The organism is Mycolicibacterium sp. ND9-15 (assembly GCF_035918395.1).
Lineage (GTDB): Bacteria > Actinomycetota > Actinomycetes > Mycobacteriales > Mycobacteriaceae > Mycobacterium.
In genome coordinates this window covers 4659344-4885955 of sequence record NZ_CP142362.1, presented here as the reverse complement: position 1 = coordinate 4885955, position 226612 = coordinate 4659344, and the positions used below count along the sequence as shown (strand labels likewise).

The following is a 226612-nucleotide window of genomic DNA, read 5'->3' as shown; positions in this document are numbered from 1 at the left end:
TCGGGTCAAGATAGCGCGGCGCACCGACAGGACTCGGGCGAAATCAGAGCCGAACCAGCAGCGCAGATTCAGAGACCTTGACGCTGCGAGTGTGGTGTCATGGTCGGTATGGTGCGGTCGCAGTTGGTGACAACTCGCTCAGCAACCGCATCAATTTCGCCGGTCAATCCATGCGCAAGTTGCTTGCCTCCCAGCCGCACCAAACCGGCTAAGGAAGGATGTGCTGCCCCGGATAGGTGCCACTTCGGCGGCCATGTCTGATGTCGGGGATAGGATTCGTCGCCGTGTCAGGCATTGACCCCGTCGAGCAACCGTTGACCGGATTCGGCTACAGCTATTGGTTCGTCTGCACAGGATGTGACGGCCGCGTCGAGATTGACGCTGACCTGTTCGAGTTACAGTGCACCGGCCAGGCAAGCCACTCGATTTGCTCCTGCGGAACAGCGATCGACATCAGCGCCCAATCACCAACGTTGCGCGACGTCAATGACCTTGCGCTGCAAACTGACTCGTAAATCGACTGATCTGGTATCACAGCGGCAGACATGCGCATTGGCGCGATCTGGACGCCTACACCAACGAGATCACGGCCATGGCGATGCAAACGGCCGAGCGTTTCGGGAACCTGATCGATCGCGACCGAATCATCGCGACCAAGCTGTCGTTGGCCGTGCATCTAGGTACCTTCGAGGCTGCGATCGAGAATATCCTGCGCCGGCTGAAAGACCAGGACGGCAGCGATTTCTTCGAAACAAAGTATTGGTTACATCGCGTCGAGATCGCGCTTGGCCGGCCCGCAGACCTGCATCCCGTAGTCGTCGAGGAGTTCCGGACCATGTTCGGAGACGTTGAGCTGGCACAGCTGCGTGAACTCGACACCCGCGCGGTCCGTATGTCAACCGTCACGAAGCCATTGGGTCGGTGTCCCTCGCGGTCGATCCCGTTCGTTATCAGCACAGTGTCGACCATCGAACTGCCGCTGACCGAGGCCACGCTCGCCGAGACGGGGTTGTCAATGGACATCTGAAAGTGCCCGTGGGCGGACATGAGGAATGCCCATCGGTGGCCAATAAGAACTGCCCAGTGGCGGACACGAATCTGCCCGTGAAGGTGTGCCCGCCACCGGTTGTGTCCGTCAGGTCAGGGGTTTGACTCCTTTCCCGTGCAGGGCTTGGGCCAGGCGCACGGAGTCGCCGCTGGTTTGGCACAGGTGCGCGTGGTGCAGCAGCCGGTCCACGGTGGCGGTGGCCAACGTCTTGGGCATCAGCTCATCGAAGCCACTCGGGTGCAGGTTCGACGAGATCGTCACCGAGCGGCGTTCGTATGCGGCTTCGACGATGCGGTAGAGCCCTTCGGCGGCGTCAGCACCCACCGGCAACAGGCCCACGTCATCGATGACCACGAGCTCGGTGCGCACGATCTTGGCCACAGCCTTGCCCAGGGAGTCATCAGCGCGGTGGGCCCGCACGAGTACCCCGATCTGCTCGAGGGTGAACCACGCCACCGGCATCCCGGCCTCAATGACCGTCTGCCCCAACGCTTCGAGGAAGAACGTCTTGCCGGTCCCGGCGGGCCCGCAGACCACCAGGTTCTCCCGACGGCCCACCCATTCCAGGGTTTGCAGCGCCTGTTGGGTGGGCAGCGGGATCGAGGAGGCGCCCGGGTCCCACGCATCGAAGGTTTTCCCGGTGGGGAATCCGGCGGCTTTGCGGCGGGCGGCCAGCATGGAGCGGGCCCGGCCGGTGGCTTCCTCGGTCAGCAGTGCCTTGATGACCTCGGTCGGATCCCAGCGTTGAGCTCTGGCGGTGGCGAGCACGTCGGCGGCGATCGCCCGGGCGTGCGGCAACCGCAGTGCCCGCATCAACGACTCCACCTCGGCCGGCAGCTTCGCGGCAGCAATCGTAGTAGTCATGCGATGCCTGCCTCACCGGTGGTGATGATGTTAGTGCCGAACAGATTCCATCCGCGGGTGCCTTGCGCCAGGGAGGTGTGCTCGTCGGCGCCGCGACGGGTCGGGTCCATGCCTTTGGCAGCGAGGATGGAATCCAAGTCGCCGGTGGCAAACCGGCCGTGCACGGCGGCATGCCCGAGGGCCCAGTCGACATCGGCACGGCCGGCCAACGCGGACAGTTCCACGGCGTGGGCCATTTTCTGCAGGATCCGTTCGGTACCGACGGCGGCGGCTTCCTTGAGCCATACCGCCGCACCCGGCCCCAGCGCCAGGAACGTCTGCTCACTGACGGTGCGGGCCCGCACCCGGTAATCACCGGGAACCTTGTCGCGGTGGTCAGGGAAATGAGCGTCGTTGATGGCGGGGCTGCCCGGTGTCGCGCGGCGGTGCCGCGCCACCTCGACCGGCCCGCCGTCATCGAGAGCGCAGATCACTACTTCGTCGGTGCCGCCGTGGTGACGGATCCACACCGTCTGGCCCAATAGTGTTGCCGGAAGCGAGTATTGGCCGTGTTCGAAGGTGACCATGGAAGTGTTGTCAGGAACCCGGCGGGTCACCCCCAACGCGGCGGTGTGGGGCAGATCGGGGATCGCGTGCAGGGCCGGGCGTTCGGCGGTGAGCATCTCCACCGGCCGGCGACCCGTGGCGCGGTTACCCGGGCATTGACGTCGGCGGTGAACCCGGCGCACGCGGCTTCGACATCGGCGAAACTGTCGTACTGGGGCAGCAGGTTCGTGTCGGTGGGCACGATGTCGGCTTTGGCGAGTTTGACGGCGTTCTCCACCCCACCCTTGGAGGCGGGGTCGGCCGGTTGGCAGGTCAGTACCGAGATGCCGTAGTAACGGCCGAAAGTGACCGCTGCGCGGTTGCGGATCGGCACCCCGGCGATATGTCCGGTGGTGACGGTCTTCTCGTTGTCGGTCAGCAAATACGTCGGAGCACCACCGACGATGCGGAAGATGCGGTCCAGGCCGGCGAACACACTGGGCGCGGTGCGATCCCGCAGCGCGACCACCACCCGGTAGCGGCTCCACGCCAGCCACGCCACCAACAGCACAATCTTGCGCCCGGCCACCACAGGGCCGTCGGCGAAGTCGTACTGCAGCCACAAGCCGGGTTCGGTGATCCACGGTCGGTGCACGCGTGTATTGCCCAGTCGCCATTGGGATTTGTCCGCTAACGCCCGCGGGTGGTGCGGTCGGTGCCGGCGTAGCCCAACGCCACCAGCTTGTCGTGGGCTTTGTCGCCGCGGATCTTGCCCTTCGAATCATCGACCCAGGTCTCCAGCAGGCCGCGCCAGTCGTCGATCATCCGGGCCCGCCGCGTCGCTGGCGGCAGCCCGGCGTTGCGGTCATCGACCGCTTTCTTCACGGTGTGGTGCGAGCACCCGCACAGCTCGGCGGCGGCGCGATAAGACCCGGTCAGGTCGTAGGCATTGAGTATTTCCATGAGTTCTCCGTCAGACTTCACGTAGGTCTCTCCTGGGGTTGTCGGGTCGACTAGGCATCGACATCGAAACCGCAGGAGAGGCCGCCACGGCGCTGACGCGCCGGGCAGCATCAAACAGGTCTGGGCAGATTCATGTCCGCCAACGGGCCACATTCGTGTCCGTCAGTGGGCAGTTCTTAATGGCCGTGAATGGGCACTTTCATGTCCGCCTGTGGGCAGTTTTTCATGTCCGCCGACATGGGCGGCGGGTATGCGGTGTCCGTCTTGCTCGCCATGTGCCAATTGTCGTCCAGACGGCGGCTAAACCCACGCAGGCGCGACGCGTCACCTCGGTCGACCGACGCGGGCGAGCCATCCACACCTATTGGTCCCGCCCGTAGGCCACCAAACCGTACGACCATGGATCCGCAGAAGTTGTGTCCGGCACTCTCAGGTCTTTCTGGATTTCATCCGGCACCCTCAATTTTTCGCGGATGTCCTGGCCTGATGCCGTCCAGAAACGCTTGAGAGTGCGCAGGTCAGCACTCCCCCGCACTCTCACCTAATCGCGGTCGGACACCCGTCTTGGCTGCTAGGCCGGCTGTCCGACCGATCCTGCTACTTCTGTGCCGTTTTGGATGGTGACTACGACGGCTGTTTCGCAGCCGGCACGCGCTCGCTGTGGAGTCAGCCAGGATTTCGTCTGCGACTTGCGCGGCGTGGCCCAGTCCCACGTGTCAGCGCCCGACGGGTGGTTGGCGGGCGTTCGTTCAAGCCCTGTATCTGTTTGCCGGCCAAGTCATGACCCCGGGTTTGGCCCCTTGCCGCTTCCGCCCGGAACCTGTAATTATGTCACAGTGACGGATTGCCAACGCGTGGCTGGCCCATGAAAGTCGTTATCGTGTGGACAGTTTCGTAGCTTTGTCGGTTGGCGATGGCGTCCCGGTGACATTTCCCGCGGGTGCCACGAGAAAGATCGTCACTCTAAACGCTGTAACGCGCCTGGCTCACCGTCGGTGAGTGCCTCCGGTGCGAGCCCCATTTCGATCATGAACTGCAAGAGCGCCCTGATCGCTGTTTGTGCCTCGATCAGCTGGACAACCATCGGCGACTTGGCGTCGCTGAAAGGTTGGAGACGGTTGAGTGTCGCCGCAATCTGTCCCTCGAAATCGGTGACCTGGAACCACAGCATGGCGTCGAAAGGAAGATCAAGCTTCTGGCGCGCGTACTCAGTCGATATGCGCAACAGCAGCTTTTCGAAGTTGCCGATCGATTCCGTCGGTCCGCCTCCTCCGGCGATGGCAGCGGCAGCAGCTGCTGCGCCGGCGCCGGCAAGCCCCCCGAACATGGCCAATCCGCCCACCATTCCGCCGGGACCGAAGGCAGCCAGTCCACCAACTATGGCTGCACCACCAAACACGCCGGCCGGCGTCGCGACAGCAAGGCCAAGAGGTCATGCGGCGATCAATGCCACCCCGGCCGCAGCTGTCTGCACGCGGCCCCACGGCACTCCGCTCTTGCCGGCTACGCATTTGCCGACCTCATCGATCGCATCCGCCGCCGTGTCGCCAACGCTCTTGGTGAAGCCGAGTTCAAAGGCGATGTCTTTCAACGCCTTCCGCTGTGCGTCGGCCGGATCGATTTCGTAGGGAGCTCGGACAGCTGCGGCTGCTGCGGGGTTGCGCTGTTGCCGATTGGCACTACGCGTACAACCGGCAGCGCTCAACAAGGATCTCTGCCAGCCGTTCAGGTTCGCTCACCATCAGCATGTGGCAGGTGTCGATCTCGATGAGCGTCTGCACTCCGCCGAGCGCGGCGATGCACTCGTGTTGAATCTTCATCGAGACGGCGCGATCACGCCGAGTAAGTATCCACGTGCGTGGCACCTCGTCGGGCATACCGCTGCGGTCAACTTTTTCTATCATGATGGGGGCTGATTCCTGACAGGACCGAGCCAGTGTGAACCTGCGTTGTGCGGGAGTCATTCCGTTGCAGAATACAAACCTCGCCAACGCAGTAGGCAAACCTCCCGAACGGACCGAACGGCCTTTCTGCACTTTGCGTTTCGCGGTGCGACGTGCGTACCAGCTCAGCGCCCCGTGTAACGTGTCCACCAGGGCGCCGCCGTTGGTCGGTACTTGCGCGGTGGCCAAGATCATCTCCCGCACCCGCGCCGAGCCGAGTTTGGTGACAACACCGGGAGCGGTCACCCCCGCCAGCGAATGGCCGACGATAACGAGGTCGTCGAGCACGGCATTCTCGATGTCCGACACTACCGAGTCGATCCAGTCGTCGATACAAGCCGTGATCAGGTCACCGGCCTTGTCTCGCCGACCTGGCAAATCAACGGCCAGCACCCTTAGCTTCGGCTCCATGCGGTGGATCGCGTCTACGGTGGGCTCCCAACAATCAGCGGCAAAACCGCCTCCGTGCACCAGGACCAAAGCGGGCAGTGTCATGGCGGGCCTCCTTCAGCGCCGTGGGCGCTGGACCGCATCGTAAAGCCCTCGACGCGACGGCGCGCCAGTTTTCGCCACCCGAACAGTTGCTAACGCCGCTCGTCGTCGGCTGCACGTGTCCGACACTCTCACGTCTTTTCGGATTCTGTCCGCCACTCTCATGTCTTCGTGGACAACTCTTGTCAGATCAGTCCAGAACGAATTGAGAGTGCCCAGGTCATCGCTCTGGTCTACTCTCATGATTTCACGGATCGGACAACGATTGGCCGATCTGAGCACGTCGGGGCACTAATTCCGGTCCGAACGGGGCTGTGTGCATCTATTGTACAGGTACCGAGTTGCCGTACAGTTCAATCACTTAATGAATGATTCGGCTGTTAGGTGAAATCTTTGAGAATGCCCCAGTCGACCGGCGGTGTAGCCGGCATTCGACGGCCCTTCCTCCCTTACTCCGCAGCATCACCGAAACGTCACTGTGACGAATTGGCTTGTGGCGCAGGGCTTTGAAGCGACATGTTGAGTTGATGGTCGGCCCGGCCTTTGGGTGGCCGCCGACATGGTTGAGGAACTGCCCGGCTTCATTCCGCAGGTTCTGCGCCGCGATGACGTTTCGCTGCTTCGTGCTGACGAGACGGTGTTCAACGCGATGGTCGATGGATGGCGAGCTCAGATGCTCGCACGTGGTCTGGCGACCGATACCATCAAGGGCCGGTGCGGCGTTGTGTCTCGGTTTGTCGAGTTCACCAACGAGTGTCCATGGCGGTGGCGCCCACTTGATGTTGATCGATTTCTCGTGGATCTACGGTCGCGAGAGACGCCGATTGCGTTATCCACCTTACGTTCGTATAGCAACGCGATCTCGATGTTTTGCTCTTACGTCAGTGACAATGGTTACGGTTGGGTTACGTTCTGCGAGAAGCAATTCGGCGACGTTCCGTCGCAGATCTGTTTCGAGTGGAACACGCCGCAACACACCACCGACGATGCTGTCCCACCGAACCGGCGGACGTTCACCAAGTCCGAATTGCAGCACATGTTCGACGTCGTCGACGACTTTGTTGATGAGCAGCACCGCAACGGATCGAAGCGCTGGATGACAGTGCTTCCTGACTCGATCGGGTTCAAAATCGGTTATGCCTATTGGGCTTCGACGAAAGGAACTGGTCAAACTGGATCTGACCGACTTCGGGCCCAATCCGCACGTGCCGCGCTACGGCGACTACGGCGCACTGACCGTTCGGTGGGCAAAGGGCACGAAGGGGTCCGGCCCCCGCCGGCGAACGGTGCTGACAGTTCCCGAGTTCCCATGAGCAGTTGAGCTTTTGCAGTACTGGTGCGCGGAGGGCCGAGAGCTGTTCACCACCGCCGACCGCTCCCCCGCATTGTGGCCCAGTGAGCGCGGTGGCAGGTTGACGCTCAACGCCCTTGGGCGGTCGTTCACGGCACTTCGTCGGCGCGCGGGTCTGCCGCAGGAGTTGAAGTTGCACTCACGGCGACGAAATGTCGGCTGTTTCGAACCGAACATGTGTAAGGCCGTCGTCCTTTACACGGCGGTTCGCGGCGTCGACGTGAGCGGCGTCGCGGTCGATGCCCACAACTTGACCTGATGAGGTCACCAGGTCCGCGGATGACCGAAACATCGCCGCCGCCCGACCCACAATCAAGCACACGCATACCCGGTCCGATACCGGCAGCGCGGAACAGCCTTTCTGTCGCAGGACGCAGCGCGTCACCTTGACTTGCAAGCCGTCGGTGTTCCCGGTCTGTGCTTCCCCAGGCGTACTCGTTGGCCACGTACTGGATCGTTACACGCCGGGGACAAGCTTTGCTGCCACTTCTCGCGAACGCCTGTGGCGGCCGGCGATGGCGGAAGAAGATGTAGCCATGCCCGCGATGCCCGCTCCTGCTACCGGTGAACTCGCCAGCTTGCTGGAATACCTCAGATATCAACACCAGGCATTCGACGTGACCTCCTACGGTCTGACCGATGAACAAGCCCGTTGCACCCCAACGGCGAGCAGCCTTTGCATCGGCGGCCTGATCAAACACATGACCACCATGGAGTACGCATGGACGCAGCAAGTGCTTACCCCACCAGGCCTGGCGCAAGACCCGTGGTCGTTGGAAGGGATGATGGTGACGTGGGAGCGCCGCGAGGAGCAGTTCGTGATGCGCGACAAGGACACCCTTGCCGGGTTACTCGAACGGTTGACGGCCCAGAACGCCGCGACCATGGGTGTTCTCGGCGACGCTGACCTCGACGCCTCGGTGAGAGTGCCCAACCATATCTACGCGGCTTACGGGGTTGCCGCCGATTGCACGGTTCGCTGGGTGGTGTTGCACCTCATTGAGGAGTTCACCCGGCACGCCGGACACGCCGACATCATTCGCGAGTGCATCGACGGCGCAACGATGTACGAGCTCCTGGCGGCGGTCGAAGGCTGGCCTGAGACGGGCCGATTCAAGCCTTGGAAACCGGCCGCTCACAGTGTGGCTTCCGATCAACCGTGAACACGAAACTGACCTTCGGATATCTCTACGATTTCCGCAATCCCCCGGCGTGGCATCGGTATCGCTACACCGCCCGTGCGACGACCCCGGGCACCTTTACCGCTGGCCCGCCCAAGGCCGGGGAGATGTACTCGCCCGAAGTGTTCGGCCGAGGCGCCACCGACCGGGTGGTCATCGAGTAGCGCGCCAAGCAGTTGAGGCGATGGGGGTTCGGTATGTGCAGCGCGCGGCCTGACAGCGCGGTCAATGAGACGTTAGCGGACGCCCCGGAGCTCGGCCACACGAGGTGGCGACGCTGGCATCTGTTGCCGAGGGGGCAATCAGCGCTTATAACGCGGCGGGAATCAAGCTCGTCAGGGACGGCGATTCGGACGCCTCGGTGAGCGAAATTTCTCAGATGCGGCTGCCTTTTGGCGGCCGGTAACGCACGAAGAACAGTCTCACTGTCGCCGGTACACGTGGGCACGGTGCTCAATTCGGCCGATATAGAGCACGCGCACGTCATCGTGAATGCGAAACGTCACGCGGTAGGCACCACGGCGCGCTACCCGCCAGTGCTCGAACTCGTATCGCAGCGGCTTGGACAGCCGGTACGGATCGGTCGGCAACGTGGTCAGAACGAACTCGGCCACCGCCGTGGCCACCTTGTGCGGCAGACGCTGCAGCGCACGATCTGCGCCTGGAGAAAACGCAACCTCCCACGAGGCTTCGGGCTCGGTCACGTCAGACCGTAGCGCCGCCTAACCTCCTCGGCGGACACTGTGTTGCCCGCCGCAAAATCGGCCTCGGCTTGGGCCAGGTCTTTCGCCACGCCGGGTGTCCGCAGAGCGTGCAGCGTCTCTTGCAGAGATTCAAGGTCATCAGCGGACATGATCACCGCGGCCACCCGGCCGTGGCGGGTGATCTGGATGATCTCGTGGGTTTTCTCCGCCTCATCGACATAGGCCGAGAGCTTGTCCTTGGCCTCCGACAGCGCAACATTCTTCGCCATGACGACATCTTAGCCGAAGAACAGGCCTAATAGTAGCCAGAAAACTAGCCGATACAAGTGCTCCGAACTCGACGCTCCTGGTGCGCCATGCTCACCTCGGGTTTGCCTGCCGCTCGTCGCGCGGAGCCACCCGCCAGGACCGACACGGGATACCCCGCCGCGTGCATCGATGCCGTGCACTCGCAGCGCCGCCAAAAAGTGCCGTCCCACGGATCGTCGTACCAGCGAATCATCATCGGACACTGCGCCCCGTGGCTGCACATACCTGCTGTGCAATTACGACATTCGACCACTTCTCGCTCCTCATTCCGTGCGGCCCTGCCAAACACGAGTGTGCGCCCTCAGGTCAGCCAGCGCTCGACTCAAGCCATGATCCACCATCGCAACTTCGACATTCACGTACCACCACTGGCGTAGGCCGGTGCCCGCGGTGAACTGGCAGTGTTAGCGAAAGACGAATACCTGGCCTTCGATCACCCAGCGGTCATCGACCGGCTCAGCGGCCACCAACTCCCCGGCCACGCATAAGTGAGGACCCGCGGACTGTGATTTCCGTAGCCATCCGGTCAGCATAACGTCGACCAATGACACGGCACGGCCGACTTGCGATGGCGGTCGCTGCGCCCAGTCACGAAAATAGTTGGTGTGCAACGTGCTTCGGCCAGCTGGTAATCCATCGACAATAGTGGCGAAACTCCTTTGATGACTATGCGCACTCGCCGGCGTGAATTGTGAAGCACGACGGACAGACGCCTTCCGATCTTCGGGGAATCGGGCCGGTTGACGTCCGGGCCGGGGGCGCGGCGATTCTCGCATCAATGCGCTTCGCGGCCGCGACCGCCTCTCGCAGTTCGCTCACTAAATGCCGGTTACGAAGCAGCTTGCCCACCCGCTCAATCAGATCGTTCTCGGACAGCCCTTGTCCTGCCGAAACACTCCGGCAGTACTGAAGCACCTCGCCCGAGGGGACGATATCGATAGTCCGCGTACCCAGCTCCCGTGCGACGACCGACGGCTGACTCGGCAGCCTAAAGGTCCGTGGCTTGTTGCCGGACTCATTGAGTGGGTTCTCCGAGACGATCGCCCCTTTGCGCTCAGCAGCCGAAATGACCCGGTTGAGCAGACGAGAGAAATCATCGTGCGATTCGCGAACCGTCGCGCATTTTCGGTACACCTGGTGGATTCGCCAACCGGTCACGGGACCTTCGACACCGACAATTCGAATTAGGATGTCCACGATGCGGTCGGCCGACGTCTGCGAGATCGGCGATAAGGCTTCGGAGAAGACTAGATAGGCCTTCAGCTGCGGATGCTCCATCGCCCGCGGCGCCGCATCTGAAGACGCTTGCTGTTGAGCAGGCACGCGCTGCAGCCTGTTCGCGGACGCGGTGCGGGCGTCACGTGATGAAATCGGGAAGGAGCATTCCGATGGCGCGCCTACGAGATCAGCGCCGCCACAATCGTTGTCGCCTCGCCGATGGCGACTGCTCCGACGGTGCCGATCGGTTCACCGAGCGCAGAACTCGGTAACCATTGAACGAGTTCGGGGAGAAGCGTGCCTTCGGGCTGATTGATGGGGACGACCATGGCCATCGCGCCGTCCGGGGTTGGGCCGGGGATGAAGGGGCAGGTGATGATACGGCCGGTACTGGCGGCGAGGTGGATCGAGTTGGAGAGCACCGCCACGTATAGCTCGCGGCCGCTGTCCTGGCGCGGTGCGATGTCGCCGGGCGCGATCACAAGGCTGCGGCGTGGTTGGCCTTATATACCTGCTCGGCATAGGAGTCGATGTTCAGCGCCGGCACAGTGCGAGTTGTGTAGGTGTGCAACGCACGACGAAGATGTTCGGTGCGCAATGCTCGCTCGATCATCTCCGACCGATTCAACCCCGCCGCCTTGGCATCGGCGTCAGCGTCGGCGAGCACCGCCGCATCAACAGTCACGGAAATCTTCTCTTTGGCCATACAGACATACTACCAATGATCCTACTGTCCGGCCGCTGGATCCTTCGGGAAGTGGCGCCACTCCCCTGCGGGTCACGGGGAAACTCGCACCTCGTGAACCGCACCGTTACCAGGTGATAGTGAGTTGCGTTGCGCAACAACATATTTGATGTGAGGTTGGAACCTGTCCTTCTCATTCAATCTGCGCCGAGTGGGTGCGTCCTAACGTCTGGCGCGACTTGACCCTAAGAATGGGAATCCGCCGGCCAGGCGTTTAGCCTTTCGCTCAGGAGCGAGTCTGTGCCAGCGTCTAGAGCCGCCCCAGCTCACGCCGTTCCGGCCTCGCGACGCAGTTCGGCTTCCACTTCGCTGGCCCGTTGAGCCTCAGCGAGCTTCTCGTCGGAGACCTCGACGGTGCCCGGCCCCGAGTAGTCGAGGATCTCCAGACCTTCGCCGCCGCCCCACTTGGTGGCTGAGAGCCGGGTCATCACATGGCCGTTCTCTGCCACGAACGCCCGAGGGGCTACTTCCACCGCAAGAAAACCTTCGATGGTGTGTGTCGCTTGCACCTGCTTACGACTGAATCGCGCGGGAGTCCCGTCGCTGCAGCAGGTAGGACCACATTGCCCGGCATCGCCGCAAAGGCTGTGTTCAAAGGGATCACCGCAATGAGCACGGTCGCAAGGCGACTGGCGTCTTGTCGATCTGGCCTGTCACGATCGGGCGTCTGACTCATCGAGGTAGCGCTGCGCCGCGCGGGCGAAGAACTCGGATCGGCTCATACCCAGCTCCGAGGCGGTTTGGCAGACGCTGTCGAATGTCTCGTCAGAGACAGATACGGCTGTCTTCACGAACAGTGTGACTGGGTATGACCGACGAGTCGGCTCGCTTGCAGACTCGCGCTCACCACGACCTTGGCGCTCTAGCTACCGCGGCGGCGGTGCGGGATCATGGAGGGAACAGTGGGCTCCCCGTAGGAGGCGATGTGCTGATGAGTGAGCACTTTCCGGACAGTGAAACGACCCGCGCAGTACTCACGTTGGCAACCCGAGCGCCTTCCATATACAACTCGCAGCCATGGCGGTGGCGAGTCGACGACAGAGCCGTGCATTTGTACATCGATCCTAGCTTGAGGCTTCCCCACGTCGATCCGGACGGCCGTGACTTGATGCTGAGTTGCGGTGCGGCACTGAATCACTGCGTGATCGCGTTCCATGCGATGGGATGGCGAACCACGGTTCACCGCCTTCCAGATGCACGTGACGGTAATCATCTCGCGACGATCGAATTGCATCGCGGCGAGGGCGACCACGACGATGCCATGCTGATGGCCGCGATACCGCGGCGGCAAACGGATCGACGAAACTTTGGTCCGCGGCCGGTGTCGGACGACGACATCGGTTTGATGCGCGAACGCGCGGCTCAAATCGGGGTCAACCTGCGCCGAATCGACGAGGTCGACACCCTGTACACTATTGTGGCGCAAGCATTTTGGAGACATGCGGCCAACCACGAATATCTAGCCGAACTGACGCAGTGGAGCGGACGGTACGGCTCCTTGGCCGGCATACCGGCACGAAACGAGCCGAAATACGATACGGCGCTACGCAACCGCCTGTTTGCCGGTCCCGCCCTTGCTCAGCCTGCCGACGGCTCAACCGCCGAGGACAACGCGGTGATATTGGCTCTTGGCACCGATACCGATGACCGGCTGAGCCAATTGAATGCGGGTGAGGCCGCCAGCGCGGCGCTGTTGACCGCGACGGCGGCCGGGTTGGCCAGTTGCCCGATCACCGAGCCCCTCGAGATCCGGGAAACACGTGACGCCGTCTGGTCCGACGTGTTCGGCTCGTGCTGCTTTCCGCAGATGCTGTTGCGGGTCGGCTGGGCGCCGGCCAACGCCGATCCTTTGCCGCCGACACCGCGACGTGCACTTGACGACATAGTGCAGTGGCTTTCGGGGGATGAGCGAAATGTCGTCGTCTGAACCGATTGCAGTCAGGATCGCCCGTCCAGCAATTGGCGCAATACATACTGCATGATGCCGCTGTGCCGGTAGTAGTCGGCCTCGGCGGGGGTGTCGATGCGCACCACCGCGTCGAAATCGAGCCCGTCGGCCTTCACATGCACGGTGTCGGGAATCGAGTCGTTGAGGGCAGTCACGCCGGTGATCTCGAACGTCTCCTCGCCCGTCAGCCCGAGCGACTCCGCGCTCTGCCCGTCGGCGAACTGCAGCGGCAGCACGCCCATGCCGATGAGATTGGAGCGGTGGATGCGCTCATAGGACTCGGCGATCACCGCGCGCACTCCGAGCAGGAGCGTGCCCTTGGCAGCCCAGTCCCGCGACGACCCCGAGCCGTACTCCTTGCCGGCGAGGAGCACCAGCGGCGTACCGGCGTCGGCGTAGCTCACCGAAGCCTCGTAGATCGTCGTGACCGGCCCGTCGGGCTGGGTGAAGTCACGGGTCCACCCGCCTTCGGTGTCCGGCGCGAGTTGGTTGCGCAGTCGGATGTTGGCGAAGGTACCGCGGATCATCACCTCGTGGTTGCCGCGCCGCGAACCGTAGGAGTTGAAGTTCTTGCGCTCGACGCCGTGCGCGGTCAGGTACTGCCCCGCCGGGGACGTCGGGCTGATCGACCCGGCCGGGCTGATGTGATCAGTGGTGACCGAGTCCCCCAGCTTGGCCAGCACCCGCGCGCCGGCAATGTCGTTGACCGGGTCGGGTTCGCGTCCCATGCCATCGAAGTACGGCGGCCGACGCACATAAGTCGAGTCGGGATCCCACTCGAAGGTGTCACTTTCCGGGACCGGCAGCGACCGCCAGCGGTCGTCACCGGTGAACACGTCCGCGTAGCTCCTGGTGAACAACTCGGCCTGCAGGTGATCGTCGACCACCTCGGCGATCTCGTCGGCCGTCGGCCAGATATCGCGCAGGTATACCGGCTCGCCATCATGGCCGGTGCCCAGCGGATCCTGGAGAAGGTCGAGGTGCAGCGTGCCGGCGAGTGCATACGCGACGACCAGCGGCGGTGAGGCCAAGAAGTTCATCCGGGTCTCCGGATGGATCCGGCCCTCGAAGTTGCGGTTGCCCGACAGCACCGAGCAGACCGTCAGGTCGTTGTCGGTCACCGCCCGACTCACCTGAGGGATCAGCGGTCCGGAGTTGCCGATGCAGGTGGTGCAGCCGTAGCCGACGAGGTTGAATCCCAGTGTGTCCAGATACTCTGTGAGACCGGCTTTCTCGTAGTAGTCCGTGACAACCCGCGAGCCCGGCGCCAGCGTTGTCTTGACCCAGGGCTTGCGGGTCAGCCCCTTCTCGACCGCCTTCTTCGCCAGCAGCGCGGCGCCCACCATCACCGACGGGTTCGAGGTGTTGGTGCAGGAGGTGATCGCGGCGATCACCACATGGCCGTTGTCAACTTCGGTATTGGTTCCGTCATCGAGTTCGACCTCGACCGGTGACGACGGCCAGTCGTGGATGCGGCCGCACAGACATGGCGAGCGCGGTTTGTCGCCCGGCCTGTTGAAGTCGATCGCTATCGGGTCGCTGGCCGGGAACGACAGGGCCGACGCCTTATCCAGACCGGCTAGCGCGTCCTCCGTGGTTTCGGCACCGGTGAGCAGCGCGCTGACCGCGTGCGGCGCAATGCGCAGCGGGATGCGGTCCTGTGGTCGCTTCGGCCCGGCGATCGACGGTTCGACGGTGCCCAGGTCCAGCTCGATGGTCTGTGAGAACGTGGGCTCGTGGCCAGGGTCGTGCCACATGCCCTGCTCCTTGGCGTAAGCCTCCACCAACTTGATCTGATGTTCGGAGCGGCCGGTGAGCCGCAGATAGTCGAGCGTGACCGCATCGATCGGGAAGATCGCGCACGTGGCGCCGTACTCCGGGCTCATGTTGCCAATCGTCGCGCGGTTAGCCAGCGGCACGTTGGCGACGCCGGGACCGTACAACTCGACGAACTTGCCGACCACCCCGGTGCGCCGCAGCAGCTCGGCCACGGTCAGCACGAGATCGGTGGCGGTGGTGCCGGGCTGCAGCTCACCGGTCAGTTTGAGGCCCAGCACCGGCGGGATCAGCATGCTCATCGGCTGACCGAGCATCGCCGCCTCGGCCTCGATACCGCCCACTCCCCAACCCAATACACCAAGTCCGTTGACCATCGGGGTGTGCGAGTCGGTGCCGACCAGGGTGTCCGGGTAGGCCATCGAGCCGCCCTGACCGTCGGAGGTGAACACGACCCGCGAGAGGTACTCGAGGTTCACCTGATGACAGATCCCGGTGTCGGGTGGAACGACGCTGAAGTCGTCGAAGGCTTGTTGTGCCCACCGCAGCAGCTGGTAGCGCTCGGCGTTGCGCTCGAACTCCAACTCGGCGTTGATGCGCACGGCGTCGGGACGGCCGAATACGTCGGCGATCACCGAGTGGTCGATAACGAGTTCCGTCGGGCACAGTGGGTTGATCCGCCGGGTGTCGCCACCCAGATCGGTGATGGCGTCGCGCATAGCGACCAGGTCGACCACGCACGGAACCCCGGTGAAGTCCTGCATGAGTACCCGCGCCGGTGTGTAGGCCACCTCCCGCCCGTGCTCTGCGGCCGGATCCCAGGCCGCCAGCGCACTGGCCTGTTCGGCGGTGACCAACCGCCCGTCCTCGTTGCGAGCGAGGTTCTCCAGCAGCACCTTGAGGCTGAAGGGCAGCCGAGCCGAACCGTCGATGCGGTCCAGCCGATAGATCAGGTAGGCGGTGTCATCGACGATCAGTCGATCGCGGGTCCCGAAGCTGTCCGACGAATTGGCTGAGCGCATGTCGTCCCCTTCAGTTGGAAAGTGGTTCTACCTCCAAGCTAGTCCCAACGCGGGACCGTGCAGCGGCGGTGGGTTGGGGAACCTTCAGGCCGCCGAGACAGCGCAAACGGTCGCGAGCAGCGCGATGCGTATATCGCCGGCCTCGATCCAATTGGCCGGTCAGTCGCCCGATCTCATCGAGACCCTCGCGGTCGCCGATCCGATGATCCGCACCATGGATGCGATCCTGACTCAACTCGAAGCGCTCGCCGCGACGGGGAACGACGTGTTCAATGTCGCGTCGGCGGTTCCCGGCGTCGCCACTTTGGGCCGGCTTGCCGGCCGCGGTGCAGAGCCAACAACTCGCAAGCAGCAACCACGGAGTCGCATTCCGTGAAAGAAGTCCTGACCGGACAGTCTCCGGACTCCGTTGACGCACAGGGTAATACGTCACAGCTACCATTCGGGCGGCGAAGGTCAAACGCACCCGCCAGGTATTTCGCGCGGCAGGCGGCGTGGGCCAGTTTGCAGCTCCCTACGGCGCGAAGGTCAGGATTGAACCTCTCGATCGAGGCCACGCTGACCGGTTCGGACCCGTTTGATCAGGCCGGCCACATTGCTCAGAGATCGAGATCCTGCCCAGGCGCGGGCACGCCACGTTGGACGGCCACGTCGACGGCCGACTGCTTGCACCAATCGTGATTGCATGCTGTCAATGCGAATGATGCTATGCTGTCACGGTGCGCACCACCGTCACGTTAGACGATGACACCCTGGCGATAGTCCGGCGCCTGATGCGCGAACGCGGGATCTCGTTCAAGAAGGCGCTAAACGACGCTATTCGCGAAGGGGCCGAAAGACGGCCCGCGCCAACACGTTTTACCACCCGCACCGCCGACCTCGGTGTGCCCACGGTAAATCTCGACCGCGCATTGCAGTTGGCTGGCGACCTAGAGGATGACGAATTGCTGCGCCGGCAGCGTCGTGGCGCGTGAAGATCGTTGACGCAAATGTGCTGCTGTACGCGGTGAACACCGCGAGCGAGCACCACAACGCCAGCAGGCGCTGGCTCGACGACGCTCTTTCCGGTTCCGACATCGTCGGATTGGCGTGGACCCCGCTGCTCGCATTCGTGCGCCTGGCGACGAAAGTCGGGCTCTTTCCCGCGCCCCTACCTGCTCCGGATGCGACGCGCCAAGTGATCGACTGGTGCGCGGCCCCGGCAGCTCAGGTGATCAGCCCGACCCCGAGGCACGCCGATATTCTGGCCCGCCTCGTGGCACAAACCGGCACCGGCGGCAATCTGGTCAACGACGCCCACCTCGCAGCGCTCGCCTTGGAGCACCGGGCGACAATCGTCACCTACGACAGCGATTTCAGCCGGTTCGACGGCGTGCGATCCCGAACTCCCGATTCGTTGCTGTCCTGATATCGGCCGAGTCGCAATTGCGGATCGTCGGTCTCACTCGCCCCAACTGACTCTCCCCCACTTCTCCTGTCGCCGAAAGCATTACGTTACAGCGACCACGAGAGTCGGAATGTCCCTGACATCCCCGCTAGTTATCCAGGCCCAGCCCGGCTCGACCGGACTGCCAGCAGGCCGTCCGGCGCGACCGCAACCTCGATATGGAACCGCCGGCTGGTGTGCTCCGCGGTCGTGCGCAGCCATTCGGCATCGGCGTTTGAGACACGTTCGAGGCGCATCTGCCGCACGCGCAGCGGCAGCATCTGCAGCGACACCCGTTCGTCGCGCTCAGGATCGAACGAGATCAGATAGAACAGCCTCAACTCGGGGCGGAAGGACTCGTGTCCGCCGATGCCCTCGTAGTCGTCAATAACATCGCCGCATCCGTACAGGATCGGTTTCCCTCGGTATATCTCGATCGCTCGAGGATGATGCGAGGAGTGCCCGTGCACGACGTCGATGCCGGCATCGATCAACCGGTGAGCGAACTGGATCTCACTCAATCCCACGCCGTAGCCCCAGTTGGAACCCCAATGCACTGAGACGATCGCGATGTCACCGGCGCGCTTGTGCGCCAACACATGCGCGGCGACATCGTCGGCGGCAGCGCGGTGGGACGGATCCCGGATCAACCACACCCCGGGCCGATCCCGATCCGCGGCCCACGATCCGGGGACCCCACTGGACTGCGTCGCCACCGAGCCGATGATGATTTTCCGATCACCGCTGAGGGTGATCACTGCCAGGCGTTGTGCGGCGTCGATGTTTGCACCCGCCCCGACCCCCTTGATCCCGGCCCCGGTAAGGACGTCGCAGGTCTCGGCCAAACCTCGGTGCCCGAAGTCGAGCATGTGGTTGTTGGCCAGGGCACACACATCCGGGCGAAACACGCTCAGGGCCGCCACGTTGCCCGGATGCATTCGATAATGGATCGCCTTGCGATCCGCGAATTCCCCATTCGTTGTGATCGTCGTTTCCAGATTGAGCAACCGGACGTCGGGTGCAAGCTCGTCCAGGATTTGCAGAGCTTCGCCCCATGGCCATCCCCAATCGACGGGACGCGGAATCGGCCCGTTGGTGCGCTCGGCCAGCTCGACGTAACGACGCGCGTCGAGCACGACAGGCTCACGCAGCTCGGGATTACCCGGGTGCGACAGTATCTGGTCGACGCCGCGGCCGAGCATGACGTCGCCGCCTGCGAGGACCGTCACTACACCAGGCTTATCCACCACTTCCGAACCACTTCCCCAGCGATCGATCGCGTTGGCGTCATTGCCACTTGAGAAAGGCTGCCCCGGCGAAACGCTCGTCCTCGTCGCGGTTCTCGGCTGAGGTCGTCGAACGCACCTCGGGCGGCAGCTTCGCGTTCAGTCGGGCCGAGGTCGATTGTGCGGCTCATGTAGTCCTCCGAATCAACAGGACCGGGCGTATCGAGGCTATGGCACGACGGTGCGCGATCTGCGGAGTCGGAGGTCCTGCCCTTTGTGGTCAAAGGTCCTCAAGAAAGGTCTTTTGCCTGCTGGCGAACGAAACGCCGAATGTCAATTCGGTATCCGGACGTCCACCCGGCATGCCGCTCGGCTCGGTCGGTACCGCCGCGGTGCACGCAGCCGTATCCTAGCGGTAGAGCGTCGGCACTAATGCCTTGTGCAGCATTATTTTTGGAGGATATTCGACATGGGCAGCATCCCGATAGGACGGATCGCCGGATTTCCGGTCCGCGTCAACTGGAGCGTGCTGGTCATCCTCTGGTTGTTCTCCTGGAGCTTGGCCGCCACGTTGCCCGGCGCTGTACCGGGTTACTCAACGGGGGCCTATTGGCTGGCGGGGGCTTGTGGCGCGCTGATATTGCTCGGATCGTTGCTGGCCCACGAACTGAGCCACGCGGTCCTCGCGCGCCGCGCCGACGTCAAGGTGTTCGACGTGACGCTGTGGCTGTTCGGCGGGGTCACCCGCCTCGGCGGCGAAGCCAGGACCCCTCGGGAGGCGTTTCGGATCGCGGTGTCGGGTCCTCTGACGAGCTTGGCGCTCGCGGCGGTCTTCGGCCTCGCGGCCTATGGACTCGGCGAACTCGGGGTGGCGCAAATCGTGCTCGGTGTCGCGTGGTGGCTGGCGGGCGTCAACCTGCTGCTGGGCCTGTTCAACATGCTTCCCGGCGCCCCATTGGACGGCGGGCGGGTCCTGAAGGCTTATCTGTGGCGCCGCTACGGCGATCCCGTACGCGCCGGCGTCGGCGCGGCGCGCGCAGGACGCATCCTCGCGTTCATCCTGATCGGCCTCGGGTTGGTGCAGTTCCTGGCGGGCTCCATGGTCGGCGGCGTGTGGCTGGCGTTCATCGGGTGGTTCATCTTCGCCGCTTCCCGTGAGGAGGAGATCCAAGTTGCGACGCAGCAGGCCGTCGCCGGTGTCCGCGTAGGCGACGTCATGACCGCCCAGCCTCACACCGCTCCCGCCGACATCACCATCGAGGATTTCATTCACCGTTATCTGCTGGGCGACCGCCACTCGGCGTATCCGGTCGCCGACCGCGACGGGTCGATCATCGGGTTGATCACGCTGACCCAACTGCGCGGCATAGCAGCCAGCCAGCGCCGCGCCACCTTGGTGCGTGAGGCCGCGATACCTCTACCTCAGGTGCCCGTGGCGGCACCACATGAGCCGCTTACCGCACTGCTGGAGCGCCTGGGATCGGTCGGCGCCAACCGCGCTCTTGTCGTCGACGCCGGGCGTGTCGTCGGTATCGTCACCGCAAGCGATCTCAGCCGATTGATAGACGTGTACCGGCTCGCGTCGCCGCAAGCGGGTCACCGGCCCTGATTGCCGATCTTGCCGCAAAAGCGACCGATGGGACCGTCGTCAATCCGGTGAATGACCTTTTCCCATATCGGCCCGGCGTCAGGCTCGTAGCCTTTCCGTCATGAAGATCTTCACCGACCGTGTCGACGCTGGACATCAGTTGGCGCAGCGTCTGGACCATCTGCACGACCAGGACCTCGTGGTCCTCGGCCTGCCGCGCGGTGGGGTGCCGGTGGCCTTCGAGGTGGCTGAAGCGCTGGGGGCGCCGCTCGACGTTCTCGTCGTGCGCAAGCTCGGTGTTCCGTTCCAGCCGGAACTGGCCTTCGGTGCCATCGGCGAGGACAAGGTGCGGGTGCTCAACGACGATGTCGTGCGCGCGGCGCACCTCGACGGCGACGACATGGACCGGGTCGAACACAAACAACGGATCGAGCTGCAGCGCCGTGCGGAACGCTTCCGGCGCGGGCGTGACCGGGTCTCGTTGAGGGGTCGGACCGCGCTGATCGTCGACGACGGCATTGCGACCGGGGCGACGGCCAAGGCGGCATGCCAGGTTGCCCGCGCGCACGGCGCGAGTCGGGTGGTGCTGGCGGTGCCCATCGGCCCCGACGACATCGTCGAACGGTTCGCAGGATTTGCCGATGAGGTGGTGTGCCTGCATACACCGGCGGCGTTCTTCGCCGTCGGGCAAGGCTACGACAACTTCAGTCAGACTTCCGACGACGAAGTCGTCATGCTGCTCGATCGCGCCCGGGATGACTCCGCCGACAAAGCCGCGGAGACCACCGCAGACCCACCACTGCGTGACGAGGAGGTCCAAGTCGCTGCCGGCCCGGTGACGGTCGCCGGCCACCTCACCATCCCCGAGAACCCCCGCGGCATAGTGGTCTTCGCGCACGGCAGCGGAAGCAGCAGGCACAGTCCCCGCAATCGCTACGTCGCGGAGGTATTGCACGGGGCCGGCCTTGGCACGCTGCTGTTCGACTTGCTCACGCCGGCCGAAGAGCGCAACCGCGCCAACGTGTTCGACATCGAGTTGTTGGCGTCCCGGCTCGTCGACGTGACCGGATGGCTGGCCACGCAGCCCGATGCCGCGTCGCTGCCGGTCGGGTACTTCGGCGCGAGCACCGGCGCCGGTGCCGCGCTGGTCGCGGCGGCCGATCCGCGGGTGAAGGTGGGAGCGGTCGTGTCCCGCGGGGGCAGACCAGATCTCGCGGGTCGGTCGCTGACGAAGGTCGGAGCACCGACCCTGCTGATCGTGGGAGGACGGGACGACGTGGTCCTTGACCTGAACCGGCGAGCACAGGCAGCGATACCTGGCGGGTGCGAACTCACGGTGATCCCCGGCGCGACACACCTTTTCGAAGAACCCGGAACGCTCGAGGAAGTCGCCGACCTGGCGCGCGACTGGTTCGTCGACCACTTGTGCCGCGCCTAGACGACCCGATGGTGAACAGCGAAGCGAGGACCAATGATCGAGTTACTTCACGACATGCCCGAGGGCGTCACCGGTATCCGCGTGTCAGGGCGACTGACCGGTGACGATCTGGAGCAGTTCAAGCCCGCCCTGGAGTCGATTGCGTCGACTGGTGAGATCAGGGTCGTCGAGATCATCGACCCCGACTATCAGGGCTTCGGACCCGGAGGTCTGGCCGCCGATCTCAAGGTCGGCTTCGGGGCGCTGATCAAGCACCATTCAAAGTTCCAGCGGATAGCGGTCGTATCGGACAAGGAATGGGTCGGACACACCTTGCACGCCTTCGCCTGGATGGTGCCCGGCGAACTGAAGATCTTCGGGTTCGATGAACTCGAACAGGCTAAGCAGTGGGCCGCCGGCTGACGCGAAGTGACGGGCAGGCGCTGCGTCAGCGGGCGTCGAGAACGCCGGCGAGGTACTTGGCGCGGCACGCAGCGTGGGCCAGTTTCCCGCTCGTGGTGCGCGGAATGGTCCCCGCAGGAACCAGTCGCACGTCAGCGACCGACAGAGCGTGCCTGCGCGATACAGCCGCGCGGATCTCGTCGACGACTGGCTGCGGAGCCACCGTTCCCGCGCCTGGCGCACGCTCGGCGACGATCACCAGACGTTCGCCGGGCGCGTCCGGCGCATTCGACGGAACTGAGAACGCGGCCGCATAACCCGCTCGCACCGCTGCCGATGCCTGCGCGACCGTGGCCTCGATGTCTTGCGGATAGTGGTTGCGGCCGTCGATGATCACCAGATCCTTGATGCGTCCGATGATGTAGAGCTCCCCGTCGAGGTACACGCCGAGATCACCTGTCTTGAACCAGGTTCCGCCTTCCGCCGCGCCATCGGCGTGGCTGCCGCCGTGCAGTCGCGATTGGAGTTTGTTGCGGAACGCCAGCTCGGTTTCCTCTTCGCGCCGCCAGTAGCCGCTGCCGATATTGTCGCCATGCAGCCAGATCTCGCCCACTTCGCCGTCGGGTAGTTCGGCGTCGGTGGAGGCGTCGACGATCACCGCCCACAGACTGCGGGCGACCCGGCCACACGACACCTGCCTGACGGCGTCGGGCGCGCTCGGATCGACCCGCACCGCGTGTCCCGCCCCCAATTGCTCGCGGTCGAGATACGCCACCCCGGCCGCAGATCCGGGATCGGTCGTCGAGACGAACAACGTCGCCTCCGCCATGCCATACGACGGTTTGACGGCCGTCGTCGGCAGACCGTACGGCCCAAAGGTGTTGTTGAATCGCTCGATCGAGGCCATGCTGACCGGTTCGGAACCGTTGATCAAGCCGGCCACGTTGCTCAGGTCGAGATCCTTTCCCGCCCTGGGCAGCCCGCGCTGTACAGCGACGTCGAAAGCGAAGTTCGGGGCGGCCGAAAACGTTCGGCCAAAGCGAGATTCGTCGGCCAGCGCCTGGATCCACCGGTGCGGCCGCCGCACGAAGGCCATCGGGGACATCATCGTCATCTGTCCGCTGCACAGAGCGGGGAACATGATCATGAGCAGGCCCATGTCGTGGAACAGCGGCAACCAGCTGACACCACGCACGTTCCAATCCAGCCCCAGCGAGAGAATCATCTGCACGACGTTGGTGCACACCTCGCGATGGGTGATCTCGACGCCGGCAGGTGCCCGCGTGGAACCAGAGGTGTACTGCAGGTAGGCGATGTCGTCGGTCTCCAGTGCCGCAGGTACGAAGGTGGATCCCACGGCTGCCGGTATCGCGTCGATCGCGACGGGGCGCGGCCGACGCCGGCGCGTCCGATTACGCAGGACCGCCTGCACGCTTTCTGCAGCTTGGCTGGTCGTCAGTACCACCGATGGTTCGGCGTCGTCGAGCACCGCCTCCAGGCGTTCGGCCTGTCCGGGAAGCTCTGGCACGAACAGCGGCACCGCGATGTTGCCGGTTGCGATCGCCGCGAAAAAGCCCACGACGTACTCCAGACCCTGCGGCGCGAGAATGGCCACCCGGTCCCCCGGCGCAGTCACCTGCTGTAACCGTGCCCCCACCGCGCGCAGGCGGGTTCCGAGGTCGTGCCAGGTCAGATCGACCGGTCGCCCGTCGGCATCCTCGCTGTAGTCCAGAAACCGGTAGGCCACGGCATCACCGAGCTGGGCTACGTTGTGATCGAGGTACGACGTCAGCGTCGCGCCGTCGGGAATGGCGATGTGGCCCTCGGTGTCCAGATAATCAGCGATCTGGGACGCGGCGCCTGCGCCAGCAGATTCTGTGAAATCTCTAAGAGGCATGTGTCCAGTGAAGCTCGGCATGGGACCGTCGCAAAGGTACCTGTGACTCTAGTTTCAGTTACTTTGGTCCCGGGCCGCGCCTACCACCGGGCTGTTATGTGCCGCACGTCATAGGTCTTGGCCGGGCGAGCGTGTCGCACGCCAGACACGCGGAGCGACAGATCGCCGAGGATCGAGCAGGAAGCAGACTGCGATGACAGACAGCGACATTCGGGTCCTCCGGGCGCGGCCGTGGAAGGACCCCGCGATCGCCACCCCTTGTCCCCGACGCGCGAATGGTTCACGGCAAATACCGGACAACCCGGTCGCTGTGCGGCATCGTTGTCACATGAGCCCCAAGGTTCCCACCCCGAAAGAGATCAAAGAAGCCGCCCAGGCGGCCGCCGAGACAGCACAGACGGTGGCCAGCGAAGCGATGCGCATTCCACCGGCATCGCTCCACATGATGAGCCAAGTGCCGGATCTCATCGAGAACCTGGCCGCGGCGACAGAGCGCCTCAACGCGGCAATCGATCGAGCGGAACGCTATCTCGCACTGGCCGATCCGATGATCCGAACCATGGATGCGATCCTGCCCCAGCTCGAGGCGCTCGTCGCCACCGGCAATGACGTGTACAGCGCCGTGGGGCGAATCCCAGGCGTTGCCACCGTAGGCCGGTTTGCGTCCCGAAGTTCGAGCCAGCAGGACAAGAAGTCCTCGGGTGGCCGGACCACGCGCAAGAAGTCATGATCGGGACGCCGGGGCGCCGTGATCACTCGTAGTTGACCTCGTCCCTTGGGAAGGGGCGTGTGCTGAAGTCGATTTGCGCCGCCGGGTTCGCTACCGCGGTCACCATGCCGGATCCGAACGCACCCTGTCGGTCGAACAACGTCGCCGTGCCCACGGAGATACCGTCCGCCGCCCAGTGCGAGTCTCCCTGCACCAGAACCCAGTCGTCGAGCGGCAAACGCGATAACGCCACCGTCAGGTCACCGTTGATGTAGCCGATGCCATCGCTGCCGAGGTTGGTCACCAGGCTAGTGGACTCCCCGACCGTCACCGCCCGAACAAACGGCGAGACCGCTTCTCCCGCAACGATGTCTGCGCAAGAAAAGTAGAAGCGCTTGCGCGACGTGTTCTGATGCGCCGCGGCGAGCGTGTCCATCCACCGTCGTCGCTGCCGATGAACGGCACCAGCGCGTCGTCGGGAGTCGGTAACTCCGGCGCGCTGACCGGTGCGACCCACTCCTGGCCGGGCGGAGCGGACGAGCTCCTGTACTGGGTCAGGCTGGCACGCGCGACCGCCCGGCCGTCTTGCATCACGTCGCATTCGGCGTTGCGCACCCGGTGGCCGTCACGGACCACCCGGACCTCAACGTCGTCGGACGATTCCGCGCTGCGCGAAAGATGTCGACCGTGATCCGTGTCGGCATGAAGTCATCTGAGCCGCAATCCCTCTCGAGCGTCCGCGCAGCCAGCCCTACGATCGCCGGACCGTTGAGGTGATCGTCGCCCCAGTGGCTCTGGGCGAATGCGGTCGGCATGAAGGCGCCATCCGCCGTCGGTGTGAAATACGCCGGATCGGTGCTCATCCGCGGATCTTCGCACAAGCGCATGCATGCACTTGCAGTTAGGTGTTGCGGCCGCCGTTGACGCCGAGGATCTGCCCGGTGATGTAGCCGGCCTCTTCGGAGATGAGAAATGCGCATGCCGCCGCGATGTCCTCCGGCTTGCCCATTCGGCGTACGGGTGTCGCGTCGATGGTCGCCTGGATATCGCCGAGGTACCCCCTCCCCTCGGCCGCGCGCAGCATCGGGGTGTCGATGAAGCCCGGTGGTACGGCGTTCACCGTGATGCCGGCCGGTCCGTACTCCAGCGCCAGCGTCTTGGTCAGCCCGTTGACCGCCGATTTCGCCGCCACGTAGTGCGCCATGTACGGCGCCCCGGAGTGAGTGCTCGACGACGAGATGTTGACGGTCCGGCCCCAGCCCGCCTCGACCATGTCCGGCAGTACGGCCTGGATGCAGTGGAATACGCCGTTGAGGTTGACGTCGATGACGCGTTTCCACTGGTCGAACGTGATGTCGCTGAACCGCGAGAACCCGTCCAAGCCGGCGGCGTTGACCAAGATCGTCACCGGCCCAAGCCGGGCCCGGATGGCCGAAAGCGCGGCGTCGACCTGTGCGCGGTCGGTCACATCGGCAGTGAAGGCGAACTCGTCGTCGTTGGGCGTCAAGTCGACTATGGCGACGTGGTGACCGTCGGCACGTAACCGGTCCACGACCGCGCGTCCGATCCCTGAACCGCCACCGGTGACGACCGCTGTCTTCATTGCGTTGTCCTTTCGCTAATAGGTTGCCGGAGAATGTGTTCCGTGGGCCGACGTGGCGTTCGCAGCCCTAGTGTGCGCCTACCCGCAGCCATCAGATGCGTGGCCAGCGCGTCGTCATCGAGTCGCACCCTCATCGGCCCCACCGCACCGGCCATGCCCGCGAAGACCATGGCCGCCTGGATCTCGCCCGCCGGGCCCGGCTCGACGTCGGCGAGGAGCCGCAGTTGACGGGCGATCAGGTCGCTCCAGTCCTGGTGCTGCTGGAGCGCGGTGGCCACGCTCGGGTCCGCGGCCAGGACAGCGGCGAGACCGCGATTGCGCACGGCGAGGTCGGCGTAGCCGCTGAGCATGTATTCCGCTCTGCCCCGAGCGGTCCGCTGCGACTCGGCGGCTTCGACGATGCCGCGCAACTGCGCGAACATCGGCTCGAGCACGGCGGCCAGCAGTTGTTCGCGTGTCCGGAAGTGGTGATAGATAGCGGCTTTCGTGAAGCCCAGTTCGTCGGCGATCATCTGCAGCGACGTGCCGGCATAGCTGTGCTTGGTGAACAGCGCGACCGCGACGTCGATGAGGCGTTGTCGAGTGCCGCTCGACTCGTCGTCCACGGTCGCCACCTTCGCTCCTTTACGATCGGCTAGGAGCCTACTAGCCGATCGTAAAGCTGAGTCCGGCGGGTCCTAACCGCAGCCCGGGGCGCCGAACGGTCGTGATTTCTCGCCGCACAAGTCGACGTTCGGCGTCAGGCGCGGACGGCTTGCACTGACCAGACGTCACGCCGACCTGCCGCGTGCCGACCGACGATGACGTCGCGAAAGCCGACCGAACGGCACAGTGCCGCAAAGGTTTCGGCCTGTTCGCGGGTCCAGCCATGGCTGGCGAAGCCGGTCGCGTCACGGTCGACCTGCCGTTCGACCGCGAGGAGCCGTCCCCGCGGCGCCAGGAGCCGGTGCATCTCCGCCAGCCCCGCATCGACGTCCTGCCAGTGGTGCACCGTCGCCAGCGACCACGCCACCGTGGCCGCTCCGTCCGGCAGCGGCACGCGCTCGGCGGTGCCCCTCATCCAGGCGATGTCCTCGCGACGAGTGAATAAGCGGGCAAGCCGGAGCATCACGGGCGCCGGATCGATCCCGACGACCGCCGCTCCTCGACGCGCCGCCTCTCGTGCGGCCCCGCCCGGACCGCAGCCGATGTCGACGACCGTGTCGCCGGCGCGCACCGCGGTGAGGTCGGCGGCAAGGCGCGCAGTGGCCCCGCCCATGGCCAGCAGGGCCACTCCGACGCACACGCCCATCGGGCCGGCGAACCCGGGATGGTCCGCGTGGTGGTTGACCGGCAGTTCCTTCGGTTCACTCATGCTTACGAGCTTGCCGCTTGCCCTGGGCCCGAAGTCAAGACGGCGATGGCGATACGCGACGGCACGCTTCGCACCTCCCGGTACGACCGCCTCCGTGCCGCCCGGACATAATCGACAAAAGGAAAGGTTGGCTAAGGATCGGAGCGGGTGTGGTCGAGATCGGTGCGCCAGGGTCGCCGACCATCCAGCGCTCCCCGGGCCTGCTGATCGCCGGGCTGTCTGTCGTCGTGCTCACCGTCGCGGTCCTGCAGACGGCCGTCGTTCCGGTGCTCGGCATCATCGCCGAGCAACTGAACGCGTCCATCGTCGGCGTCAGCTGGGCGGTCACCGCCAACCTGCTCGCCGCCGTCGCGGCCACCCCGCTGCTCGGCCGGCTCGCCGACCTGCACAGTAAACACCGGGTGCTGCTCGGCGTCCTCGTCGTCGTCCTCGCCGGATCACTGCTCGCCGCCACCACGTCGTCGCTCCGACTGCTCATCGTCGCCCGCGTGCTTCAGGCCGCCTCTTATTCCCTCTATCCGATCAGCATCGCGATCCTCCGCGAAGAGCTGTCCTCCGGGCGCATGATGTCGGCGATGGCGGTGCTGTCCGGCACCTTGGGCTTCGGCGGCGGAACCGGTCTGGTCGTGGTCGGATTGTTGATGAGCGGTGACGCCGACTATCACCGGGTGTTCTGGTTGACGACGGCGTTCACCGTGCTGGTCATCGCGATCGTGCTGGTCGTGGTGCCCCGACGACCGCGCCATGTCGCCGGGTCGATCGACTGGCTGGGCGCGGCCGGGTTGGCGGTGGGTTTGTCGGCGCTGCTGCTGGCGATCACCCAGGGACAGAGTTGGGGGTGGGCCTCACCGGTCACGTTCGGCTGCACCCTTGGCGGTGTGGCCGTGCTGGCCGGTTGGTGGTGGTGGGAGCGACGCATCAGTCGACCGCTGGTGTCGACGGCGATGCTCACCCGGCGACCGATCATGTTCACCAACCTTGCCACGATCTTCGTCGGCATGGGGCTGTATTTCGCGTTTCTCGGGCTGACGCTGTTCGTCCAAATCCCCCGTGAGCCTGCGGGTTACGGCTTCGGCGCGACGGTGTTGGAGGCGAGCGTGGTGTATCTGCTGCCCGGCGCGTTCACCGGCTTTCTCGTCGCGCTGGTCAGCGGGAGGTTCATCGATCGTCACGGCGCACGGCCGGTGCTGCTGGTGGCGGCGACCGCAGGTATCGCCGGGTTCCTGTTCATCACGTTCGCCCACTCGCACACCTGGCAGATCATCGTGGCCAGCATTCTGGCCAACGCGTACATCAGCCTCGGCTACGGCGCGCTGCCCGCGCTGGTGGTCAGCGAGGTCGATGCCTCCGAAACCGGGGTTGCCACGAGCATGAACGCGATCGCGCGCACGATCGGCAGCTCGCTCGCGGCCGCCGTCGTCGCCATGCTGCTCAGTCGGTCGGTGCCCGGTACGGGCGTGCCGATGGAGAGCAGCTTTTTCGCGATCTTCCTAGGCGGGGCGGTGACGTCGACTCTCGCGCTGGTGTTGATCGCCGTCTCCCGCCCGTCGTCGCGGCCGGATTCCGCGGAGGCGCGCTACGAAGCGCGCGCCATGAGCCACGAGTGGGGCTGACCGGACCGATCCGCTGTCAGCGCAAGGCGGCCAGGTTGGCGACCGACTTGTGCACGTCGGACTCGATCACCTTGGCGACCAAGTTGCCGATGCGCGTGTTCAGCAACCCACCCGAGAGATCGGCGACCACCTGAAACGTCGAACCCCGTTTTTCGTCGCGGACACACAGCGTCAGGCAGATACGGATGCCCGGCCGGCCCCGCCCGACCAACTCGATCACCTTCGGATCGTCGTAGCGGGTGACGTGCCAGTGGATGGTGTTGCGGAATCCCTTGACCTTGATCAGCGACGACACGCAGGTGCCCACCTCGATGTCCGCGGGAACCTCGCCACGCCACCCGCCGAAGATCGTCAGCCACTCGTCGAACCGGCTCAGGTCCGAGGCCAGCGCCCACGCATCGTGCGGGCTGAGATCCGACGACACCGAAACGTCCACTGCTGCCATGCCTAGTGCCGTACCCCGCGGAGTGGGGCAGGTAAACGGGTTTCGACCGACCACGGACACAATGGCTGCGAGACCACCTCGAACAAGGCGACCCGTCGGTGCCGGCTGCGGTCAGTCGGGCGGCTCGAGGCATGCGTGATGAACAGCGAATCTGGTGCCTGGTCCCATAGCAGCCGAACGATTCCATTGTGCCTGTATGAATTCGTTGCGGAATCGCCTGCGAAGGACCATTTGATCCGCGATTGTTTATCCACAGCTGGGGGACTGCTCGTAGGAGGATCCGCGCTGACCGGGACACACACCACCGCCGTCGACCACCCATCGGAGCATGACGAGGCGACCCGCCGTAAAGGTGCCCCGGTCATCGAGATCGACCACGTGACCAAACGCTTCGGCGACTACACCGCCGTGGCCGACGCGGACTTCTCCATCGCGTCGGGTGAGTTCTTCTCGATGCTGGGCCCCTCGGGCTGCGGCAAGACGACGACGCTGCGGATGATCGCAGGATTCGAGAGCCCGACCGTCGGTGCGATCCGGCTCGAGGGCGCCGACGTCTCGAAAGTGCCGCCCCACAAGCGCAACGTCAACACCGTGTTCCAGCACTATGCGCTGTTCCCGCACATGTCGGTGTGGGACAACGTCGCCTACGGGCCGCGCAGCAAGAAGCTGGCCAAGGGTGAGATCCGCAAGCGGGTCGACGAACTGCTCGGGATCGTCCGGCTGACCGACTTCGCCGAGCGGCACCCCGCCCAGCTCTCCGGTGGGCAACAACAACGGGTGGCGCTGGCCCGTGCGCTGGTGAACTACCCCAGCGCACTGCTGCTCGACGAACCGCTTGGCGCCCTCGACCTGAAGCTGCGCCAGGTGATGCAGTTCGAACTCAAGCGCATCCAGCGCGAAGTCGGGATCACGTTCGTCTATGTGACCCACGACCAGCAGGAAGCGCTGACGATGAGTGACCGCATTGCGGTCATGAACGCCGGCAACGTCGACCAGATCGGGACTCCCACCGAGATTTACGAGCCCTCGACGGTTTTCGTCGCCGGCTTCATCGGGCAGGCGAATCTGTGGGCGGGTAGACAGACCGGCCGGGTCAATCGGGACTACGTCGAGATCGAGGTGCTGGGCTCGACGCTGAAAGCACGCCCGGGCGACACCACGATCGAACCGGGCGGGCACGCGACCTTGATGGACTGCCGCTGGCCGCGCCGGACGCGTCGCAGATCATCGCCCACATCGGTCCGCAGGAAGATCTGCCGCTGCTTCGCCCCGGGGACGAGGTGCACGTGTGCTGGGCACCCGACGCGTCTGCCGGCGGCCGACATTCCCACCGCCGAGGATCTCGAGGAGATGCTCGACGACTCCTGAGCTGTCGGCGCCCTCCCCTCCCCTTCCCACGAAAGGCCCAGTCGCCATGCCCTATGAGACGGATCCGCGCCTCGCCCGTTTCGTCCCCAACCGCACGACGCGTCGCCGCTTCATCGGCGGGAGCGCCGCCGCGGCAGCAGCTCTGGCCTTGGGCCCGTCGTTCCTCGCGGCGTGTGGGTCCGACAGCGGCACCACGGGCACCACTACCCAAGACGGCGGACCGGCCAGTGGCACACTGCGGATTTCGAACTGGCCGCTGTACATGGCCGACGGCTTCATCGAAGCATTCCAGCACGCTTCGGGCATCACCGTCGACTACAAGCAAGACTTCAACGACAACGAAGAATGGTTCGCCAAGGTCAAGGAACCGTTGTCGCGCAAGCAAGACATCGGCACCGACCTCGTCGTACCGACCGCCTTCATGGCCACACAGATCCGCAATCTCAACTGGGTCAACGAATTCAGCGCTGACGGTATCCCGAACAAGAAGAACCTGAGGCTCGATCTGCTCGATGCCCAGATGGACCCGGGCCGCAGGTGGAGCGCACCCTACATGAGCGGCATGGTCGGCCTCGCCTACAACCGGGCCGCGACCGGCCGCGACCTCACGAAGATCGACGACCTGTGGGATCCGGCCTACAAGGGCCGTGTCAGCATGCTCTCGGATTTCCAGGACGGCCTGGGCATGATCATGCAGTCCCAAGGCGGCGACCCGGCATCGCCCAGCACCGAGTCGGTGCAGAAGGCGGTGGACCTCGTCCGAGCGGAGAACGACAAAGGGCAGATCCGCCGGTTCACCGGAAACGACTACGTCGAAGACCTGGCCGCCGGCAATGTCGTGATCGCGCAGGCCTATTCGAGTGACGTCGTGCAGTTGCAGGCCGACAATCCCGATCTGCAGTTCGTGGTCCCGGAATCCGGTGGCACCGACTTCCTCGACACGATGGTGATCCCCTACACGACACAGAACCAGAAGGCCGCCGAAGCGTGGATCGACTTCGTCTACGACCGGGCCAATTACGCGAAGCTGATCGCCTTCACGCAATTCGTGCCGGTGCTCTCGGACATGACCGCGGACCTCGACCGGGTCGACCCCAACCTCGCCAGGAACGAACTGATCAATCCGCCGCAGTCGACGCTTGACCGGATCAAGGCCTGGGCGCCGCTCGAGGATGAGCAGAAGCAGCAGTACGCCGCGATGTACGCAGAAGTCACCGGCGGTTGATCGGTGGCGGGCGTCGCCGGCAGCGGACTGCACCGCAGCAGGATCGCACCGTATCTGATGATCCTGCCCACGGTGGTGTACCTCGCGGTCTTCTTCGTCATCCCGTTCGTCTCCCTGGCGCGGATGTCGCTGTCGAAGGCGAGCGGATCGATTTTCCTTCCGCCGCTGACGTTCTGGTGGGACTTCGGGAACTACGTCGAGGCGTTCGGCAAGTATCAGGAGCAGATCCTGCGGTCGTTCGGCTACGCCCTCACCGCGACTGTCTTGTGCATCCTGCTGTCGTTTCCGTTGGCGTATGTGATCGCTTTCAAGGCAGGCAGGTTCAAGAACCTCCTCCTCGGCCTGGTGCTTCTGCCGTTCTTCGTGACGTTCCTGATCCGCACCACCGCGTGGAAAACCATTCTGGCCGATAACGGTTGGGTGGTCGACGCGCTCGGCGCGATCGGCCTACTGCCCGAGGACGGCCGGCTGTTGTCGACGAGGCGATTGGCTGCTGCGGGTCGTCGCTGGGCTGGTGCTGCTGATACCTGTTCCTTCCGATCTTCGTGATCGCGCCGTTCTCGTTCAAGCCCTTGTGCGTCGCCCAACCTGGCTCACCATGCCTGCATTGAACGGGATCTCGGCCCGTCAGGTCCACGGGATTTCACCCGAATCGGTGGCGCCTACAGGCGAGCCAGGCTGAAGGGGTAGGTGAAGGTTCCACCCGGCACACCGTCGCAGCCGGTCGCGAACGACGACTCGAGAACGCCCGAACGCGTGGTCGCATCCCAGACATAGACGTCGCGCGTCGGTATCACGGGGCCGTAGTAGACGTTCCCGCATCGCAGACCGTCCGGCACGTCCACCGTGAGCGTGTACCGCCCATCGGCCAACCGAGCATCGCCGCTGTACGGGAACGCCTTCGCGATGGGTTGCGGGATGGCTTGAATGTGTAGGCACTCACCCGGGCAGCGGGAGATGGCCCATAGCCACGTGTGGAAGTCGTACCGCCCCTGGATCACCAAATGGAAATTGCCGTAGGAAGTGTCGGCCTGCGCAGCGCCGGGGGTCACCAGGGCCGCGACAGTCAGGACGACGCCCAACAGTGCGGCTCTCACGGCACCTCCGAGCGGTCGGGCAGGGTCACGGGCATAACCATCGTCGGCGATGTCGCCGCCCGTGCCGCAGGGCTATCCCGGTGGACGGAACAACTCCTTGACCCGGTCGCACTCCGTATCGAGCGTCGCTAGAACGTGTCCTTCGGTCTCCTGCTCGGTTCTGAACCCCGGGACGCATGAAACCTCGTTACAGCCAGCTGGTTCGGCGATAGCATCGGATGCGGTGACGCAGCCGACCGCCAGCAAGACAGCGATCCCGGCGGTGACCGCGAATCTCACCGCCACACCGTGTCAGTGATTCTCGAACGGACCGAGTCGTTTCCCGCTGAGCGGGCGGCTCGTCAAGTAGCTGCCCATTCCGGCCATACTTTGAGCTGTCGGCGGCTACCAGGTGAGGAGCAGGCATGCGGATCTCCGGAGCAGCGGGGGCGGCCGTGGCGTCGGTCATGGGCGCCATGGCGCTCATATCCGCGCCCCCCACCTACGCCTCCAATGAGGAGTGGGGTCTCAACGGCACCTACATCGCCACGTCGAACGGCGAGTGGTCCAGAACAAACGAGGTGTTCCGCGAACAGGCGAGCCTACGAAGCGTATGGACCATCTCGACGGAATGCAGCTATCCCACAGAATGCACCGGCACTGTTTCCAGCGATTTCGGTTGGACAGCACCGATCTACAAGACGGGCGGCATGTGGTACGTCAAACACACCGTCCCGGACTGGGTGCCCTGCCCCGATGGCACGACAGCACCGGGATTGCAGGTGTTCCGGTTCGTGCCGGTCGTCGAAGACGGCAGCATGACCGATCCCACGTCGACGACGCTGGCGGGCGAGGATCAGACGACCGGACCGAGCGGCGCGTGCGGCGTGAGCAAGGCGGTGTTCATCAACATGCCGTTCAAGCTCGTCAAGACCGACGCCTGATCCTCACCTCGATGTCACATAAAAGTCCCGCCACGACCGCGGACCGGCGGTCGCCGCGAGGTCTGCCTGGCGGAACACCTTTCCCTCCGGGGTGGCGTACTGACCCGTTTGAGGGTCATACGTGGCGAACGCCACCGCCGGGCGGTCAGCTGCAGTCGGCCCGAACGCACTCGGGGCAACGGCGGGTGGAGAAATCGGCGCGGGTGCCGGTCTCGGCGGGGCAGCAGGTGGCATCGGCGTGCCCTCCACCGGCGCGTGAATACGCTCACCGAAGTCCACCCGATCTTCTGGCAGGATGCCCTGGGCGATCAGATTGGGGTCGACCGGGTAGGGACCAAGCACGTGCTGGCGCATCGCGAGTGGTTCGAAGGGCTTGTCGCTCTTGCATTGCTCGACGGTCGCCGCGCGCTTCCCGGGCTGTCCCATGCAAGGGTAATTTCTGGCGCCACGGACACCGATCGGCGAATCCTGCGGCAGCTTGCAGTACAGGCCCTCCGGGGTGTCGACGATCGTCTCGTCCTCCGGCGATCGCCACATGTTTGGCGGCAGGAAGCCAACCGTGCATGCGGGTGGGTCGTTCATCACCGCCGTGAAGTCGCCCAACGCCATACCCGTCGGATTGTTCCGGGAGACGCCGACCGTCTGGGTCGCAGCGACATACGGCGGGAACAGCACGAGAAGTTGCTCGAGCGAGGCGTTGTAGGTCACGCCCACCTCCCCGATCGCGGTGAGGTTCGCCAGCAGGACCGGCAGGGTGGCTTTCACGTCGTTGAACAACCGTGACGCCTCATCCGCCGCACCTGGTCCGATGTCGAGAATGGTCCGTAGCTGTGGGTCGTTGGCCTCGAGTTGCGCGGTGATTCCTGCGACGCTGCGCGCCCAGGTCCTGATGGCGTCCGCGGACTGCGCTTGGCCTTCCAGTAGCGGCCGACTGTCGTCGATCAACGCCCGGGTACGGTCGGCGACCGCGTTCGTGTCAGCGACGACCGTGGCCGACGAGTCCACTAGTGAGCCGAAGTCGTAGCCGGCACCGTTGAGGCCCTTGAAGGACTCGTCAAGCAGATCACTGATCCGGTCCTTGGGAATGCTGTCGATCAGCGCGCTGGCCTGATCGAGCATCGGGCCGACCGCCTGCGGAATCGTCGTGTGCTGCTTCGGAATGACGGAACCGTCCTGGAGGTAGGGACCGCTCGCGTCGTCAGGATTCAGGTCGACGTATTGCTCGCCGACTGCCGAGACGCTGCGCACATCCGCTCGGGTATCCGCCGGGATTTTCGGCGACGTCGCGAGCGAGAGCGTGGCGACGGCGCCATCCCGGGTGGGCCGCACTTCGAGAACCTTTCCGACCTGAACGCCGCGATAGGTCACGTTGGAAAACCGGTACAACCCTCCGGTGGCGGGCAATTCGAGCTTCACCGTGATCCGCCCGACTCCAAGCAAGGTCGGGACTTGCATGTAGCTGAACACCATCACCGCCATGCCGACCACCGACGCGATGGTGAAGATGATCAGCTGGTTCCTCACGAAGCGGGTGAGCATCAGTTGCCTCCCTCACCGGGCACGGGTCCTGGCGACGCTGGTGCCGGCAGCACGTTGTGGTCCGGTACGGGCCCGGGGGCGGCACCCGCCGCGTGTTCCGTCAGCTCTGAATCTTTCCCCGGCTGCGGTGCTTCCAGCAGAGGTGGAATATCGGCCACCTCTGTTGGCGCGGGTGTGATCGGCGCGTTCAACGGGTCGAGGGTGTAGGTCAGATACCAGGGGTCGCCCGGCGCGGGGACCATCGGCGCGCCCTCCTGCCCCCATCGCGTGCCAAGGAACAGGCCCCGCTTGAGCCGTGGGATGGTGAAGTCGAAGACGATGAACTGGTTCATGTAGTCGCCGCGAATAGCACGGTCGATGAAGCTCTGCGTGTAGGGAAAAGTCGGCGCATACGACAGCACGGTGCCCAGATTCGGCCCTACATCGGCGAGCGCACGCAACGTCGGCTCGAGATTCTCCAGATTGCGCACGATGTCGGCCTGCGAGTCGTTGATCAGCCCGGTGGCGGTGTCGCTGAACCGTCGTAGTTTGTCCAACGCCTCGGTGATTCGCGGCCGCTCCCTGATCAGGGTGTCCAGGGCGGGCGGAATCCGTTGCAGTGCAGAGCTGATCACATCGCGCTGGTCGGCGAACGTCGAAGACATCCGGTTCATCGCCGAGATCGACGCGTTGATGTCGTTGCGCTGGGTGTCGAGCATGCCGACGAAGTCGTTGAGCCGGATCAACAGACTCCTGATCTCGCTCTCGCGTCCGTTGAGCGCAGCGTTGAACTCTCGGACGATGTCGCCAACCTGCCCGAGTCCCCCACCGTTGACCACGACTGACAGCGACGACAACGTCTGCTCGGTCGACGGGTAAGTCGACGACTGGTTCAGCCCGAGGGTCGCACCCCGCTCCAGCCTGCCGGTCGGCGCCTGACCCGGTGGCGGGTTCAACGCCAGGTGCATCGAGCCGAGCAGGCTCGTCTGTCCGACCGTGGCCACCGCGTTCGCCGGAATGACGGCGTCGGGGCGTACCGACACCTCGACATCGGCGGTGAAGTTGCGGACCCGCATTCCGCTGACCGAACCGACGACGACGTCACCGATCATGACCGGTGAGTTCGGCTCGAGCGTACCGACATTGGCCAGCGTGATGTGGTAGACGACGGCGTCCGGGCCGCGGCCCACGGTGCCCGGCAGCGGCAGCGAGTTCAGCCCGTCAAACGAGCATCCGGTCGCCGTCAGGGCGATACAAGCCGCGGTCAGCACCAGACGACGCAGCGGTTTCCACGCGTTCACGACGGCTCCCCTACCGCCGGCGGTGGGCCTGGCGGCATTGCCGACGTCTCGGCCGGTAACAGCATGTCCTGCAGACTCTTTGGTTCCGAAGCGCGCGCTGCGGGCGGCGGTCCGGGTGGAATCGGCGCACCCGGGAACAACGCCGGTTGCGGCGAGGCGGGCAGTCCGTTCGGAACGTAGGCCCCGGACGGACCGGGCGGTGTCCCCCAGCCTGCCGGGGGTGGCACGTCGCCGGCGCCGGTGTAGGCCGACACCACCGGCGAGATCTCGGGCGGCAGCGGTGCGCCGCCGGCGCCACCCGGCGCCAGGTCCGGGTCGGAGTACACGAGATTGTCTGGGCTCGGCGACTTTTGCAGGTAGGCGTTGACCGGCATCGGAAGGTAGTTGAAGTTGAGCAGGCGCAGCGCCGGCCCCAGGTACTGGGCGCAGAGCTTGGCGGATTCCGGTGCGGTGGCGTTCTTCACGGCCGCGATCGACGAGCAGATGAGCTGCACGGGGTTGGAGAAGTTCGACATCGCAAAGGCGCCGATCATGGTCCCGGTGTCGGGGTTGTAGATGTTGTAGCCGTTGCCGATCGCGTTAGGCGCAACGTGCAGCAGGTTTTCCAATGTCAGTCGGTTGTCCGCGAGGTTCTGGGTGACGGCGGCCAACCGCTGGATCTGTTCGGCGGTCTGATTCCGGCTGCCTTCGATGAACCGCTTCACCTCACCGACCGCCTCCGACAGGTTGGTCAGCGCAGCGTCGAGGTCCGACCTGCTGGCGTCCACCACGCTGGCGACCGTGGCCAGCCGGTCCTGGAACTGCACAATCTCAGTGTTGCTGTCGCGCAACGCCGTCACGAACGTTTCAAGGTGCTTGATGATGTCGACGATGTTCCCGCTGCCGTCGGCCAGGATCCGGCCGACTTGCGACAGCTGCCGGATGGTCTCACGCAATCTGTCCCCATTGCCGTCCATCGCGTTGGCGGCGCTGTCGATGAACCGCGAGACAGATGTGCCGGACACACCCGCTTGAGGACCCAGTTCCGTTGCCAGCCGCGTGAGTTGGTCCTTGACCTCATCCCATTCCACAGGCACCGCGGTGCGGTCGACGCCGATCACAGCGCCGTCGGGCATGGTCGGCCCGCTGGTCTCATAGGCGGGCGCAAGTTGTACGTACCGCGCCGAAACCAGGTTCTGGGCCACGATGACCGCCTTGGCGTCGGCGGGGATCGGGACGTCGCGGTCGACCGAGAGCCGCATCCGGGCCTGCGCCCCGTCCGGTTCGATGGATTCGATCCTGCCCACTTCGACGCCGGCGACCCGCACCTCGTCGCCGGGATAGATCGCGGTCGCCGAGGTGAAGTATGCCGTGATGGTCCTCGGCGCGAAGAAGACGTGGTGCACCACCAACGCCGAACCCGCGACCAAGAGGCCGGCCAGCGCCACCAGCAGTACAGCCTTCAGCCGTCTACGGCCGGTCATCGCGACCCTCCCGGAATACCGTTGTTGGGGAACGGGAATTCGGCACGCGGTCCGGCGTTGTCCGGCGGCTGACCAGCATTGACACCGCGCCGATAGCCCCAGATGTAGTCCAGGAACGGTTGCAGCGCCTGACCGGGCAGCAGGTTTCCGACGAACGCGTTGTAGTAGAAACCGTTGTTGACCGCTTCCCCCTGGGTGACCTGGTATTTGGCCAGACCGTCGAGCGCCTTGACGATGTTGTCGCGGTTGCGTTCCAGCATCTCGTAGACGGAGTTCAGCTTCTCCAGGGTCGGTGCGAGTTCCTGCTCGTTGTCGTGCACCATGCCGGTCAAGTGTTGGGCGACCGCCGAGGTGTTGGCCAGCAGCGTGACGATCGCGTACCGACGCGCCTTTAGAACCCCCATGAAGTCGTTGGCATTGAGTATCAAGGTGTTGAGTTGCTCACTGCGTTCGGACAGCACAGCTGTGACATCGGCGGCGCTGTCGAGAAGCTTGCCCAGTGTTCGGTCACGCCCGTTCAGCGAGTGGGACAACCGGCTCAAGCCGTCGAAGGTCGGTCCCAGTTGAGGGGCGATCCGATCGATCGTCTCCGACAGCGTGTCCAGCGAGTGGTTCAGCGACACGGTGTCCGTCGCGGCGGTGTTGTTCGTGAACTCGCTGACTGCGTCGGCCAACGTGTACGGCGACGCCGTCCGCGACAGCGGTATCACGTCCGAGGGGTCCATCCGGCCATCTCCGGCGGGCTCCAGGGTCAGCATCCGCTCGCCGAGCAACGTCCCGGTGCGGATGTGGGCGGTGGTTTGCGAGCCAAGTCGCACCCCGCTGTCGATATTGAAGGTGATCAGCGCTTTACCCTTGCTCAACGCGACGTCGGTTACCGAACCCACTTTCATGCCGGACACTTTCACGTCGTTGGCAGACGTCAGCCCGCCCGCCTCGACGAACAGCGCCTGATACTTGATCGAAGTGGCCAGCGACCACAACCGTTCGGGCTGCAGCCCGATGGCGATGACGAGGACAATGAGCACCACGCCGATGAAACCGGCCCGGGCAAGCGACGATCCACGATATTTGAGCATCAGGGCTCCCCACACCTTCCGGTGTTCTGGATGATCCACGGGAAGTAGGCGGTGCGGCCCTGCAGATCGGTCACCCGCACCGACAAGCCGCATAGGTATTGGTTCAGGAAGCTGCCGTAGGCGCCGAGCCGGACCAGCTTCTTGTAGTTCTGCGGCGCCTTCTGCAGGGAAATGTCCAGCAGCGGTTTGTCTTTCTCTAGCAGCGGAGCGACCCGGCTGAGCTGATCGACGCCGCCGGCCAGCGGCGGGCGCGCCTGGGAGAGGAGGTCCGCGAGCGACGCAGCGCCGTTGTCAAGGGCTGTGATCGCCTCGCCGATCGGGTCGCGGTCGGCCGCCAGTCCGGAGATCAGCTGCTCCAAGCGGTCGACTGCGCCGGAGAACTTGTCGCCGTCCTTGGCGATGGTCGCCATCACCGCGTTGAGATTGTCGATCAACTGCCGGACCGTCTGGCCGTTGTCGGCGATCGCGTTGGTGAACGACGACGTCTTGGCGAACAGAGCCTCCACGTTGCCGCTCTGCCCTTGCAGGATCTGGATCAGCGAGTTCGTCAACGCGTTGACATCCTGCGGATTCAGGCCCCGGATAACGGGTTTCAGCCCGCCGAGCAGCAGGTCGAGATCCAGCGCGGGTTCGGTGCGCTCGCGCGGAATCCGCGTTCCCGGCGGCTGAATCTTGGTCGAGCCGGGCCCGTCGAGGAGTTCCAGGTACCTGTCCCCCACCAGGTTGAGGTAGCGGACCGCCGCCTTGATGCCAGTCGTGAGCACGACGTCGGGCGAGGCGTCGAATTCGACTACCACCGTATTGTCCGGTTGCAGTGCGACTTCGTTGACGGTTCCGACCCTGATCCCCGAAACCCGCACCGAGTCACCGCGCTTCAGGCTGGACACATCAGTGAACTCAGCGGAGTAGCCGTGGGAGGGCCCGCTACGGTACTGCCCGAAGATGACGAACAGGGCGGCGGTCAGGACCAGCATCACGACTACGAAAGTGCCCAGCTTCAGGGCGGTCCCCACATCCCTCATCCCGGCATACCCGTCTGTGCGGTGTTGCGGGGCGGGCCGTCAATCGGTCCGAAGAGAGCCTGCTTCAAGGCATCGGAATTGAGCAGAATGCCTTGGTTTCCGTACTGCGCGCGATTGGCGTCGATGTCGGTGACGACGTACGGCGCACGGGTCTCGTATCCGATGTCGGGCAACCCGCCGCACTGGGGCCCGCCGGTCGCTGCAACCTTCGGCAGGTTTCCCGGGTACCGATAGCGTTCGGAGCCGAGCACGAACGAGTCGAGCAGCATCACACCGGGAACCGGCGACGGCGGTGCGGTCGCCAGCGGGACCATACCGGCCAGAGCGCAGTTCAGTGCCGCATTGTATTCGTTGGTCAGGTCGGTGGTAGGCACCAGCAGACGCATGACATCGGTGATCTGCTGTCGGTTCCCGGCGATCACCTCGTTTCCGATTTCAGCGAACCCGATGGTGCTCAACAGTAAGACGTCCAAGTCCCGCTGTCTTTCGACAATGGTGTCGCTGAGCCGGCTGGCGCTGTCGGCGATGGTGACCAGATCGGGTGCTGCATCGGCGTAGGCGTTGAGCACGCGCGGCGCCAGCGCGATGTCGGCACTCAGGTTGTCCAGGCTCGGGTTGAGCTTGGCCAGCATCGCCTCCATATCCGACAACATCTGGCCGAACTTCTCTCCGCGGCCGTTGACCGCCGAGGCGAATGCGCCCAATGTCTCGTTCAGCTTGGCCGGTTCGATCTTGGACAGCATGGCGACGAGTTGCTCGAAGATCGTGTTGATCTCGACGGTGACATGCTCGGCATCGAGGATCTGGCCGGCGCGCAGCGACTGTGGCGACGGGTCCTCCGGCGCGATCAGCGCGACGAACTTCGCACCGAAGACCGTCGACGACGAGATATCGGCGCGCACATTTGCCGGGATCAGTTCCATTGCCGACGGTTCCATGGCGAGGTGCAGCGCGGCCTTGCCGTCGGGCAGCGATTCGACAGCCTGCACCGTGCCCACCTGTGCGCCGTGCAACTTCACCCGGGCATCCGGGTTCATCACCAAGCCGGCGCGGTCGGCGATCACGGTGACCGGCTCGGTGTCGGTCAGGCTCCCCCGAAACAGCGCCACCGTAAGGGCGACGAGCGCCCCGACTGCCAGGATCGCGGCGAGTCCAGCCAAGGGCCGGCCATAATCGCGGGCAGCCGGATCACCCTGTGGCGCTCGTTCATTCATCGTCAACCTCTTCCCTAACCGGACAGGTTGAAGTTGCCGTTGGAACCGTAGACGGACAGCGATACCAGCAGGGTGACCGAGACGACGACCACCAGTGAGGTGCGCACCGCGTTGCCGACCGCCACACCCACACCGGAGGGCCCGCCGGAGGCGAAGTAGCCGAAGTAGGTGTGGATCAACAAGATTGTGATCGCCATCAGCACCGCCTGCAGAAACGACCACAACAAATCGATCGGATTCAAGAAGGTGTCGAAGTAATGGTCATACAGCCCCCCGGACTGACCGAACAACACCACCGTGGTGAACTGGCTGGCCACAAACGACAAGATCACCGCGATCGAATACAACGGCGTGATCGCCACCATGCCCGCCACGATGCGCGTGGAGACCAGATACTCCACCGGCCGAATCGCCATCGACTCCAACGCATCGATCTCCTCGTTGATCCGCATCGCACCCAACTGCGCGGTCACCCCGGCGCCAAACGTGGCCGCCAACCCGATCCCGGCCACCACCGGTGCGGCGATGCGCACATTGATGAACGCCGCCAAAAACCCCGTCAACGCCTCGATACCGATATCGCCCAACGACGAATACCCCTGCACCGCCAACGTGCCACCAGCGGCCAGCGTCAAGAAACCGACGATCGCCACCGTGCCGCCGATCATCGCCAGCGTGCCCGCCCCCATGGAGATCTCGGCGATCAACCGCACGACTTCTTTACGGAAGTGCATGGCGGCATGCGGCACACCAGCCAAGGCGCGTCCGTAGAACAGGATGTGGTCGCCAAGACGTGAGAGCAGATCAATCGGGCGCCGAGCCTGACGGCTGAACCGCGGATACGTCGTGCGCAGAATCGTTGTGGTGCCCATCGAAGCCCCGCTAGCCCGTCGTCATCCGGATACCGATGGCCGTGACGACCACGTTGATCACGAACAACGCCATGAACGCATAGACCACCGTCTCGTTGACCGCGTTACCCACCGCCTTGGCTCCACCCCCGGTGATCGTCAACCCCCGAAAACAGGCCACCAGCCCGGCGATCAACCCGAACAGCGCCGCCTTCACGCACGAGATGATCACCTCGGGCACCCCCGTCAACAGCGTGATCCCCGCCGCGAACGCGCCCGGGTTCACATCCTGAATGAACACCGAAAACGTGTAACCACCCAGGATCCCGATGATCACCACCAAGCTGTTGAGCAACAACGCCACCAGCCCTGAGGCCAGCATCCGAGGTGTCACCAACCGCTGCACCGGGTTGATGCCCAGCACCTCCATCGCGTCGATCTCCTCGCGGATCGTGCGCGACCCCAGATCAGCACACATCGCCGTGGCCCCCGCCCCGGCCACGATCAACACCGTCACGATCGGACCCACCTGCGTCACCGCACCGAACGCCGCACCCGCACCGCTCAGATCGGCAGCCCCCAACTCCCGCAACAAGATGTTGAGCGTGAAACTGACCAACACCGTGAACGGAATCGCGACCAACAATGTCGGCGCCAACGACACCCGCGCAATGAACCAGCACTGCTCCAAAAACTCACGCCACTGAAACGGCCGACGAAACACAAACCGCACCGCATCCGCCGACATCGCGAACAACGCCCCGACGGCCTGCATCGGACCCGCCAAATTCCGCAACGGCGGCAGACCCGCAGACCACCGCTCCGGTGCCTCAATCGCCATGGCGCATCATCGGGTCTCCTAGTACGCATCGGCCGGCGCCGGCCGATGTCTCGACGGCCAAGCGTCGCAGTGAATCACCGAGTGCTGCGGTGAGCGTCCCGCTTACCGGGACGACCGATGAGCGGAACGGGGTGTCGGTGCAGTGGCCGTCCGTGGCAGGCTGACACCGTGACCGAACCCGCCGCTTCCATCGCCCACGCCGAGACCAACCTTCGCGAACAGACAACGCCCGCAGGGGTGCTGCGGTACTACGACGTCGGTGACGGCCCCGCGCTGCTGTTTCTCCACGGCTCCGGTCCCGGTGTCACCGGGTGGCGCAACTTCCGTGGCGTGCTACCGGCGTTCGCCGAGCGATACCGCTGCCTGATCCTGGAGTTCCCCGGCTTCGGGGTCAGCGATGATTTCGGTGGCCACCCGATGATCACGGCGCAGGGCGCGGTCGTACCGTTCCTCGACGCGCTCGGGGTCGACCGCGTCGACATCGTCGGCAACTCCATGGGTGGCGGCGTCGGGATCAACTTCGCGATCAACAACCCTGACCGCATCGCACGGCTGGTCACGATCGGCGGGATCGGCACCAACATCTTCAGCCCCGGCCCCAGCGAGGGAATCCGACTGCTGCAGGAGTTCACCGAAGAGCCCACCCGCCAACGGCTGGTCGACTGGCTGAACTCGATGGTCTACGACCAGTCGCTGGTCACCGAGGAGTTGATCGACGAACGCTGGCGCCTGGCAACCGATCCGGAGACGTTGACGGCCGCCCGGCGCATGTACGGCAAGGCGGCTTTCGCGCAGATGATGGCGTTCATGCGCAGCAGTGACGCGCCGCTGCCGTGGGCGCAGATGCACAAAGTCGCCGCGCCCACGCTGCTGACGTGGGGGCGCGACGACCGGGTCAGTCCGCTTGATATGGCGTTGATTCCGATGCGCACCATCCCCAACGCCGAACTGCACGTGTTCCCCAACTGCGGGCACTGGGCGATGATCGAGGCCAAGGCGGCGTTCGAGAGCGCCGTGCTGGCATTTTTGGCTCGTGAGTGAGTGCGCCTACGATTTCAGCAGAGCAAAACCCTTGTAGCCGGCAGCTGCGACCTCGGCGCAGATATCGAGGTAGGCGGCGAAACCCCCGATGAACAACATGAATCCGCGTGGTTTTCCGGGCACGTTGGCACCCATGTACCAGGAATCGGCCTTCGGGAAAAGCGTTGCCTCCGCACGCTGGTCGAGCTCGGCAGCCCAGTTGTCGACGGCATCGGCAGTCGCCTCGATCGCGTTATAGCCGTGGTCGTCGAGATAGCCGATGGCGTCGGCGATCCAGTTCACGTGGGCCTCGGCGTGCAGCACCATGTTCGCGAGCACGGCGGGCGCGCCGGGACCCGAAACCAGGAACAGGTTCGGGAAGCCGTCCACGCCGAGCCCGAGATAGGTGCGCGGTCCGTCGGCCCAGTCGTCACGCAGCTTTTCGCCGCCGCGGCCGACGATGTCGATCTTCGCCAGTGCACCGGTCAGCGCGTCGAAGCCGGTGGCGAGAACGACGGCGTCCACGTCGTAATGCGCGTCGGTGGTATTGATGCCGTCAGTGTCGATGGACACGATGGGCGTCTGCCGCACGCTCACCAACTTCACATGCGGCGCGTTGAATGTCTGAAAGTAGTTGGTGTCGGTACAGATCCGCTTGGTGCCGATGGGATGGTCATTTGGGATGAGGCGTTCGGCGACCTCGGGGTCGTCGATTACCGCACGCACCTTCTGCTCGTAGAACTTTCGGGCCTCCTCATTGGCAGCCATATCGATCATCTGGTCGCTGAACGTCTTCGAGAACAGCACACCACCGAGCTGCCAGCGCTTCTCGAACGCGGACCAGCGTTCCTCGGGCGTGACTTCCATCGTGCGCTTCGGGTGGGCGGTGTGCGGTGAACCACCGCCGCTGCGCCACGACAGCCGTCGGCGTTCGGCGTATGTCGCCTTGATCTGCGCGCGATCCTCATCGGTCAGTGGCCGGTTCCCGGCCGGCACACTGTAATTCGGCGTCCGCTGGAAGACATAGAGCTTTTCGGCCTGCTCGGCGATCAGCGGAATCGACTGTATGCCCGACGATCCGGTACCGATCACCGCAACGCTTTTACCGGTGAAGTCCACGGGTTCGTGCGGCCACTGGGCGGTGTGGTACAGCTTGCCCGCATAGCTGTCCAGGCCGGCAAAGTCGGGCGTCAACGCCGCCGACAGCGGGCCCGTGGCCATCACACAGAACCGCGCGCTGAGGACCTCGTCGGCATCGGTCGTCACTGTCCAGCGGAGGCCGTCCTCGTCGAGAACCGCCGAGGTGACTCTCGTATTGAACGTGATGCCGTCCCGCAGGTCCAGTTTGTCGGCAACCCAGTTCAGATAGCGCAGGATCTCACCCTGCGTGGCGTACTTCTCCGACCAATCCCATTGCTGCTCGAGTTCGGTCGAAAACGAGTAGCAGTAGTCGACGCTCTCCACGTCGCAGCGCGCCCCGGGATAGCGGTTGTAGTACCACGTCCCACCGATCTCCGGTGCCGCCTCGAACACCCGCACTGACAGGCCCTGCGACCGCAGCTTGTGCAGGGCGTACAGGCCGGCGAATCCCGCGCCGACCACGACGGCGTCCACGGAGCGTTCCTCGGAGATACTCACAGCGCCACGTTAAGCCGTCGAACATCGGTCGGCGGTCGATCTCCCGGTGACCGGACAACTGCGAGGCCGTCCGGGAAACGCAGCCCGCTGACCGGGATTCCGTCCCGTTCGCGCGCCGGTTGCGGTAGACCATCAAGTGCAGCCACACAGTAAGGACACCAGCATGAGCGAGCGCGTACTCGACCGGGTGATGGAACTGGCCGACCAGTTCAAGGAGCAGGCCGCCGAAGCCGAGAAGATCGGCAAGCTGCCCGACGCAACGGTCAAGAGCATGAAGGCCATCGGCTCCATTCGCCTCCTGCAGCCCAAGAAGCACGGCGGCTACGAGGCGCACCCCCGCGAGTTCGCCGAGACCGTGATGGCCACGGCGGCCCTGGATCCGGCAGCCGGCTGGATCAACGGGGTGGTGGGCGTGCACCCCTATCAGCTCGCCTACGCCGATCCGCGGGTCGGGCAGGAAGTCTGGGCCGACGACATCGACACGTGGATGGCGTCGCCGTACGCGCCGCAAGGCGTGGCCACGCCGGTCGACGGCGGCTACATGTTCACCGGCCGGTGGCAGTTCAGTTCCGGTACCGATGCGTGCGACTGGATCATCCTGGGCGCGATGCTCGGGGATGCCGACGGCAAACCGTTGATGCCACCGCAGATGCTGCACATGATCCTGCCCCGATCGGACTACCAGATCGTCGAGGACTCCTGGGACGTGGTCGGGTTGCGCGGCACCGGTTCCAAAGACGTCATCGTCAAAGACGCGTTCGTTCCGGCGTACCGGACGATGGACGCGACGAAGGTGATGGACGGAACCGCCCAGCGCGAAGCCGGCATGACCGAACCGCTGTACCTGATGCCGTGGTCGACGATGTTCCCGCTCGGCATCTCGGCCGCGACGATCGGCATCGCCGAGGGCGCGCTGGCCGCACACCTGGACTACCAACGCGAGCGGGTGGGCGCTACCGGGACGGCGATCAAAGACGACCCGTACGTCATGTACGCCATCGGCGAGGCCGCCGCCGACATCAACGCCGCGCGCCAGGAGCTGCTGGCCAACGCCGACCGCATCTACGACATGGTCGCCGCGGGCAAGGAGGTCAGCTTCGAGGACCGCGCCGCCGGCCGCCGCACGCAGATACGGGCGGTGTGGCGCGCCGTATCGGCGGTGGACGAGATCTTCGCGCGTTCTGGGGGTAACGCCGCACGCATGGACAAGCCGTTGCAGCGGTACTGGCGAGATGTGCACGTCGGCCAACTGCACGCCATTCACGTCCCCGGCACGGTGTTTCACGCCTCGGCGCTGAGCGCTTTGGGTGTGGACCCGCAGGGTCCGCTGCGGGCGATGATCTGATGAGCGATCTGAAAAGTCTCGGGTACGTCAAAATCCAAGCCGCCGACATCGAACGCTGGCGCCACTTCGCGTTTGGGGTGCTCGGCTTCGCCGAGGGCTCCGGCCCGGACGGCGATGCGCTGTATCTGCGCATGGACGAGCGCGCCGCTCGCATCGTCGTGGTGCCCGGCGACGTCGACAAGATCGTCACCGTCGGTTGGGAAGTCCGTGACCAGGCGGCGCTGACCCGGGTCACGGCGGCTCTCGAGGACGCAGGCGTACCGGTGAAGGAACTATCACCGGCGGAGGCCGACGCCCGCCGCGTCGAGGAGGTGATCGCGTTCGACGACCCGGCCGGCACCTCCACCGAGGTCTTCCACGGCGCCGTACTCGACCACAGCCCTGTGGTGACGCCGTTCGGCGCGCGGTTCGTCACCGGCGACCAGGGACTCGGCCACGTCGTACTACCGGCCCTCGACGTGCCCGGGCTCTTCCAGTTCTACACCGAGGTCCTGGGATTCAAGTCCCGCGGGGCGTATCGGGTGCCCACTCCGCCGGAGTTCGGGCCGCTGCGTGTCCGCTTCCTCGGTATCAACGAACGCCACCACAGCCTGGCGATCTGTCCGGCGATGACGCTGCGCGACCCGGGCCTGATCCACCTGATGGTGGAGGTCGACAGCCTCGATGCGGTCGGACAGGCGCTCGACCGCGTGAACAAGGACGGGTTCCAGTTGTCCTCGACACTGGGCAGACACACCAACGACAAGATGGTGTCGTTCTACGTGCGCGCACCCGGCGACTGGGACATCGAGTTCGGCACGGACGGGATGCGGGTCGACGAAACCTATTACACGGCTGAGGAAATAACCGCCGACAGTTACTGGGGCCACGAGTGGGTGTCCGACCTGCCGGCCGCGATGCGCCCGTGAGCGGCGACCCCACTCCGGTGCCGGCGTCGGATGTCTCGCGGTGGGATGAGGAGGCGGACGTCGTCATAGCCGGGTTCGGTGTGGCCGGCGCGGCCGCCGCGGTGGAAGCGGCTCGTGCCGGCGCCGATGTCCTGGTGCTCGAACGCACCGGCTCGTGGGGCGGCGCGGCATCGATGGCGGGCGGTTTCATCTATCTCGGCGGTGGCACACCGATTCAAAAGGTCTGTGGTTTCGAGGATTCCGCTGCCAATATGGCCGCCTTCCTCAACGTGGCGATGGGGCCCGGTGCCGACGAGAAACGCATCGCCGACTACTGCGACGGCAGCCTCGAGCATTTCGACTGGCTCGTCGGCTGCGGCGTGCGATTCAAACCGGAGTTCTTCGGCGAACCCGGCTGGGAGCCCATGGGTGACCAGGGACTGATGTACAGCGGCGGGGAGAACTCCCATCCCTTCAACACCATCGCCACGCCGGCCCCACGCGGACATGTCCCGCAGATGTCGAACAAGAAGCAGGGCGAGGCCAGCGCCGGCTACATGCTGATGAAACCGCTGGTGGAAACGGCCGAAGCGGCGGGGGCGCGAGCGATCTACGACGTTCGCGTACAGCGGTTGATCGTCGAGGCCGACGGCCGGGTGGTTGGCGTGTGCGCGCGTCGATACGGCGACCAGATCGCCGTGCGGGCGCGCCGCGGCGTGGTGCTGGCCATGGGCAGTTTCGCCTACAACGAGGCGATGGTCGCGCAGTACGCCCCACGCATCGCCGGGCGCCCCGCCGCCTCGATCGAACAGCATGACGGTCAGGCCATCCGCATGGCGCAGGCACTGGGCGCCGACCTCGCCCACATGGACGCGACCGAGGTCGCGATCTTCATCGATCCGCAGCAGTTGGTCCGCGGAATCCTGGTCAACGTTCGCGGGCAGCGCTACGTCGCCGAGGACACCTACCCCGGCCGGGTCGGTCAACTCACGCTTTACCACCAGGACAACACCGCTTACCTGATCATCGACGGTGATGCCCAGGAAGAGGCGATGGCGTCGCTGTCACCACAACTGATGATGCGTCCGGCCAACTGGGTGTGCGAGACAGTCGCCGAACTCGAGGCCGAGATCGGGCTGCCGCCGGGGGCTCTTCAGGCGACGGTGTCGGCGTACAACGCCGGCGCGGCGGCGGGCGAAGATCTGCTTCTTCGCAAGAAGCCCCAGTGGGTGCGGCCGATCGGCACCCCGGTCGGCGCGATCGACTTGCGCGAGAGCACGGGCGGATTCACGCTGGGCGGGCTGCTGACATCGCTGGGGTCCGAGGTGCTGCACGTTAGCGGCCAACCCATCCCCGGCCTGTTCGCCGCGGGGCGGTGCACCGCGGGCCTTGCGGCCTGGGGCTACGCCAGCGGTATCTCGCTCGGCGACGGCAGTTTCTACGGCCGCCGCGCCGGGCTGAACGCAGCCGACGGGTAGTCCTGCAGGAACTGCCGTGTCCGCCGTTCCTATGGGACAGGATGGGTGGATGAAAGCGGTCAGCTGTGAGCAAGGGAATCTGTCGGTCGTCGACCTGCCGACGCCGGTACCGGCGCGCGGACAACTACTGCTCGAGGTGCGGCGGTGCGGCATCTGCGGATCCGACCTGCACGCCAAAGACCACGCCGGCGAACTGACCGGCGTGATGGACGAGATGGGTTACCGAGACTTCATGCGCCAGGACACCCCCGTCGTGTTCGGCCACGAGTTCTGCGGAGAAGTCCTCGAGCGAGGCCGCGGGACGAGCAGGCAGTTCAGGGTCGGCACACCGGTGGTCTCCTTTCCGTTGCTGCGCGCCTCGGGCGGGGTGCACATGACCGGATTGTCGCCGTTGGCACCCGGTGCCTACGCCGAGCATGTGCTCGCCGAAGGGGCGCTGAGCTTTGTCATCCCGAACGGTCTGAGCCTGGACACCGCGGCGCTCACCGAACCCATGGCGGTCGCCCTGCATGCCGTGCGCCGCAGCGAGATTCGCAAACGCGATGTCGCGATCGTGATCGGATGCGGACCGGTCGGGCTCGCGGTGATCTGCCACCTGAAGGCGCTCGGCGTACACACGATCGTCGCGAGCGACTTCTCGGTGACGCGCCGCGACATGGCGTCCCGATGTGGAGCGGACATCGTGGTAGACCCCGCCGACGAATCTCCATATGCGGTCGCCGGTCAGTCGGGCGCCATCGTCGAGGCTCCCCAGTTGTTCGAGCTCGGCGTCGGCGCGATGGAAAAGCTGCGCCGCCTGCCCGGTTGGTCACATCTGTATCGGATCGCCGACACCATCGGTGCGACGGCGCCCAAGCGTCCGGTGATCTTCGAGTGCGTCGGCGTGCCCGGGATCATCGACGGAATCGTCGGCGCCGCACCCCTGCAGTCGCGCGTCATCGTCGCCGGCGTCTGCATGGGCACCGACCAGCTGCGGCCGGCCATGGCCATCGGCAAAGAGATCGACATGCGCTTCGTGTTCGGTTACACCCCACTGGAATTTCGCGACTCACTGCACATGCTCGCCGACGGCGAGGTCGACGCATCGTCGCTTGTGACCGGCACGGTCGGCCTCGATGGTGTCGCCCGCGCGTTCGAGGTGCTCGGCACCGCCGAAGCTCACGCCAAGGTGCTCATCGACCCGCAGAGCAACGCCGTCTCGCCTTAGCCGTGCCTTAGCCGGGTGATCGCACGCAACGGGTGCGTGCGATCAACCCGATAGAGGCCCGGTCGATGCGTGGACGAAGGCGTTTAGGTGACCGAAAGCAAATCGCCGTATTCGTGTGACAGCCCGCACAGTGGTGTGCTACAAATAGGCATATTCCTAATAGAAATATGTCTGGTAACGCTTTTGTCCGGAGGTGCCCCATGACATCGACTGTCGAAACTCCCAGTGCCGTCCTCGACCGGGTAGCGCTGGTCCTAGACGCATTCGACGGACCGGGCCGGTTGACGTTGGCACAGATCGTGCGCCGCACCGGCCTTCCCCGGTCGTCTGCGCACCGCATGCTCGAACGTCTCGTGCAACTGCGCTGGCTGCGGCGCAACGGCCGCGACTACGAACTGGGCATGCGGCTCGTCGAGTTGGGCTCGCTCGCCGTGCACCAGGATCGGCTGCACCGGGCGGCGGTACCTCTGCTGCACGACCTGCATCGCGCCACCGGTCTCGTCGTCCATCTCGCCGTCCTCGACGGCACGGACGTCGTGTACCTGGAGAAGATCGGTGACCGGATGGCCGCGGCGGTTCCCAGCCGCGTCGGCGCGCGTCACCCCGCCCACTGTTCGGCGGTCGGAAAGGCGATGCTCGCCTACGCCGAAGGCCTCGATTGTGAGGCAGTCGATTTCGGCAGCCGCCGCACCAAGTACTCGATTGGCTCGCCCGCTCAGCTGCGCAGCGAGCTGACCAAGGTGCATACCCACGGCATCGCGTTCGATCGTGAGGAGGCGCTGACCGGATTCGGTTGTGTCGCAGCGCCTATCGGAGGCGAGGGCGAGGCGGTCGCGGCAGTGTCGGTGTGTGGGCCGATGAACCGGATGATGTTCGACCAGCGCCTCGTCGCGCCGGTGCGGATGACCGCCATGGGAATCTGGCGCAACGCCGAGGACGGCCCGCAGTGGGTCGCTCCCACCCTGCAGCAGGTGCGCCCGCTGCGGGGGGGTCCCGCCCTGCGACCGGTTCCGACCCGTGAGCCGACGCTGCAATACGCGTAGACGATGACTCTCGATCCTCAGATCGCCGACGTGATCGAGTCGCTGGATGCCGGCTTCCCTCCGGTGCACACCATGACCGGCGCGCAGGCACGGGCGACGATCCGCTCGCGCTTCGTCGCCCCCACCGAGCCCGAAGCGATTGGAGAAATCCGCGAACTCACCGTCCCCGGTGACGACGCGTCAATTCCAGTCCGGGTCTACCGGCCCAGGTCGGCAGAGCGATTGCCCGTCCTGGTGTACGCGCACGGCGGCGGATTCGTGTTCTGCGACCTCGACAGCCACGACGCGCTGTGCCGGAGTCTCGCGAACCTCGTTCCGGCCGTTGTCGTCTCGGTGGATTACCGGCTGGCGCCCGAGGCTCGGTGGCCGGCCGCGGCAGAGGACATGTACGCCGCGACGCGATGGGTGGCCGACCACGCGGCCGATCTCGGCGGCGACCCGGACCGAATCGCCGTCGGCGGTGACAGCGCCGGCGGCAACCTCGCCGCCGTCACCGCGGTGATGGCACGCGACCGCGGTGGACCGCCCCTGACCGCGCAGCTGATGCTGTACCCGATGATCGCAGCGAATTTCGACACCGAGTCGTATCGGTTGTACGGCAAGGGTTTCTACAACCCCCGCTCGGCACTGCAGTGGTACTGGGACCAGTATGTCCCCTCCCCCGCCGACCGCGCCCATCCGTATGCCTCACCGCTGCACGCACGCCTGGACGTGCTGCCGCCGGCGGTGGTGGTGACCGCGGGCCACGACCCGGTGCGCGACGAGGGCATCGCATATGCCGACGCGTTGGAGACCGCGGGCGTCAAGGTGGTGCGGTGTCCGTTCGACGGCGGGATCCACGGCTTCATGACGATGCCGATGCTCGACATCGCGCACGTGGCACGGCGTTCGGCCGCCGCCGAATTGGCCGCTCTGCTCTGACGTCGCGCGCTCACACCTTCGGGATGTCGCCGTAGCGCTGCTCGGGATCGAGCACGCAGTGGGTGCGGCCGAAGACGGTGACCATGCACTTGTTGTTGTGGTTGCAGCGGCTACGGGCCGTCGGATCGGTGATCATCGTGTTGACCAGGTCCGGCTCGCGCAGCAGCGCCCGCCCCATGGCGATGAAGTCGAATCCCTCGCGCAGACCCGTCTCGATATGGTCGCGGTTGGTGATACCGCCTAGCAGGATCAGCTTGGTATTGCGGACTACGGGCACGAATTGCCTTGCCGCATCGAGCATGTACAGATTCCGGTACGGGTAGCTGCCCATGATCCGCTTGCCCGCCAACCGGACACCGGGGCGCAGCGCCGGCGGCATCACCTCGGCGAACTCCTTGACCGGCACATCGCCGCGGAAGAGGTACATCGGCTTGTAAACCGATGACCCCTGGGTGAGCTCGATGGCGTCCAACGTGGCATCGGCGTCGAGCAGCTGCGCGGTCCGCAGAGCCTCGTCGATCCAGATGCTGCCGGGCAGCCCGTCGTCCATATCCAGTTTGGCGATGACCGCAATCCGGTCGCCCACGACTTCCCGGACGCGCGCCGCGATTTCCCGGACGAGCCGGGACCGGTTGTCGATCGAACCGCCGTAGCCGTCCTTTCGACGGTTGATGCGTGCGCTCAGGAAGGAGCTCGGCAGGTAGAGATGGCCGAAGTGCAGTTCCACGGCGTCGAAGTCGGCGTCGACCGCCACCTGGGCGGCCACGGCGAATTGTTCGATGACGGCTCGGATCTCGTCGCGGGCGATCTCGCGGCAGTAGGCAAACGATGTCGGGTTGACGAACCGGCTGGGCGCGACCGGTGTGGCACCGGTGAGCTTCTTGGGTGCGACGATCCCGGCGTGGCCGAGTTGGGCGGAGACGGCAGCGCCGGCGCCGTGCACGGCGTCGGTGAGCCTGCGGAGCCCGGGCAACGCCGCCTTGCTCATCACGATCTGGCCCGGTGCGCTGGCGCCCTCGCGGGACACGCAGCAGTAGGCGACCGTCGTCATCCCGACACCGCCCTTGGCGAAGGCGACATGGAAGTCGATCAGGTCGTCGGTGACCAGCCCGTCGGGCGACCGACCTTCCGACGTGGCGGCCTTGATCACCCGGTTGCGCAGCCGCACCGGGCCGAGCCGGGCAGGCTCGAACGGATCCGACATCGTCTCAACGCTCATCCGACCACGGTCCTCCCGGGTGTGGCTGCGGTCAACGGTGCCCTCCCGATGGCCGGGAGTGTCGTGCCGGTCGTCGCCGCGACGGCCGTACGCTCGGACGATGGCCGACGGTGAGGTGTTCGTCATCGACCGGGTCACCACCCGGCCGGGGTGTGCCAGGCGATTCGTCGATGCCTATCTCGCCGAGTACGCACCGGGCGCACGCGAGCGCGGGATGACTCTTCGCGATGTGCTCGTCAGCCCGCCGGTCTGGTTCGACGACCAGCCCAACGTGGTGACCGTGACATGGGTGCTGCGCTCACCGCAAGCCTGGTGGGAGATGACGTGGCAGGCCAGACCAGATGCCACGCTCGGGCAGTGGTGGGAGGGCATCGCCGAACTCGTCGTGGAGCGCTCACGCAGCGTCGCGGCGGCGGCCACCGACGTGGACGGACTCTGCGATGTTTAACGTCATCCGCTTGATCGACGTCGCCGAGGGGGCCCAGCGGGGCCGCCTGCTCGAGGACCTGCGGGCTACGGCGGCCGACAGCTGCGCTGTGCGTTCGCTGGTGCAACCCACGCTACCCGGTGTGCGCAACGGTGGAGACATCCTGATGCACCTGCGGTTCGACACTGCTGACCAATGGTGCTCGGCAGCAACCGCTTTCGATTCGCTGCTGGACGCTCCAGAGGTCACCCGCATCAACGGTGCCGCATACGCCGGCGGACCCGTCAGCGCCAGAGACATTCCCGCCACCGTTTACCGGACACTGCTGCTTCGGGTGCAGCCCGACACCGCCGACGCGACCGTCGCGCGGTTCGAGGACGATTTACGCCTACTCCCCCGCTACGTCACCTCGATCGCGACATGGCAGCTGAGCCCTGTCGACTCGGCGGTGGGCACCTCGGCATGGACCCATGTGTTCGAGCAGGAGTTCCGCGATCTCGACGGTTTGACCGGGCCGTATCTGATGCATCCGATTCACTGGGCGTACGTGGACCGCTGGTTCGACCCGGAATGCCCCGAGGTCATCGTCCGCGACCGCGTGTGCCACAGCTTCTGCGCCAACGGGTGATTTCGGTGCGCTAACCGTCGCTGCGCGATCAGTAGCGCACCGAAACCGCTAAAGGCCGGCGGGTTTGATGTTCGGGTTGGCGGTCGCCGGCGGCTCCAGCGGCGGTAACTCGGTGGCGCCGTCGAGGCTGTGCACGGTCAAACCCTGTGACCATGGATAGTGCAGGCTGAACGCCACCAGCCCGGTCCGCTCCTGCGCCGGCAGGTGACACATCGCCAGCACGGTCTCGGCCAAGTACTCCACCGGCTCGGTCGGGAAGGTGTCCGGAATGAGTTGCGACGCGCCGGGCGTCCGGATCGCGCTGGAGGGACCGACACAGTTCACCGCGATGTTCGCGTCGAGCAACTCCGCGGCGACCCCCTGGGTGAAACGATGGAGCGCGGCCTTGCAGGACGCGTAGACCACGTCACCGGACGTCTTGTTGTATTCGCGGTACGGCCGCACGGGTGCGACACCGGTGACCGAGCCGATGTTGACGATCCAGCCCGCCCCCCGTTGGCGCATGTGCGGCACGGCCGCCTTGGTCAGCACGAACGGGGTCCGCAGATAGTGCTCGACCGTGCGGTCGAACGTGTCTAGGCTCATCTCTTCGACACAGGCGTAATCGGCGAAACCGGCGTTGTTGACCAGGATGTCGAGACCCCCGGTGCGCTCTATGACCTCGTCGACCAGCCGGCAGCGCTGGTCGGCATCGTCGAGGTCGGCCGCGATGCCGATGGCCTTACCACCGGACTGCTCGATCAGATCGATCGTCTCGGCGATCGTGCCCGGCAACGCTGTGGCCGCGCCCCCTCGGACCGACGCCGACGGCTCAAACGACCTCGCGGTGACGACCACGGTGGCTCCTTCAGCCGAGAGGCGTTGCGCCACAGCACGCCCGATACCGCGGCTGCTTCCGGTGACCAGTGCCGTCTTACCGTCGAGAACCCCGCTCATCGGATCACGAAGTGTTCTTCGATCGGCGCGCGATGCTGATGCCATATGTCGACCAGCCGATACGGGGTGGCGACCACGACGCGACCCGAGCGGGAGCGGTAGTAGGTGTGCGCGTTCGGCGTGTGACACCACACCGTCCGCGACATCGCATCGTCGATCTGCGCGACGTACTCGTCGTAGGCCTCCCGCGTCACCTCCATCGTGGTCGCGTCACGCAACGCCATGAGTTGCAGGGACTCGATGATGTAGTGCGCCATCACTTCCATCGAGAAGTTCGCGCCCGCACCGTGGCCGGGGCTGTAGTTCGGCGCGGAGTTGATGAACAGGTTCGGGAATCCTGGCACCGTTCCGCCGCGGTACGCACGTGGGCTGTCGCCCCACTCGTCGCGCAGTGCCGCACCGTCGCGGCCCCGGATGTCGAGGGTCGACAGGAAGTCCAGGTGATAACCGGTGGCGTAGACGATCACGTCGAGATCGATCTGCCTGCCGTCCTGCGTGACAATTCCGTTGGCGTTCACCGCCGCCGGTTCGCTGGCCTCCACGTCGACATGCTCGCGGGTCAGCGCCGCGTAATAGCCGCCGGGGTCGCGGATGATCCGTTTGCCGTACGGCGCGAAGTCCGGCGTGACCTTCTGCGCCAATTCCGAACCCTCGCCGAATGTCTGGTTGATGTAGTCCAGGCACATCTGCAGCAGCACGTCGTTGGCCTGAGAGATCGACAGGTGATCCTTGGCCCACTCGGGGTCGCGCAAGATGACGGGATAGTTGTTGTCGGCCGTCGCCCAGTAGGACTTCACCCGGTGCCAGTTCGCGTAGTAGGGCAGGTGCCTGCCGAGGTAGCGACGAAATTCCGGCACATCGTCGGAGGGCCGCTTGCGCGGCGCGACCCAGTGCGGTTGACGCTGGAACACGGTCAGGTGCGACACCTCGTCCACGCAGGCGTCGACGATCTGCACAGCGGTGCATCCGGCGCCGATGACGGCCACCCGCTTGCCCGCCAGGCTCAGCGACGGGTCCCACATCGCGGAGTGAATGCTGGTGCCCTCGAACGACTCCCGGCCCGGGACGTCCGGCCAGCGCGGACGGTTGAGGTAGCCGGCGGCGGTGACCACCACCCTGGCGTAGCTGACGTCGCGGTTACCGTCGCGGTCGACCGCGTGAATCTGCCATTGCTTCCGCTCGTCGTCCCACCACAGCGCTTCCACCTCGGTGCCGAACCGGGTGTGCTCGCGCAGTCCGTACTTGTCGGCCAGCCCCACGAGATAGTCCTGGTACTCCGCACCTTGCGGGTAGTAACTCGACCAGTCCGGGTTCACCTCTCGCGACAGCGAGTAGTACGCCGACGGTGTGTCGACGCCGATTCCGGGATACGTCGTGGTCAGCCACGTGCCGCCGACCTCGTCGTTGCGGTCGAAGAGCTGGTAGTTCACCCCCGCGTCCGCGGCCGCCAGCGCGGTGATGATGCCCGCGATACCGGCGCCGATGATGGCCAGCGTGGTGGTTTCCGGAATGGGCACCGTGCGTGGCAGCGTCGGCTGTGAAAGCTGGAAACCGCCCTGTTCGAGCAGCAGCGCGACGAATTCGTCCTCGACGTCGGAGCCGACCGCCACGGGCAGGACGCGGGTGAACAACTCCGGATCCACATCGTCGACTCGAGGGGTGCTCAACGCGGCGATGATCTCCTCGACCAGCGCCGCCATGGTATCGCCGTCGGTGACCCCGGCGCGCTCCGGCGGATCGGGGACGTGGGAGATCTTGGGCCCGAACCGCTCGACCACCGACGGATCGCCCGTCATCTGTGCCAGCACCGCGACCAGCACACCGGGATCGGCCGCGACCAGGTGGCTCCTCAGTTCGTCGCGGTCGACCGGCGCGGTGCGTGGCGTCGGAATGGCTCGAGCGTCAGCAGTCACGCCTCGAGTATCGGCGCGAGACGGCCGGACGGGCACTGCCCTGCCTACTGAGCGGGACACCCGTCACCTCCGCCGCGCGTGCGCGCTTACCGTGGCGCCATGCAACTGGACGCTGTGGTCGGCCAGGCGCGCCGTCACACGCTCGGCGACATCCCCCGCCGGTCAGCCCGCAAGCAGCCCGACAAGACCGCGATCATCGACGGCGACGTGACACTGACGTTCGCCGAGTTCGACGCGCTGGTGGACCGGGCGGCCGCCGCGTTGCGGGACAACGGCTTCCGGCCAGGCGACAGGGTGGCGCTGCTGGCGCACAACTGCTGGCAGTACGCCGCGCTGGCATTCGCCACCGCCCGCGCGGCCGTGGTCCTGGTCCCGATCAACTTCATGCTGACCGCCGAGGAGATCGCCTACATCCTCGGCCACAGCAAGGTCGGCGGGTTCATCGTCGAAGCCGGCTTGACGGCGACCGCCGACGCCGCGATGCGCATCGACGGCGCCGTACGGACCAAGGCAGCGATCATGCCGCCGAACGTGAGCGCCCCCGCGGGCTGGGACGACTTCGCCCGGTGGCTTACCACGACCGCACCCGCCCCCACACCGGCCATCGGCGACGATCAGTTGCTGCGGTTGATGTACACCAGCGGTACCGAGTCGCGGCCAAAGGCGGTGATGCACACCAGTCGCAGCCTGCTGTGGCAGTACGTCAGCACCATCGTCGCCGGTTCGATGGCCCGCGACGACGTCGAGATCCACTCGCTGCCGCTCTACCACTGCGCACAGCTGGACAACTTCCTGATCACCGACATCTATCTCGGTGCGACGAGCATCATCCTGCCCGCACCCGAACCCGAGACGGTGCTGCGCACGATCGCGCGCTACGGGGTGACGAACTACTTCGCGCCGCCGACGGTGTGGATCAGCCTGCTGCGCTGCCCCGTCTTCGACGAGGTGGATCTGTCCAGCCTGCGCAAGGGCTACTACGGTGCGTCGGCGATGCCGACCGAGATCCTCGGCGAAATCCGGGACCGGCTACCCAATCTGAGGTTGTGGAACTTCTACGGCCAGACGGAGATGGCTCCACTGGCATCGGCGCTGGGACCCGACGAGCAGGACGCGCATCCCGGTTCGGCGGGGCGCCCGGTCGTCAACGTGGAAACCACGATCCTGGACGAACACGACACACCCGTCGCGCCGGGCGTGGTGGGTGAGATCGCTCACCGCAGCCCACATCTGATGCTCGGCTACCTCGACGACCCGGACAAGACCGCCGAAGCGTTCCGCGGCGGCTGGTTCCACTCCGGCGATCTCGGCTACTACGACGAGCACGGGCTGCTGCACGTCGTCGACCGCAAGAAGGACATGATCAAGACCGGTGGTGAGAACGTCGCCAGCCGCGAGGTCGAAGAGGTCATGTACCGGCACAGCGGAATCGAAGAAGTCGCGGTGTTCGGGCTCCCGCACCCGACGTGGGTCGAGGCTGTGGTCGCGGCGGTCGTCCCCCGTGCGGGCGTCGGCCTGACCGAGGACGACGTGATCGCCCACTGCCGGGAACACCTTGCCGGGTTCAAGACGCCCAAGACCGTCTTCTTTGTCGACACCCTGCCGAAGAATCCAAGCGGCAAACTACTCAAACGTCACCTCCGCGAACGCTTTATGGCGCAAGCGCCGAGCCGCTGAGGGAAGTCAGCGTGTTCACAGGACGTATCGCGCGGTTCGACGCACCCGGCAAGCCCTTCGAGATCGAAACGGTCAACCTGGCCGACGTGGGACCCGGCGAGATTCTGATCAAGGTCGCCCGGACCAACATCTGCGGCTCCGACCTGCACGCCTGGCACGGCACATTCGCCACCGGTGGGCTGGGCGGACAACTCCCCACCGTGCTGGGCCACGAGATGGTCGGCGCCGTCGAGAAACTCGGCGAGGGTGTTACCGCGGACTCCAACGGTGTCGGCCTGAAGAAGGGCAGCCGGGTGGTGTTTCCGTACTTCTTCTGCTGCCACCGGTGCCGAAACTGCCTGGCGGGCAGGCGCAACGCCTGTCTGCACCTCAAAATGGCGATGCTCGGCCGCGCCGACGAACCGCCGCACTTCGTCGGGGGTTACGGCGATTACTTCCTGCTGCCCGCGGGCGCGGTGGTCTACACCGTACCCGACAACGTCAGCGACGACGTCGCCTCGGGCGCCAATTGCGCGCTGTCCCAGGTGATGTACGGCCTGGAGCGCGTCGACCAGCAACTCGGCGAGACGGTCGTCGTCCAGGGCGCCGGCGCGCTGGGCCTGTATGCCGTTGCGGTCGCCAAGGCGCGCGGCGCCGCCCGCGTGATCGCGATCGACGGGGTGCCCGAACGACTCGAGTTGGCAACGGCTTTCGGTGCCGACTCGGTGATCGACATCAACGAGGCCGCGACGGTGAAGGACCGGGTGAAGCTGATCCGCGGGCTGACCGACGGCCATGGCGCCGACGTGGTGGTGGAGGTCGTCGGGGCCCCGGCGGCCATCGACGAGGGCCTCAAGATGTTGGGCCAGTTCGGCCGCTACGCCGAAATCGGCAACATCAACATCGGCAAGACCTTCGAGTTCGACCCGTCGCGCTTCGTCTTCGCCAACAAGACGATGGTCGGCGTATCGCTGTACGAGCCGTCGGTGCTGTCGCGGGCGCTGAACTTCCTCGAACAGCACCGGGACACCTTGCCGCTGCACCGACTGGCCGCGGCGCAGTATCCGCTGGAGAGCATCAACGAGGCCTTCGCCGCCGCCGAGGGCAAACGCGATGTCCGCGCCAGCATCGTCCCGGCATGACTTGGTGATTACGTGGATAACCGGGCGGCCTTAGAGTGGGGCATGGTCGATCGCGTGATGCCGCACAAAGATCTGCGCCCGCATGCGCTCGCGCTGGCCGAACAGATGATCGCGAATTTATGACGCCTCCCCGGCTGGTGCCCCCGGCGACCGTGGACGCCGCGTCCACAACGGCGCTGCGGGCCGAGGTACGCCGATTCCTCGCCGAGCAACGTGCCGCGGGGGCGTTCACCCCCTCGGTCGACGCCTGGCTGACCGGCTGGGAGGAGGATTTCACCAAAGCGCTTGCACAGCAGGGCTATCTGGGTATGACGGTGCCCACCGAGTACGGCGGCCACGGCCGGTCGTTCGTCGAACGATTCCTGGTCACCGAGGAACTTCTGGCGGCGGGCGCTCCCGTCGCGGCGCACTGGATCGCCGACCGTCAGATCGTGCCGTCGCTGCTCAAGTACGGGACGGAACTGCAGAAGCGGGAGTTCCTGCCGCGGATCGTTCGCGGCGAATGTTTCTTCGGAATCGGCATGAGCGAACCCGACTCCGGTTCCGACCTGGCCAGCGTGCGCACCAGGGCGACGCGCGCCGACGGTGGCTGGTCGTTGTCCGGCACGAAAGTGTGGACCTCCGGGGCGCACCTGTCTCATGCGTTCATCGCGCTGGCCCGCACCTCACCGGCGGATCCGCAGAACCGGCACGCCGGGCTGAGCCAGTTCATCGTCGATCTGCGCGGCGACGGGGTCGACATCCGCCCCATCATCTCGATGAACGGCGCGCACCACTTCAACGAGGTGATCCTCGACGACGCTTTCGTACCGGACACCATGGTGTTCGGTGAGATCGGGTCGGGCTGGGCTCAGGTCACCTCGGAGCTGGCGTTCGAGCGCAGCGGTCCCGAACGGTTCCTGTCCACGTTCGTGCTGCTGTCCGCGTGCAGCGAAAGCATGGCTGCACAGCGGCTTTCGCGGGATGTCGGCCTCGGCCGGCTGGTGGCCCGGATCACCGGCCTGCATCAGATGTCGACCGCGGTGGCCGGTGCCTTGCAACGCCACGCCCCAGCCGATGTGCCCGCCGCGGTCGTAAAGGTCCTGGGCACCACCACGGAGGGCGACATCGCCGACTTCGCCGACACTCTCGCCGACGGCACCGCTGATCCGGCTGTGGGCCAATTGGTTTCCAACGCAGTGGACCAACGCCCAGGCTTCACGCTGCGCGGGGGCACCAACGAGGTGCTGCGCGGTGTGATCGCCAGAGGGCTGGGCCTGCGATGACGATGTCCGACAGCGCCCCGACGAACGTCGACCCCGCACTGGTCGAGATGATGAACGCGGTGTTCGCCGACCACCGGGCCCACCATCCTGCGACGACGCGCGTCGAACGCGACCCACGATTGTGGCAGCACCTCGACGAGCTCGGACTGGTTCGGCTGACCGGCGCAGAACAGTCCGGCGGCAGCGGCGCGGGCTGGTTCGAGGCGGCCGAACTGCTCGCCGCCGCAGCTCGCCACGCGGTGCGAATTCCGTTGGGGGAACACGACCTGCTCGCATGCTGGCTGCTCGAGGCCAATCAGATGCCGGCCGACACCGCGGTCCGGACAGTGTGCCTGCTCGATGACGACGGCTCCGCGAGCGGTGTTCCGTGGGCCGCCGGCAGCGACCGGATCGTCGTCGTGTGGCGCGACGGCGACAACCACCGCGCCGCAGACGTCGACGTCGCGGCGCTGGAGATCACGCGTGGCGCCAATCTGATCGGGGAACCGAGGGACACCGTCGCTGCCGATGTCACGGGAGTCGACGGCGTACCCGTCGCCGCCGACCTGGTGGCGCGGTTCCGGATGAAGGCCGCGTTGATTCGAGCGATCCAGGTCTGCGCGGTGCTCGACCAGATCGTGGCGCTGTCGATCTACCATGCGGGGGCGCGTGTCCAGTTCGGCCGTTCGTTGTCGCGGTTTCAGGCGGTGCAGCATCAGGTTGCAGACCTGGCGGCGGAGGCAGCGCTGGCGCGCGCGGCGACCGAATCGGCCTTGACGACGGCGGTCGCCAGCGACTGGACGGCGGCGAACCTGCACTTTCGCATCGCCGCGGCCCGCTCTTGCGCGGGTCACGCCGCCTCGGTCGTGGTGCGAAACGCCCACCAGGTGCACGGCGCCATCGGCACCACCCGCGAACACCGGTTGCACGAGTACACGCGCGCCGCACTCGCGTGGCGGTCCGAATTCGGGTCGGTGCGCTACTGGGACGAGCAGGTCACCGACGCTGCCCTGGCCGCGGGCGCGGATGTGTGGAGCCTGATCACCGACTGAGCTGCTGTGCGGACCTCGCGGTGTTCCACTGACCGGGCACTGCGCTGCCATGCGGGCGGCGCCGACGGTTGACTCGCTGCCATGAGCAACGACATCACGCTGTCCGAGGTCCAGGAGTTCATCGCCGCCTTCTGGTACCACTACGACCAGGGTCATTTCACCGAACTCGGGGCGCGGCTCGGCGACGAGATGGAGTACCTGAGCCGATCCGATTCGGGTAACTGCCCGTTCGAGGATCTGCTCGCCGCCGAACTGCACGGCCGTGACGAAACGCTCGCCTGGCTCACCCAGCACCGCAACGAGAATCCCTACCCGCTGCGCCATCACGCGACCAACATCTTCCGCACCGGCACCGACGGGGCCGTCACCACCGCCCGCTTCTACCTGTACGTCAACCAGGTGACCAACAACGTCCCGTTCGACGTGTCCAGCGGGGTGGTCGACGTGGGAATCCGGCGTTCGCAGCACGGTCTGGTCTTCACCTCGATGACCGTGGTCCTCGACGCCGAGGACTCGATTCCGTTCGCCGAGCACGCCGCCAAGACCGCAGCGACGGCCCCGGCCGGGTCGTAACGCGTGGACGCCCGCGCGACTTTCGGCGGCGGTGTCGCGGTCATCACCGGTGCCGGCAACGGGATCGGAGCCGGGCTGGCACGCCACGCCGCCGCTCTCGGTATGACCGTGGTGTTGGTCGACATCGACGCCTCCGCCATCGCGGCGCTCCGCGAGGAACTACCCGGCGCCATCGACCTCGCGTGCGATGTGCGCGACCACGGCGCCCTCGAAAACGTTGCCGCACAGGTCTACTCCGAAGTCGGGCCGGTGCGGCTGCTGGTCAACAATGCAGGGGTCGAGCAGTTCGGCTACCTGTGGGACACCCCCGTCGCCAATTGGGACCGGTTGGTGGCGATCAACGTCAGCGGTGTCTTCTACGGAATCCGGGCGTTCCTGCCGCGCATGATCGCCACGCAGACGCCGTCGTGGGTGTGGAACCTCTCGTCCATCGGCGGGGTCGTCGCCGTCCCGCTGCAGGCGCCGTACATCATGAGCAAGCATGCCGTGCTGGCGCTGACCGAGTGCCTCCGTCTGGAGGTCGAGCTGGCGGGGCACGCCGATCGGATCCACGTGCAGGCGGTGCTGCCGGGCACGGTCAAGTCCAACATCTTCGAGGCAGCGCTGGGCGTCGACGACGGCGACGTTGCGGCCGCCGAGACACAGCGCACCGCGATGCTCGACATCAAGGCCCAGGCGATGAATCCGCTCGAGGCGGCACAGGTGGTGTTCGACCAGTCGGCCAGCGGAGAGTTCTACCTGCTCACTCAGCCGGACTACGTCGGCAACGCCATGTCCGAGCGGGCCGCGATTCTGGCGGACCGCCGCGCACCCGTGCTGCGCACCAAACCCCGGTTCGACCCCGCACGACATTGATCCGATCCGGCGCAGAAAGGTCGACGTGCAGATCATCGACAACGTGTTCGTAGTGACGGGCGCCGGTAACGGCATGGGTCAGCAGGTGGCGCTTGGCCTTTCGCGTCGCGGCGCACGCGTTGCGGCAGCCGATCTCGACGAGACCGGGCTCACCGCCACCGCCCGGCTCCTGCGCGCCACCGGCGCGCCCGTATCGACACACGTCATCGATATCACTGACACCGCAGCGGTCGTCGCGTTGCCCGACCAGGTGGCGGAAATACACGGCCGGATCGACGGATTGGTCAACATCGCCGGTGTCATCCACCGGTTCGCACCGTTCACCGACCTTGCTGCCCGCGAGACGGACCGCGTGATGGCGGTGAACTTCACCGGCACCGTGAACATGTGCCGCGCCTTCCTGCCGACGCTGTTGACGCGACCCGAGGCGAACCTGACGAACATGTCCAGCCTCTCGGCACTGTTGCCGTTCGCGAGCCAGACCCTCTACAGCGCGAGCAAGGGGGCGGTCAAGCAGTTCAGCGAAGGCCTGTACGGCGAACTGTGTGACACCAACGTCCATGTCGTAACGGTGTTTCCGGGCAATGTCGAGACCAACCTGACCGGCAACTCCGGAGTGGCGATGCTCGACAGCGGTGGCCGGAAGGTGCGTTCCACCACCGCCGAGACCGCCGGCGAGAAGATCGTCGACGGCATCGCAGCTGACCGCTTCCGGGTTCTGGTCGGCGCGGACGCCCTGGCCCTGGACGTTCTGGCGCGTTTTTCGGCCAAGCGAGCCACCCGACTGGTCGCCAAACAGATCAAATCGGTGCTCTGACACCGCGGAAATGAACATGCGACCAAACATCGAATACGACGTCATCGTAGTGGGGTTCGGCGCCGCCGGCGCCGCCGCCGCCATCGAGGCAGCCGACCGCGGAGCACGGGTACTCGTGTTGGACCGCGGATATGGCGGCGGAGCGACGGCGCTGTCGGGCGGAATCATCTACGCCGGCGCGGGAACCGCCGAACAGCGCGCCGGCGGAACGACGACACCGTCGAGGACATGCGGGCCTACCTCAAGCAGGAGATCGGCGACGCCGTCGACGCCCAGACCCTTCAGCGCTTCTGCGAGGAGAGCCCGGACATGATCGAATGGCTCAAGGACCAGGGGGTCCGGTTCCGCGGCGGGCCGGTGTCGTCCTACAAGACGTCGTATCCGACCGACGATTTCTATCTCTACTACTCCGGCAACGAGAAGGCCCATCCGTACTCGCGGCACGCGAGGCCCGTGCCCCGCGGCCATCGAGTGGTGGCACCCGGCATGAGTCCGGGCAAAGCGCTGTTCGAACACCTTTGTCGTTCGGCGAAAGCCAAAGGTGTCAAGTTCATTCCGTTGGCCCGGGTTCACGAACTCATCCGCGATGACGGCGGACGCATCCGCGGCGTCCGATATCGCGCCGTGGCTCCGGACCATCCACACGCGCGCAAACACGCTGTCCTGACCAAGCTCACCGGGAAGATCGGCACCTGGCTGCCCGGCCTGGTCAAGGGCGCCGTGGACCGCGCCGAAGAACTGTGGGCCGATGCCGCGAGCGACGGTGAAGCGTACGCGGGCGCAGTGATCCTGGCGGCCGGCGGTTTCATCCACAACCGCGAGTGGATGACTGAACACGCACCGGATTTCATGAAGATCTCCCCGCTGGGCACGCCAGGTGACGACGGCACGGGCATCGCCCTCGGAGTCGAGGCCGGCGGGAGGACTGACAAGATGGGCAACATCACGGCGTGGCGGTTCCTGTCTCCCCCGAGCGGATTCCTCGAAGGCCTCACCGTCGGCCGCGACGGCCGGCGCATCGCCAACGAAGACCTCTACGGTGCCACGCACGGTGACGTGATGATGCGCGAATTCGGCGGTACGGGCTGGGCGATCTACGACGCCCGGACCTGGCGGAAGGTCAAGGACCAGATCAGGGAGCAGACACAGCTTGCGGGCCGCAATGCGATCGGCATCTGCTCCAACAGCTATGTCAGCGGGTCGTCGATCGCGGACTGCATCTTCGGCGGCCGACGCGCCGGTGCGCACGCGGCCGCCTCGATGCAGTCGCTGTCAGGCCGGCAAGACACTCGAGATCAACCATGACGCAATACCGTTTGGACCCGGATGCCGCCGCGCGGGTTGCGGCGCTCGGGGACATCGCCCCGATGCGTGCACGGGGCCTGGCCGAAGTTCGCCGGGCGATAGAGTCGGCGCCCCACCCCGACGACATGCCGGAGATGGTCGAGGTCGAAGACCGGGTCGCTGCCGGCCCCGGCGGAGATGTCCCGCTCCGTATCTACCGCGCGACGGGCGCCGACGACGCTCCCGTCCTGGTCTATTTCCACGGTGGCGGAATGGTTCTGGGGTCGAACCATTCCTTCGAACCGCTCGCTCGAATGTTGGCGGCGGTCAGCGAGACCACGGTCGTGTCGGTCGACTATCGGCTCGCGCCCGAGGCACCGCCGCCGGCACAGTTCGACGACGCATATGCCGCCACGACCTACGTCGCCGCCAACGCCGGATCCCTTCGGATCGACGCCCATCGCTTGGCGGTCATCGGTGACAGCGCCGGTGGCGCGCTCGCGGCCGCGGTCGCGCTGGCCGCCCGTGACCGGGGCGGTCCATCGATCTGCTGTCAGGCGCTGCTGTATCCGGGTCTGGACCGCGACATGACGTGTGAGTCGATTCAGAGCATGCCGGACGCTCCGCTGCTGCGTCGCGCGGACATCGACTTCATGCACGAACTCGCCGACCGAGGGGTGACCGCACCACCGGATGAGTATCGGTTCCCCGCAATGGCGACCGACCTGGCCGGCCTGCCGCAAGCCATTGTCGTCACCGCTGCCTACGATCCGATCCGGGACTGGGGCGAGCGTTACGCAGCCCGGCTTCGGGACGCGGACGTTCAGACCACACTCACCCGCTATCCCGGTGTCTACCACGGCTTCCTGATGCGCTCCGATACCACCGCACGCGGCCGGTTGGCGATCGCCGAGATCGGGGCACTATTGCGGGCGAAGTTCGCTGCCCCTCCTCGACGTCACGAAGGAGCAACATGAATTGTCCTCCCGATGACCGGTCATCGGCCCATCACGGCTGCGGCGGGGCGGTCAGAATCCCAGGTAACACGACCGTGTGAACCGAGGAGGAGACGATGACGCTGACGGACGATCGGCGCATGGAGCTGTCCGATGTGCTCCGGCCCGCCGCACCGCCGAGGGAGGTCGACGACGTCTACACCGACGATCAGCGGGAACGTCTCCTCGACGTGGTGCGCACGCAGGGGCCGTGGAAGCTGATCATCGCGCAGCACTTCGCATCTGCCGACGAGTTGATGGCGACCATGAGCGGTGCGTTCCCGGAGGGATTCGAGCCGTCACTCGACCTGTTCCTCACCCCGACCTTCCGGGGTTACCTGGCCAATTACGGCACGGTGCTCTATCCGGAGTTGCACGACTGCTTCTACAACCAGCGGTTCGTCGAGTACGCCAAGAGCTACTGGAGCGCCGAGTACGCCAAGCCCGAGATGATGCTGTTCAACATCAACGGCCCGTGCGCCAACCGCGATCCCGGCCACCTAGACTCACCCAGCTTCCGCGGGGTGCGCCATGAGAACGCGCCGACCTGGCTGACGAGCGTGATGGGCAAGTCGGGACTGTTCCGCGACTACCTGATCAAGATGGCCCAGGTCATAGCGTGGTTCTCGCTGGACGAATCGAGTGGCTTCACCTACTGGCCCGACGGCCCGTTGAAACCGCCCCGGCGACTGGTGCCCCCGGTGTACAACCGCGGCGTCATCGTGCAGAACGAGATGATGGTGCACCGCGGCGAAGCCAACGGCCCAGTCGAGCATCAGACACCCGCCGGCCTCGCGTTCGACACGGTCTTCACGGGTGATCCGGCCGACCGCGATTGCTGGGTGCTGAAGAACGGCGACGACGTGATCGCCCGCCACCGCACCGACGAGTTGCGGTTCCTGGTGCACTGGTCGGCCGAGGTGTTCGCCGACTTCGACGAGCTCAGGAAGAACATGGACGGCAGCGACGATCTCACGATTGACAAGGCCATCGACATGCTCGTCGACGACGCCGGAAAGAAGGGCGTCAAGCTCGATGTGCCCGGCGAACCCCTGCACGACCCTCAGTTCATTGGTGCGCTGAACGCGGTGTACGACCTCGGCGGGCCTGCGGAATATCCCGAGGAAGCTCCGATTTCGGCTTTCCAGCTGACCTGATCTGCGGTTTCGGTGCGCTAGCAGTCGCTCAGCGATTGTTAGCGCACCGAAATCACATGTCTTCGTCGACGATCCGCAGCGACCCGCTGCGCGCGGCGTCCTCTATCGAGTCACGAAGCTCTGAACAGACCAGGAAGGGCCGATCGGCCTGTCGAATCGCGTCGAATTCCCGGCGCTGAAGACAGCGCGCGGCAGACTCGCCGTCCCACTGCACGCTGGTTTGTTCCCAAGAACTCTTGCGCACCAGAACGCTTGCGGCGCAGCGTCGGCACGTCACCGACACCATCGGCGCATCGGCGAGCCGGTTGTCCGGCCGCACCGTCATCCCGCGCTCGTGACCGAGGATCGCTGGGCGATGTTGCCCTCGACGACCTTCATCCATTCCTCCCGCGGCCGGGTGGTGTCGATCTCGTACTCGAAGCGGTCCACCATATCGGGTTCGATGTCGGCGACGTCTACATAGAACTGCTCATACCAACGTCGCAGTTGATAGACGGGCCCGTCTTCCTCGCAGAGCAGCGGGTTGTCGATGCGCGCCTTGTTCTTCCAGATCGCGACGTCCTGTTCGAAACCCATCTTCACGAAGTCGCCCAGGCCGATCGCCGTCTGCATCGCGACGTCCTCCGGCAACGCCGCGGACTTCTTGACGATGATCCCGTACTGCAGCACGAACGAGTTCTGGTCGATCGGGTAGTGACAGTTGATCAACACCGTCTGGTGATCGACGTCGGTGTAGTGGTACGTCAGGTCGTCGATCATGAACGACGGCCCGAAATACGATGCCACCGAGGTGGTTCCGAGCATCTGCGTCGGACCGGGCTCACCGAGGTCGGGTCGGCCGGCGCTGTTCATGTACTGGGTGGCGACATGTCCTTCGAAGATGTTCTTGAAATTCGTGGGCAGCGAGCCGTGGATGTAGAAGAAGTGCGCCATGTCGACGACGTTGTCGATGATCTCGCGGCAGTTGGTGTTGACGACGGTCGTGTACCAGTGCCAATCGGTCCACTCGTCGCTCGTCGCGCCCTCGATGCGGGGAATGGTGACCTCCAGTGGCGGCGGGTTGCCCTCCGGGTCGTTCCAGACGAACAACATGCCGTCCTGCTCCAGGGTTGTCCAAGCCGCGGTGCGGGCCAGGCGGGGCACGCGTTTGCTGTACGGCACCTTCTTGCACCGGCCGTCGCCGCCCCAGCGCCAGTCGTGGAACGGGCACGCGATCTCGTCGCCCTTCACCTCGCCCTGGCTCAGGTCGCCGCCCATGTGCCGGCAGTAGCCGTCCAGAACGTTGATCCGGCCGTCGCCGCCGCGGAACACCACCAGCTTCTTGCCGAACGCGAAGACCTGGTGCGGTTTCCCGTCGCCGAACTCTCTGATCAGGCCCAAACAGTGCCAGCCTCGGGCGAACCGCGACGGCGCGGCGTCGGCCTCGATCTGGCGGACCTCGATGTCGGTGTCCAACGTCATACCGCTGTTCTAGCAGGAGTTCCGGACCGGGCTCACGACTTGTTCCGCTCATCAGGACGGCGGTTCCGGCGGACCGTTTTCGCCTCTAACTTGGTCGTCTGTGACCAACACACACGGGGCGACGATCCCCGACGGGCTGCCGATCGCCGATACCACCGTCGATCTTCTGGTGGTCGGATCCGGCACCGGGATGGCGGCGGCCCTGGCCGCTCACGAGCGCGGACTCTCGGTGCTGATCGTCGAGAAGTCCGCCCACGTCGGCGGTTCGACCGCACGGTCGGGCGGGGCGCTGTGGCTACCGGCGAGCACCGTGATCAACGACGACGGCGGATCCGACACCGCGCAGCGCGCGAAGACCTACCTCGACGCGGTGGTCGACGGCACGGCCCCGACGCAGCGGTCCGACGCCTTCGTGGCCAATGTCGATGCGACGGTCGAATTGCTCCGTCGGAGAACACCGATGCGCTTCTTCTGGGCCAAGGAGTACTCCGACTACCACCCCGAGGCTCCCGGCGGCACGGCCGTCGGCCGCACGTGCGAATGCCGCCCCCTGGATTCGGCCGTACTCGGCCAGTACCTGACGCGCCTGCGACCCGGCGTGATGGAAGCGAAGATCCCGATGCCGACCACCGGCGCGGACTACCGGTGGCTCAACCTGATGTCGCGGGTGCCGCGAAAAGGCCTGCCGGTCGTCGCCAAGCGTCTCGGCCAGGGGGTCGGCGGGCTGCTGCTCAAACGGAGGTACGTCGCGGGCGGTCAGGCGCTGGCCGCCGGACTCTTCGCCGGTGTGCTGCGAGCCGGCATCCCCGTCTGGACGGATACCGCCCTGCGCCGGCTCGTCACCGACGGCGACCGCGTCGGTGGCGCGGTGCTCAGCCACGGCGGCGCCGACGTCACCGTGACCGCTCGCCGCGGCGTCGTGCTCGCCGCCGGTGGCTTCGACCACCAGATGGACATGCGGTGGAAGTTCCAGTCGGAGTCCCTCCGCGAGCACGCCAGCCTGGGCGCCGAAACGAACACCGGCGACGCGATCAGGATCGCCCAGGACCTCGGTGCCGCAACCGATCTCATGGACCAGGCGTGGTGGTTTCCTGCGGTCGCGGCGCTTCCCGGTGCCGACCCGAAGGTCATGTTGGCCGAGCGGTCGCTGCCCGGCTCGCTCATCGTGGACCAGACCGGCAACCGCTTCGTCAACGAAGCGACCGACTACATGTCGTTCGGCCAGCGCGTGCTGGACCGGGAGCGCGCCGGCAATCCGGTCGAAACCATGTGGATCGTGTTCGATCAGAAGTACCGCAACAGCTATGTCTTTGCCGCGGAACTGTTCCCGCGCATGGCGATTCCGCAGAGGTGGTACGACGCCGGAATCGCCCACCGCACCCAATCCATCACCCGACTCGCCGAGAAGATGGGCGTCAGCGAATCCGCGCTCTCGTCGACGGTACAGCGGTTCAACGAAAACGCCATCGCGGGCACCGACAGCGACTTCCAGCGCGGCGCAAGCGCTTATGACCGTTACTACGGCGACCCCACGGTCACGCCGAACCCGAACCTGCGCCCGCTCGAGCAGGGTCCGTTCTACGCCGTCAAGATGGTGTTGAGCGATCTTGGCACATGCGGTGGCCTGCGCGCCGACGACCGCGCCCGCGTCCTACGCGAGGACGGCAGCGCCGTCGCCGGGTTGTACGCGATCGGCAACACCGCCGCCAACGCGTTCGGCACCTCTTACCCAGGAGCGGGCGCGACGATCGCGCAAGGGTTGGTTTACGGCTATATCGCCGCCAACGACGCCGCCGACGGGTAACCGATCAGTCGTCGGCGTCGGCTCTCTTCTCGACCTCATACCAGTATTCCGGTGTAGGCCAAGGGATCTGCGTGCCGCGTTCGATGCCCGCGTCGGCGAATGCGGCTTCGGCCTCGTCAAGTTCCTTGAGCATCTTCAACGCCAGCTCGCGTTCGGAGGCGTAATACCTTTCGGCCCACTGCAAGGCCACCTTCGCGTAGGCCCACGACGGTTCCACGCCCGCCCATTTGGCGTCCTTGGCGGCATTGCGCTGCATCTCGTCGGCATGCGCAATGTGCTCTTGCAGGATCTCCTTGAGCCGCGCTGGGTCGGTGAGGTGGCCGAACGTGACGCGGAGCAACGGATTGTGTTTGAGCACCGGAGGGTCCACCGGCGATTCGTTGGCCCACCGCCGCACCGCATCGAGGCCGGCCGGGGTGATCTTGTACAACCGGCGGTTGCGGGTGCCGCCGGTGTTCTCCACACGCGAGGACAGCAGCCCCAGCCGCTCCAGCTTCTTCAGCTCGGAGTAGATCTGGCTATAGGCGGGGCTTCCGTAGAAGAACCGCATGCTCCACTCGATCCACTTACGGATGTCGTAGCCCGACAGTTCGTGTTCGTACGACAGCATGCCCAGCAGCGCCCAACTGGTGGCGGCCAGATTCGGCTTCGCCTCGGACGTGCTTTGCGCCATTTCCTCAGCCTAACAACGCAGGATCGCACCGCTGGTTCAACTCACCACTGGCTGGGATGCCGCGTTGCGGCACCGCCGACGTATGCGCACCCTGAACACCATGACCAGCTCCGAACTCGACGATCTGCGCGCGGTGTACGAGCCCTTGGCGCAATCGGTGCGTCGACTCATCGACGTCACCATCCGCACCCGAGCCGACGCGGCGACCGTCGAGGCGGTGAAGAGCAAGATCGATTGCGCCAGCGACGAACTCAGCACATCACTGCTGCCCGACTCGTTCGGCCTGCAGCATGCGGGCGACGGCGCGCCGATGGCGTGGGGCAATGTCGTTATCGGGGTACGCAACCCGGCCGCCCCGCCGCTGATTGTTCACCACGAGACGGACGGCAGCGTGTGGGCGGAGTTCTGCTTGGGCGCGGCCTTCGAGGGCCCGCCGGGTCATGTCCACGGCGGGGTATGCGCGATGCTGCTCGACCACGTGCTCGGCGCTACGGCGCACAAACCGGGCAGGCCCGCGGTAACGGGCACGCTCACGATGCGATACCGGCGCGGGACCCGGCTGGGCCGCGCGCTGCGCGCCGAGGCGTGGGTCGAGCGGGTCGAGGGCGCGAAAACGTTCGCCGTCGGTCAGCTCGCGGACCCTGAGGGCGTCACCGTCGAGGCCGACGGCGTGTTCATCCACCCGCGGAACACGCAATAACGCATGCGGGGTGAAGCCGATCAGGCCGCTCGACCGCCCCTGCGCCGGTTGTGCGTATCGGTGGACCACAGGTGACCGCAGCCGGGGCACTGCAGATGCACCACCGTGGCCTGGTTGCTCAGCAGGTACTGCCAGTGGTCGGCGCAGTTGCGCCGGTCCGCACAGTCGGCGCACCCCGCGCTCCAGTTGCAGAAGGGGCACGGCAGCCAGGCCCGTCGGGACCGGTCGGCGGTCGGGTCAATCGGAAGCATTGGTCTGCGTGTGGTCCGGTAGAACGCCCGCGCGCACCAGGTCGTCGTAGATTCGTTGCTGCTCGTCGTCGAGGTCGCGGTACAGGATGTTCTGCGCCAACCGCTCGTGCTCGAGCACGGCGATCGGGTCCCAGTCGTCGCCGAGCGCTTCGAGTACGGCGGCGCGCCGCCTGGCCTCGTCCAGCGTGAGGTCGTACGCGAATTCGAGATCTGCCATGGGGCTCCCTGCCTGGTTCTACAGTGCAAGCGCCCGATAATGCCTTAGGTTTGGCTAACCAAACAATGACCTACGTCACAACGCGACGCATATTCGTGCGATCCGCTCAGGTCACTTAACCAATGCCAACGGCCACCATGCCCGATACTCGTCGAGCACCACCCGCGTCTGCTTGAACAAACACCGTTCCCACAGCACGGGTTTCGGCCAATACGTCGCCGTCGTCCAGGCAGGCCATCCCATGCTGGGCGCCTCAACGGAGATCGCCGCCAACGCGCCACTTTCGCCACCCTGTTGCGGGCGGATGATCGTGGACCACCATCCGGTCGACCGCTCGCGAGGCCGGCTGCCAGAATCAGATGTGGACTTCGATCACCGCGACCCGGATGCGGATACGGAATACAGCCGCGACGAGACCGAAGCCGAACGGCTGGATCGCAACTGGTCCAGCCTGCTGCAGGAGTTGCGCGTCGCCGAGACCGGTGTGCAGCTGCTCACCGGCTTCTTGCTGATCTTGCCGTTCTCCGACCGCTTCTCCGAGTTGGACCAAGTCATGCGCACCGTGTACCTCGTGACCGTGGCGTGCTCGATCGGGGCGACGATATTGCTGATCGCGCCGGTCAGCATGCACCGACTGTTGTTCCGCCGGCATCGCATGGTGACCCTGGTCTCGACCGCGCATACCCTCGCGATCACCGGCACGCTGTTGCTCGGCGGGGCACTCGCCGGGGTGGCGACGATCATCTTCGATGCGGTCGCCGACCGGGTGCTGGCGTGGGTCGCCGGTGGTGTCGTGTTGGTCGCGCTCACCGTGTTCTGGTACCTCGTGCCGCTGCGCCACCGAAGTCCCGGCGACCCCTCATATTGACGTTTGCGGCTCCATCGGCTTGGGAACCCCTGGCCCATGTTGATTCGACGTATCGCGCGCCCGATGCTCTCAGCAGCCTTCATCGCCAGGGGTGTGGAGGCACTACGCAGCCCGAAACCTGCCGCCGACGCTGCACGCCCGACACTGGAGGGGCTCAGTAAACTGCCCGATCCGGTCGGCACCAACGTGCCCTCCAACGCCGAGACGGTGGCCCGCGCCACGGCCGCCGTCCAGATCGGTGGTGGGCTGCTGCTGGCCACCGGCAAACTGCCCCGGCTGGCCTCAGCGGCGCTCGCACTCAGCGTGGTGCCGGGCAGCCTTGGCGGACATACGTTCTGGAGCGAGACGGACCCGCAGCGCAAGGCCGACGAACGTCGTGCGTTCATCACCGACGTGAGCTTGATCGGCGGGCTTATCATCGCTGCGGTCGACACCGAAGGCAAACCCTCACTGGGGTGGCGGGGCCGGCGCGCGGCGCACAAAGTGTCAGAAGCGGTGACCGCCGCGCTGCCCGTGGGCGCGGCCGCAGGCGGCGCGCTCACCGACAGTGAGTTCGCCGACAAGGTCGGCCACGGTCTGCATGTCGCTCGCGAACGCGGCGCCGAAATCGCCCACGTCGCACGCGAGCGCGGCGCCGAACTCGCCGACGTCGCCCGCGAGCGCGGACCCGAGATCGCCGAGAAGGCGCGCAAACGCGGCGCGGAACTCGCCGACGTCGCCCGCGAACGCGGACCCGAGATCGCCGACGTGGCGCGCAAGCGCGGCGCGGAACTCGCCGACGTCGCCCGCGAGCGTGGCTCCGAGTGGGCCGATGTGGCCCGCGACCGCGCTCCCGAACTGGCCGAGACAGCGCGCAGTCGCGCGACCGATCTGGCCGAGGCGGCACGGAAGCAGGCCGAGCAGGCACGCAAACAAGCCAAGCGCCAACAGCGCAAGTTGCGCTGAGGATCGGCAGCGGCGCAAACCAAAGCGCTCCTGAACAGCGCGGTCACCGGTACATTTACTCGGATGACTAGCGGAGATCTCGGACCAGAGCCCGGGCCGTACGGCCAGTACCCCAGCGGCGGCGGACAATACGGCGGGTATCCCAGCGGCGGCGGACAATACGGCGGGTATCCCAGCGGCGGACAGCCGGGCGGCCTGCTTCTACGCTGGCTCGCCCGGTTCATCGACGGCATCCTCGTCGCAATCGTGAGTTGGCTGCTGGCCTTCGCCACCGACTCCGCCTCCAACATCATGGTCACCGGCTTTTTCACCGGCGGCCTGATGTTCGTCTACTTCCTCGCGCTCGAGGCCGGCCTGGGATCGACGCCAGGCAAGAAGTTGCTCGGTCTGCGCGTCCGCGGCCCCGGAGGCGCGCCCAAGCCGACGGTCGCGCAGGCCGCCATTCGCAACTCGTGGACGTTGCTTCCGATCATTCCGTTCGTCGGCGGGTTGCTCGGAATCATCGCGATCATCGTCATCGCAGTGACCATCAGCGGCAGCCCGAGCAAGCAGGGCAAGCACGACGAACTCGCGGGCGGTACGCAGGTCGTCAAAGGCTGACGGCGACCCAGGGCCGTCAGATGACGAGCCCGAGCAGTAGCACCAGGATCAGGCCGACGACCGAGAGCACCGTCTCCATGATCGACCACGACTTGATGGTCTGGCCGACCGTCATGCCGAAGAACTCCTTGATGAGCCAGAAGCCGGCGTCGTTGACGTGTGAGAAGAACAGGGAGCCCGCACCTACTGCCAGCACGACCAACGACACCTGTCCCGCGCTCATGCCCTCGACCAATCCGAGCATCAGCGAGGATGCGGTGATCGTGGCCACCGTCGCCGAACCCGTTGCAAGCCGGATCAACACAGCCAGCACCCAGGCCAACAGGATCACCGAGACGTTGGCGCCCTTGGCCCATTCGGCCAGTTGTGTACCGATCCCGGTGTCGACCAGCACCTGCTTGAAACCGCCGCCCGCCGCGACGATCAAGATGATGCCCGCGACCGGGGGCAGTGACGACTCGATGCACTTGGCGATCTGATCGCGGGTCATCGCGGCGCCGCGGCCGAGGGTGAAGACGCCCACGATGACGGCAATGAGCAGCGCCATCAGCGGGCGACCGAGGATGTCGAAAGCCTGTCGCACCAGACTGTTTTCATCGTCGATGAAGATGTCGGCGAGGGCCTTGCCCATCATCAGCCCGACGGGCAACAGCACGGAGAACAAGGTGATGCCGAACTTGGGCCGGACACGCGTCGCGGCCTGCGTCGCGGTGCCGCCCTGCGCGGTTTGCGCTTGCGCGGTTCGCGCTTGGGCGGTTCGCGCACCGCTGCCGCCGTTGCCGCCGAAGTCGTCGGCCTCGAACCGGTCGGGGATGTCGATGACAACCCAACGGCCCGCGAGCTTCCCGAACAACGGTCCCGCCACGATGACGGTCGGAATCGCAACGACAACCCCCAGCGCCAGGGTGATGCCCAGGTCCGCGTCCAGCAGGTCGATCGCGGTCAACGGACCCGGATGTGGGGGCACCATCCCGTGCATCGCGGAAAGCCCTGCCAGCGCCGGTATCCCGATGGTGATCAGCGATTGGCCTGACCGCTTGGCCACCAGGTAGATGACCGGCATCAGCAGCACCACACCGATCTCGAAGAACATCGGTAGCCCAATGATCGAGCCAACCAACGCCATTGCCCATGGCAGAGCCCGGAGCGAGGCGCGTCCGACGATGGTGTCGACGATCTCGTCGGCCCCACCGGAGTCGGCCAGGAGCTTGGCGAACATCGCACCCAGCGCAATCAGGATGCCGACACCGGCTGCGGTCGTACCGAAGCCGTCGCCGAAAGACTCGAGCACATCGCCGATGTTCACGCCGGCAACCACACCGACGGCCAATGCGCCGAATATCAACGCCAGAAAAGGGTTGAGTTTGGCGACCGTGATGAGCACGACGATGAGCGCGATACCGGCCAGCGCCGCGGCGATCAACTGCCATCCCGACGCGACCGGTTCAGGCAGCTCGGTGTCGGCCGCCAGCACGGTGATCGCCGCGTTCATCGGTTCTCCTGTTCGGTCGGGCGCACAGCGGTTGAGAAAACGTAACTATCGACGATGGCGTCGATGCTCTGGTCGACATCGATGTCGACGCCGTGTTCGTCGGGCTCCAGCGGTTCGAGCGTGTCGAATTGAGAGGCCAACAGTGAAGCGGGCATGAAATGGCCGGGGCGGCTGGCCTGCCGCTTGCCGATGACCTCGGGCGTGCCGACCAGGTGCAGTAGTCCTACATCGGGACAGTGCCGACGCAGTTGATCTCGGTACTTGCGCTTGAGCGCCGAACAACTCATCACCCCGCCCGTCGCGCAGTGCTCGCCCAACCATTCGCCGATCGCTTCCAACCACGGATAGCGGTCGTCGTCATCGAGCGCCTCACCGGCGGTCATCTTCGCGATGTTGGCCTGCGGATGGAAATCGTCCGCGTCGGCGAACGGGACGCGCAGGTGTTGCGCAAGCGCGGCGCCGACGGTCGATTTGCCGGAGCCCGAGACACCCATGACGACGATCGGTGACGGCATTTCATCCACCTACCCGGTTGTGTTTGACATCACACAGCACTGCGGTAAAACATACTATTCCCGAGTCATCGTAGATTAATATGTCGTTATCTACTACAGCAGACATATGAAAAGATATATTTGTGGCGTCTGAACCAGTCGTCGGCGCGTTGCACGACAGCTTGCTCACCGCATTGGGCACGGCGATCGTCTCCGGCGAGCACCCGGCCGGCCAAGTGCTGACCCTCGACGGGCTGAGCGCGCGGCATGCGTTGTCACGCAGCGTCGTGCGCGAGGTGATCCGGGTTCTCGAGTCGATGGGCATGGTGGAGTCTCGGCGCCGGGTCGGCATCACTGTTCAATCGGCAGACAAGTGGAATGTGTTCGACCCCAGGCTGATTCGCTGGCGGTTGAGCGCCGGTGATCGTGCCGCCCAACTTGTGTCGCTCTCCGAGCTGCGCCGGGGCTTCGAACCCGCGGCAGCGGCTCTGGCCGCGCGGCGAGCCGATCCGGATCAATGCCGCATCATGGCGGCCACCGTCTCCGACATGGTGATGCACGGACGCGCCGGTGATCTCGAGGCGTATCTGGAGGCCGACAAGCTGTTCCACCGGACCCTGCTCGAGGCCAGCGGCAACGAGATGTTCCGTGCGCTCGACGGCGTGGTCGCCGAGTTGCTCACCGGCCGAACCCACCACGGCATCATGCCCGCGACGCCGAACCCAGCGGCGATCGATCTGCACGACGAGGTCGCGCGGGCGATCAGGATGCGCGACGAAGCCGCTGCCGAGCAGGCGATGCGCGCGATCATCGACGAGGCGAGTTCGGCTCTTTCCGAGGAGTCTGCAGAGCAGAGCTAGACGTCTCGGTGCGGCAGGACCGCGGCAACCGGGCGTCGAGACAAATGGTTAACTGCCGGCGTGGACAGGCAACCTGTGCTGGCGCGCCGACTCTTCGATCGAATCGAACCCGTGCACGCCGTCACCTACTTCGCCCCTGAGGCTCGTGCGGCGCTCGACGGCCTTGGCTACAAGGGCTTTTGGATGGGGTACTTCGCCGCCAGATCGGCACCGCTCGGTGCGGTGCCAGCCGAAGTGGTGACGGCCGCGTTCTACAACTTCGCGCCGCAGCGCGTCGCGAAGGCCCTGCCCGCGGCATGGGATGTCGCTCCCCCGGCCGACTCACTGCGCGCTCGACTGGAATCCGCGGTGGCCGCGCTCGAGCGGTACGGCGTCGGGCACGGCGATGACGTGGCGATCGCAGCGGACTTGCTCGCCAAGGCCGCCCGCACCGCCGCGATGGAGGGCCGCGTCTTGTTCGCGGCCAACGCTGCACTGCCGTGGCCGGACGAACCGCTGGCCAAACTGTGGCACGCCACCACTCTGCTGCGCGAACAGCGCGGCGACAGCCATGTCACGTTGCTCGTCGGGCACGGGATATCGGGGCGCGAGAGCAACGTCCTGCACGCCGCGGCGGGCCGGGTGCGCAGGGAGATGATCATGCGCAGCCGCGACTACGATGACGAACAGTGGCGAACGTACCGGGACCGGCTTGTCGGTCGCGGCCTGCTCGAGGGTGACGGTCTCACCGACGCCGGCCGCGAACTCAAGCAGCAGATCGAGGACGGTACCGACACGCTCGCGCTGCCTGTCCTCGACGCGTTGGACGATCACGAGGTCGAGGCTCTGTTTCGCGCACTGACCCCGATCGCCCGCAAGGTGGTCGCCGGCGGCGACCTGCCGGCCGCGACGCCGATGGGCCTGAGCCGCAACGACCTCGACGACGACAGCGCCCACCTCACTTAGGTTTCCTTGCGCGAGCGTGCGCGTCTGTTCACGACACGCCGCGGTCTGACAGCATTTTGCGCACGCTCGCGGCACGCTGGGTGTCGTGATGGTGCTCAAGTCGGTGATGCTGTTCGTCCTCGCGGCGGTGCTCGAGATCGGCGGCGCGTGGCTGGTGTGGCAAGGCGTGCGCGAGCACCGCGGTTGGTGGTGGATCGGTGCGGGCGCGATGGCGCTCGGCGCTTACGGTTTCGTCGCCGCGTTCCAGCCCGACGCCCATTTCGGCCGGGTGTTGGCGGCGTACGGCGGGGGCTTCATCGCCGGGTCACTCGCCTGGGGCATGGTTGCCGACGGCTTCCGGCCGGACCGCTGGGACGTCACGGGCGCACTGATTTGTCTTACCGGCGTCGGGCTGATCATGTACGCACCGCGGTGACGCACGCTCAGTGCGCTGCGAGCGTGCGCGACGCGCTGTAATTGCGCGGCGTGTCGTGCGCTGGGCCCACCGCGCAGCGCGGGGACACGCACGCTCGCGCAAAAGACTACGGTTGGTTGCGGTTCCACTCCAACCAGCCCACGCCCTTGCGACCGTCGGCCGTCGTCACGGTCGCCCAAGCGCGCGGGAAGTGACTGACCCTGCCGTCGGATGACGTCAACAGGACCGGCGCGTGGCCCCGTACCTCAGCCGTCGCGGTGATGTCACCGGGGGCCATGGTCAACGTCGTCCGCACCGGTAAACCATTGTCTGCGAATGCCTCTCGTGCCGTGACGGCCTGCAGCTCGATCAGCGGTTCGCCGGGCGACTGCACATAACCGATACCGAGCGGCGGTGCGCCGGGTATGCGGATATCCACTCCGTGCAGGTGGGTGCCGTCGTCCAGGTGCAACGCGCTCCACACCCAGTCCATCGCCCACCAGTCGCGCACCCCCCAGGAATGGTCACGCTGGCCGGGCACATCGGTGAACGTGAACTCATGCCCGTCGACGGTGACGGTGCCCGACACCGTGCACGGAATCTCGTAGCGGGGGGTGATCCGGTACAGGTACGGCGCGCCCGCCGTGGCCCACGCCAGTTCCATCGACACGTCGACCGGCCGTCCGGGCTCATTGCGCAACAGCCCGGCCGGATCGTCATAGGCCTGTCCGCGCCCGCGCATCGTGACGCGATAGGTCTTGAGCGGTTGCGTAGCGGTGAGCACGAGTTCGATGTCACCGGTGCCCTCGAAGTCGAGCAGCGCATAGGTCGGAATGCCCGGACCGCAGACCAGACCGTTGACCCACGACGTCGTCAAGTTTGGATAGAGCCCGAGCCGCACCCATCCGCCGATCTCCTGCTGTGGATCGACGAAGTCGTAGTACCAGCTCTCGTTCCACAGCGGCTCATCCCCGGGAGGGTGGTCACCCTCGTCGTCGGCTGAAGGTGCAAGCGGTTCGGGCGCAACCGGTTTCGGGAGTATACTCAGCGCGTCGACGTCGAGCACATGCTCACAGTGGCGCTGCAGCATCGTCATGAACATCTCGTCGCCGCGGTCGGTGCGCTCGACGAGCATCGAGGAGATGATCGCCATCATCACCCCGGCGAACGTCTGCCTGCGCACCCCCTCCCGCACGTCGTCGAGGCTGATCGGCGCGTCCGGCCCGAGCGCCCGGTGATAGGCACTCAGCAGCGCGTCGTAGTGCTCGCGACGCACCTCGACGGGCAGCGCGCAGCCGAGAAAGTACGCCACATCCGTCATCGCCGGACCCCATGTGACCGTCTGCCAATCGACCACGGTCAGCGGCCGGTCGGCGCCGGGTTGACCGAACAGCATGTTGTCGAGCCGGTAGTCGCCGTGCACCAACCCCTTGATCCGGCCCTCCCCGGACTCCGCAGCCAGATAGTCGTCGAAGCCGGCGACCAGTCGTTCGCACACCGCTCGGTGCTCGGGTGCGATCTGGTCGGCGTAACGCTCGGCGAACCCGGCATACAACCCCGCTATCAGCGCCTGGTTGACCGGGGCATCGCGGTTGAGCCACTCGGCGCTGGCCACCGCTGGATCGCCGAGCAGCGGGCCGTGCAGACGGCCGAGCTCGGACAACGCCAGAAGGGCCTGTTCGACTGAGGCGCCGCGGATTTCGTCGCCGACGATCGCCGGACCGGCGTCGCCGAGCAACAGATGGAATGCTCCGGTCTCGTCGTTGAACGCAAAGGAGTAGCACGGTGCCACCGGCCCGCCGATGCGCGGCGCGATGTCGGTGTAGAACCGCACCTCGCGTTCGTACAGGCCGAGCGCCAACCCGGTCTGCCTACTCACCGGGTCGGTCGCGGCCACCTTGAGCACGACCGACCTCGGCCCGTCGGCGCCGTTCGCGTACGTCAGCGTGACGCGGTAGCACTCGCTCATCTGACCGGTGCCGATGCGGTCGTAGGAGAACTCAGCGACCGGCGCGCCGATCGACGACGTCAGCCAGTCGGCAGTCAGGTCTGCCGGCCGCTCGATGACATTAGTGGTGGGCATTCGTCACCTCCGTGTGATATCTCGGTGGGACGGTCCCCACTATCGCGCGGCCAGCGAAAAGCCTTCCCACGCCTCCCGGCGGGCGGCGTGCGGGTCGTATTCGATGCGCGGGCGATGATCAAACACTCGCACGGCACGGTCGGCGCCGGTGTAGGTGGGCCAGTCGGCACCGGGCACACCGGTGCGGGCGAACTCGCGCCAACGGCGTTGCACGTCGTCGCTGACACGCAGTGCGGTTCGGCGGTCACCTGCCGCGGTGAGCAGTCGACCCATTCTCGTGCGGTACACGTCGAACACCGCGAGCAGTTCGGTGGCGTGCGTGGCGCCGAGGCCCGACCAGCGCAGTGGGCGCGGCGCGTAATCGTAGCGGTACAGGTGGGTCGGCGCATGCCTGTTGTGTGCCTCGGCGATCTGCCAGGCGGCCGAGCCGAATGCGAAGTCGCTGCCGAACTGGCTGCATGCCTTCGGGTCCGGATAACCCGGATACGCCGCGGTGATCCTTTCGCGCTCTTCGGGTTTCGCTTGGGCGAGCAGCCGCTCGATCATCGGCTCCGACATGGGCAGCAGCTTCAGGAAGCGGCCGAACAGGTTGGCCTCCTCGGCATTCGTGCCGACGATGAGCGGAAGCCGGTGTGCCTTACCGCTGCGCATCGCATCCACTGGGTCCAGCGGCAGATAGTCGGTTCCGCTGGTGGGCCCGGCCGCGAACGCGCCGAGCATTTCGCGCTGGCCCTGTTTGATGAGCCGTTCGAACGCGTTCACCAGGTCGCCCGGGCGGACCGCCATCACCGCGTCGGCGCCGTCGTCCTTCCCAGCGCCGAGCAACTTCGCGAACCTCGACGCGTACTGGGCCGCGACCTCTGGGGTGCGCACCATCCCCGCGGCAGGGCTTTCCGAAATCGCTTGAGCGAAGAGTCCTTTCGCCGCCGGCACGGCGAGCAGCGTGGCCACCGCGTGCGCACCTGCGCTCTCGCCGAAGATCGTCACGTTGTCGGGGTCGCCGCCGAACACCTCGATGTTGTCGCGTACCCAGCGCAGCGCCATCACCAAGTCACGCAGGTACAAGTTGTCGTCGATGGGGATATTCGTGGTCGACAACGACGACAGGTCCAGACACCCCAACGCGCCCAACCGGTAGTTGACCGAGACGTACACACAACCGCTGCGGGCCAGCGCCGCCCCGTCGTAGATGGGCGTGGCCGAACTGCCCATGAAGTACCCGCCGCCGTGGATGAAGACCATGACGGGCAGTGCCGACTTTCCGGGCGATTCCGACCGCTTCATCGGGCTCACCACGTTGAGCGTCAGGCAATCCTCGCCCGTCGGCTGGTACTTACCGGGCGCCAGGATCGTGTACATGCGTTGTTGAGGCGCGCAATTGCCGTAACCGTGGCAGTGGCGCACGCCGCGCCATGGCTGCACGGGCTGGGGGGCACGCAGCCGCAGCCGGCCCACCGGAGGGCGTGCGTACGGGATGGCTCGCCAGCGGTGCACGCCGTCGCGGGTGAAACCCTCGACCGTGCCGGAGGTGATCGTTGCGCGGACGGTGTGTTCGTGCATCACCCGACGTTAGCAATGGTTTCCGGCCGCGCCTGGGCAGGGATTGCGTGTCGGCCCGCTAGCCTGGCCGGTATGCGAATGGCTGTGCTGATCGCGTCTGTGCTGGTGGCAGGATGTTCCTCGACGACGGGCGGGCAGGCCGAACGAATCGAACCGATTCCGCCGTCCCCTTCGGCGAGCTCGCCGTCACGGACCACCACCACGCCGAGACCAACGACACCGCCTGCGCCGGGCGCGCCGCTCGGCGACGTCATCACCTGGGTGGAAGCCGGTGCACCCGCTGACGCCGCGCAGTACCACTCGGCCACCCGCGACGGGGAGACCACGGATCTCGGCGAGGACGTCGCGTTCACCACGCCGTCCGGTAAGACCAGCTGCATGACCGATTCCAGCTACAGCGAAGGCGCCCTGGCGTGCCTGGTCGACCTGGTCGACCCGCCGCCGCGGCCGGATGATGCCTACGGCGAGTGGAAGGGCGGCTGGGTCGACTACGACGGCAGCAGCGTGAGCGTCGGATCGGTGCACGGGGATCCCGGCCGCTTCACCGCCGGTGAGGGGCCCGAGCTGCCGTACGGCCAAGTCCTCGCCTTCGGCGACTATCGCTGCCGCAGCGACGCCGTCGGCCTCTTCTGCGTCAACTACGCCCACCAGTCCGCGGTCCGGTTCAGCGACGCCGGCATCGAACCGTTCGGCTGCTTACAACCGGTCGCCGCACCGCCACAGACCGGCGAGAAGTTCGGCTGCTGACGCGACAGACACGTGATCTGATGGCGGTCATCGCCAGCCGTCGGCGGCCTTGGCCGCCTGAATCAACGCGTCGCACAACCCCTTCAATTCGCCGGTGTCCGCGCCCTCCTCGACCGCCGTCGCGACGTCCTCGGCGGCGCATCTGACCTGGTAGACCCGGTCGGAGAGTTCGGCGGCCTCCTCGGGGCTGAGCACGACCGCATCCGGCGCCAGCGAGGTACCTCTGATCAGGCTGCGGTGTTCGTATGCGCGTTGCCGGCAGGACTGCCTGCAGTACTGCCGACGCCGGCCCAGCCCCACGTCGTCGACCTCACGACCGCACCAGCGGCAAGATTGGGGGCGTAGACGCTTCTTGGTCCCGGGTGCCACGGACGTGACTGTAGACCGAGGCTCCCGTGTTTCCCGGTATCATCGACGGTCGAGTCGGGAACTTCACAGCATGGTGCTGCGTTGATCATCCGAACCAATACGCGCTGATCGAGGAGTGTTCGACGATGGCTGATCGTGTCTTGAGGGGAAGTCGCCTCGGAGCCGTGAGCTACGAGACCGACCGCAACCACGACTTGGCGCCGCGTCAGGTCGCGCGGTACCGCACCGACAACGGCGAAGAGTTCGACGTCCCCTTCGCCGACGACGCCGAGATCCCCCACACCTGGCTGTGCCGCAACGGCATGGAAGGCACCCTGATCGAGGGTGACGCGCCGGAACCCAAGAAGACCAAGCCTCCGCGGACGCACTGGGACATGTTGCTCGAACGCCGGTCGATCGAGGAGCTCGAGGAGCTTCTCAAGGAACGGCTCGACATCATCAAGACCCGCCGCCGCGGCTGACCCTCATCACCCCGCGAGCGACCGCTTTCTGCCGGCAAAACCCGGCGCGCCGCCGTACAGACACGGCCGCTCGCGATTTGGTTACGTCAGTCGCCTAGCGCGTGAGGCGCCCCGCGGGCGCGGTCGAAGCGGCCGCGGATACCCCACTCGGCGACCTTGAACAGGGCTTCGCGGATGTTGGACCCGCTCATCTTGGACTGACCGAACTCGCGTTCGGTGAAGGTTATCGGCACCTCGACGACGACGAATCCGTGGTTGATCGTGCGCCAGGTCAGATCGATCTGGAAGCAGTAACCCTTCGAGTCGACCGCGTTCAGGTCGATCTTCTCCAGCACCTCGCGGCGGTACGCGCGGTAGCCGGCGGTGATGTCGTGGATGTCCACGCCGAGCAGGACGCGGGAATAGCCGTTCGCGGTCCGCGACAGCACCAGGCGCCGACGCGGCCAGTTGCGCACTTCTCCCCCGGGGACGTAGCGCGAGCCGATCACCAGGTCGGCTCCGGCGTCGATCGCGTCGAGCAGCCGGCACAGCTGCTCGGGCGGATGACTGCCGTCCGCGTCCATCTCGACGAGCACGCCGTACTCGCGGCTCAGCCCCCAACCGAACCCGGCGAGGTACGCCGCACCGAGTCCGCCCTTGGCGGTGCGGTGCATGACGTGGATGCGGTCCGGGTCGCCAAGGGCCAGATCGTCGGCCAGCTTGCCGGTGCCGTCGGGACTGCCGTCGTCGACGATCAGGAGGTGCATGTCGGGGCGCGCCGCGTGGACGCGTTCGACGATCAGCGGCAGGTTCTCCCGCTCGTTATAGGTGGGGATGATGACCAGCGTGCGCTGGCTTGGGCGTTCCCCCGGGTCCCGGCCCGTCGTCATGTAGCTCCTCTATCTTTGTTGTCGCCGCTCACTCGACGACGCACAAAGCTCCAATTGTGCAGTATCACGACGATCAGACTGCCGACACCGACGGCGATGAGCAGCCCCTCGACCAGCGGCCCCCACCGGGTCGCCGCTGTGAGCTGCGTTTTCAGCCGCACCGCGGAGTCGAGGTAGGCCGGTTCGAAAAACGCGGTGCGGGCCGTTTCCCGGCCGTCGGGCGCAATGATCGCGCTGATTCCCGTCGTTCCCGCCACCACGACGTACCGGTCGTGTTCGACCGCGCGCAGCCGGGCGAACGCGAGTTGTTGTTCGCTCATCGACTCGGTGAAGGTCGCGTTGTTGCTGGGCACCACGAGCAGTTGCGCGCCGTTGCGCACCGCCTCGCGGGGCGCCCGGTCGAAGATGACCTCCCAGCAGGTGCTCACACCCACCGGCACGCCGGCGGGGTGCAAGACCCCGGTGCCGTCGCCCGGAACGAAGTACCCGGCTCGGTCCGCGTAGTCGGAGAGACGTCGGAAGAAGCCGCGCCACGGCAGGTACTCCCCGAAGGGCTGCACGATCTGCTTGTCGTGGCGCTCGCCGGGTCCGCTGCCGGGATTCCACACGATCACCGAGTTGGTCGACGAGGGGTTCTCGGCGGTGGCGCCGGGGGCCTCGACCACCGCGCCGACGAGGATCGGCGCGTCGATGGCGGTCGCGGCGGCGGAGATCATCTCACTGGCGTCGGAGTTGGCCAGCGGGTCGATGTCGGAAGAGTTCTCGGGCCAGACGACGAACATCGGCCGCGGCGCGCGCCCGGACCGCACATCCTCGGCCAGCCGCATTGTCTCTCGAACGTGGTTGTCGAGCACCGCGCGCCGCTGTGCGTTGAAGTCCAGCCCGAGGCGGGGCACATTGCCCTGGACCACGGCGACGGTGATCGACCGGTCGTCACCGGCGCCCGCACCGGACTGGCGAACGTGCGGCCACGTCAGCGCGGTGACGAGCAGCACCACGCTGATGTACACGCCCGGCACCACCACCGCCGGCGGCGCGGCGTTCTGCCCGTCGCGCCGCCACCACTGCACGACCTCGAAAACGATTGCGCCCAGGCAGAACCCGATGAGCACCACCGCGAACGACAGCAGCGGCGCCCCGCCGAGTTGGGCGATCGAGCGCAGCGGGCTCTCGGTCTGGCTGTAGGCGACGACACCCCACGGGAACCCGCCGAACGGCAGTGTCGACTTGAGCCACTCCTGGGTCGCCCACAGCCCGGCGAACCACAGCGGCCAGCCGGGTAGCCGGCGCACCGTCACGGCGGCCACTCCGAACAGTGCGGGAAACAGCGCCTCGGCGAGCGAGAGCCCGATCCAGGGGACAGGACCGACGAATGTCCCGACCCATGGCAGCAGCGGCAGGTAGAACGTCGCCCCGAACAGGAAGCCATAGCCGAAGCCGCCTCGCCGCGTTGTGGTTTCGCGCGTCAGCACCCAGGCCAGCAGCGCGAACGCGACGAACCCCAGATACCACCACCCGAACGGCGGAAAGCTCAGGCACAGCAGGATCCCGGCGACGATCACGACAGCCAACTGCGGTAGCCGGTCCACCACCGCCTGCCCCCACCTCGCAGCCTTGGGACGGATCTCAGCCATGGATGACGACACCCCGGTGGACGGTCTGCCGGCACCTGGGCGGCGGGCCGTCGAGTCGCGGCAACGGCGGCACGCGCGACCGCTGATCGGTCGACCAACGCTGCACCGCGTCCGCCGGGGCCCTCACCTCGAATTCGTCGGCGTCCCAGACCGCGTACGACGCCGGTGCGCCGGGCACGAGTGTGCCCGCCAGCCCGTCGCGCACACCGGCGGCCCGCCAGGCACCGCGGGTGAGCGCCGCGAACGCCGCACGGGCCGATAACGCGCTTCCAGGCGTCTGATGACGCGTCGCCGCGCGCACCGTCACCCACGGGTTCATACCGGTGACCGGGCTGTCCGAGCCGAACGCGAGGGGCACGCCTTGGGATGCTAACAGCGCGAACGGGTTCAACGATCTGGCTCGCTCGGCTCCAAGCCGCTGGGCGTACATGCCGGCTTCGCCGCCCCAGAGCGCATCGAAGTTCGGTTGCATGCTGGCGAGCACGCCCCAGGCGCCGAGCCGGCTCGCCTGCTCTTCGGTGACCATCTCCAGGTGTTCGAGCCGGTGCCCGCATCTGGCGACCGCGGGCGCCCCGAACGCCGCGACGACCGACTCGAACCCCTCGACGACCGCGGCCACTGCGGCGTCGCCGATGACGTGGAAACCGGCCGTGATGCCCGCCTCCGTACATGCGTGCAGGTGGGCGGCGATGGCGTCGCGGTCGAGATAGCTGTTGCCGACGCGGCCCGGCGCGTCGGCGTAGGGCTGGTGCAGCCAGGCGGTGCGCGAGCCCAGAGCCCCGTCGACGAAAAGGTCACCCGCCAGGCCGCGGGCGCCGGTGCGCTCGAGCAGGGCGCGCGCCTGACCGGCAGTTCTCACCGCTTCGCCCCAGTAGCCGACGATCTCCACCCCGTGTTCGAGCCGACGGATCTCGTCCCAGTCGTCGAGTCCGCCGATGTCCGGGCCTGCGCATTCGTGGACCGCGACGATGCCGGACGCCGCCGCCGCGTCCAGCGCGGCCGATCGCGCGCGGTCGCGCTGCTCAGAGGTGAGCCGGGCTCGCGCGGCGGCGCGGACCAGGTGGTGCGCGTCGGCGGTCAGCGGGTGTTGCGGGGAGTATCCGGTCGCGTCGGGGAGGCCCGCGCTGAACTGGCGCAGCGCGGTGGACGCCGCGGCGGAGTGCACGTCGACCCGGGCCAGGTAGGCAAGCCGCTCCCCGACGACGGCGTCGACCTCGGCGGTGGTGGGAGGGGTGCGTTCGGGCCAGCTCGACTCATCCCAGCCGTGAGCCCAGATCGGACCGTCCGGATGTGCGTGCGCATAGTCGCCGAGCAGTTGCAGACAGTGCCGCAGTGAGGCGGCGGGCCGAAGGTCGAGACCAAAGAGCGCCAGCCCGGTGGCGGTGAGGTGGACGTGGCTGTCGACGAAGGCCGGCGCGACGAAGGCACCCTCCAGATCGACGACCTTCGCGTCGGGGAACTGCCCGCAGCCCACGTCGTCGCTGCCCAGCCAGGCGATCACGCCGTTGAGCACGGCGAGTGCCGTGGCGTCGGGCATGGCGGGACTGTGCACCCGCCCGTTGAGCAGAAGGGTCGTCACCTACGCGAGGTTCTCATAACTCCTGGCTGGGGCGGGGCGCGCGCTCCACGGCGGGCGGTTCGACGTCGATGACCTCGACGACCTCGCCGTCGATGTAGTCGGCGCCCGGGCGGGCCACTCGCCAGCCTGCGACGCCCGCGGTGAGCAGCGGCATCCGGCGCGCGGCCAGCGCGGTCAGCAGCGGACGGACCGCCACGCGGGTTGGCGGCAGCAGAAGCAACGCCCCCGTCACCGAACTGGCCAAGCCCGGGATCACCACGAGCACCGTGCCGAGCGCAACCAGGGCGCTGTCGGCGGCCGCGCCGTGCAGGTTCGCCGGGGTCAGGCCCGAACGCAACTGGCGAAAATGGCGCCTGACCTGCGAACCGGCCAGCGCAAGGCCCAGCACGAACGTTGCGAGCAGGAGCAGCAGCGTCCAGCCGACGCCGATCGTCGACGCCAGGGCCACGACGACCGCGACCTCGATGACCACGTAGAGCAGAAACAGCCGCATACGCCTTGAACGTATGGACCGCCCTCACCGGTTCCGAAGATTGGCCACGTGACCACGATCCAGGCCCGCCGTGGTCGGTGTTCTCGTTCTTCGCCGAGCACCCGGCGGCTACACCGCGGGCTTGATCTCGAGACCGATGTGGACCTTGTCTATGCCACCGCGGATCAGCGCCTGCGGGATCCACCACCACGCGTGCCACCAGTAGCGCCGGGTGACCTTGTCGAACACGCGGCGCGTGGTGTCCTTGGGCAGTACCCGGGCCACCGCTTCGACCGGATCACCCTTGGGTTTGCCCAGCGCGCTGGACTTCTGGATGGTCACGCGTGGAGTGTTTTTGATGCGCTTGGTCTTCCACGACCCGTCATCGGTGATGACGAGCAGTCGGTCGCCGTCGGGCGCACCCCAGATCGGCGTCGGCTTGGGCCTGCCGTCCTTGGTGAAGGTCGTCAGCAGGATGTATTTCGCGCGGGCGACGTCGTCGAATCTGTCGGCCATGCTTCACCCCGGCTTGATCTCGATGGTCACGTTGTTCTTCATTCCCCCGCGCAGCTTGGAGAAAACGTTGAACGCCTTGCCGAACAACCCATAGCGTTTGCCGATCCCGGCGTACGTCGCGCCGTTGGCGGACTTGTCGAGGATCTGCGCGACGGCCTCGACGGGCGCCCCCTTCGGATTTCCGCGTATGTCGCAGGGCGCGATGGTGACCCGCGGCGTGTTGCGTATCCGCTTGACCTTCCACGACTTCTCCTGCGTGATCGCGATCAGGCCGTCGCCGTCGGGCACCGCCCAGATCGGCGTCGGCTTTCCCCTGCCGTCCTTGGTGAAGGTGGTCAGCAGGATGTACTCGGATTTCGCAACGTCGGCGAAGCTGGCAGACACGCCCCCGAAGATACTGGGCCGGCGTCGACTCTGCGGCTACGGCGTAAGACCGCCGGAGACGACCGCCCTGTCGACGCTGCAGTCAGCCCTCCAGGTCGCCCTCGGTCTCCAGCAGCACCTGGCGCAAGCCGTCCAGCGTCGCCGGTTCGGGCGCTGCCCACATGCCGCGGTCGGCGGCCTCCAGCAGTCGCTCGGCCATCCCGTGCAGGGCCCACGGGTTCGATTCGGCCATGAACTTGCGGTTCTCGTCGTCCAGCACGTACTCGGCCGACAATCGCTCGTACATCCAGTCGGCCATCACCTTTGCGGTCGCGTCGTAGCCGAACAAGTAGTCGACGGTGGCGGCCATCTCGAACGCACCCTTGTAACCGTGCCTGCGCATCGCGTTGATCCACCGTGGGTTGACGACGCGGGCGCGGAACACCCGGGTGGTCTCCTCGCTCAGGGTGCGGGTGCGTACGGCGTCGGGACGGGTGTTGTCGCCGATATAGGCGGCGGGATCTTTTCCGGTCAGGGCCCGCACGGTGGCGATCATGCCGCCGTGGTACTGAAAGTAGTCGTCGGAATCGGCGATGTCGTGTTCGCGGGTGTCGGTGTTCTTGGCGGCCACCGCGATTCGGCGGTACTGCCGGCTCATGTCGTCGGCTGCGGGCGCGCCGTCCAGCCCGCGACCGTAGGCGAATCCACCCCACGCGGTGTACACGGCGGCCAGGTCGGCGTCGTCGCGCCAGTTGCGGCTGTCGATCAGCTGCAGCAGTCCGGCGCCGTAGGTTCCGGGCTTGGAACCGAAAATCCTTGTGGTGGAACGACGCTCGTCACCATGCTCGGCGAGGTCGGCTCGCGCGTGCGCGCGCACGTAGTTCCCCTCGTCCGGTTCGTCGAGGGCCGCCACGAGCGCGACGGCGTCGTCGAGCATGGTGACGACGTGCGGAAAGGCGTCACGGAAGAAGCCCGAGATGCGCACGGTGACGTCGATGCGCGGCCTGCCGAGATCGGCCAGCGCGATCGGTTCGAGGTCGACCACCCGCCGCGAGGCCTCGTCCCAGACCGGCCGGACACCCAGCAGCGCGAGCACTTCGGCGATGTCGTCACCGGCGGTACGCATCGCCGAGGTGCCCCACACCGACAGGCCGACGGACGGGGGCCAGTCTCCGTGGTCGTCGCGGTAGCGGGCCAGCAGCGAATCCGCCATCGCCACACCGGTTTCCCACGCCAACTTGGATGGCACCGCGCGGGGGTCCACGGCGTAGAAGTTGCGCCCGGTGGGCAGCACGTTGACCAGGCCGCGCAGCGGCGACCCCGATGGGCCGGAAGCGATGAAGTGCCCGTCGAGCGCCCGCAGGATCTGCGGGATCTCGTCGGCCGTACCCGCGAGCCTGGGCACCACTTCGGTGGCCGCGAACCGGAGTACCGCGGCGACGTCGGCGTTGTCGGTCAGCGTGTCGACCGCATCGGGATCCCAGCCGGAATCCTGCAGTGCGGCCACGAGTTCACGGGCTTGCGCCTCGGCGGCGTCGACGGCGGTGCGCTCCTCGTTACCGTCCTCTTCCAGACCGAGCGCCTGCCGCAGGCCGGGCACCGTGTGTTCGCCGCCGAACAACTGGCGGGCCCGCAGCACCGCGAGCACGAGGTCGAGTTCGTCCTCACCGGCCGGGGTCTGGCCGAGGATGTGCAGCCCGTCGCGGATCTGGACGTCCTTGATCTCACACAGCCAGCCGTCGACGTGCAGGAGCATGTCGTCGAAGGAGTCCTCCTCGGGCCGTTCCTCCAGGCCGAGATCGTGGTCCATCTTCGCGGCACGCATCAACGTCCAGATCTGCTGGCGGATCGCGGGCAACTTGGCGGGGTCCAGCGCGGAGACGTTGGCGTGCTCGTCAAGCAGCTGCTCCAAACGCGCGATGTCGCCGTAGGTTTCGGCGCGGGCCATGGGCGGGATGAGATGGTCGACGAGGGTGGCGTGCGCGCGGCGCTTGGCCTGCGTGCCCTCACCCGGGTCGTTGACCAAGAACGGGTAGATCAACGGCAGATTGCCCAGCGCGGCGTCCGAACCGCACCCCGCCGACATGCCAAGCGTCTTGCCCGGCAACCACTCCAGGTTGCCGTGCTTGCCGAGGTGCACCACCGCGTCCGCGCCGAACACCGACTCGATCCACCGGTGCGCGGCCAGATAGTGGTGGCTGGGCGGCAGATCCGGGTCGTGATAGATGGCCACCGGCTTCTCCCCGAACCCGCGCGGTGGCTGCACCATCAGCACGACGTTGCCGGCCTGCAGGGCCGCGATGACGATCTCGCCGTCGGGGTCGGCGCTGCGGTCGACGAACATCTCGCCCGGCGGCGGGCCCCAGTGCTCGACGACCGCGTCGGTCAGCTCGGCGGGCAGTGTGGCGAACCATTCGCGGTAGTCATTGGCCGGCACCCGAATCGGGTTGCCCTCGAGCTGCCCTTCGGTGAGCCAGTCGGGATCCTGGCCGCCGCGTTCGATCAGCGCGTGGATGAGCGCGTCACCATCGCATGCATCGACACCGGGGATGTCGTCGATCCGGTAGCCGTGCTCACGCATCGCGCGCAGCAACGCGACCGCGCTGGCCGGGGTGTCGAGGCCGACGGCGTTGCCGATGCGGGCGTGCTTGGTCGGATAAGCGGAGAACACCACTGCGACCCGCTTGTCCGCGATCGGGACGGCACGCAGCCGCGCGTGCCGCACGGCAAGGCCGGCGACACGTGCGCAGCGCTCGGGATCGGGCACGTAGGAAACGAGCCCCTCGTCGTCGATCTCCTTGAACGAGAACGGCACCGTGATGATGCGCCCGTCGAACTCCGGCACCGCGACCTGCGTCGCGACGTCGAGGGGCGAGAGCCCGTCGTCGTTGTTCTGCCACTGCGCCCGCGAACTCGTCAGGCACAATCCCTGCAGGATCGGGACGTCCAGAGCCGCCAGGTGCGCGACGTTCCAGGTGTCGTCGGAACCACCGGCCGACACGGCGGCCGGCGTGGCCCCGCCTGCCGCGAGCACGGTGGTGACGAGCGCGTCGGCGGTGCCCAGGAGGTCGAGCAGCTCCGCGTCGGCGGTGCGCAACGACGCACAGAACACGGGTACGGCGCGCGCACCGGCGTCCTCGATCGCATCGCACAACGCCTCGACGTAGGCGGTGTTTCCCGCGAGGTGCTGTGCGCGGTAGTACAGCACCGCCACGGTCGGTCCGCCGTCGCGAGCACCGTCCCGGTGCACGACGCCCCATGTTGGCGTGCTCTCCGGCGGTGAGAAGCCGAAGCCGGTCATCAACAGCGTGTCGCACAGGAACGCGTGCAGGTTGCGCAGGTTCGATACCCCGCCTTGGGCCAGGTAGACGTGCGACTGCAGCGCCACCCCCGCGGGTGTGGTCGAGTGACCCATCAGTTCCGCGTCTGGCGACTGCTCGCCGCTGACGACGACCGCGGGCACCCCGCTGGCGACCACCTCGTCGATGCCGTCCTGCCAGGCGCGGTAGCCGCCGAGGATTCGCACCACCACGATGTCGGCGGCGCGCAGCAGATCGCCGAGTTCGCCGTCGACCAGCCGAGACGGGTTGGCCCACCGGTACCGGGCGCCGCTCGACCGGGCGGTGATCAGATCGGTGTCAGAGGTCGACAGGAGTAGTACGACGGGATCCGGCACCCCCCATTACTACCCCACGGCCCGTTCCTTCCCGCGACGGTGCGTGTCTGGAGAGGACACGCCGCTGATTTTCCGCGCTTTGCGCACGCTCGACGCGCAACGAACGTGCGGAAATCTACCGGCGGTTCCACCGGCCGTAGGTGCTCTGCGGGTACGGCAACCCGAGGGCCGCGATGAGCACGACCAGAAGAACACCGAAAACGATGAGTTCGAACATCGTCGTTCCTTCCTGACATCGCTTACTACACACGCGTGCAGTAACTCGAAAATACGACGTCAGCGGGCATTTCTGACCATCTTGTGTGGAAGAGATCACTTGGACTCCGATGTGACGGCCGTCACTTTCAGCCCGCGCGGACCTCGAAGTCGGTGGGCTCGGGTGTGCTCAGCAGTTCGCGGTGCCGCACCGGTCGCCACGGGAAGAGTTCGGGCAGGCCGTCTTTCCCGAGATACCAGCTGTTGCAGCCCGTTACCCAAATCGTCTGCGGCATTGCGGCTTTCATTTCGTCGTTGTACAGCTTGGTCGCCGTTTCAGTGGGTGCGGCCGCAACGACGTGACCGCCGCGGATCTTGTCGATCCACCACAGCGCGTAGTCCGCTTGGCTCTCGGCGATGATCACCAGTGACTGGTTGCCGACGGGCGAATGCGGCCCCATCAGCATGAACAGGTTCGGAAAGCCCGGTAGTGCAACCGAACGGTACGCCCGCGGTCCATCGCGCCAGGCTTTCTCGAGCGTAACCCCGTTCTCGCCGACGATCTGCATCGGTCGCATGTAGGCATGGCTGTCGAATCCGGTGGCCAGTACTAGCACATCGAGTTCGTGCAAGACGCCGTCCGATGTCACCACACCAGTGGGCTCGACGTGGTCGATCGCCTCGGTCACCAAGTCGACCCCAGGCTTCTGGATGGCTCGGTAGTAGCGCCCCGCGATTATCTGCCGCTTGCACATCGCCTCGTAGCTAGGAGTGAGCTTGCGCCGCATGTCGGGATTACGCACCGACAGGCGCAGGTTCCACCGGCACAGCGCCGACAGCACACGGCGCTGCCAACATGGTTCTACGGTGGCCCGGCCCAGTGTGGCCCGCTCGACATAGGCCTGCCAGACCCGGTAGCCCACCTTGTTCATCACCGGCCAGCGCTGCAGCGCGGCCTTGGTCAATCGCGAGTACCTCACGTTCGGGGCGGGAAGCACCCACTGCGCCGTGCGCTGAAAGATCTTCAGCCCCCGCACGTTTCCACCGAGCGCGGCGGTGATCTGCACACCGGTTGAACCGGTGCCGATCAACCCGATTCGCTTGTCGGACAATGGAACAGAATGATCCCATCGCGCGGAGTGAAATATCGGTCCTGCGAACATGTCCAGTCCGGGGATGTCGGGGTAGCGCGGCACCCGAAGGACACCCGTGGCGGTGATCAGCACATCGAACGCGTCTTCGCCGGAGGCCGTGCGCACCGACCAGCGGCCGTCCCGGTAGACGGCGGAGATGACCTCGGTGCCGAACCGGATGTGCGGTCGGATATTCCGCTCGGTCGCCACCTGCTGGAAGTACGCCTGGATTTCTGGGCCCGCTGACATGACCCGCGACCATTGCGGATTGGGCCGGAACGAGTAGGAGTAGTACCGCGACGGCACGTCACAGGTCAATCCGGGATAGGTGTTGTCGCGCCAGGTGCCACCGACCTCATCGGCTTGCTCGAAGATCGTGAAGGTGTCGATGCCCGCATCCTGCAATTTGGCAGCCATGCAGAGGCCCGACATACCGGCGCCGACGATCGCGACCTTCACTGCGCGTTTCTCTGCCATCGGACCCCTTCGGCTACCGGGAAGGGTACGCCCGACCAGCCGCGTTATTGAAGCAATCGCCGCCTGCGCGGTGCCGATACCCTGACTCGCCCGCCCCGTTGGATTTGCTGCCGGTCCGAATCACTGTGCTGCAGCACAGTGTTCGGTGGAACAGGAGCTCCTATTACCTGGCCAGCTGATCACAGCCGGTCCAGCTCCCGAGACATCAAGGCGCTCTCGAGATAGGCGAACCGCTGTGGATAGTGTCTGCGCACGGGTTCGCGGTCGCTGTGCCACAGGCCGCGCACCACACGGACCGCAACGGCCCAGTGCCAATGGGTCGTCGGCGCCGGCGACAAAGCTGCGACGGTGCTGAACCGCACCTGCTGTTCGGTGATCACAATCGGTTCCGGTGTCGCGGCCACCGGAGCCGGACATGTCGCGGATCGTGCTGTCGACGGGCGGCGCGTCGTGGTCAGTTCGGTCATGTCAATCTCTCCCACCGTGCTCATCCGGTCCGCCGCGGACCGCGATGTTGATGACGCTATGACCGGCCGATCGGCAACGCATGCGTAAGGCACTACCTGTGTTGGCGGGCGACACCCACGGACTACCGTGAACTGGTGGCCAGGACCCGCGACCAGGACGCCTGCCCCGGTGCGCTGCAGGTGCATCACGCGGCCGACGGTGCGTTGGCGCGCGTGCGGTTGCCGGGCGGGATGGTCACCGCCGCGCAGTTGGCGATGCTGGCGCGGGCGGCCACCGACTGGGGTGCGGGCACGCTGGAGCTCACCTCGCGGGGCAACCTTCAGATCCGCGGCGTCACGGACACTGCGGCGGTCGCGGACGCCGTGGCCGCCGCAGGTCTCCTGCCGTCGGCGACCCACGAACGGGTGCGCAACATCGTCGCCTCGCCGCTGTCCGGCCGGGTCGGGTCGAACACGGACGTCCGCGGGCTGGTCACCGAACTCGACAACGCCATCCGTGCCGACCTGGACCTGATCGCGCTGCCCGGGCGGTTCCTGTTCGGCATCGACGACGGCCGCGGCGACATCTGCGGTCTCGCCCCGGACGTCGGCGTCCACGTCACGAATGATGCAGCGGCGCTGTTCCTTGCTGGCCGTGACACCGGTGTCCGAATTGCGGTGAATGCGGCGGTGCCGACAATGATTGCGGTGGCCCGGCGATTCATCACTGACCGCGGAACCGCCTGGCGCGTCAAAGAACTCGCCCGCCCGGAGATACTTCTCGAAGGGCTGACACCGTCCGAAGCGCCGGGGGCGACCTGGCCTGCGGTCACCCGGGCGCCCGTCGGCTGGCTCGAACAGGCGGACGGCCGCATCGCACTTGGCGCGGCGGTTCGGCTCGGCGTGCTGCCCACCCGCACCGCCGAATACCTCGCCGCGATCGAGGCGCCGATGGCGATCACACCGTGGCGTTCGGTACTCGTGTTCGACCTCGACGAGGCCGTCGCCGACGTCGCGCTGCGGGTGCTCGCACCGCTCGGGCTGGTGTTCGACGAGAACTCGCCCTGGCTGTCGGTCAGCGCCTGCACGGGCAGCCCGGGCTGTGAGCACTCGGTGGCCGACGTCCGCGCCGACGCCGCGGCAGCCGTCGACGACCCGGCCGGGGGTCACCGGCATTTCGTCGGCTGCGACCGCGCCTGCGGCAGTCCACCCATCGGTGAGGTGCTGGTGGCAACGAGAGACGGATACCGGGCGCGCGACCCGCACCCGTAGGGTGATCGCGTGCTCGACTACATCCGCGACGCCGGGGAGATCTACCGGCAATCGTTTGCGACGATTCGCGACGAGGCGGACTTGGCGCGGTTCCCCGACGACGTCGCCCGCGTGGTCGTGCGGCTGATCCATACCTGCGGCCAGGTGGACGTCGCCGACCACGTCGCCTACCGCGACGACGTGGTCAGAACGACCCACGCCGCGCTGGTCGCCGGCGCTCCGGTGCTGTGCGACTCGTCGATGGTGGCCGCGGGGATCACCCGGTCGCGGCTGCCTGCGGACAACGAGGTGGTCTCGCTGGTGGCCGACGCGCGCGCGGCCGACCTCGCCGCGCGGCTCGGCACCACCCGGTCCGCGGCCGCCGTCGACCTGTGGGCCGATCGGCTCGGCGGTGCCGTGCTGGCGATCGGCAATGCGCCGACCGCGCTGTTCCGGCTGCTCGAGCTCCTCGACGACGGCGCCCCGACGCCCGCCGCGGTACTGGGCGGACCGGTCGGTTTCGTCGGCTCGGCGCAGTCCAAGCAGGAACTCATCGACCGGCCGCGCGGAATGTCGTATCTCGTGGTGACGGGCCGTCGCGGCGGCAGTGCGATGGCGGCCGCGGCCGTGAACGCGATTGCGACGGAACGCGAATGAGCGACCGCGGAGTCTTGTGGGGCGTCGGGCTGGGACCCGGCGATCCGGAACTGGTGACGGTCAAGGCCGCGCGGGTCATCGGCGACGCCGACGTCGTGGCGTACCACAGCGCGCGGCACGGCAACAGCATCGCCCGCGGTATCGCCGAACCGTATCTGCGGCCCGGGCAGGTCGAGGAGCACCTCGTCTACCCGGTGACCACCGAGACCGCCGATCATCCCGGCGGCTATGCCGGCGCGATGGAGGACTTCTACCGGGAGTCCGCCGCCCGCATCGCCGCGCACCTGGAGGCGGGCCGCAACGTGGCGCTGCTCGCCGAGGGCGACCCGCTGTTCTACAGCTCCTACATGCACATGCACACCCGGCTCACCCAGCGCTTCGACGCGGTGATCGTGCCGGGGGTGACCTCGGTGAGCGCGGCCTCGGCGGCGGTGGCGACTCCGCTCGTGCAGGGCGACGAGGTGTTGACGATCCTGCCGGGCACGCTGCCCGCCGACGAACTCGAGCGCAGGCTCGCCGACACCGACGCGGCGGTACTGCTCAAGCTGGGGCGGTCGTATCCGGCTGTGCGTGAAGCACTCTCGGCGACCGGTCGGCTCGACGACGCCTTCTACGTCGAACGGGCCAGCACGCCGCGGCAACGGGTGCTGGGCGCCGGAGAGGTCGAGGATGCGACGGTCCCGTATTTCTCGCTGGCGATGTTGCCGGGCCGACGCCGCGCAGAGACGACGACCGGCAGCGTGGCGGTGGTGGGTTTGGGACCGGGTGACACCGACTGGATGACCCCGCAGTGCCGCCGCGAACTCGCCGAGGCCACCGACCTCATCGGCTACGGCCCCTACCTCGACCGGGTCGGAGCCCGGGACGGTCAGCGCAAGTATCCGAGCGACAACACCGACGAAACCGCCCGCGCCCGGTTGGCCTGCACATTGGCCGAAGAGGGCCGGGCGGTGGCGGTGGTGTCCTCCGGCGACCCGGGCGTCTTCGCGATGGCGACCGCGGTGCTCGAAGAGGCCAAGCAGTGGCCGGGGGTCTCGGTGCGTGTGATCCCGGCGATGACCGCCGCACAGGCGGTCGCCAGCCGGGTCGGCGCGCCGCTGGGCCACGACTATGCGGTGCTCTCGCTGTCGGACCGGCTCAAGCCGTGGGACGTGATCGCCACACGGTTGACCGCTGCCGCCGCGGCCGACCTGGTGCTGGCGATATACAACCCGGCGTCGAAGACCCGCACCTGGCAGGTCGCCGCGATGCGCGATCTCCTGCTCGAACACCGCGATTCCGGCACCCCGGTGGTGATCGGCCGCGACGTGTCCGGACCCCGTGAGGAGGTCAAGGTGGTGCGCCTGGCCGACTTGGACCCCGCCGACGTCGATATGCGCTGCCTGCTGATTGTCGGGTCCTCGCAGACGCAGTGGTATTCCGACGACGGGGACCGGGTTTTCACACCGCGCCGCTATCCGGGTTGAGGCGTGACCTCGATGACCCCGTGAGCGCCGCGTTCGGCGTCGACCATTGCGTGGGTGACGAACGGATAGTGCCCTGCTTGGTCGAAGCTCAGCTCGACGAATCCGCCTTGGGCAGCGGATAATCCGAGGGCCTGCGCGCCGCCGGTACCCGGCCGCAATCGGTAGTCGCCCTCCGACCATACGGTGTCGAACTGGCCGCCGACGACGTGAAAGGAGCTGCCCCGGTTCGGCCCGGCGGCCAGTACCCAGATCCGCACCCGCTCCCCGACTTGGGCGGTCAGCGGCGCGTGGTCGTACTGGTTCGCGTAGCCGTTGAAGACCACCAGGTCGGGCTTTTCGGCGGCGACCTTGGCGGCGTCGACTTCCCCGCCCGGCGGGCCGAGGTAGTACTCGGACTGCACGAGCAGGTATTCGCGGTCGACCGGGGGCAGGTCCGGCGGGTCGATGACCACCGCGCCGAACATTCCGTTCGCGATGTGCACCGACATCGGCATCGTCGAACAGTGATACATCCATATGCCGGCGCGCCGCGCGGTGAACCGGTAGACCAGGCGTTCGCCGGGCTGGATCGTTCGCATCGGCACGTCGGGGGCCAGCGCCCCGGCATGGAAGTCGATCGAGTGCCCGATCGTGCCGTCGTTGACCAGCGTGATCTCGAAGACGTCGCCGACCTTACCCCGCAGCGTCGGCCCCGGCGCCGAGCCGCCGAATGTCCACAGCCGCTGGGTGATTCTGGGCGACACCTCCCGCTCGGTCTCGGTCACCGGCAGGGTGATGCGGTGGTCCGGCGTCGCCGCCGCCAGCGCTGGGTCGCGCGGCACGAAACCCGGGCCCGGCGTCGCGCCGAGGCTGCGGGTGATGTCGTCACCGGTGACCGATGCCGCTGCCGTGTCGTGATGCCCCGAGTGCGTCCCGGCTGGCGCGGTAGCACCGGTCGCGCGCACCACCATGGTCATGCCCATCTGCCGGTGCCCGGCCACCGAGCACCAGCCGTCCAGGTCCACGCCGATCACTCCGGCGTCGAGCACCGCGGTTTCTCCCACTGCGAGGCGTCCGGTGCTGGTCCCGTTCGACAACACCAGATCATGACGGTCCGAACCGGTGTTGACGAGCCTTATCACCAACCGGTTTCCGATCGGCGCTTCGATGGTGTCGGGCACATAGCGCATGCCCTCGATATGCACCTCGACCTCGGTGGTCTGGCCGGTGGCCGCGACCGACACCGGTGGCGTTGTGGCGAAGCCGACCGCGGCAGGGTCGGCGGCGACCGCGCCGGCGGCGGTCAACACCACCACGCCCAGCCCGGCGGCCGCGACGCCGAGCCGGTGGCGCACCGGCGGCCCCGACGGGGGCGGGCCCGGTGTCGACGGCGTATCGCGGTTCTTGCGTGCCTGCCACACCGCCCGCACCAACAGCGGCAGGAACGCGGTGTACGCCGCCAGTACCAACACCGAGGCTCCCACCCGTACCAGGCTCGGCGTCGGCAGCACACACAGCAGCAGTGCGAAGTTGGCGACCGCCAGCCGCCACGGCGCGCCGCGTTCCAGTTCGGCGGCCGCCACGATCGCGGCGGCGCGGCCGCCGACCACGATCGTGGTCAGATAGGTCAGCGACCCCAGGAGAACCTGCACCAGGAAGCCGGCAAGCACCGCCACGGTGAGCGGGCCGGCCCGGTCGAGCACCGCCGGCCACGTCGGCGCGGTGGCGAAGGCGACGACGGCATAACCCAGCGAACCCAGCAGCCACACCACGCCCGACAGCACCGACAACGTCGCGAAGTTGGCCGGCCGCTTGCGGCGCACCTCGTCGAGATGGGGCCACAGCACATAACCGGCGGCGCCGAGGTACGCGAGCGCTCCGGCGGCCGTCACCGCCGGCGAGGCCACCATCGCGCCCAGCGCGACTACGCCCAATCCGCCTACGAGCGCGGGTAATCCGCGCCGGGCCGCGACCTCGACCCCGTCGGCCATCCGGGTGCGCAGCATCGTGGGCCACAGCGTGACCAAGGTGCCGAGCACCGAAAGCGCGACCCATCCGAACAGGTTCACTGCCGCATGGGCGATGACGAACCGCTCGTGGATCGCACCGGGCAACGCCGGGTCGGCCATCGCCACGCCAAGCCCCGCGCCGACCGAAAGCAGCGCTGCCGCGGCGACGTAGTAGCGCACGGTGTCGCCGAAGCGCGAGGGCAGCGCACGGCGCAGCTGCCGGATCAACGTCACGGCATGCGCCAGCGCCACGGCACCGACCACGATCCCACCGGCCAGCACCACTGCCCACACCCCGGCGGGCATCCCGACGACCACCGCGACGGCGCCGACGTTGAAAGCCGTGATGCGCCAAGCCTGCCCGGCTCGCGACGACTCGGGCGGCCTGCGCAGCAGCGCATCGGTGAAATGGCGACTCCAGATGAGGATCGCGTTACCCGCCGCCCCCAGGCCGAGGAGATGAATCAGCAGCCATCCCGATGCCGGCAGCGACCGGTGCGCGAGCGACACCACGACAATGGCGGCCAGCCAGGCGAAGACGATCGACCCGACGCGCAGATGCCATCGCCCGCGGTTCATGCCGACACCCCGACCGGCCGACGCGACGCCGCGTGGACGGCAACCCCGACGAACGCGAGCACCGCCACGATGTTGAGCACGCCCCCGGCCTGCACGGCCCACTCGACGCCACGCACGTCTCCGATCGCCACCCGCAACAGCAGCGAGGCGTGCAGCAAGGCGACCGGCCCGTACATCGCCGGGGTGTACGGCAGCGGGCGGCGCACCACCGCGGGCAGGATGACCGGTGCGTGCGCCATGATCATCGACAGCACGAAGCCGAGCATCACCGCGTGCACGATCGCGTCGTAGCCGCCGCCGGATCGCACCTGCCCGACCAGTAGCCAGGCCAGTCCGGGGACCATCAGCCACGCATAGCCGGCGAGCAGGCATACCGCCATATAGCGCGTCAGCCCCGTCGTGCGGACGGTTCGCCTGGCGATATCGAAGCGCATGAGCCAAAGGGTGATTCCAAGTACAGCGGCTCCGAGCACTGCGAAACCCGCTGTCGGCCAAAGCAGTTGCGCGAGGGCGCCGACGACCACTGCCGCTGACCCCGCGACCAGCAGAGCTTCGGCCCGCGTGCCGAGCATCGCGACCCGCGCCAACTCGAGGCGCTCCCCCGCGATGGTCAGGATGAGGAAACCGGCCAGCCAGCCCAGAAGATCCGACGTCGGCAGCCCCGCCGCCCACAGCAGCGCCGCGCCGGTCGCCAAGACCGCGCCCGCCGCCTGCACCAGCACCGCCGCGTCCCAGCTGCGCCGCCACAGCGGCACGTACACCGCCACCAGCAGCGCGGCCCCGGCCAGCAGAGCGGTATCGGCGAGGCGTCGCGGGGCCGGGCTGACGAGCAGGACCGCGCTCAGCCCGAGGAACGCGGGGGCGAGATAGCACCACCGCCGCCCCGATGCGACGGCACGTTCCACCGCGATCACGGTGCCGACGAATCCCAGCACCAGCACGATGCCGTGCACCTCGGACAACCGATCGGTCTCGACCGGCGCCGGTAGCCCGAGCCGCAGCAGCCCCGCGTCCAACCCGGCCAGCAATGCAATCCCACCGGGCACCAGCAGCAGCGCCCGTGGCGGTAACCGGTTGTCAGTCATGGCGTTTCAGGACGGGATCGGGCAGAAACAACCGGCAGGCGCCGGGCTCGGCGAAGGGAATCAGATCGAGACCCGGCCCGGTGGGCGCCTCGATGCTTTCGAGCAGTCCCTCGACGATGCCGAGGTGGACCTGGCAGACCACGCTCGGATAGCGGCGGGCCGCGTCGAGCAGCGGGCAGCGGCGCAGCGCCACACCCCGCTCGGCGCCCTCGTCGTCGGGAGCGAAGCCCAGCCGGGTCAGCGCGTCGAGCACCGCCTGTCGTTTGTGGCCGTCGCTACGGCCCATCTCCTCGGCCATCTCGCGGCCCCACTCGACGCCGGCGGCGCGGGCGTCGCGCTCCGGGTCGGCGCTGGTGCGAGCGAGGTGCCCGGCCAGGGCAGTGGCCAGGCCCGCATAGTCACGGGCCGCCACGGCGGGGTCCGCGGCCGACGGCCGATACAGCGCGGCCGGCCGGCCTCGCCCGGCGGCGGGTTCGGTGGCGCGCTCGACGAGACCGAGGTCGACGAGCGCGTCGAGATGCTCGCGCACGGTGTTCCGATGCAGCCCGAGAGCGGTCGCCGCGTCCACCGTCCGGACCGGAGCGTGCCCCCGCACATACCCGAGCACCCGCAGCCGCTGCCCCGACAGCGGCACGTGGCCGGTCGCGGAAGGGGCTGGGATGGGCCCGAGGGACGGGGTACTATTTAACACGGAAATTATTGTAGTAAATTGTGCGGTGTCGTACCAGCCAGCCGAAGGGAGCCCGACCATGACTGTCAACGAGGTGATCGTCGCGTCCACATCCGCCGATGCCGAGGCGGCCGAGACGGTCAAGAACCATCACGCCGAACTCGCCGGACACCTGCGGGCGCTCACCGACGGAATGCTGTCGGCAGCCGAACTCGGCGTCGGCTTCGAGGCCGCGCGGGCCGCCGCGGCCGAGTTCCTGACCGGTGAGCTGCTGCCCCACGCCGCGGCCGAAGAGGCCCGCCTGTATCCCGCCGCCGCCCGAACGGAACGGGCCAGGCCGCTGATCGAGTCGATGATCGCCATACACCGCGTCATCGGCGGCCTGGTCGACCGGATCCGCACCGAGAAGTCACCGGTGCGCGCCGCCGCGGCTGGTCAGGCGCTGCGGGTGGTCTTCGAGGCTCACCTGGTCGACGAGAACGACCGGATCCTGCCGATAGTGGCCGCCGACCCGGACGTCTCCCTCGCCGACGCCCTCGGCGGGATGCACGAACTGCTCGGCGGCCACCACGATGCCGAGGGTGGCCACCAGTGCGGCTGCGGCGAATCAGACGCCGACGAGCCGGTGCTCGATGTGCGGGAGGTGCCGCACTCCATCCGGCACGCGACCGTGTTCGGTGCGTTCGATGCGGTTCCCGTCGGTGGCGCGCTGGTGCTCGTCGCCCATCACGACCCGGTGCCGCTGTTACGCCAGCTGCACGACCGCACGGCGGGCAGGATCTCGGTCGACTACCTCGAGCGCGGTCCGGAGGCTTGGCGGCTGCGCCTCACTCGGCGCTGACGGGCGGATGTCCCGAGCCGCGAGCGCTCATCCCGGTACGTTTTCAGGGCACCATTCCGTACAAGGGTGAGCGCTCGCGACGGTGGGCGGTGTTAATGTCCGGCGCGTGACATCCGTTCTCAACATTCCACGCGGACCCGAAGATGTGACGCCCGCGTGGCTCGGAGCAGTACTGCGGGCAGACGTCGAAACGGTTGAGGTCACGCCGATCGGCACGGGCCAGACCGGCGCGACGTACCGGATTTCGGCGACGTACGGCGGGGACGCCGACCTGCCCGCTTCGTTTGCGATCAAGTTGTCGGCGCAGGACGACGCGGTGCGTGAGCGGGTCGCGCTGGGCTACCGCTCGGAGGTCGAGTTCTACTCGCTGATCGCAGACCGGATGCGAATCCCCGTTCCGCGCAGTTTCCATCAGGACATCTCCGAGGACGGCACCGATGTCGTGCTGTTGCTGGCCGATATGGCGCCGGCGGTTCAGGGCGACCAGATCGCCGGGTGCAGTTCCACCGAGGCGCGACTCGCGGTCGAGGCGCTCGCCGGGTTGCACGGCCCGAGTTGGTGTGCGTCCGAGTGGATGGACCTGTCGGCGATCGTCATGCCCAAGCCCGGAGACATCGCCGCGGCCAAGGGTATGGGTGACGTCTGCCGGATGGCCGCCGACATCGTCATCGACCGACTCGGCTCCTCGATCAGTGCCGAGGACCAGGAAACACTCACCGCCGCAATGGCTTCGGTAACCGACTGGCTGATGGCCGAACCGGACCGCTACGCGCTGATGCACGGCGACTACCGGCTCGACAACATGCTGTTCGACCCTGACCGCACCCGGATCACCGTGGTCGACTGGCAGACCGTCGGCATCGGCCTGCCTGCGCGCGACCTCGCGTACTTCACCGCGACCAGCCTGGAACCCGCGATCCGCGCGGAGATCGAACGTGAGCTCGTCGAGAACTATCACGGGGCGCTACTCGGATACGGCGTCGAAGACTACGACCTCGCGACCTGCTGGACCGACTACCGCCTGGGCATGGTGCAGGCTCCGCTGCTCGTGGCGCTGGGCACCGCGTTCGCCGCGACGACCGAGCGAGGCGACGAGATGATGCTCGCCATGCTCAGCCGTGGATGCCGGGCCATCCGGGAACTGGGCACGCTGGAACTGATCAACTCCTACCGCTGACCCAGTCGGCCGCCTCGCCCACCGACGCGACGGTCCGCACCCCGTCGGGCAGCGGCGGGCGGTCCACCATCACCACCGCGATGCCGAGTTCGGCGGCGGCATCCAGTTTGGGCCGCGTCATCGCCCCCCCGCTGTTCTTGGTGACCAGTGCGTCGATGCGGTGCTCGCGCAGCAGCGCCAGTTCGTCGTCGTAGCGGTAGGGTCCGCGGGACAGCACGACCTGATGGCGAGCCGGCAGATCCTCTGCGTCGGGTGGGGTGACGGCCCGGATCAGGAACCACGCGTCGACGTCCTTGAACGCCGCGGCACCCGACCGCCCGGTCGTCAGGAAAACCCGCGTAAACCCATTGGCGGCAGTTGTTTTCGCGGCCTCGACATCGCTACGGACGACGATCGCGTCGCCGGCCGGCCAGGACGGACGCGCCAGCACCAGATGCGGCAGCCCTAACTCGGTGCAGACCGCCGCGGCATGTGCGGTCATCGTGGCCGCATACGGGTGCGTGGCGTCCACGACCGCGTCGACCCGTTCGTCGAGCAGCCAACGCCGCAGCCCGTCGACGCCGCCGAAACCGCCGATGCGCACCTGACCGACCGGCAGCGCGGGGTCGGGCACCCGTCCGGCAAGCGAGCTGATGACCGTGACGCCGGGGTGTAGCCGTGCGGCGAGCGAGCGTGCCTCCGATGTGCCGCCCAGCAACAGGATTCGCATCAGTGCCGTCCCCGCCGCACCCGTCCCGACGAATACAGGTAGCTGTCGGCGAACCCCTCGGCGGCCAGCACGTCGCCCACGACGATCACCGCGGTGCGCGTGATGCCGGCAGCTTTCGTCTGCTCAGCCACCTCCGCGAGCGTGCAGCGGATCACCTGCTGCTGCGGCCAGGACGCGAATGCCACTGCTGCGCACGGGGTCTCGGGCTGATAGCCACCGGCGAGCAGCTGTGGCACGATCGCGTCGATCTGCGCGGCCGCGAGATGCAGCACCAACGTGGCTCCCGGCGCGGACAGCGCCCGGAGGTCCTCGCCGTCGGGCATCGCGGTCGAAAGGGTGGCCACCCGCGTCAGTGTGACCGTCTGGGCCACACCGGGAACCGTGAGCTCGCGGCCCAGGACCGCAGCGGCGGCGGCGAACGCCGGGACCCCCGGCACGATCTCGTAGTCGACGCCGAGACCATCGAGGCGGCGACACTGCTCTGCCAACGCGCTGTAGATCGACGGATCCCCGGAGTGCAACCGCGCCACGTCCAGGCCCGAGGCATGAGCGTCGGCGAGTTCGGCGACGATCTGGTCGAGAGTCAACGGTCCGGTGTCGACGACGCGCGCATCCGGAGGGCACAGCGCCAGCAGATCATCGGGCATGATCGAACCCGCGTAGAGGCAGACCGGGCAGCGACTCAACAGCCGCTGACCGCGCACGGTGATCAGGTCGGCCGCACCGGGTCCCGCGCCGATGAAGTAGACGGTCATCGTTTGGTCACCGCCCACTGCGTCAGCGGCATCGCCGGTCGCCATCCGGTGAAACCGCCCAGCGGCTCGCCGCGGTGGTGCTCGAACCGCCTGAGCTCGCCGCCGTGTCGTGAATACCACTGGGCGACAAGCGCTTCAGACTCCACGGTGACGGCGTTCGTGACCAGTCGGCCCCCGACGGGCAACCGGCCGAAGCACGCCTCCAGCAGGCCCGGCTGGGTGAGGCCGCCGCCGACGAAGATCGCGTCAGGCGGCGACGCGGTCTCGAACGACTGGGGCGCATCAACCTGCACCTGGACCCGGGCGCCGAACTTGACGACGTTCTCGGTGATGCGGTTGCGACGTTGCTCGTCGCGTTCGAAAGCCACTGCCCGACAACCGGGCCCGCTGCGACACCATTCGATCGCGATGCTCCCCGACCCGGCCCCGACGTCCCAGAGCAGCTGGCCGGGTCGGGGCGCCAACGCCGCCAGCGTCACCGCGCGTACCGGCTGCTTGGTGATCTGCCCGTCGTTGGCGAAGATCTCGTCGGGCAGTACCCCCAATCGCCGCTCGTCGGGCAGGTAGCGCACTGCGACCACATTGAGGTCGTCGACATCGCCCGCCGGTCGCGCCGCCCATTCGCGTGCGGTGGCGGTCCGCCGGCGCTCGGCAGGACCGCCCAGTTGCTCGAGCACGGTGATCTCGGAGTCGCCGCGGCCGGTGTCGGTGAGCAGGCCGGCCAGCGTCGCGGGAGTGGCGCCGTCGCGGGACATGACGACGGCCTGTCCCCCGCGACGCACCGCGGTGTGCGGGTCACTCCACACCAGGCTGATCACCTCTGTGTCCTGCACCGCCCAGCCGACCCGAGAGCAGGCCAGCGCCACCGACGACACGTGCGGCAGCACGACCACCTTCTCGGCGCCGTACAACCGGATCAGCGAGCTGCCGACGCCGTGCAGCAGTGGGTCGCCGCTGGCCACCACGTGCACGTCGCCGTCGGCGCCGTCGAGCAGCGTGCGCAGCGCGGGCAGCATCGGCGACGGCCAGGGGCGCTTGGCCGCCGTCACACTGTCGTCAAGCAGCCCGAGCTGGCGTTCCGATCCGTAGACAACTGTGGCCCTTGCTAATTCGGCTCGCGAAGCAGCCGTCAACCCGGGCATGCCGTCGGCGCCGATTCCCACCACGATGATCCTCACCGCGGCATCCTCCGCCAGATGAACCGCGGCGTCATCCGGAACGCCAGCGCCAGCACGGCCAGCGGCGCGGGCACCCACACCGTCGCGCGGCCCTTGCGCAACGCGCGGGCGGCGGCGTCGGCGACCTGCCCCGGCGTGCTGGACAGCGGCGCGGGCGCCATGCCCTCGGTCATCCGGCCGATCACGAACCCCGGCCGAACCACGAGCAGCCACACCCCCGAGCCGTGCAGCGCGTCGGCGAGCCCGCTGCAGAACCCGTCCAGGCCTGCCTTGGCGGAGCCGTAGACGTAGTTGGCCCGTCGGACCCGCACACCGGCCACCGAGGAGAACGCGACGATGGCACCGCAGCCGGCACCGCGCATCGTGTCCGCCAGCACGGTCAGCAGGGCCGCCTGCGCGACGAAGTCGGTGTGCAGGATAGCCGCGGCGTGCGCGGGGTCCTTCTCGGCGCGGGCCTGGTCGCCGAGGATGCCGAAGGCCAGGACCGCGGTGCCGATGGGCCCGTGCTCGGCGACGATCGACTCGACGAGGGGCCCGTGCGAGTCCAGGTCGTCGGCGTCGAACTCACGCGCGTACACGGCCGCGGCGCCCGCCGCGCGGACCGCTGCCACCTCGGCGTCGAGGTCGTCCGCGCGCCGGGCCGCCAGCAGCACCGTCGCACCCGGCGCCAGCCGCGTGGCCACCTCCACTCCGATCTCGCTGCGACCGCCGAAAACCACGACCAGTGCCGGACCCGTGTCGTTCACGGCCGTGATTATCCACTGCGCTACGGTGATGCCCGATGGCCGAGCCAAGCCGCCGAGCAACCACCCGGCTGACCGACGACGCGCTGGCGTTCCTGTCGGAGCGCCACCTGGCGATGCTGACGACGCTGCGGTCGGACAATTCGCCGCACGTCGTCGCCGTCGGTTTCACCTTCGACCCGACCACCCACATCGCGCGCGTCATCACCAGCGGCGGTTCCCAGAAGGCGGTGAACGCCGATCGGCAGGGTGTCGCGGTGCTGAGCCAGGTCGACGGCGCACGGTGGTTGTCGCTCGAAGGAAAGGCCGAGGTCAACGCGGAAGCCGGGGCCGTCCGCGACGCCGAACTGCGCTACGCCCAGCGCTACCGCACGCCGCGGATCAACCCGAAGCGGGTCGTGATCGAGGTCCGTGTCGAGCGGGTTCTGGGCTCATCGGACCTCCTGGTCAGGGTCGAGGACTGACGGCGAGCACTAGGGGACCGGCACCACCACCAGATCGTGCGGTCGGTTGTTGACCGAGAAGGCGCCGTCGGCGGTGACGATCACGATGTCCTCGATGCGCGCACCCCACTCGCCGGGGAAATAGATTCCCGGCTCGACGGAAAAGGCCATGCCGGGCTGCAACGGCAAGTCGTTTCCCGCCACGATGTAGGGCTCCTCGTGAACCGAGAGCCCGATACCGTGGCCGGTGCGGTGCACGAACGCCTCGGCCAGTCCCTCGGCGGCCAGTACATCGCGCGCGGCCGCGTCGACCTGCCCGGCGGTGACGCCGGGCCGGACCGCCTCGACCGCGGCCTGCTGGGCGCGCTGCAACACCGCGTACCGTCGCGCCACCTCGGGATCCGGTTCGCCGATGCTGTAGGTGCGGGTGGAGTCGGAGTTGTAGCCGGGCTCGTAAGGCCCGCCGATGTCGACGACCACGATGTCACCTGGGCGCAGCTCGCGATCCGAGCATTCATGGTGCGGGTCGGCGCCGTGCGGTCCGGAACCGACGATGATGAATGCCACCTCCGAATGTCCTTCGGCGACAATGGCTTCCGCTATGTCTGCGGCGACGTCAGCTTCCGTGCGGCCGGGAACCAGGAGGTCGGGAACCCGGGCGTGGACGCGGTCGATGGCCGCCCCCGCTTTGCGCAGCGCGTCGATCTCGGCGTCGTCCTTGACCATCCGCAGCCGCCGCAGCACCTCGGTGGCCAGCACCGGCACCGTGCCGAGCAGGTCGGCGAGCGGAAGCAGGTGCAGCGCGGGCATCGAGTCGGTGACCGCGATCTTGCGCCGCTCGCCGCCCAGTGCCTGCACGACAAGCGCATACGGGTCCTCACCGTCCACCCAGTCCCGCACCGTCAGGCCGAGTTCGGGCACCGCAGACTCCTTGAGCGCCGCCAACTCCAACCGTGGCACGACGATGGTGGGATCACCGACGGCCGGCAGCACCAGCGCCGTGAGCCGCTCGAACGTCTGCGCCCGCGAACCGATCAGATACCGAAGGTCGTAGCCCGGCGTGATGACCAGTCCCGCGAGCGCGGCGTCGGTGGCGGCCGACGCGGCGGCCCGTAGGCGGGAAGCGTACACATCAGTGCTGAATCGACCGGCGCTCATGCCATGAGGCTAATCCGGGCCTGTCTTCGCCCGCGAAAGTGAAGCCTGCAAGTTCTGCGGCCGCGAAGTGGTCGCAGAGCGGTCGCCACCCCGCGCCCGGAGTCACTGGCAGGATGGCTCGCATGTCTTCCCTCGTCCTGCTCGACGGCGCGAGCATGTGGTTCCGTTCGTATTTCGGGGTTCCGAACTCGATCACCGCGCCCGACGGCCGCCCGGTCAACGCGCTGCGCGGTTTTCTGGACGCCATGGCGACCGTGATCACCCGCGAGCGGCCCAGCCGGCTGGTGGTATGCCGCGACGACGACTGGCGACCGCAGTGGCGCGTCGACCTCATCCCGTCCTACAAGGCGCACCGCGTCCTCGAGGAGCACCCCGCGGGCGAACCGGACGTCGAGGAAGTGCCCGACGAGCTCACCCCCCAGGTCGACATGATCTTCGAGATCCTCGACGCGTTCGGCATCGCGACCGCGGGGGCCGCCGGGCACGAGGCCGACGACGTCCTCGGAACACTGGTCGCCCGCGAGAAACGCGACCCGGTGGTGGTGGTCAGCGGCGACCGGGACCTGCTGCAGTTGGTGCGCGACGAGCCGGTGCCGGTGCGGGTCCTCTACCTCGGCCGCGGTCTGGCCAAGGCGACCAAGTGGGGGCCGAAGGAAGTGGCCGAGACGTACGGCGTGCCGCTCGACCGCGCCGGACCGGCCTACGCCGAACTCGCGCTGCTGCGCGGCGACCCGAGCGACGGGCTGCCTGGAGTGCCGGGCGTCGGCGAGAAGACCGCGGCGACACTGCTGGCGCAGCACGGCTCGCTGGAGCACATCCTGGCCGCGGCAAACGACCCGAAGTCGAAGATGGGCAAGGCGTATCGGACCAAGCTGCTCAAGGCCGCCGATTACATCGAGGCCGCGGGTGCGGTGGTCAAGGTCGCCAGCGACGCCGAGCTGGACTGGTCCACACCCTCGGATGCGCTGCCCCTGGCCGCCGAGCATCCGCGTAAGGTCGTCAAGCTCGCCGAAACCTACGGCGTCACGTCGTCCATCGGTCGGCTGCAGAAGGCCCTCGACGGGCTCGACGGTTAGCGGCTACTTGGGCCTGCCGACCTCGTAGGTGCCCTTGTCGTCCTGGAATGTAACCGTCACCTGACGCTTGGTGCCGTCGATGCTGACCTCGCAGTTGAACGTGCCGCCCTTTTCGACGGTCGGATTCTGGCCGTCATTGCACTTGACGTCCTTGACGTTCTTGGCGCCGTAGCCGTTGGCCTCGTCGGTGAGGATCTGCTGCACCCCCGACTGCGCGGCGTCGATGTCGAGCTTGGTGGTGACGAAGAAGCCCGGCTTCCAAAAGCCCAACACCAGCACGACCGCGACGATCACCGCGGCCAGCAGGCCGATCACGCCACCGACCACCGCCAGCGAGCGCTTCGAACCCTCCTCCGCGCCCGGCGCGGTGTACTGCGGATACTGACCGAACTGCCCGTACTGGCCGGGCTGCTGACCGTACTGGCCGGGCTGCTCGCCGTACTGGCCGGGCGGCTGGTACTGGCCCGGCTGTCCGGGTTGCCCATACTGCTGGCCGTACTGCGGCTGCCCGTACTGGCCCGGCTGCTGATACGCCTGCTGGCCGTACTGCTCGGCTCCCGGGTACTGCTGCGGCGGCTGATATGACGGCTGCTGGTACTGCGGATACTGCTGCGCCTGCGACGGGTCGTAGGCAGGCGGCTGCCATTGCGGGGCCGCCTGCGTCGGTTCGCTGCTCTGCGCCTGCGGCTGCCAGGGCTGGTTGGCCGATGGATCGCTGGACGGCTGGTCCGTCGGCTGTTCCGGCTGCTGGCCGGGCCACGACTGCGCCGGATCAGATCCCTGCGGTCCGCTCATCTCACTCCTTGATCGAAGATCTTGCTGTCGAACACACTACCGTCGCATGCACCGGCAATGCCGTATTCAGGCCGAGCGCGACCCCGCCTTATTGCGTAAAGGGCCTTATTGCGTAAGGGCGCCCGTGCGAGAACACGCCGCCAACGTGCGTCGCCCGGCTCGGTCTGGATCACACGTCGTTCGGCACGCTCACCCAGCGTCCACAGCGACGACGCCCCGTCGAACGTCACCTATCGCGCGCTTCGCGGTGGCCCGCAACGCGGTGCTGGGCGCGGCATTGCGCACTTGGTCGAGGAGGTCGAGCACCTGACGGCACCACCGTACGAAATCGCCCGCCGAGAGCGGAGATCCGCTGCCCGTGGTGTCCGACGCCGCCAGGGCGCTGGTCAGGTCACCGGTGGTGGCCCACTGGAAGATCGCCGCGACGAAACCGTCGTCGGGTTCGCGGCTACCCGTGATGCGATGGCGCTGCTCGTCGGCGCGTAGCTCCGACCAGAGCCGCCGCGTCTGGTTCAGCGCGCGGCGCAACTTGCCGGTGGGGACGTCCATGCCCTCGCGCCCGCCCGGCGTGTCGCCACGTGCTTCGTAGAGCACCGCCGACACCATTGCCGCCAGCTCGGCCGCGTCGAGACCTTCCCAGATGCCGGTGCGCAGCGACTCGGCCACCAGTAGGTCACTCTCGCTGTAGATCCGGGCCAGCAGGCGACCGTCGTCGGTCACTTTCGGATCGTCTGCGGGTCCGGTGATGAAGCCGCGTTCGACCAGCAGAACCACGATCCGGTCGAAGGTGCGCGCCAGCGAGTTCGTCGCGGCGGCCACCTTCTGCCGGAGCTGTTCGTTGTCGCGTTCGATGCGCAGGTACCGCTCGGCCAGCCGCGCCTTTTCCTCCCGGCCGGGCAGGTGATGGGCGGGATGGGACCGCAATTGTTCGCGCAGCGCGGCGAGTTCGGGATCGATATCGGGTTCCCTCGGGGGTCCGCTGCGCTTGCCCTTGGTCGACGGGACATCGAGGCGCGCCGCCGCCGAGCTCAGCGCCGACGCGAGGTCGCGCCGGGCGCGCGGGTTGCGGTGCTCGACCCGCTTGGGCAACGGCATCGAGCCCAACGGCGCGGACGTCCCCGAGTAGTCGGCGGACGAAATGCGGCCGGCCCAGCGGTGTTCGGTCAACACAAGCGGACGCGGATCGTCCTCGTCGCGGGCCGGTTCGAGCACGACGGCCAGCCCTCCGCGCCGACCGTGCGTGATCGTGATGATGTCGCCGCGGCGCAGCGACGCCAGCGCCTCGTTGGCGGCCCTGCGGCGCTGCAATCGCGAGGCGCGTGACTGGGCGCGTTCGCGCTCGGAGATCTGCAGCCGCAGTCGGACGTAGTCGAGGATCGAGTCGTCGCCCAGTTCGGACGTGATCTCCTCGAGCATCCGCTCGCCTCGCTCGATGCCGCGCCGAAGCCCGACCACCGACCGGTCGGCCTGGTACTGCGCGAACGAACTCTCCAGCAGTTTGTGCGCCTGCGCCGGACCCATCTGTCGCACGAGGTTGATGGTCATGTTGTACGACGGCGCAAAGGAACTGCGCAGCGGGAAGGTGCGGGTGGACGCCAAGCCGGCAACCTCGGCCGGTTCGACGTCCGGGGTCCACAACACCACGGCATGGCCCTCGACGTCGATGCCGCGGCGGCCCGCCCGCCCGGTCAGCTGCGTGTACTCCCCGGGGGTCAACGGCACGTGTTGCTCGCCGTTGAATTTGATCAACCGCTCCAGCACCACCGTGCGTGCGGGCATGTTGATTCCCAATGCGAGTGTCTCGGTGGCGAATACCGCTTTCACCAGCCCGGCGGAGAACAACTCCTCCACCGTGTGGCGGAATACCGGCAGCAGTCCGGCGTGGTGGGCGGCCAGTCCGCGCAGCAGTCCCTCGCGCCACTCGTGATAGTCCAGCACGATCAGGTCCGCGTCATTGAGATCTGCGGTGCGGCGGTCCACGACTTCGGCGATGCGGGCCCGTTCCTCGTCGGTGGTCAGCCGCAGCGACGACCGCAGGCACTGCTTGACCGCGGCGTCGCAACCGGCGCGCGAGAAGATGAACGTGATCGCAGGCAGCAGTCCTTCGCGGTCCAGGGCGCCGATCACATCGGGCCGCGACGGCGGACGGTACATGCTCGGCCTGCCCCGGTTGCGGCCGCGCGGCTGCCAGTCGATCAGCCGGTCGGCTTCGCGGCGATGTGCGATGTGGCGCAACAGCTCCGGGTCGACGAGCAGTTCGCGGTTCGACTTCTTCGCGCGGGTGGCGCGGTAGTCGAACAGGTCGAACAACCGTTTGCCGACCAGTACGTGCTGCCACAACGGGACCGGGCGGTGCTCGTCGACGACCACCGTCGTATCGCCCCGCACCGTTTGGATCCACCCGCCGAACTCCTCGGCGTTGCTGACCGTCGCCGACAGGCTCACCAGCCGCACCTCGTCGGGCAGGTGCAAGATGACCTCCTCCCACACCGCGCCGCGCATGCGGTCGGCCAGGAAGTGCACCTCGTCCATGACGACGTACGAAAGACCGTGCAACGTAGGGGAATTGGCGTAGAGCATGTTGCGCAGCACCTCGGTGGTCATGACCACCACGTCGGCATCGCCGTTGATCGACTGATCGCCGGTGAGCAACCCGATCTTCTCCGGGCCGTACCGGCGCACCAGGTCGGTGTGCTTCTGATTGCTCAGCGCCTTGATCGGCGTGGTGTAGAAGCATTTTCCGCCCGATGTCAGCGCGAGGTGCACGGCGAACTCGCCCACCGCGGTCTTGCCCGCGCCTGTCGGCGCACACACCAGCACCCCGTGCCCGTTCTCCAGCGCCTCGCAGGAGCGTCGCTGGAATTCGTCGAGCGCAAAAGCCAACTGCTCGGCGAACGCGGCCAGTTCGCTAGGTGGCATCGTCATCGACCACGTACCGCGCCGAGGTCGGCACGGGCGCCTCGACGGGTTCGGCCTCGCCGATCGGCGCGGCCTCGTCGTCGGGTATGTCCTCGAGCGCGGCGCGGCGTGCCTTGCGCCGGTCGTGCACGCGTGCGATCTGAATCGCCACCTCGAGCAGGACCGTCAGCGCTAGCGCCAGCGCCAGCATCGAGAACGGATCCGAGCCCGGGGTGAACAGCGCGGCGAACACGAACAGCGTGAAGATCAGACCCCGCCGCCACGCCTTGAGCCGCTCGTAGGTCAGCACGCCGACGGCGTTGAGCATCACGATCAGCAGCGGGAACTCAAAGCTGAAGCCGAATACCAGCAGCAGGTTGATCAGGAAACCGAAGTACTGGTCGCCGGACAGCGCGGTGATCTGGACGTCGCTGCCGACCGTCAACAGGAAACCCAGCGCGGTGGAGAGCACCAGGTAAGCCAGCACTGCGCCGGCGACGAACAGCGCGGCCCCGACCGTGACGAACGCGACCGCGAACCGCCGCTCCTTCTTGTACAGCCCGGGTGTGATGAACGCCCACAGCTGATAGAGCCACACCGGACAGGCCAGCACGATGCCTGCGGTCAACGCGACCTTCAGGCGCAGCATGAACTGGTCGAACGGCGCGGTGGCGAGCAGACGGCATTCGCCGTCGGGCGCGATGGTCGCACGCGACGACGCGGGCAGCTTGCAGTACGGGCCACGCAGCCAGTCGCCGAGGCTGGGCAGCCCGAAGACGCCGTGGGTGTACCAGAGGAAGCCGAGGATCGTCGTGACGACGACGGCGGCCGCCGCGATCAACAGCCGGGTGCGAAGTTCGTGCAGGTGCTCGACCAACGACATCGTGCCGTCGGGGTTGACCCGGGAGCGTCGCCGGCGAGGATCGAGTTTCTTGAACAGTCCTGGGGTCTGCACGGCGTGCCTACTGACGCGGCGTCACGCCGCGGTCGGTTGATCGGTGATGATCAGGCCGGACGTTTGTCCGACGGCTGTTGGGTTTCCGGAGCCGTCGGGTTCCCCGTGTCGACCCGCTCCGAGGCGATCGGAGTCGCTGGCGGAGCCTCCCGACGAACGTCTTCAGCAGCTGGCGTCTCCGATGTCGAATCGGCCTGCATCTCCTTGATCTCCGACTTGAAGATCCGCATCGACTTTCCGAGCGAACGCGCCGCGTCTGGGAGCTTCTTGGCGCCGAAGAGCAGTACAAACACGGCAATGATGATGACCCAATGTGTCCACGACAGCCCACCAGTCATTTTTTAATCCCTCCAAGACGTTCCCTCGATGGTACTCGTCGGCCTAGCCAGCGTGTGTCGCTAGGCGGTGCGGTTGTCCGCTCTACGCACGTCGTTTGTCCAGCGCTGACCATCGAAGTACCGCAAAATCGACACATCGTGTGGATCGGCATACCACCCGGGGACCGTACCGATCTGCAGTTTCGGTTTGCGAGATTTCGCCAAAACGACGGTGACCACAACTACGGCTAAGACTAATGCGGTGCCCACGACCAAGATCGCGATTACCCAGTGCCACGGTTGTAGACCGCCCAATTCGCTACCTCCAGATGGTCGCCCAGTCTACTCGCTGACCTCGTACGCGCTCAGCGCCGCCGCGGCCGATTCGCGGACCCGGGCCGCCAGCTCGGCCGGTTGGAGCACCCGCACGGCCGAACCGAAGCCGAGCACGAACCGGGCCATCCAGTCGTCGGAGGCGTAGGTCATCGCGGCCTCGCAGGCGCCGTCGGGCAGTTCCCGGACGACCCGCAAGGGGTAGTAGTCGAACATCCACGCCGCCGAGCGGTCGATCAGCAGCGTCGCAGAAGGCAGCGACGGGTCGGCGGAGTCGGCGTCGAACAGTGAGGTGTCCGGTTGCGCCTGCACCGCGGGCGGCGGCGGCACCGAGGGTTCGTCGAGGGCTTGGGCATCGACGATGCGGTCGAACCGGAACAGTCGCACGCCCTCGGCCGACCGGCACCACGCTTCCAGATAGCTGTGGTCGGCGACCAGCACGACGCGGATCGGGTCGACGACGCGGCTGGTCAGGGTGTCGTGCGACGCCGAGTAGTACTCGATCGCCAGCGCACGGCCGTCGCGCACCGCCTCGCGCACCGCCGTCGCGGCCTCGCTCTCGATCGGCGCCGGTTCCTCGACCGCCGCTCCGCCGTGCCCCACGGTGCCGGCAGCCGACTCGATCTTCGCGATCGCGCTGCGGGCGGCCTGAGGGTCGACCATGCCGGGTATGTCGGCCAACGCCCGCAGCGCCACCAGCACGCCGGTCGCCTCCGGCGACGTCAGCCGCAGCGGGTGGTCGATGCCCGCGGTGAACGTCACTTCGATGGTGTCGCCGGAGAACTCGAAGTCGATCAGGTCGCCGGGCCCGTACCCCGGCAGGCCGCACATCCATAGCTGGTTCAGGTCCTCGCGCAACTGCTCGACGCTGACGCCCAGATCCGAGGCCGCCTCGGCGTACGTGATTCTCGGGTTGGCCTGGAAGTACGGCACCATGTTGAGCAGCCGCACCAGCCGCGTCGATATCGCGGTCATCTTTGTCCCGCCTGAGCCCGCAACCGGGACAGCACGTCGTCGCGCAGCGACTCAGGTTCCAGCGCCACGGCGTCGGCACCGTAGCTGGCGATCTCCCGGGCGACCCGGTCGAACATCCCGATGTCGATGGTGATCACCTCGCCGGCACGGCCGTCGTGCGTATCGGGGGTCACCGTCGCGGCCCGTCGCCGCAGCGCGGTCCCCCTGCCCTCTGCGATCCACACCTTGGCCTGCCCACTGGACGGCCAGTCCCCCACCGCGCGCTCGACGATCTCGCGCAGAACGACGTCTCGCGGTCGCTGCACCGCGCCTGGCGGTCCGACCGCCGTCACGTCGGCGATCCGGGAGAGCCGGAACGTGCGCGTCGCGTCACGGTCCCGGTCGTGTCCCACCAGATACCAGCGGCCCTTGTCGGTGACGACGCCCCAGGGCTCCACCGTGCGCGTGGTATACGGCTCACTGCGCGAGGGTCGGTACGAGAACTGCACCGCTTGCCCGGAGTCGATGGCCGACAACAGGATTCCGAGCGCCTCCTCTGAACCGCGCAGCCCCGGCAACGCCGCCGTCGACGTGATCGCCGGTGCGGCCTCCACGGCGTCGATGTCGATGCCCGCCGCCCGCAACTTCAACAGCGCGCCCTGCGTGGCGGTGATGAGTTCCGGCGACTCCCACAGCCGGGTGGCCACGGCGACGGTGGCCGCTTCATCAGGGGTCAGCTCCACTGCCGGCAACGCGTAGGCCTCGCGGTTGATGCGGTAACCCTCGGTCGGGTCGAAGTGCGAAACCCGGCCGGTCTCCAGCGGGATCCCCAAGTCGCGCAACTCGTTCTTGTCGCGCTCGAACATGCGGGAGAACGCCTCGTCGGTGGCGCTCTCGGAGTATCCGGACACCGTTTCGCGGATCCGCTCGGCGGTGATGAAGTTCCGCGTCGACAGGAGCGCGATCACGAGGTTCATCAACCGTTCGACTTTGGAGACCGCCACTCGACCAAGCTTAGGGCGTGCCGTCCGCCGGCCGAGCGCTCACTCCGGTACGGATTTCCGCTCTGAAACCGTACGAGGATGAGCGCTCACGCGGCCGCGGCCCGCATGAGGTGGGCGTCGATACGGCGCACCATCGCATCGCCGCGCCGTCGGACGTCATCGCTGACAATGGACAGGACCCGCCAGTCGATCTCTTCGAGCGCGGCCCGCTTCTGGCGATCCTTCCGTAGTGCTTCTGGCGAACTGTGGAAGTCGAAGCCGTCGTATTCGACGGCGACCCTGCAATCCGGCCATGCGAAGTCGAGTCGCCACAGTCGCCCGTCCCGGTCGACGATCTCGTGCTGCAGACACGGTTCGGGCAGTCCGCCGTCAAGCATGACGAGCCGGGCCTCGCTTTCCATCGGGGACTCCGCCTCAGGCCGGGCCATCGGAATGAGTTGTCGGACCATGACGATCCCGCGCCGGCCCGCCTGTGCCTCCGCTGCAGCCAGCAGTTGGCGGCCGTCACACGTCTGGCTGCGCAGGGCGGCGTCCAGCGTCGCCAACGCCCGCGGTCGGCTAAGGCTGCGCGCAACCTCGACCGCGGTCCACGCCGGGGTCGTGAGCCGACGGCCGCGGTGGCTGGCCAGTGGTGCGCCTTCGCGCCGATGCACCTTCAGGCCGGCCTGGTCACGCAGAAGATGGCCCTCCGGATTGAGGACGTGTAGGTCTGTGACGTTCTCGGTGTCGAAGCCGAAGAGCGCCGCGGCGGTACCCAGGCACAGGGCGACGTGTTCACCGCAGCGCAGGTCCAGTCCGCGTAGGCGGGTGAACGTATCCGGCGTGCCACGGCTGTAGATGCCCGGCAGGATTTTCACCAGCTCGGCGTTGCGCAGCGCGCGCTGCACGCCGCGGCGGCTCAGGTGATCCACGATCTGCGTGAATGTGGCGACCCCGCCCTGCGCCGCGAAGATGGCGCGAAGCTCGGGCGGCATTCCGGCATTGTGGTTCGAGCCGACGCGTACCCGCCAATTCGCCCTGTGGATAACTGCCGAGCGCTCACCTACGTACGCTTTTCGCGCCCGAAACCGTACCTGGTTGAGCGCTCGCGGAACTCTTGAGCTACATCGAGGCGATCAGCCGCTTGACCCGCTCGTCGACCGACCGGAACGGGTCCTTGCACAGCACCGTGCGCTGGGCCTGGTCGTTGAGCTTGAGGTGCACCCAGTCGACGGTGAAGTCGCGGCCCGCCTCCTGCGCGGCGCTGATGAACTCGCCGCGCAGCTTGGCCCGGGTGGTCTGCGGCGGCGTGTTGACCGCGGCCTCGATGTCCTCGTCGGTGGTGATCCGCGCGGCCAAGCCCTTGCGCTGCAACAGGTCGAACACGCCGCGACCGCGCTTGATGTCGTGATACGCCAGGTCCAGCTGGCTGATCTTCGGATCGGACAACTCCATGTTGTAGCGGTCCTGGTAACGCTGGAACAGCTTGCGCTTGATCACCCAGTCGATCTCGGTGTCGACCTTGGCGAAGTCCTGGCTCTCCACGGCGTCGAGCTGACGTCCCCACAGGTCGACGACCTGTCCGATCTGCGTGTTCGGCTCCCGCGACTGCAGATACTCGACCGCGCGGGCGTAGTACTCGCGCTGAATGTCGAGTGCGCTGGCCTGCCTGCCGCCGGCGAGCCGCACGGGGCGTCGGCCGGTCAGGTCGTGGCTGACCTCCCGGATGGCGCGAATCGGGTTGTCCAGCGAGAAGTCGCGGAACGCGATCCCGGCCTCGATCATCTCCAGCACCAGCGACGCCGTGCCCACCTTGAGCATCGTGGTGGATTCGCACATGTTCGAGTCGCCGACGATCACGTGCAGCCTTCGGTACTTCTCGGCGTCGGCGTGCGGTTCGTCACGGGTGTTGATGATCGGACGGCTGCGTGTGGTGGCGCTCGAGACGCCCTCCCAGATGTGCTCGGCGCGCTGGGACAGGCAGAACGTCGCGGCCTTCGGCGTCTGCAGCACCTTGCCCGCCCCGCAGATCAGTTGGCGGGTGACCAGGAACGGCAGCAGGACATCGGAGATACGCGAGAACTCGCCCGCGCGCACGATCAGATAGTTCTCGTGGCAGCCGTAGGAGTTGCCCGCGGAGTCGGTGTTGTTCTTGAACAGGTAGATGTCGCCGCCGATTCCCTCGTCGGCCAACCGCTGCTCCGCGTCGATCAACAGGTCTTCGAGCACCCGCTCACCCGCGCGGTCGTGGGTGACCAACTGAGTCAGGTTGTCGCACTCGGCGGTGGCGTACTCGGGGTGACTGCCCACGTCCAGGTAGAGCCTCGCCCCGTTCCGGAGGAAGACATTGGAACTGCGGCCCCATGACACCACCCGCCGGAAGAGGTAGCGGGCGACTTCGTCGGGGCTCAACCGGCGATGGCCGTGGAACGTGCAGGTGACACCGAACTCGGTCTCGATGCCCATGATCCGTCGCTGCACGTCATCGAGACTACTTGTTGCCCGGCGGCCGCGGAGCGCAAGCCGCGCCGAAGGACGCAACGGAACCGCCCTGTGGATAACTTCGGCACGTCGGGACCCCGCTCTGTCAGCATGAGCCATGGGGGAAATCGTTGAGGTCGACGTGTCGCAGTTGCGCACCGTCGCCGGCCGGGTCGCAAGCGCCGCCGAACGGATCGCCGAGATGCATTGGCCCGAATTGGATCCTGATGAGCTTCGCGGCGCGGCGGTCGGAAAGCTCGCCGCGTCGACGCTCGTCGCGCCGGGGCTCGCCGAGGTGGTCGCGGACATGCGTGGATGGGCGCTCACGGCCCGGAGTTCTGCCGATGCGTTCGAGCGTGCGGAGCGCCATAACGGCGACCGCCTCGGGCGGTGACGCGGCCGACCATCGGCCAGGCCGAGGCCTGGCGACCCGTCGCGCTCAGCCGGTTGGCCGAGGGGTGGGACCGCAACGCCCGGATGGTCTCGGCGCAAGCCGACACCCTGGCGGCCGAATTCAGCTTCTGGGCCGGCGCCGCCGCCGACGCGGCCCGCCTGGCGGCGAAAAGCATTGTCGCGATGGCCGACACGATCGCGCGGGCCTTGGTGCTGGGGGCCGCTGCGGCCCGTGACGGGGCGGCTCAGATCGCTTCGGCGCAAGCCGACCTCATGGCGTTGGTCTCCGCCGCCCGCTCCGAAGGGTTCGCCGTCGACGACGCCGGTAATGCGCTCATCCACGACGCACCCTCGTCGTTGCTGGTCGCGTTGTCCGGCGGTGCTCCCGGCGTGGCTGTGGAGATGCTCACGGCGCGGGCGGGCGAACTGACCAGGCAACTCGGTGAGGCACTGGACCGTCTGGCCGCCGCGGACGCCGACGCCGCTGCCGACATCGCGGAGGCGTTCGTGTTGCCGGCCGGCCGCGACCCGGCAGTCTATGCCGGCGTCGTCGCCGAGTGGCCGACCTCGAGTCAGGACCGCATCGCCGAGAAGATCGCGGCGATGACGCCCGAGCAGCGGCAGGGGTTGATCGACGCATTTCCTTCGCGGGTGGGCAACACCGATGGCGTCCCGTGGGAGATGCGGATCGAGGCCAACCGGACCAACGTCGCGCAGGCCGTACTGCGCGAACCCGATCCCCGCCGCCTCGCGTTGTACCGGGAGTTGCTGGGCGAGGTCGACGACCCCGCAGGCGACCACGGCCGCCTCGACCGCCAGATCCTCGCGTTCGATCCGAGCCGGACATCACTGGTCGAATTGCACGGGAGCGTCGCGTCAGCCTCCAGTGTCGCGGTGCTGGTACCGGGCTTGAACACGACGATCAACGGCTCCGCCGCGAACGCCAGGACCGCTCGCCGGTTCGTCTCGGGAACCGGCGGCGACGTCGCCGCCATCACCTATCTCGGTGGCCCGTTTCCGCGCGGTGACAATCTCGCGAGCGCCCTGGCGGCAGCGGCCGACCCGCGGTATGCACTGGCCATGGCGCCGCGACTGGTGGCGTTCAGCGAAGACGTCGATCGCACGGTGGACTCCACCGGCCGGCGCATACCGGTCACCGTCATCGGGCACTCCTATGGCGGTTCGATCGTAGGCACCGCAGAGGCCTTGGGCATGACCTCCGACCGCACGTTGTACGTGGCGGCGGCGGGCGCGGGCGTCGGGGTCGACGACCCCGCCGACTGGCACAACAGAAACCCCGACGTGTTGCGCTTCTCGATGACGCCGCCGGGTGACTTGATCGAGATTGTGCAGGGCATCCCCGGCGGACCGCACGGAGCCGACCCCGACGAGATGCCCGGTGTGATCCCGATGACCGCTGGGCGGTACGACGACGGACGGCCGATGGCCGGACCCCGCGCGCATTCCGACGTGCTCAACGCGCCCTCAGACGCCTGGCGCGCCATTCTCGGGGTGATCACGGGCGATATCGGCAGGGATCGTGCAACCTCGCAACACGCGGGTTGACATCTGGCCAGAATGAGTCGGTGTGGTCCCGCAGCGCTCCGGTCGACGGGTTCCGGCTCGCCTACGACCGGTTCGGCGCCAAGGGCGCGCCGCCGGTGGTGCTGCTGCACGGGTGGCCCGGTAACCGCCAGGACTATCGACGGGTGGTCCCCCTGCTCGGCGACACCGCCGATGTCATCGTGCCTGACCTCCGCGGTTACGGCGGCTCGGACAAACACGCGGTCGCGATCCGGCATTTCTACAGCGCCAGCGCACAAGCCGCGAGTGTGATCGGCCTGATCAGGGAACTGGAGCTGTCCGAGGTGGTGCTCGCCGGCTACGACGTCGGCAGCAGGGTCGCGCAGAGCGTCGCCCGCATGCAACCGGATCTGGTGCGGTCGCTGGTGCTGTCCCCGCCGCTGCCCGGCGCCGGTGACCGCGTCCTGACCGCCAAGGCACAGAGCGAGTTCTGGTATCAGGCGTTTCATCAACTGCCGCTGGCCGCTCAGATGATCGACGGCAACCCCGACCTGGTCCGCGACTATCTGCGGCACTTCTGGACACATTGGTCGGGCCCGAATTTCGCTGTCTCCGAAGACGATTTGGAGCGTCTGGTGTCCGACTACGGCCTGCCCGGCGCGTTCACGGCGTCGATCGCGTGGTACCGCGCCGGGGCGGGGATGATCGCCCAGTCACTGACCGAATTGCCGCCGGAGCGCGCCATCAAGATCCACGTGCCGACCGACGTGGTGTGGCCGCACCATGACCCGCTGTTCCCGACCGAGTGGTCGGACCGGCTAGGGCACTACTTCACCGATGTGCAGCTGCACTTCGCTTTCGACGCAGGCCATTTCACACCCTTGGAGTGTCCCGAGCAGTTCGCCGAGCTGATCCTCGTCCAGGCTGGGCCCAACCCGGCCAACGACTGATCTACTCCTTGGGGGTCTCGGGGTCCTCCGGCGTCGCCTCGGCCGGCTGCGGCAGCAGCGCTTCCAGCGCCGCGCCGGTGATTCGCCGGAACGCCCGGCGTGGTCGGTTGGCGTCGAGAATGGCCACCTCGAGGGTCGACGGACCGAGGACGCGCTGTTCGGAGCCGCCGTTGCCGGCGGCATGCAGCGCGTCGACCGCGATCTTCACCGCGTCCTGGAGGCCGGCGTTCTCGCTGTAGGACTCGTTGAGAGCGGTGATGATGGGTTCCGTCGTGCCGCCCATGACCACGAAGTGCGGTTCGTCGGCGATCGACCCGTCATAGGTGATGCGGTACATCTCCGGTGGTTTCGTCTCCCCGTAGTGGGCGACCTCCGCGACGCACAACTCGACCTCGTAGGGCTTGGCCTGCTCGGTGAAGATGGTGCCCAGCGTCTGGGCGTAGATGTTGGCCAGCTGACGCCCGGTGACGTCACGGCGGGCGTAGGCGTAACCCCGGGTGTCGGCGTACTGGATGCCACCGCGGCGCAGGTTGTCGAACTCGTTGAACCGTCCCACGGCGGCGAACCCGACCCTGTCGTAGAGCTCGCTGACCTTCTGCAGTGAGCGGGACGGGTTCTCGGCGACGAACAGCACGCCGTCGGCGTACGCCAGCGCCACGACGCTGCGTCCCCTGGCGATGCCTTTGCGCGCGAGCTCCGAACGCTCGCGCATCGCCTGCTCGGGCGAGATGAAGTAGGGAAAGCTCACGTATCTCCCCGCGCGTCGGTCGGACGGTGGACGTTATCCGGGCCGAAAGTGTCAGCGCGCGAACGGTTTTCGATGACCTGACGGGCTAACTCGGCGATCCGCTCCTCGGGTACCTCCTCGGCGCCGTCGGCGCCGATGATCACCGCGGTCGGGAAGATGCCGCGGACGAGGTCAGGTCCGCCGGTCGCCGAATCGTCGTCGGCCGCGTCGTAGAGCGCCTCGATCGCCACGCGCAGTGCCGAATCTCCGTCGCTCACCTGCGAATACAGCTTTTTCATCGAGGACTTCGCAAAGATCGAGCCGGACCCCACCGACTGGTAGCCCTCCTCCTCGAAGTTCCAGCCGCCCGCCGCGTCGAAGGACACGATGCGCCCGGCCGCCTCCGGGTTGGGGTCGTCGAGGTCGTAGCCGGCCAGCAGAGGCAGCGCGACGAACCCCTGCAACGCCGCGCCGAGGTTGCCGCGCACCATGGTCGCCAGCCGGTTCACCTTGCCGGGGAAGGTCAGCGCGACGCCTTCGAGCTTCTCGTAATGTTCGAGTTCGACGGCGTAGAGGCGGGCGAACTCGACCGCGATGGCCGCCGTCCCGGCGATCCCGGTCGCCGTGTAGTCGTCGGTGATGTAGACCTTCTGCACGTCACGGCTGGCGATCATGTGGCCCTGGGTGGCGCGGCGGTCACCGGCCATCACCACGCCGCCGGGATACTTCAGCGCGACGATCGTGGTGCCGTGCGGCAATACCTCGCCCGCCGATTCGGCGCCGGTCCGGTGGGCGGGGAGGAGTTCGGGCGCCTGGCGGCGCAGCAGTTCAGAGAAGGACGAGAGGTCCACGGGAACGGAGGGGGCTTTCGGGTAGCGGTGGTCAGAAGGGGTGGTGAAGGCCAGCTTTTCGGGATGCGGCCAGGTCACTGTCCACCCTTCTGGACGTACGCGCGGACGAAGTCCTCGGCGTTCTCCTCGAGAACATCGTCGATCTCGTCCAGCAGGTCGTCGGTTTCCTCCGCCAGCTTCTCGCGACGCTCCTGGCCGGCGGCCGTGCTGTCGGTGAGGTCGTCGTCCTCGCCGCCACCACCGCCACGCTTGGTCTGCTCCTGAGCCATCGCCGCCTCCTGCGTATGCCTTAAGTCGTCGCGGGCGGGCTCGCTGCGCCCGCCGTGAGTCCACATTACCGGTCGCCGCGCCGATTGCCTGCGATAGCGCGCCTAATTGGTGAGCTGATCTACCAGTTCGACGGCGCTGTCCACGGAGTCCAGCAGGGCCCCGACGTGGGCCTTGCTGCCACGCAGCGGCTCTAAGGTCGGAATCCGGACCAGCGAATCGCCGCCCAGATCGAAAATCACCGAGTCCCAACTGGCGGCGGCGATATCCGCGCCGAAGCGGCGCAGGCACTCGCCGCGGAAGTATGCCCGGGTATCGGTCGGCGGGTTCTCGACCGCGTCCAGCACCTGCTGCTCGGTGACCAGTCGCCTCATCGACCCGCGCGCCACCAACCGGTTGTAGAGGCCCTTGTCCAGCCGGACGTCGGAGTACTGCAGATCGACCAGGTGCAGCCGGGGCGCCGACCAGCCCAGGTTCTCCCGGTGGCGGAAACCTTCCAAGATCCGCAGCTTGGCCGGCCAGTCCAGGATCTCGGCGCATTCCATCGGGTCGCGTTCCAGCAGATCGAGCACGTTCGCCCACGTCTGGACGATGTCGCCGGCACGCGGGTCCGGGTCCCGGCTGTCCACGAGCTTGGCCACCCGGTCCAGGTACATGCGTTGCAGCGCAAGGGCAGTCACCTCGCGACCATCGGCGAGCGCGACAGTGGCGCGCAGCGACGGGTCCCGGCTGATCACATGCACGGCGTGCACCGGGCGGGCCAGCGCCAGATCGCTGAGGTCGACGCCGGATTGTGGGCCCTCCTCGATCAGATCTAGCACCAGCGCGGTCGTCCCGAGCTTCAGATACGTCGAGGTCTCCGACAGGTTCGCGTCACCGATGATCACGTGCAGCCTGCGGTACTTGTCGGCGTCGGCGTGCGGTTCGTCGCGGGTGTTGATGATGCCCCGCTTGAGCGTCGTCTCGAGGCCGACCTCGACCTCGATGTAGTCCGAGCGCTGCGACAGCTGGAACCCCGGCTCGTCACCGGAGGGACCGATACCGACCCGCCCAGAGCCGGTGACCACCTGCCGCGACACCAAAAACGGGGTCAGCCCCGCGATCACCGCGGAGAACGGGGTCTGCCGACTCATCAGGTAGTTCTCGTGCGACCCGTAGGAGGCGCCCTTACCGTCGACGTTGTTCTTGTAGAGCTGAAGCTTGACCGCACCGGGCACGCTGGCGACATGGCGGGCCGCGGCCTCCATCACGCGTTCGCCGGCCTTGTCCCAGATCACGGCGTCGAGCGGGTCGGTGCACTCGGGCGCGGAGTACTCCGGGTGGGCGTGGTCGACGTACAGCCGCGCGCCGTTGGTCAGAATCATGTTCGCCGCGCCGACCTCGTCCGCGTCGACGACCGGAGGTGGGCCCGCCGACCGGCTCAGGTCGAATCCGCGGGCGTCGCGCAGCGGCGATTCGACCTCGTAGTCCCAGCGCGTGCGCTTGGCGCGCTGGATCCCGGCGGCGGCTGCATACGCCAGCACCGCCTGGGTGGAGGTCAGGATCGGATTCGCGGTCGGGTCGGACGGCGACGAGATGCCGTACTCGACTTCCGTTCCGATGATCCGTTGCATGCGGTCAAGCCTAGGTGACGGCACGAAGTAGCCTGCCACCGTGCCATCCGATCCAGCGGATCCGCCCGTCATCGACTCTGCGCAACGCCAAGCGGCCGACCGATGGTTCCTTGCGCATGGACTGCCCGCGGTGTTGCGGCCCAGTCGTTCGGTCCGCCAACTGTGGTCTCGGTCGGCGCCGGCGCTCGCCGGATTCGCGGTGCTGATGGCCAACACCGTGGCGGTCGTGTCGATCACCGGCGAGCATGCGATCGATATCGATGGTCGCCCGACTCGGGGTGAGTGGTTCGTGCTGGCGCTGCTGGTGTTGGTACTGCCGGCTGCGGCCGTTGTCGGCTGGCGGGTGTCACGGATCATGAGCCAGCGTGGGCGCCTGCTGGCCGCGGCGGGCGCGGTCGCCGTGGCGGTCTTCGGCGGTGTCTTCGGCGGCCCGAGCCCGTATCTGAGGAACAACCTGGTGCTGGTGGCCAGTGCCATCGTCATCATGCTGGCCCTCACCGCGGGTGGGGTCGGTTCCATCCTGGGTTGGGCCGCGCACGTCACGCTGGCGCATCTGGCTGCGGCGGGGTCGCTGCTGCTGCGCGCACTGCCGGTGCTTCTGCTGACGTTTCTGGTCTTCTTCAACTCGCCGGTGTGGCTGATGGCGGCGGCGATTTCCCGCAGCCGGCTCTGGCTGGCGCTGTGTTTTCTGGGCGCGATCGCGGTGGCGTTCGTGGTGTCGGTGATGGTGGACCGGATGCGGCCGATCGTGAACGCGGCCGAACCGGACCCGCGGCACGTCGCGAAGCTCGACGGTACGCCCTTTGCGGCGATGCCCGACCCGGCGCAGGTGAAGCCGCTCAGCCGAGCCGAACGGTCGAACGTGTACTTCGTGCTCGCCGTGTCACAGCTGGCCCACATCATGGTGGTGGCGGTGGTGACGGCGCTGTTGTTCTTCCTGCTGGGGTTGATCCTGCTCTCCCCGGAACTGCTTGCGGCGTGGACGCGCAACGGGTCCAGCGACGGACGGTTCCTCAGCATGACGATCCCGGTCCCCGATTCGCTGATTCAGGTCACGCTGTTTCTCGCCGCGTTGACGTTCATGTACGTCAGCGCGCGGGCGGTCGGCGACGACGCCTATCACGATCGCTTCATCGCCCCGCTGCTCGACGATCTGCGGCTCACGCTGACCGCACGCAACCGGTACCGGGCGGCCGTACCGGCGCGGTGACCGGTTCGCGGGCGAGGTCTCGCGCACAATATTGCGCGTGTCGGACATGCGGCAGGTGCACGAGTGGTTCCTGCAGCGCGGTCTGCCGCTGGTGCTGACCCGGCGAGTGCGCTCCGGTGCACTGATCGAGCGCTCCGCCCCGGTGGTCAGCGGCATCGGCGCACTGATCTCGCTGACCATGTTGCTGGCCGATGCCACCGACGGCGATCCGGACGTCGGCTACGGGATCCGCGTCGGAGTGCTGACGGCGCTGTTGGCGGCGGCGCCGTTCGGGTTGCACCTGCTGCACCGTGCCGGCACCACCCACAGCGAGGCCGGGCGGCGGTCGGCTGCGCTGCTGGTGATGGCGGTGTTCGTGGTCGGACTTCCGTTCGCCGACAGCGGCTTCTCGGGGATCGCGGTGGCCGAGGCGGCGGGATTCGCGGTCGTCGCCGTGTCGGCGATCTGGTTCACCTATCTGGGTATCGGGGCGATCGTGTTGTGGGCGCTGCGGTTCGCATGGGTGCAGCTCGGGGCACTCGGGACGCTGATGAGCCGAGCGCTGCCGCTGTTGATGCTCACCGTCGTCGTGTACTTCACCGGTGAGCTGTGGCAGCTGTCCGCGCGGATGCCGCGTCAACGGCTGTGGCAGACAATCGGATTCCTCGCCGTGGTCGCCCTGCTCTTCGTGGTCACCACGATTCGCGACGAGGTCAGGGCGCTGCGGGAGGACCGCGCCGAACGGAACGACGCGGCCGAGCTGCTGAAGGGGACTCCGCTGGCGGTCGAGTCTGGGACGCGTCCGCAACGGACCCCGCTTTCCCTGGCCGAGCAGGTCAACGTCGTGGCGGTGATGGTGGTTTCGCAGACGATCCAGGTGGTGTTCTTCACAGCCGGGCTGTTCGCCTTCTTCCTCGCGCTGGGCATCGTCGCGATCCCCGACGACGTCGCCGTGCTGTGGTCGTCGGAGGAGGTATGTGCGGTCGGTCAACCACCCTGTCCCGGAACGTGGTTCGGGGTGAACGTGCCGGTCCCCCAAACCGTTGTGCACGTATCTCTCTTCGTCGCAGTGCTGTCGGGGTTGTACTTCACGGTCAGCACCAGCGTGGATCCGTTGTACCGCGAGCGCTTCTTCGAGCCGTTGATCGCCGACGTCGCCGTCAGCCTGGCCGGCCGCGACGCCTATCTGGCGATGGAGAGCCCCCGCTGAGCAAGCGTTGCGCTCGGTGGTACTCGGGTAGGGGGCAGTGAGCCGCGAACAATTCGACCGCACTGGACAGCTCATCGCGGGCCGACTCACCGACCAGTTCGAAATCGACTGAGGCAGCGCGCAATTCGAACAGCGGAGCACCTTGACGGCGGCTCAGCGCGATCGCCGAGACGAGATCGCCATGACTCGCAGCTTGCTCGACGAGCGTATGGGCTCGGGCCCGCAAGAGCTCGGCGTCGGCCGTATCTCTCACCAGCCCCGAACATGCGCAAACTATCGCGGCTGACCGGGGTGTCTAGGTGCAGACACGCACTCTCGCGCCCGAATGGTGACCGATCAGAGCTTGTAGCCGATATCGCGCAGCAGTTGGCGTCGGTCGGTCACGTCCTCGCCGGTCTCGACCCCCAGCGGCGGCTCACCGTCGACCACCCCGACGATGCCGCGTCCTTGTGGCGTGACCGCGACCAGGACCTGCACCGGATTGGCGGTGGCACAGAAGATCCCGCACACCTCTGGCACGGCCTTGATCGGGTTGAGCACGTTGACCGGAAAACCTTCGCGCATCAGGATCACGAAGCAATGTCCGGCACCGATCGCGAGCGCGTTGCGGGTGGCGAGCTCGACGAGATCGGGATCGTTGCCGCTGCGCCGGACCAACCGGGGACCGGAGGCCTCGCAGAAGGCCAGCCCGAACCGCAGTGACCCGCCAACCCCGACCAGCGCCTCGTGCAGGTCTTCGACGGTCTTGATGAAATGTGCCTGCCCGATTACGACATTGAGGTCGTCGGGTTTGTCGACGGGCACGACATCCCAGGAAAGCGACGGCGTTGTCATAGGGCCAATGCTGCCACCGTTCTGGTCTCGAATAGACGCAAAGCCCCGAAACCTACGAATTTCGGGACTCTTGCGTCTGTCCGGCTTTACAGGTACTGGCCCAGGTTGGACTCGGTATCGATGGCACGGCTGGCAGACGAACTCTTTCCGGTGACCAGCGTGCGGATGTAGACGATCCGCTCACCCTTCTTGCCCGAGATGCGCGCCCAGTCATCGGGGTTGGTGGTGTTGGGCAGGTCCTCGTTCTCGGCGAACTCGTCGACGATCGAGTCCAGCAGATGCTGGATCCGCAGACCCTTGTTGCCGGTCTCCAGCACCGACTTGATCGCGTACTTCTTCGCCCGGTCGACGACGTTCTGGATCATCGCACCGGAGTTGAAGTCCTTGAAGTACATGACCTCTTTGTCACCGTTGGCATAGGTCACCTCGAGGAAGCGGTTGTCGTCGATCTCCGCGTACATCCGGTCGACGACCTTCTCGATCATCGCCTTGATGGTCAGCGGGCGGTCGCCGCCGAACTCCGCCAAGTCGTCTTCGTTGACCGGCAGCTCTTCGGTCAGGTACTTACTGAAGATGTCTTGTGCCGCTTCGGCATCCGGCCGCTCGATCTTGATCTTGACGTCCAGTCGGCCGGGCCGCAGGATCGCGGGATCGATCATGTCCTCGCGGTTGGACGCGCCGATCACGATGACGTTCTCCAGCCCCTCCACACCGTCGATCTCCGAAAGCAGCTGCGGCACAACCGTCGTCTCCACATCCGAGCTCACACCGGTGCCACGGGTGCGGAAGATCGAGTCCATCTCGTCGAAGAACACGATGACCGGGGTACCCTCTGACGCCTTCTCCCGCGCACGCTGGAAGATCAGCCGGATGTGGCGCTCCGTCTCACCGACGAACTTGTTCAGCAGTTCGGGACCCTTGATGTTGAGGAAGTAGCTCTTCGCCTCACGGGCATCGTCACCGCGCACCTCGGCCATCTTCTTGGCCAGCGAGTTGGCGACGGCCTTGGCGATGAGCGTCTTACCGCAGCCGGGTGGACCGTAGAGCAGCACACCCTTGGGTGGACGCAGCGAGTACTCCCGGTACAGCTCCTTGTGCAGGAACGGCAGTTCGACCGCGTCGCGGATCTGCTCGATCTGCCTGCCCAGGCCGCCGATGTCGTTGTAGCTGACATCGGGCACCTCTTCGAGGACCAGATCCTCGACCTCGGCCTTGGGGATGCGCTCGAACGCGTAGCCGGCTTTGGTGTCGACCAGCAGCGAGTCCCCCGGCCGCAGCCGACGGGGACGGCTGTCGTCGGCCAGGTCGTCGTCGTAACCGTCGGGCAGGTCCTCGGTGGCGACCAGCGGCTCGGCGAGCCAGACGATGCGCTCCTCGTCGGCGTGCCCGACAACCAGCGCACGGTGTCCGTCGGACAGAATCTCGCGCAGCGTGCTGATTTCGCCCACCGCTTCGAAGTTGCCCGCCTCGACGACCGTGAGGGCCTCGTTGAGGCGGACGGTCTGGCCCTGCTTGAGCGAGCGGGTGTCGATGTTCGGTGAGCAGGTCAGCCGCATCTTGCGCCCGGAGGTGAACACGTCGACGGTGTCGTCGTCCTGGACGCCCAACAGCACCCCGTAACCGCTCGGCGGCTGGCCGAGACGGTCGACCTCTTCACGCAACGCGAGCAGCTGCTGGCGCGCCTCCTTGAGCGTCTCCATCAACTTCGCATTGCGGGCAGCGAGTGAGTCGATCCGCGCCTCGAGTTGGTGCACGTCTCGAGCGCTCCGCAAACCACTCTGGGGGCCTACCGCGTTCTCCAGCTGCTCGCGCAGAACCGCGGCCTCACGACGGAGCTCCTCGAGCTCGGCCGCGTCCTCGCTGGACATGCTGGATCCAGGGGTGTCGAAACCTTCGGAGAAAGCCCCCGAACGCTCTGATTCACTCATGTTGCGCCCCTCCCCGCACCGAGAGTTGGTGCAGTAACGACTTCAACGCTACCGGCGATTCAGCCTTTGTGTGCGGTGTAGCAATTCGACACACCAACGCCACTTGTTAGCCTCTTTGACGTGTTGGGCTTATCGAAAGGAAAATCGTGACCCTGAAAGCCCTCGTTTCCGGCTTGATGACTGGGGCTGCAGCGGTCGCTGTCGTCGGCGGTGCCGCGGCAGGTGTGACCTCCACTGTGCTCGATTCGGCGGCTCCCGCCACCGTCACCGTCGCCCCGGTCGTATGGGACATCCCGATGCCGCAGGCGCCGGCCCCCGACCTCGAGGGCCCGCTGCTGCAAACCTTGCAGGCGCTCGGCACGGGTGGCACGTCCGCAGGCAAAGCGGCCTACGTCCAAGGTGGCATCGGACGCGTCGAGGGCCGAATCGCCGACACGAAGCTTCGTGAGGCGGCCGCGGAGGGCAAGTTCCCGTTGACCTTCTCGCTCGCGAACATCGACCAGAACGGCCCCGTGGTGTCGGCTGATGTGACGGCGACGGCCCCAACCGGCGGCACGGCCAGCCAGAACATCCAGTTCGTGCCCGGACCCAGCCCCACCGGCTGGCAGATGTCGAAGCAGTCGCTCATGGCGCTGCTGTCCGCCGTCGGCTAGGAGCGCGGTGCACCGCGCAGTCCTGAGCGCCGTCGCATTCGCGGCGGCGCTCGCGCTATGCGGATGTGGTGCCAACGATCCGGAAGCACCGCCCCCGGCGGCCAGTGAGGCGCAGCCGCCGGTGGTCACGGCGCCGACGGTGGAGGCGCCTTCGGCGATCGCGCCGTTGCCGCCTCCCGAGGCCCTCACCGACGTGCTCGCCCGCGTCGCCGACGCGAACGTCCCCGGCGCCGACAAGCTCGACCTCATCGAGAACGCCACACCCGCCGACGGCGCGGCGATGGACAAGTTCGCCGCGGCTCTGCGCGACAGCGGCTACGCGCCGGCCACGTTCGAGGCGAAGGACCTCACCTGGGCCGACGGCGCAACGGGCGTCGTGCAGGCAATCGTCACCATCAAATCCGCCGACCCACAGGCGGGCGATTTCACGTTCCCGATGCAGTTCCGCTTCGCCGACAACCACTGGCAACTGACACGGGCGACGACCGACGCACTGCTGCAGATCGGTCCCGCCCCGACGCCGACACGCTGAGCCGCCGATGTGGATCGGCTGGCTCGAGTTCGACCTGCTGCTCGGCGATGTGCGGTCACTCAAGCAGAAGCGCTCCGCGATCCGCCCGGTGATCGCCGAGTTACACCGCCGGTTCGCCGTCTCGGCCGCCGAAACCGGCACCCACGATCTGTACCGTCGCGCCAGCGTCGGCGTGGCGCTGGTGGCCGCTGACCGCGGCCATGTCGTCGACGTGCTCGACGCCGCCGAGCGACTGGTGGCGGCGCGGCCGGAGTTCGAACTGCTGTCGGCGCGCCGCGGCCTGCGGCGCAGCACCGACGATTAGAGGCTTTAGGGCGTTAAGGGGTTGATCGCCCTCATTTGGGTGCGTGGAATCAACCGGTCAAGGCTAGCCGCCGAGCTGACGTTTGCGTCTGAGCGGCATGGGCGCCACCGCACCCGGTGCCAGTTTGCGAGCACTGACCAGAAACGCGGTGTGGCCGCGCATCGTGTGTTGCGGGCGCACCGCCAACCCGACGACGTGCCAGCCGCGCTGCATGCTCTCCCAGGCCCGCGGCTCGGTCCAGCACTGCTGCTCGCGCAGCACCTCCACCACCCTCGACAACTGGGTCACGGTCGCCACGTAGACCATCAGGACGCCGCCGGCGACGAGCGCATCGGCGACGGTGTCCAGCACCTCCCAAGGGGCCAGCATGTCCAGGACGACGCGGTCGACCTGCGGGCCGCTGTAGTCGGTGAGGTCGGCGATCACCAGCTCCCAGTTCGCCGGGGCCGTACCGAAGAACGTGGCGACGTTGCGCTCCGCATGGGCAGCGTGGTCTTCGCGGACCTCGTAGGAGATCACCCGTCCCTCGGCACCGACGGCCCGCAGCAGCGAGCACGTCAGCGCTCCCGATCCGGCGCCGGCCTCCAGCACCCGCGCGCCGGGGAAGATGTCGCCCTCGTGCACGATCTGTGCGGCGTCCTTGGGGTAGACGACCTGCGCGCCGCGCGGCATCGACATCACGTAGTCGACGAGCAGCGGCCGCAGCACCAGGAATTGGTCGCCGCTGGTGGACTTGACCACACTGCCCTCGGGCAGTCCGATCACCGTGTCGAGCGCGATGATGCCGCGATGGGTGTGGAACTCCCCGCCGGGCGTCAACACCATCGTGTAGTGGCGGCCCTTGGCGTCGGTGAGCTGCACCCGATCGCCGACGGCGAACGGACCGGTTCTTGGCACAGCCCATCAGCCTGCCAGTAGACGCGCCGTCGCGAGCGTCCGGGTTGACGCGAAATGTCGGACACCGGTCCTAGGCTGGCGCTATGAGCGAGCGGGACGAGCACAGGACGCGACGGCCGGCGCTGTCGCCCTCGCGGGCCGCCGACTTCAAGCAGTGCCCGCTGCTCTACCGGTTCCGCGCGATCGACCGCCTACCCGAACCGGCGTCGGTCCCCCAGGTTCGGGGTTCGGTGGTGCACGCGGCGCTGGAGCAGCTGTACGCGCTCCCCGCCGCCGAACGGGTTCCCGACGCCGCGCTGACGCTGGTGCAGCCGGCGTGGGACCGGATGGTCGCCGAGCACCCTGCGCTCGCCGACGAGTTCGGGCCTGAATCGCGTGCCGCGCTGCTGACCGAGGCACGCGACCTGTTGGCCGGCTACTACCGGTTGGAGGATCCCACTCGCTTCGACCCGCAGGCCTGCGAACAACGTGTCGAGGTCGAACTCGAGGACGGCACACTGCTGCGCGGCTTCGTCGACCGCATCGACGTCGCCGCGACGGGTGAGCTGCGGGTGGTCGACTACAAGACCAGCAAGGCGCCGTCGCAGGCTCGGGTGCTGGCCGAGTTCAAAGCCATGTTCCAGATGAAGTTCTACGCGGTGGCGCTGCTGCGCTCACGCGGGGTGCTGCCGGCCCGGCTGCGGCTGCTGTACCTGGCCGACGGCCAGATCCTCGACTACACGCCGGACCACGATGAGCTGCTGCGGTTCGAGAAGACACTGATCGCTATCTGGCGGGCAATCCAGAGTGCCGGCGCCACAGGCGATTTCCGGCCAAGTCCGTCGGCGCTGTGCGACTGGTGTGCGCACCACGCGCACTGCCCGGTTTTCGGCGGCACACCGCCGCCGTATCCGGGTTGGCCCGAGGAGCCCGACGAAGGGTCGCCCACCGCCGAGGATCCCGTGCTGGGCGCCGCGTGACCGACTGCCACTACCGGCGCGTCGGCGCCGAGGGCGGGTTCGAGGTATTCGAGTCCACGGACGGCACGCGCAGCAACTGGAATCCCGAAATCCAGCATGGCTCACCGCCGTTGGCGCTGATGACCAAGCGCATCGAGGAGTTGGCATGCGACTCGGGGCTGCGCGTCGGCCGGTTGACCCTGGACATCCTGGGCGCGATACCCGTGGCGCGGGTGCGGGTGCGGGCCTGGGTGGAGCGTCCGGGAGCCCGGATCTCGCTGATGGCCGCCGAGATGTCGGAGACCCGGCCCGACGGCGGCCGGCGGGTGGTCGCTCGCGTCACGGCATGGCTGTTGGCGACCAGCGACACCGCCGATGCGGCGACCGACCGCTATCCCCCGCTTGTCGAAGGTGAGCCGGTGGCTGTGCCGCACAGCTGGGTCGGCGCGCGAGGGTACCTGGAGACGGTGACCTGGCGGCGCCAGCCCGAGACCGGCGAGACCGGACACGTGGTGTGGATGAGCCCGCTTGTGCCGCTGGTGGATTCGGAACCGACGACGGCTTTGCAGCGGCTTGCGCTGGTCGTCGACAGCGCGAACGGCGCCGGCGCTGCGCTGGACCCCGAGGCTTTCGTGTTCATGAACACCGACACCGCCGTCCATCTGCACCGCCTGCCCACCGGCAGTGATTTCGCGGTGCGCGCGCGGGGTTCGATCGGCCCGGACGGAATCGGGGTCACCACCGCCGAGCTTTTCGATCGGCGGGGCTTCATCGGCACCTCGGCGCAGACCCTGTTCGTGCAGCGCCGGTTCGGATAGTTCACCCGGTCTCCGACGGCGACTGCAAGCCGGCGCCCGGTCACTGCAGCGGCGTCATCTCCTGCAGCACCGTCGGCACCAACTCACTGACCGTCGGGTGGATGTGCATCGTGCGGGATATCGCGGTGTAAGGCTTCTTGGCGGTCATGATGTCGAGGATCGCGTGGACCACCTCGTCGCCGCCGACGCCGAGGATCGCGGCGCCGAGGATCTGTTCGGTCTCCGCATCGACGACCACCTTCATGAAGCCTTGCGTCTCCCCCTTCTCCACCGCACGCCCGACGCGGGACATCGGGCGCTTGCCGACCAGCGCCTCGCGACCCGACTTGCGCACCTCGGCCACCGTCATTCCGGCCCGGCCCAGCGGCGGGTCGATGTAGAGCGCGTAGGTGGTGATCCGGTCGCTGACGCGACGCGGGTCGTCGTCGAGCAGGTTCGCCGCGACGATCTCGAAGTCGTTGTACGACGTGTGCGTGAACGCACCGTTGCCATTGCAGTCGCCCATGGCCCAGATGTGCTCGACGTTCGTGCGTAGTTGGTCGTCCACGACGATGTAGCCGCGGGCGTCGACTTGCACCCCGGCCTCGTCGAGTCCGAGATCGTCGGTGTTGGGGGTGCGCCCGACGGCGATCAGCGCATGGGTGCCGGTGATCGGCGCCGCGCCGTCGGCGGGAACCACGTCGAAAGCGTTGTCGGTCTTGGTGAATCGGATCCCGTCGGCGTTGAGGACGACCTCGATGCCCTCGCCCTCCAGGATGTCCTTGATCGCGGCCGAGACGTCCTCGTCTTCGCGCGAGGCCAACCGGGGCCCCTTCTCGATCACGGTGACCCGCGCCCCGAAGCGGCGGTACATCTGCGCGAACTCGAGCGCGATGTAGCTGCCGCCGACGATGACGAGATGGTCGGGCACCGTGTCGAGTTCGAGGATTCCGACGTTGGTCAGATAGTCGATGTCGGACAGGCCGGGCAGGTCGGGCGCCACGGCCCGGCCGCCGACGTTGAGGAAGATCTTATCGGCACATAATTCGCGGTCGTCGACACGGATCGTATGCGGATCCGCGAAGCGCGCATGGCCGCGGATGAACGTGCATCCGGTCATGCCGTCGAGCCACGACTCGACACCGTCGCGGTCACCGGAGACGATTTTGTCCTTGCGCGCCTTGACCTTCGCCATATCGACGCTGATTTCGCCTGTGCCGACGCCGTATTCGGCGCCGCGGCGAGCGAGGTGGGCGGCGTGCGCGCTGGCGACCAGAGTCTTGGTCGGTATACACCCGTAATTCACGCATGTGCCGCCGACGAGTTTGCGTTCGATCACGGCGACCTTCTGGCCCGCCTGCGTGAGTCGGCCCGCCAGTGGTGGCCCGGCCTGGCCGGCGCCGACGATGATCGCGTCGAATCGTTCTGTCATGGCGCGCTGTTCACACCAGGCTGACCAGAAACGCGATCAGGAAGCCGCCGCCGACCGCGACGATGTCTTCGAGAATCGCGCCCGGACGGTCCTGGCCCTGGCGGGCGTCGGCGAAACGCTGACGTGCCGCCGCACCGGCCAAAGTGCCGAGCACCGCGCCGATCATGCCGGCGCCCAGCGCGCTGAACGTGTGGAAGTCCGCGCTGCCGATCACCGCTCCGGCGAACGCGCCCATGATGATCCGGGTGACGAACTGGACGGCCGTCTTACGGCTGGGTGTCCTGGGCAGCTGATCGGTGACCAGTTCGACGAGCAGAAAGATGGTCAGCACCGTGACGGTGATCGGATGTGCCATCCACTCCGACCACTTGTCCTCCAGGTCGATCCAGCCCAAGGCCGCGCCCCACGCGACCACCGCGGGCGCGGTGAGCGCGCGCAGACCGGCGATCACGCCGATCAACAGGGCGAGAAGCAGAATCAGGGCGTGCGTCATGGCGACCTCCGGCCGGTGTTTTCGACCTTCGGACGCTAACATGCAGGCTCGACGAACTCCCGCGGAATCAGAAGCGACAGAACCGGATGTCGGAGGCCAGGATCGCCTTCGCGCCGATCGCGGCGAGCTCGTCCATGATCGAGTTGACATCGCGTCGAGGTACCAACGCACGCACCGCCACCCAGGCTGGGTCGGCGAGCGGAGCGATCGTCGGCGACTCCAATCCGGGGGTGACCGCGGTCGCCTCGTCGAGCACGCTTCGCGGACAGTCGTAATCGAGCATCAGGTACTGCTGCCCGAACACCACACCCTGCACACGGGCGACCAACTGGCCTCCGGTGGCGCTGTCCGGGGCGCCGTCCCGCTCGATCAACACCGCCTCGGAGTCGCATAGCGAATCGCCGAACGCCACCAGATTGTGTAGGCCGAGCGTGCGGCCCGAGCCGACGACGTCGGCGATCGCATCGGCCACGCCGAGTTGCACGGAGATCTCGACGGCGCCGTCCAGGCGGATCACCGTCGCTTCGATGCCGTGCGCCGCGAGATCCTTTTTCACCAGGTTCGGGAACGCGGTGGCGATCCGCTTGCCCGCGAGATCCTCGACGCGCCACTGGCGTCCGGCCGGCGCCGCGTACCGAAACGACGACGATCCGAAGCCGAGCGCCAACCGCTCTCGCACGGGAGCATCCGATTCGGCGGCCAGATCGCGCCCGGTGATGCCGAAATCCAGCTGCCCCGATCCCACATAGATCGCAATGTCCTTGGGGCGCAGGAAGAAGAATTCGACGTTGTTGGCCGGGTCCACGACCGTCAGGTCCTTCGGATCGGTGCGGCGCCGGTATCCCGCCTCGGAGAGGATCTCGCTCGCCGGTTCGGACAGCGTGCCCTTGTTCGGGACGGCGACGCGAAGCACGGCAGACATCACAGCTTCTCGTAGATGTCGTCGAGGGTGAGGCCGCGCGCGATCAGCAACACCTGTGTCCAGTACAGCAGTTGGCTGATCTCCTCGGCGAGGGCCTCGTCGCCCTCGTGCTCGGCCGCCAGCCACACCTCGCCGGCCTCTTCGAGTATCTTCTTGCCGATCCCGTGGATGCCGCCGTCCAGCGCGGCGACGGTGCCGCTACCTGCGGGACGGGTCCGGGCGCGCTCGCTGAGCTCGGCGAACAGGGCGTCGAAGGTCTTCACGGCACGCGATTGTGTCACGCCCGCGCACGCCGGGTCACGCGGGTTTGCCCGAGCCGACCATGTGCAGCGCGGCCAGGTGACTGAACAACAGCGATGCCCCGATCGGGTTCCCGCCGCCGGGATAGGTCTCCCCCGAGACCGCGGCCATCGTGTTGCCCGCCGCATACAGACCGGGAATCGGCCGGTCGGAGGTGTCGAGGACGCGGGCATCGGGGTCAGTGCGCAGCCCGCCCTTGGTGCCCAGGTCGGAAACCCCGAACGCCGCAGCCCGGTAAGGCGGCGTGTCGATCGGCACCAACGGCGACGCGCCGCCGGTGAACGCTCGGTCGAACGATTCAATGCCGCGACCGAAGTCGTCGTCGACGCCACGGCGCGCGAACTCGTTGAAGTGCCGCACGGTGTCCTCGAGATGTGCCGCTGGAACACCGATCTCGCGGGCCAGCCCGCTCAAGGTGTCGGCTTGCACCCACAATCCCCTGGCCCGGTAGTCGTCCGTCGGTGAGAAGGACACATTGGTGGCCATGACGGGCGGTTGTTCGCCGCTGCGGCTGTCGTAGACCATCCAGTACGGCGTCCCGACCGTACCGTCACCCATCGCGCGCAGTATCGTTCGGCCCAGGCGGTCGTAAGCCGCCGATTCGTTGGCGAAGCGGCGCCCGGCACGGTCGACGAAGATGCCGCCGGTGAAGCACAACGCGAAAGCTGCGCGGCCGTCCGGATGGATCAGACCCGGCGACCACCACGCCTGATCCATCAAATCCACACTGGCCCCGACGGCGATCGCCGCGCGGTGCGCCAACCCGGTGTTGGCGGGCGCCCCCATGGTGTCGCGAGCCGCGCCGGGGACGCCGTATTCGGCCCGCATCTCGGCGTTCTGTTCGAATCCGCCTGCGGCGAGCAGGACACCGCGGCGCGCCGAAATCGTGCGCCGCAGGCCGTCGTGCTCCACGACTGCGCCGACGACGCGACCGCCGTCGACCACCAATTCGACGAGCCTGGTGGACAGATGGGCCGTCACGGCGGGGTTGTCCGCCATCGCCCACAGGAACCGTCCGATCAGGGCCCGGCCACCCGTGAGCAGATCGGGCTGCGGCGCCCCGAGGCGTTCATGGTCCAGCGGTCCGCGCACCAGGCCCGCGAACCGGCCGAGCCGCTCGTCCGGTACCGCCTTGGACACGATGTGGCGCATACCGTCAGTGCGGGCGCCGGCCGCCGAACTGTAATAGTCGGGCCAGGGCAGGACCCTGAACGCGAAGTGCTCGTCGCGTTCGAGGTAGTCGATCAGGGCGGCGCCCCCGCGGACATAGGTCTCCTGAAGCCCAGCGGGCGTGCGGTCGCCGACGACCTCGCGGTAGTAGCGCAGCGCGTCGTCGATGGTGTCGTCGCAACCGGCGCGGGCGAGCACCGCATTGCACGGGTACCACATTCCGCCGCCGCCGGAGTAGGCGAACGTGCCGCCGAGCCGGTCGGTCGCCTCCACGATGGCGACTGAAAGCCCCTCTCGCGCAGCGGTATAGGCACCGGCCAGCGCTCCGGCGGAGCCGGCGACCAGGACGTCGACCGACTCGTCGTTGTCCGTCAGACGCTTTCCTCCTGGGGCGAGGCCTCGTTGCCCATGTCCTCGAGGTGCTTACCTTTGGTCTCAGAGACCAACCGCCACACGAACAGGAAGGACAACAGGGCGCAGATGGCGTAGAAACCGTAGGCGATGCCGAGCGAGAAGTCGCCGAGTGCCGGGAACGAGGCCGTGATCGCGCAGTTTGCCACCCACTGCGCGGCGGCGGCCAGGCCGAGCGCGGCACCGCGGATGCGGTTGGGGAACATCTCGCCGAGCAGCACCCACACCACCGGGCCCCACGACATGCCGAAGGACACGACGAAGAGGTTGGCGGCCACCAGCGCGATCGGCCCGGCAATCCCCTGCAGGTCCGGCTGGCCGTCCACCACCGGCGCCGTACCGAAGATCACCGCCATCGTGCCGAGCGTGACGGTCATGCCCGTCGACCCGACGAGCAACAGTGGTTTGCGGCCGACCTTGTCGATCAGCGCGATCGCGATCAGCGTGGTGACGATGTTGGTCACCGATGTGATCACGGTGATGATGAACGCCTGGGCCTCACCGAAGCCTACGGCCTCCCACAGCACGTTCGAGTAGTAGAAGATCACGTTGATGCCCACGAACTGCTGGAACACCGACAGCAGCACACCCACCCAGACGATGCCGTAGAGACCGCCGGTCGGCTTGCGCAAGTCGCGCCACGAAGGTGGCTTCTCCGACTTCAGCGATTCCTTGATGCGCGTGATCGTCACCTCGAGATTCGTTTCACCCAGCAGCTTGGTCAACACCCGCCGGGCTTCCGGAATCCGGTATGTGGCAACGAGATAGCGCGGTGACTCCGGGATCGTGAAGGCCAGCCCACCGTAGACGACGGCGGGCACCGCCATCACGATGAACATCCAGCGCCAGGCCTCCATGCCCAACCAGAGCTCCTCGCGCGACCCGCCGGCGAGGTGGGCCAGCAGAGCGTCGATGGCCAGCGATATGAAGATGCCGGACACGATGGCCAACTGCTGCAGTGAGCCGAGCCGGCCGCGGATGCGAGGCGGGGAGGTTTCGGCGATGTAGGCGGGCGCGATGACCGATGCCACGCCCACGCCGAGGCCGCCGACGATGCGAAAGAACCCGAACACCCATACGTTGGTGGCCAGGCCGGCGCCGAAGGCGCTGACGAAAAACAGCAGCGCCGCGATCTTCATCACCGAGAGGCGACCGACCTTGTCGGCGAGCCGACCCGCGAACAACGCGCCGAGGGCGGCGCCGATCAGTGCGGCCGCGACGGCGACGCCGACCACGGTCTTACTGATCTCGAAGTGGTCCTCGACCGCCGAGACCGCACCGTTGATGACCGCACTGTCATAACCGAACAGCAGGCCGCCGAGGGCCGCTACCGCCGCGATGAGGATGACGCGCCCACTGTGCTCGCTTTCCTCGTAATCCACACCTGCCGAAGACTCGCCGGCGGGTCCGTGAGTCATGTGACACCCTTCCGCAGCATCGCGCGATGGAGTCACATTCAATCACAGGCCGGTCGTCAGGCGGTGCGTTCTTCGACGTGCGAAGCCAGTTCGAAATGCACTCTGCGCAAGTCCGCAACGCGCATCCCGACGAGCGAGAAGACCTGGCGCCGGCGCGGTCCGCCGGGCACCGCTACGTCGTTGGGTACCACCAGTACCGGGCATCCGGCGTCCTCGGCCGCGGCCGTGCCGGTGACCGAGTCCTCGATCGCCAGACATGCGGCCGGATGCAGCCCAAGCAACGCCGCCGCGCGCTCGTACACGTCGGGCGCGGGCTTGCCGCGGGCTACCTCGTCGCCGCATACCGTCACCGAAAAATATTGGCTGCCAATACTGTTCAGCGCGCGATCGGTCAGTGCCCGCTGGGTGTTGGTGACCAGAGCCGTCGGAGTCCCTTCGGCGGCAAGTGCTTCCAACAACTCCTGCGCCCCGTCGCACCACGGCAGCCCGCCGTCGAACAACCCGGCCGTGTAGTCGTGCAGCCAACGGCTCGACTCAGCCATCGCGCGCGGATCCGGGTCGAGCCCGAGGTCGACGTAGACGGTCCGAATGGTGTCCTCGGCCGAACCGCCGACCATCGATTCCCGCACCCGTGGGGTCAACCGGCCGCCCAGTTCGGTGTACAGCGCGGCCAGCGAGATGTCCCAAAGTTTCTCGGAATCGACCAGGGTGCCGTCCATATCGAAGAGGACCGCACGCATGATCCCGATTCTGTCAGAGCGAGCGCGGAGGGTGAAAATCATGCCGATTCCTGTGACCGGAGCCACCTCTAGGGTGGATCGCGGTGGTGCTATGCACTAATCGGTTGATCGCACGCATCTCCTGCGTGAAATCAACCAGTCAAGCGCCTCGAAGCTCGCCGCGCACCCGCTCGCGTAAAGCGTTCGCGCCGTCGGCCATCACCACCGCTCAGTCCTCCGGGTTGTAGCTGAGGTTGGAGCTCAGCCAGCGCTCGGCTTCGGCCAGCGTCCAGCCCTTGCGGGTCGCGTAGTCGGCGACCTGGTCCTGAGCCACCCGGCCGACCACGAAGTACTGCGACTGCGGGTGCGAGAAATACCAGCCGCTGACGGCGGCACCAGGCCACATCGCCATCGAATCGGTCAGCTCGATGCCGGTACGCTTGTGCACGTCCAGCAGCTTCCAGAGCGTCGCCTTCTCGGTGTGCTCCGGGCACGCCGGGTAGCCCGGCGCAGGGCGGATGCCGACGTACCTTTCCCCGATGAGTGCGTCGTTGTCCAGTTGCTCGTCGGGCTGGTATCCCCAGAACTCCATGCGCACCCGTTGGTGCAGCCGTTCGGCGAAAGCCTCTGCCAGCCGGTCGGCGAGCGACTCCAGCAGGATCGCGCTGTAGTCGTCGAGGGCGGCCTTGAACTCCATGATCTTGTCCTGGCTGCCGAGCCCCGCGGTGACCGCGAACGCGCCGACGTAGTCGGCCAGACCGGTCTCCTTGGGCGCGATGTAGTCGCCCAGCGAGCGGTTCGGGATGCCCTGCCGGTGCTCACCCTGCTGACGCAGGTTGTGCAGCGTGGTCAGCACCTGCGTGCGGGTGTCGTCGGTGTAGACCTCGATGTCGTCAGCGACCGCGTTGGCTGGGAAAAACCCGATCACCCCGTTGGCGGTCAGCCACTTCTCCTTGATCAGGGTGTCGAGCATCTCCTGGGCGTCGTCGTACAGCTTGCGGGCAGTCTCGCCCGTGGCCGGGTTGTTGAGGATGTCGGGGAAGCGGCCCTTCATCTCCCAGGCGTTGAAGAACGGCTGCCAGTCGATGTACTCGCGCAGCTCCGCGAGGTCGTATTCCTGAAAGTCACGTACTCCCGCGCCCATTGCCGGCATCGGCGGCGTGTAGCCGCCCCACTCGATCGGGGTCCGGTTCGCGCGGGCCATCTGGAGCGTCAGCATCGGCCGCTCGTTCTTCGCGGCGTGGCGTTCGCGAAGGGACGCGTAGTCCTTCTCGGTGGCCTCCAGCAGGGCGGGACGCTGGTTGTCGTCGAGCAGCGCGGCAGCGACCGGCACCGAGCGGGAGGCGTCCTTGACCCAGACCACCGGACCGCTGCGACGCGGCGCTATCTTCACGGCCGTGTGCGCCCGCGAAGTGGTCGCGCCACCGATCAGCAGCGGGATCTCCAGGCCCTCCCGTTCCATTTCGACGGCGAAGTTCACCATCTCGTCCAGCGACGGGGTGATCAGGCCCGACAACCCGATCATGTCGGCGTCGTGCTCCTGCGCCGTGGCCAGGATCTTCTGGGCGGGCACCATCACGCCCAGGTCGATCACGGTGTAGTTGTTGCACTGCAACACAACCCCGACGATGTTCTTGCCGATGTCGTGGACGTCGCCCTTGACCGTCGCCATCACGATCGTGCCGTTGGTTCGCTCGGCGTCACCGGGCTGCTTCTCCGCCTCGATGAACGGCAGCAGGTAGGCGACGGCCTTCTTCATCACCCGGGCCGACTTCACCACCTGGGGCAGGAACATCTTGCCCGACCCGAAGAGGTCACCGACGACGTTCATGCCGTCCATCAGCGGGCCCTCGATCACCTCGATCGGGCGACCGCCCGCGGCGGCGATCTCTGCGCGCAGCTCCTCGGTGTCGTCGTCGACGTGGGCGTCGATGCCTTTGACCAGGGCGTGGGTGATCCGCTCGCGGACCGGCAGGGATCGCCACTGCGCTGCCGTGGGGTCCTCCTCCTTGCCCTTGCTGTTGAACCGTTCGGCGATCTCGAGCAGGCGCTCGGCGGCATCCGGGCGACGGTTCAGCACGACATCTTCGATGCGGTCCCGCAGTTCGGGGTCGATCGAGTCATACGGCACCAGCGCACCGGCGTTGACGATGCCCATGTCCAGGCCGGCGTCGATGGCGTGATACAGGAACACCGCGTGGATGGCCTCGCGGACCGGGTTGTTGCCGCGGAAGGAGAACGACACGTTCGAGATGCCGCCCGAGAGGTGCACTCCGGGCAGGTTCTCCTTGATCCAGGCACAGGCCTCGATGAAGTCGATGCCGTAGGTCGCGTGCTCCTCGATTCCGGTCGCCAGCGCGAAGCAGTTCGGGTCGAAGATGATGTCCTCGGCCGGGAAGCCGACCTGCTCGGTCAGGATCCGGTAGGCGCGCCCGCAGATCTCCTTACGGCGCTCCAGGTTGTCGGCCTGCCCCTGCTCGTCGAAGGCCATCACGACCACGGCGGCACCGTACTTTCGGCACAGCCGGGCCTCGTGGATGAACTTCTCCTCGCCCTCCTTCATGGAAATCGAGTTGACGATCGGCTTGCCCTGCACGTTCTTCAGGCCCGCCTCGATGACCTCCCACTTGGAGGAGTCGATCATCACGGGGACCCGGCTGATGTCCGGCTCCGAGGCGACCAGCTTGGTGAACCGGTCCATCGCGGCGACACCGTCGATCATGCCCTCGTCCATGTTGATGTCGATGACCTGCGCGCCCACTTCGACCTGCTGCAGGGCGACCGACAGCGCGGTGTCGTAGTCCTCGGCCTTGATCAGGTTGCGGAACCGGGCGGAGCCGGTGATGTTGGTGCGCTCACCGATGTTCACGAACAGGGAGTCCTCGGTGATGTTGAGCGGTTCCAGGCCCGACAGGCGGGTGGCCACCGGAATCTCGGGCACCCGGCGCGGCGGCAGGCCCTCGACGACCCTGGCGATCTCGGCGATGTGCGCCGGCGTCGTTCCGCAGCAACCACCGGCGAGGTTGATCAGGCCGGCCTCGGCGAACTCGGCGAGGTAGCCGGCCTGACGCTCCGGGGTCTCGTCGTACTCGGCGAAGGCGTTGGGCAGCCCGGCGTTGGGGTAGCAGGATACGAAGGTGTCCGCGATCCGCGACATCTCGGCGATGTAGGGCCGCATCTCCGGCGCACCCAGGGCGCAGTTGAGGCCGACCGCGAGCGGCTTGGCGTGCCTGATCGAGTTCCAGAATGCTTCGGTGACCTGGCCGGACAACGTCCGCCCGGAGGCATCGGTGATGGTGCCCGAGATTATCACCGGCCAGCGGCGTCCGCGGTCCTCGAACAGCGTCTCGAGGGCGAACACAGCGGCCTTGGCGTTCAGGGTGTCGAAGATGGTCTCGATGATGATGAGGTCGGCACCGCCGTCGACCAGGCCGTTGGCGGCTTCGAGGTAGGCGGTAGCCAGTTGGTCGTAGGTGACGTTGCGGGCTCCGGGGTCGTTGACGTCCGGCGAGATCGACGCGGTGCGCGTCGTCGGACCGAGCGCGCCGGCGACGTAGCGGGGCTGCTCCGGGGTGCTGAACTCGTCGCAAGCCGCCCGCGCCAGGGCGGCGCCGGCGTGGTTCAGCTCGTAGCTCAACTCCGCCATGCCGTAGTCGGAGAGCGAGACCGCGTTCGCGTTGAACGTGTTGGTCTCCAGGATGTCGGCGCCCGCCTCCAGATATTCGCGGTGGATCGCCGCGATGATCTGCGGTTGTGTCAGGTTGAGCAGGTCGTTGTTGCCCTGAAGGTCGCTCGGCCAGTCGGCGAACCGCTCGCCGCGGTAGCCGGCCTCGTCGGGCCGGTCTCGCTGGATCGCCGTGCCCATCGCGCCGTCGATCACCATGATCCGAGCGCGCAGAGTGGCCGTCAGTTCGTCGGTGCAGTCCGGGCGGATGTTCGACTCCCCCATGTTTGGCTCAACGGCGTTCACGTGCACTCCTTCCGTAGCGGAAGGCGTCCTTGCTTCTGCCGAGCGTGGCGGACACGGGGTCCGTTGCAACGCCTCTCGACCTCCGAAAGTCTACGTTGTCACCGGATCGACGTGTGGGACGCCAACCGGTCGGCCCCGACCCGCTCGGCGACCGCGTTGCCCGTGAGTGACAACTCGCGGATCTTGTCGGCAGCGTCGTACACACGAGGCTTAACGAGATTGCAGCCGAACGCATTCCGTCCCGTTCGCGTGGGGCCGTTTCTCGCTGAGGATCTGGGTGCCCATCGCGCCGGCGAGCAACACCGTGTCGTGTGCGCGATCGTCGACATCAGCCACGAAATACAGGGTAAACGCCGGATCGAATCAGCTCGTGTGGCGATGGCGCTCCTACCCGCCGCACAGGGCTTACGCTGGCGTTGTGATCCCGGACCTGCCCGAACTGAACGACGCGATCGTCGTCGCAGCATTCGAAGGCTGGAACGACGCCGGTGACGCGGCCAGCGACGCGGTGGAGCACCTGGACGCCATCTGGGAGGCCGAGACGATCGTCGAGATCGACGACGAGTCCTACTACGACTACCAGGTGAACCGGCCGGTGATCCGGCAGGTAGACGGGGTCACGCGGGAGTTGGTGTGGCCCTCGATGCGCATTTCGCACTGTCGGCCGCCGGGGGCTGACCGCGACATCGTGTTGATGCACGGCGTCGAGCCCAACATGCGCTGGCGCACGTTCTGCGCGGAGTTGGTGGCGATCGCCGACAAACTCAACGTCCAGACCGTCGTGATCCTCGGCGCCCTGCTGGCCGACACGCCGCACACCCGCCCGGTGCCCGTGTCCGGCGCGGCCTACTCGTCGGACTCCGCCAAGGTGTTCGGGTTGGAAGAGACGCGTTACGAAGGCCCGACCGGCATCGCCGGGGTGTTCCAGGATGCGTGTGTGCAGGCCGGTATCCCGGCGGTCACGTTCTGGGCAGCGGTCCCGCATTACGTTTCGCAGCCGCCGAATCCCAAGGCCACGGTGGCGCTGCTGCGCCGCGTCGAGGACGTACTCGACATCGAGGTGCCCCTGGCCGACCTGCCCACGGCGGCCGAGGAGTGGGAGCAGGCGGTGTCGGAGATGACCGCCGAGGACGAGGAGATCGCCGAGTACGTGCAGTCGCTGGAGGAACGCGGCGACGCCGAGGTCGACATGCACGAAGTGCTCGGCAAGATCGACGGCGACGCGCTCGCCGCGGAGTTCGAGCGCTACTTGCGGCGCCGAGGGCGGTAGCGCCCGGCTTCTGGGCTGACGAACCTGGCGTGTGAAACCTGGGCGGAATCGAGGCCGACTTTCCGCCCAGGTTTCACACACGCGCGTGGGTCCAGCTGCGGCAGCAGTTCGGATACCGACTTGAGCGTCGACGCCGTGGCACTGTCACCCTCGCGAGACGTACACCAGGGTTGTGATACGACGCCAATCGCGACCCTGGTGTAGTTCTCGCGAGCGCAACGACTCGCGGCTCTAGAGCCGAATGCCCAGCAGCGCGTCGACCGCGGTCGCCACCGTGCGACCGGCCTCGGTGTCGTGGCCGCCGTAGCTCAGCGCGTCGGTGGTCCAACCGTCGAGGGCGGCAAGCGCTTTCGGTGTGTCGAGATCGTCGGCCAGATAACGGCGCACCCGGCCCACCACGTCGGTCGCGTCCGGTGCGCCCGGCAGGGCGACCGCGGCGCGCCACCGGCTCAGCCGCTCGACCGCCTCGGCGAGCACGGCGTCACTCCAGTACCGGTCGGCGCGGTAATGACCGGCGAACAGTCCGAGCCGGATCGCCGCGGGGTCGACGCCCTCGGCGCGCAACCGTGAGACCAGCACCAGATTTCCGCGGCTCTTGCTCATCTTGTGGCCGTTCCAACCGATCATGCCCGCGTGTACGTAGTGACGCGCGAATCTCCGCTCACCGGTGACGGATTCGGCGTGGGCGGCCGAGAACTCGTGGTGGGGGAAGATCAGGTCACTGCCGCCGCCCTGGATGTCGAGGTCGGTGCCGATGCGGCTCAGCGCGATCGCGGCGCATTCCACATGCCAGCCGGGCCGGCCCGGCCCGAACGGCGACGGCCAACTCGGCTCCCCCGGCCGTTGCGCCTGCCACAGCAGCGCGTCGAGTACGTCGCCCTTGCCGGGGCGGTCGGGGTCGCCGCCGCGCTCGGCGAACAACTGCCGCATGGTGTCGCGGTCGTAGCCGGACTCGTAGCCGAACTGCGCGGTGGCATCGGCGCGGAAGTAGACGTCGGGGTACTCGGCGTCCTCGACGATGTAGGCGGCCCCGGACGCCAACAGCTTCTCGACGACCTCGATGACCTCGGCGATGGCTTCGGTTGCCGCGACGTAGTCGTGCGGCGGCAACACCCGCAACGCGGCCATGTCCTCACAGAACAGCTCGGTCTCGCGGTCGGCGAGTTCGCGCCAGTCGATGCCGTCGCGCTGCGCACGCTCGAACAGCGGATCGTCGACATCGGTGATGTTCTGCACGTAGTGCACCCGATGGCCGGCGTCCAGCCAGATGCGATGCACGAGGTCGAACGCCAGGTAGGTGGCGGCGTGGCCGAGATGGGTCGCGTCGTACGGGGTGATACCGCAGACGTACATCGTGGCCGTCTCCCCGGCGCCGACCGGGCGGACCTGCCGGTCGGCGCTGTCGTAGAGGCGCAGCTGCGGACCGCGGCCCGGCAGCGCCGGGACGACAGGAGCCGGCCACGAATTCACAACATCGACTCTAGGCATCGAGGGGACCGACAACGCGGGCGCCTGTTTCATTCCCGGAAGTCAATCGCGCCAGTGGCTCCGGTACGCCGACAGGATCCCGTCGAGCAGCGCTTCGCTGAGCTCCGGCCGGCACATCAGCAGGTCGGGCAGGTACGGGTCGCGCCGGTTGTAGAGCAGCTCCGAGCCGTCCAGGCGGGTCGCGTGCAGGCCGGCGGCCTGCACCACCCCGGCCGGGGCCGCCGAATCCCACTCCCACTGACCGCCGGCGTGCAGGTAGGCGTCGACATCGCCGCGCACCACCGCCATCGCCTTGGCGCCCGCCGATCCGATGCGCACCAACTGGATGTCCATCCGGTCGCGCAGCCACCACAGCACCGGCGGCGGCCGGTTGGCACTCGCAGTGATCAGGATGGGGCCGTCGGCGCGCGGTGGCGGCGGGGTCACGGTGTCGGTGCGGTAGACCTCGTTGCGGGCGGGCAGCGCAACGGCCGCGTCGGTGATGCGACCGTACGGGCCGCCGTCGCGTCGCCACAACGCGACGTGCACGGCCCAGTCCGTCCGTCGCGGCATGGAGAACTCGTGGGTGCCGTCGACCGGATCGACGATCCAGACCCGGTCGGCGTGCACACGAGACAGATCGTCGACAGCCTCCTCGGACAGCACCGCGTCGTCGGGCCGCGCGGCGCGGAGCCGATCGAGAATCAGCTTGTTGGCCAGCTTGTCGCCGGTGTCGCCAAGGTCGTAGGGATCGTAGAAGCCGACCTCCTCGCGCACCTTCACCAGCATCTCGCCCGCCTCGGCGGCCACCTCGGCGGCCAGCGCCGCATCTGTCTGGGTCATCGCTCAGAACGCCGGCCACGGTATCGGACGGCGCCGATCGGGCGGCGGCATCACCGGATCATTCAGCAGCGCAACGGTTCTCGCGAGCAACGCGATGATCTCACGCTCGGTGATGTGGCGGCACAACTCATCGGCCAGCCCGTTTCGCAGCTGGTCGCGCAGCGCGCTCACCGACTCGAGCGTCTGGTCGTCGACGGGTTTACCGGCCCAGCCCCACAGCACGGTGCGCAGTTTGTCCTCGACGTGCAGGGTCACCCCGTGGTCCACGCCGTACAGGTGTCCGTCCACCCCGCACAGGATGTGGCCGCCCTTGCGGTCGGCGTTGTTGACCAGCACGTCGAACACCGCCATCCTGCGCAACCGGTCGTCGTCGGCATGCACCAGGGTGACCTCGTCGCCGGCGTAGTCATAGGCCTGCAGGACGGGCAGAAAGCCCGGTGGGATCCGCCCGGCGGGAAGCAGATCCACCAGGTCCGGTCCCGACGGCCGTTCGTCGTCGACGTCATCGCCTGGCTGGTCCACCCACAGCTGTACCATGCCCTCACCCGCCGGGCCACCGCGAATGATGGTGTAGGGCACGACATTCCATCCCAAGGCCGACGACACCAAGTACGCGCTTCGTTCCCGGCCGGCAAGTGTGCCGTGAGGGAAGTCCCACAGCGGCGCCTCGCCCGCGACCGGCTTGTATACGCAATGTACCTGCCGCTCACCGAGGTTCGCCTCGCACAGGAAGGTGGCGTTGCTGGCCGAGCGGATGCGTCCGATGACGGTCAGCTCGCCGCGCAGCAGAACCTCCTCGCGGACGGCATCGGACCCGGCGTCAGATGTCGACGTCATCGTCGGACTCGGCGAAGGCGCCGCGCCGGTACCCGTTGGTGCGCACGCAGATGTGGCCCTCGGGGTCCAGCGGCTCGTCGCACAACGGACAGGGCGGTCGGCCCGCCGAGATAACCCGATTGGAGCGTGTTGCGAATTCACGCGCCGACTCGGGGGTGAGGAAGACGCGCACCGCGTCTGGGCCCTCCTCCGCGTCGTCGAGCACCACCGAGGCGTCGAACTCGGTTTCCGTCACCGCAAGCAGTTCGACAACGACGGTCTGCGCCTCGGAGTCCCAGCCCAGCCCCATCGTGCCGACCCGAAACTCCGCGTCGACCGGCGTGATGAGCGGGCTGAGGTCGTCGACCTCGCCGGTGTCGGGCGGGACCGGGGTGCCGAATCGGCGGTTGATCTCGAGTAGCAGCGCGGCGATCCGCTCGGCGAGCACGGCGACCTGTTGCTTCTCGAGCACCACCGACACCACTCGGTTGTCGTGTACGGCCTGCAGGTAGAACGTGCGGTTGCCGGGTTGGCCGACGGTCCCGGCCACGAAGCGGTCGGGTGTGCGGAAGACGTGGATTGCGCGGGGCATGGCACTCTCCAAAATACCTGTCAGGGCTTGTCAGACGTAATCGCGATCAGCCGGTCGAACCGCCGACGACCGCGTCCTCCGGCGGCACGTCTCCATCTCCTTCCCCATGTCCGGAGTCGGCTTGGCCGTCGGTCCTGGCCGGTTTGGGAAGCAGCCCGGACGTCAGTCGGTCACCGGTGTGGTTGACGTGGATCACGAACGGCCGCATCGACGTGTAGCGGATCACGCTCATCGACGCCGGGTCGGCGGTGATCCGCTGGAAGCTGTCCAGATGGGTGCCCAGCGCATCGGCGACGATCGCCTTGATCACATCGCCGTGGGTGCACGCCACCCACAGCGCATCGCCCTCGTACTCCTGTGCCAGCAGACGGTCGTGCTCGCGCACCGCGGCCACCGCGCGGGCCTGCACCTGAGCCAGACCCTCTCCGTCGGGGAACACGGCCGCGCTGGGTTGCTGCTGCACCACCGTCCACAGCGGCTCCTTCACCAGGTCGGCGATCTTGCGCCCGGTCCAGGCCCCGTAGTCGACCTCGGAGATCCGCTCGTCGACGACCACGCCCAAGCCCAGCGCGGCGGCCAGCGGCTCCACGGTCCGCTCGCACCGCAGTAGCGGCGATCGCACGATCGCACGGATCGGCAGCGTGCCGATTCTGGCCGCCACCGCCTGCGCCTGCTCGCGCCCCGTGTCGTCGAGGTCTACGCCCTCGGACCGGCCGGCAAGCGTGTGAGCGGTGTTGGACGTCGAGCGGCCGTGCCGCAACAGGATCACGGTCATGTCGCGGCCACCACGCCCGTCGCCAACAGGATCAGCACCACAGTTCCCAGCATGACCCGATAACCGACGAACCAGTACATGCTGTGCCTGACCAGGAACCGCAGGAACCACGCCACCGCCGCGAACCCGACGACGAACGCGATCACGGTGGCCACCAGCAATTGGGGACCGCTGGCACTCATTCCCTCCCCGACGGGGTGGAAGGCGTCGGGCAACGAGAACAGCCCCGAGGCGAACACCGCCGGGATGGCGAGAAGGAAGCCGAACCGGGCGGCCACTTCGCGGTTGAGGCCGAGAAACAGCCCCGCGCTGATCGTCGCCCCGGAACGGGACACACCGGGTAGCAGCGCCAGGCACTGCGCCAGGCCGACGACGATGCTGTCCTTCCACGTCAACTGCTCGACGGTGCGGGCTTGGCGGCCGAAGTACTCGGCGGCGGCGATGACGGCGGAGAACGCGATCAACGCGATCGCGATGGCCCACAGATTCCTTGCGCCCGTGCGGATTTCGTCCTTGAACAGCAGTCCGAGAACACCGATCGGGACGGTGCCGACGATCACGTACCACCCCAGCCAGTAGTCGGCGGTACGGTGCGCGGTGACGAATAACCCGTTGAACCAGGCTTTGATGACGCGGCCGATGTCCTTGGCGAAGTAGAGCAACACCGCGAACTCGGTGCCGATCTGGGTGACGGCGGTGAACGACGCACCCGCGTCGTCGGCGAAGAACACGCGTGACGTGATCGCCAGATGCCCCGATGACGAAACGGGCAGGAATTCGGTGAGCCCCTGCACTATCGCGAGGACGACGACCTGCGCCCACGACATCGCCGGCACGTCCGTCACGACGACGACCGTACCGTGAGCGGATGCTAGCGGCCGGTCCGCGCCACCGGCTGGGCCTCGGCCACCAGATCCCGCACCGCCGCGCCCACGCTGCGCCGGTCGGTGAGGTCGATATCGGTCAGCTTGCGGCTGGAGACCGCGACCACATCCTCTTCGAGCGGGACCGGTCCGGCCAGCCGAGGACGGTAGATCTCGACGACCAGCATCTGCCGTTCGACATGGAACGAGAAGCTCCGGCCGTCGCCCACCTGGCCGAACCCGCTGGCGTGCAGCCCGGTGGTCATGTCCTCGATCGCAAAGTCCGCGCCCAGTTCGCGGTCGGTAGCGAGGGTCATGATCGCACCATACCGCCGACCGGCCCAACGATTGCGAGGGCACGGCGGGCGGCCGAAAAGGAACCGCGCGCGGTCTGCCTAGACTGGCGAATCAGTCGATCTACCGTACGCACGACCGAGAGCTACCCCTTGCCGCCGAAAATAAACACCTCGAGCCAGCCTGTTCGCTGGATCGTGACGGTGCTGGCAATCCTCATGGTCGGCGGCTGCTCGTCCGGGCCATCCGATGCCCCACCAACCATCGCGCCCGCGCAGGCGGCCGAATCCCCGCCGGTCGCCGGCCGACCGGACGGCGTGGTGCGGCCGTTGGCCGGCCACGCACAGGCCGCGATCGTCGACGCGGCGAGCGGTTCATTGGCCGTGCTGGCCCCTGGTGTGGCCGGCCAATCGCAGGTCACGGTGTTTTCGGCAGCTGGAGACGAGGCCGCGACAGTGTCGCTGCCGACCGCAGCCACCGCGTTGACCGGCGACGGCGCTGGTCACGCCTACGCGGCGACCCGGGGCGGCTACCACCGGATCGACCTCGCCGCCCGCAACGCCACCAAGGTCGGCGTCGAGGGGCACCCCGACACCGAGTTCACCGCGATCGCCCGCCGCGCGGACGGCCGGCTTGTGCTCGGCAGCGCCGACGGCGCGGTCTACACGCTGGCCCGCGACACGCCGGCCTCCGACACCTCCGTCGCCGCCGAACTGGCGATCTTCGCTCGCGTCGATGCGCTTGTCGCACAAGGTAATACAGCCATTGTACTGGACCGGGGCCAGACGTCGGTGACCGCGGTGTCCGAAAGCGGCGCCGAGCAGACGCAGGCGCTGCGCGCCGGTGAGGGTGCGACGACGATGGTCACCGACAGCGACGGCAGGGTGCTGGTCGCCGACACCCGGGGCGACGGACTGCTGGTTTTCGGTACGGACCCGCTGATCCTGCGTCAGCGCTATCCGGTGCCCGACGCCCCCTATGGTCTGGCGGGGTCGTCGACACTGGCCTGGGTGTCGCAGACAGCGGCGAACGAGGTCGTTGGCTACGATCTGGCCACCGGCATACCCGTCGAGAAAGTGCGATATCGAACCGTGCAGCAACCGAACTGCCTGGCTTATGACGAATCCTCTGGCACGCTGTACGTGGTGTCCGGATCGGAAGCGGGTGTTCAGGTGATCGTCGACGCGGCGAAGGGCTACGCCCGATGAGCACCCTTCACCGCGGTCGGATGCCACCGGGCTGGGAGGACGCCGTCAAGGCCGACGTGTCAGACGATTACGAGTGGATCCCACTGCGGCTTCCGCCGGACGTGACCCGCGTCAGCGCGTCGACCCGGTTGTCGATCGAAGCCGAATACCGTGGGTGGGAGCTCACCCACGTCCGCCTGTACACCGATGGCTCGCGGCGGGTGTTGCTGCGACGCAAGAAGACCGCGTCCGGTCGCGCGGGCGTCCCCGAGCAGCCGGCGCAGTGATTCGATGATGTACCCCACGCTACGGCGTGCGCTGTTTCTCGTTGCGCCCGAACGGATTCACACGTGGGTGTTCGCCGTACTACGGGCCGTCACCTACCTGCCATGGCCGCGGCGCGCGCTGAAACGGTGGTTGGGGCCTCGCGATCCGGTGCTGGCCAGCACGGTGTTCGGGGTTCGGTTCCCCGGGCCGCTCGGCCTGGCGGCGGGCTTCGACAAGAACGGCAGCGGACTGCACACCTGGGGTGCACTCGGCTTCGGCTACGCCGAGGTGGGCACCGTGACGGCACAGGCGCAGCCCGGCAACCCGAAGCCGCGGATGTTCCGGTTGTCTCATGACCACGCACTGTTGAACCGGATGGGCTTCAACAACCACGGCGCGGGCGAACTCGCCATGAAGTTGGCTCGCCACCTGCCCGATGTCCCGATCGGGGTGAACATCGGCAAGACGAAAGCCACCCCAGCCGACGAGGCGGTGCAGGACTACGCGACGTCCGCCCGCCTGCTGGGACCGCTCGCGTCGTTCGTGGTGGTCAACGTCAGCTCCCCGAACACCCCCGGACTGCGCGACCTCCAGGCGGTGCAGTCGCTGCGCCCGATCCTGACCGCGGTGCAGGCGGAGACGTCGACCCCGGTGCTGGTGAAGATCGCACCGGACCTGTCCGACCAGGATGTCGACGAGATCGCCGACCTGGCAGTCGAACTCGGCCTCGCCGGGATCGTCGCCACCAACACGACGGTGTCACGCGACGGACTGACCACCGAAGGCGTCGACGACCTGGGCCCCGGCGGAATCTCCGGACGGCCGGTCGCGCGCCGCTCGGCGGAGGTGCTGCGCAGGCTGTACCGCCGCGTCGGTGACCGCCTGGTGCTCGTCAGTGTCGGCGGCATCGAGACCGCCGAGGACGCCTGGGATCGGATCACCGCCGGCGCCTCACTGCTGCAGGGGTACACGGGGTTCGTGTACGGCGGCGGGTTCTGGCCCAAGCGAATCCACGACGGCATCGCCCACCGCCTGCACGAGGGAGGCTTCGGCTCGTTGGCCGATGCGGTGGGTTCTTCGGCTCAGTAACGCTTGCGCTTGCGGATGAATTCGCCCGCCTCGGCTTCGCGCTGGCGCTTCTCCGCGCGGCGCTCCTTCATCGACCGTTCGGCCTTCTTCGGACTCTTCCCCGGTTTCTTGTCAGCCATTGTCGCTCCTTACGCAGAAGTGGCAATCACCAACGGCGACCATACGTCAAGTCCCGGGAAAAGCCAGTCGTGCAGGTAATCGAAGCGCGCAGAGCAGGTTTCGCTACTTCTGCTCGTAGGTGCCGTGGATCAGCGCCCGCGCGATCGCATGCTGGAACAGATTGAAACCGAGGTAGGCCGGGGTCGCGTCCTCGGGCAGATCCAGCTTCTCGACGTCGACGGCGTGCACGGCGACGATGTAGCGGTGCGCGCCGTGTCCTGGCGGCGGGGCCGCGCCGATGAAGCGCTTGAGTCCTGCATCGTTGCGCAGGGTGAGCGCATCGCCGGGCAGTCCGCTGCCGTCCCCGACGCCGGCGGGCAGTTCGGTCACGGTGGCGGGCAGGTTTGCCACCGCCCAGTGCCAGAAGCCGGATCCGGTCGGGGCGTCGGGGTCGTAGACGGTGACCGCGAAACTGCGGGTCTCCTCCGGGAAGCCCGACCACGCCAGATGCGGCGAGACGTCGCTGCCGCCGGCCCCCATGATGCCGCTGACCTGGTCGTTGCCGAGCGGTTGGCCGTCTTCGATGGTTTCCGACGTCAGCGTGAACGACGGCAACTCGGGGAGGAACTCGTACGGGTTGTAGTCAAACGCCATTGACTTGTCCTTTCCTATCAGCAGTGAAGCAGGAAGTGCTCGAGGACCTGGGTACCGAACTTCAACGCGTCAACGGGTACCCGTTCGTCGACGCCATGGAACAGCGCGGTGAAATCGAGGTCTGGCGGCAATTGCAGTGGCGCAAAGCCAAAGCACCGAATCCCCAACTGAGCGAATGCTTTTGCATCGGTCCCGCCGGAAAGCATGTACGGCACGATGCGGGCGTCGGGATCCACCGACAGAATCGCTCCGTTCATCGCGTCGACCAGGTCCCCGTCGAAGGTGGTCTGGTAGGACGGCAGTTGGGTGACCCACTCTCGGGTTACGTTCGGGCCGATCAGTTCGTCGACCTCGCGTTCGAAGGCGGCCTGGCGGCCCGGCAGGATGCGGCAGTCCACCACGGCTTCGGCCGACGCCGGGATGACGTTGGCCTTGTACCCGGCCTTGAGCATGGTGGGGTTGGCGGTGTCGCGCAGCGTGGCGCCGACGACGCGGGCGATCGGGCCGAGCTTGGCGATCGCGCCCGGTAGATCCGGCGACTCGATGTCGAATGAGTACCCGGTCTCCTCGGTGATCGCCTGCAGGAACTGACCGACGGCCTCGGTCATGACCAGCGGGAACTCGTGACGGCCCAGCTTCGCGACCGCCTCCGCGACCGCGGTCACGGAGTTGCTGTCGTGGATCATCGAACCGTGCCCGGCGTGGCTGCGCGCCGTCAGCTTCATCCAGTTCATCGACTTCTCCGCGGTCTCGACGAGATAGAGGCGTCGCTCACCGCCGTCCTTGCGCGGCACGGTCAAGGAGAAGCCGCCGACCTCCCCGACCGCCTCGGTGACCCCGTCGAACAGGTCCGGGCGGTTCTTGACCAGCCAGTGGGACCCGAACTTCCCGCCGGCCTCCTCATCGGACAGGAACGCGAAGATCAGATCACGCGGGGGGACGATGCCGGCGCGTTTGAAGTGCCGCGCGATCGCGATCATCATGCCGCACATGTCCTTCATGTCGACCGCGCCACGTCCCCACACGTAGCCGTTCTCGACGGCGCCGGAAAACGGGTGCACGCTCCAGTCGGAGGCCTCGGCCGGCACCACGTCGAGGTGGCCGTGCAGCAGCAGCGCCCCGCGCGAGGGGTCGGCGCCCTCCAGTCGGGCGAACACGTTGCCCCGGGTCGGCCCGCCCGCCTCGACGTACTGGGTGGTGTACCCGACCTCTTGGAGTCGATCGGCCACCCACTGGGCGCAGTCGGCCTCGCCCTTGGTGGTGGCCGGGTCGCCCGTGTTGGACGTGTCGAACCGGATGAGCGTGCTGACGAGGTCGACGACCTCCGCCTCGGCATTGACGGGACCAGTCACAGTCACCATTCGTACCATTGACCTGCCCGCTGGGTTTGGGTCCGGCCTCGGTGATCCGATAGCCTTAGCTGCCCACAGCAGGTCCGAGTGGCGGAATGGCAGACGCGCTAGCTTGAGGTGCTAGTGCCCAATTAACGGGCGTGGGGGTTCAAGTCCCCCCTCGGACACAATTTGTTAGCTAGTAATATAGCTAACCCGCTCTGAAGTCGATCAGAGAGGGATTTCCGAATTTGCTGACATCGATTGGGCATCGCGTTGATGTCGCAAATCTGTGGTACGGCGGGAACCGACTTCCGACACGGCTGAGCTGCCGTCTCCACGCGGCTGACTACGAACGCCAGCTGCGCCGATGTCCCACCGGGGACGGCAAACACTCTCCGCCGCAACATCTTCGGATGCGGCTCGGACGAAGGCGACCAGTCCAGGTCGCCGGTGCCACACTCAGTAGTGACATGTACAAATCACGGTTCAGTGAGTGTACAGTTCAGGGTATGGATGTATCCGTGACCGAGTTGCGCGCGCACCTCAGCGATTGGCTCGATCGCGCTCGAGCTGGCGGTGAAGTCGTCATCACCGACCGCGGGATTCCGGTCGCGCGACTCACCGCGCTCGACAGCGCAGGCACCTTGGAGCGTCTCACGGCCGAAGGCGTGATTGGCAAGGCCACCGCGCAGCGGCCCGTCGCTGCGGGCCGGTCCGGGCCCCGACCGCGGCGGCCGGTGTCTGACCGGGTCAGCGACCAGCGGCGCTGACCGGTGCCGCTCGTCTACTTCGACGCCAGCGCCTTCGTCAAACTTCTCACCACGGAGACAGGAAGCTCGCTGGCGTCCGCGCTGTGGGACGGCTGCGACGCCGCATTGTCCAGCCGCCTGGCCTACCCCGAAGTCCGCGCCGCACTCGCCGCAGCAGCCCGCAATCACGACCTGACCCAATCCGAGCTCGCCACTGCCGAGCGTGAGTGGGAAGACTTTTGGGCCGCCACCCGCCCAGTCGAACTCACCGCGACGGTTGAGCAGCACGCCGGCCACCTCGCCCGAGCCCACGCCTTGCGCGGAGCCGACGCTGTCCATCTGGCCAGCGCGTTGGCAGTCGGCGACCCCAACCTGATCGTCGCCGTTTGGGACCGACGCCTGCACACCGGAGCCCAAGCCGCCGGGTGCCGAGTCGCGCCCGCCCAACTCGACCCGTAGTCCGAGCGCCCGACATTGGAGTGAGTCAACCCCAGCACGGATGACGATCAGGTACCGATTCGCCAGGTCTTAACCCGTGTCGTAGATGGCCAAGTCCCCCCTCGGACACCAGGTCAGTACACGTCCCGCACGTAGCGCTTGGTCGCGACCAGTTCGCGCTTGTAGTCGTGTGCCTGCTCGTGCGACATCCTGCCGTGCCGCTCGATGATCGTGGTCAGCGCGGCGTCGACGTCTTTGGCCATGCGGGCGGCGTCGCCGCAGACGTAGAAGTGCGCGCCGTCGTCGAGCCAGCGCCACACCTCGGCGCCCCGGTCGAGCATTCTGTGCTGGACGTACACCTTCGACGATTGATCGCGGGAGAATGCCAGATCCAGCCGGTCGAGCAGGCCGTCGCGGGCCATGTCCTCGAAATCGTCCCGGTAGTAGTAGTTCTGGTCGCGGCGCTCTTCGCCGAAGAACAACCAGTTGCGGCCGCGGTGGCCGAGGGCCCGCCGCTCCTGCAGGAACCCGCGGAACGGTGCGATGCCCGTGCCGGGACCGACCATGATCATCGGGATCGATCCGTCTTCGGGCGGGCGGAAGTGCGGTGATCGCTGCAGAAACACCGGGGCCGACGCGGCGCGGTCGGCGAGGAAGGTCGAGCAGACCCCGCCGCGCCGCCCGCCGTGGGCGCCGCGGTAGCGCACCACCGACACCGTCAACTGCACCTCGTGGGGGCTGACCAGCGGGCTCGACGAGATCGAATAGCTGCGCGGGGTAAGCCGGACCAGCACCTCCCGCCACTCGTCGGGGTCGGCGTGGACGACGAACTCCTGGACGAGGTCGAGCCCGTTGCGGCCGGCCAGCCACTTGTCGAGCTTCGCCTTGTGCGCGTTCAGCACCTTGGCGTCACGGCTGTGCTCGGCGATGAAGCGCACCAGGTCCGGGGTGATCCGGCAGAAGTCGTAGTGCGAGATCAGCGCGTCGCGAAACGACTTCTCGGCGCCGTCCACCTCGACCACGTACTGCCCCGGCATGCCGGTGGCGGCGAGCCAAGAGTCCACCACGACGGGATCGTTGGTGGCGCACACCCCCAGCGAGTCGCCGGCGGCGTAGCTGACGTCGTGCTGCGATACGTCAAAGCCGAACTGCCGCACTTCTTTTCGTGATGCCGGCCCGCTCAGGAGCACGTTCCGCGACAGCGGCACGACGATGGGGCTGGCCCGTGTGAACGGCTGCGCGACCGTAGTGGGCCGCACGACTGTCGAGACACTTCCCGACGGTGGCGAGGTGGTTATCTCGGGATTGAGCAGTGCGGTCACGTCATCTGCCCAACGCCGCATCCGCTCGTCGTCATGGGCTTCGCATTCGGCGCGCTCGAGCAGCCGGACCGCGCCGAGGTCCGCCAGCCTGGCGTCGACCGCCTTGGCGTGACCGCAGAAGTTGTCGTAGGACCGGTCGCCGATACCCAGCACCGCGTACCGCAGCCCCGGTAATGCCGGCGCCTCGGACTGCAGCCGCTGCCAGAAGCCGGCACCGTTGTCGGGTGGCCCGCCGTCGCCGAAGGTGCTGGTGACGACCAGCACGTCGCGCGCCACGGCCAGGTCCGCGGGCGCGAGTTCGTCCATGTTCACGCACTGCGCCCCGCCGAGCCGGTCGGCCAGTCGCGCGGCGAAGTCCTCCGCGGTGCCGGTCTGCGACGCCCACAACACGAGCGGACCATCGTCGAGTTGCGGCGATGCCGTCGGCTCCTCGGACGGGGGGCGGGACTGCCCGGCGAGCAACCCGTTGATCCAGTGCCGCACTTCGCTGCACACGGGCGCGGAATCGGGCAGTACCGGGACCTCCGACTGGGCCTCGGCCAGCCCGCTGAAAAAGCCCGACACGTACAGCGATTCCTGTTCGGTGAGCGCCGGCGAGGCGACGGGCCGCAGGTTGACCGCGCAGACCTTGAACTCGGGCTGCAGTGAGTCGGGGTCGACGGCGTCGTTGGTGAGCGCATTGACGGCCAGGCCGGCGCCGTGGTCGTCATTCCAGTGGAACGGTGCGAAACAACAGCCCGGACGCACCCGGTCGGTGACGGTGGCCGGCAGCACCGCGCGGCCGCGCCGCGACGTGAGCTCGACGGGCTGCCCGCTCTCGATGCCGAGGGTGCGGGCATCGTCGGGGTGAATTTCGACGAACGGCCCGCCGTCGAGCTTGTTGAGGGCATCGACCCGCCCCGTTTTGGTCATGGTGTGCCACTGATGTTGCAGCCGACCGGTGTTGAGCACCAAGGGGTAGTCGTCATCGGGCAGTTCCCGCGCGTCCATGTGCGGTCGGGCATGGAAGATCGCACGCCGCGACGGGGTCGGGAAGGCCAGTCGGGGGGCGTGCCCGCGTTCGTCGACGAAGTACTCCTGGCTGACACCGTCGTTGAGGTAGCGGATGGGGTGGCGGTCCGCCTCGTCGTTCGGCGGGCATGGCCACTGCACCGGAGTCTGCCGCAACCGCGCATAGCTGGCGCCGCGCAGGTCGTACCCGGTCGTGGGGTTCCAGAACCGCCGGATCTCGTCGAAGATCTGCTCGCTGGAGGTGTAGGAGAAGTGCTCCGCGAATCCCATGTGGGCGGCCACCTGGCAGATCAACTGCCAGTCCGGCCGGGCCTGTCCCGCCGCGGGAATGCACTGCTGCAGCAGGGTCAGGTTGCGTTCGGAGTTGACCATTACCGCGTCTGACTCACCCCACATCGCGGCGGGCAGCACGATGTCGGCGTAGGTGTTGGTGGCCGTGGCGCGGTAGGCGTCCTGGGTGACGACGAGTTCAGCGGCCTGCAAGCCGTCGATGACCGTCGACCGGTTGGCGACGGTCGCAACCGGATTGGTGCAGATGATCCAGCACGCCTTGATCTTGCCGTCGGCAAGCTGACGAAACATCTCAATGGTGCCGGGGCCGACGTCGGTACGGATCGTGCCGGGCGGCAGGTTCCACTGCTCCTCGACGAACGCGCGGTCCTCTGCCGAGGTCACCGAACGCTGGCCGGGCAATCCCGGTCCCATGTAGCCCATTTCGCGTCCGCCCATCGCATTGGGCTGTCCGGTCAGCGACATCGGTCCGCTGCCGGGCCGACAGATCGCCCCGGTCGCCAGGTGCAGGTTGCAGATCGCGTTGGTGTTCCACGTCCCGTGGGTGCTCTGGTTGAGCCCCATCGTCCAGCAGCTCAGCCAGTCCCCCGCCGCGGCGATCATCCGTGCGGCGGTGCGGATGTCGGCCTCCGCGAGTCCGGTGATGCGGGCGACCCGGTCGGGGGTGTAATCGGCGAGGAACGCCGGCATCGCCGCCCAGCCGTCGGTGTGCTCGTCGATGAAATCACGGTCGATGTCCCCGCTTTCGACGAGCAGATGCAGAAGGCCGTTGAGCAGCGCGAGGTCGGTGCCCGGTTTGATCTGCAGGAAGAGGTCGGCGCGTTCGGCTGTGGCGGTACGGCGCGGGTCGACGACGATCAGCTCGGCGCCCGCCTTGAGCCGATCGACCATCCGCAGGTACAGAATCGGGTGGCAGTCGGCCATGTTGGAACCGATGACGAAAAACAGGTTCGTGCAGTCGAAGTCGGCATAGGACCCCGGTGGTCCATCGGCGCCCAGTGATTGCTTGAAGCCGGTGCCGGCGCTGGCCATGCATAGTCGCGAGTTGGACTCGATGTGCACCGTGCGCAGAAACCCCTTGGCCAGCTTGGTCGCAAGATACTGGGCTTCCAAGGACATCTGGCCCGACACGTACAGCGCGACCGCATCTGGGCCGTGCTCGTCGACGATCGCCCGGAGCCGCCGCCCCGCCTCGGCGACCGCGTCGTCGACGGGCGTCGGGACCGGTTCCTCGTTCCGGCTGGGCCGCAGCAGTGCCGATGCCAGCCGGCCGCCGTCGGCGCGCATCAACTCCGCGTGGGTGGCGCCCTTGGTGCAGAGCCTGCCGAAGTTGGCCGGGTGCAGCTTGTCTCCGGCGACCCGCGCGATGACCGGCCTGCCGGTATCGCGGTCGGTGGCGGTGTGCACCTCGATACCGCAGCCCACGCCGCAGTACGAGCACGCCGTCCTGGTCACCATGGGCGTCAGGCCGGCACCCGTGCGGCGGCGCGATCGATCTGTTCGCCCGCACCGGCCCGCGAGGTCTGCATACGCAGGAACACGAACCAGGTGACGACCGCGCAGATCACGTAGAAGCCGAGGAACACCCAGAATGCGTTGGTCGCGGATTTGGTGTCGCTGACGTAGGACGCGCGCAGGACGACATTGATGAACACACCGCCGAGCGCGCCGACCGCACCGGCGAAGCCGATCAGCGCACCGGACATGCTGCGGGACCAGGCGGCCTTCTCTTCGCGGCTCCATTCGTCACGACCTTGGGCCTTGGCTTCGAAGATGGACGGGATCATCTTGTACGTCGAACCGTTCCCGAGGCCCGACAGGATGAACAGCAGGATGAAGCCGGTGACGTAGGCGGTAAGCTGCGCGCCGGTGGCCGCGCCTGCCATACCGTCGTCGAGGACACCCGCCGTCACCAGTATTCCGGCGGCGAAAATCATCGCGATGAACGTGTAGAGGGTGACCCTGCCGCCACCGACCTTGTCGGACAGCTTGCCGCCGAAGGGCCTTGCGATCGAGCCGAGCAACGGACCGATGAACGCGATCTGCGCGGCGTGCAGCGACGCCTGGGCCGTGCTGTCACCGCCGGCGAGAAAGTTGATCTGCAGTACCTGCCCGAACGCGAACGAGAAGCCGATGAAGGAGCCGAATGTGCCGATGTAGAGGAAGCTCATCACCCAGGAGTGCTTGAACCGCAACGCTTCTGCCATCGCACCGAGGTCCGACCGCTGGTTGCCGAGGTTGTCCATGAACAGCGCGGCACCCAGTGCGGCCAACGCGATCAGCACAAGGTAGATGGCGCAGACGATTTCGGGTGCGGTGTTGCTCAGGGCGGCGATCACCAGCAGGCCGACCAGCTGGATCACCGGTACGCCGATGTTGCCACCGCCGGCATTGAGGCCGAGCGCCCAGCCCTTGAGCCGCTGCGGGTAGAACGCGTTGATGTTTGTCATCGACGAGGCGAAGTTGCCGCCGCCGACACCCGCGACTGCCGCCACGATCATGAACGTGGTGTAGGAGGTGCCCGGGTTGTTCATCACCCACAGCGTCAGCACCGTCGGGATCAGCAGCAGTAGAGCGCTGACGATGGTCCAGTTGCGCCCGCCGAAGCGCGCCGGGGCGATGGTGTACGGGATGCGCATGAAGGCGCCGACCAGGGTGGGCATCGCGACCAGATAGAACTTGCCCGCAGCATCGATGCCGTAGACGTCCTGCGGCATGAACAGCACCATCACCGACCAGATCGACCACACCGAGAAGCCGACGTGCTCGGCGAAGATCGAGAAGATCAGGTTGCGCTTCGCGATGGCTTTACCGCCGGATTCCCACGCCTCGACGTCCTCGGCATCCCAGTTCTCGATGGTGCGGCTACGGCCCAGAGTCTTCACAGGCATCACGATCGCGGGTGGCCATTCCGCAGCGGTTGCAGGTCCGTGACCGAAAGGTCAACACCCGCTCACATGGCTTGCGCTGGGCCGTCCGGTCGCCGGAAACGTTTCCGAAACAATTGTGGCGTGGGTTACGTCTGCTGCCCCGCGATCAGAAGGGCGGGGGGTCCGCGGCATAGCGCGCGGCGTTGATGGCGCGTTCCCGTTCGATGCGGTACGCGCGATCTTGAGCGCGGGTGCGTTTTCGCTTCGGCATTGACGCACCCCGCCATTCACCCGGCGGTGGGCCGGCACTCAGGGTGAGGGCGCCGGTGGACGCCGCGAGTTGGGGGAACAACTGTGCGCTCAGCGGTTCGGTGACGTGGACACGGCCGCTGGGCGATGTGAAAACGATTGTGCCATCGGGTAACTGCTCTTCGCGCCAGCCATGGGGTCCGCAGTGGAAAGTCTTCATCAGGTGGTGAAAGCGGCAGTAACAGGCGTTGTTCGACGGATGCGTCGGCCCCGCCGGGTACGGCACCGTGTGGTCGATATCCGCTTTCCAGGCCGGCTTATCGCATCCGGGCCATCTGCACGTCAGATCGCGGCAGCGGACGAAGTCTGCCAACGCCGCCGACGGCCGATACTGGGGTTCGGCAAGCAAGTTCTTCGGGATGCTCAGGGGTTTGAGCTTGGCGGTCTCGGCCATCTCGCGCACCAGCGGTGCCGGTACCGGGCCGAGCCCTGCCACGTATCCCGGCGTGCTCTTCTCACCGCTCACCGTTGCTTCGTCGGCAAGCACGTGGATCACGACATCCGGTGTCGCAGCGGAGCGCTCTGCTGCGGTGCACCGTTGCGCTTCGCACTTGCATGCCATCCTGGATTCTCCGGCAACGAGCGCCATCAGGGCATCCGCACGGCGCTGCCGCGTGGTTCGTGGGTCGTCTCGGCAGACGGTGGCCGCAAGCTGGTTGAGCTTTTCGTCCAGCACGGTGCCGTCGGTCGCTCGGATGCTGCCCCAGATATCCGCCATCCCGTGTCGAGTGGGGGTGATCCCGATATGACGGTCATCGTCGCGCTCCTTGGCAACGCGCAGCGCGTCGGGATCGACATCGAGCACCATCCAGTCGACCAACTGGGCAATCTTGGCGTCAGACAATTTGTTCCACGATGGCGCTTTGTGTGCCACCATTTCGTCAATCGCGGCCATCACCTCGTCGTCGACGATCAACCCGACTCGATAGTCGATGGTCCTGATCACCCGAAAATCGACCTGTCCCGCGAGGAAGACTTCGCCCAGCCGAGGCATCCGCTCGATTAGCGTTTTGCCATAACCAATTAGCGAGGACGCGCGTCCTCGGCTCGTTCCGAGTTCGGCCGCGACTTCGGAGGCTATGACATCCCAGTCGTCGACGCACCAGCTTTCGTGGGTGTTGCCCATTGCGGCGAAGCGCCGCAACCCGAACCGGCCCGCAGCGAAGAACTTGCGGGCGACGGCGACACGTTCGGCTTGCTGCGCATCCCGCATCGCGTCGAGCAACTCCACGTCGCTGGCTGATTCGAACATGCTTTCGACCCTAGCGGACCGGGGTGACAAGACCAGTTCGTCAGCCGGCCGTCTCCCAGAATCGCGCGAGCACCTCGGCTGCCCACTGCGGATTCTGCACCATCCACCAGTGCCCCAGTCCCGCGAGCACTTCAGTGCGCGCTCCGGCGCGTTGCGCCGCCCGCCGGCGCATGTCCTCCGAACCGACGTAGGGATCCTCTGTGGCCAGAATGGACAGCCCCGGACGGGACGCCGCCGTCGGTAGGCCGCGTCCCGCTTCGGCGAGGACGGGCTGTGCAGCCGACCGGTACAGCTCGAGGACCGCTCGGCCCATGTCGGGTCCCTGCGCCTCGGCGAGCGATTTGCCGATTTCAGGAGGCAGGCCCAAGTCCGACATCTGGGCCGTCCGGTCTTCAACCGTGCCGCCCATCATCGTCTCGACCAGTTCTTCACCGGCTCCCGGCGTCTGCCACACTTGCGCGAGATCGTGCCAGATGTAGTCGGTGTCGAAGAGCCCGACGACGTCGCTGGCCCAGGTGCGGAGGAGGTCGGGCCGGTGCATCGCCACATTGACGACGTGACCGCCGCCCCAGTCGTGGCCGACCAGATCGACGGGTCCGTCGAAGCGCTCCAACTCGCGCTCGAGCCAGTCGCGATAGTCGAGGTAGGTCGCCGCGAAGCCGTCCGGTAGTGGAGCGCCGAATCCCGGCGGAGACAGTCGCACCACGTCATCGCGTCCCAGCGCGTCTACCAACGGGCCCCAGATCGCGTCGGTCTCCGGATTTCCGTGCACCAGAACGACTGTCATACGACGATATTAGGTATGCCGAGCGGCCTCCTGGGCCAGCTGTACCCGCGATGTCAGTCCCAACTTGGTGTAAACGTGTGTCAGATGCGTCTGCACGGTGCGATGCGATACGAACAGCTTCGCACCGATGTCTTTATTCCCCAGACCGTCGGCGACCAACCGGATGACGTCGAGCTCGGTCGGCGTCAACGAGGCCCAGCCGCTGGACGGCCGTTTACGCTCACCGCGGCCGCGCTTCGCGTAAGCAATCGCCTCGTCGGTGGACAGCGCGGCACCTTCGTCCGACAAGGCCTCGAAGTCGTTCTGGCCCAGAGCCTCGCCGAGAAGCGCGACCGACATCGCGTACGTTTCATCGTGCACTTGAAGCCTGACCAACCCCATCCGTTTCCGCATGGCATCGGCCGCGCCGAAGAACCGCGCCGCGTTACGGTGATCACCGGCCCTGCAGGCAAGCTCGCCAAGCACCTCGAAGGCGTCGGGCGCGATTTGATACGCCTCATGATCCGCCACACAGTCGAGCACCAGGTGAAGATCCTCGTCCGCCTGCGAGACATCGCCCTGCGCCATCGCAACGCGAGCACGAGTCACCAATGCCCTTGCGAGATGCCACCCCTTCATGACAGTTACGTCCGCGTCCGCCCACCTTCTCGCAGCCCTTAGATCGCCTCGGGCGAGTTCTAGCTCTGCCATTGGAATGACGTTCGTTATCGCCGTCTCGGGCTGAGCACTGATGCGCCGCCACGCGCATTCGCATGCTTCGGCGGCCGCCGTCAGGTCGCCCGCCGCAAGGGCCGCGAAAGCCAGGGGCGCGTACGCCCACGGTTCAAGAAACTGGCCCAGCGCCGACGCGGCTTCAATGGCCGCCTCGGCATGCCTTCGACCCGTTGCGGGATCACCGGTCCAGACATACGCGTGTGCGAGGCCGATGCGCGCAAGTAATGCGTGCATGACGTCTCCAGACAACTCGGACTCAGCGAGCAGTTCCCGCAATCGCGTTATACCGTCGTCTAGGTCACCGTGCTGGAAAGACGCCATCGCGGGACCCCAGTACCGGCACATTCGCGAGATGAATGTGTCTCCGACGGCCTCGGCCAGCGAGTGGCCTTCCTCGCCGGCGGCACGAGCCGAAATCGGATCACCCGCAAGTATTGAGATGTTGGCCTTCCAGCCGAGGATCTGGCAGAGCCGCCACCGATCGTCTAACCTCCGTGCCAAGCCCAGGGCTTCGTCGATGTACGGATAAGCCGCCTCGGCGTCGAACGCGGCTGCTCCCACACACGAGACCAGTACGCGGAGCAGCAGAGCCGGGTCGTCGAGATCCCTTGCCATGGTGAGGGCTTGGTCCAGTCGGCCGACGCCGGGGATATTGACGGTCCACGCGTCGAGCACCGTCTTGTCGGCCACTGCGCTGAGGTGGACCGCAACATCGGATATCTCATCGGACCGGATCTGATCGGTGAGCGCGTCGTTGAACCAGGACAATCCCTCTTGCACGCGACCGCGCATAAGCCACAGCGGTTGCAGGGAACATGCGAGCCGCAACGCGGCATCGAAGTCGTTTCGCTCCCGACTCCAGACGAACGCCGCACGGAGGTTGTCGATTTCAGCCTCTGCCTGCTCGATGAGACGTTGGTATTCGCCGCCTACCGGTGCACCGAGTCGAGCGGTCATCGAGGTGTAGTGGTCCCGGTGTCGAGTGCGGACGGCGTCGGCTTCCCCGGACTCGCTGAGCTTGTCCATCGCGTACTGGCGGACCGTCTCAAGCAGCCGGTATCTCGCTCTGCCACTGGTGCTTTCGGCCGACAACAGAGACTTGTCGACCAGGAGCGTGAGTATATCCAGCACCTGGAAGTGGGCCACGTCTCCGCCTGAAGCCACCGCCTGGGCGGCATCGAGGTCGAAGTCGCCGGCGAACGCTGCCAGTCGCCGGAAGACGACACGTTCGGGTTCGGTCAACATCTCGTGTGACCAGTCCACGGACGCTTTCAGGGTCTGCTGGCGTCGCACTGCTTTCCGCGAACCACCGGTCAACAACCGGAACCTGTCATGGAGGCCGTCGAGGATGTCCTGCACTGACAATGCGCGTACCCGAGCGGCTGCCAACTCGATCGCCAGCGGCATGCCGTCCAGCCGCCTGCAGATCTCGCTAACGACCGCCAACTCATCGTCCCCGAGGCTGAAATCTGACTGAGCGTGACGGGCACGGTCGACGAACAGCTCGATCGCTTCGTCCTCGATTGACAGGGACGCCACTCGCCATGTGAGTTCGCCCGCGACGCCGATTGGCTCGCGGCTGGTGGCCAGCAGGGTCAGGGCTGGACACCGCTCCAGCAGGGTGATGATCAGCTCCGCGCTCACGTCGAGTAGGTGTTCGCAGTTGTCCAGCACCGCGAGTCCCGGGCGCTCGCCGACGAACGTGACGATGCTCTCCATCGTCGAGCGACCCGGCTGGTCCGGCACCCCCAATGCGCGAATCACCGCTACGGGGACCAGATCTGAGTCGCTGAGCGGCGCCAAATCCACATACCAGACAGATCCCAGATCTGTGCCGCCAGCAATCTGCAGCGCCAGGCGCGTCTTGCCCACCCCGCCTGCACCGGTCAATGTCACCAGTCGGTTGCCGGCCAGCATGTCACGGATCTCGTCCATCTGCTTCTCGCGCCCGATGAATCGCGTCAGTTGCGCCGGGAGACTATGCCGTGCGGCTGCCTTGGCTGCGCGCAGCGGGGGAAACTCGTTGCAAAGGTCGGGATGGCACAGCTGCACGACGCGTTCAGGGCGCGGCAGGTCACGCAACGGATGCGAACCCAGGTCAACCAGCCAGGCATCGCCGGGCAGATAGTCCACGACCATGGACTCGGTCGCCCCCGACACCACCGTCTGCCCGCCGTGCGCCAGATCGCGCAGCCGCGCCGTGCGGTTGATCGTCGGGCCGACGTAGTTGCCCTCGTCGCGCAACTGGACCTCCCCGGTATGCACGCCGATGCGCAGCTGAATCGGGGCCAACGCCGCGCGCTGCAACGCCAGCGCGCACGCCACCGCATCGCTGGCCCGCGCGAAGGCCAACACGAAGCTGTCGCCTTCGCCCTGCTCCACCGGACGCACCCCGCTATGGGCGACGACAAGCTCGGCCAACGTCGCATCGAGCCGCCCGATCGCCGCGCGCATCTCGCCTGGCTGCGACTCCCACAACCGCGTCGACCCCTCGACGTCGGCCAAGAGCAGCGTCACCGTTCCCGTGGGCAGTCCATTCACGCCAAGCTCGCTTTGCTCAAGTGCGCCCATGTTAGCCAGCATGCGACCAGCGCGTACGGCAAAACATCAGCGCAAGCGCGTATATTCGGCCGCCTGTGCTGGACGACTACGACCTTCGATCGGTGATGTGACCTTCACAACCGGCGGAGTCGCCGATGTTCACGGCCGGCGCCCCAACAGCCGATCGCGATAAGACCGACCGTCCGGGTCGAAGATCATCCGGTATGCCGGTTCGGCCCAGAGCCGTGTCAGCGGATCGACTCGTTCGCTCTCGTGCGGCCGCAACCGTCCAGGCGGCCGCGGCCCTCGCCGCCCGGACTGATGCCATGCCTCCAAATCTTCTGCGCAGTCGACGATTTCGCCGACGGCGATAACGGGATCGGCCAGTCCCTGATCCTCGCTGCCGTCCTCGGCCCGGTCCAGGTGCTCGCGCAGGAGCCGCAACCGGAGGTCACGCGCGAACACGCCCTCGGAGTCGAGCACCGCGCACGACAGTTCGCTGTCGTGCGTCCAGGACCGCCGGTTGAAGTTGTCGCTGCCGACGCAGGCCCAGGTGTCGTCGATGACGCACACCTTCGAGTGCACGTAAACAGGTGTGCCGTCGTGGTTCTCGACATCGAACACGTGCACCCGATCCGGCGCGGCGCGGCGGCACGCGTCGAGCGCGAGCTGGCGTCCGACCAGCGTCGGTGGCCGGCCCAGCCCACCTTCGAGGTCGAAATAGCGGGGCACGACCGCCACCACGTGAAGATCTGCGTTCTCGGTCAGCGCGCCGACCAACAGGTTCGCGACCTCTTCCGACCACAGGTACTGGTCTTCGATGTAGATCAGGCTTCGTGCGCGCCGGATCGCCTTGCTGTAGCCGCGAGCGATGGTGCGCTCACCCTCCTTGGCGAACTCGTATTGAATCAAGGCGTCGCCGTAGGTTCGCAGCACCTGCACCGCATGCGATCCGCACGGCGGCGGATCGGGAGGCCGCTCGGGTAACGGAGGCCGCCGCGTCTCTGCCCCGCCGAACCTGTCGCGCAGCCACGCCAGCGGGTTGAACAGGTCCAGCGGCGCCCGGGCCGTCCAACGCTCCCGGAATGTGACGTCCAGCGCGCCGATGACCGGGCCGCGCACCTGCAGTTGCACGTCATGCCACGGCGGTCGCTCCCCGTACCGACTCGACATCTGCACCGCCTGCGGGTCGCCCCGATGCGAGGCGTCGTCTCGACGCGAGTGGCACAGATCGATGCCGCCGATGAACGCCACGTCGCGGTGCGGTTCGTCGGGATGACGGAGCAGAACGAGTCGCTGATGATGTGATCCGCCGACCAGCACCCGCTGGTCGAGCAACACTTCCCCGCCGGCGCGCTCGATCGTCTCGGCGAGGTGGCGGTTCTGCTCTTCGTTGAACTGCAAGCGGTTTGGATACGACCGCCACATCAATCCCTTGACGAGCACCCCGCGCTCGGCCGCCGCCCGGAACAGTTCGGCGACGGTCGGTCCGTCCTCGCGCAGCCTCTGATCGGCGTCGCCTCGCCAGTCGGCGAAGAACAGATGATCACCGGCGCCCAGCGCCTCCACCTCGGCGACGAGCCGATCGAAGTAGGCGGCCCCGTGAATCAGGGCCTCGGCCTGGTTGCCCTCACTCCACGCCGGCATTTCCCAATCCGGGTTGCCGCGTTCACCGGAGGTGAGGAACCATTCCGCCAGCACAGACACCCCGTGGGGTGCCCGTTCGCCGGTCAGACTACGCGCGAAACAACGGGGCCGTGGCGCGCTCGCTGACGCACGCGTTCGTGACCTGCGCAGCCCGTCAGGCGTGGCCGAGTTCGTGAGCAAGCGCGCCGTCGAGAAAAGGATGACGGAAGCGGTGGCCAAGCGACTGCAATTTCGCGGGCATCACCCGTTGGCTGGCCTCGGCAAGTTCGCGGGCGCCCTGCTGCCCCAGCAGTAGTCGCGGCCCGAAGGATGGCACCGGCACGATGGCAGGTCGCCTCAGTACCCGCGCCAAGGTTCTGGTGTAGTCGGCGTTGCGCACCGGATGTGGTGCCACCGCGTTGACGGGACCGGCCAACCGGTCGTCGTAGAGCGCGCGGTGGTAGACGTCGAGCAGATCATCGAGCGCGATCCACGCCAGCCACTGCCTGCCGCTGCCCAGTCGGCCACCCAGTCCGGCGACGAACAACGGCCGCATCAGCCGCAGGGTGCCGCCGCGCGCGGACTGCACGATCCCCGTCCGGACGGTCACCACCCGCACTCCCGACTCGGCGGCCGGCGAGGTCGCCGCCTCCCACTCCCCGCCGACGTCGGCGAGAAAACCGTCACCGGACGCGCTCTCCTCGGTCAACACCGCGTCGCCGCGGTCGAAGCCGTAGATGCCGACCGCCGAGGCGCTGACGAACACCCGCGGTCCGTCCGAGGCGTCCGCGGCGGCCTGGGCGAGCCGACGGGTCGGCTCGACGCGGCTGGCGCGGACCGCGTCCTTGTGCGCCTCGGTAAAACGCCCGGCAATCGACTCGCCGGCCAGGTGCACGACCGCGTCGACACCGGCCAGCAGGTCGGCATCCGGTCGGTCGGGATTCCATTGCCGTTCACCCGAACCGGTCGCCGCCCGCCGCACCAGCCGGATCACCCGATGCCCGCCGGTACTCAGAAACGCCGTCAACGCCGATCCGACCAGGCCCGAAGCGCCGGTGACCGCGATGGTGAGCGGTCGCAGGCCGGCGTCGGCGGCGTCTCGGTGCGCGGCCAGGTCGTCGGCCAGTTGACGATGGCGGTAGACGAACATCGGACGCAGCGCCGCCGCGGGCACCGGGGTTTCGACGCGGTCGTAGACCCGGGTGCCGCCCGGCGCCTCGCCGAACCCGTGGACATGGGTCCACCGGCCGACCACCCGCGGCGGCCAGGAGGCCGGACCCTGTGACGACAGCACGTCGACGAAGCGGCGCGGCGGGTCATAGCGCGCCGGATCGTGTCGGGCGACCCAGCGCAGGCCACCGGGCAGACCGAGCACCGCCCGCCCGTCGGCCAGCGACTCGGCCTCCGCGACGATCTGCATCGGTTGCCATGGCGGGACCAACCGCCGCATCGCCCCAGGCCGGGTGTGCCACGCGAACACCTCGTCGAGCGGGTGCTCGATGACGCTCTCGTATTCGATGCCCATATGTAGATATTCGCTGCCGTGGTGCCGACGGATTGCGCCCGGGTGGAAACGCACGGTCGTAGGCTGACAAGGTCCCGACGTCGAATCGAACTGTCCATGAGCGGATGGCGCGGGCTCGGCCGCCGAAATGCCAGGCGCGTGTATCAGGACCGCCGCGACGCCGGCGAGGTCCTGGCGAACGAGTTGACGTCCTTTTCCGGCCAGGCTCTGGTGGTCTTGGGTCTGGCGCGCGGCGGTGTGCCGGTCGCCCGGCGGGTCGCGCATGCACTGCATGCCCCGCTCGACGTGTTCCTGGTTCGCAAGCTCGGTGTGCCGCAGTGGGAGGAACTGGCCATGGGCGCGCTGGCCAGCGGCGGCGGCGTGGTGATCAACGACAACCTGGTGCGCAGCCTCGGCATCCGTGACTGCGCGATACAAGCCGCGATCGCGCGCGAGACCGACGAGTTGAACCGTCGTGAGCGGGCATACCGCGCTGGGCGCCCAGCCCCCGACCTCGCGGACAAGACCGTGATCCTGGTCGACGACGGGATCGCCACCGGCGCCAGCATGCTCGCCGCGGTGCGCGCCGTACGAGCCGATAATCCGGCGCGGGTAGTCGTCGCGGTCCCGGTCGGGCCTGCCTCGGCATGCCGCGATCTAGCCCAGGAAGCCGACGACGTGGTGTGCGCGGCCATGCCGCCGGGCTTCGAAGCCGTCGGACAGGTGTACGCCGACTTCCATCAGGTCACCGACGACGAAGTACGCGAACTGCTCGCAGGGCAATGACACGGGGCGCCAACGGTTTAGCGGCGATCCTCGCCGGAGTCCGCTTGTTCGACGACCGTCGTCTCCTCCTCCACGTCGGTGTCGCCCGCGTATTCGGGTTCCTCTGTGAGGGCCTCGTCCTCGGGATAGTCCTCGTAGTACTCCGGTTCCGCCTCGGCCTGCCCGTCTTGGGGAGCGCCGGCCTTGCGGGCCGAACGTTCCCGCACCGCGTCGACGATCAGAAGGATGACGCCGATCAGACTGGCGGCGATACAGATCCAGGCGATCAGCTCATTGCTGGTGACCACCGCCGTCACCAATGCGGCGAGGCCGATGACGGCGAGGACGAGCGCAACGATCAGCATTGATCAACCCTAGGTCAAGGTGAGGTCAGTTGTTTCCCCGGTTGAACTGATTGAACCCACCCCCGTCGTTTCCGGCGCTGGAGTCCACCGGCGCGGCCGAACCGCGCTGCCCCAACTCCTCGAGCTGAGACTCCAGGTAGGTCTTGAGCCGGGTGCGGTATTCGCGTTCGAAGGTGCGCAGCTGTTCGAGGCGGCCCTCCAACACCGTGCGCTGCTGGTTGATCGTGCCCATGATCTCGGAGTGCTTGCGCTCCGCATCGGCCTGCAGCGCGTCGGCCTTCTCCTGCGCCTGGCGCAGCTGCGCCTCGGACCGGGTCTGAGCGTCGGCCAGCATCGCGTCGGCGCGCTGGCGGGCATCGGTGACCGTAGCCTCGGCCGTCTGGCGCGCCTCGCTCACCATCGCGTCGGCCTGTGCGCGCGCGTCGGCCAGCAGCTTCTCCGACTCGGCTTTGGCGGTGCCGGTGAGCCGGTCCGCGGTGTCCTGGGCCAGGCTCAACACCTTGGCCGCCCGCAGCGCCTGGTCCTCGCTGGCCTGCGCGGACGGGGCCTCATAAGCGGGCTGCTGCTGGGCCGGCACCGGCTCCGGGGCCGGCTGCTCGTAGAGGGGGACGGCCTGCGTCGACTGACCGGCGCCACCGGACCCGCTGGAGCCCAACTCCTGCTCGAGTTCGGCGACACGCTGGCGCAGGTCGGTGTTCTCCTCGATGAGACGCGTCAGCTCGGTCTCCACCAGATCGAGGAACGCATCAACCTCGTCCTCGTTGTAGCCGCGCTTGCCGATGGGTGGCTTGCTGAACGCAACGTTGTGAACGTCGGCGGGTGTGAGCGGCATTGTCGCCCCCTTGAAGTCTGGACAGTCAACCGGTCTCAAAGTGTAGAGCCTGGGTGGAACGTAACTGGCGTCCATCCTGTCACACCAGCCGCGGCCGTTGCAGAAGAGGAAGAAATTAAGAACGAATTTCAAACATCTCCGGGCACGCGGGGGCGATTTCGCCGCTCAATTTCTCCCGGCAAAGCCCGGTTCGCATCTGGGCGCGAGCGCGGATTGCGCGCTTCGGGGACCGGTCTCAGGCCGCGGCGCCGAACGCGAGTTGCATGCCGATGAAGGCGACCAGCAGCAGCACCATGATCGACAGGTCGAACCGCACCGCGCCTATCGTGAGCTGGGGAATGAGGCGCCGAAGCAGTTTCACCGGCGGGTCGGTCACCGTCATGATGATCTCCAGGATCACGACGGTGAGGCCCTTGGGATGCCAGTCTCGGGAAAACGACCGGATGAACTCCACCACGACCCGCGCGATCAGCAGCAGCCAGAACACGAACAGGGCGAAGCCCAGGATTTCGAAGAAGAGCGACAACGCCGGCGGTCCTCACTACGGGCACGGTTGTGACATTCGATATAGACGCTCGAGGCCGCTCAAGCCCGAACGCGACGCCAGCCTACCCGTCCGCGCCGAGACCTATTGATATGAGTAGAAGCCGGCCTCGGCGATGCGGCGCCGCTCCTCGGCGGTGACGTCGACGTCCGCGGGCGACAGCAGGAACACCTTGGTGGCGACCTTGTCGAACGAACCCCGCAGCGCGAAGGCCAGCCCGGCGGCGAAGTCGACGAGGCGCTTGGCATCGGCGTTGTCCATCGACACCAGGTCCATGATCACCGGGGTGCCGTCACGGAAGCGCTCGCCGATCGTGCGGGCCTCGCTGTAATCCTTCGGCCGTAACGTGGTGATCTTCGACAACGGGCTGCCCGCCTCGAAAAGCTCTGCCATCCTGCGAGGGTCCATCGCCAGCGCGCCCCGGGTGGCGCCGCGCATCGGCGCGAATCGCGGTGCGGGGCGGTCGAATTCGCGCGGTGCGCGCAACCTGGGCTCGAATCGGTCCTCGTACCCGCGATACCCGGCGGGTGCATCGTCGTAGTCGCGGTCGTCGTAGCCTCCGCGGTGTGAGGAGCCGTAACCGTCCTCGTCGAAGCGGTCGTCGCGGCTACGGCGCGGGTAGCCACGGGCGACGCCGCGGTCGTCGTCCTCGTAGTACTCGTCGTCGTAGTCATCCATCGGGGCCATACCGAAGTAGGCCTTGACCTTGTGAAGTGTGCTCATCGCTCGACCCTTCTCATGCCCTGGACTCTGGTGTCTGTGATGAAGATGTGACTGGAGTGACTACTTCTGGTGACGGTAAAGGACGTTGTCCCAATAACGCGGTACCGACACGCACACAAGTCGAGCCGTGTTTGACCGCCGACTCGAGATCGTTCGACATGCCGGCCGACAACTGGAGGGGTTGCCGGTAGTCGGCCTGGACCCGCTGATACTCGGCGCTGACCCGCGCGAACGCCGCGTCCGCGTCTTGGTCGAGCGGAGGAATCGCCATCAGCCCAACGAATTTGAGGCCGGTGGCGGCGTGGGCGGCGGCGCACAGTTCGTCGACGAGGTCGGGCCTGTTGACGTCGGCTCCGCCCCGGTTCTCGTCATCGTCGAGGCTCAACTGGATGAAGACGCGCAGCGGTTCGGCGCGCCGTCCGGCCTCGAGCGCGTCGGACGCGGCGTGGCTCAGCGCGTCGATCAGCTTGCGACTGTCCACGGAGTGCGCCGCATATGCCCAGCCCGCAATCGACCGCGCTTTGTTGCGCTGTATCCGCCCGACCATGTGCCAGCGAATGGGTCCGACGCCCGGAATTGAAGCGATTTCGCCGACTTTTCTCGACGCTTCCTGTTCCCGCGATTCGCCGAAAGCTTCGCATCCTAAACGGCGCAGAATAATCACGTCGGCGGCCGGGAAGAATTTGGTCACCGGCAGTAATTCAATTTCGTCGATATCGCGACCGGCGGCCTCGGCGGCGGCGGCGAGCCGCGCCCGCACGCGACACAGCGCTTCGGTCAACTCGAGTTCGCGGGACGTAGGCACGACGCCCATCACTCCATCCACACCAGCGAGGCGAGCCGCCCGGTCGGGGCGTCGCGTCGGTGACTGAACAGGTTGCGGTCCAGGGCGGTGCAGCGGGGGTCGACGTCGATGGCCGCGACACCCAAAGTCGTTAGCTGCCGATGAATTCCGGCTCGCAGATCCAGTGCGGGGGTGTTCTTCGCGGTCATCGTGCGGCTGCCGGGCAGGGCGGTCTCGACCTCGGCGGCCATCTCCTCGGGAACTTCGTAGTTGGGTCCGCTCACGGCGGGCCCGAGCAGAGCCGAGATGTCCTCGACCCGAGCGCCCAGCGAGATCATCGTCTCCACGGCGCGCGCCACGACGCCCTTTTGCGCGCCGACCCGCCCCGCGTGCACGGCGGCCACCACGCCGGCCCGCGCATCGCCCAATAAAACGGGAACGCAATCGGCGGTTACCACCGCCAACGCCAATCGTGGCGTGGCGGTGACCAATGCGTCAGTATCGTCGACCGGTCCGTGGGTCACTTCGTCGACCACGACGACGCGATCCCCGTGTACCTGGTTCATCCAGACGATTCGGTCCTCGGCCAATCCGATCGCAGCGCTGAGCCGTTTCCGGTTGGCCGCGACCGCCGCCGGGTCGTCGCCGACGTGATCGCCAAGGTTGAAGGTGTCGAACGGCGGCGCGGAGACGCCGCCTGCGCGCGTCGTGGTCACGCGCCGAATGCGGACCGTCACGGTCGCCAGTATTGCCGCGTCGGATCAGTGGCGCATGAACGGCGGCACGTCGACATCGTCATCGGAAATGCCGCCGTCGTCCCCGCCGATACTGACCGTGGCACCGTTGGTGTGCACCGGCACGCTCGCCGGGTCCGCGGGCTCGAACAGCGAGGTGCTCACCCTGCCGGCCTTACCCGGCGTGATGCCCTGCCCCTCGGCCGGACTCACGACCGGTTTGCGTCCCGGGCCCGCGGAGTCGAAGCCCGCGGCGATCACAGTGACCCGGACCTCGTCGCCGAGCGAGTCGTCGATGACCGTGCCGAAGATGATGTTGGCGTCCGGGTGAGCGGCGTCCTGCACGAGCGACGCGGCCTCGTTGATCTCGAACAGACCCAGATCGCTCCCGCCCGCGACCGAGAGCAGCACACCCTGTGCCCCCTCCATCGAGGCCTCCAGCAGTGGCGAGTTGATCGCGATCTCGGCGGCCTTGAGCGCGCGACCGTCACCGCGGGCCGAACCGATTCCCATCAGCGCCGTGCCCGCGCCGCTCATCACGCCTTTGACGTCGGCGAAGTCGACGTTGATCAGGCCGGGCGTGGTGATCAGGTCGGTGATGCCCTGCACGCCGTTGAGCAGCACCTCGTCGGCGCTGCGGAACGCGTCCATCAGCGACACCGCCGCGTCGCCCATCTGCAGCAGCCGGTCGTTGGGGATCACGATGAGCGTGTCGCAGCTCTCCCGCAGCGCCTGGATCCCGTTCTCGGCCTGGTTGCTACGCCGCTTGCCCTCGAACGAGAAGGGCCGCGTCACCACCCCGACGGTCAACGCGCCCAGTTTTCGCGCGATCGACGCCACCACCGGAGCACCGCCGGTGCCGGTGCCGCCGCCCTCGCCGGCGGTCACGAACACCATGTCGGCCCCGCGCAGCAGTTCCTCGATGTCGTCCTTGGCGTCCTCGGCGGCCTTGCGCCCCACCTCCGGGTCGGCGCCCGCGCCCAGGCCACGCGTCGAGTCACGACCGACGTCGAGCTTGACGTCGGCATCGCTCATCAACAACGCCTGCGCGTCGGTGTTGATGGCGATGAACTCCACACCCTTGAGACCCTGCTCGATCATCCGGTTGACGGCGTTGACGCCGCCGCCACCGATGCCGACCACCTTGATGACGGCGAGGTAGTTGTGTGGGGGGGTCATGGCGATCCCTTCCTCCAAGTTGTCCGACGACACGCCGATCGCTTTGGCAAACCCTAAACCTCAACCAGAGGGTTATAGTTATGTCAAGTTGTTCCGCGCAACCAGAACGGTAGGGCGAGGCCGCGACCTAGCGATGCAGGCGCGCCGAGACGCACGATAAATTTTTGGCGCGGCGTTGCCCGAGTGCGGAGCGAACGGCGTCTACTTCACGGTCGGCAGCTCTGGGCTCGACACGTCGTAGGTGTGCCCGGGCTGGGTGAGCAGCGCCCCCAGTTTCAGCGCCTTCTCCTCGGTGCGGTCGGTGGTGCCCCACACCACCTCCCTGCCGTCCACGAGTTGCAGTGTGATGGCCGCGACCGACGGCGCCGCAATGCGTGCGACCTGTACGGCGACCTCCGGGCGCAGCGACGTCATCACCTGCAGTGCCGCCTTGGTCGGCCCGTCGTTGGGACCGGGATCATCCGCGTCGAGGTACGGCACCCCGGGTGGCGGCGGTCCGATCGCGAAGTCCACGCCGTCGCGGTCGAAGAGGTGCGGCCCGTCGGGATAGTCCTTGACCACCACCGGTATCCGCTCGACGACGGTGATCCGCAAGGTGGACGGATACTGACGCTGGACGCGCGCGCTGGCGATCCGCCGGATCCCTGCCACCCGTTCGGCGACGCTGTCGGTGTTCACCTGCAGCAGCGGCGTGCCCGGCACGACGGCGGCGGCCGCGACGATCTCCTCCTGCGTCACCGCGCCCAACCCGGTGACCACGGTGTTGCGCACGGACATGACCGGGGTGAAGTACAGCAGCAGCCCGAGTCCGACGACGATCACGCTCACCAGCGCCGACCACATCAGCACCTTCAGGCCCCGCACCGTCCCGCGGCCGAGCTTGCTGGTGTCGCCGACGGGCTTGCCCAGCGCGCGCCGCTTGGCGTCCCTGCGGGCCTGCTCGATCGCGGTGGCACGAGCCTGCGCGGCGCGGCGCTCCTCACGCTCCCGGCGTGCGCGCCGCCGCGGTCCCTCGAAATCCGGGGCCGCGGCGGGCCCCGCGCCCGCCTCCGGGGCGTCGGCCTGTTCGGCCTGTTCGGCCTGTTCGGCCTGTTCGGCCGGGTCGCTGTCGGTCGGCTCGGTCATCGCGACCCCGGTGTGCTGCGGTTGGCCTTGACCCGCAGCGCGGCAAGGATTTCCGCGCCGAGCATGGTGACATCACCGGCGCCCATCGTGACGACGACGTCACCCGGCGCGGCGGCCTGCGCCACCCGTTCGGGTACGGCCGAGAAGTCCGGCACATACGTCGCGGGCACGCTGATGTGCTCGACCACGCTGGCGCCGCTGACCCCGGCGATCGGCTGCTCACGGGCTGCGTAGACGTCGAGCACGAACACCTCGTCGGCACCGTCGAGCGCCTGCCCGAACTCGCGCGCGAATGTCTCTGTGCGCGAATACAAGTGTGGCTGGAAAACCACGATGGACCGGCCACCGGCCTGTTCGGTGACAGTGCGCAGCGCGCTCAGCGTGGCCTGCACCTCGGTCGGATGGTGCGCGTAGTCGTCGAAGACGCGGACGCCGGCCATCGCGCCGACCAACTCGAACCGGCGCCGGACGCCTTCGAACCCGGCCAACCCGTCGAGCACGTCGTCGACGGGCGCGCCGGCCTCGATCGCGGCGAGCACCGCGCCGATCGCGTTGAGCGCCATGTGCCGGCCCGGTACCGAAAGCCGCATCACCCGCGGGTGCGGCTCCCCCGCGAACTGGATGTGTGCCACCGCGCCGGTGTCGTGCTGCTCCCAGCTCAGCAGCGTGCCCTGCAGCGGCCGGCCCGGGTCGCTCCCGTAGCGCAGCACGCGGATACCCAACTCCGCGGTGCGGTCGGCGAGCGCCGCGGCGCCGGGATCGTCGGTGCAGACCACCAGCGCGCCACCGGGTTTGAGGCGTTCGACGAAGGCGTCGAACACGGCGCTGTAGGCCTCGGCGGATCCGAAGAAGTCGAGATGGTCGGCTTCGATGTTCGTCACCACCGCCACGTCAGGGGTGTACTCCAGCAGCGAGCCGTCGCTTTCGTCGGCCTCGGCGACGAAGCAGTCGCCGCTGCCGTTGTGCGCGTTGGTGCCCGCCTCGCCGAGATCGCCACCCACCGCGAAAGACGGGTCGAATCCACTGTGCTGCAACGCCACGATGAGCATCGACGTGGTGGTGGTCTTGCCGTGCGTGCCGGTCACCATCAACGTGGTGTGGCCCGCCATCAGTTTGGCCAGCACCACCGGCCGCAGGATCACCGGGATACCGCGCCGACGCGCCTCGACCAGTTCGGGATTCGTCTTGGGAATGGCGGCGTGCGTGGTGACGACCGCGGTTGGGCCGCCTGGCAGCAGGTCCAGCAGGGAAGCGTCGTGCCCGATCCGGATCGCGGCGCCGCGGGCCCGCAGCGCCGCCACCGCGCGCGACTCCTTGGCGTCCGAGCCCGAGACCAGCCCGCCGCGGTCCAGCAGGATGCGGGCGATACCCGACATGCCCGCGCCCCCGATGCCGACCATGTGTACCCGCTCGAGCTCCGCCGGCAGCGACTTCGGCTTCACCGCAAGCTCTTTCGACGATCGGCGCGCGCGACTTCGAGGGCGACCTCGGCGACGCGCCTGGCGGCGTCGCGGTGACCGGCCAGCGCTGCGGCCGCCGTCATCGTCTGTAACCGGCCGGCGTCGGTGAGGAGATCGACGACGGCGCCGGCGACGTAGCCCGGCGACAGGTCGGCGTCGTCGACGATCAGCCCGCCGCCGGCGTTGACCACGGGCAGCGCGTTGAGCCGTTGCTCGCCATTGCCGATCGGCAGCGGCACGTACACCGCGGGCAGCCCGACGGCGGTCAGTTCGGCGACCGTCATCGCACCCGACCGGCAGATCGCCAGGTCGGCCGCGGCGTACGCGAGATCCATGCGGTCCAGATACGGTACCGCGACGTAGGGGGCGCCATCATCGGCCGGCTCGGGAAGGTCCAGCGTGTTCTTGGGGCCGTGCGCGTGCAGCACGGAAACATCTGCCACAGCAAGGTCTTTGGCGGCAGCAGACACCGCACGGTTCAGCGACTGCGCGCCCTGCGAGCCACCGAACACCAGCAGCACCCGCGCCTCGGGACCGAACCCGAAGTGGGCGCGGGCCTCGGCACGCAGCGCCATCCGATCCAGTGAGGTGATCGCCGCGCGCACCGGCACCCCGACCACCTCGGGCGTCCCGGACAGCCCCGGGTCGGGCACCGCCGAGAGCACCCGCCGCGCCGAGCGCGCCCCGACCCGGTTGGCCCACCCCGCGCTGGCGTTGGCCTCGTGCACCACCACCGGCACGCGTCGCCCGCGGCGCAGGCTGTACGCGGCCAGGTAGGCAGGCAGCGCGACGTAACCGCCGAAGCCGACCACCACGTCGGCCCCGACGTCGTCGAGCACTGCCCGGGTCTGCCGGACCGCCCGCCGCACCCGAATAGGCAGGCGGACGAGATCACCGGAGAGTTTCCGCGGCAGCGGGGCCGGCGTGATCAGTTCGAGGTGGTATCCGCGTTCGGGCACCAGGCGGGTCTCCAAGCCGCGCTCGGTGCCCAACGCGGTGATCCGCACATTCGGGCTGAGCGCGACCAGGGCGTCGGCCACCGCCATCGCCGGCTCGACGTGTCCCGCGGTGCCACCGCCCGCAAGTACCACGGAGACCCCCCGGCCGTCCCCCGGCCGCCGAGGGACGGGACCCGTGTCGTTCACCCGTAACGTTGACCTTCCATTGCGCGCCGCCGGCTTTTCTCCGTACGGCCGCCTCCATGATGCCTTGCGGCCAGATCCGCCCGACCGGGCGTCTGACGTTTGCGGCGGTTGTCGGGGGTCTGCCTGCGCGCCTGCTTGAGAGCCTGCTTGGCGGGCGGCTTGGCGGCGCGGGGCCGCTTGCCCTTGTCGGGTTTGCGGGACCGCTCGGCGCCGCGCCTGTTCAGCCGGTCGCGCAGGGCGTCGGTGCGCGACGGGACATAGGGTGCGGGCAGCGGCAACCGCAGCAGCTTGTTGACCCGGTCGTCGCGGCCCGCCCGCAGCGCCGCCACCGCCTCGGGTTCGTGCCGTGCCGCGTTCGCCATGATGCCGATTATCAGAAGCGTTGTCGCCGTTGAAGTTCCACCCGCAGAGATGAGTGGCAGCTGCAAACCGGTGACCGGCAGCAACCCCACCACATAGCCGACGTTGATGAACACCTGGCCCATGATCCACAGCGTCGCGGTGGCGGTGAGCAGACGCAGGAACGGATCGGCGGAGCGGCGGGCGATGCGCATGCCGGTATAGGCGAACAGCCCGAACAGGCAGAGCAGTCCCGCCGCACCGATGAAGCCCAGTTCCTCGCCGATGATCGCGAAGATGAAGTCGTTGTGCGCGTTGGGCAGGTAGTTCCATTTGGCCGCGCCCTGGCCCAGACCGTCGCCGAACACCCCGCCGTTCGCCAGTGCGAACCGGGCCTGCCGGGCCTGATATCCCGAGCCCTGCGTATCCGCGGCCGGGTTCAGCCAGGACTGCACCCGCGCGGAGCGGTAACCCTCGGCCATGGCCAGGACCGCGGCCGACACCACGACCATGAACAGCGAAGACACGAACACCCGCAACGGCAGGCCGGCGAACCACAGCAGGCCCAACAAGATGATGCCCATCGACACGGTCTGCCCGAGGTCCGGCTGGGCGACGATGAGCGCCAGCGCGACGAATGCGGCCGGCACCAGGGGGATCAGCATCTCCCGCAGCGAGGCCTGCTCCATGCGACGGGCGGCCAGCAGATGCGCGCCCCAGATGGCGAACGCGATCTTGGCCAGCTCGGAGGGCTGCATCGAGAAGCCCGCGACCACGAACCATCCGCGAGACCCGTTGGACACCGTGCCGATTCCCGGGACCAGCACCAGGATCAGCAGCACCACGGTGAGCGCGAACCCGGAAAAGGCCAGGCTGCGCATCAGCTGCACGGGCACGCGCATCGCGAAGTAGAACGCAAACAGCCCGATCACCGTCCACAGCACCTGCTTGCCGAACACGACCCACGGTGACCCGTCCTGGTCGTAGGAGTAGACCCCCGAAGCCGAGAGAACCATCGTCAGACCGAGGGTCGTCAACAGGGCGGTCACCGCGATGATGAGGTGAAACGACGTCATCGGCCGACCGAGCCATGCCCCGAACCGGGTGCGCGAGCCGGCGTTGTCGGGCACCGCTTCCGCGGGCTTGTGCTCGGCGCCCGCCCTGCGAAGGCGCAGCCGGGTCAGGATCGTCGTCATCGCCCGCTACCGGGACAGCGCTCGTACGGCGTCGGCGTACGCGTCACCGCGGTGGCTGTAGCCGCTGAACTGGTCGAAGGAGGCACCGGCCGGCGCCAGCAACACGGTGTCGCCGGCCCGGGCGAGGCCCCGGGCCGCGTCGACCACTGCGGCCATGATCGCGTCACCGGAGGGGCCACCTCCGAGCCTGATCACATTGGTAACAGGACTAACATCCGACCCATTTGTCCCTTGCACCCCAAAATCCTCCCCCGTCACAACCTCGATGACGGGAACATCCGGGGCGTGTCGCGATAACGCCTCGGCGATCGGCGCCCGATCGCGGCCGATCAGCACCGCCCCGGCCAGCCGGTTCGCCACGGACGCGACAAGCTCGTCGACCGATGCGCCTTTGAGCAGGCCGCCGGCCACCCACACCACCCGTGGATAGGCGGCGATCGACGCCTGCGCCGCGTGCGGGTTGGTCGCCTTCGAATCGTCGACATAGGTCACCCCGTCGACCGTGGCGACGACCTCGGCGCGGTGCCTGCCGACCCGGAAGTCGGCGAGCGCGTCGGCGATGGCGCCCGGCGGCACCTCGACCGCGCGCGCCAGCGAGGCCGCGGCGAGCGCGTCGAGCACCCCGACCGGCCCGGCGACCGGGATCGACGCCGTGGTGGCCAACGACACCCGGTCGCCGAACGCGTTGTCGACGAGCGTGCCGTCGACCACGCCCAGTTCGCCCGTCCCGGGTTCGCCGAGGCGGAAGCCGACGCGGGTGGCGGCGGCGGCGGTGTCGAGCAGGCCCGCGGCGACCGGATCGTCGAGTCCGACCACGGCCACGCGTCCGTCGAGCACCCGGGCCTTGGCGCGTGCGTAGGCGGCCATCGAGCCGTGCCAGTCGAGATGGTCCTCGGCGATGTTGAGCACCACACCGGCGTCGGGCCGCAGCGACGGCGCCCAGTGCAACTGAAAACTCGACAACTCGACGGCGAGCAGGTCGGCAGGCTCGGACAGCACGTCGAGAACCGGGTTGCCGATGTTGCCGCACAGCACCGCACGCCGCCCGGCCGCGATTAGCATGGCGTACAGCATCGAGGTGGTGGTGGTCTTGCCGTTGGTCCCGGTGACGACCAACCAGCGCCGCGGCGCCCCGAACCAGCCGGCCCGGTCCAGCCGCCAGGCGAGCTCAACGTCACCCCAGATCGGCACGCCCGCGGCCGCTGCCGCAGCCAGCACCGGCGTGGTCGGCGCAAACCCGGGGCTGGTGACGACGAGTGCGTAGTCGCCGATGGTCGCCTCGGCCTCGGCGGTGGTGACGACCGTCGCGGGCGTGATCAGCCGCTGCAACGCCAACGGGTCGTCGTCGCAGATGGTCAGCCGTACCCCGGTGGGTTCGAGCACCGCGCTCACCGAGCGGCCGGTCAGCCCCGCGCCGGTGACCAGCACCCGGGCGCCGGGAACCAGCGGCTCGAGGCGGGCCATGTCAGGCACCGACGGTTGTCAGCCACTCGCTGTAGAACAGCGCGACGCCGAGGCCGCAGGCGATGGCGGTGAGCAACCAGAACCGGATGATCACGGTGGTCTCCGCCCACCCGACCAGCTCGAAGTGATGATGGAACGGCGCCATCCGGAACACCCTGCGGCCCGTGGTGCGGAACGCCAGGATCTGTACGACGACTGACACCACCTCGGCGACGAACAGCGCGCCGAGCACGACGGCCAGCATTTCGGTGCGACTGGTCACCGACAGCCCGGCGATGATGCCGCCCAACGCCAGCGATCCGGTGTCGCCCATGAAGATCTTGGCCGGCGCGGCGTTCCACCACAGGAAGCCGATGCATGCGCCCGCCGTGGCCGCGGCGATGATCGCCAGGTCGAGCGGGTCGCGCACGTTGTAGCAGCCGAGTCCGGGACTCGTGGCGCAGGCGTTGCGGAACTGCCAGAACGTGATCAGCACATAGGCCGCGCACACCATCGCCATCGCGCCCGCGGCCAGACCGTCGAGCCCGTCGGTGAAGTTCACCGCGTTCGACCAGGCGCTGACCACCACGATGCAGAACAGCACGAACAGCGCCGGCGCCAGCGTGACCGTGGCGATCTCGCGGACATACGACAGCTCGGCGCTGCCGGGCGTCAACCCGTCGGCGTTGCGGAACTGCAGGGCCAGCACGCCGAAGATCACCGCGGCGGTCAGGATGCCGAGGGTCTTGGCCGTCTTGTTGAGGCCGAGATTGCGCGAGCGCCGGATCTTGATCAGGTCGTCGACGAAGCCGACGACGGCCAGCGCGCTCGCCAGGAACAGCACCAGCAGTCCCGATGCCGACGGTCCCCGGCCGTCGATCACGACGCCGACCAGGTGGGTGCCCAGGTAGCTGGCCCAAATCCCGGCGATGATCGCCACCCCGCCCATCGACGGCGTGCCGCGCTTCTTGTGGTGCGTGGGCGGTCCGTCCTCGCGGATCTCATGGCCGAACCCCTGCCGGGTGAACAGCCGGATGAGCACCGGGGTGAGCAGGATCGAGACCGCCAGCGCAATGCCGACGGCGATGAGGATCTGCCTCATGCGTGCGGTTCCAGCGGTTCGGCGATCAGCGCGTCGGCCAGCGCACCCAGGCCGGCCGCGTTCGAGGCCTTCACCAGCACCACGTCCGACGGCTGCAGTTCGGCGCGCAGGAGTGTCAGCGCCGCGTCGGCGTCGGCGACCATGGTGGCCTCAGCCCCCCACGATCCCTCCATCACCGCGCCGTGGTGCATGGCGCTCATAGCCCTCCCGGTTCCGACGACGATGAGTCGTGACACATCTAATCGCACGGCCAGTCGGCCGATGCGGTCATGCTCGGATATCGCGTCGTCGCCGAGTTCGGCCATCTCGCCGAGCACCGCCCAGCTGCGGCGTCCCCCGCCCACGCGTGCCATCCACGCCAGCGCCTTGAGGCCCGCGCGCATCGAGTCCGGGTTCGCGTTGTACGCGTCGTTGATCACGGTGACGCCGTCGGTGCGGGTGGCGACCTGCATGCGGTGCCTGGACACCGGACCGGCGGTGGCCAGGGCCGCAGCCACCTGCGCCAGGGAGGCGCCGCACTCGAGAGCGACGGCCGCCGCGCACAGCGCGTTGTACACCTGGTGGTCACCGTGCACTGCGAGCGCGACCTCGACGTGATGTGAGCCGGCGTGCAGGGTGAAGCGCGGCCTGGCCAGCTCGTCGAGCGTGACCGCATCGGCCCACACGTCGATATCTCGCCGGCCCGGCTCCCGCGAGACCTTGACCACGCGTGCGGAGGTCTGCTCGGCCATCGCCGCCACGGCGCTGTCGTCGACGTTCAGAATTACCACCCCTGACGCCGGAACTGCCTGTGGCAGTTCGGCTTTCGTCTCGGCGATGGCTCCGCGCGAACCGAACTCACCGAGGTGGGCGGTGCCCACGTTGAGTACGACCGCGATTGACGGAACGGCGATCGCGGCCAGCGCCGCGATGTTGCCGCGGTGCCGTGCCGACATCTCCAGCACGAGGAAGTCGGTGGATCGCGTCGCGCGCAGCACCGTCCACGGATGTCCGAGCTCGTTGTTGAACGACCCTGGCGGCGCGACCACCTCGCCGAGCGGCGCCAACAACGCGGCGACCAGATCCTTGGTCGAGGTCTTACCCGACGATCCGGTGATCCCGACGATCGTCAGCCCGCCCTCGACGAGCTCGGCGGCAACGGCAGCAGCCAACTTCCCCAGTGCCGCGAGCACCGCCGCACCGGAGCCGTCGGCGTCGTGCTCGAGTACGCCGGCGCCGCGGTCGGTCGCCTCGGGTGTCGGATCGACGACGATCGCCGGCACCCCGACCGGTCGGGCCGCCAGCACCGCCGCGGCCCCGGCCGCCACCGCCGCCGCGGCGAAGTCGTGCCCATCGGAGCGGGCCCCCGGCAGCGCGATGAACAGCCCGCCGGATGCGACGGCCCGCGAATCGAACTCGACCGTGCCGGTGACCCTGGTCGCCGCGGCGTCCTCGTCGGAAATGTCGGCGAGCCGGCCGCCCACCAGCTCGGCGATCCGGGCGAGCGTCAGGTCGATCATGGCCGGCGCCCCACTGCCTCGAGGGCCTGCGCAAGCTCCTCGCGGTCGTCGAACGGCCGGGTCACTTCCGCGCTGGTCTGCCCGGATTCGTGCCCCTTGCCGGCGATGAGCACGGCGTCCCCGGGCCGCGCCCACGCCACCGCGTGAGCGATCGCCGCGCGGCGGTCGCCGATCTCGACCACTTCCGCGCGGCCCACCGCACTCGATTGTCTCCCACCCACCACTCCGGCCAGGATCGCCGCGCGGATCGCGGCCGGGTCCTCATCGCGGGGATTGTCATCGGTGATCACCACCAGATCGGCCAGTTCGGCGGCGACGCGCCCCATCGGGGCCCGCTTGCCGGGATCGCGGTTGCCGCCCGCGCCGAAAACCACCGCCAACCGCCCGTCGGTTTGTGCCCGCAGCGTCTCCAGCACTGCCTGCAGTGCACCGGGTTTGTGTGCGTAGTCGACCAGCGCCAGGAAGTCCTGCCCGCGCTCGACGGCCTCCAGCCGGCCGGGCACCGCCGCCGTGCGCAGGCCCGGCGCGGCCTGTTCCGGTGACACTCCGACGGCGTCGAGCAACGCGACCGCGAGCAGACAGTTGGCCACGTTGTAGCGGCCGGGCAGTCCGATCCGCAGCCCGTGATGCACCCCGGCCGGGTCCACCGCGTAGAACTCCTGCGCGGCGCGGTCGACGGTTCGGATCTCGTCGATACGCCAGTCGGCGGCGCGCCCGGTCGCGCTGACCGTCACCGGGTCGCGCGCCAGCCTCGCCATCTCCCGGCCCGCATCGTCGTCCACGCACAGCACCGAAACGTCTGCACGGTTGTGGGATTCGGGATCGAACAGGCGCGCCTTGGCGGCGAAGTAGTCGCGCATCGTCGGGTGGAAGTCGAGGTGGTCCCGCGACAGGTTGGTGAACCCGCCGACGGCGAACCGCACGCCGTCGACTCGGCCCAGTGTGAGCGCGTGGCTGGACACCTCCATCACGACGGTGTCGACGCCCTGCTCGACCATCACCGCCAGCAGCGCCTGCAGATCGGGCGCCTCGGGCGTGGTGAGCGCGCTGGCCAGATCGCGTCCGTCGATCCGCACCCCGACGGTCCCGATCAGCCCGGCCACTCGATCCGCCGACCGCAGCCCGGCCTCCACCAGATAGGTGGTGGTGGTCTTACCGGAGGTGCCGGTCACGCCGATGACGCGCAGCCGTTCGGACGGTCGTCCGTACACCCCGGCGGCCAACTCACCCAGCACCGAGCGCGGGGCCGGGTGAACCAGGACGGGGACCTCGACATCGGTGCCCACGAGCACCATCCCGTCCGGGTCGGTCAGGATCGCGGCCGCACCACCGTCGATCGCCTCAGATGAATACCGGGCGCCATGCGACTTGGCTCCCGGCAGCGCCGCGAACAGATCGCCGGGTTCGACGTCCTGGCTGCGCAGCGTGATCCCCGTGACGCGGATGTCCGGTACGGCCGGGCCGGACATGAAGCCTGCGGCGGGCACGGCCTGGACCTGCTCGGCCAACGGCCCGAGCGCCGGGCCGGGGGGATGGCTGGGTCGCAGGTTCATGGCGAAGCAACAGTACCGAGTGGCCGGCCGGCCGCCCTTCGCATATCGGGTGTTGTCGCCCGGCCGTCAGCTGGCTTGCAACGTCAGCCGCGGACCGGGATCGGGTGAGAGCGGCACGTTCTCGCGCTGCAGCAGCCAGGACGCGATGTTGTGGAACAGCGGCGCCGAAGTCGTGCCGGGCTGCCCGTCGGCCGTGCGCTGCGGATGGTCCATCATGAGGCCCACCACGTACCGGGGGTCTTCGGTGGTGGCGATGCCGGCGAAGGTGATCCAGTAGACGTCGTCGTAGTAGCACCCGCAGCCCGGGTTGATCTGCTGCGCGGTACCCGTCTTCCCGGAGATCTGATAACCCTCGATGGCGGCCTGCGACCCGGTGCCCTGCTGGACCCCCATGGGATCGCGCTGCACCGTGGCCCGCAGCATCTGCCGCACCGTGCGCGCAGTCTCCGGGGAGACGACCCGGATGCCCTCTGGCCGCGGCTCGTCGGTGCGGGTGCCGTCGGGTGCGATGGTGGTCTTGATGATGCGTGGCGGAATGCGCATACCGTCGTTGGCAATGGCCTGATACATGCCCGTCATCTGCAGCAGAGTCATCGAAAGGCCCTGTCCGATAGGCAGGTTGGCGAAGGTGCTGCCCGACCACTGGTCGATCGGCGGCACCAGGCCGGCGCTCTCGCCCGGCAGCCCCACCCCGGTGCGCTGTCCGAGGCCGAACTTCCGGACCATCTCGAAGAAGCGCTCGGGCCCGAGCCGTTGGGCCAGCATCAGCGTGCCGACGTTGGAGGACTTACCGAAGATCCCCGTGGTGGTGTACGGCATCGTGCCGTGCTCCCACGCGTCGCCGACGGTGACGCCACCCATGTGGATCGAACCGGGCACAGCCAGCACCTCATCGGGATTCGAGAGCCCGTACTCGATGACCGAGGCGGCGGTGATGATCTTGTTGACCGAGCCCGGCTCGTACGGCGACGACACCGCCAAGTTGCCCAGTTGCCGGTGCTCCTGACGGCCGATGTCCTGGCTCGGGTCGAACGTGTTGTCGTTCGCCATCGCCAGCACCTCACCGGTTTTGGCGTCCAGCACGACGGCCGAGACGTTCTTGGCGCCGGACAGGTTCTTGGCCTGCTGCACCTGCTGCTGGACATAGAACTGGATGTCGTCGTCGATGGTCAACATCACGGTGGAACCGTCGACCGCGTCGTGGCGGTTACGGTAGCTGCCGGGGATCACCACGCCGTCGGAGCCGCGGTCGTAGGTGATGGATCCATCCGTGCCCGCCAGGACCGCGTCGAGCGAATCCTCCAGGCCCAGCAGGCCGTGACCGTCCCAGTCGATGCCGCCGACGATGTTCGCGGCCAACGATCCGCCCGGATACTGGCGCAGATCCTGGCGCTCCGAACCGACCTCGGGGAACTTGGTGGTGATCGCGTCGGCGATCGCGGGGTCGACCGCACGCGCGAGGTAGACGAACGTCTCGTTGCTCTTGAGTTTCTTCAGAACCGTGGCGGCGGAGGGCTTGTTGTTCAGCCGTGACGCCACCTCGGCGGCGATGTCGCGCAGCCTGCGGTCGGGTTGGGGCGCCTCGGAGGTTTTCGCCCTGGCCTCCTCCAACTGTTTGCGGACCTTGACCGGCTGGAAGGTCAGCGCACGCGCCTCGATCGTAAAGGCGAGCTTGTCGTTGTTGCGGTCGACGATCGCACCGCGGACAGCCTTGTCGACATCGGTCACCTTGAGCTGGCTCGCGGCCTCCGCCCGCAGCCCCTCCGCGCGAGGAACCTGAAGATTGAACAACTGCCCGGCCGCGACGATCAGCACCAGGAAGATCGCCGCGTTGCCGACCCGGTGCCGGAATACGAAAGAGGCGCTGCGCAGCCCGGTTTCGGTCATCGGGGCGCGAGTTCGGCGGGCTCTGGCCGATCGCTCCTGCGAACCGGCGGTGCGGGGCCTGCGCTCGCGGCTCATGCGACGGCGCCCGGCACCGGACCCGGCAATGCCTGGGGGGTCGGGATGTGCGGCGCGCCGAGCGAGGGATCGGCAGGCGGTATCACCGGTCCGGCGGGCGCGGCACCCGACAGCGGCGGCTGGCCCGGAACCACCTGTGGCACCGTCATTCCCGGCGGCACTGTCGGCGGTGCGGCGGGATTCGGCGACTGCAGGGCCGGCGTCGGCATTTCACGGGACGGCATTCGGACGGTGAGCTCACGAGGGTCGACCACACGCGGCGCGGGCGGTGGTGGCGGCGGCGGTGGCGGCGGGGTGACGTCGGCCAACGGTGTGTTCAGCGGTGGCGGTGGAACGCCCTCGGCCGGCTTCGGAGTGCCTACCACGACCCAATTTCCCGCCGGGTCCTGCACAAGATGTGCGGTGTCGCGAGAGGGGATCATCCCGAGTTCACGCGCGGCTTCGGCCAACGCGGGTGCGGCCTGCGCCTCGAGCACATCGCGCTCCAGCGCTTCCTTCTGTTGCAGCAGAGCCTGATTCGTCTCGCGGGCGTTGCCCAGCTGGTACGACCGCTCCGCCGCGTCGGTGGACAGCCACAGCGTGGTGCCCAGCCCGACGCCCAGCGAGCCGATCACGAGCACCACGAACGGCACCCTTGCCACCAGCGCGCGTGGGCTGAGCTCGATCGAGGCCAGCTTGACGATGATGCGCTGGCGCAGTGGTGGCCGGACGACTTTCGGCGCCTTGGCTTTCCGAGCCTTGGCGCGCGCCTTGGCCTGGCTGGCGTTCTTGGGCCGGCCCGGCGCGCCGGTCGGACGTGGGATGGGGTTCGTCTGGGGCGCCGACCGTAGCGGCCGCTGTTCGCGGGTCGGCTTTCGGCGCACCTGCACATCGCCCGTGCGGCGCGCGTGACCGCGGGCGGCGCGTCGACGCTCGTCGCTGCCGCGCACCGCTTTCCCTCGCTTGACCTGCTTGGCCTGCTTGGCCTGCTTGGCACTCATCTGGCTGCCCCCACCTTTTCCAGTGCTCGTAGCCGCACGGGCGCGCTACGCGGGTTCCGTTCAATCTCGTCGGGAGCTGCGCGCTCGGCGCCGCGGGTCAGTGCGACGAACTGCGGTTCATGCCCCGGCAGTTCCACGGGTAGACCGGGCGGCGTCCTGGACGCCGTGGCAGAGGCGAAGGCTGCCTTGACGATGCGGTCTTCCAGGGATTGGTAGGCCAGCACGACGATGCGACCACCTGGAGCCAGAGCGTCCAGCGCCGCGGGCAGCGCGTCGCGCAAAGAGTCCAGCTCACCGTTGACGACGATCCGCAGCGCCTGGAACGTGCGCTTGGCCGGGTGGCCACCGGTGCGCCGCGCGGGCGCGGGAATGGCTTGATACAGCAGCTCCACCAGCTCACCGGTGGTGCGGAACGGCTGGCGAGCACGCCGGCGGACGAGCTGGGCGGCGATCCGGCTCGCGAAGCGCTCCTCGCCGAACTCGCGCAGGAGCCGGGTCAGCGCCTTCTGGTCGTAGGTGTTCAGCACCTCCGCCGCCGTCAGCTCCGCGTCCGGGTCCATCCGCATGTCCAGCGGCGCGTCCGCGGCGTAGGAGAAGCCGCGCTCGGTGCGATCGAGCTGCATCGAGGACACGCCGAGGTCGAACAGGATGCCATCGGCTTTGCTTGCCCAGTAGCCGTCGTCCCCCAGGACACCGCCGATGCCGTCGTAGCGGGTGCGGACCAACATCACCCGGTCGCCGAATCGCGACAACCGTTCTCCCGCGATCCACAGCGCATCGGGGTCGCGGTCCAAGCCGATCAGCCGCAGGGCGGGCAGTTCGGTCAGGAATCGCTCGGCGTGTCCACCCGCACCGAGGGTGGCGTCGACCAGTACCGCGCCCTCACCGTCTGAACTGTGCCGTGTCAGTGCGGGTTTGAGAAGCTCGACGCAGCGGTCCAACAGGACGGGGATGTGTCCGTGGTCTCCGCTGCGTCGAGCCATCGCCTTCCCTCCGTCCAACACCCCTGCACCGGGGTCCCTGTCCGAGAGCGCGGACCTGGCGTCGGGGAAGTACGCCAGGGCCGGTTCGGGCAGAGGCCGCGATGCACGGGCTTGATGCCTGTGCCTGCGTCGACTTATCGCCGAATCAGATGATGTCGTGCAGGGCTTCATCGGTGGCCGCGGAGAAGTTCTCTTCGTGGGTCTGTTGGTACTCCTGCCATGCGCTCGAGTCCCAGATTTCCAGGTAGTCGACCGAACCGATCACCACGCAGTCCTTCGACAGGTTCGCGTAGCGACGGTGATCGGCCGACAAGGTGATCCGGCCTTGTGCGTCGGGGTGCTGTTCGTCGGTGGCCGCGGCGAGGCTCCGCAGGAATGCGCGCGCTTCCGGGTTGCTACGCGATGCCTGCGACGCTCGTCGCGCCAGCTTCTCGAACTCGGCGCGCGGATAGACGGCGAGGCTGCGATCTTGGCTCTTGGTGACCATCAACCCTCCTGCCAGCGCGTCGCGGAACTTGGCGGGCAGCGTGAGCCGCCCCTTGTCGTCGAGCTTCGGCGTGTAGGTGCCGAGAAACATCTCGCCACCTCCCTGCCGTTCAACAGAGCCCCCGGTCGCTCCGTCGTCCGCCACTTTACCCCACAATCCCCCACCGCCTGCCATTTGATATCTAAAAATCTGGTTGCGTCCCCACAACGTCCCCTTATCGGCGGTCGTCACTGAGCGCGCAAGCGGGCCGATGCGGGCGTTGACGGAAAAACCCGCTGGTAGAGCGCGTGAAATGGAGCGGTGGGGACGGGTGGGGCGCGGTCGCGCGCCCGAGCACAAAAAAGGGATAGCCCGTGGCGGGCTACCCCTGTGTCGGCTGCGTCGCTTTAAGGCCTATTCGTCGAAGCGGCGACGGAACCGGTCTTCCATTCGACTGGAGAACGAACCGCCGGAACCCTTGGCACGCTTCTGCCGCGGGGCGCCGGGTTCGGCAACGGCGCGGTCGCGGCCACGGAGGGTGCGCGGCGCGGTGATCGCGAACACGACACCGCCGAACATCACCATGAACCCCAAGACCGAAAGCACCGGGAAACCACTGATCTGGGTCGCGGGGAACGCGACGCCGGAAACCAGCATCGCGAGCCCGATCACGAAAAGCGCGGCGCCTTGCAGGCGGCGTCGCGTCGACGGTGTGCGCAGGGTGCCGCCACGAACACTCGAAGCGAACTTCGGGTCCTCGGCGTAGAGCGCGCTCTCGATCTGGTCGAGCATGCGCTGCTCATGATCGGAGAGTGGCATTCGTCCCTCCCTCGGAACCCAGGGGCCCACTACGGCCATCTCAGAATTCAAACCCGTGTGCGCCCGCGTTCACGGGCACCTAACAGTCATGATACGAGGTCGATCTGAGCCGTACCACCTAGTTCAACGCCTGATTGTAGGACGTAGGCCGCGGGCGTTGGGCGGCACAGGTCGGTCCACTCGATAATGGTGTGAACGACACCGCACGACGCGCGGAGAGGCGGATCAGGAGTTGGCGACATTTCTCATCGATCTGTCGCCGAGCGATATGCAGCGCCGGCTCGGTGACGCGCTCGCGGTCTATGTCGACGCGATGCGCTATCCGCGTGGTACCGAGAATCAGCGAGCCTCGATGTGGCTCGAGCACGCCCGCAGGCCGGGTTGGAAGGCCGTCGCGGCGGTCACCGTCCATGCAGCCAGCGTCGGCGGTGCCGACAATGCAGCCAGCGTCGGCGGTGCCGACAATGCAGCCAGCGTCGGCGGTGCCGAGCTCGCCACGGCTCCCCTGGTCGGCATCGCCTACGGCTACTGCGGTGCACCGGACCAGTGGTGGCAGCAGCAGGTCGTGGCCGGGCTGCACCGGACCGGGGCGGACCGCGCACGCATCGCACAGCTGATGGCGAGCTATTTCGAGCTCACCGAACTGCACATCCATCCCCGCGCCCAGGGCCACGGGCTTGGTGAGGCCCTGGCGCGCAGACTGCTCGCCGGCCGCGACGAGTCCCACGTGCTGCTGTCGACGCCGGAGATCAACGGCGAGGCGAACCGGGCATGGCGGCTGTACCGCAGGCTCGGCTTCACCGACGTCATCCGTGGCTACCACTTCGCGGGCGATCCGCGCGCATTCGCGATCCTGGGCCGGCCACTGCCGCTTTGACGCAGATGGGATGTCGCCGACCCCTCGGCTGCGAGCGGTCTGGCACGATGACCACGTGCCGGCCCGCCACCGCAGCAGCCGAACCCGGCTGCTCGCACTCGTGATGTTGATCCTCGTCGTGCTGCCGACTGCCGTCGCCTGTGTCCGGGTGCGGGCGTCCATCACGGTCTCCCCCGACGACCGGGTGTCCGGTCAGATCGTCGCGGCGGCCAAACCGCGCAACGCCGACGACAAGGGCCCGCAACTGCTCAACAACCTGCCGTTCGCGAACAAGGTGGCGGTCTCGGAGTACAGCCGCGACGACTACGTCGGTTCTCAGGCGGTGTTCTCCGATCTCACGTTCGCCGAGGTCCCTCAGCTGGCCAACATGAACCGCGACGCCGCGGGCGTGGACATCTCGCTGCGTCGCGCGGGCGACCTGGTGATCCTCGAAGGCCGGGTGGATCTCACGTCGCTCAGCGACCCGGAGGCCGACGTCTCGCTGACGGTTTCGTTCCCGGGCGAAGTCACCTCGACCAACGGCGATCAGGTATCCACCGAGATCGTCGAGTGGAAGTTGAGGCCCGGCGTCGTCAGCACGATGAACGCCCAAGCCCGCTACACCGACCCGAGCGCGCGGTCGTTCACCGGCGCAGCGATCTGGCTGGGCCTGGGCTCGTTCGTGGTGGCCGCCATCATCGGCGCATTGGCCTACATGGGCCGCGACCAATCGCCGCGAGTGGGCGACGCCGCCGAATAGGCAGGCTCTACGCTGAATGCGTCCGGGGCAGGGTGGACGCAGATGAAAGGGGCGCCCGCTGAGCGTGCATGCAGCGGCACCGTCGGCCGTCGAGCTGGCCGGCGCCGTCACCGACCACCTGCGGGATTACCTGCAGGAGCGTCGCAGCGAGTGCGCCTACATGGGCGACGACTACGCTGAACTGACCGCTGCCCTGGAGGAATTCGTGTTGCGCGGCGGCAAACGGCTGCGGCCCGCCTTCGCGTACTGGGGATGGCGTGCGGTCGCCGACCGATTCGAGGACCCGCTCGACCCGAAAGTGTTGTGGTTGTGCTCGGCGCTGGAACTGCTGCACGCGTGCGCGCTGGTGCATGACGACGTCATCGATACGTCGGCCACCCGCCGCGGACTGCCAACGGTGCACCGGCTGTTCACCGAGCGGCACCGTACCCGCAACTGGCGCGGTTCGGCCGAGCAGTTCGGAGTGTCGGCGGCGATCCTGCTCGGCGACCTGGCGCTGGTGTGGGCCGACGATGTCGTCGCGACGGCCGACCTGCCTGCCGACGCCGCGCTGCGGGTCCGGCGGGTGTGGAGTGCGATCCGCACCGAGGTGCTCGGCGGCCAGTATCTGGACATCGTCGCCGAGGCCAGCGGAGCGGAATCGGTGGCGTCGGCGCTGACGGTCAACATCTACAAGACCGCTTCGTACACGATCACCCGCCCGCTGCAACTCGGCGCCGCTGCGGCCGCCGACCGCCCGGATGTGCAGGACGCCTTCGGGGCGTTCGGCACCGATCTCGGGGTGGCGTTCCAGTTGCGCGACGACGTGCTGGGGGTGTTCGGCGATCCCGCCGTCACCGGTAAACCCTCGGGCGACGACCTGCGGGCCGGCAAGCGCACGGTGCTGTTGGCCGAGGCGGTCGAACTGGCGGAGAGGGCCGACCCGGTGGCGGCCAAGCTGCTGCGCACCTCCATCGGCTCCCAACTCTCCGAGGCACAGGTCAACGAGCTCTGTCAGGTGATCGAGTCCGTCGGTGCGCTGGCCGCCGTGGAGAACCGGATCGACGAGCTCACCCGAAAGGCGCTGGACACCCTCGAGGCCGCCGCGATCGACACCCATGCCAAGGCGGGACTGTCCGAGCTGGCCCGATTCGCCGCCAACCGAACCGCATAAGCCCATGACCACCTCATCGTCGACACGATCCCCGAAACAAACTCTGGCTCAACATGTTTCACGGCTAGTCGCCTTCACGACATCGCCGCAGGCCCAGCCCGCCCGGCTCGGCTTCCTCGGCGCCGTCCTCATCACCGCGGGCGGGTTGGGAGCAGGGAGCACCAGACTGCACGATCCGCTGCTGGAATCGCTGCACCTGTCGTGGCTGCGCTTCGGGCACGGGCTGGTGCTGTCGTCGGTGCTGCTGTGGGGCGGCGTGGCGCTGATGCTCGCGGCGTGGCTGTGGCTGGGGCGCCACGTGATCGACCGCACGGCAACCGAATACACCATGGTGGCGACGACCGGCTTCTGGCTCGCGCCGCTGTTGCTGAGCGTCCCGCTGTTCAGCCGCGACACGTACTCCTACCTCGCCCAGGGCGCGCTGCTGCGCGACGGCCTCGACCCGTACGTCGTCGGGCCCGTCGATAACCCGAACTCGTTGTTGGACAACGTCAGCCCGATCTGGACCACCACCACCGCGCCGTACGGGCCGGGGTTCATCCTGATCGCCAAATTCGTCACGATGTTGGTCGGTGACGACGTGGTCGCGGGCACGATGCTGCTGCGGTTGTGCATGCTTCCCGGCCTGGCACTGCTGATCTGGGCCGCGCCGCGCGTCGCCCGCCACATCGGCGCCGATGGCGCGACCGCATTGTGGATCTGTGTGCTCAATCCGCTGGTGATCATCCATCTGATGGGCGGCGTGCACAACGAGATGCTGATGGTCGGCCTGATGATGGCAGGTATCGCGCTGACGTTCAGCGGCCGCCACATCTGGGGGGTGAGCCTGATCGCGGCGGCGGTCGCGGTCAAAGCCACTGCGGGGCTGGCGCTTCCGTTCATGGTCTGGGTGTGGGCGCGAGACCTGCGCAGCAGGCGAAGCTTCTCGCCGGTCAAGGCGTTCATAGCGGCGACGGCGTCGTCGGCGCTGATCTTCTCCGCCGTCTTCGCGGTGCTGTCGTTGACGGCCGGGGTGGGGCTGGGCTGGCTCACCGCGTTGGCCGGATCGGTGAAGATCATCAACTGGCTGACTCTGCCCACCGCGGCGGCCAACCTCGTCAATGTCGTCGGAGGCCTGTTCCTGCCGGTGAACTTCTACGCCGTGCTCGACGTCACCAGGATCATCGGCATAGCGCTCATCGCCGTGTCACTTCCGTTCGTGTGGTGGCGGTTTCGCCACACCGACCGCGAGGCGTTGACAGGTATCGCGGCGGTGATGGTGATCGTGGTGCTGTTGGTGCCCGCGGCCCTGCCCTGGTACTACACCTGGCCGCTGGCGGTGGTGGCCGCCCTGGCCCAGAGCCGGCGGTCGATCGCGCTGATCGCCGGAGCGTCGACGTGGATCACCGTGATCTGGAAACCCGATGGGGCGCACGGGATGTACTCGTGGCCGCACGTGCTGCTGGCAGTGGCGTGCGCCGTGGTGGCGTGGTACTGGCTGCAGAAGACGCCGACGGCGCAGGCGGTCAAACAGCCAGAGCCTGGGCCCGGCGCACCACCTCACGGGCCTGATGCGAATGAAGAGCATCAACCGGCCGGGCATTAGCCAATTCGTCGGTCGCGCGGTCCCGCCGGATCGTCAGCGACGCGTCGGGCGTGAACAGCCAACGCATGATCTCCGTCTCGTGGTAGCCGCCGTCGCGCAGTACGATCAGGAGCCCCGGCAGGCTCTTGACGACGTGACCGGTTTCGTCGAAGAAGATCCTCGGCACCACCACCACGCCGTTTCGGCGCACAGCAATGAGGTGGCCGTCCCGCAACTGTTGATGCACCTTCGTCACCGCAACGCCGAGCATCTCGGCGACGGCGGATAGCTCGTAGACCTCCTCGGCGGGATCGAGGACGTCCTCGGCGGCCGGAATGCTGCTCATCGCACCGAGTCTAAATCCGCCCTGCCCCGGCAGGAGGCGCAAAATCGCCGGGATTTCGCTCCGTAACATGTCTCCGGTGGATGCCTACCCGCGGACGGACCCGCTGCCCGGGACCGTGCTCGATGGTCGGTACCGCGTCGACGTCATGATCGCCACCGGAGGCATGTCCGCCGTGTACCGCGGGCTGGATCTGCGCCTCGACCGGCCCGTGGCGCTGAAGGTGATGGATACCCGATATGCGGGTGATGCGCAGTTCCTGACCCGGTTTCAGCGTGAGGCGCGCGCGGTAGCCCGGTTGACGGACCCCGGCCTGGTGGCGGTGTACGACCAGGGCGGCGGAATGGTAGGCAACCAGCCCCCGTTCCTGGTCATGGAACTGGTCGAGGGCGGCACGCTGCGGGAGCTGCTGCGTGAGCGCGGGCCGATGCCCCCTCATGCCGCTGCGGCGGTGCTGCGCCCGGTTCTCGGCGGGCTGGCGGCAGCACACCGCGCGGGCCTGGTACACCGTGATGTCAAACCCGAGAACGTGCTGATCTCCGACGACGGGGACGTCAAGATCGCCGACTTCGGGCTGGTGCGCGCCGTCGCCGAAGCGAAGATCACCTCGACGAGCGTCATCCTGGGCACCGCCGCCTACCTGTCGCCCGAGCAGGTCAGCACGGGCGACGCGGATCCGCGCAGCGACGTCTACGCGGTGGGCATCCTGACCTACGAACTGCTGACCGGCCGGACCCCATTCGGCGGCGACAGCGCGCTGGCGGTGGCCTATCAGCGGATGGACAACGACGTGCCGGCCCCCAGCTCGGTGATCTCGGGTGTGCCAGCGCAATTCGATGATCTGGTGCGACGCGCGACGGCCCGCGACCCCGCTCGACGGTACGCCGACGCCCAGGAAATGGGTGAGGACCTCGAGGCCATCGTCGACGAGCTCGGGCTGCCCCCGTTCCGGGTGCCCACACCACGCAATTCCGCGCAGCACGCGTCGGCGTCCCTGCCCATTCCGCCGGCGCGGACCGCGGCCCCGCCGGCGCCGCGCCAACCGACTCGGACGCTCCCGCGCGACGACTGGCCTACACCGGAACCCGAATTCCAGCCGGTGTCGGGACGGTTCGCCGGCATCGACATCGAGGACTTCTACTGGGCGCGACAGCGCGCCCGGCGCGCACTGCTGTTCTGGGTGGTCGCCGTGTTGACGCTGACAGCGCTGATCGCCGCGGCCGCGTGGACGGCCGGAAGCAACCTCAACCACCTGATCTAATCGCGCAGCATCTCGGCGACCAGGAATGCGAGTTCCAGGCTCTGCTGGGTGTTCAACCGCGGGTCGCAGGCCGTTTCGTAGCGTCCGGACAGATCGGTGTCGGAGATGTCCTGCGCCCCGCCAAGGCATTCGGTGACGTTCTCACCGGTGATCTCGACGTGGATGCCGCCGGGATAGGTGCCCAGTGCCCGGTGCACCTCGAAGTAACCCTGCACCTCATCGACGATCCGGTCGAAGTGGCGGGTCTTGTAGCCGGTCGAGGACTCGTGGGTGTTGCCGTGCATCGGATCGCACTGCCAGATCACCTGATGCCCGGTGGCCTGCACCTTCTCGATGATCGGTGGAAGCAGATCGCGCACCTTGTTGTTGCCCATGCGGGTCATCAGTGTCAACCGGCCCGGCTCGTTGTTAGGGTCCAGCCGCTCGACGTACTCGACGGCGAGCTCCGGTGTCACGGTCGGCCCGAGCTTGACGCCGATCGGGTTCGCGATCACCTCCGCGAACGCGATATGCGCACCGTCGAGTTGACGGGTGCGCTCGCCGATCCATACGTAATGCGCCGACAGGTCGTAGAGCTTCGAGCCTTCCTCGTCCTGGGAGAGCCGCAGCATCGCCCGCTCGTAGTCCAGCACCAACGCCTCATGGCTGGCGTAGATCTCGGCGGTCTGCAGGTTGCGGTCGTCGACATCGCAGGCGCTCATGAAGGTCAACGCGCGATCGATCTCGGCGGCCAGCGCCTCATATCGTGCCCCGGCGGGCGACGTGCGGACGAACTCCCGGTTCCAATCGTGCACCAGGTGCAGCGACGCCAGCCCCGAGCCGGTCAGTGCCCGCACCAGGTTCATCGCCGCGCTCGCGTTGGCGTAGGCGCGCACCAGCCGCGACGGATCGTGCTCACGCGCAGCGGGGTCGGGCGCGAAGCCGTTGATCATGTCGCCGCGGTAAGAGCGCAACCCCAGGGCGTCGATATCGGCCGATCGCGGTTTGGCGTACTGGCCCGCGATCCTGCCGACCTTGACGACCGGCACGCTCGCGCCGTAGGTGAGCACCACCGCCATCTGTAGCAACGCGCGGAGGTTGGCGCGGATGTGGGGTTCGGTGTTGTTGACGAAGGTCTCCGCGCAGTCGCCGCCCTGCAGCAGGAACGCCTTACCGCAGGCCACGTCGGCCAGCAGGCCTTTGAGCCGCTCGACTTCGGCGGGCACCGTCACCGGCGGGACGCTCTCCAGCACGGTGCGGATGTTCTTGGCCGTGTCAGCATCCCACGTCGGCTGCTGCACTGCAGGCTTGGCGAGCGCGGCGTCGAGCCGTTGCCGCAGCTCATCGGGCAGCGGCGGCAGCGAGGGCAGCTGTTCGATGGGTACGTCGACGGTCCAGTTCACCCGTTCATGGTAACGGGCCGCGACATCTGCTTTTCACCACTGGGCTGGTCTTTCGCGGGTGATCATCAACTGGAACCGGCGCAGATTGTGGCGGGCGTCGACCAGCGCATTGTGGGCGTCTCGCGGCCGTGGCGGCATCCGCGGCGAACCGCGCTCTTCCCAGTACTGCCGCAGCTCTCGGGTGAAACGCGGAATCGCCGGCGGCAGGTCGATCATCGGGCCCCACAGCTGACACAGCGCGACATGGTCGTAGGCGCCGACCCAGGCCCACAACTCGATCGGCTCGTCACCGTCGACTCCGAAGAAGTCCTCTAATTCCGAGCGGATCTGCCGCCGCGAACGCCACAGCTGTGACGCAGGCGGCGGGAGCTTGGGCAGCACATGCCTGCGCACCCAGCTGCCCGCTCGCTCGGGATTGAATTCGGTTGACACGGCGTAATATTCGCGGCCGTCTTCGGCGACCACACCGATCGAGATCAGCTCGATCGTGCGGCCGTTGTCGATGAACTCGGTGTCGTAGAAGTAGCGCACTAAGCGGGATCCTTCGCGTGTTCCGCCGAGACCGACCGCTCCATCGGGGCCGGGGCGGCGCGAATTTCGCGGTCGAGCTGCTCGTCGACTTTGGCGTCGTCGGGGAATTTGGGCATGCCGGCGATGGCGTCCTGCAACCACAGCTTGGCCTGGACGACCGGCCGCCGCAGCCAACGCTCCCGTTCCAGCGCCCGGTGCATCTTGCGAGGCCGGTTGGTGTAGCGCCAGCGGGCCCAGGGCGCGTGCGGGCGCGACAACCGGATCGCACCGACGATGAGCAACGGCGTGACGAACATCCCGACCAGACCCGTCCACACCTTGCCCTTGAACAGCACGACGACGGCCAGCGCCAGGGTCAGCACGGCCGCCGCGATCACCCCGGCCCGTGCGAGCAGGTTGTCGTCGCTACGCCAGATGTCGATGTCGAAGAACGACAGCGGGCTGAACCCCAGGATCAGCAGGCCGGCGACGGCGACCGCCGCGAACACCGCGTCGACCGAGGTCCGGCCGTCCTCGGCCCAGTACACGTCCTCAAGGTGCAGGATCAACGCGAACTCATCGAGGACCAGCGCTGCACCGATTCCGAAAAGAATTGCCGCCGCCGTGAATTCGGGTACTCCCCCGTCAACCGCCAACGTCACCATCGTCACACCGGAGATCATGACCAGAACCACACCGATAACCACGTGGTGGAGGTGCAGCCCCGAGCCCTGTGCCCCCGAAACAGAGATGTTGCGCGGCTGCCACCACTTGCGCGGCGCATCGCTACCGGCGTGGCTGCGGATGTACCGCACGATCGTGCGGGTGACGAAGAACGTCAGGATGAACGCCACCAGGCAGAAGACGAGCGGTACCCGCCCCGGCGGGACGGCGAAGTCGACGTGGAAGTCCGCGAGCACGCAGAAAACTTACGCCGACCCCCGCAGACGCGAGGAGCAGAATGACCGGCGCGTGTCGTGGCCGGGATACCGGCCGAAGCGCCGCAACACCCCGATAGGCTGGTCAGCGACATGAGTATGTGGCGGTCGCCCGGCGGGGCTGGTTGGGGGCCAACGCTTGCTTGGCGGCTGTTTCAACTGCTGACCCTGGCCGCGTTGGCCTGGGCCGGCTGGCGGTTGCTCGGCCGGGTTCCCTACCGCATCGACGTCGACGTCTACCGCATGGGCGGACAAGCCTGGCTGGACGGTCGACCGCTCTACGCCGACGGCGCGATGTTCCACACCCGGGGCGGGCTCGATCTGCCGTTCACCTACCCGCCGCTGGCCGCGGTCGCCTTCTCGCCGTTCGCGCTGCTGTCGCTGGAGGCCGCGAGCGTCGCGATCACAGCGACCACCCTGGTGCTGCTGATCGTCGCGGTGACGATCGTGCTCCACCGGTGCGACGTCTGGTCCCAAACCTCGGTGAGCGCCGAGCCCGCGTGGCTGCGGCAGGCTTGGCTGGCCACCGCCATGGTGGCCCCGGCCGTGGTGTACCTGGAGCCGATCCGGTCGAACTTCGACTTCGGCCAGATCAACGTGGTGTTGATGACACTGGTGATCGCCGATTGTGTGCCGCGCCGGACCCCCTGGCCGCGCGGCATGCTGCTCGGACTGGCGATCGCGCTGAAGCTGACCCCTGCGGTCTTTCTGCTGTACTTCGTGCTGCGCCGCGACGTCCGCGCGGTGATCGTCACCGCGGTGTCCGCCGTCCTCGCCACGCTGGTCGGGGTCGCGTTCGCCTGGCGCGACTCGCTCGAGTACTGGACCGAGACCGTGCGTAACACCGATCGCATCGGCACCGCGACGCTGAACACCAACCAGAACATCGCCGGCGCCCTGGCCCGGCTGGGACTGGCCGAAGGACCACGGTTCGCACTCTGGACCGCGGCCTGCTTCGCACTGCTGGGGCTCACGGTGTGGGCGGTGCGGCGTGTGCTCAAGGCGGACCTACCGGTGCTCGCACTGATCTGCGTGGCCATGTTCGGGCTGGTGGTATCGCCGGTTTCGTGGTCGCACCACTGGGTGTGGGCGCTACCCGCGCTGCTGGTCACCGCGCTGGTGGCCTATCGAAAACGGCATGCCGCCCTGGCCGTGGTGGCGGCCGCCGGCTTTGCGTTGATGGTGTGGACGCCGATCACGCTGATGCCCGAGCACAAAGAGACCGCGGCGTCGCTGTGGCGGCAACTGGCCGGCGGCTCTTACGTGTGGTGGGCGATCGCGGTGATCGTCGCGGCGGGCTCACTCACGGTGGCCCCTACGCGGCGCAGCAGGCCGGTCGTCGACGCGGCGCCCGTACCGGCCGTCAATTAGCCGGCGGTGGTTGGATTGCCGGCTCAGCCGGCGGTGGTTGGATTGCCGGCTCAGCCGGCGGTGGTTGGATTGCCGGCTCAGCCGGCGGCGACCTCCGGCATGCGGGCCGACGGCGTGCTGCTGTCGTCGGCCCTGCCCTCCTTGATGTCGGCGGCGTACAGGTCCACGTACTCCTGACCGGACAACCGCATCAACTCGTACATCACCTCGTCGATGACCGCGCGCTCGATGAAGCGGTTGCCCGCCAGACCCTCGAAGCGACTGAAGTCCATCGGCTTGCCGAACCTCACCTGCACCCGGCCGAAGCGCCACATCTTGCTGCCCGGCGGGTTGACGACATCTGTTCCGATCATCGCGACCGGAATCACCGGAACGCCGGACTCCAGCGCCAGTCGCGCCAGGCCGGTCTTGCCTTTGTAGAGCCGCCCATCGGGCGACCGGGTGCCCTCCGGGTACATCCCGAGCAGCTTGCCCTCGCCGAGGATGCGCGCTGCGGTGTTCAACGCGCTCTGCGCGCTGTCGGCGTCCGTGCGGTCGATCGGCACCTGACCGGCGACGGTGTAGAACCAGCGGGAGAACCAGCCCTTCAGGCCGGTGCCGGTGAAGTACTCCGCCTTGGCCAGGAACGTGATTCTCCGGTTGACCACCAACGGCAAATAGAAACTGTCTGCGACCGCAAGATGATTACTGGCCAGAATCGCCGCACCGGACGCCGGAAGATGGTCCAGCCCTTCTACTTTCGGCCGCCCCAGCAACGACAGCAGGGGACCCATGAAGATGAACTTGAACAGCCAGTACCACATGGGCCCTCCCGGTGATCGAACACCAGCCGGTGTTCTGCGACAACTTTACCCACGCGCTGTGGATGCGACCACAGCGCGCACACTACTCCTCGACGGTTACCGGGATGTGTTGATAACGGCCCGGCGGGGGCGGCGGTGCAGGTCCGTCCGGTCCCGTGTCGGTCGGCGGCGGACCGTCCGGTGGTTCCGGCGGCCCCGTGGGGCCGGCCTCGCGCTCGGTCTGCTCGAGAATCGCCCGGACGACGGCCAGCAACGCGACGCTGTGCTCGGCGATGACGGTCAGCAGCGGGTGCTGTTCACCCGCCGCCAGCGCCGCGAGCGCGCACACGGGGCACCACACCTGCTGGCACTTGCCCGCACCGCTGCCCGCAGCACGAGCGGCCGCGAACCGCACCGCGGGGTCCAGTTTGTCCAGAATGGCCTGCGCTAGTAGGCGCAACTCCGGCCCGAGATCGGCGTGCGGCCCTGTCACTTCGGCCACACCTCCGGATTCGGTCGAAACCGCACGGTCAGCTCACACCCTCGCAGTTGCGCGTCGACCACGATGCACCTACGCAGCACTGACGCTAGCCGGACCCGGCGCCGCAGGCCGCCCGCGCCGATGATCAAATCGTCGTCGACCCTGCCCACCGCTAGTCCCGACGAGTCGACCTGCGGCAACTCTAGCCGTAACCGATACACCGATTCGAGGCCGGAGCCCGACTCGCGATCCACGATCGGGCGCAGCGGCCCCGGCGGCGGCGACCCGTCGCGGCGCCGTGCGCTGTCCAGCAACTCACCGAGCGCCTTGGGCCCGATCGGTTCACCGGGCAGATGGGGCACCAGCACGAGTTGGACATCGCCGATGGTCGCGTCGAGGTGCTCGAGGACGCCCTGCTGTTCCGAGATCCGCTCGGCGTACCAGTCGAACGCGGGATGTTCGGGCAAGTTGCGATACTCGTACGAATCGTCTTGCAGGAGTACCTGATTGACGATCAACTCCGCGACCTGAACACCCATCAACGCCAACGAGCCGAGCGTGCGGGCCGCCTCGGCGGCCACCACCCGTTCGGCCGTCATCACCAGATGCGCGCTGACCTTCGATCCGTCGGTGAGCAGCGTGCTCAGCCGTTCGGTTCCGACGCCGATGCGCTCGAACAGAGCGACGACGGCAGCGGTGTGCGGGTCGTCGGTTCCAGTGGACAGCCGGCGATGCCGCGGCCAGGCCCGCTCCAAGTAAAGGCCGAACGTCGCGGGCAGGGTGAGCATGCGCAACGCGTCGGCGGTCGACGCACAGTCGACCACGACGCGGTCCCATCGTCCCGACGCCGCCAGTTCGCCCACTTCGTGCAGGCCGAGCACCTCTTGGACACCCGGCAGAGCCGAAAGCTCTTCAGGAGCAACACTTCCCAACTCGGAGTCTGGGAATCGGCCGGACAGCAGCCCGGCGATTTCGCGCCAACGCGCCTCGAGCAGTGCCAGCGTGTCCAGCGCCAGCGCGTCCAGCGACCCGCCACCGGCGTCGGCGTCGTCGGCGAACACCCGGGTGGGCTTACCCGATCCGGTCGGCGGGACCGTCGTATCGAGCACGTCACCGATGGAGTGCGCCTGGTCGGTCGAGACGATGAGCACCCGAAGCCCCGCGCGTGCGTCGCGCACGGCGGTGGCGGTCGCCAACGTCGACTTGCCTACCCCGCCCTTACCGACGAACAGACCGATCTTGGCGGTTGGCGTGCCGGAGGCATTGGCGCTCACTCAGCCTCGACTCGCTTCTTGAGATCCTTCAGCGCGGTGTCGGTGAGGCGCCGTTCCGCCTTCCGTTTCAACAGCCCGATCATCGGGATGATCAGATCGACCGACAACTCGTAGGTGACGTCGGTTCCGGATCCATTGGGCGACAGTCGATATGCTCCTTCGAGAGACCTCAGCAGTGAGCTGGACACCAACGTCCACGTCACCGACTTGCGGTCGGCCGGCCAGACGTACGACAACACCATCGTGTCCTTGAGTACCGCGGCGTCCAGCACCAGCCTCGCGGTCTTCGGATAGCCCTCGGCGTCGGCCTCGAGCACCTCGGCCTCCTTGTACTCGGCCACCCAGTTCGGATACGACCCGATGTCTGCGATGACGTCCATGACCGTCGAAGGATCCGCATCGATGTAGATGGTCTGCGCCGTTTTGTCCGCCACGTTGAAAATCTACCCTCCCCTGTCATCGATGGTGCCACGCTGCACGACTCCGCGGCTCAGCCGTGACGCCGGCATGCGGCCGAAGCATCAGGCTAACGGCGACACGCCCACCGGGCGCGTGGCCTCCAGCCGCTGCTTCACCTCGAACGCCATGTTCTTACCCGCGACCCGGCGCCGGTGGTTCATCTTCGCCAGGTTCATCTTGGCCAATTGCCACGCTGCCACCCCGGACGGCTCGGCGTGCAGAAAGTAGTGCAGGACGACGCCGTCGAGCACCGGCTCCAGCCAGATCTCCATGGTCCCGGTCAGCGCGCCGGTGATGGTCCACCGGTGGCCCTTCTCGCCGCGGTCCTGAACCACCGTCAACCTCAGGTCGGGCCACCAGCGACGCCAGCTCGCGGGATCCGCGACGTAGCGGCCGACCTCGACGGGGTCTGCCGCGACGAAGGTGTCGTCCGCGATCTGAATGCTATTCATGGCATACCAGCTTCACATACCGGCCTCAGCGCGGCCGATTAGGCTGGGAACCGCAGTGCAGCCGGATCGAGAGGTCATATCGTGCGCGAGTTCAGTGTTCCCGCTTCCTTTACCGTGGGCGAACACGACAACGTCGTCAGCCCCGTGTTCGACCACGAGCGCGACGATCCCGACCACGTGATCTTCCAGCGCCTGATCGACGGCACCTGGCGCGATGTGACGTGCAAGCAAGCGGCCGCCGAGATCCGTGCAGCGGCCTTAGGGCTGATCGCTGCGGGTGTGCAGCCCAAAGACCGCGTCGCAATACTGTCGGCAACACGCTACGAGTGGGTCATCCTCGACTACGCGATCCTGGCCGTCGGCGCGGTGACAGTGCCCATCTACGAGACGTCCTCGCCGGAACAGGTCCGTTGGGTGCTGGAGGATTCCGGCGCGGTGCTGGCGTTCGTCGAGCTGGAGGCCCATGCGCTGATGGTCAAGGAGTTGCTCGGAGAGTTGCCGGCGCTGCGAAAGGTCGCGGTCATCGAGTCGACGATGCCGTCTGCGCTGGACGAACTCACCGAAGCCGGCGCGGACGCGGACCCCGGCGAGATCGACCGGCGGCGGGCCGCCATCAAGTCCGCCGACCCCGCAACGCTCATCTACACGTCGGGAACCACCGGCCGCCCGAAGGGCTGCGAGCTGACCCACTCCAACCTGCTGCACGAAATCCGTGCGGATACCGAGTGCTTTCCCACCCTGCTGCGCAAGGGCGAGCGTCTGCTCGTGTTCCTGCCGCTGGCGCACATCCTGGCCAGGATGCTGTCCATGACGGCGTTCGCCAACGGAGTCACCATCGGCTACACCAGCGACATCAAGAACCTCGTCCCGATGTTCGGCGTGTTCAAGCCCACCGTCATCGTGTCGGTCCCCCGTGTCTTCGAAAAGGTCTACAACACCGCCGAAATGAAGGCCCAGGACAGCGGGCGAGGCGCGATCTTCGCAAAGGCCGCGCAGACCGCGATCGAATGGAGCCAAGCCCAGGACACCGGCGGACCGGGCATCCTGCTGCGAGCCAAGCACGCCCTCTTCGATCGGCTCGTCTACGCCAAGCTGCGCGACGCCACCGGCGGTGACTGCCGGGCCTCCATCTCCGGCGGCGCGCCGCTGGGCGCCCGGCTCGGTCACTTCTACCGGGGCATCGGCCTGACCATCTACGAGGGCTACGGGCTCACCGAGACCACCGCCGCGATCACCGTGAACCGGATCGGCGAACTCAAGATCGGCACCGTCGGAAAACTGGTGCCGGGCAACAGCATGGCGATCGCCAACGATGGCGAACTGCTGGTGCGAGGGGGCGTGGTGTTCGGCGGGTACTGGCGCAACGAGAAAGCCACCGAAGAGGCGATCGTCAACGGCTGGTTCCACACCGGTGACTTGGGCAGCATCGATGACGACGGCTACCTGTCGATCATCGGCCGCAAGAAGGAGATCATCGTCACCGCCGGGGGCAAGAACGTCGCCCCGGCGGTGCTCGAGGACCAACTTCGCGCGCATCCACTGATCAGTCAGGCCATGGCCGTGGGCGACGCCAGGCCGTTCGTCGCAGCGTTGATCGCGCTGGATCCAGAGGCCGTCGACGTGTGGAAACAGCACCACGGCAAGGACGCCACCGCTTCGGTGGAGGACCTGGCCGACGACCCCGACCTCGTCGCCGAGATCGACCTTGCGGTGAAGAACGCCAACGAGGCGGTGTCGAAGGCCGAGGCGATCCGCAAGTTCCGCATCCTGCCGGTCGACTTCACCGTGCTCACTGGGGAACTGACACCGACGCTGAAGGTCAAGCGCAAGGTGGTCGCCGACAAGTTCGCCGAAGAGATCGAAGCGCTGTACGCGAAGAACTAAAGCAAGTGGGCAAGCCGCTGCGCCTGGGTGTCCCACTGCCAGTCGGCCACCACCCAGCGCCGGCCCGCCGCGCCCATCCGCGCTGCCCGATCGGGATCGGCCAGCAGCTCGCTGACGGACGCCGCGATCGCGCCCACGTCCCAACCGTCGACCACCACGCCCGTTTCCCCGTCGCGCACGGTTTCCGGCGCACCGCCCGAGCGGCCCGCGACGACCGGCACACCCGAGGCGGACGCCTCGAGATAGACGATGCCCAGACCCTCGACGTCCAGTCCGGCGCCGCGGGTGCGGCACGGCATCGCGAACACGTCGGCCATGGCGTGGTGGGCGGGCAGCTCCTCACCGGGAACGGCGTCGGTGAAGACAACGTGTTCGGTCACCCCGAAGCTGTGCGCCAGCCTGTGGAGCGTCGACCGATACGGGCCCCCACCGACGATGACCAGCGCCGCGCCGGGCACGCGCTGCCGGATCGCGGGCATCGCCCGGATCAGCATGTCCTGCCCCTTGCGAGGCACCAGCCGGGACAGGCACACGACGACGGGCCGGCTCCCGAGCCGGTAACGGGCGCGCAGTTCGGCGCGCGCGACCTCGTCGGGCGCGAACCGGTCGGTGTCGACGCCAGGCGGCAGGTGCTCGAGCGCAGCCCGAGGCCCGAACGCCGACGCGAACCGCCGCCGAGTGTACCGGCTGACGTAGGTGATCACATCGGTTCCGGATCCGATGCGCCGCAATGCCGTTCGGGCCAGCGGCAGCATCGACCAGCCGACCTCGTGTCCGTGCGTGCTGGCGATCACGCGGCGCGCACCGGCGTCGCGCGCCAGCGGCGCCATCAGTGCCAGCGGAGCCGCCGCACCGAACCAGACCGTCTCGGCCCTGCGCTCCTCGACGAGCCGCCGCATCCGGCCTATCACCGACGGCTCTGGAAGCATGAGGCTGCCCGGATGTCGCACAACGTCGTAGCCCGTGGCGGCGGCCTCGGCGTCGAAGTCGTCGGAGCCCTTCCATCTCGGCGCGTACACCGTCAGCGTGTGCTGACCGGCAGCGACCAGGTGGTCGACCAGTTCGTGCAGATAGGACTGGATGCCGCCGCGGCGCGGCGGAAAGTCGTTGGTGACCAACAGGACCCGGCTCACGCCATCGCCCACTGCCGCCACTGGGCCAGCGCCGCGGGCAAGTCCGCACCGAGGGTGTCCCGCACCGCCGTCGCGAGGTCGGGATGGCCGGGTCCGCATGCCCGCCGATACAAGTCGCGTAACGTGCCCGGGCCGTACCGGTCGGCGACGAACCGGCTGAACCACCAGGCCCGCTCGTAGGCCAGCGAGCGGTCGGGTCCGGCCAACTCCGCATCCGTGGGCAGCGTCGCGACGACAGCCTCCGGCCGCGACGTCGCGGGCCGGGCAACGAAGTCGGCCACCCCTTCGGTGAGCCAGCGCGGCGCGTCCGGCGCGGTGCCGGCGCGGGCCGCATAGTGAAACAGCTCATGGCGCAGCACGATTCGCAGCGCTGCGTCGCTCATGTCGGCGGCACCGGGCGCGAACATGATCCGCTCGGCGGTGGTGGTGGCCGCGGTGTATGCGTCGCCGCCGCCGACGGCCGCGAATTGCGCGTCGGTTCCCGCGGCGGCGATCACGACCTGGTGCGGCCACTTCGGGCCCCAGAACGCGGTGACCGCCGCAGCGGCGCCGTCCATCTCGGCGGCGATCCGAGCCGACAACTGCTCGGCACGCGGCCCGCCGAGTGCGATCAACCGAACCGTTCGGCCATCGTGGAGCGCTTGGGTGCGCGATGCCGCGGCCGGCGTGGCCAGTGATGCGGGGGTGGGGGGCGTGGCCGTCACCGGTGTGGACGGGACCTCGGACCGGCCGACGAGGAGCAGTGCGCAGATCAGTTCGGCGATTAGGAGCGCAGCGAGGCTGGACCTGCTCCTCGCGTGCGGGGCTTTCCGGCGGTCAGTAACGGCGGACGTTGTAGATGGGCGCATTGTCCACCGGAGCGACTCGCACCGGCGTGCCGTAGGTCGAGGCGTGCACCATCATTCCGTCACCGATGTAAATGCCGACGTGCGACGCATCGGAGTAGTACGTCACCAGGTCACCCGGCTGCATCTGGTCCCTCGACACCGCCTGACCCCCTCTTGCCAGTGCCTGGCTGGAGTGCGGCAGCGAGATGCCGGCCTGCTGGAACGACCACATCACCAGCCCAGAGCAGTCGAATGCGCTCGGCCCGGAACCGCCCCACGAGTACGGCGAGCCGATGCGGCTCAGCGCGGCCTGGATTACGGTGCCGGAGTGTCCGCCCACCGGTGGCGCCATGTCCCCTGGCGGGATGGCCCCCGGCGCCGGCGGCGCGGCGATGATCGCGGGATCCCCGCCGGGTGGCAACGGCGCCGGCGCGGCTACCGGAGGCGCTGGCGGCAACGCGGCGAGCGCCTCGCGCTGGTGCGGCGTCAGGGCCTCGTACTGCGACTTGACCACGGCGATCTGGACCTGCAGTCGACTCTGCTTGGACTGCAGGTCGGCGCGCACGGCAGCGGCCTGCTCGGCGGCGGTCTTCGCTTCGGTGGCCGATTTCGCGGACGCCTCCTCGGCCAGCGCCGCCTGCTTCCCGGTTTCGCGGTACTTCTTCATCTGCGCCGACATCTCGGCGGCCATCACGCGCTGCACCGACAGCTGATCGATGAGGCCCTGCGGCGAATTGGCCGTCAGTATCGCGTCCAGCCCGTCGGTCCGGCCGCCCATGTACTGCGCGGCAGCCACCTTGTTGACGGCCGCCTGGAAGGTTGCCAACTGGTCTCTCGCCTTGTTCGCGGCCGCGAGATCGGCGGCGTGCTTGGCCTCCGCGCTCCGCTGAATGGCCAGCTTGTTGTCGAGATCAAGCTGGGCCGAATGCATCGCCTCGGTGGTCTGCTCGGCCTGCCGCGACAACTCGTTGAGCTTCGCCAGCGCGTCATCGGCCGGGTCGGCCTGCACACTGACTGCGAAAAGACCCGCGAAGAAAGTGATACCGACTATCGCACTGACGAGGGGTCGAAGAAACCCACGTGGGGTCCAGCGCGTGCGGTCGAGCCTCAAGATTTGCGTCCTTCAACATCCGGAACGAAGCCGTGTCGAACTGCCCTTAGGTCTCAGACAGGTTACGAAACGGCATCGGCGTTGTCCAACAGAAGACGCAAATTTAACAGGCAGCTCATAATTCGTCGCGCCGCCAGCTACGCCGCGTGTCGTCAGGCGACACCCGAACCGCCGTCCCGGCGGACGGGCACCAGCCGCAGGCGCGGCGCCAGACCCACATCGGCGAGAACCTCCAACGCCCGGCGTTCGTCGTCCAACAGCGTGTCGGGAACTCCCAGCAGAACGCTCACGACGCAGTCCTGACAGCCTGGTCCGCGTACCGCGCAATCGTCGCAGTCGATCTTCACCGTGCCCACGAATGGCTCCTCTCGGTCGGTGCTGTCCGCACGCTATCCGGGGGTACCGACAACTCACCGGCAGCAGGGACATCACTGGACACCGTGACCGCGTGGCAAACCCGAGGTGTCGGTGCGGTTTTCTACCGTCAGCCCATGAGCCAGCTCAGCGTCGCTGACGGAGACCAACTGGCTTTGGCCATGGATGTCACGCTGCGCGACACCACCTTCGTCGTCGTCGACCTGGAAACCACCGGCGGGCGCGCCGGCGGCGACAACCCCGACGCGATCACCGAGATCGGCGCGGTCAAAGTGCGCGGCGGCGTCGTGCTCGGCGAGCTGGCCACCCTGGTGGATCCGGGTCGCAGCATCCCGCCGCAGATCGTGGCGCTGACCGGGATCACCACCGCGATGGTGTGCGACGCACCGAGGATCGAGTCTGTGCTCCCGTCTTTCTTGGAGTTCTCCCGCGGGGCGGTGCTGGTCGCCCACAACGCCGGATTCGATGTCGGTTTCCTGCGCGCCGCCGCCGAACGTTGTCAGATCACCTGGCCGCGACCGCCGGTGTTGTGCACGGTCAAACTCGCCCGCCGGGTGCTCACCCGCGACGAAGCGCCCAGCGTACGGCTCTCCGCGCTGGCCCGGCTGTTCGGGGCGAGCACCACCCCGACGCACCGCGCACTCGACGACGCCCGCGCCACCGTCGACGTGCTGCACGGCCTGATCGAGCGGGTGGGCAACCAGGGTGTACACACTTACACCGAGTTGCGGTCATACCTGCCCGATGTCACCCCGGCCCAACGGCGCAACCGTCACCTAGCCACGCCGCTGCCGAGCCGACCGGGGGTCTACCTGTTCCGCGGCCCCGCCGGCGAGGTGCTCTATGTCGGCACCGCCGTCAACCTCCGCCGTCGCGTCGGGCAGTACTTCAACGGCTCGGACTCTCGCACCCGCATCAAGGAGATGACCTCCCTCGCCACCGCGGTCGACCACGTCGAGTGCGCTCACGACCTCGAGGCCGGCGTGCGCGAACTACGGCTGCTGGCGGCTCATTCGCCGCCTTACAACCGGCGGTCGAAGTTCCCGCATCGCTGGTGGTGGGTCACGTTGACAGACGAGGCGTTCCCCCGCTTCTCCGTCATCCGTAGCCCGAAGCACAACCCGGTGATCGGGCCGTTCCGGGCGCGTGCCGATGCCGTCGACACCGCGGCGCTGCTGGCTCGCTACACCGGCGTGCGGACGTGCACCAAGAAGCTGGCGCGCGCCGCGGTGCATGGTCCGGCCTGCCCGGAACGCGAGTTGGCGCCCTGTCCGGCCCCCCGTGACGTGGGCGCCGCCGCCTACGCCGAGGCGGTCGCGCACGCGGCCGACGTGATGGACGGGGCCGACGGCCGGGCTCTGGAAGCGGCGCTGGCCCACATCACCGACCTCGCCGACCGTGGCCGCTACGAGACCGCCGCGCGCCTGCGCGACCACACCGCCACCGCGATCGACGTGCTGTGGCGGGGCCAGCGACTGCGGGCGCTGGCCGCCGTTGCGGAGCTGGTAGCGGCACGTCCCGACGGCGCCGGCGGGTGGCAGCTCGCGGTGATCCGCAACGGCCAGCTGGCGGCCGCCGGCAACGCCCCCCGCGGTGTACCGCCGATGCCAGTCGTCGACGCGATTTACGCAGGCGCCCAGGCGATTCTGCCGTCCGCGGCCCCACTGGGCGGCGCCCTTGTCGAGGAGACGGCGTTGATCGCGCGCTGGCTGCATCAGCCGGGGGTGCGCATCGTGCGCGCGACGAGCGGCTACTGCTCGCCGGTGCACGCGGCAGGCCGGTGGGCGTCGTGGGCGGCGTCGGCGCGGTCGGCACGGCTCGCCGCCGAGCAGATCGCCAGGATGACCAGGGACGCCGAGGAACAAACCGGGCGGACAAGCCTCTCAGGCTTTTTGAGTGAACCGCACCCAACGCGCGAGGAGTTGTTCGGCCGCCCCGGAGTCGATGGCCTCCACCGCTTTGGCGAGCCCCGTCTCCCAGGCGGGCACCCATTTGGCGTCGCTGGCTAGCCCCGCGTGCGCCACCAACGCCCCGGCGGCATTGAGGATTACCGCATCGCGCACCGCGCCGTGCGCACCGCCCAGCACCGCGCGCACCGATGCGGCGTTGGCCTCCGCGTCGCCTCCGATCAGTTCGGAGATCTCGGCGCGACCGAAGCCGAACGCGGCGGGGTCGAATTTCAGCCGCTCGACCGTGCCGGCCTGCACCCGCCAGATCGTGCTGGTCGTCGTCGTGGTCAGTTCGTCGAGACCGTCGTCGCCATGCACCACCAGCGCACTGGACGCACGCGTCGCGAACACTCCGGCCATCACCTCGGCCAAGTCGGCCCATGCGCACCCGATCAGCCCGGCCCGCGGTGACGCCGGATTGGTGAGCGGACCGAGCAGATTGAACACCGTCGGCACCCCGATCTCGCGACGCACCACGCCGGCGTGCCGGTATGAGGGATGGAAATGCGGTGCGAACGCGAACCCGATGCCGACCTCGGCTACGCTGCGCGCGACTTCGTCGGGGCCGAGGTCGATGCGCACTCCGAGCGCCTCGAGGGTGTCGGCGCCGCCGGACAGCGAGGACGCTGCGCGATTGCCGTGCTTGATCACCGGCACCCCGGCGGCGGCGACCACGATGGCCGCCATCGTCGACAGGTTCTGGGTGTTGGCGCCGTCACCCCCGGTGCCCACCACGTCGACGGTCGCGGTGCCGATCACGTCCGTGGGAACCCGCCGCGCGTGTTTGAGCATGGTGTCGGCCAGCTCGGTGACCTCCGCCGATGTCGGGCGCTTCATGGTCATCGACACGGCGAATCCGGCGATCTGGGCAGGAGTGGCTGTGCCGGTCATGATCTGGTCCATCGCCCACGCCGCCTGGCCCGTCTCGAGAGACCGGCCGGTCGTCAGCCGGCCCAGGATCCGGGGCCAGGCGAAAGAATCGGATTTTTCGGCAGAAGGCACCCCGCGATTATGACGAAACGTCGACCCGGGTGGAGATTGACAACTACAAAGCGTCATACTTGCTCCTGTGACGAGCGCTGTAGGGGCATCGGGAACCGCAATCACGTCGCGAGTACATTCGCTGAACCGGCCGAACATGGTCAGTGTCGGCACCATCGTCTGGCTGTCCAGCGAGCTGATGTTCTTTGCTGGCCTGTTCGCGATGTACTTCACCGCGCGTTCGCAAGCGGCAGGAGAGTGGCCGCCGCCGCCAACGGAGCTGAACCTGGTGCAGGCCGTGCCGGTCACCCTGGTGCTGATCGCGTCGTCGTTCACCTGCCAGATGGGCGTGTTCGCGGCCGAGCGCGGCGACGTGTTCGGGCTGCGCCGCTGGTACGTGATCACGTTCCTGATGGGGCTGTTCTTCGTGCTCGGCCAGGGCTACGAGTATTTCCACCTGGTTCAACACGGCACCACCATCTCCAGCAGCGCCTACGGGTCGGTGTTCTACCTGGCGACCGGCTTCCACGGCCTGCACGTGATCGGCGGTCTGGTCGCCTTCGTGCTCCTGTTGGCCCGGACCCGGATGAGCAAGTTCACCCCGGCACAGGCCACCGCAGCGATCGTGGTGTCGTACTACTGGCACTTCGTCGACATCGTGTGGATCGCATTGTTCGCCACCATTTACTTCGTCCGTTGATCGGCTCGCCGATGTGTCCGTCGATCGGCTCGCCGATGTGTCCGTCGATCGGCTCGCCGATGAGTCCGTTGATCGGCTCGCCGATGAGTCCGTTGATCGGCTCGCCGATGAGTCCGTTGACCGGCTCGCCGATGTGTCCGTCGATCGGCTCGCCGATGAGTCCGTTGACCGGCTTTCCGGTCGTCCGATGAGAAGGGGTTCGATGACCGACAAGTCGCGCCGTCGGCTACGCCGGCGCCTGTCAGGTGCTGTGCTGCTGCTGCTCGGACTAGGCGTCGCCGGTGGCCTGGCCGCCACGCTGACGCCCACACCGCAGGTTGCGGTCGCCGACGAATCGCAGTCGGCGCTGTTGCGCACGGGTAAGCAGTTGTTCGACACCTCGTGCGTGAGCTGCCACGGAGTCAACCTGGAGGGTGTCGCCGACCGCGGACCGAGCCTCGTCGGCGTCGGCGAGGCGGCCGTCTACTTCCAGGTGTCGACCGGCCGGATGCCCGCGATGCGCGGCGAGGCCCAGGCGCCCAGAAAGGCGCCGGTGTTCGACGAGGCGCAAACCGACGCGCTCGGCGCGTACGTACAGGCCAACGGCGGCGGTCCGGTCGTCCCGCGTGACGACAACGGACGCGTCGCGCAGGAGTCGCTGCTGGGTGACAACGTCGCCCGCGGCGGGGACCTGTTCCGGTTGAATTGCGCATCGTGCCACAACTTCACCGGCAAGGGTGGCGCCCTGTCGTCGGGCAAGTACGCACCCGACCTCGGCGACGCCACGCCCGCGCAGATCTACACCGCGATGCTCACCGGGCCGCAGAACATGCCGAAGTTCTCCGACCGGCAACTGTCGCCGGATGAGAAGCGCGACATCGTCGCCTACGTCCGCGAGTCGGCGGAGAGCCCCAGCTACGGCGGTTATGGCCTCGGCGGGTTCGGCCCGGCGCCCGAGGGCATGGCGGCCTGGATCATCGGCATGGTGGCCGTCATCGCCGCGGCCCTCTGGATCGGAGCGCGATCATGAGCGAACCGGACAACCGCCCGAAGAACGCCCCCAAGGGCACCGACACACCCGGCCAGACCGGGGTGCCGGGTCAGCCCACCGACGCCGAACTGGCCGCGATGTCGCGTGAGGAGTTGCTCGAACTCGGCGGCAAGCTCGACGGCGTCGAGATCGCCTACAAGGAAAGCCGGTGGCCGGTCGCCGGCACCAAGGCCGAGAAGCGGGCCGGTCGCGTGGTGTCGTACTGGCTTCTGCTGGGCGGATTCTCGGGTCTGGCGCTGTTGCTGGTGTTCCTGTTCTGGCCGTGGGAGTTCAAGCCGCAGGGCTCCGAGGGCGAGTTTCTGTTCAGCCTGACCACCCCCCTGTACGGGTTGACCTTCGGGCTGTCGATCCTCGCGATCGGCATCGGCGCGGTGCTGTACCAGAAGAAGTTCATCCCCGAGGAGATCTCGATCCAGGAGCGCCATGACGGCGCCTCCCCCGAGATTCACCGCAAGACGGTCGTGGCGAACCTGACCGACGCACTGGAGGGCTCGACGATCAAGCGCCGCAAGCTCGTCGGCCTCTCGTTGGGCATCGGCCTCGGCGCGTTCGGCCTCGGCACCTTGGTCGCGTTTGCGGGTGGCCTGATCAAGAACCCGTGGAAGCCGGTGGTGCAGACCGCCGAAGGCAAGAAGGCCGTGCTGTGGACGTCCGGGTGGACCCCACGGTTCGAGGGCGAGACCATCTTCCTCGCCCGCTCCACCGGCAGCGGCACCTTCGTCAAGATGCGACCCGAGGACATCGACGCGGGCGGCATGGAGACGGTGTTCCCGTGGCGCGAGTCCGACGGCGACGGCACCACGGTCGAGTCGCACCACCGCCTCGCCGAGATCGCCATGGGCGTGCGCAATCCCGTCATGTTGATCAGAATCAAGTCGCAGGACATGCCCCGGATGGTCAAGCGCAAGGGCCAGGAGAGCTTCAACTTCGGCGACCTGTTCGCCTACACCAAGGTCTGCTCTCACCTGGGTTGCCCCGCTTCGCTTTACGAGCAGCAGTCGTATCGCATCCTCTGCCCGTGCCACCAGTCGCAGTTCGACGCGTTGCACTTCGCTAAACCCATATTCGGCCCAGCTGCGCGCGCGTTGGCGCAGCTGCCCATCACCATCGACCAGGACGGGTATCTGGTCGCCAACGGCGACTTCATCGAACCCGTCGGGCCGGCCTTCTGGGAACGGAAAACAGCATGAGTCCGACATTGCCGAAACGGCCGAACCTCGCCGAAATCGCGGCGGCGCAAGGGAACGCCATCGATTCCCGTTACCACCCGTCGGCGGCGGTGCGCCGGCAGCTGAACAAGGTGTTCCCGACCCACTGGTCGTTCCTGCTGGGCGAGATCGCGTTGTACAGCTTCATCGTCCTGCTGATCACCGGCGTGTACCTGACTCTGTTCTTCGACCCGTCGATGGCCGAGGTCACCTACAACGGCGTCTATCAGCCGCTGCGCGGCGTGCAGATGTCGAAGGCCTACGAGTCAACGCTCGACATCAGCTTCGAGATCCGTGGCGGGCTGTTCGTCCGACAGGTACACCATTGGGCCGCACTGCTTTTCGCAGCATCGATCATGGTCCACCTGGCCCGCATCTTCTTCACCGGCGCCTTCCGGCGCCCGCGCGAGGCGAACTGGGTGATCGGCGCACTGCTGCTGATCCTGGCGATGTTCGAGGGCTACTTCGGTTACTCGCTACCCGACGACCTGCTCTCGGGCATCGGGATCCGGGCCGCGCTGTCGTCGATCTCGCTCGGTATGCCGGTGATCGGCACCTGGTTGCACTGGGCGCTGTTCGGCGGCGATTTCCCCTGCGGCGGCGTGGGATACATGTGTAGCCAGGACGGTATCTGGATTCCCAGGATGTACGCGCTGCACATTTTGCTGATCCCCGGGATCATGTTGGCGCTCATCGGCCTTCACCTCGCCTTGGTGTGGTTCCAGAAGCACACCCAGTTCCCCGGCCCCGGCCGCACCGAGACCAACGTCGTCGGCGTGCGGGTCATGCCGGTGTTCGCGGTGAAGTCCGGCGCCTTCTTCGCGATGACCACCGGGATCCTGGGCCTGATGGGCGGCCTGCTGACGATCAACCCGGTCTGGAATCTCGGGCCTTACAAGCCTTCTCAGGTGTCGGCAGGCAGTCAGCCGGACTTCTACATGATGTGGACCGAAGGTGTGGCGCGTATCTTCCCGCCGTGGGAGCTCTACTGGGGCAACTACACCGTCCCGGCCTCCACCTGGGTTGCCCTGTTCATGGGGCTGGTCTTCACGCTGCTGATCGCCTACCCGTTCATCGAGAAGAAGCTCACCGGCGACGACGCGCACCACAACCTGCTGCAGCGTCCGCGGGACGCCCCGGTGCGCACCGCGTTGGGCGCCGCGGCCATCGCGCTGTACATGCTGTTCACGCTGTGTGCGATGAACGACATCATCGCGTTCAAGTTCCACATCTCGCTGAACGCGACGACGTGGATCGGCCGTATCGGCATGGTGGTGCTACCTGCGATCGTCTACTACATCGCATACCGGTGGGCTATCGGGCTACAGCGCAGCGACCGCGAGGTGCTCGAACACGGCATCGAAACCGGCATCATCAAGCGACTGCCGCACGGTGCCTACATCGAGTTGCACCAGCCGTTGGGGCCGGTCGACGAGCACGGACATCCGATTCCGTTGGAGTACCAGGGTGCCGCCCTGCCCAAGAAGATGAACAAGCTGGGCTCCGCGGGCGCGCCGGGAACCGGCAGCTTCCTCACCGCCGATCCGATCGAGGAGCACGAGGCGCTCACCGAGGCGCAGCACGCGGGCGAACGCAAGGCGCTCACCGCACTGGCCGAACATCAGGCGCGCCGCGGCTCGCCGAACGGACACGGTGACTCGTCCGACGGGCACCACTGAGACGCCCGGTGAAGATCGGGCCGGCCCTGGAGCTATGCGCCTTGGCGATCGAGCAGGGCACGTAGTTCTTTGAGGTAGAACCACGGCACCGCAGGCATGGCCAGGGTGACGAGCGCGGTCAGCACGTAGAAGACCCACGCCGCGACATCGCTGTCCACCGCCATCAGGTAAGTGGCCACGCCGATGGCGACCATGGCGATGCCGATGGCGCATGCGATCACCACTGCACAGCGCAGCCACAGCAGGTCCACTGCCGCGGAGGCCGCGGAGACGGGCTCCGGCGCGTCGAGCGTGCGCTGCATACGCGGCGCCGCATACGCCGACCGGGGATCCTGCCCGCCCGGCCTCGGCCCCGCCGCGCTCAGCTTCTCGGTGGCGGGTGTCATGTCCATCACCCGCGATTGATCGGAAGCGGGTGGGGTGGTCCGGTTTGGCGGCGGTGCTTCGGCCAAGGCTTCGCGGCGCGCCCGGAGCAGCAGCGGCACCGCCCCGATGATCACCACCGCGGAGATCCCGATGATGGTGTAGAGGAGCCAGGGGGTGCCGGCGTCCCCGACGGACTCGGCGTGGCCGCGGCCCAAGTCCACCAGCGCCACCGTGGCGGCGACGCCGGTGCCGAGGGCCACCAGCCAGATCGCCGCGCACGCGCCGAGCAGGATGCGGTCGGTACGGTCCAGCTCGCTGGGATCCAGTGCCGGGGTCAACCGCGAGCGCCCCGATGCGTCGGTGTCGTAGCTCATGTCAGCAGCTGGTCTGGGCGGCGTTGTTGGTGTTCGAGGACAACACCGTTCCGTCACTCGTGGTGATCGAGCAGTTGAGCCGGCTGACCAAGAACAGGCTGGACGCCTGCACCGAGCCGACCTCCGACTGCGAAATCGGTGTCACGGTCAACGACCACGGGATGTAGACGTTGCGCTGGGTGCGGGAACGCCCCGACGCGTCGATGTAGGTCACGGTGATGATGTCTCCCGGTGCTTTGGTTCCCGTCACCGAATAGGTGACCTGTCGCGGGCCCGATCGGGTGGTCGTGGGCGGCGGCGCCGGCGGCGGAGTGGTCTCCGGCGCGGGTGGCGGCGGCGGTGCGGCCGGTGCGGGCGGTGGCGGCGGCTCCTGGGTCACGGTCACCGTTTCCGGGGGCGGTGGCGGCGGCTCCTCACTCGGCGGAGGCGGCGGCGGCGGCGGAGTGGTAGTGGTGATTTCGTCCTGCACCGGCGGCGCCACGGTGCTGGTCGAGGTCTCGGGAGTCGCGAGATTGTCGGTGTCGGTGCGCGTCACCAGGACCGAGACGGACGCCACCAGCGCGATGGCGGCGATGATCGCCGCCACGCCGACGACCCACGGCCACCGGGGCGGCGTGGGCTGGTCGGTCGAGTCGGCCTGCTCATAGCTGTCATAGTCGTACAGCGACGAATCGGCGGGCACGTACGGGCCTGCGGTGAACTGTTCGGACTCCGGCGCCGAGTAGGCCCGCGAATGGAACTCCGTCTCGCTGGTGTCCGGCGCCGGCTGGTCACCAGCGGTGTGATCCGGTTCCGGACTCGGCTCCTTAGTCTGGAAATCCGACCCTTCGCCCTCCGGGGGATTCGGCCCGCTCATTTACGCCTATCCTTCTCGACTACTCATCCGGCGCGACACGACAACTGAAGTCCCATTGCCGGCTCGGCCGGCGGGTCCGATTGCCGGCTCGGCCAGCGGGTTGAACGTGCCCCGGCAACACTACCCAACCGCCTCATCCGCGTGGATTACCCGCACGGTTCAGCGGCGAAGTGGTGGTTCGATTGTGACCTTGAAGCACCCGTACCGAGGGAAAGGTCCGCGTGTCGGTCAGTGCTTCTCGGGGCCGATGTAGTACTCGAACACC

At 67.3% G+C, this 226612-nt stretch carries 217 protein-coding genes, 1 tRNA gene and 7 pseudogenes (2 of these 225 cut by a window edge); 85 read left to right on the top strand and 140 right to left on the bottom strand.

The window, feature by feature from the left end; genetic code table 11:
• Nucleotide 1, bottom strand: partial view of a hypothetical protein gene (locus QGN32_RS23165; protein WP_326546487.1) — a 1-nt sliver only. The gene continues 1490 nt to the left of window position 1, outside the view; only 1 of the gene's 1491 nt is visible here; its start codon straddles the left edge of the window (only 1 of its three bases is visible, at nucleotide 1); the stop codon falls past the left edge of the window.
• Between the two features lie 283 nt (nucleotides 2-284).
• Here QGN32_RS23165 and QGN32_RS23160 point away from each other — a divergent pair, with 283 nt between their 5' ends.
• Both QGN32_RS23160 and QGN32_RS23155 read left to right on the top strand, forming a co-directional pair.
• On the top strand, nucleotides 285-515 hold the full coding sequence (locus QGN32_RS23160) for a hypothetical protein (protein ID WP_326546486.1): 231 nt from the start codon (nucleotides 285-287) through the stop codon (nucleotides 513-515).
• Nucleotides 516-592: 77 nt separating this feature from the next.
• Nucleotides 593-1027 (top strand): hypothetical protein, encoded by a 435-nt coding sequence (locus QGN32_RS23155; RefSeq protein WP_326546485.1) that lies wholly within the window; start codon nucleotides 593-595, stop codon nucleotides 1025-1027.
• Between the two features lie 108 nt (nucleotides 1028-1135).
• Here QGN32_RS23155 and QGN32_RS23150 read toward each other — a convergent pair whose 3' ends face one another.
• The 5 genes and pseudogenes from QGN32_RS23150 to QGN32_RS23130 form a co-directional block, all read right to left on the bottom strand.
• Nucleotides 1136-1912 (bottom strand): ATP-binding protein, encoded by a 777-nt coding sequence (locus tag QGN32_RS23150; RefSeq protein WP_326546484.1) that lies wholly within the window; start codon nucleotides 1910-1912, stop codon nucleotides 1136-1138.
• Nucleotides 1909-3421, bottom strand: a pseudogene (istA, locus tag QGN32_RS23145) (IS21 family transposase). The gene QGN32_RS23150 and the pseudogene istA overlap by 4 nt, the downstream one beginning before the upstream one ends.
• Nucleotides 3422-4358: 937 nt before the next feature.
• Nucleotides 4359-4733, bottom strand: a complete 375-nt coding sequence (locus tag QGN32_RS23140; protein ID WP_326546483.1) for a hypothetical protein — start codon at nucleotides 4731-4733, stop codon at nucleotides 4359-4361.
• Nucleotides 4734-4832: 99 nt separating this feature from the next.
• Nucleotides 4833-5105, bottom strand: a complete 273-nt coding sequence (locus QGN32_RS23135) for a hypothetical protein (RefSeq protein WP_326546482.1) — start codon at nucleotides 5103-5105, stop codon at nucleotides 4833-4835.
• Nucleotides 5080-5838: an alpha/beta fold hydrolase gene (locus QGN32_RS23130; protein WP_326546481.1), complete on the bottom strand. Its 759-nt coding sequence runs from the start codon at nucleotides 5836-5838 to the stop codon at nucleotides 5080-5082. Before QGN32_RS23130 ends, QGN32_RS23135 begins: the two co-directional genes overlap by 26 nt.
• A gap of 544 nt (nucleotides 5839-6382) precedes the next feature.
• On the opposite strand from QGN32_RS23130, the gene QGN32_RS23125 reads away from it, so the two are divergent.
• The 3 genes from QGN32_RS23125 to QGN32_RS23115 all read left to right on the top strand — a co-directional run bounded on the left by QGN32_RS23125 (nucleotide 6383) and on the right by QGN32_RS23115 (nucleotide 8531).
• Nucleotides 6383-7156, top strand: coding sequence for a phage integrase N-terminal SAM-like domain-containing protein (locus QGN32_RS23125; protein ID WP_326546480.1), 774 nt, complete (start codon nucleotides 6383-6385; stop codon nucleotides 7154-7156).
• 566 nt (nucleotides 7157-7722) lie between these two features.
• Nucleotides 7723-8349 carry a DinB family protein gene (locus tag QGN32_RS23120; RefSeq protein ID WP_326549224.1) on the top strand — a complete coding sequence of 209 codons (627 nt, stop codon included), beginning with the start codon at nucleotides 7723-7725 and terminating at the stop codon, nucleotides 8347-8349.
• Complete coding sequence (locus QGN32_RS23115) at nucleotides 8346-8531, top strand: alpha-2-macroglobulin family protein (RefSeq protein ID WP_326546479.1); 186 nt, start codon at nucleotides 8346-8348, stop codon at nucleotides 8529-8531. Before QGN32_RS23120 ends, QGN32_RS23115 begins: the two co-directional genes overlap by 4 nt.
• Before the next feature lie 258 nt (nucleotides 8532-8789).
• Here the strand turns inward: QGN32_RS23115 and QGN32_RS23110 are convergent, their stop codons facing one another.
• From QGN32_RS23110 to QGN32_RS23075, 7 genes and pseudogenes are all read right to left on the bottom strand, one after another.
• A complete protein-coding gene (locus tag QGN32_RS23110) occupies nucleotides 8790-9071 on the bottom strand; it encodes a type II toxin-antitoxin system RelE family toxin (RefSeq protein WP_326546478.1) in 282 nt (93 codons plus the stop codon).
• Nucleotides 9068-9340, bottom strand: coding sequence for a type II toxin-antitoxin system Phd/YefM family antitoxin (locus QGN32_RS23105; RefSeq protein ID WP_326546477.1), 273 nt, complete (start codon nucleotides 9338-9340; stop codon nucleotides 9068-9070). Before QGN32_RS23105 ends, QGN32_RS23110 begins: the two co-directional genes overlap by 4 nt.
• Before the next feature lie 706 nt (nucleotides 9341-10046).
• Complete coding sequence (locus QGN32_RS23100; RefSeq protein ID WP_326546476.1) at nucleotides 10047-10703, bottom strand: hypothetical protein; 657 nt, start codon at nucleotides 10701-10703, stop codon at nucleotides 10047-10049.
• A 74-nt stretch (nucleotides 10704-10777) separates the two neighbouring features.
• The gene (locus tag QGN32_RS23095; protein WP_326546475.1) at nucleotides 10778-11080 is read right to left on the bottom strand and encodes a toxin; all 303 of its coding nucleotides are present in this window, start codon (nucleotides 11078-11080) and stop codon (nucleotides 10778-10780) included.
• Nucleotides 11077-11304 carry a ribbon-helix-helix protein, CopG family gene (locus QGN32_RS23090; RefSeq protein WP_326546474.1) on the bottom strand — a complete coding sequence of 76 codons (228 nt, stop codon included), beginning with the start codon at nucleotides 11302-11304 and terminating at the stop codon, nucleotides 11077-11079. The genes QGN32_RS23095 and QGN32_RS23090 overlap by 4 nt, the downstream gene beginning before the upstream one ends.
• A gap of 305 nt (nucleotides 11305-11609) precedes the next feature.
• Nucleotides 11610-11816: a hypothetical protein gene (locus tag QGN32_RS23085; RefSeq protein ID WP_326546473.1), complete on the bottom strand. Its 207-nt coding sequence runs from the start codon at nucleotides 11814-11816 to the stop codon at nucleotides 11610-11612.
• A gap of 163 nt (nucleotides 11817-11979) precedes the next feature.
• Nucleotides 11980-12134 (bottom strand): annotated as a pseudogene (locus QGN32_RS23075) (ribbon-helix-helix protein, CopG family); the annotation flags it as partial.
• Between the two features lie 140 nt (nucleotides 12135-12274).
• On the opposite strand from QGN32_RS23075, the gene QGN32_RS23070 reads away from it, so the two are divergent.
• Entirely contained in the window at nucleotides 12275-13270 is a 996-nt protein-coding gene (locus QGN32_RS23070; RefSeq protein WP_326549223.1) for an Acg family FMN-binding oxidoreductase, read from the top strand.
• A gap of 11 nt (nucleotides 13271-13281) precedes the next feature.
• Here QGN32_RS23070 and QGN32_RS23065 read toward each other — a convergent pair whose 3' ends face one another.
• Nucleotides 13282-16089 (bottom strand): aconitate hydratase, encoded by a 2808-nt coding sequence (locus QGN32_RS23065; RefSeq protein WP_326546472.1) that lies wholly within the window; start codon nucleotides 16087-16089, stop codon nucleotides 13282-13284.
• 124 nt (nucleotides 16090-16213) lie between these two features.
• Here QGN32_RS23065 and QGN32_RS23060 point away from each other — a divergent pair, with 124 nt between their 5' ends.
• The 3 genes from QGN32_RS23060 (at nucleotide 16214) to QGN32_RS23050 (ending at nucleotide 17497) form a co-directional block, all read left to right on the top strand.
• Nucleotides 16214-16465 carry a hypothetical protein gene (locus QGN32_RS23060; RefSeq protein ID WP_326546471.1) on the top strand — a complete coding sequence of 84 codons (252 nt, stop codon included), beginning with the start codon at nucleotides 16214-16216 and terminating at the stop codon, nucleotides 16463-16465.
• A 343-nt stretch (nucleotides 16466-16808) separates the two neighbouring features.
• The gene (locus tag QGN32_RS23055) at nucleotides 16809-17063 is read left to right on the top strand and encodes a ribbon-helix-helix protein, CopG family (protein WP_326546470.1); all 255 of its coding nucleotides are present in this window, start codon (nucleotides 16809-16811) and stop codon (nucleotides 17061-17063) included.
• Complete coding sequence (locus QGN32_RS23050; RefSeq protein ID WP_326546469.1) at nucleotides 17060-17497, top strand: type II toxin-antitoxin system VapC family toxin; 438 nt, start codon at nucleotides 17060-17062, stop codon at nucleotides 17495-17497. The genes QGN32_RS23055 and QGN32_RS23050 overlap by 4 nt, the downstream gene beginning before the upstream one ends.
• 131 nt (nucleotides 17498-17628) lie before the next feature.
• Here QGN32_RS23050 and QGN32_RS23045 read toward each other — a convergent pair whose 3' ends face one another.
• Nucleotides 17629-18717, bottom strand: a complete 1089-nt coding sequence (locus QGN32_RS23045; protein ID WP_326549222.1) for a CapA family protein — start codon at nucleotides 18715-18717, stop codon at nucleotides 17629-17631.
• Nucleotides 18718-19210: 493 nt separating this feature from the next.
• On the opposite strand from QGN32_RS23045, the gene QGN32_RS23040 reads away from it, so the two are divergent.
• The 3 genes from QGN32_RS23040 (at nucleotide 19211) to QGN32_RS23030 (ending at nucleotide 22169) form a co-directional block, all read left to right on the top strand.
• Nucleotides 19211-20350: a site-2 protease family protein gene (locus QGN32_RS23040; RefSeq protein WP_326546468.1), complete on the top strand. Its 1140-nt coding sequence runs from the start codon at nucleotides 19211-19213 to the stop codon at nucleotides 20348-20350.
• A 100-nt stretch (nucleotides 20351-20450) separates the two neighbouring features.
• Nucleotides 20451-21767 (top strand): phosphoribosyltransferase family protein, encoded by a 1317-nt coding sequence (locus QGN32_RS23035; RefSeq protein ID WP_326546467.1) that lies wholly within the window; start codon nucleotides 20451-20453, stop codon nucleotides 21765-21767.
• A 33-nt stretch (nucleotides 21768-21800) separates the two neighbouring features.
• A complete protein-coding gene (locus QGN32_RS23030) occupies nucleotides 21801-22169 on the top strand; it encodes a SpoIIAA family protein (protein ID WP_326546466.1) in 369 nt (122 codons plus the stop codon).
• A gap of 25 nt (nucleotides 22170-22194) precedes the next feature.
• On the opposite strand, the gene QGN32_RS23025 is transcribed toward QGN32_RS23030, so the two are convergent.
• Nucleotides 22195-24045, bottom strand: coding sequence for a fatty acyl-AMP ligase (locus QGN32_RS23025; protein WP_326546465.1), 1851 nt, complete (start codon nucleotides 24043-24045; stop codon nucleotides 22195-22197).
• Between the two features lie 328 nt (nucleotides 24046-24373).
• Here QGN32_RS23025 and QGN32_RS23020 point away from each other — a divergent pair, with 328 nt between their 5' ends.
• Nucleotides 24374-24775 (top strand): hypothetical protein, encoded by a 402-nt coding sequence (locus QGN32_RS23020; RefSeq protein ID WP_326546464.1) that lies wholly within the window; start codon nucleotides 24374-24376, stop codon nucleotides 24773-24775.
• 22 nt (nucleotides 24776-24797) lie between these two features.
• On the opposite strand, the pseudogene QGN32_RS23015 reads toward QGN32_RS23020, so the two are convergent.
• The 4 genes and pseudogenes from QGN32_RS23015 to QGN32_RS23000 all read right to left on the bottom strand — a co-directional run bounded on the left by QGN32_RS23015 (nucleotide 24798) and on the right by QGN32_RS23000 (nucleotide 27711).
• Nucleotides 24798-25617: pseudogene (locus QGN32_RS23015) on the bottom strand (thioesterase family protein).
• A 38-nt stretch (nucleotides 25618-25655) separates the two neighbouring features.
• Nucleotides 25656-26357: an SDR family NAD(P)-dependent oxidoreductase gene (locus tag QGN32_RS23010; protein ID WP_326546463.1), complete on the bottom strand. Its 702-nt coding sequence runs from the start codon at nucleotides 26355-26357 to the stop codon at nucleotides 25656-25658.
• Nucleotides 26354-26971 (bottom strand): TetR/AcrR family transcriptional regulator, encoded by a 618-nt coding sequence (locus tag QGN32_RS23005; RefSeq protein ID WP_326546462.1) that lies wholly within the window; start codon nucleotides 26969-26971, stop codon nucleotides 26354-26356. Before QGN32_RS23005 ends, QGN32_RS23010 begins: the two co-directional genes overlap by 4 nt.
• 125 nt (nucleotides 26972-27096) lie before the next feature.
• Nucleotides 27097-27711 carry a class I SAM-dependent methyltransferase gene (locus tag QGN32_RS23000; RefSeq protein ID WP_326546461.1) on the bottom strand — a complete coding sequence of 205 codons (615 nt, stop codon included), beginning with the start codon at nucleotides 27709-27711 and terminating at the stop codon, nucleotides 27097-27099.
• Nucleotides 27712-27860: 149 nt separating this feature from the next.
• Between QGN32_RS23000 and QGN32_RS22995 the strand changes: the two genes are divergently transcribed.
• Nucleotides 27861-29324, top strand: a complete 1464-nt coding sequence (locus tag QGN32_RS22995; protein ID WP_326546460.1) for an MFS transporter — start codon at nucleotides 27861-27863, stop codon at nucleotides 29322-29324.
• A gap of 16 nt (nucleotides 29325-29340) precedes the next feature.
• On the opposite strand, the gene QGN32_RS22990 is transcribed toward QGN32_RS22995, so the two are convergent.
• Nucleotides 29341-29769 carry a type II toxin-antitoxin system Rv0910 family toxin gene (locus QGN32_RS22990; RefSeq protein ID WP_326546459.1) on the bottom strand — a complete coding sequence of 143 codons (429 nt, stop codon included), beginning with the start codon at nucleotides 29767-29769 and terminating at the stop codon, nucleotides 29341-29343.
• A gap of 378 nt (nucleotides 29770-30147) precedes the next feature.
• Here QGN32_RS22990 and QGN32_RS22985 point away from each other — a divergent pair.
• The 3 genes and pseudogenes from QGN32_RS22985 to QGN32_RS22975 form a co-directional block, all read left to right on the top strand.
• A pseudogene (locus QGN32_RS22985) lies at nucleotides 30148-31137 on the top strand (ABC transporter ATP-binding protein).
• A gap of 46 nt (nucleotides 31138-31183) precedes the next feature.
• Nucleotides 31184-32362, top strand: coding sequence for a polyamine ABC transporter substrate-binding protein (locus tag QGN32_RS22980; RefSeq protein ID WP_326546458.1), 1179 nt, complete (start codon nucleotides 31184-31186; stop codon nucleotides 32360-32362).
• A gap of 3 nt (nucleotides 32363-32365) precedes the next feature.
• Nucleotides 32366-32842: pseudogene (locus QGN32_RS22975) on the top strand (ABC transporter permease); the annotation flags it as partial.
• A 182-nt stretch (nucleotides 32843-33024) separates the two neighbouring features.
• On the opposite strand, the gene QGN32_RS22970 reads toward QGN32_RS22975, so the two are convergent.
• On the bottom strand, nucleotides 33025-33459 hold the full coding sequence (locus QGN32_RS22970; protein ID WP_326546457.1) for a hypothetical protein: 435 nt from the start codon (nucleotides 33457-33459) through the stop codon (nucleotides 33025-33027).
• Between the two features lie 446 nt (nucleotides 33460-33905).
• On the opposite strand from QGN32_RS22970, the gene QGN32_RS22965 reads away from it, so the two are divergent.
• Nucleotides 33906-34382, top strand: coding sequence for an Rv2253/PknI dimerization domain-containing protein (locus QGN32_RS22965; RefSeq protein WP_326549221.1), 477 nt, complete (start codon nucleotides 33906-33908; stop codon nucleotides 34380-34382).
• 3 nt (nucleotides 34383-34385) lie between these two features.
• Here the strand turns inward: QGN32_RS22965 and QGN32_RS22960 are convergent, their stop codons facing one another.
• Genes QGN32_RS22960 through QGN32_RS22925 form a run of 8 tightly spaced genes read right to left on the bottom strand, consistent with a single transcriptional unit; the run spans nucleotide 34386 to nucleotide 43671 of the window.
• A complete protein-coding gene (locus tag QGN32_RS22960; RefSeq protein WP_326546456.1) occupies nucleotides 34386-35921 on the bottom strand; it encodes an MCE family protein in 1536 nt (511 codons plus the stop codon).
• Entirely contained in the window at nucleotides 35921-37183 is a 1263-nt protein-coding gene (locus QGN32_RS22955; RefSeq protein WP_326549220.1) for an MCE family protein, read from the bottom strand. The genes QGN32_RS22960 and QGN32_RS22955 overlap by 1 nt, the downstream gene beginning before the upstream one ends.
• Nucleotides 37184-37197: 14 nt before the next feature.
• A complete protein-coding gene (locus QGN32_RS22950) occupies nucleotides 37198-38664 on the bottom strand; it encodes an MCE family protein (protein WP_326546455.1) in 1467 nt (488 codons plus the stop codon).
• Complete coding sequence (locus tag QGN32_RS22945) at nucleotides 38661-39743, bottom strand: MCE family protein (RefSeq protein ID WP_326546454.1); 1083 nt, start codon at nucleotides 39741-39743, stop codon at nucleotides 38661-38663. Before QGN32_RS22945 ends, QGN32_RS22950 begins: the two co-directional genes overlap by 4 nt.
• Nucleotides 39743-40765: an MCE family protein gene (locus QGN32_RS22940; RefSeq protein ID WP_326546453.1), complete on the bottom strand. Its 1023-nt coding sequence runs from the start codon at nucleotides 40763-40765 to the stop codon at nucleotides 39743-39745. The genes QGN32_RS22945 and QGN32_RS22940 overlap by 1 nt, the downstream gene beginning before the upstream one ends.
• Complete coding sequence (locus tag QGN32_RS22935) at nucleotides 40762-41979, bottom strand: MCE family protein (protein ID WP_326546452.1); 1218 nt, start codon at nucleotides 41977-41979, stop codon at nucleotides 40762-40764. Before QGN32_RS22935 ends, QGN32_RS22940 begins: the two co-directional genes overlap by 4 nt.
• 14 nt (nucleotides 41980-41993) lie before the next feature.
• Nucleotides 41994-42851, bottom strand: coding sequence for an MlaE family ABC transporter permease (locus tag QGN32_RS22930; protein ID WP_326546451.1), 858 nt, complete (start codon nucleotides 42849-42851; stop codon nucleotides 41994-41996).
• 10 nt (nucleotides 42852-42861) lie between these two features.
• Nucleotides 42862-43671, bottom strand: a complete 810-nt coding sequence (locus QGN32_RS22925) for an MlaE family ABC transporter permease (RefSeq protein WP_064404402.1) — start codon at nucleotides 43669-43671, stop codon at nucleotides 42862-42864.
• Between the two features lie 168 nt (nucleotides 43672-43839).
• Between QGN32_RS22925 and QGN32_RS22920 the strand changes: the two genes are divergently transcribed.
• Nucleotides 43840-44712 carry an alpha/beta fold hydrolase gene (locus tag QGN32_RS22920; protein ID WP_326546450.1) on the top strand — a complete coding sequence of 291 codons (873 nt, stop codon included), beginning with the start codon at nucleotides 43840-43842 and terminating at the stop codon, nucleotides 44710-44712.
• Nucleotides 44713-44718: 6 nt separating this feature from the next.
• On the opposite strand, the gene QGN32_RS22915 is transcribed toward QGN32_RS22920, so the two are convergent.
• Nucleotides 44719-46329, bottom strand: coding sequence for a flavin-containing monooxygenase (locus QGN32_RS22915; protein WP_326546449.1), 1611 nt, complete (start codon nucleotides 46327-46329; stop codon nucleotides 44719-44721).
• A gap of 163 nt (nucleotides 46330-46492) precedes the next feature.
• Here QGN32_RS22915 and QGN32_RS22910 point away from each other — a divergent pair, with 163 nt between their 5' ends.
• The 6 genes from QGN32_RS22910 (at nucleotide 46493) to lipP1 (ending at nucleotide 53210) form a co-directional block, all read left to right on the top strand.
• Complete coding sequence (locus tag QGN32_RS22910) at nucleotides 46493-47674, top strand: acyl-CoA dehydrogenase family protein (protein WP_326546448.1); 1182 nt, start codon at nucleotides 46493-46495, stop codon at nucleotides 47672-47674.
• Entirely contained in the window at nucleotides 47674-48582 is a 909-nt protein-coding gene (gene bphC / locus QGN32_RS22905) for a biphenyl-2,3-diol 1,2-dioxygenase (protein ID WP_326546447.1), read from the top strand. The genes QGN32_RS22910 and bphC overlap by 1 nt, the downstream gene beginning before the upstream one ends.
• Entirely contained in the window at nucleotides 48579-50039 is a 1461-nt protein-coding gene (locus QGN32_RS22900) for an FAD-dependent oxidoreductase (protein ID WP_326546446.1), read from the top strand. Before bphC ends, QGN32_RS22900 begins: the two co-directional genes overlap by 4 nt.
• Before the next feature lie 49 nt (nucleotides 50040-50088).
• A complete protein-coding gene (locus tag QGN32_RS22895) occupies nucleotides 50089-51246 on the top strand; it encodes a zinc-binding dehydrogenase (protein ID WP_326546445.1) in 1158 nt (385 codons plus the stop codon).
• A 200-nt stretch (nucleotides 51247-51446) separates the two neighbouring features.
• Nucleotides 51447-52289, top strand: coding sequence for an IclR family transcriptional regulator (locus tag QGN32_RS22890; RefSeq protein ID WP_326546444.1), 843 nt, complete (start codon nucleotides 51447-51449; stop codon nucleotides 52287-52289).
• A gap of 3 nt (nucleotides 52290-52292) precedes the next feature.
• Nucleotides 52293-53210 (top strand): LipP1 family hormone-sensitive lipase, encoded by a 918-nt coding sequence (gene lipP1, locus QGN32_RS22885; RefSeq protein ID WP_326546443.1) that lies wholly within the window; start codon nucleotides 52293-52295, stop codon nucleotides 53208-53210.
• 10 nt (nucleotides 53211-53220) lie between these two features.
• Here the strand turns inward: lipP1 and QGN32_RS22880 are convergent, their stop codons facing one another.
• On the bottom strand, nucleotides 53221-54429 hold the full coding sequence (locus QGN32_RS22880) for an NADH:flavin oxidoreductase (RefSeq protein ID WP_442791755.1): 1209 nt from the start codon (nucleotides 54427-54429) through the stop codon (nucleotides 53221-53223).
• Between the two features lie 100 nt (nucleotides 54430-54529).
• Here QGN32_RS22880 and QGN32_RS22875 point away from each other — a divergent pair, with 100 nt between their 5' ends.
• Both QGN32_RS22875 and QGN32_RS22870 read left to right on the top strand, forming a co-directional pair.
• The gene (locus QGN32_RS22875) at nucleotides 54530-54877 is read left to right on the top strand and encodes a hypothetical protein (RefSeq protein ID WP_326546442.1); all 348 of its coding nucleotides are present in this window, start codon (nucleotides 54530-54532) and stop codon (nucleotides 54875-54877) included.
• Nucleotides 54870-55484 (top strand): Dabb family protein, encoded by a 615-nt coding sequence (locus tag QGN32_RS22870; RefSeq protein WP_326546441.1) that lies wholly within the window; start codon nucleotides 54870-54872, stop codon nucleotides 55482-55484. The genes QGN32_RS22875 and QGN32_RS22870 overlap by 8 nt, the downstream gene beginning before the upstream one ends.
• 48 nt (nucleotides 55485-55532) lie before the next feature.
• Here QGN32_RS22870 and QGN32_RS22865 read toward each other — a convergent pair whose 3' ends face one another.
• Nucleotides 55533-56420: an SDR family NAD(P)-dependent oxidoreductase gene (locus QGN32_RS22865; protein ID WP_326546440.1), complete on the bottom strand. Its 888-nt coding sequence runs from the start codon at nucleotides 56418-56420 to the stop codon at nucleotides 55533-55535.
• The gene (locus QGN32_RS22860; RefSeq protein WP_326549218.1) at nucleotides 56417-58216 is read right to left on the bottom strand and encodes a flavin-containing monooxygenase; all 1800 of its coding nucleotides are present in this window, start codon (nucleotides 58214-58216) and stop codon (nucleotides 56417-56419) included. Before QGN32_RS22860 ends, QGN32_RS22865 begins: the two co-directional genes overlap by 4 nt.
• A gap of 216 nt (nucleotides 58217-58432) precedes the next feature.
• On the opposite strand from QGN32_RS22860, the gene QGN32_RS22855 reads away from it, so the two are divergent.
• The 11 genes from QGN32_RS22855 (at nucleotide 58433) to QGN32_RS22810 (ending at nucleotide 69108) form a co-directional block, all read left to right on the top strand.
• On the top strand, nucleotides 58433-60010 hold the full coding sequence (locus QGN32_RS22855) for an acyl-CoA synthetase (RefSeq protein WP_326546439.1): 1578 nt from the start codon (nucleotides 58433-58435) through the stop codon (nucleotides 60008-60010).
• Between the two features lie 11 nt (nucleotides 60011-60021).
• Entirely contained in the window at nucleotides 60022-61131 is a 1110-nt protein-coding gene (locus QGN32_RS22850) for a zinc-binding dehydrogenase (RefSeq protein WP_326546438.1), read from the top strand.
• 119 nt (nucleotides 61132-61250) lie between these two features.
• Entirely contained in the window at nucleotides 61251-62396 is a 1146-nt protein-coding gene (locus QGN32_RS22845; RefSeq protein WP_326546437.1) for an acyl-CoA dehydrogenase family protein, read from the top strand.
• The gene (locus QGN32_RS22840; protein WP_442791754.1) at nucleotides 62393-63427 is read left to right on the top strand and encodes an acyl-CoA dehydrogenase family protein; all 1035 of its coding nucleotides are present in this window, start codon (nucleotides 62393-62395) and stop codon (nucleotides 63425-63427) included. Before QGN32_RS22845 ends, QGN32_RS22840 begins: the two co-directional genes overlap by 4 nt.
• Nucleotides 63428-63508: 81 nt before the next feature.
• Complete coding sequence (locus tag QGN32_RS22835; protein WP_326546436.1) at nucleotides 63509-64000, top strand: nuclear transport factor 2 family protein; 492 nt, start codon at nucleotides 63509-63511, stop codon at nucleotides 63998-64000.
• A 3-nt stretch (nucleotides 64001-64003) separates the two neighbouring features.
• Nucleotides 64004-64855: an SDR family oxidoreductase gene (locus QGN32_RS22830; RefSeq protein ID WP_326546435.1), complete on the top strand. Its 852-nt coding sequence runs from the start codon at nucleotides 64004-64006 to the stop codon at nucleotides 64853-64855.
• A 25-nt stretch (nucleotides 64856-64880) separates the two neighbouring features.
• Nucleotides 64881-65672, top strand: coding sequence for an SDR family NAD(P)-dependent oxidoreductase (locus QGN32_RS22825; protein WP_326546434.1), 792 nt, complete (start codon nucleotides 64881-64883; stop codon nucleotides 65670-65672).
• Between the two features lie 10 nt (nucleotides 65673-65682).
• Nucleotides 65683-65985: an FAD-dependent oxidoreductase gene (locus tag QGN32_RS24345; RefSeq protein WP_442791753.1), complete on the top strand. Its 303-nt coding sequence runs from the start codon at nucleotides 65683-65685 to the stop codon at nucleotides 65983-65985.
• Nucleotides 65901-66977 (top strand): FAD-binding protein, encoded by a 1077-nt coding sequence (locus QGN32_RS22820; RefSeq protein ID WP_442791752.1) that lies wholly within the window; start codon nucleotides 65901-65903, stop codon nucleotides 66975-66977. The genes QGN32_RS24345 and QGN32_RS22820 overlap by 85 nt, the downstream gene beginning before the upstream one ends.
• On the top strand, nucleotides 66974-67933 hold the full coding sequence (locus QGN32_RS22815; RefSeq protein WP_326546433.1) for an alpha/beta hydrolase: 960 nt from the start codon (nucleotides 66974-66976) through the stop codon (nucleotides 67931-67933). The genes QGN32_RS22820 and QGN32_RS22815 overlap by 4 nt, the downstream gene beginning before the upstream one ends.
• A 95-nt stretch (nucleotides 67934-68028) precedes the next feature.
• Nucleotides 68029-69108, top strand: coding sequence for a hypothetical protein (locus QGN32_RS22810; protein ID WP_326546432.1), 1080 nt, complete (start codon nucleotides 68029-68031; stop codon nucleotides 69106-69108).
• A 52-nt stretch (nucleotides 69109-69160) separates the two neighbouring features.
• On the opposite strand, the gene QGN32_RS22805 is transcribed toward QGN32_RS22810, so the two are convergent.
• Together QGN32_RS22805 and QGN32_RS22800 are read right to left on the bottom strand one after the other, a co-directional pair.
• A complete protein-coding gene (locus tag QGN32_RS22805) occupies nucleotides 69161-69433 on the bottom strand; it encodes a ferredoxin (protein WP_326546431.1) in 273 nt (90 codons plus the stop codon).
• The gene (locus QGN32_RS22800; protein WP_326546430.1) at nucleotides 69430-70569 is read right to left on the bottom strand and encodes a 3-ketosteroid-9-alpha-monooxygenase, oxygenase component; all 1140 of its coding nucleotides are present in this window, start codon (nucleotides 70567-70569) and stop codon (nucleotides 69430-69432) included. The genes QGN32_RS22805 and QGN32_RS22800 overlap by 4 nt, the downstream gene beginning before the upstream one ends.
• Nucleotides 70570-70669: 100 nt before the next feature.
• Between QGN32_RS22800 and QGN32_RS22795 the strand changes: the two genes are divergently transcribed.
• Nucleotides 70670-72373: a 3-ketosteroid-delta-1-dehydrogenase gene (locus QGN32_RS22795; RefSeq protein WP_326546429.1), complete on the top strand. Its 1704-nt coding sequence runs from the start codon at nucleotides 70670-70672 to the stop codon at nucleotides 72371-72373.
• A 4-nt stretch (nucleotides 72374-72377) separates the two neighbouring features.
• Here the strand turns inward: QGN32_RS22795 and QGN32_RS22790 are convergent, their stop codons facing one another.
• Nucleotides 72378-73046 (bottom strand): PadR family transcriptional regulator, encoded by a 669-nt coding sequence (locus QGN32_RS22790; protein WP_326546428.1) that lies wholly within the window; start codon nucleotides 73044-73046, stop codon nucleotides 72378-72380.
• A 100-nt stretch (nucleotides 73047-73146) separates the two neighbouring features.
• Between QGN32_RS22790 and QGN32_RS22785 the strand changes: the two genes are divergently transcribed.
• On the top strand, nucleotides 73147-73746 hold the full coding sequence (locus QGN32_RS22785) for a PaaI family thioesterase (RefSeq protein WP_326546427.1): 600 nt from the start codon (nucleotides 73147-73149) through the stop codon (nucleotides 73744-73746).
• 237 nt (nucleotides 73747-73983) lie between these two features.
• Here QGN32_RS22785 and QGN32_RS22780 read toward each other — a convergent pair whose 3' ends face one another.
• Both QGN32_RS22780 and QGN32_RS22775 read right to left on the bottom strand, forming a co-directional pair.
• Entirely contained in the window at nucleotides 73984-74214 is a 231-nt protein-coding gene (locus tag QGN32_RS22780) for a DUF6400 family protein (protein ID WP_326546426.1), read from the bottom strand.
• 111 nt (nucleotides 74215-74325) lie between these two features.
• Nucleotides 74326-74457 carry a hypothetical protein gene (locus tag QGN32_RS22775; RefSeq protein ID WP_326546425.1) on the bottom strand — a complete coding sequence of 44 codons (132 nt, stop codon included), beginning with the start codon at nucleotides 74455-74457 and terminating at the stop codon, nucleotides 74326-74328.
• 118 nt (nucleotides 74458-74575) lie between these two features.
• Between QGN32_RS22775 and QGN32_RS22770 the strand changes: the two genes are divergently transcribed.
• The 3 genes from QGN32_RS22770 to QGN32_RS22760 all read left to right on the top strand — a co-directional run bounded on the left by QGN32_RS22770 (nucleotide 74576) and on the right by QGN32_RS22760 (nucleotide 76627).
• Complete coding sequence (locus QGN32_RS22770) at nucleotides 74576-75082, top strand: DUF6328 family protein (protein ID WP_326549216.1); 507 nt, start codon at nucleotides 74576-74578, stop codon at nucleotides 75080-75082.
• Between the two features lie 36 nt (nucleotides 75083-75118).
• Nucleotides 75119-76027, top strand: a complete 909-nt coding sequence (locus QGN32_RS22765) for a DoxX family protein (RefSeq protein ID WP_326546424.1) — start codon at nucleotides 75119-75121, stop codon at nucleotides 76025-76027.
• Nucleotides 76028-76090: 63 nt separating this feature from the next.
• Complete coding sequence (locus QGN32_RS22760; protein WP_326546423.1) at nucleotides 76091-76627, top strand: RDD family protein; 537 nt, start codon at nucleotides 76091-76093, stop codon at nucleotides 76625-76627.
• A gap of 16 nt (nucleotides 76628-76643) precedes the next feature.
• Here QGN32_RS22760 and QGN32_RS22755 read toward each other — a convergent pair whose 3' ends face one another.
• Nucleotides 76644-78119, bottom strand: a complete 1476-nt coding sequence (locus tag QGN32_RS22755) for a GntP family permease (RefSeq protein WP_326546422.1) — start codon at nucleotides 78117-78119, stop codon at nucleotides 76644-76646.
• The gene (locus tag QGN32_RS22750) at nucleotides 78116-78634 is read right to left on the bottom strand and encodes a gluconokinase (protein WP_326546421.1); all 519 of its coding nucleotides are present in this window, start codon (nucleotides 78632-78634) and stop codon (nucleotides 78116-78118) included. Before QGN32_RS22750 ends, QGN32_RS22755 begins: the two co-directional genes overlap by 4 nt.
• 122 nt (nucleotides 78635-78756) lie before the next feature.
• On the opposite strand from QGN32_RS22750, the gene QGN32_RS22745 reads away from it, so the two are divergent.
• From QGN32_RS22745 to QGN32_RS22735, 3 genes are all read left to right on the top strand, one after another.
• Nucleotides 78757-79473, top strand: a complete 717-nt coding sequence (locus QGN32_RS22745) for a FadR/GntR family transcriptional regulator (RefSeq protein WP_326546420.1) — start codon at nucleotides 78757-78759, stop codon at nucleotides 79471-79473.
• 60 nt (nucleotides 79474-79533) lie between these two features.
• Complete coding sequence (locus tag QGN32_RS22740; RefSeq protein ID WP_326546419.1) at nucleotides 79534-80418, top strand: SCO6745 family protein; 885 nt, start codon at nucleotides 79534-79536, stop codon at nucleotides 80416-80418.
• A gap of 88 nt (nucleotides 80419-80506) precedes the next feature.
• A complete protein-coding gene (locus QGN32_RS22735; protein ID WP_326549215.1) occupies nucleotides 80507-80833 on the top strand; it encodes a YnfA family protein in 327 nt (108 codons plus the stop codon).
• Nucleotides 80834-80939: 106 nt separating this feature from the next.
• On the opposite strand, the gene QGN32_RS22730 is transcribed toward QGN32_RS22735, so the two are convergent.
• On the bottom strand, nucleotides 80940-82895 hold the full coding sequence (locus QGN32_RS22730; protein ID WP_326546418.1) for a DUF7064 domain-containing protein: 1956 nt from the start codon (nucleotides 82893-82895) through the stop codon (nucleotides 80940-80942).
• 39 nt (nucleotides 82896-82934) lie between these two features.
• Nucleotides 82935-84455, bottom strand: a complete 1521-nt coding sequence (locus QGN32_RS22725; RefSeq protein WP_326546417.1) for a carboxylesterase/lipase family protein — start codon at nucleotides 84453-84455, stop codon at nucleotides 82935-82937.
• 72 nt (nucleotides 84456-84527) lie between these two features.
• Here QGN32_RS22725 and QGN32_RS22720 point away from each other — a divergent pair, with 72 nt between their 5' ends.
• Nucleotides 84528-85202, top strand: coding sequence for a hypothetical protein (locus QGN32_RS22720; protein WP_326546416.1), 675 nt, complete (start codon nucleotides 84528-84530; stop codon nucleotides 85200-85202).
• A gap of 27 nt (nucleotides 85203-85229) precedes the next feature.
• On the opposite strand, the gene QGN32_RS22715 is transcribed toward QGN32_RS22720, so the two are convergent.
• Nucleotides 85230-85571, bottom strand: a complete 342-nt coding sequence (locus tag QGN32_RS22715; RefSeq protein ID WP_326546415.1) for a hypothetical protein — start codon at nucleotides 85569-85571, stop codon at nucleotides 85230-85232.
• 125 nt (nucleotides 85572-85696) lie between these two features.
• On the opposite strand from QGN32_RS22715, the gene QGN32_RS22710 reads away from it, so the two are divergent.
• Nucleotides 85697-86032, top strand: a complete 336-nt coding sequence (locus tag QGN32_RS22710; protein ID WP_064420338.1) for an RNA polymerase-binding protein RbpA — start codon at nucleotides 85697-85699, stop codon at nucleotides 86030-86032.
• Nucleotides 86033-86118: 86 nt separating this feature from the next.
• Here the strand turns inward: QGN32_RS22710 and QGN32_RS22705 are convergent, their stop codons facing one another.
• From QGN32_RS22705 to QGN32_RS22665, 9 genes are all read right to left on the bottom strand, one after another.
• Nucleotides 86119-86901 (bottom strand): polyprenol monophosphomannose synthase, encoded by a 783-nt coding sequence (locus QGN32_RS22705; RefSeq protein WP_326546414.1) that lies wholly within the window; start codon nucleotides 86899-86901, stop codon nucleotides 86119-86121.
• Nucleotides 86898-88535: an apolipoprotein N-acyltransferase gene (gene lnt, locus QGN32_RS22700; protein WP_326546413.1), complete on the bottom strand. Its 1638-nt coding sequence runs from the start codon at nucleotides 88533-88535 to the stop codon at nucleotides 86898-86900. The genes QGN32_RS22705 and lnt overlap by 4 nt, the downstream gene beginning before the upstream one ends.
• Nucleotides 88528-90114, bottom strand: coding sequence for an amidohydrolase (locus QGN32_RS22695; protein ID WP_326546412.1), 1587 nt, complete (start codon nucleotides 90112-90114; stop codon nucleotides 88528-88530). Before QGN32_RS22695 ends, lnt begins: the two co-directional genes overlap by 8 nt.
• Before the next feature lie 13 nt (nucleotides 90115-90127).
• Nucleotides 90128-90607 (bottom strand): FxsA family protein, encoded by a 480-nt coding sequence (locus QGN32_RS22690; RefSeq protein WP_326546411.1) that lies wholly within the window; start codon nucleotides 90605-90607, stop codon nucleotides 90128-90130.
• Between the two features lie 108 nt (nucleotides 90608-90715).
• On the bottom strand, nucleotides 90716-91102 hold the full coding sequence (locus QGN32_RS22685) for a PPOX class F420-dependent oxidoreductase (RefSeq protein WP_326546410.1): 387 nt from the start codon (nucleotides 91100-91102) through the stop codon (nucleotides 90716-90718).
• A gap of 3 nt (nucleotides 91103-91105) precedes the next feature.
• Nucleotides 91106-91486 (bottom strand): PPOX class F420-dependent oxidoreductase, encoded by a 381-nt coding sequence (locus QGN32_RS22680; protein ID WP_326546409.1) that lies wholly within the window; start codon nucleotides 91484-91486, stop codon nucleotides 91106-91108.
• Between the two features lie 82 nt (nucleotides 91487-91568).
• A complete protein-coding gene (cobN, locus tag QGN32_RS22675; RefSeq protein ID WP_326546408.1) occupies nucleotides 91569-95141 on the bottom strand; it encodes a cobaltochelatase subunit CobN in 3573 nt (1190 codons plus the stop codon).
• A 344-nt stretch (nucleotides 95142-95485) separates the two neighbouring features.
• A complete protein-coding gene (locus tag QGN32_RS22670) occupies nucleotides 95486-96946 on the bottom strand; it encodes a flavin-containing monooxygenase (RefSeq protein WP_326546407.1) in 1461 nt (486 codons plus the stop codon).
• 179 nt (nucleotides 96947-97125) lie between these two features.
• Nucleotides 97126-97413, bottom strand: a complete 288-nt coding sequence (locus tag QGN32_RS22665) for a hypothetical protein (protein ID WP_326546406.1) — start codon at nucleotides 97411-97413, stop codon at nucleotides 97126-97128.
• Between the two features lie 135 nt (nucleotides 97414-97548).
• On the opposite strand from QGN32_RS22665, the gene cobG reads away from it, so the two are divergent.
• The 3 genes from cobG to QGN32_RS22650 are packed head-to-tail and all read left to right on the top strand — an operon-like array spanning nucleotide 97549 to nucleotide 100766.
• Nucleotides 97549-98664 (top strand): precorrin-3B synthase, encoded by a 1116-nt coding sequence (cobG, locus tag QGN32_RS22660; RefSeq protein WP_326546405.1) that lies wholly within the window; start codon nucleotides 97549-97551, stop codon nucleotides 98662-98664.
• 9 nt (nucleotides 98665-98673) lie between these two features.
• Nucleotides 98674-99300 carry a precorrin-8X methylmutase gene (locus tag QGN32_RS22655; RefSeq protein WP_326546404.1) on the top strand — a complete coding sequence of 209 codons (627 nt, stop codon included), beginning with the start codon at nucleotides 98674-98676 and terminating at the stop codon, nucleotides 99298-99300.
• Nucleotides 99297-100766, top strand: a complete 1470-nt coding sequence (locus QGN32_RS22650; RefSeq protein WP_326546403.1) for a precorrin-2 C(20)-methyltransferase — start codon at nucleotides 99297-99299, stop codon at nucleotides 100764-100766. Before QGN32_RS22655 ends, QGN32_RS22650 begins: the two co-directional genes overlap by 4 nt.
• Here the strand turns inward: QGN32_RS22650 and QGN32_RS22645 are convergent.
• The 3 genes from QGN32_RS22645 to QGN32_RS22635 are packed head-to-tail and all read right to left on the bottom strand — an operon-like array spanning nucleotide 100754 to nucleotide 105109.
• Nucleotides 100754-103333: a multicopper oxidase domain-containing protein gene (locus tag QGN32_RS22645; protein ID WP_326546402.1), complete on the bottom strand. Its 2580-nt coding sequence runs from the start codon at nucleotides 103331-103333 to the stop codon at nucleotides 100754-100756. The genes QGN32_RS22650 and QGN32_RS22645 overlap by 13 nt on opposite strands.
• A complete protein-coding gene (locus tag QGN32_RS22640; protein WP_326546401.1) occupies nucleotides 103330-104418 on the bottom strand; it encodes a DUF8744 domain-containing protein in 1089 nt (362 codons plus the stop codon). The genes QGN32_RS22645 and QGN32_RS22640 overlap by 4 nt, the downstream gene beginning before the upstream one ends.
• Nucleotides 104411-105109 (bottom strand): helix-turn-helix transcriptional regulator, encoded by a 699-nt coding sequence (locus QGN32_RS22635; protein ID WP_326546400.1) that lies wholly within the window; start codon nucleotides 105107-105109, stop codon nucleotides 104411-104413. Before QGN32_RS22635 ends, QGN32_RS22640 begins: the two co-directional genes overlap by 8 nt.
• Before the next feature lie 58 nt (nucleotides 105110-105167).
• On the opposite strand from QGN32_RS22635, the gene QGN32_RS22630 reads away from it, so the two are divergent.
• Complete coding sequence (locus tag QGN32_RS22630; RefSeq protein ID WP_326546399.1) at nucleotides 105168-105929, top strand: DUF2249 domain-containing protein; 762 nt, start codon at nucleotides 105168-105170, stop codon at nucleotides 105927-105929.
• A 106-nt stretch (nucleotides 105930-106035) separates the two neighbouring features.
• Complete coding sequence (locus tag QGN32_RS22625) at nucleotides 106036-107106, top strand: phosphotransferase family protein (protein ID WP_326546398.1); 1071 nt, start codon at nucleotides 106036-106038, stop codon at nucleotides 107104-107106.
• On the opposite strand, the gene QGN32_RS22620 is transcribed toward QGN32_RS22625, so the two are convergent.
• Genes QGN32_RS22620 through dprE2 form a run of 4 tightly spaced genes read right to left on the bottom strand, consistent with a single transcriptional unit; the run spans nucleotide 107090 to nucleotide 110494 of the window.
• Nucleotides 107090-107815 carry a cobalt-precorrin-6A reductase gene (locus tag QGN32_RS22620; protein WP_326546397.1) on the bottom strand — a complete coding sequence of 242 codons (726 nt, stop codon included), beginning with the start codon at nucleotides 107813-107815 and terminating at the stop codon, nucleotides 107090-107092. The two genes, QGN32_RS22625 and QGN32_RS22620, sit on opposite strands and share 17 nt — an antisense overlap.
• A complete protein-coding gene (gene cobM / locus QGN32_RS22615) occupies nucleotides 107815-108570 on the bottom strand; it encodes a precorrin-4 C(11)-methyltransferase (protein WP_326546396.1) in 756 nt (251 codons plus the stop codon). The genes QGN32_RS22620 and cobM overlap by 1 nt, the downstream gene beginning before the upstream one ends.
• A complete protein-coding gene (gene cbiE / locus QGN32_RS22610; protein WP_326549214.1) occupies nucleotides 108567-109712 on the bottom strand; it encodes a precorrin-6y C5,15-methyltransferase (decarboxylating) subunit CbiE in 1146 nt (381 codons plus the stop codon). The genes cobM and cbiE overlap by 4 nt, the downstream gene beginning before the upstream one ends.
• 32 nt (nucleotides 109713-109744) lie before the next feature.
• On the bottom strand, nucleotides 109745-110494 hold the full coding sequence (dprE2, locus tag QGN32_RS22605) for a decaprenylphospho-beta-D-erythro-pentofuranosid-2-ulose 2-reductase (RefSeq protein ID WP_326546395.1): 750 nt from the start codon (nucleotides 110492-110494) through the stop codon (nucleotides 109745-109747).
• 35 nt (nucleotides 110495-110529) lie between these two features.
• On the opposite strand from dprE2, the gene QGN32_RS22600 reads away from it, so the two are divergent.
• Nucleotides 110530-110955 carry a F420-dependent biliverdin reductase gene (locus tag QGN32_RS22600; protein ID WP_326546394.1) on the top strand — a complete coding sequence of 142 codons (426 nt, stop codon included), beginning with the start codon at nucleotides 110530-110532 and terminating at the stop codon, nucleotides 110953-110955.
• Nucleotides 110956-110964: 9 nt separating this feature from the next.
• On the opposite strand, the gene QGN32_RS22595 is transcribed toward QGN32_RS22600, so the two are convergent.
• A complete protein-coding gene (locus tag QGN32_RS22595; RefSeq protein ID WP_326546393.1) occupies nucleotides 110965-112092 on the bottom strand; it encodes a M24 family metallopeptidase in 1128 nt (375 codons plus the stop codon).
• Nucleotides 112093-112205: 113 nt separating this feature from the next.
• Here QGN32_RS22595 and QGN32_RS22590 point away from each other — a divergent pair, with 113 nt between their 5' ends.
• On the top strand, nucleotides 112206-113168 hold the full coding sequence (locus QGN32_RS22590; protein ID WP_442791751.1) for a 5'-3' exonuclease: 963 nt from the start codon (nucleotides 112206-112208) through the stop codon (nucleotides 113166-113168).
• 3 nt (nucleotides 113169-113171) lie between these two features.
• Here QGN32_RS22590 and QGN32_RS22585 read toward each other — a convergent pair whose 3' ends face one another.
• From QGN32_RS22585 to pafA, 9 genes are all read right to left on the bottom strand, one after another.
• On the bottom strand, nucleotides 113172-113963 hold the full coding sequence (locus QGN32_RS22585) for a DUF4333 domain-containing protein (RefSeq protein WP_326546391.1): 792 nt from the start codon (nucleotides 113961-113963) through the stop codon (nucleotides 113172-113174).
• 189 nt (nucleotides 113964-114152) lie between these two features.
• The gene (locus tag QGN32_RS22580; RefSeq protein WP_326546390.1) at nucleotides 114153-116888 is read right to left on the bottom strand and encodes a DEAD/DEAH box helicase; all 2736 of its coding nucleotides are present in this window, start codon (nucleotides 116886-116888) and stop codon (nucleotides 114153-114155) included.
• Entirely contained in the window at nucleotides 116872-117816 is a 945-nt protein-coding gene (gene tatC, locus QGN32_RS22575; protein ID WP_326546389.1) for a twin-arginine translocase subunit TatC, read from the bottom strand. Before tatC ends, QGN32_RS22580 begins: the two co-directional genes overlap by 17 nt.
• A 50-nt stretch (nucleotides 117817-117866) precedes the next feature.
• Nucleotides 117867-118154, bottom strand: coding sequence for a Sec-independent protein translocase subunit TatA (gene tatA / locus QGN32_RS22570; protein WP_326546388.1), 288 nt, complete (start codon nucleotides 118152-118154; stop codon nucleotides 117867-117869).
• 60 nt (nucleotides 118155-118214) lie between these two features.
• Entirely contained in the window at nucleotides 118215-118289 is a 75-nt protein-coding gene (locus QGN32_RS24340) for a DUF2510 domain-containing protein (RefSeq protein WP_442791860.1), read from the bottom strand.
• 186 nt (nucleotides 118290-118475) lie between these two features.
• Nucleotides 118476-119441 carry a helix-turn-helix transcriptional regulator gene (locus tag QGN32_RS22565; RefSeq protein ID WP_326546387.1) on the bottom strand — a complete coding sequence of 322 codons (966 nt, stop codon included), beginning with the start codon at nucleotides 119439-119441 and terminating at the stop codon, nucleotides 118476-118478.
• Nucleotides 119438-120424, bottom strand: coding sequence for a helix-turn-helix transcriptional regulator (locus tag QGN32_RS22560; RefSeq protein ID WP_326546386.1), 987 nt, complete (start codon nucleotides 120422-120424; stop codon nucleotides 119438-119440). Before QGN32_RS22560 ends, QGN32_RS22565 begins: the two co-directional genes overlap by 4 nt.
• A gap of 86 nt (nucleotides 120425-120510) precedes the next feature.
• On the bottom strand, nucleotides 120511-121398 hold the full coding sequence (locus QGN32_RS22555) for an endonuclease domain-containing protein (protein WP_326546385.1): 888 nt from the start codon (nucleotides 121396-121398) through the stop codon (nucleotides 120511-120513).
• 127 nt (nucleotides 121399-121525) lie between these two features.
• Nucleotides 121526-122884, bottom strand: coding sequence for a Pup--protein ligase (gene pafA, locus QGN32_RS22550; protein WP_326546384.1), 1359 nt, complete (start codon nucleotides 122882-122884; stop codon nucleotides 121526-121528).
• A 118-nt stretch (nucleotides 122885-123002) separates the two neighbouring features.
• Between pafA and QGN32_RS22545 the strand changes: the two genes are divergently transcribed.
• Genes QGN32_RS22545 through QGN32_RS22535 form a run of 3 tightly spaced genes read left to right on the top strand, consistent with a single transcriptional unit; the run spans nucleotide 123003 to nucleotide 125751 of the window.
• Nucleotides 123003-123278 carry a DUF7162 family protein gene (locus QGN32_RS22545; RefSeq protein ID WP_326546383.1) on the top strand — a complete coding sequence of 92 codons (276 nt, stop codon included), beginning with the start codon at nucleotides 123003-123005 and terminating at the stop codon, nucleotides 123276-123278.
• Entirely contained in the window at nucleotides 123275-124843 is a 1569-nt protein-coding gene (locus QGN32_RS22540; RefSeq protein WP_326546382.1) for an alpha/beta hydrolase, read from the top strand. Before QGN32_RS22545 ends, QGN32_RS22540 begins: the two co-directional genes overlap by 4 nt.
• A gap of 20 nt (nucleotides 124844-124863) precedes the next feature.
• On the top strand, nucleotides 124864-125751 hold the full coding sequence (locus QGN32_RS22535; protein ID WP_326546381.1) for an alpha/beta fold hydrolase: 888 nt from the start codon (nucleotides 124864-124866) through the stop codon (nucleotides 125749-125751).
• A gap of 1 nt (nucleotide 125752) precedes the next feature.
• On the opposite strand, the gene prcA is transcribed toward QGN32_RS22535, so the two are convergent.
• From prcA to dop, 4 genes are all read right to left on the bottom strand, one after another.
• Nucleotides 125753-126499 (bottom strand): proteasome subunit alpha, encoded by a 747-nt coding sequence (prcA, locus tag QGN32_RS22530; protein WP_326546380.1) that lies wholly within the window; start codon nucleotides 126497-126499, stop codon nucleotides 125753-125755.
• Complete coding sequence (gene prcB / locus QGN32_RS22525) at nucleotides 126496-127407, bottom strand: proteasome subunit beta (protein ID WP_442791750.1); 912 nt, start codon at nucleotides 127405-127407, stop codon at nucleotides 126496-126498. Before prcB ends, prcA begins: the two co-directional genes overlap by 4 nt.
• On the bottom strand, nucleotides 127404-127598 hold the full coding sequence (locus QGN32_RS22520) for a ubiquitin-like protein Pup (protein ID WP_326546379.1): 195 nt from the start codon (nucleotides 127596-127598) through the stop codon (nucleotides 127404-127406). Before QGN32_RS22520 ends, prcB begins: the two co-directional genes overlap by 4 nt.
• Nucleotides 127599-127700: 102 nt before the next feature.
• On the bottom strand, nucleotides 127701-129209 hold the full coding sequence (dop, locus tag QGN32_RS22515; protein ID WP_326546378.1) for a pup deamidase/depupylase: 1509 nt from the start codon (nucleotides 129207-129209) through the stop codon (nucleotides 127701-127703).
• A gap of 40 nt (nucleotides 129210-129249) precedes the next feature.
• Between dop and QGN32_RS22510 the strand changes: the two genes are divergently transcribed.
• Both QGN32_RS22510 and QGN32_RS22505 read left to right on the top strand, forming a co-directional pair.
• Nucleotides 129250-130419, top strand: coding sequence for a hypothetical protein (locus QGN32_RS22510; RefSeq protein WP_326546377.1), 1170 nt, complete (start codon nucleotides 129250-129252; stop codon nucleotides 130417-130419).
• A 46-nt stretch (nucleotides 130420-130465) separates the two neighbouring features.
• Nucleotides 130466-131608: a hypothetical protein gene (locus QGN32_RS22505; protein ID WP_326549212.1), complete on the top strand. Its 1143-nt coding sequence runs from the start codon at nucleotides 130466-130468 to the stop codon at nucleotides 131606-131608.
• A 336-nt stretch (nucleotides 131609-131944) separates the two neighbouring features.
• Here the strand turns inward: QGN32_RS22505 and QGN32_RS22500 are convergent, their stop codons facing one another.
• Both QGN32_RS22500 and arc read right to left on the bottom strand, forming a co-directional pair.
• Nucleotides 131945-132442 (bottom strand): adenosine-specific kinase, encoded by a 498-nt coding sequence (locus tag QGN32_RS22500; protein WP_326546376.1) that lies wholly within the window; start codon nucleotides 132440-132442, stop codon nucleotides 131945-131947.
• 86 nt (nucleotides 132443-132528) lie between these two features.
• Complete coding sequence (arc, locus tag QGN32_RS22495) at nucleotides 132529-134370, bottom strand: proteasome ATPase (RefSeq protein ID WP_326546375.1); 1842 nt, start codon at nucleotides 134368-134370, stop codon at nucleotides 132529-132531.
• A 146-nt stretch (nucleotides 134371-134516) separates the two neighbouring features.
• Here arc and QGN32_RS22490 point away from each other — a divergent pair, with 146 nt between their 5' ends.
• The 3 genes from QGN32_RS22490 to QGN32_RS22480 are packed head-to-tail and all read left to right on the top strand — an operon-like array spanning nucleotide 134517 to nucleotide 135859.
• Nucleotides 134517-135023: an MTB12 family secreted protein gene (locus tag QGN32_RS22490; protein WP_326546374.1), complete on the top strand. Its 507-nt coding sequence runs from the start codon at nucleotides 134517-134519 to the stop codon at nucleotides 135021-135023.
• A 7-nt stretch (nucleotides 135024-135030) separates the two neighbouring features.
• Entirely contained in the window at nucleotides 135031-135555 is a 525-nt protein-coding gene (lppK, locus tag QGN32_RS22485; protein ID WP_326546373.1) for a lipoprotein LppK, read from the top strand.
• Nucleotides 135556-135562: 7 nt separating this feature from the next.
• Nucleotides 135563-135859 (top strand): DUF503 domain-containing protein, encoded by a 297-nt coding sequence (locus tag QGN32_RS22480; protein WP_326546372.1) that lies wholly within the window; start codon nucleotides 135563-135565, stop codon nucleotides 135857-135859.
• A gap of 63 nt (nucleotides 135860-135922) precedes the next feature.
• Here the strand turns inward: QGN32_RS22480 and QGN32_RS22475 are convergent, their stop codons facing one another.
• Nucleotides 135923-136756 carry a tRNA (adenine-N1)-methyltransferase gene (locus tag QGN32_RS22475; RefSeq protein WP_326546371.1) on the bottom strand — a complete coding sequence of 278 codons (834 nt, stop codon included), beginning with the start codon at nucleotides 136754-136756 and terminating at the stop codon, nucleotides 135923-135925.
• Nucleotides 136757-136839: 83 nt separating this feature from the next.
• Here QGN32_RS22475 and QGN32_RS22470 point away from each other — a divergent pair, with 83 nt between their 5' ends.
• Together QGN32_RS22470 and QGN32_RS22465 are read left to right on the top strand one after the other, a co-directional pair.
• Nucleotides 136840-137715, top strand: coding sequence for a RecB family exonuclease (locus QGN32_RS22470; RefSeq protein ID WP_326546370.1), 876 nt, complete (start codon nucleotides 136840-136842; stop codon nucleotides 137713-137715).
• Nucleotides 137712-138512, top strand: a complete 801-nt coding sequence (locus tag QGN32_RS22465) for a thioesterase family protein (protein WP_326546369.1) — start codon at nucleotides 137712-137714, stop codon at nucleotides 138510-138512. Before QGN32_RS22470 ends, QGN32_RS22465 begins: the two co-directional genes overlap by 4 nt.
• Before the next feature lie 40 nt (nucleotides 138513-138552).
• Here QGN32_RS22465 and QGN32_RS22460 read toward each other — a convergent pair whose 3' ends face one another.
• The 9 genes from QGN32_RS22460 to QGN32_RS22420 all read right to left on the bottom strand — a co-directional run bounded on the left by QGN32_RS22460 (nucleotide 138553) and on the right by QGN32_RS22420 (nucleotide 149662).
• On the bottom strand, nucleotides 138553-139923 hold the full coding sequence (locus QGN32_RS22460) for an FAD-containing oxidoreductase (protein WP_326546368.1): 1371 nt from the start codon (nucleotides 139921-139923) through the stop codon (nucleotides 138553-138555).
• Nucleotides 139924-139933: 10 nt separating this feature from the next.
• A complete protein-coding gene (locus QGN32_RS22455; RefSeq protein ID WP_326546367.1) occupies nucleotides 139934-140416 on the bottom strand; it encodes a DUF4126 family protein in 483 nt (160 codons plus the stop codon).
• Between the two features lie 67 nt (nucleotides 140417-140483).
• Complete coding sequence (gene hisG, locus QGN32_RS22450; RefSeq protein ID WP_326549211.1) at nucleotides 140484-141329, bottom strand: ATP phosphoribosyltransferase; 846 nt, start codon at nucleotides 141327-141329, stop codon at nucleotides 140484-140486.
• 8 nt (nucleotides 141330-141337) lie between these two features.
• Entirely contained in the window at nucleotides 141338-141619 is a 282-nt protein-coding gene (locus tag QGN32_RS22445; RefSeq protein WP_326546366.1) for a phosphoribosyl-ATP diphosphatase, read from the bottom strand.
• A 16-nt stretch (nucleotides 141620-141635) separates the two neighbouring features.
• Nucleotides 141636-143183 (bottom strand): FAD-binding protein, encoded by a 1548-nt coding sequence (locus QGN32_RS22440; RefSeq protein ID WP_326549210.1) that lies wholly within the window; start codon nucleotides 143181-143183, stop codon nucleotides 141636-141638.
• The gene (locus QGN32_RS22435; protein WP_326546365.1) at nucleotides 143180-144637 is read right to left on the bottom strand and encodes a sugar porter family MFS transporter; all 1458 of its coding nucleotides are present in this window, start codon (nucleotides 144635-144637) and stop codon (nucleotides 143180-143182) included. Before QGN32_RS22435 ends, QGN32_RS22440 begins: the two co-directional genes overlap by 4 nt.
• A 56-nt stretch (nucleotides 144638-144693) precedes the next feature.
• A complete protein-coding gene (locus QGN32_RS22430; protein ID WP_326546364.1) occupies nucleotides 144694-145377 on the bottom strand; it encodes an HAD family hydrolase in 684 nt (227 codons plus the stop codon).
• Nucleotides 145378-145585: 208 nt separating this feature from the next.
• Nucleotides 145586-149305, bottom strand: a complete 3720-nt coding sequence (gene metH / locus QGN32_RS22425; protein WP_326549209.1) for a methionine synthase — start codon at nucleotides 149303-149305, stop codon at nucleotides 145586-145588.
• A 231-nt stretch (nucleotides 149306-149536) separates the two neighbouring features.
• Nucleotides 149537-149662: a hypothetical protein gene (locus tag QGN32_RS22420; protein ID WP_326546363.1), complete on the bottom strand. Its 126-nt coding sequence runs from the start codon at nucleotides 149660-149662 to the stop codon at nucleotides 149537-149539.
• An 82-nt stretch (nucleotides 149663-149744) separates the two neighbouring features.
• Here QGN32_RS22420 and QGN32_RS22415 point away from each other — a divergent pair, with 82 nt between their 5' ends.
• Nucleotides 149745-150596, top strand: a complete 852-nt coding sequence (locus tag QGN32_RS22415; RefSeq protein WP_326546362.1) for a PAC2 family protein — start codon at nucleotides 149745-149747, stop codon at nucleotides 150594-150596.
• Between the two features lie 231 nt (nucleotides 150597-150827).
• On the opposite strand, the gene mshC is transcribed toward QGN32_RS22415, so the two are convergent.
• Genes mshC through QGN32_RS22380 form a run of 7 tightly spaced genes read right to left on the bottom strand, consistent with a single transcriptional unit; the run spans nucleotide 150828 to nucleotide 156269 of the window.
• Nucleotides 150828-152066 (bottom strand): cysteine--1-D-myo-inosityl 2-amino-2-deoxy-alpha-D-glucopyranoside ligase, encoded by a 1239-nt coding sequence (gene mshC / locus QGN32_RS22410; protein WP_326546361.1) that lies wholly within the window; start codon nucleotides 152064-152066, stop codon nucleotides 150828-150830.
• Between the two features lie 60 nt (nucleotides 152067-152126).
• Nucleotides 152127-152906 carry a 3'(2'),5'-bisphosphate nucleotidase CysQ gene (locus QGN32_RS22405; protein WP_326546360.1) on the bottom strand — a complete coding sequence of 260 codons (780 nt, stop codon included), beginning with the start codon at nucleotides 152904-152906 and terminating at the stop codon, nucleotides 152127-152129.
• A gap of 3 nt (nucleotides 152907-152909) precedes the next feature.
• Nucleotides 152910-153743, bottom strand: a complete 834-nt coding sequence (locus QGN32_RS22400; RefSeq protein WP_326546359.1) for an SCO1664 family protein — start codon at nucleotides 153741-153743, stop codon at nucleotides 152910-152912.
• Nucleotides 153727-154314, bottom strand: coding sequence for a DUF3090 domain-containing protein (locus QGN32_RS22395; RefSeq protein WP_326546358.1), 588 nt, complete (start codon nucleotides 154312-154314; stop codon nucleotides 153727-153729). The genes QGN32_RS22400 and QGN32_RS22395 overlap by 17 nt, the downstream gene beginning before the upstream one ends.
• 46 nt (nucleotides 154315-154360) lie before the next feature.
• Complete coding sequence (locus QGN32_RS22390; protein ID WP_326546357.1) at nucleotides 154361-155089, bottom strand: histidine phosphatase family protein; 729 nt, start codon at nucleotides 155087-155089, stop codon at nucleotides 154361-154363.
• Nucleotides 155086-155916, bottom strand: coding sequence for an undecaprenyl-diphosphate phosphatase (locus QGN32_RS22385; RefSeq protein ID WP_326549208.1), 831 nt, complete (start codon nucleotides 155914-155916; stop codon nucleotides 155086-155088). The genes QGN32_RS22390 and QGN32_RS22385 overlap by 4 nt, the downstream gene beginning before the upstream one ends.
• Before the next feature lie 44 nt (nucleotides 155917-155960).
• The gene (locus tag QGN32_RS22380; protein WP_326546356.1) at nucleotides 155961-156269 is read right to left on the bottom strand and encodes a hypothetical protein; all 309 of its coding nucleotides are present in this window, start codon (nucleotides 156267-156269) and stop codon (nucleotides 155961-155963) included.
• Nucleotides 156270-156398: 129 nt separating this feature from the next.
• Here QGN32_RS22380 and QGN32_RS22375 point away from each other — a divergent pair, with 129 nt between their 5' ends.
• Genes QGN32_RS22375 through QGN32_RS22365 form a run of 3 tightly spaced genes read left to right on the top strand, consistent with a single transcriptional unit; the run spans nucleotide 156399 to nucleotide 158789 of the window.
• The gene (locus QGN32_RS22375; protein ID WP_326546355.1) at nucleotides 156399-157454 is read left to right on the top strand and encodes a YncE family protein; all 1056 of its coding nucleotides are present in this window, start codon (nucleotides 156399-156401) and stop codon (nucleotides 157452-157454) included.
• The gene (locus QGN32_RS22370) at nucleotides 157451-157720 is read left to right on the top strand and encodes a DUF5703 family protein (RefSeq protein WP_326546354.1); all 270 of its coding nucleotides are present in this window, start codon (nucleotides 157451-157453) and stop codon (nucleotides 157718-157720) included. The genes QGN32_RS22375 and QGN32_RS22370 overlap by 4 nt, the downstream gene beginning before the upstream one ends.
• A gap of 7 nt (nucleotides 157721-157727) precedes the next feature.
• Nucleotides 157728-158789 (top strand): quinone-dependent dihydroorotate dehydrogenase, encoded by a 1062-nt coding sequence (locus tag QGN32_RS22365; RefSeq protein WP_326549207.1) that lies wholly within the window; start codon nucleotides 157728-157730, stop codon nucleotides 158787-158789.
• Here the strand turns inward: QGN32_RS22365 and QGN32_RS22360 are convergent.
• From QGN32_RS22360 to QGN32_RS22350, 3 genes are all read right to left on the bottom strand, one after another.
• A complete protein-coding gene (locus QGN32_RS22360; protein ID WP_326546353.1) occupies nucleotides 158783-158908 on the bottom strand; it encodes a hypothetical protein in 126 nt (41 codons plus the stop codon). The two genes, QGN32_RS22365 and QGN32_RS22360, sit on opposite strands and share 7 nt — an antisense overlap.
• A 103-nt stretch (nucleotides 158909-159011) precedes the next feature.
• Nucleotides 159012-159542 (bottom strand): YbhB/YbcL family Raf kinase inhibitor-like protein, encoded by a 531-nt coding sequence (locus tag QGN32_RS22355; protein WP_326546352.1) that lies wholly within the window; start codon nucleotides 159540-159542, stop codon nucleotides 159012-159014.
• A 17-nt stretch (nucleotides 159543-159559) separates the two neighbouring features.
• Nucleotides 159560-160903 carry a M20/M25/M40 family metallo-hydrolase gene (locus QGN32_RS22350; protein ID WP_326546351.1) on the bottom strand — a complete coding sequence of 448 codons (1344 nt, stop codon included), beginning with the start codon at nucleotides 160901-160903 and terminating at the stop codon, nucleotides 159560-159562.
• A 72-nt stretch (nucleotides 160904-160975) separates the two neighbouring features.
• Between QGN32_RS22350 and QGN32_RS22345 the strand changes: the two genes are divergently transcribed.
• The 3 genes and pseudogenes from QGN32_RS22345 to QGN32_RS22335 all read left to right on the top strand — a co-directional run bounded on the left by QGN32_RS22345 (nucleotide 160976) and on the right by QGN32_RS22335 (nucleotide 162084).
• Nucleotides 160976-161061, top strand: a tRNA-Leu gene (locus QGN32_RS22345).
• A 260-nt stretch (nucleotides 161062-161321) separates the two neighbouring features.
• Nucleotides 161322-161646, top strand: a pseudogene (locus QGN32_RS22340) (type II toxin-antitoxin system Phd/YefM family antitoxin); the annotation flags it as partial.
• A 3-nt stretch (nucleotides 161647-161649) separates the two neighbouring features.
• Nucleotides 161650-162084: a type II toxin-antitoxin system VapC family toxin gene (locus QGN32_RS22335; protein ID WP_326546350.1), complete on the top strand. Its 435-nt coding sequence runs from the start codon at nucleotides 161650-161652 to the stop codon at nucleotides 162082-162084.
• A 113-nt stretch (nucleotides 162085-162197) separates the two neighbouring features.
• Here QGN32_RS22335 and QGN32_RS22330 read toward each other — a convergent pair whose 3' ends face one another.
• The 7 genes from QGN32_RS22330 to QGN32_RS22300 form a co-directional block, all read right to left on the bottom strand.
• A complete protein-coding gene (locus QGN32_RS22330) occupies nucleotides 162198-166145 on the bottom strand; it encodes a bifunctional nitrate reductase/sulfite reductase flavoprotein subunit alpha (protein WP_326546349.1) in 3948 nt (1315 codons plus the stop codon).
• Nucleotides 166146-166150: 5 nt separating this feature from the next.
• Nucleotides 166151-167578 carry a nitrate/nitrite transporter gene (locus tag QGN32_RS22325; protein WP_326546348.1) on the bottom strand — a complete coding sequence of 476 codons (1428 nt, stop codon included), beginning with the start codon at nucleotides 167576-167578 and terminating at the stop codon, nucleotides 166151-166153.
• A gap of 145 nt (nucleotides 167579-167723) precedes the next feature.
• Complete coding sequence (locus tag QGN32_RS22320; RefSeq protein ID WP_326546347.1) at nucleotides 167724-169118, bottom strand: HNH endonuclease signature motif containing protein; 1395 nt, start codon at nucleotides 169116-169118, stop codon at nucleotides 167724-167726.
• A gap of 40 nt (nucleotides 169119-169158) precedes the next feature.
• On the bottom strand, nucleotides 169159-169905 hold the full coding sequence (locus QGN32_RS22315) for an alpha/beta fold hydrolase (protein ID WP_326546346.1): 747 nt from the start codon (nucleotides 169903-169905) through the stop codon (nucleotides 169159-169161).
• A gap of 9 nt (nucleotides 169906-169914) precedes the next feature.
• Nucleotides 169915-173202, bottom strand: coding sequence for a helix-turn-helix transcriptional regulator (locus QGN32_RS22310; RefSeq protein ID WP_442791749.1), 3288 nt, complete (start codon nucleotides 173200-173202; stop codon nucleotides 169915-169917).
• A gap of 117 nt (nucleotides 173203-173319) precedes the next feature.
• Nucleotides 173320-174867 carry a phospholipase D family protein gene (locus tag QGN32_RS22305; protein WP_326546344.1) on the bottom strand — a complete coding sequence of 516 codons (1548 nt, stop codon included), beginning with the start codon at nucleotides 174865-174867 and terminating at the stop codon, nucleotides 173320-173322.
• Between the two features lie 94 nt (nucleotides 174868-174961).
• Complete coding sequence (locus tag QGN32_RS22300; protein ID WP_326549206.1) at nucleotides 174962-176311, bottom strand: TIGR01777 family oxidoreductase; 1350 nt, start codon at nucleotides 176309-176311, stop codon at nucleotides 174962-174964.
• Nucleotides 176312-176407: 96 nt separating this feature from the next.
• Here QGN32_RS22300 and QGN32_RS22295 point away from each other — a divergent pair, with 96 nt between their 5' ends.
• The gene (locus QGN32_RS22295; protein ID WP_326546343.1) at nucleotides 176408-177076 is read left to right on the top strand and encodes a phosphoribosyltransferase; all 669 of its coding nucleotides are present in this window, start codon (nucleotides 176408-176410) and stop codon (nucleotides 177074-177076) included.
• 17 nt (nucleotides 177077-177093) lie between these two features.
• Here the strand turns inward: QGN32_RS22295 and QGN32_RS22290 are convergent, their stop codons facing one another.
• The 20 genes from QGN32_RS22290 to QGN32_RS22195 all read right to left on the bottom strand — a co-directional run bounded on the left by QGN32_RS22290 (nucleotide 177094) and on the right by QGN32_RS22195 (nucleotide 198288).
• Nucleotides 177094-177420 carry a DUF308 domain-containing protein gene (locus tag QGN32_RS22290; protein WP_326546342.1) on the bottom strand — a complete coding sequence of 109 codons (327 nt, stop codon included), beginning with the start codon at nucleotides 177418-177420 and terminating at the stop codon, nucleotides 177094-177096.
• A 25-nt stretch (nucleotides 177421-177445) separates the two neighbouring features.
• On the bottom strand, nucleotides 177446-178252 hold the full coding sequence (gene wag31 / locus QGN32_RS22285; protein WP_326546341.1) for a DivIVA-like cell division protein Wag31: 807 nt from the start codon (nucleotides 178250-178252) through the stop codon (nucleotides 177446-177448).
• 235 nt (nucleotides 178253-178487) lie between these two features.
• Nucleotides 178488-178778 carry a YggT family protein gene (locus QGN32_RS22280; RefSeq protein ID WP_326546340.1) on the bottom strand — a complete coding sequence of 97 codons (291 nt, stop codon included), beginning with the start codon at nucleotides 178776-178778 and terminating at the stop codon, nucleotides 178488-178490.
• Between the two features lie 102 nt (nucleotides 178779-178880).
• Nucleotides 178881-179519 (bottom strand): cell division protein SepF, encoded by a 639-nt coding sequence (locus QGN32_RS22275; protein ID WP_326546339.1) that lies wholly within the window; start codon nucleotides 179517-179519, stop codon nucleotides 178881-178883.
• 13 nt (nucleotides 179520-179532) lie between these two features.
• On the bottom strand, nucleotides 179533-180333 hold the full coding sequence (locus tag QGN32_RS22270; protein ID WP_326546338.1) for a YggS family pyridoxal phosphate-dependent enzyme: 801 nt from the start codon (nucleotides 180331-180333) through the stop codon (nucleotides 179533-179535).
• Nucleotides 180333-181040 carry a peptidoglycan editing factor PgeF gene (pgeF, locus tag QGN32_RS22265; protein ID WP_326546337.1) on the bottom strand — a complete coding sequence of 236 codons (708 nt, stop codon included), beginning with the start codon at nucleotides 181038-181040 and terminating at the stop codon, nucleotides 180333-180335. The genes QGN32_RS22270 and pgeF overlap by 1 nt, the downstream gene beginning before the upstream one ends.
• Before the next feature lie 24 nt (nucleotides 181041-181064).
• The gene (gene ftsZ / locus QGN32_RS22260; protein WP_326546336.1) at nucleotides 181065-182216 is read right to left on the bottom strand and encodes a cell division protein FtsZ; all 1152 of its coding nucleotides are present in this window, start codon (nucleotides 182214-182216) and stop codon (nucleotides 181065-181067) included.
• Between the two features lie 201 nt (nucleotides 182217-182417).
• Nucleotides 182418-183341: a cell division protein FtsQ/DivIB gene (locus QGN32_RS22255; protein WP_326546335.1), complete on the bottom strand. Its 924-nt coding sequence runs from the start codon at nucleotides 183339-183341 to the stop codon at nucleotides 182418-182420.
• Nucleotides 183338-184741 carry a UDP-N-acetylmuramate--L-alanine ligase gene (gene murC, locus QGN32_RS22250; RefSeq protein ID WP_326549205.1) on the bottom strand — a complete coding sequence of 468 codons (1404 nt, stop codon included), beginning with the start codon at nucleotides 184739-184741 and terminating at the stop codon, nucleotides 183338-183340. The genes QGN32_RS22255 and murC overlap by 4 nt, the downstream gene beginning before the upstream one ends.
• A gap of 38 nt (nucleotides 184742-184779) precedes the next feature.
• Nucleotides 184780-185847 carry an undecaprenyldiphospho-muramoylpentapeptide beta-N-acetylglucosaminyltransferase gene (murG, locus tag QGN32_RS22245; protein WP_326549204.1) on the bottom strand — a complete coding sequence of 356 codons (1068 nt, stop codon included), beginning with the start codon at nucleotides 185845-185847 and terminating at the stop codon, nucleotides 184780-184782.
• A gap of 95 nt (nucleotides 185848-185942) precedes the next feature.
• On the bottom strand, nucleotides 185943-187481 hold the full coding sequence (gene ftsW / locus QGN32_RS22240; RefSeq protein WP_326546334.1) for a putative lipid II flippase FtsW: 1539 nt from the start codon (nucleotides 187479-187481) through the stop codon (nucleotides 185943-185945).
• Between the two features lie 6 nt (nucleotides 187482-187487).
• Nucleotides 187488-188945 carry a UDP-N-acetylmuramoyl-L-alanine--D-glutamate ligase gene (gene murD, locus QGN32_RS22235; RefSeq protein ID WP_442791748.1) on the bottom strand — a complete coding sequence of 486 codons (1458 nt, stop codon included), beginning with the start codon at nucleotides 188943-188945 and terminating at the stop codon, nucleotides 187488-187490.
• Nucleotide 188946: 1 nt separating this feature from the next.
• Nucleotides 188947-190026, bottom strand: a complete 1080-nt coding sequence (gene mraY / locus QGN32_RS22230) for a phospho-N-acetylmuramoyl-pentapeptide-transferase (RefSeq protein ID WP_326546332.1) — start codon at nucleotides 190024-190026, stop codon at nucleotides 188947-188949.
• Nucleotides 190023-191525 (bottom strand): UDP-N-acetylmuramoyl-tripeptide--D-alanyl-D-alanine ligase, encoded by a 1503-nt coding sequence (locus tag QGN32_RS22225; RefSeq protein WP_326546331.1) that lies wholly within the window; start codon nucleotides 191523-191525, stop codon nucleotides 190023-190025. The genes mraY and QGN32_RS22225 overlap by 4 nt, the downstream gene beginning before the upstream one ends.
• Complete coding sequence (locus QGN32_RS22220; RefSeq protein ID WP_326546330.1) at nucleotides 191522-193078, bottom strand: UDP-N-acetylmuramoyl-L-alanyl-D-glutamate--2,6-diaminopimelate ligase; 1557 nt, start codon at nucleotides 193076-193078, stop codon at nucleotides 191522-191524. The genes QGN32_RS22225 and QGN32_RS22220 overlap by 4 nt, the downstream gene beginning before the upstream one ends.
• 66 nt (nucleotides 193079-193144) lie before the next feature.
• Nucleotides 193145-195040 carry a peptidoglycan D,D-transpeptidase FtsI family protein gene (locus tag QGN32_RS22215; protein WP_326546329.1) on the bottom strand — a complete coding sequence of 632 codons (1896 nt, stop codon included), beginning with the start codon at nucleotides 195038-195040 and terminating at the stop codon, nucleotides 193145-193147.
• The gene (gene ftsL, locus QGN32_RS22210) at nucleotides 195037-196020 is read right to left on the bottom strand and encodes a cell division protein FtsL (protein WP_326546328.1); all 984 of its coding nucleotides are present in this window, start codon (nucleotides 196018-196020) and stop codon (nucleotides 195037-195039) included. Before ftsL ends, QGN32_RS22215 begins: the two co-directional genes overlap by 4 nt.
• Nucleotides 196017-197174 carry a 16S rRNA (cytosine(1402)-N(4))-methyltransferase RsmH gene (gene rsmH / locus QGN32_RS22205; protein ID WP_442791747.1) on the bottom strand — a complete coding sequence of 386 codons (1158 nt, stop codon included), beginning with the start codon at nucleotides 197172-197174 and terminating at the stop codon, nucleotides 196017-196019. The genes ftsL and rsmH overlap by 4 nt, the downstream gene beginning before the upstream one ends.
• Nucleotides 197149-197580 (bottom strand): division/cell wall cluster transcriptional repressor MraZ, encoded by a 432-nt coding sequence (gene mraZ, locus QGN32_RS22200; protein ID WP_326546326.1) that lies wholly within the window; start codon nucleotides 197578-197580, stop codon nucleotides 197149-197151. The genes rsmH and mraZ overlap by 26 nt, the downstream gene beginning before the upstream one ends.
• A 303-nt stretch (nucleotides 197581-197883) precedes the next feature.
• Nucleotides 197884-198288 carry an SCO2097 family morphological protein gene (locus QGN32_RS22195; protein WP_326546325.1) on the bottom strand — a complete coding sequence of 135 codons (405 nt, stop codon included), beginning with the start codon at nucleotides 198286-198288 and terminating at the stop codon, nucleotides 197884-197886.
• A 232-nt stretch (nucleotides 198289-198520) separates the two neighbouring features.
• Between QGN32_RS22195 and QGN32_RS22190 the strand changes: the two genes are divergently transcribed.
• The 4 genes from QGN32_RS22190 to QGN32_RS22175 all read left to right on the top strand — a co-directional run bounded on the left by QGN32_RS22190 (nucleotide 198521) and on the right by QGN32_RS22175 (nucleotide 202642).
• Nucleotides 198521-199165, top strand: coding sequence for a GNAT family N-acetyltransferase (locus QGN32_RS22190; protein ID WP_326546324.1), 645 nt, complete (start codon nucleotides 198521-198523; stop codon nucleotides 199163-199165).
• A gap of 10 nt (nucleotides 199166-199175) precedes the next feature.
• The gene (locus tag QGN32_RS22185; protein ID WP_326546323.1) at nucleotides 199176-199904 is read left to right on the top strand and encodes an LppM family (lipo)protein; all 729 of its coding nucleotides are present in this window, start codon (nucleotides 199176-199178) and stop codon (nucleotides 199902-199904) included.
• Nucleotides 199905-199968: 64 nt separating this feature from the next.
• Complete coding sequence (gene idsA2 / locus QGN32_RS22180) at nucleotides 199969-201057, top strand: bifunctional (2E,6E)-farnesyl/geranyl diphosphate synthase (RefSeq protein WP_326546322.1); 1089 nt, start codon at nucleotides 199969-199971, stop codon at nucleotides 201055-201057.
• Nucleotides 201058-201061: 4 nt separating this feature from the next.
• Nucleotides 201062-202642 carry an alpha-(1->6)-mannopyranosyltransferase A gene (locus QGN32_RS22175; RefSeq protein WP_326546321.1) on the top strand — a complete coding sequence of 527 codons (1581 nt, stop codon included), beginning with the start codon at nucleotides 201062-201064 and terminating at the stop codon, nucleotides 202640-202642.
• Here the strand turns inward: QGN32_RS22175 and QGN32_RS22170 are convergent.
• On the bottom strand, nucleotides 202563-202967 hold the full coding sequence (locus QGN32_RS22170; RefSeq protein WP_326546320.1) for an Rv2175c family DNA-binding protein: 405 nt from the start codon (nucleotides 202965-202967) through the stop codon (nucleotides 202563-202565). The genes QGN32_RS22175 and QGN32_RS22170 overlap by 80 nt on opposite strands.
• Nucleotides 202968-203034: 67 nt before the next feature.
• Between QGN32_RS22170 and QGN32_RS22165 the strand changes: the two genes are divergently transcribed.
• The gene (locus QGN32_RS22165; RefSeq protein ID WP_326546319.1) at nucleotides 203035-204225 is read left to right on the top strand and encodes a protein kinase domain-containing protein; all 1191 of its coding nucleotides are present in this window, start codon (nucleotides 203035-203037) and stop codon (nucleotides 204223-204225) included.
• Here QGN32_RS22165 and QGN32_RS22160 read toward each other — a convergent pair.
• Genes QGN32_RS22160 through QGN32_RS22150 form a run of 3 tightly spaced genes read right to left on the bottom strand, consistent with a single transcriptional unit; the run spans nucleotide 204222 to nucleotide 207037 of the window.
• Entirely contained in the window at nucleotides 204222-205607 is a 1386-nt protein-coding gene (locus tag QGN32_RS22160) for a class II 3-deoxy-7-phosphoheptulonate synthase (RefSeq protein WP_326546318.1), read from the bottom strand. The genes QGN32_RS22165 and QGN32_RS22160 overlap by 4 nt on opposite strands.
• 33 nt (nucleotides 205608-205640) lie before the next feature.
• Entirely contained in the window at nucleotides 205641-206138 is a 498-nt protein-coding gene (locus QGN32_RS22155) for a polyadenylate-specific 3'-exoribonuclease AS (RefSeq protein WP_326546317.1), read from the bottom strand.
• Complete coding sequence (locus tag QGN32_RS22150; protein ID WP_326546316.1) at nucleotides 206138-207037, bottom strand: hypothetical protein; 900 nt, start codon at nucleotides 207035-207037, stop codon at nucleotides 206138-206140. Before QGN32_RS22150 ends, QGN32_RS22155 begins: the two co-directional genes overlap by 1 nt.
• A 111-nt stretch (nucleotides 207038-207148) precedes the next feature.
• Between QGN32_RS22150 and QGN32_RS22145 the strand changes: the two genes are divergently transcribed.
• The gene (locus tag QGN32_RS22145; RefSeq protein ID WP_326546315.1) at nucleotides 207149-208426 is read left to right on the top strand and encodes a glycosyltransferase 87 family protein; all 1278 of its coding nucleotides are present in this window, start codon (nucleotides 207149-207151) and stop codon (nucleotides 208424-208426) included.
• A gap of 77 nt (nucleotides 208427-208503) precedes the next feature.
• Here the strand turns inward: QGN32_RS22145 and QGN32_RS22140 are convergent, their stop codons facing one another.
• The 5 genes from QGN32_RS22140 to QGN32_RS22120 form a co-directional block, all read right to left on the bottom strand.
• Nucleotides 208504-209229, bottom strand: a complete 726-nt coding sequence (locus QGN32_RS22140; RefSeq protein WP_326546314.1) for a lysophospholipid acyltransferase family protein — start codon at nucleotides 209227-209229, stop codon at nucleotides 208504-208506.
• A gap of 82 nt (nucleotides 209230-209311) precedes the next feature.
• Nucleotides 209312-209701, bottom strand: coding sequence for a hypothetical protein (locus tag QGN32_RS22135; protein ID WP_326546313.1), 390 nt, complete (start codon nucleotides 209699-209701; stop codon nucleotides 209312-209314).
• Nucleotides 209698-210963, bottom strand: a complete 1266-nt coding sequence (locus QGN32_RS22130) for an ArsA family ATPase (protein WP_326546312.1) — start codon at nucleotides 210961-210963, stop codon at nucleotides 209698-209700. The genes QGN32_RS22135 and QGN32_RS22130 overlap by 4 nt, the downstream gene beginning before the upstream one ends.
• The gene (locus QGN32_RS22125; RefSeq protein WP_326546311.1) at nucleotides 210960-211397 is read right to left on the bottom strand and encodes an SRPBCC family protein; all 438 of its coding nucleotides are present in this window, start codon (nucleotides 211395-211397) and stop codon (nucleotides 210960-210962) included. Before QGN32_RS22125 ends, QGN32_RS22130 begins: the two co-directional genes overlap by 4 nt.
• 87 nt (nucleotides 211398-211484) lie before the next feature.
• Entirely contained in the window at nucleotides 211485-211874 is a 390-nt protein-coding gene (locus QGN32_RS22120) for a polyketide cyclase / dehydrase and lipid transport (protein WP_326546310.1), read from the bottom strand.
• Nucleotides 211875-211955: 81 nt separating this feature from the next.
• Here QGN32_RS22120 and QGN32_RS22115 point away from each other — a divergent pair, with 81 nt between their 5' ends.
• Nucleotides 211956-213758 carry an AMP-dependent synthetase/ligase gene (locus QGN32_RS22115; protein ID WP_326546309.1) on the top strand — a complete coding sequence of 601 codons (1803 nt, stop codon included), beginning with the start codon at nucleotides 211956-211958 and terminating at the stop codon, nucleotides 213756-213758.
• Here the strand turns inward: QGN32_RS22115 and QGN32_RS22110 are convergent.
• From QGN32_RS22110 to QGN32_RS22095, 4 genes are all read right to left on the bottom strand, one after another.
• The gene (locus QGN32_RS22110) at nucleotides 213755-214891 is read right to left on the bottom strand and encodes a glycosyltransferase family 4 protein (protein ID WP_326546308.1); all 1137 of its coding nucleotides are present in this window, start codon (nucleotides 214889-214891) and stop codon (nucleotides 213755-213757) included. The two genes, QGN32_RS22115 and QGN32_RS22110, sit on opposite strands and share 4 nt — an antisense overlap.
• Nucleotides 214888-215739 (bottom strand): peptidase, encoded by an 852-nt coding sequence (locus QGN32_RS22105; RefSeq protein ID WP_326546307.1) that lies wholly within the window; start codon nucleotides 215737-215739, stop codon nucleotides 214888-214890. The genes QGN32_RS22110 and QGN32_RS22105 overlap by 4 nt, the downstream gene beginning before the upstream one ends.
• Nucleotides 215708-216829: a peptidoglycan hydrolase RipC gene (ripC, locus tag QGN32_RS22100; RefSeq protein WP_326546306.1), complete on the bottom strand. Its 1122-nt coding sequence runs from the start codon at nucleotides 216827-216829 to the stop codon at nucleotides 215708-215710. The genes QGN32_RS22105 and ripC overlap by 32 nt, the downstream gene beginning before the upstream one ends.
• Nucleotides 216830-216981: 152 nt before the next feature.
• The gene (locus QGN32_RS22095; RefSeq protein ID WP_326546305.1) at nucleotides 216982-217185 is read right to left on the bottom strand and encodes a hypothetical protein; all 204 of its coding nucleotides are present in this window, start codon (nucleotides 217183-217185) and stop codon (nucleotides 216982-216984) included.
• A 135-nt stretch (nucleotides 217186-217320) separates the two neighbouring features.
• Between QGN32_RS22095 and QGN32_RS22090 the strand changes: the two are divergent.
• Nucleotides 217321-219150: pseudogene (locus QGN32_RS22090) on the top strand (DEDD exonuclease domain-containing protein); the annotation flags it as partial.
• Here QGN32_RS22090 and trpD read toward each other — a convergent pair.
• A complete protein-coding gene (trpD, locus tag QGN32_RS22085; protein WP_442791746.1) occupies nucleotides 219088-220212 on the bottom strand; it encodes an anthranilate phosphoribosyltransferase in 1125 nt (374 codons plus the stop codon). The pseudogene QGN32_RS22090 and the gene trpD overlap by 63 nt on opposite strands.
• A gap of 10 nt (nucleotides 220213-220222) precedes the next feature.
• Here trpD and ctaE point away from each other — a divergent pair, with 10 nt between their 5' ends.
• The 4 genes from ctaE (at nucleotide 220223) to qcrB (ending at nucleotide 224751) form a co-directional block, all read left to right on the top strand.
• A complete protein-coding gene (gene ctaE, locus QGN32_RS22080; RefSeq protein WP_326546303.1) occupies nucleotides 220223-220834 on the top strand; it encodes an aa3-type cytochrome oxidase subunit III in 612 nt (203 codons plus the stop codon).
• Nucleotides 220835-221036: 202 nt separating this feature from the next.
• Nucleotides 221037-221843 (top strand): cytochrome bc1 complex diheme cytochrome c subunit, encoded by an 807-nt coding sequence (gene qcrC / locus QGN32_RS22075; protein WP_326549203.1) that lies wholly within the window; start codon nucleotides 221037-221039, stop codon nucleotides 221841-221843.
• Complete coding sequence (gene qcrA / locus QGN32_RS22070) at nucleotides 221840-223054, top strand: cytochrome bc1 complex Rieske iron-sulfur subunit (protein WP_326546302.1); 1215 nt, start codon at nucleotides 221840-221842, stop codon at nucleotides 223052-223054. Before qcrC ends, qcrA begins: the two co-directional genes overlap by 4 nt.
• Nucleotides 223051-224751: a cytochrome bc1 complex cytochrome b subunit gene (gene qcrB / locus QGN32_RS22065; RefSeq protein WP_326546301.1), complete on the top strand. Its 1701-nt coding sequence runs from the start codon at nucleotides 223051-223053 to the stop codon at nucleotides 224749-224751. Before qcrA ends, qcrB begins: the two co-directional genes overlap by 4 nt.
• Nucleotides 224752-224783: 32 nt before the next feature.
• On the opposite strand, the gene QGN32_RS22060 is transcribed toward qcrB, so the two are convergent.
• The 3 genes from QGN32_RS22060 to QGN32_RS22050 all read right to left on the bottom strand — a co-directional run.
• Nucleotides 224784-225491 carry a DUF2561 family protein gene (locus QGN32_RS22060; RefSeq protein ID WP_326546300.1) on the bottom strand — a complete coding sequence of 236 codons (708 nt, stop codon included), beginning with the start codon at nucleotides 225489-225491 and terminating at the stop codon, nucleotides 224784-224786.
• Between the two features lies 1 nt (nucleotide 225492).
• A complete protein-coding gene (locus QGN32_RS22055) occupies nucleotides 225493-226347 on the bottom strand; it encodes an MmpS family transport accessory protein (RefSeq protein WP_326546299.1) in 855 nt (284 codons plus the stop codon).
• A 228-nt stretch (nucleotides 226348-226575) separates the two neighbouring features.
• Nucleotides 226576-226612 carry the 3' portion of a cytochrome c oxidase subunit 4 gene (locus QGN32_RS22050; protein WP_326546298.1) on the bottom strand. Its footprint extends 383 nt past the window's final position, so the window shows 37 of its 420 coding nt (coding positions 384-420); its start codon lies beyond the right edge, outside the window; it ends in the stop codon at nucleotides 226576-226578.

Excerpts from the sequence above, each read along its gene's own strand:
- mraY (WP_326546332.1), bottom strand. The coding sequence starts at position 190,026 with ATGAGGCAGATCCTCATCGCCGTCGGCATTGCGCTGGCGGTCTCGATC.
- QGN32_RS22815 (WP_326546433.1), top strand. The coding sequence starts at position 66,974 with ATGACGCAATACCGTTTGGACCCGGATGCCGCCGCGCGGGTTGCGGCG.
- QGN32_RS22620 (WP_326546397.1), bottom strand. The coding sequence starts at position 107,815 with ATGCGAATCCTGTTGCTGGGCGGCACATCGGAGGCACGCTCGCTCGCC.
- QGN32_RS22810 (WP_326546432.1), top strand. The coding sequence starts at position 68,029 with ATGACGCTGACGGACGATCGGCGCATGGAGCTGTCCGATGTGCTCCGG.
- cbiE (WP_326549214.1), bottom strand. The coding sequence starts at position 109,712 with ATGCCCGGGTTGACGGCTGCTTCGCGAGCCGAATTAGCAAGGGCCACA.
- QGN32_RS22480 (WP_326546372.1), top strand. The coding sequence starts at position 135,563 with ATGTGGATCGGCTGGCTCGAGTTCGACCTGCTGCTCGGCGATGTGCGG.
- QGN32_RS23035 (WP_326546467.1), top strand. The coding sequence starts at position 20,451 with ATGAAGATCTTCACCGACCGTGTCGACGCTGGACATCAGTTGGCGCAG.
- QGN32_RS22140 (WP_326546314.1), bottom strand. The coding sequence starts at position 209,229 with ATGTGGTACTGGCTGTTCAAGTTCATCTTCATGGGTCCCCTGCTGTCG.
- QGN32_RS22500 (WP_326546376.1), bottom strand. The coding sequence starts at position 132,442 with ATGACAACGCCGTCGCTTTCCTGGGATGTCGTGCCCGTCGACAAACCC.
- QGN32_RS23150 (WP_326546484.1), bottom strand. The coding sequence starts at position 1,912 with ATGACTACTACGATTGCTGCCGCGAAGCTGCCGGCCGAGGTGGAGTCG.
- QGN32_RS22275 (WP_326546339.1), bottom strand. The coding sequence starts at position 179,519 with ATGAGCACACTTCACAAGGTCAAGGCCTACTTCGGTATGGCCCCGATG.
- QGN32_RS22195 (WP_326546325.1), bottom strand. The coding sequence starts at position 198,288 with ATGCCACTCTCCGATCATGAGCAGCGCATGCTCGACCAGATCGAGAGC.
- QGN32_RS23120 (WP_326549224.1), top strand. The coding sequence starts at position 7,723 with ATGCCCGCGATGCCCGCTCCTGCTACCGGTGAACTCGCCAGCTTGCTG.
- QGN32_RS22565 (WP_326546387.1), bottom strand. The coding sequence starts at position 119,441 with ATGACCGCGATATCGACGCGGCTGGTGCGGCTGCTCAACATGGTGCCG.
- dop (WP_326546378.1), bottom strand. The coding sequence starts at position 129,209 with ATGCAACGGATCATCGGAACGGAAGTCGAGTACGGCATCTCGTCGCCG.
- metH (WP_326549209.1), bottom strand. The coding sequence starts at position 149,305 with ATGGGGGAGTCGAACATCCGCCCGGACTGCACCGACGAACTGACGGCC.
- QGN32_RS22580 (WP_326546390.1), bottom strand. The coding sequence starts at position 116,888 with ATGACGATGCCACCTAGCGAACTGGCCGCGTTCGCCGAGCAGTTGGCT.
- QGN32_RS22710 (WP_064420338.1), top strand. The coding sequence starts at position 85,697 with ATGGCTGATCGTGTCTTGAGGGGAAGTCGCCTCGGAGCCGTGAGCTAC.
- QGN32_RS23040 (WP_326546468.1), top strand. The coding sequence starts at position 19,211 with ATGGGCAGCATCCCGATAGGACGGATCGCCGGATTTCCGGTCCGCGTC.
- QGN32_RS22270 (WP_326546338.1), bottom strand. The coding sequence starts at position 180,333 with ATGGGCGTCGTGCCTACGTCCCGCGAACTCGAGTTGACCGAAGCGCTG.
- QGN32_RS22750 (WP_326546421.1), bottom strand. The coding sequence starts at position 78,634 with ATGCCGTCACCGATCGTCGTCATGGGTGTCTCGGGCTCCGGCAAATCG.
- QGN32_RS22855 (WP_326546439.1), top strand. The coding sequence starts at position 58,433 with ATGCAACTGGACGCTGTGGTCGGCCAGGCGCGCCGTCACACGCTCGGC.
- qcrC (WP_326549203.1), top strand. The coding sequence starts at position 221,037 with ATGACCGACAAGTCGCGCCGTCGGCTACGCCGGCGCCTGTCAGGTGCT.
- QGN32_RS22780 (WP_326546426.1), bottom strand. The coding sequence starts at position 74,214 with ATGGCAGATCTCGAATTCGCGTACGACCTCACGCTGGACGAGGCCAGG.
- QGN32_RS22890 (WP_326546444.1), top strand. The coding sequence starts at position 51,447 with ATGACATCGACTGTCGAAACTCCCAGTGCCGTCCTCGACCGGGTAGCG.
- murD (WP_442791748.1), bottom strand. The coding sequence starts at position 188,945 with ATGGCCCGCCTCGAGCCGCTGGTTCCCGGCGCCCGGGTGCTGGTCACC.
- QGN32_RS22430 (WP_326546364.1), bottom strand. The coding sequence starts at position 145,377 with ATGCGTGCGGTCCTCTTCGATATGGACGGCACCCTGGTCGATTCCGAG.
- QGN32_RS22630 (WP_326546399.1), top strand. The coding sequence starts at position 105,168 with ATGACTGTCAACGAGGTGATCGTCGCGTCCACATCCGCCGATGCCGAG.
- ftsW (WP_326546334.1), bottom strand. The coding sequence starts at position 187,481 with ATGACGACGATCCTGACCCGGCTGCGCCTTCGCAGGGCGGGCGCCGAG.
- QGN32_RS22925 (WP_064404402.1), bottom strand. The coding sequence starts at position 43,671 with ATGGCGATTGAGGCACCGGAGCGGTGGTCTGCGGGTCTGCCGCCGTTG.
- QGN32_RS22895 (WP_326546445.1), top strand. The coding sequence starts at position 50,089 with ATGAAAGCGGTCAGCTGTGAGCAAGGGAATCTGTCGGTCGTCGACCTG.
- QGN32_RS24345 (WP_442791753.1), top strand. The coding sequence starts at position 65,683 with ATGAACATGCGACCAAACATCGAATACGACGTCATCGTAGTGGGGTTC.
- qcrB (WP_326546301.1), top strand. The coding sequence starts at position 223,051 with ATGAGTCCGACATTGCCGAAACGGCCGAACCTCGCCGAAATCGCGGCG.
- QGN32_RS22945 (WP_326546454.1), bottom strand. The coding sequence starts at position 39,743 with ATGCTCAAATATCGTGGATCGTCGCTTGCCCGGGCCGGTTTCATCGGC.
- QGN32_RS23070 (WP_326549223.1), top strand. The coding sequence starts at position 12,275 with ATGAGTGAGCACTTTCCGGACAGTGAAACGACCCGCGCAGTACTCACG.
- QGN32_RS22980 (WP_326546458.1), top strand. The coding sequence starts at position 31,184 with ATGCCCTATGAGACGGATCCGCGCCTCGCCCGTTTCGTCCCCAACCGC.
- QGN32_RS22875 (WP_326546442.1), top strand. The coding sequence starts at position 54,530 with ATGGCCGACGGTGAGGTGTTCGTCATCGACCGGGTCACCACCCGGCCG.
- QGN32_RS22175 (WP_326546321.1), top strand. The coding sequence starts at position 201,062 with ATGACCACCTCATCGTCGACACGATCCCCGAAACAAACTCTGGCTCAA.
- QGN32_RS22730 (WP_326546418.1), bottom strand. The coding sequence starts at position 82,895 with ATGCCCACCACTAATGTCATCGAGCGGCCGGCAGACCTGACTGCCGAC.
- QGN32_RS22735 (WP_326549215.1), top strand. The coding sequence starts at position 80,507 with ATGGTGCTCAAGTCGGTGATGCTGTTCGTCCTCGCGGCGGTGCTCGAG.
- QGN32_RS22470 (WP_326546370.1), top strand. The coding sequence starts at position 136,840 with ATGAGCGAGCGGGACGAGCACAGGACGCGACGGCCGGCGCTGTCGCCC.
- QGN32_RS22460 (WP_326546368.1), bottom strand. The coding sequence starts at position 139,923 with ATGACAGAACGATTCGACGCGATCATCGTCGGCGCCGGCCAGGCCGGG.
- QGN32_RS22865 (WP_326546440.1), bottom strand. The coding sequence starts at position 56,420 with ATGAGCGGGGTTCTCGACGGTAAGACGGCACTGGTCACCGGAAGCAGC.
- QGN32_RS22545 (WP_326546383.1), top strand. The coding sequence starts at position 123,003 with ATGGGGGAAATCGTTGAGGTCGACGTGTCGCAGTTGCGCACCGTCGCC.
- QGN32_RS22360 (WP_326546353.1), bottom strand. The coding sequence starts at position 158,908 with ATGGCTGACAAGAAACCGGGGAAGAGTCCGAAGAAGGCCGAACGGTCG.
- QGN32_RS22170 (WP_326546320.1), bottom strand. The coding sequence starts at position 202,967 with ATGAGCAGCATTCCGGCCGCCGAGGACGTCCTCGATCCCGCCGAGGAG.
- QGN32_RS22325 (WP_326546348.1), bottom strand. The coding sequence starts at position 167,578 with ATGCCTGTGAAGACTCTGGGCCGTAGCCGCACCATCGAGAACTGGGAT.
- QGN32_RS22720 (WP_326546416.1), top strand. The coding sequence starts at position 84,528 with ATGCGAATGGCTGTGCTGATCGCGTCTGTGCTGGTGGCAGGATGTTCC.
- QGN32_RS23010 (WP_326546463.1), bottom strand. The coding sequence starts at position 26,357 with ATGAAGACAGCGGTCGTCACCGGTGGCGGTTCAGGGATCGGACGCGCG.
- QGN32_RS22665 (WP_326546406.1), bottom strand. The coding sequence starts at position 97,413 with ATGACCGAACTGACCACGACGCGCCGCCCGTCGACAGCACGATCCGCG.
- tatA (WP_326546388.1), bottom strand. The coding sequence starts at position 118,154 with ATGACTGGTGGGCTGTCGTGGACACATTGGGTCATCATCATTGCCGTG.
- QGN32_RS22295 (WP_326546343.1), top strand. The coding sequence starts at position 176,408 with ATGAGCGGATGGCGCGGGCTCGGCCGCCGAAATGCCAGGCGCGTGTAT.
- QGN32_RS23065 (WP_326546472.1), bottom strand. The coding sequence starts at position 16,089 with ATGCGCTCAGCCAATTCGTCGGACAGCTTCGGGACCCGCGATCGACTG.
- murG (WP_326549204.1), bottom strand. The coding sequence starts at position 185,847 with ATGGCGGTGGCCGACGCCCTGGTCGCGCTCAGCCCGAATGTGCGGATC.
- QGN32_RS22930 (WP_326546451.1), bottom strand. The coding sequence starts at position 42,851 with ATGGGCACCACAACGATTCTGCGCACGACGTATCCGCGGTTCAGCCGT.
- QGN32_RS22355 (WP_326546352.1), bottom strand. The coding sequence starts at position 159,542 with ATGGCGTTTGACTACAACCCGTACGAGTTCCTCCCCGAGTTGCCGTCG.
- QGN32_RS22165 (WP_326546319.1), top strand. The coding sequence starts at position 203,035 with ATGTCTCCGGTGGATGCCTACCCGCGGACGGACCCGCTGCCCGGGACC.
- lnt (WP_326546413.1), bottom strand. The coding sequence starts at position 88,535 with ATGGCTGAGATCCGTCCCAAGGCTGCGAGGTGGGGGCAGGCGGTGGTG.
- QGN32_RS22645 (WP_326546402.1), bottom strand. The coding sequence starts at position 103,333 with ATGAACCGCGGGCGATGGCATCTGCGCGTCGGGTCGATCGTCTTCGCC.
- QGN32_RS23020 (WP_326546464.1), top strand. The coding sequence starts at position 24,374 with ATGAGCCCCAAGGTTCCCACCCCGAAAGAGATCAAAGAAGCCGCCCAG.
- QGN32_RS22185 (WP_326546323.1), top strand. The coding sequence starts at position 199,176 with ATGTCGCCGACCCCTCGGCTGCGAGCGGTCTGGCACGATGACCACGTG.
- QGN32_RS22400 (WP_326546359.1), bottom strand. The coding sequence starts at position 153,743 with ATGACGTCGACATCTGACGCCGGGTCCGATGCCGTCCGCGAGGAGGTT.
- QGN32_RS22405 (WP_326546360.1), bottom strand. The coding sequence starts at position 152,906 with ATGACCCAGACAGATGCGGCGCTGGCCGCCGAGGTGGCCGCCGAGGCG.
- lipP1 (WP_326546443.1), top strand. The coding sequence starts at position 52,293 with ATGACTCTCGATCCTCAGATCGCCGACGTGATCGAGTCGCTGGATGCC.
- QGN32_RS22835 (WP_326546436.1), top strand. The coding sequence starts at position 63,509 with ATGAGCAACGACATCACGCTGTCCGAGGTCCAGGAGTTCATCGCCGCC.
- QGN32_RS22105 (WP_326546307.1), bottom strand. The coding sequence starts at position 215,739 with ATGCGCCCATCTACAACGTCCGCCGTTACTGACCGCCGGAAAGCCCCG.
- QGN32_RS22555 (WP_326546385.1), bottom strand. The coding sequence starts at position 121,398 with ATGCCGCCCGAGCTTCGCGCCATCTTCGCGGCGCAGGGCGGGGTCGCC.
- QGN32_RS22060 (WP_326546300.1), bottom strand. The coding sequence starts at position 225,491 with ATGAGCTACGACACCGACGCATCGGGGCGCTCGCGGTTGACCCCGGCA.
- QGN32_RS22670 (WP_326546407.1), bottom strand. The coding sequence starts at position 96,946 with ATGGCAGAGAAACGCGCAGTGAAGGTCGCGATCGTCGGCGCCGGTATG.
- QGN32_RS23155 (WP_326546485.1), top strand. The coding sequence starts at position 593 with ATGGCGATGCAAACGGCCGAGCGTTTCGGGAACCTGATCGATCGCGAC.
- QGN32_RS22990 (WP_326546459.1), bottom strand. The coding sequence starts at position 29,769 with ATGGCAGCAGTGGACGTTTCGGTGTCGTCGGATCTCAGCCCGCACGAT.
- murC (WP_326549205.1), bottom strand. The coding sequence starts at position 184,741 with ATGGTCGGCATCGGGGGCGCGGGCATGTCGGGTATCGCCCGCATCCTG.
- QGN32_RS22455 (WP_326546367.1), bottom strand. The coding sequence starts at position 140,416 with ATGACGCACGCCCTGATTCTGCTTCTCGCCCTGTTGATCGGCGTGATC.
- QGN32_RS22870 (WP_326546441.1), top strand. The coding sequence starts at position 54,870 with ATGTTTAACGTCATCCGCTTGATCGACGTCGCCGAGGGGGCCCAGCGG.
- QGN32_RS22330 (WP_326546349.1), bottom strand. The coding sequence starts at position 166,145 with ATGGTGACCAGGACGGCGTGCTCGTACTGCGGCGTGGGCTGCGGTATC.
- QGN32_RS22585 (WP_326546391.1), bottom strand. The coding sequence starts at position 113,963 with ATGAGCGGACCGCAGGGATCTGATCCGGCGCAGTCGTGGCCCGGCCAG.
- QGN32_RS22390 (WP_326546357.1), bottom strand. The coding sequence starts at position 155,089 with ATGACCGTGATCCTGTTGCGGCACGGCCGCTCGACGTCCAACACCGCT.
- QGN32_RS23130 (WP_326546481.1), bottom strand. The coding sequence starts at position 5,838 with ATGACACTGCCCGCTTTGGTCCTGGTGCACGGAGGCGGTTTTGCCGCT.
- QGN32_RS22385 (WP_326549208.1), bottom strand. The coding sequence starts at position 155,916 with ATGTCGTGGGCGCAGGTCGTCGTCCTCGCGATAGTGCAGGGGCTCACC.
- QGN32_RS22505 (WP_326549212.1), top strand. The coding sequence starts at position 130,466 with ATGCGGCAGGTGCACGAGTGGTTCCTGCAGCGCGGTCTGCCGCTGGTG.
- QGN32_RS22650 (WP_326546403.1), top strand. The coding sequence starts at position 99,297 with ATGAGCGACCGCGGAGTCTTGTGGGGCGTCGGGCTGGGACCCGGCGAT.
- QGN32_RS22725 (WP_326546417.1), bottom strand. The coding sequence starts at position 84,455 with ATGCACGAACACACCGTCCGCGCAACGATCACCTCCGGCACGGTCGAG.
- QGN32_RS22760 (WP_326546423.1), top strand. The coding sequence starts at position 76,091 with ATGACTAGCGGAGATCTCGGACCAGAGCCCGGGCCGTACGGCCAGTAC.
- QGN32_RS22840 (WP_442791754.1), top strand. The coding sequence starts at position 62,393 with ATGACGATGTCCGACAGCGCCCCGACGAACGTCGACCCCGCACTGGTC.
- QGN32_RS22435 (WP_326546365.1), bottom strand. The coding sequence starts at position 144,637 with ATGACTCACGGACCCGCCGGCGAGTCTTCGGCAGGTGTGGATTACGAG.
- mraZ (WP_326546326.1), bottom strand. The coding sequence starts at position 197,580 with ATGTTTCTCGGCACCTACACGCCGAAGCTCGACGACAAGGGGCGGCTC.
- QGN32_RS22765 (WP_326546424.1), top strand. The coding sequence starts at position 75,119 with ATGTTGATTCGACGTATCGCGCGCCCGATGCTCTCAGCAGCCTTCATC.
- QGN32_RS22350 (WP_326546351.1), bottom strand. The coding sequence starts at position 160,903 with ATGGTGACTGTGACTGGTCCCGTCAATGCCGAGGCGGAGGTCGTCGAC.
- trpD (WP_442791746.1), bottom strand. The coding sequence starts at position 220,212 with ATGACGCTTTGTAGTTGTCAATCTCCACCCGGGTCGACGTTTCGTCAT.
- QGN32_RS22755 (WP_326546422.1), bottom strand. The coding sequence starts at position 78,119 with ATGAACGCGGCGATCACCGTGCTGGCGGCCGACACCGAGCTGCCTGAA.
- arc (WP_326546375.1), bottom strand. The coding sequence starts at position 134,370 with ATGAGTGAATCAGAGCGTTCGGGGGCTTTCTCCGAAGGTTTCGACACC.
- QGN32_RS22215 (WP_326546329.1), bottom strand. The coding sequence starts at position 195,040 with ATGAGCCGCGAGCGCAGGCCCCGCACCGCCGGTTCGCAGGAGCGATCG.
- QGN32_RS22395 (WP_326546358.1), bottom strand. The coding sequence starts at position 154,314 with ATGCCCCGCGCAATCCACGTCTTCCGCACACCCGACCGCTTCGTGGCC.
- QGN32_RS22225 (WP_326546331.1), bottom strand. The coding sequence starts at position 191,525 with ATGATCGACCTGACGCTCGCCCGGATCGCCGAGCTGGTGGGCGGCCGG.
- QGN32_RS22950 (WP_326546455.1), bottom strand. The coding sequence starts at position 38,664 with ATGACCGGCCGTAGACGGCTGAAGGCTGTACTGCTGGTGGCGCTGGCC.
- QGN32_RS22775 (WP_326546425.1), bottom strand. The coding sequence starts at position 74,457 with ATGGGATGGCCTGCCTGGACGACGGCGACGTATTGGCCGAAACCCGTG.
- QGN32_RS22320 (WP_326546347.1), bottom strand. The coding sequence starts at position 169,118 with ATGTTCGAATCAGCCAGCGACGTGGAGTTGCTCGACGCGATGCGGGAT.
- QGN32_RS22685 (WP_326546410.1), bottom strand. The coding sequence starts at position 91,102 with ATGGCCGACAGATTCGACGACGTCGCCCGCGCGAAATACATCCTGCTG.
- QGN32_RS22845 (WP_326546437.1), top strand. The coding sequence starts at position 61,251 with ATGACGCCTCCCCGGCTGGTGCCCCCGGCGACCGTGGACGCCGCGTCC.
- QGN32_RS22315 (WP_326546346.1), bottom strand. The coding sequence starts at position 169,905 with ATGACAGTCGTTCTGGTGCACGGAAATCCGGAGACCGACGCGATCTGG.
- QGN32_RS22940 (WP_326546453.1), bottom strand. The coding sequence starts at position 40,765 with ATGAGGGATGTGGGGACCGCCCTGAAGCTGGGCACTTTCGTAGTCGTG.
- QGN32_RS22310 (WP_442791749.1), bottom strand. The coding sequence starts at position 173,202 with ATGCTGGCTAACATGGGCGCACTTGAGCAAAGCGAGCTTGGCGTGAAT.
- QGN32_RS22820 (WP_442791752.1), top strand. The coding sequence starts at position 65,901 with ATGCGGGCCTACCTCAAGCAGGAGATCGGCGACGCCGTCGACGCCCAG.
- wag31 (WP_326546341.1), bottom strand. The coding sequence starts at position 178,252 with ATGCCGCTCACACCCGCCGACGTTCACAACGTTGCGTTCAGCAAGCCA.
- QGN32_RS22640 (WP_326546401.1), bottom strand. The coding sequence starts at position 104,418 with ATGACTGACAACCGGTTACCGCCACGGGCGCTGCTGCTGGTGCCCGGT.
- ftsZ (WP_326546336.1), bottom strand. The coding sequence starts at position 182,216 with ATGACCCCCCCACACAACTACCTCGCCGTCATCAAGGTGGTCGGCATC.
- QGN32_RS22120 (WP_326546310.1), bottom strand. The coding sequence starts at position 211,874 with ATGAATAGCATTCAGATCGCGGACGACACCTTCGTCGCGGCAGACCCC.
- QGN32_RS22690 (WP_326546411.1), bottom strand. The coding sequence starts at position 90,607 with ATGCGGCTGTTTCTGCTCTACGTGGTCATCGAGGTCGCGGTCGTCGTG.
- QGN32_RS22370 (WP_326546354.1), top strand. The coding sequence starts at position 157,451 with ATGAGCACCCTTCACCGCGGTCGGATGCCACCGGGCTGGGAGGACGCC.
- QGN32_RS22520 (WP_326546379.1), bottom strand. The coding sequence starts at position 127,598 with ATGGCTCAGGAGCAGACCAAGCGTGGCGGTGGTGGCGGCGAGGACGAC.
- cobM (WP_326546396.1), bottom strand. The coding sequence starts at position 108,570 with ATGACCGTCTACTTCATCGGCGCGGGACCCGGTGCGGCCGACCTGATC.
- QGN32_RS23045 (WP_326549222.1), bottom strand. The coding sequence starts at position 18,717 with ATGCTCGGCCGCGGCGTCGACCAGATACTGTCGCACCCGGGTAATCCC.
- QGN32_RS23025 (WP_326546465.1), bottom strand. The coding sequence starts at position 24,045 with ATGCCTCTTAGAGATTTCACAGAATCTGCTGGCGCAGGCGCCGCGTCC.
- QGN32_RS22860 (WP_326549218.1), bottom strand. The coding sequence starts at position 58,216 with ATGACGGGCGATCCGTCGGTGGTCGAGCGGTTCGGGCCCAAGATCTCC.
- QGN32_RS22055 (WP_326546299.1), bottom strand. The coding sequence starts at position 226,347 with ATGAGCGGGCCGAATCCCCCGGAGGGCGAAGGGTCGGATTTCCAGACT.
- QGN32_RS22935 (WP_326546452.1), bottom strand. The coding sequence starts at position 41,979 with ATGAATGAACGAGCGCCACAGGGTGATCCGGCTGCCCGCGATTATGGC.
- QGN32_RS22790 (WP_326546428.1), bottom strand. The coding sequence starts at position 73,046 with ATGGCGCAAAGCACGTCCGAGGCGAAGCCGAATCTGGCCGCCACCAGT.
- QGN32_RS22800 (WP_326546430.1), bottom strand. The coding sequence starts at position 70,569 with ATGACGTTGGACACCGACATCGAGGTCCGCCAGATCGAGGCCGACGCC.
- QGN32_RS22960 (WP_326546456.1), bottom strand. The coding sequence starts at position 35,921 with ATGCTCACCCGCTTCGTGAGGAACCAGCTGATCATCTTCACCATCGCG.
- QGN32_RS23090 (WP_326546474.1), bottom strand. The coding sequence starts at position 11,304 with ATGGCCAAAGAGAAGATTTCCGTGACTGTTGATGCGGCGGTGCTCGCC.
- QGN32_RS22880 (WP_442791755.1), bottom strand. The coding sequence starts at position 54,429 with ATGAGCGTTGAGACGATGTCGGATCCGTTCGAGCCTGCCCGGCTCGGC.
- QGN32_RS23105 (WP_326546477.1), bottom strand. The coding sequence starts at position 9,340 with ATGGCGAAGAATGTTGCGCTGTCGGAGGCCAAGGACAAGCTCTCGGCC.
- QGN32_RS22785 (WP_326546427.1), top strand. The coding sequence starts at position 73,147 with ATGACCAGCTCCGAACTCGACGATCTGCGCGCGGTGTACGAGCCCTTG.
- qcrA (WP_326546302.1), top strand. The coding sequence starts at position 221,840 with ATGAGCGAACCGGACAACCGCCCGAAGAACGCCCCCAAGGGCACCGAC.
- QGN32_RS22300 (WP_326549206.1), bottom strand. The coding sequence starts at position 176,311 with ATGGGCATCGAATACGAGAGCGTCATCGAGCACCCGCTCGACGAGGTG.
- QGN32_RS22965 (WP_326549221.1), top strand. The coding sequence starts at position 33,906 with ATGGGCGCCATGGCGCTCATATCCGCGCCCCCCACCTACGCCTCCAAT.
- QGN32_RS23060 (WP_326546471.1), top strand. The coding sequence starts at position 16,214 with ATGCGTATATCGCCGGCCTCGATCCAATTGGCCGGTCAGTCGCCCGAT.
- QGN32_RS22595 (WP_326546393.1), bottom strand. The coding sequence starts at position 112,092 with ATGAGCGCCGGTCGATTCAGCACTGATGTGTACGCTTCCCGCCTACGG.
- QGN32_RS22705 (WP_326546414.1), bottom strand. The coding sequence starts at position 86,901 with ATGACGACGGGCCGGGACCCGGGGGAACGCCCAAGCCAGCGCACGCTG.
- QGN32_RS22600 (WP_326546394.1), top strand. The coding sequence starts at position 110,530 with ATGGCCGAGCCAAGCCGCCGAGCAACCACCCGGCTGACCGACGACGCG.
- QGN32_RS22255 (WP_326546335.1), bottom strand. The coding sequence starts at position 183,341 with ATGACCGAGCCGACCGACAGCGACCCGGCCGAACAGGCCGAACAGGCC.
- QGN32_RS23030 (WP_326546466.1), top strand. The coding sequence starts at position 21,801 with ATGATCGAGTTACTTCACGACATGCCCGAGGGCGTCACCGGTATCCGC.
- QGN32_RS22910 (WP_326546448.1), top strand. The coding sequence starts at position 46,493 with ATGAGCGAGCGCGTACTCGACCGGGTGATGGAACTGGCCGACCAGTTC.
- bphC (WP_326546447.1), top strand. The coding sequence starts at position 47,674 with ATGAGCGATCTGAAAAGTCTCGGGTACGTCAAAATCCAAGCCGCCGAC.
- QGN32_RS22380 (WP_326546356.1), bottom strand. The coding sequence starts at position 156,269 with ATGACCCTCGCTACCGACCGCGAACTGGGCGCGGACTTTGCGATCGAG.
- QGN32_RS22365 (WP_326549207.1), top strand. The coding sequence starts at position 157,728 with ATGTACCCCACGCTACGGCGTGCGCTGTTTCTCGTTGCGCCCGAACGG.
- QGN32_RS22220 (WP_326546330.1), bottom strand. The coding sequence starts at position 193,078 with ATGAACCTGCGACCCAGCCATCCCCCCGGCCCGGCGCTCGGGCCGTTG.
- rsmH (WP_442791747.1), bottom strand. The coding sequence starts at position 197,174 with ATGAAGCCCTGCACGACATCATCTGATTCGGCGATAAGTCGACGCAGG.
- QGN32_RS23000 (WP_326546461.1), bottom strand. The coding sequence starts at position 27,711 with ATGAGTGAACCGAAGGAACTGCCGGTCAACCACCACGCGGACCATCCC.
- QGN32_RS22145 (WP_326546315.1), top strand. The coding sequence starts at position 207,149 with ATGAGTATGTGGCGGTCGCCCGGCGGGGCTGGTTGGGGGCCAACGCTT.
- QGN32_RS22290 (WP_326546342.1), bottom strand. The coding sequence starts at position 177,420 with ATGCTGATCGTTGCGCTCGTCCTCGCCGTCATCGGCCTCGCCGCATTG.
- QGN32_RS22805 (WP_326546431.1), bottom strand. The coding sequence starts at position 69,433 with ATGACGGTGCGGCCGGACAACCGGCTCGCCGATGCGCCGATGGTGTCG.
- ftsL (WP_326546328.1), bottom strand. The coding sequence starts at position 196,020 with ATGAGTGCCAAGCAGGCCAAGCAGGCCAAGCAGGTCAAGCGAGGGAAA.
- QGN32_RS22590 (WP_442791751.1), top strand. The coding sequence starts at position 112,206 with ATGGCTCGCATGTCTTCCCTCGTCCTGCTCGACGGCGCGAGCATGTGG.